The 230686-nt window shown below is 71.9% G+C and carries 197 protein-coding genes, 1 pseudogene and 2 riboswitches (2 of these 200 running past the window's edge); of the genes and pseudogenes, 111 read left to right on the top strand and 87 right to left on the bottom strand.

All coding sequences use genetic code 11. The features are described 5' to 3' along the window. A protein-coding gene (locus IE185_RS02620) for a hypothetical protein (protein WP_189714512.1) crosses the window boundary here: on the bottom strand, positions 1-220 show its 5' portion. It extends 128 nt beyond the left edge of the window; the window shows 220 of its 348 coding nt (coding positions 1-220); the start codon lies at positions 218-220; its stop codon lies beyond the left edge, outside the window. 163 nt (positions 221-383) lie between these two features. Between IE185_RS02620 and IE185_RS02615 the strand changes: the two genes are divergently transcribed. Next, positions 384-1349 carry an LLM class F420-dependent oxidoreductase gene (locus tag IE185_RS02615; RefSeq protein WP_138897789.1) on the top strand — a complete coding sequence of 322 codons (966 nt, stop codon included), beginning with the start codon at positions 384-386 and terminating at the stop codon, positions 1347-1349. A 63-nt stretch (positions 1350-1412) separates the two neighbouring features. On the opposite strand, the gene IE185_RS02610 is transcribed toward IE185_RS02615, so the two are convergent. Next, positions 1413-1802, bottom strand: coding sequence for a VOC family protein (locus IE185_RS02610; RefSeq protein WP_138897788.1), 390 nt, complete (start codon positions 1800-1802; stop codon positions 1413-1415). A gap of 238 nt (positions 1803-2040) precedes the next feature. On the opposite strand from IE185_RS02610, the gene IE185_RS02605 reads away from it, so the two are divergent. Both IE185_RS02605 and IE185_RS02600 read left to right on the top strand, forming a co-directional pair. Further along, complete coding sequence (locus tag IE185_RS02605) at positions 2041-2424, top strand: hypothetical protein (protein ID WP_138897787.1); 384 nt, start codon at positions 2041-2043, stop codon at positions 2422-2424. Then, the gene (locus IE185_RS02600) at positions 2421-2981 is read left to right on the top strand and encodes a DUF6328 family protein (protein WP_229843313.1); all 561 of its coding nucleotides are present in this window, start codon (positions 2421-2423) and stop codon (positions 2979-2981) included. Before IE185_RS02605 ends, IE185_RS02600 begins: the two co-directional genes overlap by 4 nt. Before the next feature lie 43 nt (positions 2982-3024). Here the strand turns inward: IE185_RS02600 and IE185_RS02595 are convergent, their stop codons facing one another. The 3 genes from IE185_RS02595 to IE185_RS02585 form a co-directional block, all read right to left on the bottom strand. Further along, the gene (locus IE185_RS02595; protein WP_189714510.1) at positions 3025-4563 is read right to left on the bottom strand and encodes a DEAD/DEAH box helicase; all 1539 of its coding nucleotides are present in this window, start codon (positions 4561-4563) and stop codon (positions 3025-3027) included. Positions 4564-4895: 332 nt separating this feature from the next. Then, positions 4896-5099: a cold-shock protein gene (locus IE185_RS02590; protein WP_028811307.1), complete on the bottom strand. Its 204-nt coding sequence runs from the start codon at positions 5097-5099 to the stop codon at positions 4896-4898. Between the two features lie 271 nt (positions 5100-5370). Beyond that, positions 5371-5697 (bottom strand): MerR family transcriptional regulator, encoded by a 327-nt coding sequence (locus IE185_RS02585; RefSeq protein WP_373303675.1) that lies wholly within the window; start codon positions 5695-5697, stop codon positions 5371-5373. Between the two features lie 295 nt (positions 5698-5992). On the opposite strand from IE185_RS02585, the gene glnA2 reads away from it, so the two are divergent. Continuing rightward, positions 5993-7354 carry a gamma-glutamylpolyamine synthetase GlnA2 gene (gene glnA2, locus IE185_RS02580; protein WP_069929022.1) on the top strand — a complete coding sequence of 454 codons (1362 nt, stop codon included), beginning with the start codon at positions 5993-5995 and terminating at the stop codon, positions 7352-7354. Between the two features lie 107 nt (positions 7355-7461). Then, a complete protein-coding gene (locus IE185_RS02575; protein ID WP_189714509.1) occupies positions 7462-8196 on the top strand; it encodes an SAM-dependent methyltransferase in 735 nt (244 codons plus the stop codon). A 36-nt stretch (positions 8197-8232) separates the two neighbouring features. Here IE185_RS02575 and IE185_RS02570 read toward each other — a convergent pair whose 3' ends face one another. Both IE185_RS02570 and IE185_RS02565 read right to left on the bottom strand, forming a co-directional pair. Further along, positions 8233-8760 carry a pyridoxamine 5'-phosphate oxidase family protein gene (locus IE185_RS02570; protein ID WP_138898928.1) on the bottom strand — a complete coding sequence of 176 codons (528 nt, stop codon included), beginning with the start codon at positions 8758-8760 and terminating at the stop codon, positions 8233-8235. A 76-nt stretch (positions 8761-8836) separates the two neighbouring features. Beyond that, entirely contained in the window at positions 8837-11044 is a 2208-nt protein-coding gene (locus IE185_RS02565) for a PIG-L family deacetylase (protein ID WP_189714507.1), read from the bottom strand. 323 nt (positions 11045-11367) lie between these two features. Between IE185_RS02565 and IE185_RS02560 the strand changes: the two genes are divergently transcribed. Next, positions 11368-14364: a bifunctional [glutamine synthetase] adenylyltransferase/[glutamine synthetase]-adenylyl-L-tyrosine phosphorylase gene (locus tag IE185_RS02560; protein WP_138906738.1), complete on the top strand. Its 2997-nt coding sequence runs from the start codon at positions 11368-11370 to the stop codon at positions 14362-14364. Between the two features lie 51 nt (positions 14365-14415). On the opposite strand, the gene IE185_RS02555 is transcribed toward IE185_RS02560, so the two are convergent. Next, positions 14416-15162 carry a sporulation protein gene (locus IE185_RS02555; protein ID WP_138896768.1) on the bottom strand — a complete coding sequence of 249 codons (747 nt, stop codon included), beginning with the start codon at positions 15160-15162 and terminating at the stop codon, positions 14416-14418. 39 nt (positions 15163-15201) lie between these two features. After that, complete coding sequence (locus IE185_RS02550; RefSeq protein WP_138896769.1) at positions 15202-15816, bottom strand: TetR/AcrR family transcriptional regulator; 615 nt, start codon at positions 15814-15816, stop codon at positions 15202-15204. Between the two features lie 136 nt (positions 15817-15952). On the opposite strand from IE185_RS02550, the gene IE185_RS02545 reads away from it, so the two are divergent. Both IE185_RS02545 and IE185_RS02540 read left to right on the top strand, forming a co-directional pair. Then, a complete protein-coding gene (locus IE185_RS02545) occupies positions 15953-17425 on the top strand; it encodes an APC family permease (RefSeq protein WP_138896770.1) in 1473 nt (490 codons plus the stop codon). A gap of 14 nt (positions 17426-17439) precedes the next feature. Further along, positions 17440-19014 carry an amidohydrolase gene (locus IE185_RS02540; protein ID WP_138896771.1) on the top strand — a complete coding sequence of 525 codons (1575 nt, stop codon included), beginning with the start codon at positions 17440-17442 and terminating at the stop codon, positions 19012-19014. Positions 19015-19089: 75 nt separating this feature from the next. Here IE185_RS02540 and IE185_RS02535 read toward each other — a convergent pair whose 3' ends face one another. The 3 genes from IE185_RS02535 to IE185_RS02525 form a co-directional block, all read right to left on the bottom strand. Next, complete coding sequence (locus IE185_RS02535) at positions 19090-19986, bottom strand: phosphatase PAP2 family protein (RefSeq protein ID WP_138896772.1); 897 nt, start codon at positions 19984-19986, stop codon at positions 19090-19092. 75 nt (positions 19987-20061) lie between these two features. Beyond that, positions 20062-21081 (bottom strand): LacI family DNA-binding transcriptional regulator, encoded by a 1020-nt coding sequence (locus IE185_RS02530; RefSeq protein WP_138896773.1) that lies wholly within the window; start codon positions 21079-21081, stop codon positions 20062-20064. 25 nt (positions 21082-21106) lie between these two features. Next, a complete protein-coding gene (locus tag IE185_RS02525) occupies positions 21107-22732 on the bottom strand; it encodes a glycoside hydrolase family 13 protein (RefSeq protein ID WP_189714505.1) in 1626 nt (541 codons plus the stop codon). 309 nt (positions 22733-23041) lie between these two features. Here IE185_RS02525 and IE185_RS02520 point away from each other — a divergent pair, with 309 nt between their 5' ends. The 7 genes from IE185_RS02520 to pulA all read left to right on the top strand — a co-directional run bounded on the left by IE185_RS02520 (position 23042) and on the right by pulA (position 36473). Further along, positions 23042-24316 carry an extracellular solute-binding protein gene (locus IE185_RS02520; protein ID WP_138895653.1) on the top strand — a complete coding sequence of 425 codons (1275 nt, stop codon included), beginning with the start codon at positions 23042-23044 and terminating at the stop codon, positions 24314-24316. A 19-nt stretch (positions 24317-24335) separates the two neighbouring features. Beyond that, positions 24336-25346: a carbohydrate ABC transporter permease gene (locus IE185_RS02515; RefSeq protein ID WP_138895652.1), complete on the top strand. Its 1011-nt coding sequence runs from the start codon at positions 24336-24338 to the stop codon at positions 25344-25346. Positions 25347-25390: 44 nt separating this feature from the next. Continuing rightward, positions 25391-26245, top strand: coding sequence for a sugar ABC transporter permease (locus tag IE185_RS02510; RefSeq protein ID WP_138895656.1), 855 nt, complete (start codon positions 25391-25393; stop codon positions 26243-26245). Positions 26246-26328: 83 nt separating this feature from the next. Beyond that, on the top strand, positions 26329-28008 hold the full coding sequence (locus tag IE185_RS02505; RefSeq protein WP_138895651.1) for a glycoside hydrolase family 13 protein: 1680 nt from the start codon (positions 26329-26331) through the stop codon (positions 28006-28008). Next, complete coding sequence (locus tag IE185_RS02500) at positions 27993-29036, top strand: LacI family DNA-binding transcriptional regulator (protein ID WP_189714503.1); 1044 nt, start codon at positions 27993-27995, stop codon at positions 29034-29036. Before IE185_RS02505 ends, IE185_RS02500 begins: the two co-directional genes overlap by 16 nt. 373 nt (positions 29037-29409) lie before the next feature. Beyond that, positions 29410-31107 carry a carbohydrate-binding module family 20 domain-containing protein gene (locus IE185_RS02495; RefSeq protein WP_138895650.1) on the top strand — a complete coding sequence of 566 codons (1698 nt, stop codon included), beginning with the start codon at positions 29410-29412 and terminating at the stop codon, positions 31105-31107. 47 nt (positions 31108-31154) lie between these two features. Next, the gene (pulA, locus tag IE185_RS02490; protein ID WP_373303674.1) at positions 31155-36473 is read left to right on the top strand and encodes a pullulanase-type alpha-1,6-glucosidase; all 5319 of its coding nucleotides are present in this window, start codon (positions 31155-31157) and stop codon (positions 36471-36473) included. A 59-nt stretch (positions 36474-36532) separates the two neighbouring features. On the opposite strand, the gene IE185_RS02485 is transcribed toward pulA, so the two are convergent. Then, positions 36533-37054, bottom strand: coding sequence for a GNAT family N-acetyltransferase (locus tag IE185_RS02485; RefSeq protein ID WP_189714501.1), 522 nt, complete (start codon positions 37052-37054; stop codon positions 36533-36535). 113 nt (positions 37055-37167) lie between these two features. On the opposite strand from IE185_RS02485, the gene IE185_RS02480 reads away from it, so the two are divergent. Further along, positions 37168-37863, top strand: coding sequence for a DUF4230 domain-containing protein (locus IE185_RS02480; RefSeq protein WP_138899167.1), 696 nt, complete (start codon positions 37168-37170; stop codon positions 37861-37863). On the opposite strand, the gene IE185_RS02475 is transcribed toward IE185_RS02480, so the two are convergent. From IE185_RS02475 to IE185_RS02455, 5 genes are all read right to left on the bottom strand, one after another. Further along, on the bottom strand, positions 37842-38576 hold the full coding sequence (locus IE185_RS02475; RefSeq protein ID WP_138899168.1) for a TetR/AcrR family transcriptional regulator: 735 nt from the start codon (positions 38574-38576) through the stop codon (positions 37842-37844). The two genes, IE185_RS02480 and IE185_RS02475, sit on opposite strands and share 22 nt — an antisense overlap. 26 nt (positions 38577-38602) lie before the next feature. After that, positions 38603-39673 carry a PDR/VanB family oxidoreductase gene (locus IE185_RS02470; protein WP_189714499.1) on the bottom strand — a complete coding sequence of 357 codons (1071 nt, stop codon included), beginning with the start codon at positions 39671-39673 and terminating at the stop codon, positions 38603-38605. 1 nt (position 39674) lies between these two features. After that, complete coding sequence (locus IE185_RS02465; protein WP_138899635.1) at positions 39675-40592, bottom strand: metal-dependent hydrolase; 918 nt, start codon at positions 40590-40592, stop codon at positions 39675-39677. A gap of 141 nt (positions 40593-40733) precedes the next feature. Further along, on the bottom strand, positions 40734-42692 hold the full coding sequence (locus IE185_RS02460) for a hypothetical protein (RefSeq protein WP_189714655.1): 1959 nt from the start codon (positions 42690-42692) through the stop codon (positions 40734-40736). A 194-nt stretch (positions 42693-42886) separates the two neighbouring features. Beyond that, positions 42887-46000, bottom strand: a complete 3114-nt coding sequence (locus tag IE185_RS02455) for an alpha-N-acetylglucosaminidase (protein ID WP_189714497.1) — start codon at positions 45998-46000, stop codon at positions 42887-42889. A 188-nt stretch (positions 46001-46188) separates the two neighbouring features. On the opposite strand from IE185_RS02455, the gene IE185_RS02450 reads away from it, so the two are divergent. Further along, positions 46189-46644 (top strand): hypothetical protein, encoded by a 456-nt coding sequence (locus IE185_RS02450; RefSeq protein WP_189714495.1) that lies wholly within the window; start codon positions 46189-46191, stop codon positions 46642-46644. Between the two features lie 119 nt (positions 46645-46763). Here the strand turns inward: IE185_RS02450 and IE185_RS02445 are convergent, their stop codons facing one another. The 3 genes from IE185_RS02445 to IE185_RS02435 form a co-directional block, all read right to left on the bottom strand. Continuing rightward, positions 46764-48344 (bottom strand): DUF1996 domain-containing protein, encoded by a 1581-nt coding sequence (locus IE185_RS02445; protein WP_138896307.1) that lies wholly within the window; start codon positions 48342-48344, stop codon positions 46764-46766. A gap of 172 nt (positions 48345-48516) precedes the next feature. Further along, on the bottom strand, positions 48517-48855 hold the full coding sequence (locus IE185_RS02440; RefSeq protein ID WP_138896316.1) for a glyoxalase superfamily protein: 339 nt from the start codon (positions 48853-48855) through the stop codon (positions 48517-48519). A gap of 34 nt (positions 48856-48889) precedes the next feature. After that, the gene (locus IE185_RS02435) at positions 48890-49381 is read right to left on the bottom strand and encodes a carboxymuconolactone decarboxylase family protein (protein WP_138896317.1); all 492 of its coding nucleotides are present in this window, start codon (positions 49379-49381) and stop codon (positions 48890-48892) included. A gap of 141 nt (positions 49382-49522) precedes the next feature. Here IE185_RS02435 and IE185_RS02430 point away from each other — a divergent pair, with 141 nt between their 5' ends. Then, positions 49523-49981 carry a MarR family winged helix-turn-helix transcriptional regulator gene (locus IE185_RS02430; RefSeq protein ID WP_138896308.1) on the top strand — a complete coding sequence of 153 codons (459 nt, stop codon included), beginning with the start codon at positions 49523-49525 and terminating at the stop codon, positions 49979-49981. Positions 49982-50097: 116 nt separating this feature from the next. Here IE185_RS02430 and IE185_RS02425 read toward each other — a convergent pair whose 3' ends face one another. After that, positions 50098-50430, bottom strand: a complete 333-nt coding sequence (locus IE185_RS02425) for a hypothetical protein (protein ID WP_138896309.1) — start codon at positions 50428-50430, stop codon at positions 50098-50100. Positions 50431-51348: 918 nt separating this feature from the next. On the opposite strand from IE185_RS02425, the gene IE185_RS02420 reads away from it, so the two are divergent. From IE185_RS02420 to IE185_RS02410, 3 genes are all read left to right on the top strand, one after another. Next, positions 51349-51915, top strand: coding sequence for a hypothetical protein (locus IE185_RS02420; protein ID WP_138896310.1), 567 nt, complete (start codon positions 51349-51351; stop codon positions 51913-51915). A 69-nt stretch (positions 51916-51984) separates the two neighbouring features. After that, a complete protein-coding gene (locus IE185_RS02415; RefSeq protein WP_138896311.1) occupies positions 51985-53430 on the top strand; it encodes a PepSY-associated TM helix domain-containing protein in 1446 nt (481 codons plus the stop codon). Positions 53431-53679: 249 nt separating this feature from the next. After that, the gene (locus IE185_RS02410) at positions 53680-54789 is read left to right on the top strand and encodes a mechanosensitive ion channel family protein (protein ID WP_138896312.1); all 1110 of its coding nucleotides are present in this window, start codon (positions 53680-53682) and stop codon (positions 54787-54789) included. 15 nt (positions 54790-54804) lie between these two features. Here the strand turns inward: IE185_RS02410 and IE185_RS02405 are convergent, their stop codons facing one another. Together IE185_RS02405 and glnII are read right to left on the bottom strand one after the other, a co-directional pair. Next, positions 54805-55389 carry a winged helix-turn-helix domain-containing protein gene (locus IE185_RS02405; RefSeq protein ID WP_138896313.1) on the bottom strand — a complete coding sequence of 195 codons (585 nt, stop codon included), beginning with the start codon at positions 55387-55389 and terminating at the stop codon, positions 54805-54807. Between the two features lie 296 nt (positions 55390-55685). Beyond that, complete coding sequence (gene glnII, locus IE185_RS02400) at positions 55686-56705, bottom strand: glutamine synthetase (RefSeq protein WP_138896314.1); 1020 nt, start codon at positions 56703-56705, stop codon at positions 55686-55688. A gap of 298 nt (positions 56706-57003) precedes the next feature. Here glnII and IE185_RS02395 point away from each other — a divergent pair, with 298 nt between their 5' ends. After that, entirely contained in the window at positions 57004-57939 is a 936-nt protein-coding gene (locus IE185_RS02395) for a Gfo/Idh/MocA family protein (RefSeq protein WP_138896315.1), read from the top strand. A 68-nt stretch (positions 57940-58007) separates the two neighbouring features. On the opposite strand, the gene IE185_RS02390 is transcribed toward IE185_RS02395, so the two are convergent. Together IE185_RS02390 and pdxR are read right to left on the bottom strand one after the other, a co-directional pair. Then, a complete protein-coding gene (locus tag IE185_RS02390) occupies positions 58008-58703 on the bottom strand; it encodes an SCO2207 family protein (protein ID WP_189714493.1) in 696 nt (231 codons plus the stop codon). A 111-nt stretch (positions 58704-58814) separates the two neighbouring features. Next, a complete protein-coding gene (gene pdxR, locus IE185_RS02385; protein ID WP_189714491.1) occupies positions 58815-60224 on the bottom strand; it encodes a MocR-like pyridoxine biosynthesis transcription factor PdxR in 1410 nt (469 codons plus the stop codon). A gap of 47 nt (positions 60225-60271) precedes the next feature. On the opposite strand from pdxR, the gene IE185_RS02380 reads away from it, so the two are divergent. Further along, positions 60272-60760 carry a carboxymuconolactone decarboxylase family protein gene (locus IE185_RS02380; protein WP_138895352.1) on the top strand — a complete coding sequence of 163 codons (489 nt, stop codon included), beginning with the start codon at positions 60272-60274 and terminating at the stop codon, positions 60758-60760. Between the two features lie 51 nt (positions 60761-60811). Here the strand turns inward: IE185_RS02380 and IE185_RS02375 are convergent, their stop codons facing one another. Continuing rightward, positions 60812-61171, bottom strand: coding sequence for an arsenate reductase family protein (locus tag IE185_RS02375; RefSeq protein ID WP_138895353.1), 360 nt, complete (start codon positions 61169-61171; stop codon positions 60812-60814). Between the two features lie 119 nt (positions 61172-61290). Between IE185_RS02375 and IE185_RS02370 the strand changes: the two genes are divergently transcribed. From IE185_RS02370 to IE185_RS02355, 4 genes are all read left to right on the top strand, one after another. Then, complete coding sequence (locus IE185_RS02370) at positions 61291-61557, top strand: hypothetical protein (RefSeq protein WP_138895354.1); 267 nt, start codon at positions 61291-61293, stop codon at positions 61555-61557. Between the two features lie 202 nt (positions 61558-61759). Next, positions 61760-62629 (top strand): HalD/BesD family halogenase, encoded by an 870-nt coding sequence (locus IE185_RS02365; protein ID WP_138895355.1) that lies wholly within the window; start codon positions 61760-61762, stop codon positions 62627-62629. Positions 62630-62674: 45 nt separating this feature from the next. Next, on the top strand, positions 62675-63538 hold the full coding sequence (locus IE185_RS02360) for a class I SAM-dependent methyltransferase (protein WP_138895356.1): 864 nt from the start codon (positions 62675-62677) through the stop codon (positions 63536-63538). Next, positions 63535-65358: a choline/carnitine O-acyltransferase gene (locus IE185_RS02355; RefSeq protein WP_138895357.1), complete on the top strand. Its 1824-nt coding sequence runs from the start codon at positions 63535-63537 to the stop codon at positions 65356-65358. Before IE185_RS02360 ends, IE185_RS02355 begins: the two co-directional genes overlap by 4 nt. Positions 65359-65433: 75 nt before the next feature. On the opposite strand, the gene glnA is transcribed toward IE185_RS02355, so the two are convergent. Next, on the bottom strand, positions 65434-66843 hold the full coding sequence (gene glnA / locus IE185_RS02350; protein ID WP_138895358.1) for a type I glutamate--ammonia ligase: 1410 nt from the start codon (positions 66841-66843) through the stop codon (positions 65434-65436). Positions 66844-67072: 229 nt separating this feature from the next. On the opposite strand from glnA, the gene IE185_RS02345 reads away from it, so the two are divergent. Both IE185_RS02345 and IE185_RS02340 read left to right on the top strand, forming a co-directional pair. Then, positions 67073-67540: an RDD family protein gene (locus tag IE185_RS02345; RefSeq protein ID WP_138895359.1), complete on the top strand. Its 468-nt coding sequence runs from the start codon at positions 67073-67075 to the stop codon at positions 67538-67540. A 248-nt stretch (positions 67541-67788) separates the two neighbouring features. After that, complete coding sequence (locus tag IE185_RS02340) at positions 67789-69771, top strand: recombinase family protein (RefSeq protein WP_138895360.1); 1983 nt, start codon at positions 67789-67791, stop codon at positions 69769-69771. Here the strand turns inward: IE185_RS02340 and IE185_RS02335 are convergent. From IE185_RS02335 to lipB, 4 genes are all read right to left on the bottom strand, one after another. Continuing rightward, entirely contained in the window at positions 69731-70429 is a 699-nt protein-coding gene (locus IE185_RS02335) for a DUF4191 domain-containing protein (protein WP_138895361.1), read from the bottom strand. The two genes, IE185_RS02340 and IE185_RS02335, sit on opposite strands and share 41 nt — an antisense overlap. 10 nt (positions 70430-70439) lie before the next feature. Then, positions 70440-70652: an SCO2195 family GlnR-regulated protein gene (locus tag IE185_RS02330; RefSeq protein ID WP_138895362.1), complete on the bottom strand. Its 213-nt coding sequence runs from the start codon at positions 70650-70652 to the stop codon at positions 70440-70442. Between the two features lie 240 nt (positions 70653-70892). Continuing rightward, positions 70893-71858, bottom strand: coding sequence for a lipoyl synthase (lipA, locus tag IE185_RS02325; protein WP_138895363.1), 966 nt, complete (start codon positions 71856-71858; stop codon positions 70893-70895). A 109-nt stretch (positions 71859-71967) separates the two neighbouring features. After that, entirely contained in the window at positions 71968-72765 is a 798-nt protein-coding gene (gene lipB / locus IE185_RS02320) for a lipoyl(octanoyl) transferase LipB (protein WP_138895364.1), read from the bottom strand. A 234-nt stretch (positions 72766-72999) separates the two neighbouring features. Between lipB and IE185_RS02315 the strand changes: the two genes are divergently transcribed. Then, positions 73000-74445 (top strand): NsdA family TPR-like regulatory protein, encoded by a 1446-nt coding sequence (locus IE185_RS02315; protein WP_138907723.1) that lies wholly within the window; start codon positions 73000-73002, stop codon positions 74443-74445. 75 nt (positions 74446-74520) lie between these two features. Here IE185_RS02315 and IE185_RS02310 read toward each other — a convergent pair whose 3' ends face one another. Both IE185_RS02310 and IE185_RS02305 read right to left on the bottom strand, forming a co-directional pair. Further along, the gene (locus IE185_RS02310) at positions 74521-75825 is read right to left on the bottom strand and encodes an NAD(P)/FAD-dependent oxidoreductase (protein ID WP_138895366.1); all 1305 of its coding nucleotides are present in this window, start codon (positions 75823-75825) and stop codon (positions 74521-74523) included. A 237-nt stretch (positions 75826-76062) separates the two neighbouring features. Then, positions 76063-76962: a TIGR01777 family oxidoreductase gene (locus IE185_RS02305; RefSeq protein WP_138907722.1), complete on the bottom strand. Its 900-nt coding sequence runs from the start codon at positions 76960-76962 to the stop codon at positions 76063-76065. A gap of 48 nt (positions 76963-77010) precedes the next feature. Here IE185_RS02305 and IE185_RS02300 point away from each other — a divergent pair, with 48 nt between their 5' ends. Both IE185_RS02300 and IE185_RS02295 read left to right on the top strand, forming a co-directional pair. After that, a complete protein-coding gene (locus IE185_RS02300) occupies positions 77011-77538 on the top strand; it encodes a GNAT family N-acetyltransferase (RefSeq protein ID WP_138898242.1) in 528 nt (175 codons plus the stop codon). A 75-nt stretch (positions 77539-77613) separates the two neighbouring features. After that, positions 77614-78726, top strand: coding sequence for a PP2C family protein-serine/threonine phosphatase (locus IE185_RS02295; RefSeq protein ID WP_138898241.1), 1113 nt, complete (start codon positions 77614-77616; stop codon positions 78724-78726). Positions 78727-78747: 21 nt separating this feature from the next. Here IE185_RS02295 and IE185_RS02290 read toward each other — a convergent pair whose 3' ends face one another. Continuing rightward, on the bottom strand, positions 78748-79266 hold the full coding sequence (locus IE185_RS02290) for a DUF4240 domain-containing protein (RefSeq protein WP_138898240.1): 519 nt from the start codon (positions 79264-79266) through the stop codon (positions 78748-78750). Positions 79267-79466: 200 nt separating this feature from the next. On the opposite strand from IE185_RS02290, the gene IE185_RS02285 reads away from it, so the two are divergent. Further along, positions 79467-80393: an SDR family oxidoreductase gene (locus IE185_RS02285; protein ID WP_138898239.1), complete on the top strand. Its 927-nt coding sequence runs from the start codon at positions 79467-79469 to the stop codon at positions 80391-80393. Positions 80394-80427: 34 nt separating this feature from the next. Here the strand turns inward: IE185_RS02285 and IE185_RS02280 are convergent, their stop codons facing one another. The 6 genes from IE185_RS02280 to IE185_RS02255 form a co-directional block, all read right to left on the bottom strand. Further along, positions 80428-81396, bottom strand: a complete 969-nt coding sequence (locus IE185_RS02280; RefSeq protein WP_138898238.1) for a helix-turn-helix transcriptional regulator — start codon at positions 81394-81396, stop codon at positions 80428-80430. A 192-nt stretch (positions 81397-81588) separates the two neighbouring features. Continuing rightward, positions 81589-84258, bottom strand: a complete 2670-nt coding sequence (gene aceE / locus IE185_RS02275; protein WP_138898406.1) for a pyruvate dehydrogenase (acetyl-transferring), homodimeric type — start codon at positions 84256-84258, stop codon at positions 81589-81591. 268 nt (positions 84259-84526) lie between these two features. Continuing rightward, positions 84527-85150 (bottom strand): GntR family transcriptional regulator, encoded by a 624-nt coding sequence (locus IE185_RS02270; protein ID WP_138898405.1) that lies wholly within the window; start codon positions 85148-85150, stop codon positions 84527-84529. Between the two features lie 100 nt (positions 85151-85250). After that, complete coding sequence (gene sucB / locus IE185_RS02265) at positions 85251-87065, bottom strand: 2-oxoglutarate dehydrogenase, E2 component, dihydrolipoamide succinyltransferase (protein ID WP_189714489.1); 1815 nt, start codon at positions 87063-87065, stop codon at positions 85251-85253. Between the two features lie 53 nt (positions 87066-87118). Beyond that, positions 87119-88507: a dihydrolipoyl dehydrogenase gene (lpdA, locus tag IE185_RS02260; RefSeq protein WP_167519076.1), complete on the bottom strand. Its 1389-nt coding sequence runs from the start codon at positions 88505-88507 to the stop codon at positions 87119-87121. Between the two features lie 323 nt (positions 88508-88830). Beyond that, a complete protein-coding gene (locus IE185_RS02255) occupies positions 88831-90363 on the bottom strand; it encodes a leucyl aminopeptidase (protein ID WP_138897959.1) in 1533 nt (510 codons plus the stop codon). A gap of 312 nt (positions 90364-90675) precedes the next feature. On the opposite strand from IE185_RS02255, the gene IE185_RS02250 reads away from it, so the two are divergent. From IE185_RS02250 to IE185_RS02230, 5 genes are all read left to right on the top strand, one after another. Further along, positions 90676-92712, top strand: coding sequence for a hypothetical protein (locus IE185_RS02250; protein WP_229843311.1), 2037 nt, complete (start codon positions 90676-90678; stop codon positions 92710-92712). Between the two features lie 148 nt (positions 92713-92860). Then, complete coding sequence (gene pelF, locus IE185_RS02245; protein WP_138899205.1) at positions 92861-94432, top strand: GT4 family glycosyltransferase PelF; 1572 nt, start codon at positions 92861-92863, stop codon at positions 94430-94432. Continuing rightward, the gene (locus IE185_RS02240; protein ID WP_229843310.1) at positions 94432-95979 is read left to right on the top strand and encodes a hypothetical protein; all 1548 of its coding nucleotides are present in this window, start codon (positions 94432-94434) and stop codon (positions 95977-95979) included. The genes pelF and IE185_RS02240 overlap by 1 nt, the downstream gene beginning before the upstream one ends. A gap of 10 nt (positions 95980-95989) precedes the next feature. Continuing rightward, positions 95990-96625 (top strand): spherulation-specific family 4 protein, encoded by a 636-nt coding sequence (locus tag IE185_RS02235; RefSeq protein ID WP_189714487.1) that lies wholly within the window; start codon positions 95990-95992, stop codon positions 96623-96625. Further along, the gene (locus tag IE185_RS02230) at positions 96622-97425 is read left to right on the top strand and encodes an endo alpha-1,4 polygalactosaminidase (RefSeq protein ID WP_189714485.1); all 804 of its coding nucleotides are present in this window, start codon (positions 96622-96624) and stop codon (positions 97423-97425) included. Before IE185_RS02235 ends, IE185_RS02230 begins: the two co-directional genes overlap by 4 nt. A gap of 63 nt (positions 97426-97488) precedes the next feature. Here the strand turns inward: IE185_RS02230 and IE185_RS02225 are convergent, their stop codons facing one another. Together IE185_RS02225 and IE185_RS02220 are read right to left on the bottom strand one after the other, a co-directional pair. Continuing rightward, a complete protein-coding gene (locus IE185_RS02225; protein WP_138897446.1) occupies positions 97489-100128 on the bottom strand; it encodes a hypothetical protein in 2640 nt (879 codons plus the stop codon). Positions 100129-100218: 90 nt separating this feature from the next. Beyond that, positions 100219-101019 (bottom strand): adenosylcobinamide-GDP ribazoletransferase, encoded by an 801-nt coding sequence (locus tag IE185_RS02220; RefSeq protein ID WP_229843309.1) that lies wholly within the window; start codon positions 101017-101019, stop codon positions 100219-100221. A gap of 78 nt (positions 101020-101097) precedes the next feature. On the opposite strand from IE185_RS02220, the gene IE185_RS02215 reads away from it, so the two are divergent. Next, positions 101098-101856 carry a hypothetical protein gene (locus IE185_RS02215; RefSeq protein WP_138897447.1) on the top strand — a complete coding sequence of 253 codons (759 nt, stop codon included), beginning with the start codon at positions 101098-101100 and terminating at the stop codon, positions 101854-101856. Between the two features lie 4 nt (positions 101857-101860). Here IE185_RS02215 and IE185_RS02210 read toward each other — a convergent pair whose 3' ends face one another. The 3 genes from IE185_RS02210 to IE185_RS02200 all read right to left on the bottom strand — a co-directional run bounded on the left by IE185_RS02210 (position 101861) and on the right by IE185_RS02200 (position 106275). Further along, positions 101861-103648 (bottom strand): phosphatidylglycerol lysyltransferase domain-containing protein, encoded by a 1788-nt coding sequence (locus IE185_RS02210; RefSeq protein ID WP_138897448.1) that lies wholly within the window; start codon positions 103646-103648, stop codon positions 101861-101863. A gap of 76 nt (positions 103649-103724) precedes the next feature. Next, positions 103725-104870 (bottom strand): nicotinate-nucleotide--dimethylbenzimidazole phosphoribosyltransferase, encoded by a 1146-nt coding sequence (gene cobT, locus IE185_RS02205; protein ID WP_138897449.1) that lies wholly within the window; start codon positions 104868-104870, stop codon positions 103725-103727. A 205-nt stretch (positions 104871-105075) separates the two neighbouring features. Further along, on the bottom strand, positions 105076-106275 hold the full coding sequence (locus IE185_RS02200) for a bifunctional adenosylcobinamide kinase/adenosylcobinamide-phosphate guanylyltransferase (RefSeq protein ID WP_189714483.1): 1200 nt from the start codon (positions 106273-106275) through the stop codon (positions 105076-105078). 99 nt (positions 106276-106374) lie between these two features. Between IE185_RS02200 and IE185_RS02195 the strand changes: the two genes are divergently transcribed. Further along, positions 106375-106584, top strand: coding sequence for a hypothetical protein (locus IE185_RS02195; protein ID WP_138895437.1), 210 nt, complete (start codon positions 106375-106377; stop codon positions 106582-106584). A 159-nt stretch (positions 106585-106743) separates the two neighbouring features. Here IE185_RS02195 and IE185_RS02190 read toward each other — a convergent pair whose 3' ends face one another. The 3 genes from IE185_RS02190 to IE185_RS02180 all read right to left on the bottom strand — a co-directional run bounded on the left by IE185_RS02190 (position 106744) and on the right by IE185_RS02180 (position 109365). Beyond that, positions 106744-107829, bottom strand: a complete 1086-nt coding sequence (locus IE185_RS02190; RefSeq protein WP_138895436.1) for a S1C family serine protease — start codon at positions 107827-107829, stop codon at positions 106744-106746. 121 nt (positions 107830-107950) lie between these two features. Then, on the bottom strand, positions 107951-108694 hold the full coding sequence (locus tag IE185_RS02185) for a class I SAM-dependent methyltransferase (RefSeq protein WP_229843344.1): 744 nt from the start codon (positions 108692-108694) through the stop codon (positions 107951-107953). A 71-nt stretch (positions 108695-108765) separates the two neighbouring features. Then, entirely contained in the window at positions 108766-109365 is a 600-nt protein-coding gene (locus IE185_RS02180) for a DUF3043 domain-containing protein (protein WP_138895435.1), read from the bottom strand. 250 nt (positions 109366-109615) lie between these two features. Here IE185_RS02180 and IE185_RS02175 point away from each other — a divergent pair, with 250 nt between their 5' ends. The 5 genes from IE185_RS02175 to IE185_RS02155 all read left to right on the top strand — a co-directional run bounded on the left by IE185_RS02175 (position 109616) and on the right by IE185_RS02155 (position 116082). Next, positions 109616-110395, top strand: coding sequence for a PspA/IM30 family protein (locus tag IE185_RS02175; RefSeq protein WP_138895434.1), 780 nt, complete (start codon positions 109616-109618; stop codon positions 110393-110395). Between the two features lie 35 nt (positions 110396-110430). After that, positions 110431-110715, top strand: a complete 285-nt coding sequence (gene pspAA / locus IE185_RS02170; protein WP_138895433.1) for a PspA-associated protein PspAA — start codon at positions 110431-110433, stop codon at positions 110713-110715. 110 nt (positions 110716-110825) lie between these two features. Further along, positions 110826-112079, top strand: coding sequence for a sensor histidine kinase (locus tag IE185_RS02165; protein ID WP_138895432.1), 1254 nt, complete (start codon positions 110826-110828; stop codon positions 112077-112079). Beyond that, positions 112076-112777, top strand: a complete 702-nt coding sequence (locus IE185_RS02160) for a response regulator (protein WP_138895431.1) — start codon at positions 112076-112078, stop codon at positions 112775-112777. The genes IE185_RS02165 and IE185_RS02160 overlap by 4 nt, the downstream gene beginning before the upstream one ends. Before the next feature lie 146 nt (positions 112778-112923). Next, positions 112924-116082 (top strand): efflux RND transporter permease subunit, encoded by a 3159-nt coding sequence (locus IE185_RS02155; RefSeq protein ID WP_138895430.1) that lies wholly within the window; start codon positions 112924-112926, stop codon positions 116080-116082. 72 nt (positions 116083-116154) lie between these two features. Here IE185_RS02155 and IE185_RS02150 read toward each other — a convergent pair whose 3' ends face one another. Together IE185_RS02150 and nadA are read right to left on the bottom strand one after the other, a co-directional pair. Next, positions 116155-116556 carry a YciI family protein gene (locus tag IE185_RS02150; protein WP_229843308.1) on the bottom strand — a complete coding sequence of 134 codons (402 nt, stop codon included), beginning with the start codon at positions 116554-116556 and terminating at the stop codon, positions 116155-116157. Positions 116557-116658: 102 nt separating this feature from the next. Beyond that, a complete protein-coding gene (gene nadA, locus IE185_RS02145) occupies positions 116659-117846 on the bottom strand; it encodes a quinolinate synthase NadA (protein ID WP_138895429.1) in 1188 nt (395 codons plus the stop codon). Positions 117847-118089: 243 nt separating this feature from the next. Between nadA and IE185_RS02140 the strand changes: the two genes are divergently transcribed. Continuing rightward, positions 118090-118446 (top strand): HesB/IscA family protein, encoded by a 357-nt coding sequence (locus IE185_RS02140; protein ID WP_069929089.1) that lies wholly within the window; start codon positions 118090-118092, stop codon positions 118444-118446. A gap of 86 nt (positions 118447-118532) precedes the next feature. Here IE185_RS02140 and IE185_RS02135 read toward each other — a convergent pair whose 3' ends face one another. Together IE185_RS02135 and IE185_RS02130 are read right to left on the bottom strand one after the other, a co-directional pair. Continuing rightward, the gene (locus IE185_RS02135) at positions 118533-119987 is read right to left on the bottom strand and encodes a hypothetical protein (protein WP_138895428.1); all 1455 of its coding nucleotides are present in this window, start codon (positions 119985-119987) and stop codon (positions 118533-118535) included. A 144-nt stretch (positions 119988-120131) separates the two neighbouring features. After that, complete coding sequence (locus tag IE185_RS02130; protein ID WP_138895427.1) at positions 120132-120341, bottom strand: hypothetical protein; 210 nt, start codon at positions 120339-120341, stop codon at positions 120132-120134. Between the two features lie 181 nt (positions 120342-120522). Between IE185_RS02130 and IE185_RS02125 the strand changes: the two genes are divergently transcribed. After that, positions 120523-121497 carry a carbohydrate kinase family protein gene (locus IE185_RS02125; protein WP_138895426.1) on the top strand — a complete coding sequence of 325 codons (975 nt, stop codon included), beginning with the start codon at positions 120523-120525 and terminating at the stop codon, positions 121495-121497. A gap of 150 nt (positions 121498-121647) precedes the next feature. On the opposite strand, the gene IE185_RS02120 is transcribed toward IE185_RS02125, so the two are convergent. Continuing rightward, positions 121648-123030, bottom strand: a complete 1383-nt coding sequence (locus tag IE185_RS02120) for a cysteine desulfurase/sulfurtransferase TusA family protein (RefSeq protein WP_138906586.1) — start codon at positions 123028-123030, stop codon at positions 121648-121650. A 317-nt stretch (positions 123031-123347) separates the two neighbouring features. Here IE185_RS02120 and ctaC point away from each other — a divergent pair, with 317 nt between their 5' ends. The 4 genes from ctaC (at position 123348) to IE185_RS02100 (ending at position 127819) form a co-directional block, all read left to right on the top strand. Further along, positions 123348-124316, top strand: coding sequence for an aa3-type cytochrome oxidase subunit II (gene ctaC, locus IE185_RS02115; RefSeq protein WP_138895195.1), 969 nt, complete (start codon positions 123348-123350; stop codon positions 124314-124316). Next, the gene (gene ctaD, locus IE185_RS02110) at positions 124313-126052 is read left to right on the top strand and encodes an aa3-type cytochrome oxidase subunit I (RefSeq protein ID WP_138895196.1); all 1740 of its coding nucleotides are present in this window, start codon (positions 124313-124315) and stop codon (positions 126050-126052) included. The genes ctaC and ctaD overlap by 4 nt, the downstream gene beginning before the upstream one ends. Continuing rightward, a complete protein-coding gene (locus tag IE185_RS02105) occupies positions 126049-126447 on the top strand; it encodes a cytochrome c oxidase subunit 4 (protein ID WP_138895197.1) in 399 nt (132 codons plus the stop codon). The genes ctaD and IE185_RS02105 overlap by 4 nt, the downstream gene beginning before the upstream one ends. Before the next feature lie 112 nt (positions 126448-126559). After that, positions 126560-127819 carry a L,D-transpeptidase gene (locus tag IE185_RS02100; RefSeq protein WP_138895198.1) on the top strand — a complete coding sequence of 420 codons (1260 nt, stop codon included), beginning with the start codon at positions 126560-126562 and terminating at the stop codon, positions 127817-127819. Positions 127820-127837: 18 nt separating this feature from the next. Here the strand turns inward: IE185_RS02100 and IE185_RS02095 are convergent, their stop codons facing one another. Beyond that, positions 127838-128233, bottom strand: coding sequence for a hypothetical protein (locus IE185_RS02095; RefSeq protein WP_138895199.1), 396 nt, complete (start codon positions 128231-128233; stop codon positions 127838-127840). A 217-nt stretch (positions 128234-128450) separates the two neighbouring features. Between IE185_RS02095 and ctaE the strand changes: the two genes are divergently transcribed. The 6 genes from ctaE (at position 128451) to IE185_RS02065 (ending at position 135531) form a co-directional block, all read left to right on the top strand. Then, entirely contained in the window at positions 128451-129071 is a 621-nt protein-coding gene (gene ctaE, locus IE185_RS02090; protein ID WP_069929098.1) for an aa3-type cytochrome oxidase subunit III, read from the top strand. A 67-nt stretch (positions 129072-129138) separates the two neighbouring features. Then, on the top strand, positions 129139-129948 hold the full coding sequence (gene qcrC / locus IE185_RS02085; protein WP_138895200.1) for a cytochrome bc1 complex diheme cytochrome c subunit: 810 nt from the start codon (positions 129139-129141) through the stop codon (positions 129946-129948). Beyond that, on the top strand, positions 129945-130997 hold the full coding sequence (gene qcrA, locus IE185_RS02080; RefSeq protein WP_138895201.1) for a cytochrome bc1 complex Rieske iron-sulfur subunit: 1053 nt from the start codon (positions 129945-129947) through the stop codon (positions 130995-130997). Before qcrC ends, qcrA begins: the two co-directional genes overlap by 4 nt. Beyond that, positions 130994-132619 (top strand): cytochrome bc1 complex cytochrome b subunit, encoded by a 1626-nt coding sequence (qcrB, locus tag IE185_RS02075; RefSeq protein WP_138895202.1) that lies wholly within the window; start codon positions 130994-130996, stop codon positions 132617-132619. Before qcrA ends, qcrB begins: the two co-directional genes overlap by 4 nt. Positions 132620-132741: 122 nt before the next feature. Beyond that, positions 132742-133806, top strand: coding sequence for an anthranilate phosphoribosyltransferase (trpD, locus tag IE185_RS02070; RefSeq protein WP_138895203.1), 1065 nt, complete (start codon positions 132742-132744; stop codon positions 133804-133806). Positions 133807-133891: 85 nt separating this feature from the next. Then, a riboswitch (SAM riboswitch) is annotated at positions 133892-134008 on the top strand. A gap of 161 nt (positions 134009-134169) precedes the next feature. Next, on the top strand, positions 134170-135531 hold the full coding sequence (locus IE185_RS02065) for an aminotransferase class V-fold PLP-dependent enzyme (protein WP_138895204.1): 1362 nt from the start codon (positions 134170-134172) through the stop codon (positions 135529-135531). 121 nt (positions 135532-135652) lie between these two features. Here IE185_RS02065 and IE185_RS02060 read toward each other — a convergent pair whose 3' ends face one another. Together IE185_RS02060 and IE185_RS02055 are read right to left on the bottom strand one after the other, a co-directional pair. Further along, positions 135653-135934 carry an Lrp/AsnC family transcriptional regulator gene (locus IE185_RS02060; RefSeq protein WP_005318592.1) on the bottom strand — a complete coding sequence of 94 codons (282 nt, stop codon included), beginning with the start codon at positions 135932-135934 and terminating at the stop codon, positions 135653-135655. After that, positions 135931-136641 carry a rhomboid family intramembrane serine protease gene (locus IE185_RS02055; RefSeq protein ID WP_138895205.1) on the bottom strand — a complete coding sequence of 237 codons (711 nt, stop codon included), beginning with the start codon at positions 136639-136641 and terminating at the stop codon, positions 135931-135933. The genes IE185_RS02060 and IE185_RS02055 overlap by 4 nt, the downstream gene beginning before the upstream one ends. A gap of 140 nt (positions 136642-136781) precedes the next feature. Here IE185_RS02055 and IE185_RS02050 point away from each other — a divergent pair, with 140 nt between their 5' ends. The 5 genes from IE185_RS02050 to IE185_RS02030 all read left to right on the top strand — a co-directional run bounded on the left by IE185_RS02050 (position 136782) and on the right by IE185_RS02030 (position 142359). After that, positions 136782-137024 carry a hypothetical protein gene (locus IE185_RS02050; RefSeq protein ID WP_138895206.1) on the top strand — a complete coding sequence of 81 codons (243 nt, stop codon included), beginning with the start codon at positions 136782-136784 and terminating at the stop codon, positions 137022-137024. A 34-nt stretch (positions 137025-137058) separates the two neighbouring features. Next, entirely contained in the window at positions 137059-138417 is a 1359-nt protein-coding gene (locus tag IE185_RS02045) for an NYN domain-containing protein (RefSeq protein WP_138895207.1), read from the top strand. Positions 138418-138724: 307 nt separating this feature from the next. Next, positions 138725-139753: a C40 family peptidase gene (locus IE185_RS02040; protein WP_138895208.1), complete on the top strand. Its 1029-nt coding sequence runs from the start codon at positions 138725-138727 to the stop codon at positions 139751-139753. A 242-nt stretch (positions 139754-139995) separates the two neighbouring features. Beyond that, positions 139996-141072, top strand: coding sequence for a C40 family peptidase (locus IE185_RS02035; protein ID WP_138906578.1), 1077 nt, complete (start codon positions 139996-139998; stop codon positions 141070-141072). Positions 141073-141117: 45 nt separating this feature from the next. After that, positions 141118-142359: a hypothetical protein gene (locus IE185_RS02030; RefSeq protein WP_189714481.1), complete on the top strand. Its 1242-nt coding sequence runs from the start codon at positions 141118-141120 to the stop codon at positions 142357-142359. A gap of 21 nt (positions 142360-142380) precedes the next feature. Here IE185_RS02030 and IE185_RS02025 read toward each other — a convergent pair whose 3' ends face one another. Then, positions 142381-143622 (bottom strand): glycosyltransferase 87 family protein, encoded by a 1242-nt coding sequence (locus IE185_RS02025; RefSeq protein ID WP_189714479.1) that lies wholly within the window; start codon positions 143620-143622, stop codon positions 142381-142383. A 98-nt stretch (positions 143623-143720) separates the two neighbouring features. Here IE185_RS02025 and IE185_RS02020 point away from each other — a divergent pair, with 98 nt between their 5' ends. Further along, the gene (locus IE185_RS02020) at positions 143721-144875 is read left to right on the top strand and encodes a glycosyltransferase family 4 protein (protein ID WP_138894385.1); all 1155 of its coding nucleotides are present in this window, start codon (positions 143721-143723) and stop codon (positions 144873-144875) included. Between the two features lie 173 nt (positions 144876-145048). Then, positions 145049-146223 (top strand): annotated as a pseudogene (locus IE185_RS02015) (IS30 family transposase). A 67-nt stretch (positions 146224-146290) separates the two neighbouring features. On the opposite strand, the gene IE185_RS02010 reads toward IE185_RS02015, so the two are convergent. Continuing rightward, positions 146291-148087 carry an AMP-dependent synthetase/ligase gene (locus IE185_RS02010; protein ID WP_138894363.1) on the bottom strand — a complete coding sequence of 599 codons (1797 nt, stop codon included), beginning with the start codon at positions 148085-148087 and terminating at the stop codon, positions 146291-146293. A gap of 278 nt (positions 148088-148365) precedes the next feature. Here IE185_RS02010 and IE185_RS02005 point away from each other — a divergent pair, with 278 nt between their 5' ends. The 6 genes from IE185_RS02005 (at position 148366) to IE185_RS01980 (ending at position 153311) form a co-directional block, all read left to right on the top strand. Continuing rightward, entirely contained in the window at positions 148366-149127 is a 762-nt protein-coding gene (locus IE185_RS02005) for a metallophosphoesterase family protein (RefSeq protein WP_138894364.1), read from the top strand. A 119-nt stretch (positions 149128-149246) separates the two neighbouring features. Then, positions 149247-149696, top strand: a complete 450-nt coding sequence (locus IE185_RS02000) for an SRPBCC family protein (RefSeq protein WP_138894365.1) — start codon at positions 149247-149249, stop codon at positions 149694-149696. 7 nt (positions 149697-149703) lie between these two features. After that, positions 149704-150921 carry an ArsA family ATPase gene (locus IE185_RS01995; RefSeq protein ID WP_138894366.1) on the top strand — a complete coding sequence of 406 codons (1218 nt, stop codon included), beginning with the start codon at positions 149704-149706 and terminating at the stop codon, positions 150919-150921. Positions 150922-151002: 81 nt separating this feature from the next. Then, positions 151003-151482, top strand: a complete 480-nt coding sequence (locus IE185_RS01990) for a DUF5304 domain-containing protein (RefSeq protein ID WP_138894367.1) — start codon at positions 151003-151005, stop codon at positions 151480-151482. 56 nt (positions 151483-151538) lie between these two features. Continuing rightward, a complete protein-coding gene (locus IE185_RS01985) occupies positions 151539-152480 on the top strand; it encodes an ROK family glucokinase (protein ID WP_138894368.1) in 942 nt (313 codons plus the stop codon). Positions 152481-152558: 78 nt separating this feature from the next. Then, positions 152559-153311, top strand: a complete 753-nt coding sequence (locus IE185_RS01980; RefSeq protein WP_138894369.1) for an endonuclease/exonuclease/phosphatase family protein — start codon at positions 152559-152561, stop codon at positions 153309-153311. Positions 153312-153393: 82 nt separating this feature from the next. Here the strand turns inward: IE185_RS01980 and IE185_RS01975 are convergent, their stop codons facing one another. Continuing rightward, entirely contained in the window at positions 153394-154080 is a 687-nt protein-coding gene (locus IE185_RS01975; protein WP_138894370.1) for a hypothetical protein, read from the bottom strand. Continuing rightward, positions 154073-154852 (bottom strand): alpha/beta hydrolase, encoded by a 780-nt coding sequence (locus tag IE185_RS01970; protein ID WP_138894371.1) that lies wholly within the window; start codon positions 154850-154852, stop codon positions 154073-154075. The genes IE185_RS01975 and IE185_RS01970 overlap by 8 nt, the downstream gene beginning before the upstream one ends. Before the next feature lie 174 nt (positions 154853-155026). Here IE185_RS01970 and IE185_RS01965 point away from each other — a divergent pair, with 174 nt between their 5' ends. The 5 genes from IE185_RS01965 (at position 155027) to IE185_RS01945 (ending at position 159953) form a co-directional block, all read left to right on the top strand. Continuing rightward, complete coding sequence (locus IE185_RS01965; RefSeq protein WP_189714477.1) at positions 155027-155779, top strand: lysophospholipid acyltransferase family protein; 753 nt, start codon at positions 155027-155029, stop codon at positions 155777-155779. 22 nt (positions 155780-155801) lie between these two features. Further along, positions 155802-157043, top strand: a complete 1242-nt coding sequence (macS, locus tag IE185_RS01960; protein WP_373303673.1) for a MacS family sensor histidine kinase — start codon at positions 155802-155804, stop codon at positions 157041-157043. After that, entirely contained in the window at positions 157040-157717 is a 678-nt protein-coding gene (locus tag IE185_RS01955) for a response regulator (protein WP_138894372.1), read from the top strand. Before macS ends, IE185_RS01955 begins: the two co-directional genes overlap by 4 nt. Positions 157718-157818: 101 nt before the next feature. After that, positions 157819-158847, top strand: coding sequence for a 6-phosphofructokinase (locus IE185_RS01950; RefSeq protein WP_138894373.1), 1029 nt, complete (start codon positions 157819-157821; stop codon positions 158845-158847). A gap of 89 nt (positions 158848-158936) precedes the next feature. Then, a complete protein-coding gene (locus tag IE185_RS01945) occupies positions 158937-159953 on the top strand; it encodes a 2-hydroxyacid dehydrogenase (protein WP_138894374.1) in 1017 nt (338 codons plus the stop codon). Here the strand turns inward: IE185_RS01945 and IE185_RS01940 are convergent. The 3 genes from IE185_RS01940 to IE185_RS01930 all read right to left on the bottom strand — a co-directional run bounded on the left by IE185_RS01940 (position 159884) and on the right by IE185_RS01930 (position 162629). After that, complete coding sequence (locus tag IE185_RS01940; protein WP_138894375.1) at positions 159884-161803, bottom strand: anthranilate synthase family protein; 1920 nt, start codon at positions 161801-161803, stop codon at positions 159884-159886. The genes IE185_RS01945 and IE185_RS01940 overlap by 70 nt on opposite strands. Before the next feature lie 114 nt (positions 161804-161917). Further along, positions 161918-161974, bottom strand: coding sequence for a trp operon leader peptide (locus tag IE185_RS33935; RefSeq protein WP_355716996.1), 57 nt, complete (start codon positions 161972-161974; stop codon positions 161918-161920). Positions 161975-162044: 70 nt separating this feature from the next. Continuing rightward, positions 162045-162629 carry a TetR/AcrR family transcriptional regulator gene (locus tag IE185_RS01930; RefSeq protein WP_138894377.1) on the bottom strand — a complete coding sequence of 195 codons (585 nt, stop codon included), beginning with the start codon at positions 162627-162629 and terminating at the stop codon, positions 162045-162047. Positions 162630-162680: 51 nt separating this feature from the next. Between IE185_RS01930 and IE185_RS01925 the strand changes: the two genes are divergently transcribed. From IE185_RS01925 to IE185_RS01915, 3 genes are all read left to right on the top strand, one after another. Further along, positions 162681-163610 carry a DUF2867 domain-containing protein gene (locus tag IE185_RS01925; RefSeq protein ID WP_138894378.1) on the top strand — a complete coding sequence of 310 codons (930 nt, stop codon included), beginning with the start codon at positions 162681-162683 and terminating at the stop codon, positions 163608-163610. A gap of 18 nt (positions 163611-163628) precedes the next feature. Beyond that, the gene (locus IE185_RS01920) at positions 163629-164981 is read left to right on the top strand and encodes a class II 3-deoxy-7-phosphoheptulonate synthase (protein WP_138894379.1); all 1353 of its coding nucleotides are present in this window, start codon (positions 163629-163631) and stop codon (positions 164979-164981) included. 159 nt (positions 164982-165140) lie between these two features. Continuing rightward, positions 165141-165395, top strand: coding sequence for a (2Fe-2S)-binding protein (locus tag IE185_RS01915; protein WP_167518888.1), 255 nt, complete (start codon positions 165141-165143; stop codon positions 165393-165395). Between the two features lie 25 nt (positions 165396-165420). Here IE185_RS01915 and bfr read toward each other — a convergent pair whose 3' ends face one another. Then, positions 165421-165900, bottom strand: coding sequence for a bacterioferritin (gene bfr, locus IE185_RS01910; protein WP_138894380.1), 480 nt, complete (start codon positions 165898-165900; stop codon positions 165421-165423). Positions 165901-166055: 155 nt separating this feature from the next. On the opposite strand from bfr, the gene IE185_RS01905 reads away from it, so the two are divergent. Further along, the gene (locus tag IE185_RS01905) at positions 166056-166688 is read left to right on the top strand and encodes a sulfite oxidase-like oxidoreductase (protein WP_138894381.1); all 633 of its coding nucleotides are present in this window, start codon (positions 166056-166058) and stop codon (positions 166686-166688) included. A gap of 30 nt (positions 166689-166718) precedes the next feature. Here IE185_RS01905 and IE185_RS01900 read toward each other — a convergent pair whose 3' ends face one another. The 6 genes from IE185_RS01900 to thiO form a co-directional block, all read right to left on the bottom strand. Continuing rightward, the gene (locus IE185_RS01900) at positions 166719-167309 is read right to left on the bottom strand and encodes a DUF4396 domain-containing protein (protein WP_138894382.1); all 591 of its coding nucleotides are present in this window, start codon (positions 167307-167309) and stop codon (positions 166719-166721) included. 83 nt (positions 167310-167392) lie between these two features. Continuing rightward, positions 167393-168268: a deoxyribonuclease IV gene (locus tag IE185_RS01895; protein ID WP_138894383.1), complete on the bottom strand. Its 876-nt coding sequence runs from the start codon at positions 168266-168268 to the stop codon at positions 167393-167395. A gap of 56 nt (positions 168269-168324) precedes the next feature. Further along, positions 168325-170271, bottom strand: a complete 1947-nt coding sequence (gene pknB, locus IE185_RS01890; protein WP_138894384.1) for a Stk1 family PASTA domain-containing Ser/Thr kinase — start codon at positions 170269-170271, stop codon at positions 168325-168327. A 149-nt stretch (positions 170272-170420) separates the two neighbouring features. Continuing rightward, on the bottom strand, positions 170421-171215 hold the full coding sequence (locus IE185_RS01885) for a thiazole synthase (RefSeq protein WP_189714475.1): 795 nt from the start codon (positions 171213-171215) through the stop codon (positions 170421-170423). A 3-nt stretch (positions 171216-171218) separates the two neighbouring features. After that, a complete protein-coding gene (gene thiS, locus IE185_RS01880) occupies positions 171219-171419 on the bottom strand; it encodes a sulfur carrier protein ThiS (protein ID WP_138897056.1) in 201 nt (66 codons plus the stop codon). Further along, positions 171416-172615, bottom strand: a complete 1200-nt coding sequence (gene thiO, locus IE185_RS01875; RefSeq protein ID WP_138897057.1) for a glycine oxidase ThiO — start codon at positions 172613-172615, stop codon at positions 171416-171418. Before thiO ends, thiS begins: the two co-directional genes overlap by 4 nt. Then, a riboswitch (TPP riboswitch) is annotated at positions 172613-172725 on the bottom strand. Its footprint overlaps the gene before it by 3 nt. A gap of 92 nt (positions 172726-172817) precedes the next feature. Between thiO and IE185_RS01870 the strand changes: the two genes are divergently transcribed. From IE185_RS01870 to IE185_RS01845, 6 genes are all read left to right on the top strand, one after another. Beyond that, positions 172818-173168, top strand: coding sequence for an avidin-fold protein (locus tag IE185_RS01870; protein WP_138897058.1), 351 nt, complete (start codon positions 172818-172820; stop codon positions 173166-173168). A gap of 117 nt (positions 173169-173285) precedes the next feature. Then, the gene (locus tag IE185_RS01865; RefSeq protein WP_373303686.1) at positions 173286-174449 is read left to right on the top strand and encodes an NAD(P)/FAD-dependent oxidoreductase; all 1164 of its coding nucleotides are present in this window, start codon (positions 173286-173288) and stop codon (positions 174447-174449) included. Between the two features lie 68 nt (positions 174450-174517). Then, positions 174518-174883 carry an Rv2175c family DNA-binding protein gene (locus tag IE185_RS01860; RefSeq protein ID WP_138897060.1) on the top strand — a complete coding sequence of 122 codons (366 nt, stop codon included), beginning with the start codon at positions 174518-174520 and terminating at the stop codon, positions 174881-174883. Positions 174884-174961: 78 nt separating this feature from the next. Continuing rightward, positions 174962-175642 (top strand): thiamine phosphate synthase, encoded by a 681-nt coding sequence (gene thiE / locus IE185_RS01855; RefSeq protein ID WP_138897061.1) that lies wholly within the window; start codon positions 174962-174964, stop codon positions 175640-175642. Between the two features lie 116 nt (positions 175643-175758). Then, positions 175759-176676 (top strand): methylenetetrahydrofolate reductase [NAD(P)H], encoded by a 918-nt coding sequence (gene metF, locus IE185_RS01850; protein WP_138897062.1) that lies wholly within the window; start codon positions 175759-175761, stop codon positions 176674-176676. A gap of 51 nt (positions 176677-176727) precedes the next feature. Continuing rightward, positions 176728-177528 carry a hypothetical protein gene (locus IE185_RS01845; protein WP_138897063.1) on the top strand — a complete coding sequence of 267 codons (801 nt, stop codon included), beginning with the start codon at positions 176728-176730 and terminating at the stop codon, positions 177526-177528. A gap of 18 nt (positions 177529-177546) precedes the next feature. Here IE185_RS01845 and IE185_RS01840 read toward each other — a convergent pair whose 3' ends face one another. The 4 genes from IE185_RS01840 to IE185_RS01825 form a co-directional block, all read right to left on the bottom strand. Continuing rightward, positions 177547-179055 (bottom strand): phytoene desaturase family protein, encoded by a 1509-nt coding sequence (locus tag IE185_RS01840; protein ID WP_138897064.1) that lies wholly within the window; start codon positions 179053-179055, stop codon positions 177547-177549. Between the two features lie 416 nt (positions 179056-179471). Further along, the gene (locus IE185_RS01835; RefSeq protein ID WP_138898689.1) at positions 179472-180083 is read right to left on the bottom strand and encodes a TetR/AcrR family transcriptional regulator; all 612 of its coding nucleotides are present in this window, start codon (positions 180081-180083) and stop codon (positions 179472-179474) included. Between the two features lie 11 nt (positions 180084-180094). After that, the gene (locus tag IE185_RS01830; RefSeq protein WP_138898690.1) at positions 180095-182263 is read right to left on the bottom strand and encodes a YhgE/Pip family protein; all 2169 of its coding nucleotides are present in this window, start codon (positions 182261-182263) and stop codon (positions 180095-180097) included. Then, entirely contained in the window at positions 182235-183119 is an 885-nt protein-coding gene (locus IE185_RS01825) for an ATP-binding cassette domain-containing protein (protein ID WP_138898691.1), read from the bottom strand. The genes IE185_RS01830 and IE185_RS01825 overlap by 29 nt, the downstream gene beginning before the upstream one ends. A gap of 154 nt (positions 183120-183273) precedes the next feature. On the opposite strand from IE185_RS01825, the gene IE185_RS01820 reads away from it, so the two are divergent. The 3 genes from IE185_RS01820 (at position 183274) to IE185_RS01810 (ending at position 185381) form a co-directional block, all read left to right on the top strand. Next, positions 183274-183819 carry an SAV_6107 family HEPN domain-containing protein gene (locus IE185_RS01820; protein WP_189714473.1) on the top strand — a complete coding sequence of 182 codons (546 nt, stop codon included), beginning with the start codon at positions 183274-183276 and terminating at the stop codon, positions 183817-183819. 103 nt (positions 183820-183922) lie between these two features. Beyond that, complete coding sequence (locus IE185_RS01815; protein ID WP_138899366.1) at positions 183923-184693, top strand: methyltransferase; 771 nt, start codon at positions 183923-183925, stop codon at positions 184691-184693. 283 nt (positions 184694-184976) lie between these two features. Continuing rightward, positions 184977-185381, top strand: coding sequence for an SCO2097 family morphological protein (locus IE185_RS01810; protein ID WP_138908714.1), 405 nt, complete (start codon positions 184977-184979; stop codon positions 185379-185381). Positions 185382-185540: 159 nt separating this feature from the next. Here the strand turns inward: IE185_RS01810 and IE185_RS01805 are convergent, their stop codons facing one another. The 4 genes from IE185_RS01805 to IE185_RS01790 form a co-directional block, all read right to left on the bottom strand. Further along, entirely contained in the window at positions 185541-187967 is a 2427-nt protein-coding gene (locus IE185_RS01805) for a transglutaminase TgpA family protein (RefSeq protein WP_138897455.1), read from the bottom strand. Then, complete coding sequence (locus tag IE185_RS01800; RefSeq protein WP_138897456.1) at positions 187964-189397, bottom strand: DUF58 domain-containing protein; 1434 nt, start codon at positions 189395-189397, stop codon at positions 187964-187966. The genes IE185_RS01805 and IE185_RS01800 overlap by 4 nt, the downstream gene beginning before the upstream one ends. Beyond that, entirely contained in the window at positions 189397-190431 is a 1035-nt protein-coding gene (locus IE185_RS01795; RefSeq protein WP_138897457.1) for an AAA family ATPase, read from the bottom strand. The genes IE185_RS01800 and IE185_RS01795 overlap by 1 nt, the downstream gene beginning before the upstream one ends. 211 nt (positions 190432-190642) lie before the next feature. Continuing rightward, on the bottom strand, positions 190643-191206 hold the full coding sequence (locus IE185_RS01790; protein WP_138897458.1) for a beta-class carbonic anhydrase: 564 nt from the start codon (positions 191204-191206) through the stop codon (positions 190643-190645). 394 nt (positions 191207-191600) lie between these two features. Between IE185_RS01790 and rsmH the strand changes: the two genes are divergently transcribed. From rsmH to IE185_RS01710, 16 genes are all read left to right on the top strand, one after another. Then, entirely contained in the window at positions 191601-192557 is a 957-nt protein-coding gene (rsmH, locus tag IE185_RS01785; RefSeq protein WP_138897459.1) for a 16S rRNA (cytosine(1402)-N(4))-methyltransferase RsmH, read from the top strand. Then, on the top strand, positions 192554-193111 hold the full coding sequence (gene ftsL, locus IE185_RS01780) for a cell division protein FtsL (protein ID WP_189714471.1): 558 nt from the start codon (positions 192554-192556) through the stop codon (positions 193109-193111). The genes rsmH and ftsL overlap by 4 nt, the downstream gene beginning before the upstream one ends. Positions 193112-193187: 76 nt before the next feature. Further along, a complete protein-coding gene (locus IE185_RS01775; RefSeq protein ID WP_189714469.1) occupies positions 193188-195161 on the top strand; it encodes a peptidoglycan D,D-transpeptidase FtsI family protein in 1974 nt (657 codons plus the stop codon). A gap of 13 nt (positions 195162-195174) precedes the next feature. Then, positions 195175-196875 (top strand): UDP-N-acetylmuramoyl-L-alanyl-D-glutamate--2,6-diaminopimelate ligase, encoded by a 1701-nt coding sequence (locus tag IE185_RS01770; protein WP_138895411.1) that lies wholly within the window; start codon positions 195175-195177, stop codon positions 196873-196875. After that, positions 196872-198287 carry a UDP-N-acetylmuramoyl-tripeptide--D-alanyl-D-alanine ligase gene (locus tag IE185_RS01765; protein WP_138895412.1) on the top strand — a complete coding sequence of 472 codons (1416 nt, stop codon included), beginning with the start codon at positions 196872-196874 and terminating at the stop codon, positions 198285-198287. Before IE185_RS01770 ends, IE185_RS01765 begins: the two co-directional genes overlap by 4 nt. Continuing rightward, positions 198284-199354 carry a phospho-N-acetylmuramoyl-pentapeptide-transferase gene (gene mraY / locus IE185_RS01760; RefSeq protein ID WP_138895413.1) on the top strand — a complete coding sequence of 357 codons (1071 nt, stop codon included), beginning with the start codon at positions 198284-198286 and terminating at the stop codon, positions 199352-199354. Before IE185_RS01765 ends, mraY begins: the two co-directional genes overlap by 4 nt. Next, a complete protein-coding gene (gene murD / locus IE185_RS01755; RefSeq protein ID WP_138895414.1) occupies positions 199351-200769 on the top strand; it encodes a UDP-N-acetylmuramoyl-L-alanine--D-glutamate ligase in 1419 nt (472 codons plus the stop codon). Before mraY ends, murD begins: the two co-directional genes overlap by 4 nt. 59 nt (positions 200770-200828) lie before the next feature. After that, entirely contained in the window at positions 200829-202229 is a 1401-nt protein-coding gene (ftsW, locus tag IE185_RS01750) for a putative lipid II flippase FtsW (protein ID WP_138895415.1), read from the top strand. Between the two features lie 6 nt (positions 202230-202235). Further along, a complete protein-coding gene (gene murG / locus IE185_RS01745) occupies positions 202236-203330 on the top strand; it encodes an undecaprenyldiphospho-muramoylpentapeptide beta-N-acetylglucosaminyltransferase (RefSeq protein ID WP_138895416.1) in 1095 nt (364 codons plus the stop codon). 37 nt (positions 203331-203367) lie between these two features. Further along, complete coding sequence (locus tag IE185_RS01740; protein ID WP_138895417.1) at positions 203368-204174, top strand: cell division protein FtsQ/DivIB; 807 nt, start codon at positions 203368-203370, stop codon at positions 204172-204174. A 272-nt stretch (positions 204175-204446) separates the two neighbouring features. Next, the gene (ftsZ, locus tag IE185_RS01735) at positions 204447-205670 is read left to right on the top strand and encodes a cell division protein FtsZ (RefSeq protein ID WP_138895418.1); all 1224 of its coding nucleotides are present in this window, start codon (positions 204447-204449) and stop codon (positions 205668-205670) included. Between the two features lie 23 nt (positions 205671-205693). Continuing rightward, the gene (gene pgeF, locus IE185_RS01730; protein ID WP_138895424.1) at positions 205694-206401 is read left to right on the top strand and encodes a peptidoglycan editing factor PgeF; all 708 of its coding nucleotides are present in this window, start codon (positions 205694-205696) and stop codon (positions 206399-206401) included. A 3-nt stretch (positions 206402-206404) separates the two neighbouring features. After that, positions 206405-207124: a YggS family pyridoxal phosphate-dependent enzyme gene (locus IE185_RS01725; RefSeq protein ID WP_138895419.1), complete on the top strand. Its 720-nt coding sequence runs from the start codon at positions 206405-206407 to the stop codon at positions 207122-207124. 139 nt (positions 207125-207263) lie between these two features. After that, complete coding sequence (locus IE185_RS01720; protein ID WP_138895420.1) at positions 207264-207881, top strand: cell division protein SepF; 618 nt, start codon at positions 207264-207266, stop codon at positions 207879-207881. A 70-nt stretch (positions 207882-207951) separates the two neighbouring features. Then, positions 207952-208236 carry a YggT family protein gene (locus IE185_RS01715; RefSeq protein WP_138895421.1) on the top strand — a complete coding sequence of 95 codons (285 nt, stop codon included), beginning with the start codon at positions 207952-207954 and terminating at the stop codon, positions 208234-208236. A 49-nt stretch (positions 208237-208285) separates the two neighbouring features. Next, on the top strand, positions 208286-209503 hold the full coding sequence (locus IE185_RS01710; protein ID WP_138895422.1) for a DivIVA domain-containing protein: 1218 nt from the start codon (positions 208286-208288) through the stop codon (positions 209501-209503). Between the two features lie 394 nt (positions 209504-209897). On the opposite strand, the gene ileS is transcribed toward IE185_RS01710, so the two are convergent. Further along, positions 209898-213041: an isoleucine--tRNA ligase gene (gene ileS, locus IE185_RS01705; RefSeq protein ID WP_138897742.1), complete on the bottom strand. Its 3144-nt coding sequence runs from the start codon at positions 213039-213041 to the stop codon at positions 209898-209900. 553 nt (positions 213042-213594) lie between these two features. Here ileS and IE185_RS01700 point away from each other — a divergent pair. The 5 genes from IE185_RS01700 (at position 213595) to IE185_RS01680 (ending at position 218946) form a co-directional block, all read left to right on the top strand. After that, positions 213595-214416 carry a TraR/DksA family transcriptional regulator gene (locus IE185_RS01700; protein ID WP_138897743.1) on the top strand — a complete coding sequence of 274 codons (822 nt, stop codon included), beginning with the start codon at positions 213595-213597 and terminating at the stop codon, positions 214414-214416. A gap of 95 nt (positions 214417-214511) precedes the next feature. Further along, complete coding sequence (gene lspA, locus IE185_RS01695; protein WP_138897744.1) at positions 214512-215108, top strand: signal peptidase II; 597 nt, start codon at positions 214512-214514, stop codon at positions 215106-215108. A 17-nt stretch (positions 215109-215125) separates the two neighbouring features. Further along, entirely contained in the window at positions 215126-216067 is a 942-nt protein-coding gene (locus IE185_RS01690) for an RluA family pseudouridine synthase (RefSeq protein ID WP_138897745.1), read from the top strand. A gap of 279 nt (positions 216068-216346) precedes the next feature. Beyond that, the gene (locus tag IE185_RS01685) at positions 216347-217306 is read left to right on the top strand and encodes a glycoside hydrolase family 5 protein (RefSeq protein WP_373303685.1); all 960 of its coding nucleotides are present in this window, start codon (positions 216347-216349) and stop codon (positions 217304-217306) included. 53 nt (positions 217307-217359) lie between these two features. Next, the gene (locus tag IE185_RS01680) at positions 217360-218946 is read left to right on the top strand and encodes a Na+/H+ antiporter (protein ID WP_138898398.1); all 1587 of its coding nucleotides are present in this window, start codon (positions 217360-217362) and stop codon (positions 218944-218946) included. Positions 218947-218970: 24 nt separating this feature from the next. On the opposite strand, the gene IE185_RS01675 is transcribed toward IE185_RS01680, so the two are convergent. Then, complete coding sequence (locus IE185_RS01675) at positions 218971-220062, bottom strand: mechanosensitive ion channel family protein (RefSeq protein WP_138898399.1); 1092 nt, start codon at positions 220060-220062, stop codon at positions 218971-218973. 30 nt (positions 220063-220092) lie between these two features. Between IE185_RS01675 and IE185_RS01670 the strand changes: the two genes are divergently transcribed. Beyond that, positions 220093-220662, top strand: a complete 570-nt coding sequence (locus IE185_RS01670) for a dienelactone hydrolase family protein (protein WP_138898400.1) — start codon at positions 220093-220095, stop codon at positions 220660-220662. Positions 220663-220672: 10 nt separating this feature from the next. Here IE185_RS01670 and IE185_RS01665 read toward each other — a convergent pair whose 3' ends face one another. The 6 genes from IE185_RS01665 to IE185_RS01640 form a co-directional block, all read right to left on the bottom strand. Further along, entirely contained in the window at positions 220673-222280 is a 1608-nt protein-coding gene (locus IE185_RS01665) for a serine/threonine-protein kinase (protein ID WP_189714464.1), read from the bottom strand. A 24-nt stretch (positions 222281-222304) separates the two neighbouring features. Next, the gene (locus IE185_RS01660; RefSeq protein WP_138899368.1) at positions 222305-223240 is read right to left on the bottom strand and encodes a zinc metalloprotease; all 936 of its coding nucleotides are present in this window, start codon (positions 223238-223240) and stop codon (positions 222305-222307) included. A 344-nt stretch (positions 223241-223584) separates the two neighbouring features. After that, positions 223585-225237 carry an alkaline phosphatase D family protein gene (locus IE185_RS01655; protein WP_138896674.1) on the bottom strand — a complete coding sequence of 551 codons (1653 nt, stop codon included), beginning with the start codon at positions 225235-225237 and terminating at the stop codon, positions 223585-223587. A gap of 85 nt (positions 225238-225322) precedes the next feature. Then, complete coding sequence (locus IE185_RS01650; protein ID WP_138896673.1) at positions 225323-226138, bottom strand: DsbA family protein; 816 nt, start codon at positions 226136-226138, stop codon at positions 225323-225325. 51 nt (positions 226139-226189) lie between these two features. Beyond that, the gene (locus IE185_RS01645; RefSeq protein WP_138896672.1) at positions 226190-226882 is read right to left on the bottom strand and encodes a hypothetical protein; all 693 of its coding nucleotides are present in this window, start codon (positions 226880-226882) and stop codon (positions 226190-226192) included. 73 nt (positions 226883-226955) lie between these two features. Continuing rightward, positions 226956-228290 (bottom strand): DUF2252 domain-containing protein, encoded by a 1335-nt coding sequence (locus tag IE185_RS01640; protein ID WP_138896671.1) that lies wholly within the window; start codon positions 228288-228290, stop codon positions 226956-226958. Between the two features lie 165 nt (positions 228291-228455). Between IE185_RS01640 and dnaE the strand changes: the two genes are divergently transcribed. Continuing rightward, positions 228456-230686 carry the 5' portion of a DNA polymerase III subunit alpha gene (gene dnaE / locus IE185_RS01635; protein ID WP_138896670.1) on the top strand. Its footprint extends 1309 nt past the window's final position, so 2231 of the gene's 3540 nt are visible here — the first part of the coding sequence; its start codon is at positions 228456-228458; its stop codon lies beyond the right edge, outside the window.

The raw sequence follows: 230686 nt of genomic DNA, 5'->3' as shown, positions 1-230686 counted from the left end.
GAGGCACCGTCAGCACGGCGGGGGACAGGTGCGGGAGAACGCCGCAGTGCGAGGAGTCGTACGGGCAGACGTACACGGGCGCGTCCGGCGCGGTCGGGGCGACCGTCACGGCGGTCACGCTCCCGGCGCCGGGACCGTGATGCTCCCCGGGCTCCGGACTCATCCCCAGGCACACGAAGAGCGCGGCGAGGAGCGTCGCCACGGCGCTCAGCAGCGCCATGGGACGTCCCACGCGCCTGGTGCGCCCGGTGCGGGATCGCCGCCGTCCCCTCATGAGCGGAAATCGTAGTGCGCGGCGGGGCCCCGTTGGTCATACGGGCCGCATCCCGTAGCGGCCCGTGGGGCGGATGTTTTACGGCCCGGCGAGCGGCAACCCGTCGTTCATGGTGCAAATCGGATACACGATGATGACCGAGCAGGCCGGGCCCCGCGATCTGGTCGACCACGTCGTCGCCGCCGAGCGGGCCGGCTTCGACTTCTCCGTGACCTCGGACCACTACTTCCCGTGGCTGGCCGAGCAGGGGCACGCCCCGTACGCGTGGAGCGTGCTCGGCGCCGCGGCCCAGGCCACCTCCCGCATCCCCCTCATGACGTACGTGACCTGCCCGACGGTCCGCTACCACCCGGCCGTCGTCGCCCAGAAGGCGGCGACCGTGCAGCTGCTGGCCGAGGGCCGGTTCCGGCTCGGCCTCGGCTCCGGCGAGAACCTCAACGAGCACGTCGTCGGCGGGGGCTGGCCCGCCGCCCACGTCCGCCTGGAGATGCTGGAGGAGGCCGTGGAGATCATCCGCGCGCTGTTCGCCGGCGGCGACGTCAGCCACCACGGCACGCACTACGACGTCGAGAACGCCAGGCTCTGGGACCTGCCCGACCCGCTCCCGCCAATCGGCATCGCCGTCTCCGGTGAACGGTCCTGCGCGCTCGCCGGCCGCCTCGCCGACCTGGTCGTCGCCACCGAACCCAAGCGCGAACTCCTGGACGCCTTCGACCGCCACGGCGGCAGCGGAAAGCCGCGCGTCGGCCAGTTGCCCGTCTGCTACGACACCGACCGGGACGCGGCGGTGAAACGGGCGCACGAGCAGTTCCGCTGGTTCGGCGGCGGCTGGAAGGTCAACTCCGAGCTGCCCGGCCCGGCCGGGTTCGCCGGGGCCACCGCGTTCGTACGGCCCGAGGACGTCGCCGAGTCCATCCCGTGCGGCGCGGACGTCGAGACGTTCGTCGAGGCGGTACGCCCGTACGCCGACGCGGGCTTCACCGAGGTCGCGCTGGTGCAGGTCGGCGGCGAGCACCAGCGGCCGTTCATCGACTGGGCGCAGAAGACGCTGCTGCCGGCCCTGCGCGAGCTCTGACACCGGGGCGCGAGCTCCGCACCGGGGCGGCGGGCCGTTCACGGGCGCCGCCGCCCGGCCGGGTCAGCGCGGAGCGAACCGGTGGGCCAGTGTGAAGGAGTGCCCGGCCGGGTCGGAGTACACGCGCTCGTCGCGCGGTCCGCTGTTGTCCTTGGTGTCCACGGGCCGCGCGCCGAGGCTCACCGCCTCCCGCTCCGCCTCGTCCATGTCGCCGCGCTCCACCAGGATGCGCAGATGGGCCTGTTGCGAGTCGTCCGGGCGCGGCCAGCTGGGCGGCGCGTAACCGTGGTCGCGGCGGATGGCCATGAAGACGCCCTGATGGCCCACGATCTCGACGAAGTCCGGGTTGGTCCCGGTCCGGGCCTCCGCGTCGAGCAGGCCGGCGTAGAACTCCGCCAGCACCTCGGGTTCCGCGCAGTCCAGGACAAGAACGCACTGTTTCGCGACCGTCATGTGCTCTCCCCAATGTCCGTGACGCCGAGGTCGGGCGCCAAGGTCCACGACGGGCCGGGCGGCCCCCATGACCCGCGTACCCCCCCGGGTGCGGCGGCACACGGACCGTCACGGGCGGGCGGTCCGGTGGCATTACGGCCAGGGGAGCGGGTACCCGCTGCTCGCTGTCTCCGGTCGCGCTCGCGATCCCGGCGGGCGAGCCTGGGGATCGGCGACGACGAGAGAAAGAAGCCTCACAGTGAACAGCACGGAACACTCCGGAACGCAGGTCCTGGTGGAACTGACGGGCAGCTCGAAGGAGGACGCCAACGCCGTCTTCGGCGCGCTGTGCACCGCCTTCGCGTCCGACCGCGAGGTCGACGAGGAACTGCACAACGGCGTCGACGGCCGCCCCATGGTGTGGAGCGCCACGTACGACGTGCACGGCATCCAGGAGCAGGCCGCCCCCGCGCGTCTGACGGCCCCCGTCAGCGTCACCCTCCAGGGCGGCTATCGCGCGGTGGACCAGGTCCGGGAGCAGCTCGAGGTGGCGTTCGCCGTGCAGGAGGAGGGCTCGGCGTCCGGCGACCAGGAGAGGGAGCTCCAGCTGCGACTGGAGAGCGGGCCCGGGACCTCGCCATGACCGACGGGGCGGCCGGGGCCAGCGGGACTGGCGGGTCCGGCGGATTCGGCGGGGAGGACACGGCGGACGGGCAGCCGGGCACCCTGCGCCGGGGCCGTCACGAGACCGAGGACGAGCGGGCGGACCGGCTCTGGGCGGAACTGCTGCAGGAACTGCGGGTCGCCCAGACCGGCGTACAGATCCTCTTCGGTTTCCTGCTGACCGTCGTCTTCCAGCCGCGTTTCACCGAGCTGTCCCCGACCGACAAGGACATCTACGTCGTCACGGTCGTGCTCGGCGCGGCGACGGTGGGCGCGCTCGTCGGCCCCGTGTCGCTCCACCGGCTGGTCACCGGCCGCCGGATCAAGCCGCAGACGGTCAGGTGGGCGTCCCGCCTGACCGTCGTGGGCCTGGTGCTGCTGCTCTGCACGATGGCGTCCGCGCTGCTGCTGATCCTGCGCGTCGTCCTGTACGACACCACCGCGCTGTGGCTGGTCTGCGGTCTGGTGCTGTGGTTCGTCCTGTGCTGGTTCGTCCTGCCGGCCTGGGCCCGGCACGCCAGTGCGGGCAGGGACTGACCGAAGCCACTCCCTGCCCGCACGTCACGCGTTCATGCCCTGCCTACGCGGCGTCGCCACTGCTCCGGCCGCCGGCCGCGCTGCCCGCGCCGCTGCCGCCGTAGGACCGGCGGCGCGCCTGCGCCGGAGCGCTGCGGCGCCCGCGCTGCGAGGACGCGCTGCGGGCCGGGCGCTCGCGGACCGGCGAGGAGATGACGACGGGAACACCGGACGGCGCCTGCGCGCCGGTGATCCGGCTCAGCTCGGCGTCGCCCGAGCGGACCTGGGCGGTCTGCGGGGTGATGCCCGCGGCCTGCATCAGGCGGGACATCTCGCGGCGCTGGTTGGGCTGCACCAGCGTGACGACGCTGCCGGACTCGCCGGCGCGGGCGGTACGGCCGCCGCGGTGCAGGTAGTCCTTGTGGTCGGTCGGCGGGTCGACGTTGACGACCAGGTCGAGATTGTCGACGTGGATGCCGCGGGCCGCGACGTTGGTCGCCACCAGCACGGTCACATGCCCGCTTTTGAACTGGTCGAGCGTGCGCGTGCGCTGCGGCTGCGACTTCCCGCCGTGCAGCGCGGCCGCCCGTACACCGCTGGCCAGCAGGTCACGGGTCAGCCGGTCCACGGCGTGCTTGGTGTCCAGGAACATGATCACCTTGCCGTCGCGGGCGGCGATCTCGGTGGCCGTGGCCTGCTTGTCGGCGGGGTGGACGTGCAGCAGGTGGTGCTCCATCGTCGTCACCGCGCCCTGAGCGGCGTCGACCGAGTGGACCACCGGGTCGGTCAGGTAGTTGCGCACCAGCTTGTCGACATTGCGGTCGAGGGTGGCCGAGAACAGCATCGTCTGGCCCTCGGGGGCGACCTGCTGGAGCAGCTCGGTGACCTGCGGCATGAAGCCCATGTCGGTCATCTGGTCGGCCTCGTCCAGCACCGTGATCTTCACCTGGTCCAGGCGGCAGTCACGGCGGTCGATGAGGTCCTTGAGCCGGCCCGGGGTCGCCACGACGACCTCGGCCCCGGTGCGCAGGGCGCCGGCCTGGCGGCCGATCGACATGCCGCCGACGACCGTGGCGACACGCAGTCGCACGGCGCGGGCGTACGGCGTGAGGGCGTCGGTGACCTGCTGGGCGAGCTCACGGGTCGGTACGAGCACGAGAGCCAGCGGCTGACGCGGCTCGGCGCGCTTTCCGGCCGTCCTGGCCAGCAGCGCCAGCCCGAAGGCGAGCGTCTTGCCGGAGCCGGTACGGCCGCGGCCCAGGACGTCGCGCCCGGTCAGCGTGTTCGGCAGGGTGGCGCCCTGGATCGGGAACGGCACGGTCACGCCCTGGGCGGTGAGCGCCGCCAGCAGGGCCGCGGGCATGTCGAGCTGGTCGAACGCCTCGACCGCCGGCAGCGCCGGCGAGGTGCCGACCGGCAGGGCGAACTCGCCCTGCGGCGCGGACGAGCGGCGCTGGGAGGACCGGCCGGAGTAGCCGGCCGAGCGGGTGGGGGCGGCGGGGCGGAAACGCTCGCCGCGGTCGCTGGTGCGACCGGCGTGGTTGCCGCCGGCGCGGGTACGGGCGAATCGGTCACGGTCGGTGGAACGTGCTGCGCGGTTCATGTGAACCCTCCTCGATGGGCACGTATCGAGGAATCCCGGGCAGCGGTGACCACGCGGGTGACCGTTGCAAGGAATCGCAAGAACGAGCCGGTAATTAAAAAAGCCGAAATGAAGCCGGTGGAAAGGTTTGAATTCCTTTGTGCCGGGAGCTTCGAAGTGGCTGCAGTCCGCACAGAAGAAAGCGCGGACGGGGCGGGGCGACGAGAATCGTGGCCGACCGCTCAGGAGTCGGCCGCGCGATAGGGGCGGCCGAGTCGGGGCAACGATTCAAAGCAACGAGACGGGGCCCGCACCCTCAGGTGCGGGCCCCGACCGTGTAGTACGCGTCAGCGTCAGGCGGGAACGATGTTCTCGGCCTGCGGGCCCTTCTGGCCCTGCGTGACGTCGAAGGTCACCTTCTGGCCTTCCTGAAGCTCACGGAAGCCCTGGGTGGCGATGTTGGAGTAGTGGGCGAAGACGTCAGCGCCGCCACCCTCCTGCTCGATGAAGCCGAAACCCTTTTCGGCGTTGAACCACTTCACGGTGCCAGAAGCCATGTCATTCTCCTTTGGAGCAGTGCCGGAGACCGCCGTGTGCGGAATCCGAGTCGCGTTGCCGCGATGATTGCCCCGTCCGGAACAAAGCACCGGAAATACGAAAGTGCGCCCGCGACAGTGAGTCGCGGGAGCACTTGAAGTTTGGGAACCACAACTGCAACTGAGATCAACAGTAGCACGGTGCGGCGGACTCGCCAGAGGTCTTTCGTCACATCTGCCGTGGCGCCATAAACCCTCCACGCCCGCCGCTTTAAATTCTATAGCTGCCGCACTAGGTATTTTGCTCGCGCAGTCGCTCGTTGATGCGCAGGGCGTCTTCCAGCTGGTCCTCGAGGATGACGATGCGGCAGGCGGCGTCGATGGGGGTCCCCTGGTCGACCAGTTCGCGGGCGCGGGCGGCCACGCGCAGCTGGTAACGGGAGTAGCGGCGGTGGCCGCCCTCCGAACGCAGCGGGGTGATCAGCCGTGCTTCGCCGATGGCCCGCAGGAAGGCGGGGGTCGTGCCGATCATCTCGGCGGCCCGGCCCATGGTGTACGCGGGGAAGTCGTCGTCGTCGAAGCGGTCGGCCTTGGAGGTCCGATGGGTCTGAGCGGTCACTTGCACCATCTTCTGTAGCGCGCGGGGCGGACACTACGAGTGTGGCATGTCTGCTCCGGCCGTGGCAGATTTCCCCCGCCGGAGCCCGAACACGGGTCCGTCCGGGCGCGCCGTGGGCAGTATGGGAGGAAGCGGCGGGCCGGCGGACACGGGCGTTCACCCGGACGGCGCCGGATGTCGGCCACGGGGGCCGCAACGTGTTGGAAACCGTGTGGTGGGATGCTCGGGTGCCCCGACGTGCGTCCGAGGCGTGGGAGCAGGCGGCTTGACCGGCAAGGATGGGTAGGAAGACCAGATGGATAAGCAGCAGGAATTCGTGCTCCGTACGCTCGAGGAGCGCGACATCCGGTTCGTGCGCCTGTGGTTCACCGACGTGCTCGGCTTCCTGAAGTCGGTCGCGGTGGCCCCGGCAGAGCTGGAGCAGGCGTTCGACGAGGGCATCGGCTTCGACGGCTCCGCGATCGAGGGCTTCGCCCGCGTGTACGAGTCCGACATGATCGCCAAGCCGGACCCGAGCACCTTCCAGATCCTTCCGTGGCGGGCCGAGGCCCCGGGCACGGCCCGGATGTTCTGCGACATCCTGATGCCCGACGGCTCGCCGTCCTTCGCGGACCCCCGGTACGTACTGAAGCGCATCCTCGCCAAGACCTCGGACCTGGGCTTCACCTTCTACACCCACCCCGAGATCGAGTTCTTCCTGCTGAAGAACAAGCCCCTCGACGGCACCCGGCCGACCCCCGCCGACAACTCGGGCTACTTCGACCACACCCCGCAGAACGTCGGCATGGACTTCCGCCGCCAGGCGATCACCATGCTGGAGTCCATGGGCATCTCGGTGGAGTTCAGCCACCACGAGGGCGCCCCCGGCCAGCAGGAGATCGACCTGCGATACGCCGACGCGCTCTCGACGGCCGACAACATCATGACGTTCCGCCTGGTCATGAAGCAGGTCGCGCTGGAGCAGGGCGTCCAGGCCACCTTCATGCCGAAGCCGTTCTCGGAGTTCCCCGGCTCCGGCATGCACACCCACCTCTCCCTCTTCGAGGGCGACCGGAACGCCTTCTACGAGTCGGGCTCCGAGTACCAGCTCTCCAAGGTCGGCCGGTCCTTCATCGCGGGCCTCCTCAAGCACGCCGCGGAGATCTCCGCCGTCACCAACCAGTGGGTGAACTCCTACAAGCGCATCTGGGGCGGCTCCACCCGCACGGCCGGCTCCGGCGGTGAGGCGCCCTCGTACATCTGCTGGGGCCACAACAACCGCTCCGCGCTGATCCGCGTCCCCATGTACAAGCCGGGCAAGACCGGCTCGGCGCGCGTCGAGGTCCGCTCGATCGACTCCGGCGCGAACCCGTACCTGACGTACGCCGTCCTGCTCGCCGCCGGCCTCAAGGGCATCGAGGAGGGCTACGAGCTCCCGCCGGGCGCCGACGACGACGTCTGGGCCCTGTCCGACGCCGAGCGCCGCGCGATGGGCATCGAGCCCCTGCCGCAGAACCTCGGCGAGGCCATCGCCCTGATGGAACGCAGCGAACTGGTCGCCGAGACGCTGGGCGAGCACGTCTTCGACTTCTTCCTGCGCAACAAGAAGCAGGAGTGGGAGGAGTACCGCTCCGAGGTCACCGCCTTCGAGCTGCGGAAGAATCTGCCGGTGCTGTAGCGGAGGGTCGGGACGGCCCGGGGCCGGTGGCGGACGCTGCCGGCCCCGGGGCCGTTTCGGGTGGAAAGCAGGTGCGGCGGGCCGGGGCGGGGTGAGAGCGTGCGCGGATGGAACGATCGAAGATCTCGCTGCTGGCCCATGCCCGGCACCCCGTGGCCGCCCCGCTCGACGACACGTCCGTACGCCGCCTCCTCGAGCGGGCCGTCGTCAGCGGGGACGAGCGGCTGCTCGACCTCGGGTGCGGGCAGGCCGAGTGGCTCCTGCGGGCCCTGGAGGCGCATCCGGGGGCCACGGCCGTCGGAGTCGACACAGCGGCGGACGCGCTGGCCGGGGCGATGAGGCGGGCCGGGGAGCGCGGGGTGGGAGAGCGGCTGGTCCTGCGGGAGCAGGACGCCGGGGCGTTCGTGTCCGAGGAGGGCTTCGACGTCGTGGTGAGCGTGGGAGCCGCGCACGCCTTCGGCGGGCTGACGGGCACGCTGGCGGCGGCCCGCCGCCACCTGGCTCCGGGCGGGCGGGTGCTCGTCGGCGACGCCTACTGGGCGGCCGAGCCGAGCGCGGGAGCCCGGGACATGCTCGGGGAGTACGACGATCTCGCCACCACCGTGGACCGGGTGACCGCCGAAGGGTGGACGCCGGTGTTCGGGCACATCAGCACCCGCGAGGAGCTGGACGACTACGAGTGGCACTGGACGGGAGCCCTCGCCGAGTGGGCCCTCGACCACCCCGGCGACCCCGACAGCCGGGAGGCACTGGCGGCGTCGGACCGGCACAGGTCCGACTGGCTGCACGGGTACCGCGCCTGCTTCGGCTTCCTCACGCTGGTGCTGCGGGCCACCCCCTGACCCGTCCGCCCGGACGCCCGGTCCGGGGACGGGCCGTCAGCCGAACAGCCAGCGGGTCTGGCTGTAGACGTCCTTGCCGAAGCCGAACGCCGCCACGGGCGCCACGCGGAACACCACCGCCCGGTCGCCCTCGCCGTAGAACGCCCCGTCCCGCACGTCGAAGTGCCACTGGGGGCCGTACTTCGCCTCGTACGCCGCGGCCAGGCGCCGCAGCCGCGGCTCGTCGCTCTCCCGTACCGCCCGGCCCTCGACCACGAGGTCGAAGCCCTCGTGCAGGGTGTTGGCGCCCGTGGTGAGGACGACGTGCGGGTTGCCCGCGAGGTTCTTCGCCTTGCGCTCCGCCGGGCCCGTGCAGAAGTGCAGGGCGTCGTCCTGCCAGACAGCCAGCAGCGGGGTGACGTGGGGGCGGCCGTCCGGGCGTACGGTCGTCAGCCAGAACAGCTCGGCCGATTCCAGGCGCGGCACCGCCTCGGACCACGGGGTGGCGCTCGCGTTCTGCTCGCTGTAACGGCTGTCCAGGTCCGTGCGAGGTCGCGGGGTGTCCTTGTCGCTCTGCTCGTCCATGTCGCCTCCCTCTCGTTCGCGGGTCCGTCTTCCTTCCCCACCTCTCAGGAAGACAGACCGCGCGCGGAAGCGAAACTCAGCGGACGGGCGGCGCGGGCCTCGTCGTGACCGGCGCCGGGCCGACCGGCTGCCAGGCGGCGGTCCCGCCGTCGCTCCAGTGCAGGCGGCCGTCGAGCGCCACCGCCGCGACGGAGGGGCGGCCCGCCGCGTCCGTCGTGGCTGCGGGGGCGCCGCCGAAGAGGAAGCCGCCCCGGGCCCACCGGGGCGCCGCGCCGGTCCCCGGCGCCGGGAGCTCGGCCGTGCCGAGGCGGCCCGAGCCGTCCCGCGCCGCCAGCAGGCCGCCCGCGGCGCTCACCGCGCCGTGGCCCGCCCGGCCGCCCAGGTCGGCGACCGCGCCGGCCGGGGCCGCCGCCGGGACGGCGCCGGCGGAGGAACCGGCGGCGAAGCGGACGGCGCGCACTTCGCCGGAGCCGGGCTCGCGGAAGTACAGGCGTACGCCGTCACCGTCCTCCAGGACAGTGGGCGGCAGCGGTGTCGAGGGCAGGGCCGCGGGCACCGGCCCGCGCAGCGGGGCGCCGGGGGCGTCCTGGGTCCACACGACGGTCGAGGTGAGGGTCTGGGCGAAGACGTAACCGCGTCCTCCGCTGTCGACGGCGGCCGTCGGGTCGCCGAACACCTGTCGGCCGCCCAGCGCCTGCCAGGGGGCCCAGCCGCCGCCGGACAGCTGCGCGCGGGAGCTGAGGCCGTGCCCGCCGTCGCGCAGGTACACCGTCGCGCGGCCCTCGCGGTCCACCGTCACCGCCGGGGCGCTGATGTCCAGCGAGCCCGGCGCGTGCGCCGCGTGCGGCATGCCCAGGGACTGCCAGGGGCCGAAGGACCCGCCCACGGCGCTCTGCACGGCGGTGACGACGTCCCGGCGGTAGCCGGCCGGCCCGTCGAACGCGGTGCGGGTGCCGAAGAGGGCGATGCGGCCGTCGGGCAGCTTGGCCGAGGTGACGCCGCTGTCCAGGCCGGTCCCGCCGAGCAGCGCCGGACCGGTCCAGGCCGGCTGGGAGCCGGCCCCGGCGCCCGGCGCGCGGTGCCAGACCGCGAGGCGGGTGTCCAGTACGGAGAACGCCCACAGCTCGCCCTCGCGTGCTCCGCTCTGGAGCCAGGAGGTGCTGGTGTTGCGCGAGTGGCGTATGCCGTACACCCAGCCGGGGCCCGTCGGCCGTCCCGCCACCTTGCGGTCGCCGCAGCCGGCCTCCGCGTCGCAGTAGTTGGCCGGGTAGTCGGTCCAGGCGTACGTCTTCAGCGTGTGCAGCTTCTCCCGCACGGCGTCCGGACCCAGCACGTGCGGCAGGCTGCCGTTGAGGTAGCCCAGGTAGTTCTGGACGGTGAAGTGCGGGTGGCCGCCGCTCCTGGCGTACTCGGTGAGCGCCAGCTGGGCGAACCGGGCCCCGTACATGTGGTCCTGGTGGTCGGGCAGCATGCGCGCCGTGGCCTCGCGGCCGTTCGTCGGGTCGAGCATCCGCACGTGCGTCGGCTGGAAGCGCTGCAGCAGTCCGGTGATCGTGCGCACCACCTGGTCCCTGGTGTACGCGAAGTCCTCCTGGACCGGGGTGCCCGAGGACAGCTCCGACTCCAGGGTCTCCACCCGGCCGTCCCACAGCCCGTGCAGGCTGCGCGGCCGGTCCGCCGCGCTGGCGCCCGCCTCGTGCAGCTGCACCCAGACCAGGCTCACCTCGGGGCGCGCCTTCAGCGTGTTCAGCTCCGCCCAGCCGCCGCCGTCGGTACGGATCGCCGAGCGCTGCCAGGGGCTGGTGCGGTCGCCGGTGGCCATCTCGGCGTACGCGGCGCGTATGCCGTTCTGCCGGGCCTCGGCGTACCGCACCTTGTCGGGGGCGGGGAGCGGGACGCCCTCGTTCGCGCCGCCGCGGAAGGAGTTGACGCCGTCCGCCTCGCCCGCCGTCAGGTAGACCGAGGTCAGGCTGTGGCCGGTGCGCACCGACTGGCTGAGGTCGGGGTTCATGAAGAACAGGTCGTCGTCCGGGTGGGAGACGATCTGCATCACGGACTCACCGGCGGCGCGCACCGGCTCGGCCCTCCCGGCTCCGCCGTCCCGCTCGGCCCTGCCCGCCGGGTCGCCCGTCACCGTCCTGGCCGCCTCGGTCGCGGGGGCCGCGAGGGGGACGGCGGGACGGGCGAGCTGGATGCCCGTCACCGTCAGCAGCAGCGTCGCGAGGACGACGCTGGGCAGAGCGCGGCGCGGCAGGCGGAACGTACTGAGGGCCCTGGGCGGCATAGGAAACGTGCTTTCGGTGTGCGGTGGTGCTGGTACGGGATGGGGTGCGCCCAGGACGGCGCTGATCATCGCGCAGACTGTGGAGCAGAAGTGAAGAGGGTTTCACGTGCCGCCCGGTTCACCCGCGCCGGGAACCGCTGATGTTGCGGATCTCACTGGCCTTCTCCGTCACAGCCCCGCTCCCTCACGGCCCTGGCCACGGCCCGGCCGGCGGCCGCCGCGCCGGGCCGCGGGCCGCCCCCGGGCTCCTGCCGATAGGCTCGTGAGCCGGACCTTGACCGGACGGTCGTACGGACCGTGGGACGGCCGGAGCGGGAGGCAGAATGTCGGCGCCGGGGCGCAGGAGCAGTACCTTCACGAGGCTGCTGCGGCACGGTTTCACCGATCCGTCCGCCGCCGAGCGGCTGCTGGACGCACCCGAGCTGACCGCCGTGCGGGGCGACCCGGTGCTCCTCGACGCGCTCGGCGCGACCGCCGATCCCGACCTGGCGCTCCTCGGGCTCGTACGGCTCGCGGAGGCCCAGGACCCGGCCGAGCTGCGGGTCCTCCTCGACACCCTCGTCACCGCCAAGCCCATGCGGGACCGGCTGCTCGGCGTGCTCGGCGCGTCGGAGGCGCTCGGCGACCACCTGGCGCGGCACCCGCGCGACTGGCACGCGCTGGTCACGTACGAGGCGGCGGACCTGCACCCCGGCGTCGCCGACTTCGAGCGGGGCCTCGCCGGCGCCTCGGACCCCGTGTCGCTGCGGGTCGCGTACCGGCGCTGCCTGCTGTCGATCGCCGCGCGCGACGTGTGCGGCACGACCGGGGTCGCGCAGACCGCCGCCGAGCTGGCCGACCTGGCGACGGCGACCCTGCGGGCGGCGCTGGCCATCGCCCGTGCCGCCGCCCCCGAGGACGCGGCGATGTGCCGGCTCGCGGTCGTCGCGATGGGCAAGTGCGGCGGTCACGAGCTGAACTACGTCTCCGACGTGGACGTGATCTTCGTGGCGGAGGCGGCCGAGGGGCCGCGCGGCGCCGACGAGGACAAGGCCCTGCGCGCCGCGACCCGCCTGGCCTCGCACCTCATGCGCGTCTGCTCCGAGACGAACATCGAGGGCACGATCTGGCCGGTCGACGCGAACCTGCGCCCCGAGGGCCGCAACGGGCCGCTGGTACGGACGCTCTCCAGCCACCTCGCGTACTACCAGCGGTGGGCCAAGACGTGGGAGTTCCAGGCGCTGCTGAAGGCGCGGGCGGTCGCCGGCGACCTGGCGCTGGGCGAGGCGTACGTCGAGGCGGTGTCGCCCCTCGTGTGGCAGGCCGCCGAACGCGAGAACTTCGTCCCCGACGTGCAGAAGATGCGCCGCCGCGTCGTCGACAACATCCCGGCCGCGCAGATCGACCGCGAGCTGAAGCTGGGGCCCGGCGGGCTGCGGGACGTCGAGTTCGCCGTACAGCTCCTGCAGCTCGTGCACGGGCGCAGCGACGCGACCCTGCACCAGGGCTCCACGCTGGGGGCGCTCAAGGCGCTCTCGGCCGGGGGGTACGTGGGGCGGGCGGACGCCGTGCAGCTCGACGAGGCCTACCGCTTCCTGCGCGCCATGGAGCACCGCATCCAGCTGTACCGGCTGCGGCGCACCCACCTCGTGCCGCAGGACGAGGCAGACCTGCGGCGGCTCGGGCGCTCGCTCGGACTGCGCACGGAGCCGGTCGCCGAACTCAACCGGGCGTGGCGGCGGCACGCGTCGGTGGTGCGCCGGCTGCACGAGAAGATCTTCTACCGGCCGCTCCTCGACGCCGTCGCGCAGCTCGCCCCCGGCGAGATCCGGCTCAGCCCCAAGGCGGCGGGACAGCGCCTCGAAGCGCTGGGGTACGCCGACCCCGCCTCCGCGCTGCGGCACCTGGAGGCGCTGTCGTCCGGGGTGACGCGCAAGGCGGCGATCCAGCGGACGCTGCTGCCCGTGCTGCTTGGCTGGTTCGCGGACTCCGCCGACCCGGACGCCGGGCTGCTGGGGTTCCGGAAGGTGTCCGACGCGCTGGGCAAGACGCCCTGGTACCTGCGGCTGCTGCGGGACGAGGGCGCGGCGGCGGAGAACCTGGCGCGCGTCCTGTCCGCCGGGCGGCTCGCCCCCGATCTGCTGCTGAGGGCCCCGGAGGCGGTGGCGCTGCTCGGCGACCCGGAGGGCCTGAAGCCGCGCGGCCGCGCACACCTGGAACAGGAGGTGCTGGCGGCGGTCGGGCGCGCGGACGGCGCCGAGGCGGCGGTGGCGGCGGCGCGCGGGGTGCGGCGGCGGGAGCTGTTCCGTACCGCCGCGGGCGACCTGGTCGGATCGTACGGAACCGAGGAGAGCCCGGCGGAACAGGACCCGGGCGCCCTCGTCGACCGCGTCGGCAACGCCCTGACCGACCTGAACGCCGCCACGCTGGCCGGGGCGCTGCGGGCGGCGGTGCGGGCGCGGTGGGGGGAGCGGCTGCCGACGAGGTTCGCCGTGATCGGGATGGGGCGCTTCGGCGGCCACGAGCTGGGTTACGGGTCCGACGCGGACGTCCTGTTCGTCCACGAGCCGTGGGAGGACGCCGACGAGCAGGAGGCGGCGCGGGCCGCGAACACGGTCGTCGCCGAGATGCGGCGGCTGCTCCAACTGCCCACCTCCGACCCGCCGTTGCTGATCGACGCGGACCTGCGCCCGGAGGGCAAGAGCGGGCCGATGGTCCGTACGCTCGCCTCCTACGCGGCGTACTACCGCCGGTGGTCGCTGGTCTGGGAGAGCCAGGCGCTGCTGCGCGCCCATCCGATGGCGGGCGACGCGGACCTCGGGCGGCGGTTCGTCGAGCTCGTCGATCCGCTGCGGTATCCCGAGGCGGGGCTCGGCGAGGACGCGGTGCGCGAGATCCGGCGGCTCAAGGCGCGCATGGAGTCCGAGCGGCTGCCGCGCGGCGCGGACCCGACGCTGCACGCGAAGCTCGGCCGGGGCGGGCTCAGCGACGTCGAGTGGACGGTCCAGCTGACGCAGATGCGCCACGGCGCGCGGGTGCCTGGCCTGCGGACCACCCGTACCCGCGAGGCGCTGGCGGCGGCCCGGGAGGCCGGCCTCATCGCGGCGGACGACGCGGCGGTGCTGGACGAGGCGTGGGTCCTGGCGACGCGGGTGCGCAACGCGGTGATGCTGGTGCGGGGCAGGCCCGGCGACACCTTCCCCTCGGACGGACGCGAACTGGGCGCCGTCGCCCGCTACCTGGGGTACGAGGCCGGGCACGTGGGGGACATGCTCGACGACTACCGGCGCACGACGCGGCGGGCGCGGGCCGTCGTCGACGAGCTGTTCTACGGGTCCTGACGGGGCCGCTCCGGCCGGCCGAGTCTTCCGGCCGGCCGGGAGGATCCCGGACTAGCCGGCCCAGTACGAACGGATGTGCGCGTCCAGTGCGGCGGTCCACTTCGCCAGGTCCATGTCGGCGTACGCGAACGTGGCCGGCGGGTAGCCGCCCGGGTGCAGGTCGACGGCGTCCTGGCGGGCGACGAACACGGCCTCCAGCTCGAACCGTCCGCGCCCGGCGGACTCGGGGAAGAAGAAGTCGGTCTCCTGCCAGTACGGCGCCACCCGCCGGTCCTGCAGCCTGGCCGGCCAGGCCCCGACCTTCACCTCGGCCTCGTGCAGCCTGAAGCCCAGGTCCGCGAGCGCCTGGTGCAGCGTGTCCTGCGCCGGCAGGGCGTGCACCTCGATCTCGTCGAAGTCGCCCTTGTCCACGGAGTTGTCGATGGACAGCTCGGTACGGACAGCCGCGCGGCCCCCCTTGATCCTCCCGCCCCGCGCGTGCGTGAGCGGCATCTCCCACGGCACGTCGAGGGCGATCCGGTGCGTGACGGTCCCACCGGCGGGCAGCACGAACGCGCCGAGACCGGCCTCGACCACGGTGTACGGGTTGGCCCAGGCGGTCGAGCCGTCGGCCTCGCGGTCCTCGGCCCGGACCACCAGCTCCAGCCGCAGCCGCTCGACCTCCACGTCCGCCCCGCCGCCCCGGACCGTCACGGTGCAGTGGAGCTGCTCGCCCGGCCGGACGGCCGGGTTCTCCACCACCGTCTCGACGCTCGGCGCGTTGATGCCCAGCGAGCTCAGAAACTTACGGAATGCCATGAAAAGGGTCCCCTCCCTGAAGTGCGGTGCGCAGGCACCCTAGGCAGACGAACCCCCCAGCAGGCAACGGCAGTGCGCGACGAACCCCGCCAGGGCCAGGTCGAACGCCGCGTGGGTGCGGTCGGGGCCGGCCGCCGCGAGGGCCCGTGCCAGTTCCGGCGTCGTCGTCTCGTCGGGGAGTTCCCACATCGTCACCGGCGCCGCCATGTCCAGCGCCGAGCCCAGCACCAGGTTCTCCAGCGCGCTGACCACGACCATCACGTCCGCCGCGGCGAAGCCCGCGGCCAGCAGCAGGCCCACCGCCCGCTCGTACTGGCCGAGCACCTTGGGCGCGCGCACCGGTGACGTCATCAGCAGCGGGATCGCGCGGGGGTGGGCGGCGAACGCGGCGCGGTAGGAACGGGCCCAGGCGGTCAGCGCGGCGTCCCAGGGCCGCAGGTCCAGCGTCGAGGTGTCGATGGCGGAGGCGACCCGTACCCGCAGCAGCTCGACGATCCCGTCCCGGCCGTCCACGTGGTGGTACACCGAGCCGGTCTGCACCCCCAGCCGCCGCGCGATCTGGGGGACGCTGAACTCGCCCTGCGCGTCGACCAGTTCGAGCGCGGTCGTGGTGATGCGCTCCTGGTCGAGGAGTGGAGTGCGTGGTCGCCCCATGCGCGGTGTGCCCTTCTTCTCGTATCTCCCAGGTCTTCCCGGATGCCCACGTGGAGGCTACATTGCCGAAACCGAAAGCCTTTAGGTTTCTGTTCCGCCCCTGCTTCCCGCCTGCCGCAGAAGGGCTCCTCCCCGCATGCCTGTGACCCCCAAGAGCTCCGAGATCCCCCGGCGGGGAACCGGGCCGGCCGCCGGGCCGCCCACCCTCCGCCGTGCCACGCTCGGCACCTCGGACATCGTCTTCTTCGTCGTCTCGGCCGCCGCCCCGCTCACCGTCATGGCCGGCGTCGCCCCGCTGGCCATCATGCTCGGCGGCGTCGGCGCCCCGGCCGGCTACCTGATGGCGGGCGTCACGCTCGCCGTGTTCGCCGTCGGTTTCACCGCCATGACCCGGTACGTCCGCCACGGCGGCGGTTTCTACGCGTACATCACCCGGGGCCTCGGCCGCCCGGTCGGCATGGGCGCCGCGCTGCTCGCCCTGATCGGCTACAACGGCATGGAGATCGGGGTCTACGGCCTGCTCGCCAGCGCCACCCAGGACACCGTCACGTCTCTGTGGGGCGCCGACATACCGTGGCTCCCGGTGTCCCTCGCCGGCCTCCTGCTGGTCTGGTACCTCGGCCACCGGTCGATCGACTTCGGCGCGAAGGTCCTGGGCGTCCTGCTCCTCGCCGAGACCGGCATCCTGGTCCTGCTGGCCGGCGGCGTCCTGCTGGAGGGCGGCGCCCACGGCCTGTCCGCCGACGCGTTCACGCCCGGCAACATCGCCGGCCCCGGCATGGTCGCCGTCCTCGCCATGGCCTTCGCCGCGTTCACCGGCTTCGAGTCCACGGCCATCTACCGCCGCGAGGCCCGCGATCCCGCCCGCACGATCCCGCGCGCCACCTACACGGCCGTCGCGTTCCTCGGTCTCTTCTACGCCTTCATCGTCTGGACGGTCATCCAGGCGTACGGCTCCGACCAGGTCGTGCAGGCCGCCACCGACGACACCGGTGGCCTGTTCTTCACCGCCATCACCACATACGTGGGCAGCTGGGCGGCCGACCTCATGCACGTCCTCATCGTCTCCAGCGTGATCGCGTCCCTCCTCGCCTTCCACAACGCCATCAACCGCTACGGGCTCTCCCTCGCGGAGGAAGGCGTCCTGCCCGCCGCGCTCGGCAGGGTCCACCCCCGCCACCGCTCACCGCACGTCGCCGGCGCCGCGCAGACCGCCCTCGGCCTGGTCGTGGTCCTCGGCTTCGCCCTGGCCGGGGCGGACCCGTACACCGAGCTGCTGCTGTGGGTGAACACCCCCGGCATGATCGGGCTGATGGCGCTGCAGCTGCTGGCCGCCGTAGCCGTGCCCTTCTTCTTCCGGCGCGCCGGCCACACCGAGAACATCTGGCGCACCACCGTCGCCCCGGCCGTCGCCGCCGTACTGCTCGCCGTCGCGCTGTGGCTGGTGGCGACGAACGTGGAGCTGTTCACCGGGGCGGGCACGGGCGTCAACATCACGCTCGTCGCGATCGTGCCCGCCGTCTTCCTCGCGGGCGTCGCCCTCGCCCTGCGCCTGCGCCGCAGCAGGCCCCGGCTGTACGCCGGATTCGCCGCAGAACCGAACGAGTAGGGAAGCAGAACACCATGCCTGTAGCCGACCTCATCCTCACCGGCGCCCGCGTCCGCACCCTCGACCGCACCCGCCCCGAGGCCACCGCCGTGGTCGTCAAGGACGGGCTGATCGTCGCCGTCGGCGGCGAACCGGACGTGCGGGACTGGCGGGGAGCGGGCACCGAGACCGCCGACCTGACCGGCGCCACGCTCACCCCCGGCCTCGTCGACAGTCACAGCCACCCGGTGTGGGGCCTGGAGAGGTCCACCGGGCTCGACCTCTCCGCCGTACGCGACCTCGACGCGCTCCGCGCCGCCCTGGCCGGCGCCGAGCGGCACGACGGCTGGATCGTCGCCTGGGGCCTGGACCACAACGCCTTCGGCGGCCGGCCCGTCGACCGGACCCTGATCGAGGACGCCGTACCCGGCGCCCCCGTCTTCATCCGGCTGTACGACGGACACTCGGCCCTGGTCAGCGGCGCCGCGCTGCGGGCCGCCGGCATCACAGGCCCCCGCTCCTTCGCGCAGCGCTCGGAGATCGTCTGCGACGCCGACGGCCGCCCCACCGGGCACCTGATCGAGCACGCCGCCATGGAGCTCGTCGACGCCGTGGCGCCCAGGCCGTCGTACACCGAACGCCGCGCCCGCCTCGGGGAGCTGCTCTCGGCGATGGCCGCGACCGGTCTGACCGGCGCCCACGTGATGGACCTGGGCGGCGACTGTCTCGACCTGCTGGCCGCCGTCGAGGAGACCGGGGACCTTCCGCTACGGCTCCTCCTCGCCCCGTGGTGCATGCCGGGCGCGACCGCCGCCGACCTCGACGAGCTCGTCGCCCTGCAGCAGGCGTCCGGCCGCCTCTGGCGCGTCGGCGGCGTCAAGTTCTTCATGGACGGCACGGTCGAGGGCGGCACCGCCTGGCTGGAGCACGCCGACTGCCACGGCCAGGGCACCGAGGCGTTCTGGCCGGACCCGGCGGCGTACACCGAAGCCGTACGCCACCTCCACACGGCGGGGGTGCGCACGGCCACCCACGCCATCGGGGACGCCGCCGTCCGGCATGTCCTGGACACCGTCGAGTCGCTCGGCGCGAGCGGCCGGCTGCGCCACCGTGTCGAGCACATCGAGACCGTCCCCGAGGACCAGATCGCCCGCTTCGCGCGGCTCGGCGTGATCGCCTCGATGCAGCCCCCCCACACCGCGTACACCCGCGCCGACCACACGGACGAGTGGTCGAAGCGGCTCGGCGACGAGCGGGCGGCCCGGGCCTGGCGCTGCCGCGACCTGCGGGACGCGGGCGCCGTGCTCGCCCTCGGCTCCGACTGGCCCATCGCCGCCTACGACGCCCGCCAGGTCCTGGCCACCGCGCGCTCCCCGCGCGGCGCCGCCGAGGCCGGGCGTTCGCTGACCGGGCTGATGTCCCTGGAGGGCTGCACCACGCACGCGGCGGTGGCGGCGGGCGAGCAGGCCGTTTCCGGCCGCATCGCACCGGGACTGCGGGCGGACCTGACGGCCTTCACCGTCGACCCGGTCGAGGCTCCCGCCGACGAGGTGGCGCAGGCGCCCGTACGCCTCACCGTGGCCGGTGGACGGATCACGCACCGGGGCTGAGGCGCGGCGGGGCCGGCCCTGCCCGTGTCCCGCGCCGCCGCCGGGTCGGCGGCGGCCCGTACGAGCCGGCGGCGGCTACTGAGCGCGCAGCGGCCACGGCCGGCGGCCGGTCCGCGGCCGGGACGCGTCCTCGGCGACGACCTTCGGCAGGCGGTTCGGCAGCGCCCCGTACCAGGTGCAGCTGAGGGCGTAGCCGAAGGCGAGGCAGATCAGGCCGCCGACCGCGTCCAGCCAGAAGTGGTTGGCGGTGGCGACGATCACGACCAGGGTCAGCGTCGGATAGAGCAGCCCGAGGACCTTGGCCCAGGGCACCGAGGCCAGGGCGAAGATCGTCACGCCGCACCACAGGGACCAGCCGATGTGCATCGAGGGCATCGCGGCGTACTGGTTCGACATGTTCTTGAAGTTGCCCGAGGCCATCGAGCCCCAGGTCTGGTGCACCAGGACGGTGTCGATGAAGCCGTGCCCGTTCATCAGGCGCGGCGGCGCGAGAGGATACAGGTAGTAACCGAGCAGGGCGATTCCCGTAGTCGCGAACAGGACCAGGCGGGTCGCGGCGTAACGGCCGGGATGGCAGCGGAAGAGCCAGACCAGCACGCCGATCGTGACGACGAAGTGCAGGGTCGCGTAGTAGTAGTTCATCGACACGATCAGCCATGTCACCGAGTTGACGGCGCGGTTGACGCTCTCCTCGAACGCTGTGCCCATGCTCTGCTCGGCCTGCCAGATCCAGTCCGCGTTGCGCAGGGCGGCCGCCTTCTGCTCCGGCACGGCGTTGCGGATCAGCGAGTACGTCCAGTAACTCACCGCGATCAGCAGGATCTCGAACCAGATGCGCGGGTGGCGCGGGGAACGCAGCCTCTTCAGAGCAGCGGACCGTGCGGAAGGCTGCTCCTGTTGCTCCTCGTCCACGACGGGTGAGGGGTCGGTGGCCGTCCGGCCTTCCAGAGTCTTCACGGTCGCGTCACCCATGGGGAGAGAGTCTGCCAGATGAGCACCACCCTTCCGATCATCCTCCGGTCGGGTGACGCATGCACGTGCTGCGCGCTATGGGCGGGGGCCCGATGCGGTTGAACCGCGTACTACCAGCTCGGGCATGAAGACGAACTCGCTGTGCGGTGCCGGTGTGCCGCCGACCTCTTCGAGGAGCGTACGGACGGCGGCCTGCCCCATCGCCGTCACCGGCTGCCTGATGGTCGTCAGGGGAGGGTCCGTGAACGCTATGAGAGGCGAATCGTCGAAGCCGACCACCGAGATGTCGCGCGGTACGTCGAGACCCAGGCGGCGGGCGGCGCGGATCGCCCCGAGCGCCATCATGTCGCTGGCGCACACGATCGCCGTGCATCCCCGCTCGATCAGGGCCGAGGCGGCGGCCTGGCCGCCTTCCAGCGTGTAGAGCGAGTGCTGGATCAGCTCCTCCGCCTGCTCGGGGCCGAGGCCGAGCCGCTCCTGCATCGCGGCGCGGAAGCCCTCGATCTTGCGGAGTACGGGAACGAACCGCTTCGGGCCGACGGCCAGGCCGATACCGGTGTGGCCCAGCGACGCCAGGTGCGTGACCGCGAGCCGCATCGCGGCGCGGTCGTCGGGGGAGATGAAGGGCGCCTGGACCTTCGGCGAGAAGCCGTTGACCAGGACGAAGGGGACACCCTGGGCGCGCAGCTGCTCGTAGCGCTGCATGTCCGCCGTGGTGTCCGCGTGGAGCCCGGAGACGAAGATGATGCCGGAGACCCCGCGGTCCACGAGCATCTCGGTGAGCTCGTCCTCGGTGGAGCCGCCGGGGGTCTGGGTCGCGAGGACCGGGGTGTATCCCTGACGCGTCAGACCCTGGCCGATGACCTGGGCCAGGGCCGGGAAGATCGGGTTCTCGAGCTCGGGGGTTATGAGGCCGACCAGTCCCGCGCTGCGCCGGCGCAGGCGCACGGGGCGCTCGTATCCGAGGACGTCGAGCGCGGCAAGTACGGATTCGCGGGTGGCCGCGGCTACCCCGGGCTTGCCGTTGAGTACGCGGCTGACCGTCGCTTCACTGACCCCCGCCTGGGCTGCGATGTCGGCAAGCCGTGCGGTCATGGGAGTGGACTGTACCGGGCGCATGTCAGATTGCCCACCAAGCGCACGAATCGGCCGGGAGGGTGACGATGGCGCCGTCCTCGGCGGGCGCCTCGGAGGCCAGCAGCAGACGCCCGGGGGTGGGAAGTCCGGCCGGCCGGGGCGTGGTGTTGAGGGTGCAGACGAAGCCGGGGCGGCTGAACATGAGCAGCCCGTCCGGATAGCCCCCCGGGGGCTGCTCCCAGGTCATCGGCCCGTCGCCCAGGCCCGGCAGCTCGCGCCGCAGGGCGAGCGCCGAGCGGTACAGCTCCAGGGTGGAGTGCGGGTCGCCGGTCTGGGCCTCGACCGTGAGCGATTTCCAGGCCTCGGGCTGCGGCAGCCAGGACGGGGCGGCGCCCTGGGGCGAGAAGCCGTACGGCGGCACGTCGCCCGACCAGGGCATCGGGACCCTCGATCCGTCGCGCAGGCCGTCCTGGCCGTCGGTGCGGAAGAAGGACGGGTCCTGGCGGACCTCGTCGGGCAGGTCGGTGACCTCCGGCAGGCCCAGCTCCTCGCCCTGGTAGAGGTACGCCGAACCGGGCAGCGCCAGCATCAGCAGCGCGGCGGCGCGGGCCCGGCGCAGCCCCAGGGTCTCGTCCCCGCCGCCGTAACGGGTGAGGTGGCGGACCACGTCGTGGTTGGACAGGACCCAGGTGGTGGGGGCGCCCACCAGGGCGGTCGCGGCGAGTGACGTCTGGATCACCGCGCGCATGGCCTGCGCGTCCCACGGACAGTTCAGGAACTGGAAGTTGAACGCCTGGTGCAGCTCGTCGGGGCGCACGTACAGGGCCAGGCGCTCGGGGGAGGGGGCCCATGCCTCGGCGACGCCGACGCGCTCGCCGTCGTACGAGTCCAGCAGCCTGCGCCAGGAGCGGTGGATGTCGTGGACGCCGTCCTGGTCGAAGAAGGGCAGCACCTGGGAGCCGATCATCTTGGCCTGCTCCCGGGCGCCGATGTCGGGCAGGCCCTCCGCCTTGACCATGCCGTGGGCGACGTCGACGCGGAAGCCGTCCACGCCCAGGCCCAGCCAGAAGCGCAGGATCGACTCGAACTCCTCGTGGACCTCGGGGCTGTGCCAGTTCAGGTCCGGCTGCTGGGGCGCGAAGAGGTGCAGGTACCAGTCGCCGTCGGGGGTGCGGGTCCAGGCGGGTCCGCCGAAGACCGACTCCCAGTCGTTCGGCGGCAGTTCCCCGGCGTCGCCCCGCCCGGGATGGAAGTGGTAGCGGTCGCGGGCCGGGCCGCCCTGCCGGTCGGCCAGGGCGGCCCGGAACCAGGCGTGCTGGTCGGAGGTGTGGTTCGGGACGATGTCGACGATCACCCGCAGGCCCAGGTCGTGGGCGGCGTTGATCAGTTCGGCGGCGTCGTCGAGGGTGCCGAACAGCGGGTCGACGGTGCGGTAGTCGGCCACGTCGTAGCCGCCGTCGGCCTGGGGCGAGGCGTAGAAGGGGGTCAGCCAGAGCGCGTCGGCGCCCAGCGCCGCCACGTGGGGCAGGCGCTCGCGGATGCCGCGCAGGTCGCCGATGCCGTCGCCGTCGCTGTCGGCGAAGGAGCGCACGTACACCTGGTAGATGACGGCGTCGCGCCACCAGCCGCGCTCCGGGGCCGGCCGGGTGGGTGCGAGCTCCTGCGTCATGAAAGGTCCCTCTCGTACGGGGCGGGCCTGGCCTTGGTCGGTCACTACGAGATCAACGCGGACGCACCTTGAAAGTAACAGGGCTGCAAGTCCTTGCGGTAGTGCTTGCAGGGTCGGCGGCAGGCCCGATAACCCGGGCGCGCGCCCGCTGACAAGGGGTTCGACGGCAACCGTGAGGACACGCCGATGTAACGATCGGCTGCCCTTGCGGAAAATCTTCGCAAGCTCTTTCGGACTTCTTTCATCCTTGTTACGTTCCTCGACGACCCGGCGCCGCGACGGAGCGGTTCGGCAGTTGAAGGAGTTCAGATGCGACGTGGCATAACGGCCACCGCCCTGGTCGCGACCCTGGCGCTCGCGGCGACCGCATGCGGCGGAGACAGCGGTGAAACCGGTGACAAGAAGGCTTCGGGCAAGCTGTCCGGCACCGTCACCTGGTGGGACACCTCCACCGTCGGCAGCGAGGACAAGGTCTTCAAGAAGCTGGCGGAAGGCTTCGAGAAGAAGCACCCGGGCGTCGACGTCAAGTACGTCAACGTTCCGTTCGGTGAGGCGCAGAACAAGTTCAAGAACGCCGCCCAGTCCGGCTCCGGAGCCCCCGACGTGATCCGCTCCGAGGTCGCCTGGACCCCCGAGTTCGCGGACCTCGGCTACCTCGCCCCGCTGGACGGCACCGCCGCCCTCAAGGACGGCAAGGACTTCCTGGCGCAGGCCGCGGCCAGCACGAAGTACCAGGGCAAGACCTACGCGGTGCCGCAGGTCATCGACTCCATGGGTCTCTTCTACAACGAGAAGATCTTCAAGGACGCCGGCGTCGAGGTGCCCAAGACCATCGCCGAGCTGAAGACCGTCTCGAAGAAGATCAAGGACAAGACCGGCAAGACCGGCCTCTACCTCCGCGGCGACGACGCGTACTGGTTCCTCTCCTTCCTGTACGGCGAGGGCGGCGACCTGGTCGACGCCAAGAGCAAGAGCGTCACGGTCGACCAGGAGCCCGGCGTCAAGGCGCTGAAGGTCGTGAAGGACCTGGTCGACTCCGGCGCCGCCAAGACGGACGCCACCGACGGCTGGGAGAACATGCAGTCGGCGTTCAAGGACGGCAAGGTCGCGATGATGATCAACGGCCCGTGGGCCGTCGCCGACACCTTCGCCGGCAAGGAGTTCAAGGACAAGGCCAACCTGGGCATCACCACCGTCCCGGCCGGCAGCAAGAGCCAGGGCGCCCCGCAGGGCGGCCACAACCTCGCCGTCTACGCGGGCTCCAAGAACCTGGACGCCTCGTACGCCTTCAGCGAGTACATGACCTCCGCCGAGAGCCAGGCGCTGGTCGCCAAGGAGCTGAGCCTGCTCCCCACCCGTACCTCGGTCTACTCCCAGCCGGGCGTCTCGGACAACCAGATCGTCGGCTTCTTCAAGCCGGTCGTCGACAAGGCCGTCGAGCGCCCCTGGATCCCGGAGACCGGCAGCCTCTTCGCGCCGCTGGTGACCGAGTACACCAAGGTCCTCACCGGCCAGACCGCCCCGGAGAAGGGCGCCAAGGCCACCGGCGACCAGTACCGCAAGCTCCTCAAGGGCTGGAAGTAACAGGAAGGCAGGCCGACTGATGGCTGTCCACACCAGCCAGTCGGTGGCGAAGGCCGCGGGCGACGACGTCGCCCGCGGCCCCAGCCGCGGTGCTGGTACAACGCCGGGCCCGTTCCGGCGCGCGCTCTCGACCCACTGGTACGCCTGGACGATGGTCGCCCCGGTCGTCGCCGTGATCGGCGTGATCATCGGGTATCCGCTGTTCCGCGGCATCTACCTGTCGATGACCGACGCCAACGAGCGCAACGTCGAGCGCAGCATCGGCGTCAACCACATGCCCGCGACGTACGAATTCGTGGGCCTGGACAACTACGCCGACGCGCTCACCGGCGACCAGTTCCTCGGCACCCTCGGCTGGACCCTGGTGTGGACGGTCTCCTGCGTCAGCGTCACGTTCCTGCTGGGCCTCGGCCTCGCGAACATCCTCAACCGCAGGATCGCGGGCCGCTCGGTCTACCGCCTGATGCTGATCCTGCCGTGGGCCATTCCCGGCTTCGTCTCCGTCTTCGCCTGGCGCTTCCTCTACAACGAGGACCGCGGCTTCCTGAACCGGATCCTGGCCGGCGGCGGCATCGACGCGGTGCCGTGGCTCAACGACCCGACGATGGCGAAGATCTCGGTCATCGCCGTCAACGTCTGGCTCGGCGTGCCGTTCATGATGGTCGCCCTCCTCGGCGGCCTGCAGTCCATCGACAGCGCCCAGTACGAGGCCGCCGAGATGGACGGCGCCAACGCCTGGCAGCGCTTCCGGCACATCACGCTGCCCGGCCTGCGGCCCGTCAGCGCCACCGTGATCCTGCTGAGCACGATCTGGACCTTCAACATGTTCCCGGTGATCTTCCTGCTCACCCGCGGCGGACCCGGCGAAGCCACCCAGATCCTGGTCACCCAGGCGTTCAAGTTCTCCTTCGAGATCAGCCCCCGCGACTTCGCGCAGTCCTCCACCTGGGGCGTACTGATCCTGGTCCTCCTGATGCTCTTCGCCGCGGTCTACCGGCGAGTGCTCCGCAAGCAGGGAGATGTCTGGTGACCACTTACACCGACGCCCAAGTCCCTCCCGGCAGCAAGGTCGCCGTGGCACCCGCCACGACGAACGCCCCGCTGCGCGGCCGGCGTTCCCCGCTGGCCTCGGTCGGGCTGCACGCCACGCTCGTCGTCGCGTCCGTGATCGCCGTGTTCCCCGTGCTGTGGGTCCTGCTGACCTCGCTCAAGCCGCCGGCGTACGCGACCAGCACCGACTTCTTCAAGGACACGACGCTCACCAACTACACGAACCTCCTGAGCGACACCCCGTTCCTGACCTGGTTCGCCAACTCGCTGCTCGTCGCCGGCCTGACCACCGTCATCGGTGTCTTCGTCGCCGCCACGACCGGCTACGCCGTGAGCCGCTTCCGGTTCCCCGGCAAGCGCGGGCTGATGTGGACCCTGCTCATCACGCAGATGTTCCCCGTCGCGGTCCTGATCGTGCCGATCTACAACATCATGTCGAGCATGGGCCTGCTCAACCAGCCGGTCGGCCTGGTGATCACGTACCTCACGATCGCCGTGCCGTTCTGCGCCTGGATGATGAAGGGCTTCTTCGACACCATCCCGCGCGAGATCGACGAATCGGGCCAGGTCGACGGCCTCACCCCGTTCGGCACCTTCTGGCGGCTGATCCTGCCGCTCGCCAAGCCCGGCATCGCGGTGACCGCGTTCTACTCCTTCGTCACCGCCTGGGGCGAGGTGGCGTACGCCTCCGCCTTCATGGTCGGCGACGAGAACCTGACCCTCGCGGGCGGCCTCCAGAAGTTCGTCAACCAGTACGGCGCCCAGTGGGGGCCGATGGCCGCCGCTTCCGTGCTCATCGCCGTCCCGGCCGCGCTGGTCTTCCTCTTCGCCCAGCGCCACCTGGTGACCGGTGTCTCCGCCGGAGCCGTCAAGGGCTGACCGCCCGCCTCGCACACGTCTGCGGCGCCGGGCCGCGCACCAGGACCCGGCGCCGCTCCCACCCCATGACTTCCAGGGACGACATGACCCAGCACCTCGCTGCTCCCACCGCCCCCACCAGTGCCGCCGCCTTCGGCAACGAGCGCACCGGCTGGTGGCGCGACGCGGTGATCTACCAGGTCTATCCGCGCAGCTTCGCCGACGGCAACGGCGACGGCATGGGCGATCTCGAAGGAGTACGCCGCCGCCTGCCGTACCTGCGGGACCTCGGCGTCGACGCTGTCTGGCTCAGCCCCTTCTACGCCTCGCCGCAGGCCGACGCCGGCTACGACGTCGCCGACTACCGGGCCATCGACCCCATGTTCGGCACCCTGCTCGACGCCGACGCCCTGATCCGCGACGCCCACGACCTGGGCCTGCGGATCATCGTCGACCTGGTGCCCAACCACTCCTCCGACCAGCACGAGTGGTTCAAGCGCGCCCTCAAGGAGGGCCCCGGCTCCGCTCTGCGCGAGCGCTACCACTTCCGGCCGGGCAAGGGCGACGACGGCGAACTCCCGCCGAACGACTGGGAGTCCATCTTCGGCGGGCCCGCCTGGACCCGTACGGCGAACCCGGACGGCACGCCCGGCGACTGGTACCTGCACCTGTTCGCGCCCGAGCAGCCCGACTTCAACTGGGAGCACCCGGCCGTCGCCGACGAGTTCCGCTCCATCCTGCGCTTCTGGCTCGACATGGGCGTCGACGGCTTCCGCATCGACGTGGCGCACGGCCTGGTCAAGGCCGAAGGACTGCCGGACCTCGGCAGCCACGACCAGCTGAAGCTGCTCGGCAACGACGTCATGCCCTTCTTCGACCAGGACGGCGTGCACGAGATCTACCGCTCCTGGCGGCGCATCCTCGACGAGTACCCGGGCGAGCGCATCGGCGTGGCCGAGGCGTGGACGCCGACGGTGGAGCGCACGGCCAACTACGTGCGCCCCGACGAGCTGCACCAGGCGTTCAACTTCCAGTACCTCGGTACGGAGTGGGACGCCGCCGCGCTGCGCGAGGTCATCGACGTGTCGCTGGCCGCGATGCGGCCCGTCGGCGCGCCCGCGACCTGGGTGCTGTCCAACCACGATGTGACCCGGCACGCGACCCGGTTCGCCAACCCGCCCGGTCTCGGCACCCAGATCCGCACCCCGGGCGACCGCGAACTCGGCCTGCGCCGGGCCCGCGCGGCGACGCTGCTGATGCTGGCGCTGCCCGGTTCGGCGTACGTCTACCAGGGCGAGGAGCTCGGGCTGCCGGACGTCACCGACCTGCCCGACGAGGCCCGCCAGGACCCGTCCTTCTTCCGCGCGGAGGGCCAGGACGGCTTCCGTGACGGGTGCCGGGTGCCGATCCCGTGGACGGCCACCGGGCCGTCCCACGGCTTCGGCGCGGGCGGCAGCTGGCTGCCGCAGCCGGCCGGCTGGGGCGAGCTGAGCGTCGAGACGCAGAGCGGCGACCCGGGCTCGACCCTGGAGCTCTACCGGTCCGCGCTCGCCGTACGCCGCGACCACCCCGGTCTCGGCGCGGGCACCGAGGTGGCGTGGCTGGACGCGCCGCAGGGCGTGGTGGCCTTCGCCCGCGAGGGCTTCGTCTGCACGGTCAACACCACGGGTGCGGCGATCCGCGTCCCCGCGCCCGGCCGCGTGCTGCTGGCCAGCGGCGAAGTCGCGTACGACGAGGGCGACTTCGATCTGCCCGCCGACACCACGGTGTGGTGGACGGTGTGACCGTCCCCGCGCCGCGGCTGGCGCACATCGCGGAGCACGCCTCCGTCAGTGAGGCCACCGTGAGCCGGGTGCTGAACGGCAAGCCGGGCGTCGCGGACACCACGCGCCAGCGGGTGCTCGCGGCGCTCGACGTCCTCGGGTACGAACGCCCCGTACGGCTGCGGCGGCGCAGCGCGGGCCTGATCGGCCTGGTGACGCCGGAGCTGACCAACCCGATCTTCCCGGCGTTCGCCCAGGTCGTCGAGCAGGTCCTGGCGGCGCACGGCTACACGCCGGTGCTCTGCACCCAGCTGCCGGGCGGAGTGACCGAGGACGAACTCGTCGAACAGCTGGTGGAGCGCGGGGTGGGCGGCATCGTCTTCCTCTCCGGGCTGCACGCCGACCTCTCGACCGACCCCGCGCGGTACGCCGACCTGGCGGCGCGCGGGGTCCCGTTCGTCCTCATCAACGGCTACAACGAGGCGATCAGCGCGCCGTTCGTCTCACCGGACGACCACGCGGCGATGCGGATGGCCGTCGGTCACCTCGCCGAACTCGGCCACGAGCGGATCGGCCTCGCGGTCGGCCCGCAGCGGTACGTCCCGTCGCGCCGCAAGCGGGAGGGCTTCGTCGACGCGCTCGGCAGCACGCTGCGCATGACCGCGGGCGAGGCAGAACTCCTCGTCCAGCACACCCTGTTCAGCGTCGAGGGCGGCCAGGTCGCGGCCGGCGCGCTGCTCGACAAGGGGTGCACGGGCATCGTCTGCGGCAGCGACATGATGGCGCTCGGCGTGGTGCGGGCCGCGCGCGAGCGCGGCCTGGAGGTCCCGGACGACCTGTCGGTGGTGGGCTTCGACGACTCCCAGCTGATCGCCTTCACCAACCCGCCCCTGACCACCGTGCGCCAGCCGGTGCAGGCGATGGCGACCGCCGCGGTCGGCGCGCTGCTGGAGGAGCTGGGCGGCAGCCCGGTCCAGCGCACGGAGTACGTGTTCCAGCCGGAACTGGTCGTGCGCGACTCGACGGCTCCGGCGCGGCCCCGGGCGTAACGGGCCCCGGCGACGGCACGGGCACGGCGCGTGCGGGTGTCGGGTGCCGGTGCGGACGTGGCACCGGCCCGGCCGGTCGGGCGCGTGGGGCCCGGGCGTGCCCGGACCCCCGGCCGGCCGGGCCGGAGTAGGGGAGAAGGTAGCAGAGCCGCAACTGCTTGCGAAAGGGCTTGCAGAGCGGAAACTGCCAGGTTTCCCGCAGGTAAGCGGGATGCGTCACAAGGGTTGACCCCGCTGGTCAGGGCTCGTACGGTCTGCTCCGCGGCAGGGTTTCATTTCTTGCTGCAAGAACCTTCAAGCCTTGAGGGCAAGGCGCGTTGCCGCGCGAGGCTGCACCGTCGCACCCGCACCTCCCCCCATGCAGGAGGAACCAATGGCTCGCAGACCCTTCTCTGCCGCGCTCGCCCTCGCCCTCGCCGCCGGTACGGCCGTCCTGGCGGCGCCCGCCTCGCCCGCGCAGGCCGCCCCGCCCGGAACCAAGGACGTCACCGCGGTCCTCTTCGAGTGGAAGTTCGACTCGGTCGCCAAGGAGTGCACGCGGACCCTCGGACCGGCCGGTTACGGCTTCGTCCAGGTGTCCCCTCCGCAGGAGCACATCCAGGGCGGCCAGTGGTGGACCTCCTACCAGCCCGTCAGCTACAAGATCGCGGGGCGGCTCGGTGACCGCGCGGCGTTCGCGAACATGGTCGGCGCCTGCCACGCGGCGGGCGTGAAGGTCGTCGCCGACAGCGTCATCAACCACATGGCGGCCGGCAACGGGACCGGCACCGGCGGCTCGTCGTACGAGAAGTACACCTACCCCGGTGTGTACTCCGGCGCCGACCTCGACGACTGCCGCTCCCAGATATCCAACTACGGCGACCGGGCGAACGTCCAGAACTGCGAACTCGTCGGGCTCGCCGACCTGGACACGGGTGAGGACTACGTGCGCGGCCGGATCGCGGCGTACCTGAACGACCTGCTCTCGCTGGGCGTCGACGGCTTCCGGATCGACGCGGCCAAGCACATGCCGGCCGCGGACCTCGCCAACATCAAGTCCCGGCTGAACAACCCGGGCGTGTACTGGAAGCACGAGGCCATCCACGGCGCCGGCGAGGCGGTCTCGCCGAGCGAGTACCTGGGCTCGGGCGACGTGCAGGAGTTCCGCTACGGCCGGGGCCTCAAGCAGGTCTTCAACAACGAGAACCTCGCGAACCTCAAGAACTACGGCGAGGGCTGGGGCTTCATGGAGAGCGGCAAGTCGGCCGTCTTCGTGGACAACCACGACACCGAGCGCGGCGGCGACACCCTCAACTACAAGGACGGCGCCCACTACACGCTGGCGAGCGTCTTCATGCTGGCCTGGCCGTACGGCTCGCCGGACGTCCACTCCGGCTACGAGTTCACCAGCCACGACGCCGGACCGCCCAACGGCGGAACAGTGAACGCCTGTTACAGCGACGGGTGGAAGTGCCAGCACGACTGGACCGAGATCAAGAGCATGGTGGGCTTGCGGAACGCGGCGCGCGGTCAGGGCGTCACGAACTGGTGGGACAACGGGGGCGACCAGATCGCCTTCGGCCGCGGCGACAAGGCGTACGTCGCCATCAACCACGAGGGCTCCTCGCTCACCCGCACCTTCCAGACCTCGCTGGCGGCCGGCACCTACTGCAACGTCCAGAACAACACCGCCGTGACGGTCGACGGCTCCGGCCGGTTCACCGCCACCCTCGGCGCCCACACCGCCGTCGCGCTGCACGTGAACGCCAAGACCTGCGGCAGCGGCACGACCCCGGTCTCGGCCGGCGCCTCGTTCCACGTCAACGCCACCACCACGCCCGGCCAGAACATCTACGTCACCGGCGATCAGACCGCGCTCGGCAACTGGAACACCGCGGCTGCGATCAAGCTGGACCCGGCGAGCTACCCGGTGTGGAAGCTCGACGTCGCACTGCCCGCCGGCACGGCCTTCGCGTACAAGTACCTCCGCAAGGACGCCGCCGGCAACGTCACCTGGGAGAGCGGCGCCAACCGCAGCGCCACCGTCCCCGCGAGCGGCAAGGTCACGCTGAGCGACACCTGGCGCGACTGACCCCGTCCCCTTCTCCGTTCCGCCCGTACCACCGAGGAGTTCCCGCTGTGATACGCCCGCCCCTGCGAAGAGCGGCCGTCGGCGTCGTGAGCGTGGCGCTGTGCGCCGCGCTCGCGCCGGCCGTACCGGCCGCCGCCGCCAAGCCCCCCGCGCCGCCTTCGGACAAGGCACTCGCCGCCCAGCCCGCGCGGCACGACCTGACCCGCGAGCAGTTCTACTTCGTACTGCCCGACCGGTTCGCGAACGGCGACGCGGCGAACGACAGGGGCGGGCTCACCGGCTCACGCCTCGAAACGGGCTACGACCCCACCGACAAGGGCTTCTACCAGGGCGGCGACCTCAAGGGCCTCACCCGGAAGCTCGACTACATCAAGAACCTCGGCACCACCTCCATCTGGATGGCGCCGATCTTCAAGAACAAGCCCGTGCAGGGAACCGGCAAGGACGCCTCCGCCGGCTACCACGGCTACTGGATCACCGACTTCACCCAGGTCGACCCCCACTTCGGCACCAACGCCGACCTGGAGAAGCTGATCGACAAGGCCCACGACAAGGGCATGAAGGTCTTCTTCGACGTCATCACCAACCACACCGCCGACACCGTCGACTACGCCGAGAAGAAGTACGGCTACCGCCCCAAGGGCGCCTACCCGTACCTCGACGGGAACGGGCGCCCCTTCGACGACCGCGCGGGCGTCGCGCACGTCGACGCGGACGCCTATCCCTACACGCCGAAGACGCGCGAGGGCGAGAAGAAGGTCCCGGCCTGGCTCAACGACCCGACGATGTACCACAACCGGGGCGACTCGACCTTCGCGGGAGAGAGCTCCGAGTACGGTGACTTCTCCGGCCTCGACGACCTGTGGACCGAGCGTCCCGAGGTCGTGGACGGCATGGCGGAGATCTACCAGAAGTGGGTCCGCGACTTCGACATCGACGGCTTCCGCATCGACACGGTCAAGCACGTCGACCTGCACTTCTGGACCCAGTGGGCGGCCGCCCTCGACGCGTACGCGAAGAAGCGCGGCCGGGACGACTTCTTCATGTTCGGCGAGGTCTACTCCGCCGACACCGAGGTCACCTCGCCCTATGTGACGCGCGGCCGACTCGACTCGACCCTCGACTTCCCGCTCCAGGACGCGACCCGTTCGTACGCCTCCCAGGGCGGGCCCGCCACCCGGCTGGCCAAGGTCTTCGCCGAGGACTACCGCTACACCACCGACAAGGCCAACGCCTACGGTCAGGTCTCCTTCACGGGCAACCACGACATGGGCCGCATCGGGACCTTCCTCAAGCAGGACAACCCCGACGCCGGTGACGCGGAGCTGCTGAAGCGCGCGCGTCTCGCCAACGAGCTGATGTTCCTCTCGCGGGGCAACCCGGTCGTCTACTACGGTGACGAGCAGGGCTTCACGGGCGCCGGCGGCGACAAGGACGCCCGCCAGACCCTCTTCGCGTCGAAGACCGCGGACTACCTCGACGACGACCAGCTCGGCACGGACCGTACGCACGCCTCCGACGCGTACGACACCACGCACCCCGTCTACCGGTCGATCGCCGCGCTCTCGAAGCTGACGAAGGCCCACCCCGCACTGCGCGACGGCGCCCAGCGGGAGCTGCACGCCGAAGGCCCCGTGTACGCCTTCTCGCGCACCGACGCCGAGCGCGCCACGGAGTACGTCGTCGCCACCAACAACAGCGCCGGGCCGAAGTCCGTCGAACTGACGGTGGCCACCGCCGGCGCCGACTTCCGCCCCCTGTACGGCGCTTCGGAAGCGGCACGCAGCGACGACAGCCGCAAGCTGACCGTCACCGTGCCCGCGCTGTCGTCCGTCGTATTCCGCGCGGCCGAGCCCCTCCCCGCCCCGGCCGCCCGGCCGGCCATAGCCCTGAAGGCACCGGCGGCGGGCGCCACCGGAACCGTCGAGATCGGCGCGGACGTCGACGGCGGGCAACTGAACCGCGTCGTCTTCGCCGCCCAGACCGGCACCGGCAAGTGGCGCACCCTCGGCACCGCCGACCACGCCCCGTACAAGGTCACCCAGTACCTGGGCCGCGACGTGAAGGCCGGCACCACCCTGCGCTACAAGGCGGTCGTGGTGGACCGCGCCGGGCGCACCGCGAGCGCCCTCGCGTCGACGACCGCCGGCCAGGCCCCCGCCCCGGACCGGCCCACGGCCGTCGAGCGGGACCACGCCGTCGTCCACTACCAGCGACCCGACGGCGACTACGACGGCTGGCAGCTCAAGGCCGGTGACAAGACGGCCGCGTTCACGGGCCGCGACGCCTACGGCGCCTTCGCCTGGATCAAGCTCCCCGCCGGCGCCTCGTCCCTCCCGTACACCGTCGAGAAGAACGGCACGGCGGACGGCCCCGAGCGCACCGTCGACCTCGGGAGGACCGGCGAGGTCTGGATCGAGCAGGGCAAGGACGGCCAGGCCGTCAAGGCCCCCGACGGCGCGTACCCGCCCCAGGACAAGAGCAAGGCCGTACTGCACTACCAGCGCGCCGACGGCGACTACGACGGCTGGGGCCTGCACACCTGGACCGGCGCCAAGGACCCGACGGACTGGGCCAAGCCGCTGATGCCGGTGAAGAAGGACGCGTACGGCGTGACCTTCGAGGTCCCGCTCGCCGCCGGCGCCACATCGCTCAGCTACATCCTGCACAAGGGCGACGAGAAGGACCTCCCGAGCGACCAGTCCCTCGACCTCGCCACCTTCGGGCACGAGGTGTGGATGCTCGCCGGGCAGCCGAAGTACCTGCTGCCGCAGAGCGCCGGGGCCACCTCCCTCGACCTGGGCAAGGCCGAGGCGCAGTGGATCGACAAGGACACGGTCGTCTGGAAGGTCAAGGCCACCGAGGCCACCAGCCAGCAGCTCGTGTACGCCCGTGACGGCGGCATCTCCGTCGTCGACGGGGCCCTCTCCGACGAGGGGCGCTGGCTGCGGCTCACCCCCTCCGCCCTCACCGACGCCCAGAAGGCGAAGTACCCGCACCTCAAGGACCACCCGGCGTTCACCGTCGACCCGCGCGACCGGGACCGGGTGCGCGAGTCGCTGCGCGGTCAGATCATCGCCACCCAGCGGGCCGCGAACGGCGCCCTGCTCGCCGCCACCGGGGTGCAGCTGCCCGGCGTACTGGACGACACCTACAGCGCCGGGGCCACCAAGGCGTCACTCGGCCCCGTGTTCCGCAAGGGCCGTCCCACCCTCTCTCTCTGGGCCCCCACCGCCCAGCACGTCACCCTCGAACTCGACGGCCGCAGCGTCCCCATGCGGCGCGACGACCGCACCGGCGTCTGGTCGGTCGCCGGCGCCACCTCCTGGACGGGCAAGCCGTACCGGTACGCGGTCAAGGTCTGGGCGCCCGGTGTCCAGAAGCTCGTCACCAACAAGGTGACCGACCCCTACTCCACCGCGCTGACCGCCGACTCGGCCCGCAGCCTCGTCGTCGACCTCACCGACCCGAAGCTGGCCCCCAAGGGCTGGTCGACGCTCAGGAAGCCGGCCGCGACCCCGCTGCGCGACGCGCAGATCCAGGAGCTGCACGTCAGGGACTTCTCGATCGCCGACCGCACCGCGAAGCACCCGGGGGAGTACCTCGCCTTCACCGACCGCGGCTCGAAGGGCATGAAGCACCTCGACAAGCTGGCGAAGGCCGGCACCTCCTACGTCCACCTCCTCCCCGTCTTCGACATCGGCACCATTCCCGAGAAGAAGACCGACCAGCAGCGCCCCGCCTGCGACCTCTCTGTGTACGCCCCCGACTCCGAGGAGCAGCAGGCGTGCGTGGCCACGGCGGCGGCGAAGGACGCGTACAACTGGGGCTACGACCCGCTGCACTACACCGTCCCCGAGGGGTCGTACGCCAGTGACCCCGACGGCACCCGCCGCACGGTCGAGTTCCGGCAGATGGTCAAGGGCCTGAACGACTCGGGCCTGCGCACGGTCATGGACGTCGTCTACAACCACACGGTCGCCGCCGGCCAGGCGGACAAGTCCGTACTCGACAAGATCGTCCCGGGGTACTACCAGCGGCTGCTGGCCGACGGCAGCGTGGCCACCTCCACCTGCTGCGCCAACACCGCGCCGGAGAACGCCATGATGGGCAAGCTCGTCGTGGACTCCGTCGTCACCTGGGCCAGGGACTACAAGGTCGACGGCTTCCGCTTCGACCTCATGGGCCACCACCCGAAGGCGAACATGCTGGCCGTCCGCAAGGCACTGGACGAGCTGACCGTCGCTCGCGACGGCGTCGACGGCAAGAAGATCGTCCTGTACGGCGAGGGCTGGAACTTCGGCGAGATCGCCGACGACGCCCGCTTCGAGCAGGCCACCCAGAAGAACATGGCCGGCACGGGCATCGCCACCTTCTCCGATCGCGCCCGTGACGCGGTGCGCGGCGGCGGGCCCTTCGACGAGGACCCGGGCGTCCAGGGCTTCGCCTCCGGCCTCTACACCGACCCCAACTCCTCGGCCCCGAACGGCACCGAGGCCGAGCAGAAGGCCCGCCTCCTGCACTACCAGGACCTGATCAAGGTGGGCCTGACCGGCAACCTGGCGGCGTACACCTTCACCGACACCGCAGGCCGTACGGTCAAGGGCTCCGAGGTCGACTACAACGGCGCACCCGCCGGATACGCGGCGGCCCCCGGCGACGCCCTCGCCTACGCCGACGCCCACGACAACGAGACCCTCTACGACGCCCTCGCCTTCAAGCTGCCGCGCGCCACCCCGGCGGCGGACCGCGCGCGCATGCAGGTCCTGGCCATGGCGACGGCGGCGCTCTCGCAGGGCCCGGCGCTGTCCCAGTCGGGCACCGACCTCCTGCGGTCCAAGTCGCTGGACCGCAACTCCTACGACAGCGGTGACTGGTTCAACGCGATCCACTGGGACTGCGCCGCCGGCAACGGCTTCGGCCGGGGCCTGCCGCCCGCCGCCGACAACAAGAGCAAGTGGTCCTTCTCCAGGCCCCTGCTGACCACCCCGGCGCTGACCCCGGACTGCGAGGACATCGAGGGCGCGTCGGCGGCGTACCAGGACCTGCTGAAGATCCGTACGACGGAGAAGACCTTCAGCCTCACGTCGGCGGACCAGGTGCAGAAGGCGGTCTCCTTCCCCCTGTCGGGCAAGGAGGAGACACCCGGCGTGATCACCATGCGCGCCGGCGACCTGGTCGTGGTCTTCAACGCGACCCCGACGCGGCAGGAACAGCAGGTCACCGGCCTCGCGGACACGCCGTACGCGCTGCACCCGGTGCAGGCGGCCGGCGCGGACACGACGGTCAGGAAGTCGACGTACGACCCGGCCACAGGCACCTTCACGGTCCCGGCCAGATCCGTCGCCGTCTTCACCAAGAAGTAAGGAGGGCCTGCACGGGCCGGGGGTCTGCCCCCGGCCCGTGCAGGGGCGGGGGCCCGGCGTCAGAGCCGCCGCTCCAGCAGCGTCACCCCGTACGAATTCCCGCCCGGGCCCCCGTCCTTGGCCGGCTGCTCGCCCACCACCCGGTAGCCCGCCGCCTCGTAGTACGTCCGCAGCCGGGGGTTCGACGTCAGGCAGTCGAGCCGGGCCAGCTCGCGCCCGGCCTCCGCGATCCGCCGCTCCGCCCGGGCGAGCAGCGCGCGGCCCAGCCCCGGCGGCGCGGCGGCGCGGTCGGTCATCAGGCGGTGCACGTACCCCGCGACCGGCGGCTGCACCCCCCAGGCGGGCTCGTCGTCCCACCACAGCTCGTACGCCCCGACCGGCACCCCGCCCGCCTCGGCCAGCCACACCTCCCCCTCCTTCGCCCGCAGCCGGAAGTGCTCCTCGTCCTTGCCGCCCGGCTGCCACTGCGCGATGCCCCGGCTCCGCATCCAGCGGGCCGCCCCGTCGTGCAGGGCGACCAGCCGGGCGAGGTCCGCGCCGTCCTCCGCGTCCGCCCTGCGGAAGCGCACGTGTGTCGTCATGCGGATCACCGTAAGGGTGGCCGGGACGCGTGAAACCCCGCCGACGTACGCGACCTGGAGGCGTCGTACGTCAAGCGCCGAGTGACCAAGGGGTACGGGGGAATCCGTACCGTATGACTCTCACCGACGCCGCACAGCGGCGGCCCGGCAAGTCCCCGCGCCGCACCGGCCTGCCCGGCTGGGCCAAGGTGGCGGGCGTCCTCGCGGTCGTGGTGGCGCTGCTGTTCGCGGGGAGCAGGCTCAGCCTGCTGCCGGGCTTCGACGACTTCTTCGGCGAGGAGACCCACGACCGGTCCGGTCCGGCCCTCCTGAAGTCCATCCAGGACATGAGCCGTTACGAGGCGGCGTCCGGCAACTTCCAGGTCGTCGTCGACCTGGAGAAGGACGCCAAGTTCCTCCCCGACGCCGTGCGCGGCACCCGCACGCTGTTCGTCGGCGCCGGCACGGTGGGCGCGTACGTCGACCTCGGCAAGGTGGGGGAGGGGCAGGTCACCGTGAACGAGGACCGCACCGCGGCCACCCTGCGCCTGCCGCACGCGCGGCTCGGCAAGCCGGCACTGGACCCGGACCGTTCGTACGCCGTGTCCAAGGAACGCGGCCTGCTCGACCGGCTCGGGGACCTCTTCTCCGACAACCCGGCCGACGAGCGCGCCGTCAACCGCCTCGCCGCCCGTCACATCGGGGAGGCCGCCGAGGAGAGCGAGCTGACCGCACGCGCCGAGAAGAACACCACCAGCATGCTCCAGGGCCTGCTGCGCTCACTCGGCTTCAAGGACGTCACCGTCCACTACGGGGACGCGGGCCGCTGACCGGGCACGGCCTCCGGCGCCGCCCCGGGCGTCAGCGCGGCGAGCCGCACGATCAGGTCCGCGAACAGCCCGTCGGCCGGCTCCAGGGCGAGGATGTCCAGCAGGACGCGGGCCATCTCCTCGTCGTACGCCGCGCTCACCGCCGCCAGGGCCGCGAAGTCGTGCACCAGCTGGAGCTCCAGCTCGGCGCGCGGGATCGCCCGCCCGTCCAGCCAGATCAGTGCCGTCGACTCCGCGAGCGACACCCACGACCGGACGACCATCGCCAGCCGGGCCGGCGGTTCGGTGATGCCGAGGTGCGCGAGGATCTGCTCGTACGCAGCCTGGCGCACCTCGTCGATCATGGCGTTCGTCGTCGACGAACCGACCGCGGGGCCGCCGCGCATCAGCGCGGAGAAGCCGGGGCCGTGGTCGTCGACGAAGTCGAAGAAGCGGCCCATCACCCGCAACAGCCGTACGCCCAGCGGCCCCTCGCGCGGCTCGACGAACCGCCCGGCGAGCTCGTCGGCCGCCCGCCGCAGAGCGGCCTCGTACAGGCTCTGCTTGCCGGGGAAGTAGTGGTACACGAGCGGCCGCGAGATGCCCGCGGCGGCCGCTATCTCGTCGATCGACACGTCTTCGGGCGAGCGGTGGCTGAACAGCTCCAGTGCGACGCTGATCAGCTGCTGCCTGCGTTCCTCGACGCCCATTCTTCGGCGCACCCCGGTCGTCATACGAGCAGCGTAGCCGCCGCCGACGGTCACATATCCAGGACCAGGCGCTCTCCGTACGCCCGGGAGACGCAGATCAGCATCGAGTCGTCGCGCTCCGCGTCGGTCAGCAGCTCGTCGCGGTGATCGATGTCGCCCTCCAGGACGCGCTGTTGGCACGTACCGCAGAAGCCCTGCTCGCAGGAGTACGAGACGTTCGGGACCTCGGGGCGGACGGCGGCCAGGACCGTGCCGTCGGCCGGGACGGTCACGGTGCGGCCGGTGCGGCGCAGTTCGACCTCGAAGGCCCCGCCGACGGCGGGGGCGCCCGGCGCGAAGCGCTCCACGTGCAGGGTGCAGCCGGCCGGGAGAGCCTCGGTGACGGCGGCCATCAGGGGCTCGGGGCCGCAGCAGTAGACGGCGGTGCCCTCGGCGGCGCCGGCGAGGGCGGCCGCCACGTCGGGCAGACCGGACTCGTCCTCGGCGACGATCGTCACGCGCTCCGGCGCGGCCAGCTTCCCGATCGCGTCGAGGTACGGCATCGAGGAGCGGCAGCGGCCGCCGTACACGAGCTTCCAGTCCGCCCCGGCGGCCTCGGCGGCCCGCAGCATGGGCAGGACGGGGGTGATGCCGATGCCGCCCGCGACGAAGACGTAGGCGGGGGCGTCGGTGAGCGGGAAGCGGTTGCGGGGGCCGCGGATCTCCACCTCCGTGCCCTCGTGGAGCTGTTCGTGCACCTCGCGTGAGCCGCCCCTGCCGTCCTCGACGAGGCGGGTGGCGAGGGTGTACGTGCCGCGGTCGGCCGGATCGCCGCACAGCGAGTACTGGCGCACCAGGCCGGAGGGCAGGACCAGGTCGACGTGCGCGCCGGGGGCCCAGGCGGGGAGGTCCGCCGTGTCCAGTGCCTCCAGGTGGAGCTCGACGACACCGTCGGCCGGTGCGGTGCGGCCGGTGACGAGCAGGCGCAGGGCGGCGGGGGAGCGGGCGGCGCGGGTGCCGGAGACGGGGTTGTCCAGGGCGGGCATCGGCCACAGCGGGGAGCGCCGGATGCGGCGGCGCAGGGCCCGCCGGGCCAGCAGGGCGGCGCCCGTGGCCAGGACGATCGTGCGGACGCGGGGCATCTCAGGCACCTCCGGTGGGGGCGGTCCGGCCGGTGGCGGCCGGGGAGTTCGCGAGGTAGGCGACGGCCTGGGCGGTGCTGGCCTCCTGCGAGGGGTGGTACGTACGGCTGAGGTAGCGGGGCACGGAGCGGATGATGTCCCCGGTCGCGGGCAGCACGCCCTCGCGGCCGCGGCGTACGAGGTCCCGGACGGTGGCCCTGCCCTCCAGGAGGGTCGGGTCGTTCTCCATGAAGAACCGCGAGCCGCGCTGCCAGAGGAAGACCAGCGCCGTGAACGCGGTCGCCCAGGTCCTGACGCGGCGCCGGTAGCCCCCGTCGACGTGCATGAAGAGCTCGAAGGCGACCGAGCGGTGCTCGACCTCCTCCGCTCCGTGCCAGCGCAGCAGGTCGAGCATGGTGGGGTCGGCGCCGCGCCGGTCGAGTTCGCCGGCGTTGAGCACCCAGTCGCCGAGGAACGCGGTGTAGTGCTCGATGGCGGCGATGATCGCGACCCGTTCCATCAGCCACCACTTCCGGGCCCTGCCGGGCGGCAGGGTGCGGTCGCCGAGGAGCTTCTCGAAGAGCCAGTCGACCTGCGCGGTGTACGGAGTCGGGTCCAGCCCGAGTTTCTTCAGGTGCGGCAGCACGTCGTCGTGGGCCTGGGAGTGCACGGCCTCCTGGCCGATGAAGCCGATGACGTCCTCGCGCAGGCGCGCGTCGCGGATGTACGGCAGCACCTGCTTGTAGACGTGCACGAACCAGCGCTCGCCGGCCGGGAGCAGCAGGTGCAGCACGTTGATGGTGTGCGTGGTGAACGGGTCGCCCGGGACCCAGTGGAGCGGGGTGCCGTCCCACGCGAAGGCCACCTTGCGGGCCTTGAGCGCGGTCCGCTCGGACTCGATCGCGGCCGGTGCGGGCCGCCCCTGCTGCGTATTAGACATGGCGTCAATGTACTGACGAGTACGACCACGGCAACAGGGTCGTGCGACGGGTTTCTCGCCGCTCGCCCCGCCCGGTCCCCGGGCAGGCCGCCCACCGGAGAGGCCGGTCCGTGCCGCGCGGGGGGACCGGACCGGCCGTCTCTACCGCAGCGCCCCCACCCGCGCCCCGCCCTCCACCCGGCCCTCCAGCGCCGCCTGGACGCCGGCCTTCGCGCGGATCGCCAGCAGGTTGCCCTCGGCCGTGCCCCGCACGCCGCCCGACGTCGTGACCGACCTGAACTGGGCGCTGCCCGCCGCGAGTACGTACCAGTTCCCGCCCCGCGACTTCCACAGCACGCCCGCGAGCACCCGGGGATCGCGCACGCCGCACGTCGGGGAGTGCTCCGCGCGCGCCGCGATCGCGCCCGGCGCCCCGCGCTTCGCGGAGGGCGCCTGGAACTGGGCCAGCACCCTGCTGCCGGTGCCCCGCCACGTCTCCGCGCGGGTGCAGAGCCAGGCGGCGGTGCCGTTGCCCTCGGGCAGCGGCTGCTGGGCGTACGCCCACGAGTTCACGCTGCGCACGCCGTGCGAGCGCACCGCCGGCAGCAGGCACGCCGTACGGGCCCAGCGCGCCCGCTCCTCCGGGCCGCTCACGTCACGCGGCGCCGACGGCGGCCCCGACGTCAGCCGGGCGGGAGCCAGTTCCCCCAGGTCGGTCATCAGCCGGGGACCCGCGTCGTCGCGCAGTTCGAGGGCGTCCCAGGACCGGCAGTCCCGCGCCTGCGCGGGGCTGGTGAGCGGGGCCGTCACCCCGTCCGCCGTACGCTTCAGCGGCGTGGGCACCCCGGCCGGATCGAGCAGGTCCCGTACCGACGCCGCACGCACCCAGGGCGCGGTCAGGTACCGGACGTTGCCGTCGGTGCGGCCCACCACCAGCGCGTTCGCCGCCGCCGCGTCCGCGCCGTCCACGCGCGCGAAGTCGAGCGCCGCGCCCGCCGTGCCGTCGCGCGGCTCGGCGTACCGGACGACGCGCAGGCCGTCGTACAGCAGCACCACCCTCGCCTGGTCGACGTCGCCGGCGAAGAGCAGCTGCGGCGGCCCCATCGGCGGGCCCACCGGGGTGGCGGGCGTCGCGGAGGCCTGCACCGAGGGGCCCGGCCTGGCCCAGACGGCGAGGGCGCGGCGCAGCAGGGCGTTGTCGCGGGTGAGGCCGCCGCGGGCCGGCCAGACCGAGAAGTCGGTACGGGAGGACCGCTTCCACACCGCGGCGGCGACCCGGACCGTCTCCGTCGGGTCGAGGGCCCGCTCGGCCGCCGGGTTGCGGGCGTACGCCGGACCGGCCGCGCCGTCGGGGCCCCACCCCTCGCCCGGCAGCCCGAGCAGCGCCCCGCAGACCACCACGGCGGCCGTCGCGGCGAGCGCGGCCTTCGCGTGCTGTCTGCGCCGCATCAGGTCGGTCGGCCTGGCCTGCAGCGAGCACGGGTCGAATTCGGCGGACCCCAGCAGCGCCGCCACGCTCGCGCCGCCCGGCGCCTCGACCGTGTCCGCCTCGGCGAGCGCCGCGTGCGGGTCGGCGGCCCCGGCGGCGGACAGCGTCCGCGCCACCTCCGCGTCCTGCATGCGCTCCAGACCCCGCAGCACGTACGCCGCCCGGCCGGGTCCGCTGAGCGCCGAGAGCCGCTGGTCCAGGGCGAGTTCGTCGGCCCCGCCGGAGCGGGGGAACAACCGCAGCCCCCACACCTGCGGCAGCAGCGGCGGCAGCTGCGCCCGCTTGGGCCAGGCCCTGCGGCGCAGCGGAAGACCTGCCTCCAGGGCCTGGCGCAGCACCCGCTGCCGTACGTACGCGTAGCCGGGATCGGCCGCCGCGCCGCCCCCGGACCGGCGCGGCAGGGGGAGGCCCGCGCCGGCGGCCGGGGTGCGGCCGCGCGGCAGCGAGCGCTGCGCGAGCGCGTGGGCGGTCAGCACGCGGCGGTTGCGGCCGAGACGCGGCGGCAGCACGAGGTACGCCAGGCGCACGAGCCGCGGATAGTGCTCGACGAGCGCGGCCTCGGCCTGCTCGACGTCGACGGGGACGGGGACAGGGCGGTTGGTGACAACATCCTGTGGGCGCACGTTCAGCAGAACGAGCGAATCCTCCGATGGTCACCTCGCGGGCGCGCGCCGTGCGGGTCCGCCTGTGGCGCCGGTGCGGGTTGCCCGCGGCACTGACCCCGGCCCGCACCTTCCCGAAACCCGGGGCGAGCCCCCGGCACACGCCGGACGGGCTGCCATGGTTGCCGCGAACCGGCGCACTCCGGGGAGGCCGCGGGCGCCCCTCAGGACGTGCCCCACCCGCTGAACTCGACCGTTCCCCGCGCCCCGCTCCCCCCGTGCGCCGCGCTCATGAACATCCCGGCGTCCTGGGCGCCGTCCCGCGCCCCGCCCCGCACCGTGACCCTCGCCACCGTCCGCCACGTCACCCCGTCGTCCGCCGAGTACGCGCCCGTGTACTGGTCACCGGCCCGCGAGAGCCGCAGTGTCACCGGTGCCCCGACGCCGGTGACGCGCCGGTAGGTGTCCAGCGTGCCGTCGTCGTCCGAGTCGTACGACAGCACCACGCCGTTCGCCGGGGTCACCGCGAGGTTGAGGAAGCCGGGGGCGCCCGGCGTACCGAGGCTGTCGCGGACCACGAGGCCGGCCCGCGCCCACGCACCTGTCACCTCCTGCGCGTCCACCCGCACCACGACACCGCCCCCGTCCCGCAGTGCCCCCTGCCGGTAGAGCGCCCCGAAATGCGCGGTGGCCTTCCACAGGTCGTCGCCGCCGCCGTTGATCCCGTACCGGTCCGCCAGCTGCCCGAAGACGGCGCCGTTGTTCGTGTACGTCCGCCAGCCCGCGTCCAGCGGCCCGGCGACGTACAGGCTGCCCTGCTGGACGGAGGTGACCCGTGGCTCGCCCTCGGGACCGTACGACGTGCTCAGCTCGTACGGCAGCGGCGTGAGCGGAGCGGCCGGCGGCCCGGCGGGGGCCTTCGCGCGCCACGAGGCCGTCCCCGAGCCCGCCGCCGGCACGGACGCCAGTGACTCCGGTCCCTCCGGCCGTGCCTCGACGCCCGTGAGCGCGAAGTCCACGCGGCCGGTCGCCCGCAGACCGTTCATGTTGCGGAAGGCGGCGGTGAGCAGCGCGGAGCCGCCGGGCGGCAGGGCGGCCGGGACCGCGGTGACCGTGACCGCGCCCTGGTGGGGCGCGCGGGCCAGCACGTCGTGGACGCGCCGCGCCGTGCGGTACGCGTCGTGCGGCGGGCGCAGCGGGTACGCCGTGCGCCCGCGCGTCCACGCCTCCTCGACGGCGTACCAGTCGAACGTCTTCGGCGCGCGGTCCGCCGCCAGCGCGTCCTCCAGCTCCTCCAGGTACGCCTGCCACTGCGGCAGGTGGAAGTCGCCGATGAGGCCCTGCCAGTCGCGGTTGGCGTAGTTGGCGAGGCGCCCGCCGTCCGCGGCGGAGCGGCCGGCCCAGGTGGTGATCAGGACGCGTGCCGTCCGTTCCAGCTGCTCCGACTCCGCCGGCGAGGACGCCATGCGCTTGGCGTCCTCCAGCCACGGCCCGAGCAGGAACGCCCGGTGCGCCCCCGCCATGTCCTCACTCAGCCGCATCACCTTGAGCCACAGCGCGGCGAGGGCGCGGAAGGCGGTCAGGTCGCCGCGCCCGTACGCCGATTTGAGCTGCGGCAGGAGCTGCCAGGAGCGGTGGGCGAGCGCCTGGCGGCCCAGGTCGGTGAGGTCGTAGCGGTACGCGTCCGAGCGGCGCAGCGGCTCCCGTACGCCGAGCAGCGCGCCGAACGCCTTGTCGAACTCCGCCGGGTCGAAGGCGGGCCGGTGCGCCGAGTACTCCGTGCCGGAGGACGAGGTCAGGCTGGGGCGGGAGGCGAAGAGCGAGTCGTGCGGGCGGCCGTCGCGGCTGGTGGTGCGGTACGCCGTCTCGCGCAGCACGGCGAACGCGGCGCGCGCCGACGCGTCGCGGCCCCCGTAGCGCAGGTCGGCGTACCCCTCGAACCACCGCGTCCGGTCCACCGCCTCCCGGCGCCACGCCAGCTCCGAGAACAGCTCCAGCGCCGCCGGGTCCCGCTCGGCGGCCTCCGGCATGTAGGCGGTGCCGACGAGGGCGGACCCCGGGCGGTCGCGCCAGGCGGTGAAACGCTCGGTCCACACATGCGTCTTGGCGCCGATCGTCGTCCGGCCGCCGAAGTTGTGGATGGTGCCGAAGGCGTACGGGGCGCCGCCCCAGTCCTTCTCGCGGTCGGTGACGCTCTCGTGGTCCGACAGGCCGTCCACGACGAGCAGGTGCTTCCTGTCGAGCGCGTCGAGCAGTTCCCGGCGCGGGTTCGCCTGCCAGCCGAGGATCACCCAGGTGGCGCCCGGGCGCGAGGCCCGCAGGGCGGTCTCGACGGCGCGGGCGGCCTCGGCCACGGGCACGTCGCCCGCCGAGCCGCCCTCGTGCAGCAGGTCCATCTTGAAGTGCCGCACAGGACCGAAGAGTTCGTGCTGGTGCCGGTAGAAGGACGCCGCCACCTCGCGGAACGAGGCGGTGCGCGGGTCGAGCCAGTCGGGGCGGCGCAGGCCCAGCCAGGTGCCCTGCGGGACGGTGCGGGCGCCGGGGTTGCGGGCGGCGAAACCGTCGGGGACGGTGCCGAAGTAACCGGGGAGGACGGGCGCCATGCCGAGCTCGCGCATGCGGTCGGCGACGCGCCGGCCCAGGGCGGCGCGCTTGGCGATGAGCTCGGGGGAGAGCGGGCCGCCGTACTCGCTCATGTTCTGCAGCAGCCACCAGGGCTGGTGGGAGGGGGCGGGCAGCCAGGTGCGGGCCTCGGTGTCGGAGTAGCCGAAGTCCTTGAGGAGGCGGTGGTAGACGGCCTCCTGGCCGGTCGTCACCAGCACCTCGTTGCAGCCGTGCAGGGCGAGTACGTCGATCATCCGCTCCCAGCGCGGCCAGTCGGCGTACGGCGCGGTGTAACCGTCGTGGGTGTCGTTGAACGCGAAGCGGTGCGGGACGGTGGCCGAGCGCTCCAGCGGGGCGCGGGGCGCGGGGAGGCGCCGGGGGAGGCCGAGCTGGGTGCCGGACCAGGAGAGGTGCGCCCCGCACGCGTACTTGAGGTACCAGTGGACGCCGGTGAGCACGGCGGCGGGGGTGGTGCCCGCCACCTCGACGCGGCCGGTGACGCCGTCCACGCGGAAGCGGTCGCCGTCGCCGCCGGTGAGCGCGGTGAGGTGGAACTGCGCGGCGTGGTCGGGCAGCAGCCGTTCCAGGGCGGCGCGGGCGGCCTCCAGGGAGGCGGCGGCCGCGGCTCGGGGCCGGGGGGCGGACATGGCGGGAGTATGCCCGCCGACCGCGGCCGCGACGCCGACCGCCCCGGCCGTGCCCAGCAGCGTGCGTCGCGACAGGCGGTCGGTCATCGGGGCGCTCCTCGGTGGGGCGGGCGGGGACGGCGCAGGCGGAGATGGCGAGGCCGGGAACGGCGAGGCCGGCGGGGTGACAGGGCCCGCCCGTGCGCACGTTAACGACGGTGCGGGGGCGCGGCAACGGGGCGTGCGATGTGTTGGTATCCGCCCCACCGTGTGGCCCAACGGGGCACGATGGGCAGATGCGCAACCAACGCCGACGTACAGCGAACGCCGCCTCCGCCATAGCCGTTCTGGCCCTGCTCACAACGGGCTGCGGAGCGGGCGAGAACGAAGAGAAGCCCGTGCCGGAGACGGCGAAGGGCAGCCTGGAACAGCTCGCCGCGAAGGTCGCGTGCGAGCCGAACATCCAGACGGACGCCAAGGAACTGCGTCAGGCGAACTGCAGGACCGACGACGGCCGCTATGTGCTGGCCACCTTCGCGACCGACCGCGGACAGCGCGAGTGGATCAACGAGGCCAAGGACTACGGCGGGGCGTACCTGGTCGGCAGGAAGTGGGTCGCGGTGGGCGACCAGAAGGTGCTCACCGCACTGCGGGGGGAGCTCGGCGGGACGGTGGAGACCTCCTCGCACCACTCCGGGGAGAGCGGCGGCGGGGGCAAGGAGGAGGAGCACTCCGGCCACCACGGGAGCTGACCGCGCGAAGGGAAAGGGCGGCCGGTGGGGGACGGCCGCCCTGGGCGGGGACTGCTGTGGGGGGCGGTGCGGCGGGGACCCCGCCGCGGGGGTCCTGCGGCGGGGTCCCTACCGCGGGATCAGGTGCACTGGCGCCCCTCGTTCACGCAGGCCACCACCTTCTTCATCAGCTGGCTGTTGAAGACGTTGATGAAGTCACCGTGGTCGGTGCCCGGCTTGTGGAGCTGCTCGGGGAACGAGTCGACCGCGAAGCCCGGCCCGGGCGGGACGTCGTACACGATCCGCTGCACCAGCTGCGGAATGGCACGGAATCCGTTCGGGCACGCACCGTTCTCCTGTGCGAACGCCACATGGGTGCGGTGATTGGCGCTGTCGGTGTTCTGTCCGTCCCAGCAGCTCTGGAAGTTGAAGGTACGGACGACCTGACTGCCTTCGGGGCAGATCGGGTACTTGTCCTTGAGCTGGCGGTCCTCGAATCCGGTGCAGCTCCAGGACGCGTTGGCATTGGCGTCGCCATTGGTGAACGCCTTGGCGTCACCGGTGATGATCCGGAGGAACCGGGGCATCGCGGTGACCTTGCTGACGGGGCTTCCGACGAACTTCAGGGAGACCTCGGTGGGCGTCTGGATCTCGCCCACGTTGCTGTCCTTGCCGCCGCCGTCGGCATTGGCGTCGGCCTCGTTCTGGCCGTTCTGCAGGCGCAGGACGGGCCAGTAGTACGTCGACTTGTCGCCCTGGTTCTGGCAGGTGGTCTGCCCGCGGGCCAGGTCGTCGTCGCTGGCGAAGGCGTCATTGGCCTGGTTGCCGACGTAGTCGTGCATGTGGTGCGCGCCGTTGCTCACGCCCGGGGCGACGATGACGTTGTCGGGATTGAACTTGCCGTTCTCGTTCGTCCCGCAGTTGGTGACGAACTGGCCTCGGGAGGCGCCGCGCTGCTGGGGCGGCTGCTGGACGTTCGGCTGCACGGACTGGATGTCGACGAAGTCGGCGGCGTTGGGGCCGTTGCCGGCCTGCCCGCCGTTGCCGTTGTTCTGGCCGCCGTCGTCCTGGCCGCCGTCACCGTTGCCGTCGCCCTGGTCACCGCCTTGGTCGGCACCCTGATCGCCGCCCTGGTCGGCACCTTGGTCACCGCCCTGGCCGTTGTCCTGGCCGGCGTTGTCGCCCTGGCCGTCGCCGTTGCCGCCGCCGTCCTGCCCGTCGTCGCCGACCCCTCCGTTGTCGTCGGCGCGCAGCGCGCAGGGGGCGAGGCTTTCGAGGCCCTCGGGGCGTTCGCCCTCGCGGTCGTACGCGAGGGTGATGCGGTCGATGGATGCCAGCCGCTTGTCCTTCAGCGGCCCGAGAATCGCGTTCTGCGCGAGGTTCGGGTCCTGGGCGATCTGCTCCTGCGAATCGGCGAATCGCTTGTACGCGTCCGTGATCTGGGAGTCGAGGGCCGCCAGCTCCCGGTCGACTTCCTGGCGCGCCGAATCGGGTACTTCCTGGGGCAGGTCGTTCGCCACCTCCGGGCAGTCAATGGTCGACATCTGCTGGCCGGTGTTCCGAAGCTGACCGGACTGAGCCGGTTCAGGATTGGACCAGCCTTCACCTGCGGATGCGTAGACATTCACCGCGAGCAGTCCACCCCCGCCCAGGATCAGAGCGGCCGATGCGGCAATCGCCCGGTTCGCCAGCGTGGAACGTTTTCTAGATGCGCGTCGCATGGAACTCCTCTGCTTCGTTGCCGGGTGAAGGTAAGGGGGGTCCCGGCAGGGGAGAAGCGCTCCGTTCCATACGGAAGCCGTTCGCGGCTCGTTCAGACCTCTTCGTGATTCGTAGGTATCTCCATGGCCAAACAGGGGCGGACCGCGACGTACGGGGGCCGACCGCCGCGCCTCACGCGGAATCGGCCGGCGTGCCCACCCGGATCCGGTTGCCGTCGGGGTCCCGCAGCTCCGTCTCGCGCGCCCATGCCTGGTCCTCGACGGGTACGCCGAACTCCGCTGCCACGGCGTCCACGTCCCGCACCCGCAGATACACCAGCGTTCCGGGACGGGCGTCCCCCTCGTGCTCGGAGAGGAACAGCCGCACGGACCCGCGCGCCACCTCCACGAAGGCGGGGAGATCCGGTGCGAAGCGGTGCTCCCACTCCTTGCCGAAGCCGAGGCGGGCGTACCAGTGGGCGGCGGCGCCGGCGTCCTTGACGTACAGGATCGGAACGACTTCCTCGTTGATCGTGGTCATGGGGCCATCCTGCCGTGCCGGTCTGTCACTCCTGTGGGGCGAACGCCGCGAGCTGCTCGTCCAGGGGAGCGCCGGTCATCCGGTTGGCCAGGGTGGACATGGTGTAGGCGCCGATGCCGAGCACGACCTCCAGGGCGTTCTGCGCGGTGTAGCCGTGGCCGAGGAAGCGGCGCAGGGTGTCGTCGGACACCGCGCCCGACGTGGCGACGACGTCCAGCGTGAACCGGCGTACCGCTTCCAGGCGTTCGTCGGCCGTCGGCCGGCCCTCGCGCAGCGACGTGATCACAGCGGCGTCCGCGCCGAGCGCGGTCAGCTTCGCCGTGTGCATCGCGACGCAGACGTGACAGCCGTTGCGGGTCGCGATCGTCATGATCACGACTTCGCGGGGAAGGGGGTCCAGGGTCGACGACTCGAAGATCGCGCTGATCTTCAGAAAGCCGTCGAGCAGGTGCGGCGAGGTGGCCAGACGGCCGACGGGAGCGGGCAGATAGCCCAGCCGTTTCGCTGTCGCCTCCATGGGGCGGCGGGCGGCGGCCGGGGCCGTCTCGGTGGTGTGGTCGGGGAAGAAGTCGTTCCGGTTGCCGGTCAAGGCGTCTCCTTGGAGGTAAACTCGTCAACGTGATTGACGAAAAAGTAAACCACGTTGACGAGTTCCGCAATGGCTGAGGGGTACGAGCTGCCGCTGCTGCTGTTCGCCGGATTCCGGTCGTTCATCGACGAGTTGCACGCCGAACTGGCCGAACAGGGCCACCCCGACGTCCGCCCGGCGTACGGCTTCGCCCTCCAGGCGGTCGGCCGGGACGGTGTGACGCCCGGTGAGCTGGGCCGGCGGCTGGGGGTCTCCAAGCAGGCCGCGGGCAAGACCGTCGAGCGGTTGGAGCGGCTCGGGTACGTCGAGCGGACGGACGACCCCGACGACGGGCGGCGCAAGCTGGTCGGGCTCACACCGCGGGGGGTCGACGTACTCCAGCGATCGGCCGCGATCTTCGACCGGCTGCGGGCGGGCTGGGCCGAGCGCCTCGGCGCGCAGCGGGTGGACGAACTGGAGGCGGCCCTGCGGGAGATGGTCCCGGCGGGCGGCCTGCGACTGGACGCCGCCGGCTGGTTCGGGGCCTAGCCCCGCTGCCGCGTCAAGGGGCGCGGAGGAGTGGGGTCACCCGGCTGCGAGGCCGCAGGGGCGCGAAGGTCCGGGGCCGCGGGGTGCGATGCCGCGAGGCCGCGAGGGGTGCGCCGTCACGGGGTCGCGAGGTCGCGCCGACCGGTCGAAGCGGTCGGTCCGGGTGTCGTAGGAGAGCGGCGGCCGGCCGCGCGGTCCGGGCCCGGCAGGCCGTCGTGGCGCGCGGCTGCCGCCTTCTCCCGTGTCCGGACCACACCCCAGCCCAACAGGGTCAGTACGAACGCGGCCCATGAGCCGTGCCACAGCCAGGGCCACCAGTCGGCCGCCGGGTGGGCGAGCGCTTCGACGGCGTTCAGCCCCATGGCCACGGCCAGGGCCCAGCTCGCCGCACGCTCGGCGGTGCGGGCGTGGTGGCGGGCGGGTCCGGCCGCCGGGTCGTTCGCGCGCATGCGTCTCCTCTTCCGGGCCCGGCCACGGGCGGGCGGACGGCGGGCCGTCCGAGGGCCGGACGGACCGGTGCTGCGGGGAAACGGTTTCCGGTCACCTTGGCGAGCGCCGCCGCGCCGCGTCCCGGCGACAAGTGTTGCCGCACGACAGGGGTTGAAACGGAAAACTCCGGCCGGTTCTTTGGCTTGTTCTCGCGCGTGCGTACGAAGGGTTGGCGGGCACGCCAGGGCCGCCGGAGCAGGGCCTGTGGCAGCGTGTGCGGCTCCGGTGGCCGCTGTGGCTGCCGTGACATCTCTTCTCGTGGGGGGAAGTGCATGTTCTCGCGTGCTTCCGGCACGCCGATCCGGCGTGCCCGCATGACAGCAAGACACACCGTGACCGCGGTCGCCCGACCCCTCCGGTCAGGAGACGCGCCGCGGCCTCAACGGCCGTCCGAGGAACAGCGCGGCGGGCAGCAGCGCGCTGACGCGGCCGGCCGTCAAGTGGACCGGCAGCCACAGCAGGGTCCCGCCAGGTCGCCGGGGCCTTCAGCAGCGGAGGGCGACGGACGCCGTGAGCGACTGGATCATCAGCGCGAGTCCCCGGGCTCCGGCCAGGAAGGCGCTGCGTACTCTCGTCTTGATCATGGTGTCCAGCCTCTCCCCGCCGGCCCGTCCACCGGGCACGCGCCCCGTCTCGCCCGTACGGCCCGCCCCGGTCATGGGGTCCGGCACACGGGCCGGTGGTGTACCTGTCACCACCCCGCGACTCCTCGCCCGGTACCCCTCGCGTGGCTGTGTACTGCACCTATGTCCCCGTGCCGGCTTCGGGGATGGCACCATGTGCGGACCATGACGGACGTCCGGTCGCCTCTGCGCGCGCTGCGAGCCGCACTTTTCGCGGCGGTGTGCGTCCTTGCGGCAGCGGTGGGGCATTCGTCCATGTCCGGGCATGAAGTTCCGGCTTCGGTGCTGCTCGCGGCTTTCGCGGTGACGGGCGGCCTCGCCTGGACCGCGGGGCACCGCCGGCGCGGGGTTTTCGCCGTCGGCGGCGGACTCCTCGCCGTACAGGGCGTGCTGCACCTCGTCTTCGGTACGGCGCAGGCTCCGGGCGCGGGCCACCACGGCATGCCCGTCGCGCACCAGCCGGCGGCCATGAACCCCGAGGCCGTGGCGGCCGCGGCCTCCACCCACGGGCAGGGTTCCGATTCCCTGGCCATGACGGCCGCCCACCTCGCCGCCGCGCTCGTCTGCGGCCTGTGGCTGGCGCGCGGCGAGGCGGCCTTCTTCCGTATCGCGCACACCGTCGGCACGTCGGCGTCCACCCCGCTGCGGCTGCTGCTCGCCGTCGTACGGGCCCCCGCACTGCCGGAGCCGGTACGCCCCCGCAGGCCCCGTGCCGCGCACCACCACGGCCACGGCGTCGTCCTCGCGCACACACTGTCGCGGCGCGGGCCGCCGCGGGGTCCGGAAACCCGCGCCACGGCCCCCGCACCTCTCCCTGTCTGACCGCGTGACCAGGGGGCCGCCACCCATGCCCCGTGACCCACGTCACCAGTCGACATTCCGAGGACAGTCATGGCCATTGACGACCCCGTACGGCCCGCGCCGCACACCCAGGCGGACCCAGCACCCGCCCCCACGGCCGAGCGCGGCACCACCTGGAGCGCCCTGCGCCCCCTCGTCCTGCGCGTCCACTTCTACGCGGGCCTGCTGATAGCCCCGCTCCTGCTGGTGGCCGCCGCCAGCGGGCTGCTCTACGCGCTCTCCTTCCAGGCGGAGAAGTTCCTCTACAGCAACGCACTCGAAGTCCCCGTCGGCGAGCGCACCCTGCCGGTCGGCGACCAGCTCGCGGCCGCCCGCAAGGCCCACCCCGAGGGCACGGTGACCGCCGTCTGGCCCTCCGCCGAGGACGGCGCCACGACCAGGGTCCTGATGACCTCGCCGGAGGTCGAAGAGGGCAAGTCGCTCGCCGTCTTCGTCGACCCGTACACCGCGGAGGTACGCGGCGAGCTGACCAGCTACGGCAGCTCCGGAGCCCTGCCGCTGCGCATCTGGCTCGACGAACTCCACCGCGACCTGCACCTCGGCGACCTCGGCCGCCACTACGGCGAACTCGCCGCCAGCTGGCTGTGGGTGGTCGCCCTCGGCGGCCTGCTGCTGTGGCTCGGACGCAGGCGCACCTCCAAGCGCGAGCTCATCGTCCCCGAACGCGGGGCGAAGGGCCGCCGCAAGACGCTCTCCTGGCACGGCACCGTCGGCATGTGCGCGGTGCTCGGCCTCGTCCTGCTCTCGGCGACCGGCCTGACCTGGTCCCGGTACGCGGGCGAGAACATCGGCGCCGTACAGGACCAGCTCGGAGGCGCCACCCCGGTCGTCTCCGCCGCGCTCGCCGAAGGCGCCGGTGGCGGCGGCGGCGAACACGAGGGCCACGGCGGCGGCACAGGCTCCCACACGGGCACGGCCGGCAAGGACGTCGGCATCGACAACGCGCTCGCGGCCGCCCGCCAGGCCGGTATCGACGGCCGGATGTCGGTGATCCTGCCGAGCGAGGGCAGCGGTTACGTCGTCAAGGAGACCGACACCCAGTTCCCGGTCCACCTGGACTCGGTCGCCGTCGACCCCGCCGACGGCAGGGTCATCGACGAACTGCGCTTCGCCGACTACCCGCTGCTCGCCAAGCTGACCCGTTTCGGCATCGACGCCCACACCGGCGTCCTCCTCGGCCTCGTGAACCAACTGGCGCTGGCAGCCCTGGCGTTCGCCCTCGTCATGCTGATCGTCTGGGGCTACCGCATGTGGTGGCTGCGCAGGCCGACGAAGGAACGCAGGCTGAGCGCCGGCCGTCCGATGCCGCGCGGCGCGTGGCGGAAGGTGCCCGTCACGGTGCTGCTGCCGCTGGTGGCGCTCACCGCGCTGGCGGGCTGGTTCGTGCCGCTGCTGGGCATCAGCCTGCTGGTGTTCCTGGCGGTGGACGTCGTGGTGGGTGTGGTGGCCAGGGCCCGCGCCCGTACGGCGGCCTGAGCCCGGGGAGGGCCCGCCCGGTCCGGGCGGGCCCTCCCGTCGTCGTACGACTCGGCGGCAGTCAGCGAGGTCTGAGCGGCCGTCAGGACCACCGCCCCGGAAAGCGCCAGGTGGGGGCACCGCAGACGGGTCCCGTCGCATGCGGCAGGATGACGACCGCGTCGGACCGCCCCCGTACGCCATCCGTACGCCCTCGGCACGTCCCGACGCGACCGCGCCGCACCCTCGGACCACGGGAGAGAATCACTGATGTACCGGGCCCTCACACTGCACGACGTGATCGTCGCCGGAATCGCGGTGGCCGTCGGCGTCGCCGCGGGTCTGCTCCTGCGGGCGACGCTGCGCTGGCTGGGCGAACGCGCCAGCCGGACGCGGTGGGGCGGAGACGACGTCATTGTCGACGCCCTGCGGACCCTCGTCCCGTGGGCGGCGATGGCGGCCGGCGCGGCCGCCGCGGCGGCGGCTCTCCCGCTGACCCCCACGACCGGCCACAACGTCAGCGTGGCGCTGACCGCCCTGCTCATCCTGGCCGGCACGCTCACGGCGGCCCGGGTCATCGCCGGCCTGGTGCGGTCCGTGGCGCAGTCCCGGTCCGGAGTCGCCGGCTCGGCCACCATATTCGTCAACATCACGCGCGTCGTGGTGCTGGCCATGGGCTTCCTCGTCGTACTCCAGACCCTGGGCGTCTCCATAGCGCCGCTGCTCACCGCGCTCGGCGTGGGCGGACTCGCGGTGGCGCTGGCGTTGCAGGACACGCTGGCCAATCTCTTCGCGGGCGTGCACATCCTCGCCGCGAAGACCGTCCAGCCCGGCGACTACATCCGCCTCAGCAGCGGCGAGGAGGGCTACGTCGTCGACATCAACTGGCGCAACACCGTGGTGCGCAACCTGTCGAACAACCTGGTGATCATCCCCAACGCCCAGCTCGCCGGCACCAACATGACCAACTTCAGCCAGCCGGAGCAGCAGCTCTCGATCATGGTCCAGGTGGGGGTCGGCTACGACAGCGACCTGGAGCACGTCGAGCGCGTCACGACCGAGGTCGTCGAGGCCGTGATGTCCGACATCACCGGAGCCGTCCCCGACCACGAACCGGCCGTCCGCTTCCACACGTTCGGCGACTCCAGGATCGGCTTCACGGTGATCCTGGGCGTCGGCGAGTTCAGCGACCAGTACCGGATCAAGCACGAGTTCATCAAGCGCCTGCACCAGCGCTACCGGGCCGAGGGCATCAGGGTCCCCGCCCCCAAGCGGACCGTGACCGTACAGCAGGCCGAGGCGCTGGGGGAGTCGCGGGGCGAGCCGCCGATGCCGACGGCGTTCCCGCACCAGCGCGAGGCGGGCGAGCCGGTGCGGTGACGCCGGGGCGTGCGGTCAGGGCGCGTACTTGTACCCGACCCGCCGCACCGTCTGGATCGTGGCGCGGTGCTCGGCGCCCAGCTTGCGGCGCAGGCGGGCGATGTGGACGTCGACGGTCCGGCCGTCGCCGACGTGCCCGTACCCCCACACCGTGGTCACGAGCTGGTCGCGCGTGTGCACCCGGTGGGGGTGCGCCACGAGGTGGGCGAGCAGCTCGAACTCCAGGTACGTGAGGTCGAGCGGCCGCCCGTCCACGGCGGCGGTGCGGTCGGCCCCGTCGATCCGCACGGGACCGTCGTCCGGCGCGTCGTCCGGGCCGGGAACGGGCGCCACGGCCGGCTGCTGATCGGCCGGTACGAGCACCAGGTAGCCGATCATCGGCGGCTGCCCCGGCAGCGCGGGCAGGGTGTGCGGGGGCGCGGGCAGCCAGGTGGCGCCCGGCGGAAGGAAGTCGGCCACGTCGGGGCCGGGCGCGGGCCGCAGGCCCAGGACCCGGCCGGGACGCGCCACCTCGTCCCGGTCGACTGCCCGCAGCCGGTGCCGGCCGAGAGGTGCGGGGGACTGGACGGGGGCGGCGGAGAAGGTACGGGTGTTCGCCATGAGAGGTCAGCTCTTTCGCGCGGAGGAGTCGTCGAGGGACGTACTGCGTCGTGCGCGCTGGACCGAAGACCGGGGTGAACGGCTTTAGAGGGCCCGCGCGTTCGTCGCGCGACAACACACCCGGTCGAAGTCGTGATGCTGACGGGAAGGCCAGAACGGCTCGAGGTCGCTGCGACCCTTCGAGGTGTCCTGGTGGCTGGCCATGGGACCCATTGAATCAGACGGCCGCCCGCGGCGGAACGCGCAGGGGGCGCCCACCGGACCGGCGGGCGCCCCCGACTGCGTGTACCGCACGGTCAGACCTGGCCGGCCTTCTCCAGGGCGGTGCAGCAGGTGTCGACGATCAGGCGCGTGACGACGTACGGGTCGACGTTCGCGTTCGGCCGGCGGTCCTCGATGTAGCCCTTCTGGTCCTGGCCGACCTGCCACGGGATGCGGACCGACGCGCCGCGGTCGGAGACGCCGTAGCTGTACTCGTTCCACGGGGCGGTCTCGTGCAGACCGGTGAGGCGGTCGTCGATGCCCGCGCCGTAGTTCTTGACGTGGTCCATCGGCTTCGAGCCCTCGCCCAGCGACTCGCACGCGGTGACGATCGCGTCGTACCCCTCGCGCATCGCCTTCGTCGAGAAGTTGGTGTGCGCGCCCGCGCCGTTCCAGTCGCCCTTCACCGGCTTGGGGTCGAGGGTCGCGGAGACGTTGAAGTCCTCGGCGGTGCGGTAGAGCAGCCAGCGGGCCACCCACAGCTGGTCGGCGACCTCCAGCGGCGCCAGCGGCCCCACCTGGAACTCCCACTGGCCCGGCATGACCTCGGCGTTGATGCCGGAGATGCCCAGACCGGCGGCGAGGCAGTGGTCGAGGTGCTTCTCGACGATCTCGCGGCCGAAGATCTCGTCCGCGCCGACGCCGCAGTAGTAGCCGCCCTGCGCGGCCGGGAAGCCGCCCTCGGGGAAGCCGAGCGGACGGTGTCCGTCGAAGAAGGTGTACTCCTGCTCGATGCCGAAGATCGGCTCCTGGCCGGCGAACTGCTCGGCGACCGGACGCAGCAGCGCACGCGTGTTGGACTCGTGCGGCGTCATGTCGATGTTCAGGACCTCGCACATGACGAGTACGTGGTCGCCGCCGCGGATCGGGTCCGGGCAGGAGAACACGGGCTGCAGCACACGGTCGGACGCGTGGCCGAAGGCCTGGTTCGTGCTGGATCCGTCGAAGCCCCAGATGGGCAGCTCGGCGCCGTCGGCCAGTATCTTGGTCTTCGAGCGAAGCTTGGCGGTCGGCTCTGTGCCGTCGATCCAGATGTACTCGGCCTTGAAGGTCACGGACGCCATCCTTTGCGGTGCTGCTGCGGTACTGCGGCTGGTGAGGGCAGCTTCGCAAGCGCGGATTTCCCGTCCGTTGCCCGATTGTGAACCCCGTGTTACTCAGGTTTCCTGCGTAACACGCCTGCGTGTCGCGGCTTTTCGCCGGTTACGGGGGCCTTGCGGGCCGCGCCGCCGCCCGGGGCGCACGCGCGGTCCCCGCGACGGCCCCTGGGGTCCGGCTGTGCCGGCCGCCGTGTACGACGGCCGGCCGGCCCGCACACGCGGTGGCCCGCCGCGCCCCGGGCACACTGACGGCATGAGCGAATCGTTGATCAGGCCGGCGCCGTCGACCGCGCCCGGACCGACGCCCAGGACGCGTGTCGGACTGCTCGGCACCGGCCCCTGGGCGGCCGGCACCCACGCGCCGGCGCTCGCCGCGCATCCCGGCACGGACTTCGCCGGCGTCTGGGGCCGCAGGCCCGAGGCGGCCGCCGCGCTGGCCGCCGCCCACGGCACCACGGCGTACGACGACGTCGACGCCCTCTTCGCGGCGTGCGACGCCGTCGCGATCGCCCTGCCGCCCGACGTCCAGGCTCCGCTGGCGGCCCGGGCCGCCGCCGCGGGATGCCACCTGCTGCTGGACAAACCGCTGGCCACGACGGTTGCGGGGGCCCGGGAGGTCGTCGACGCGGCCGCGAAGGCGGGCGTGGCGTCGGTGGTCTTCTGCACGCTGCGCTTCGCGCCGGGCACGGCCGAGTGGATCGCCGCACAGGCCGCGGCGGGCGGCTGGTTCACGGCGCACGCGCGGTGGCTGGGCGCGCTGTACTCGCCGGACGCGGACAGTCCGTACGCCGCGTCGCCGTGGCGCGGCGAGAAGGGCGCGCTGTGGGACGTGGGGCCGCACGCCCTGTCCGTACTCCTGCCGGTCCTCGGCGACGTCACGTCCACGACCGCGACGCGCGGCCCCGGGGACACGGTCCATCTCGTACTGCGCCACACCTCGCAGGCGTCGAGCACGGTCACCCTGAGCCTGAGCGCCCCGGTGGGCGCGGCGGGAGCGGCGGTGGAGCTGCGCGGCACCGCCGGGCTGGCCGGCATGCCGTCGTGGGGCGACGGGGTCACGTCCTTCGGCGCGGCGGTCGACGCCCTGCTGCGCGCCGTACGCACCGGAGAACCGCACCCGTGCGACGCGGCGTTCGGGCTGCGCCTGACGGAGATCCTCGCGGACGCCCAGGCGCGGCTGGACGGCTGACGCGCCGGTGCGGGAGGGGGCGGGGGTGGCGTGGGGACCGAGGAGGCCCCGCCCCCTCCCGGGCCGCGCTACCCCACGCGCTCGATCCGGGCGTTGCGGATCAGGAACTTGCCGGGCTCCCGGACCTGCTCGAACGCCGCGTTGTTGAGCAGGGCGCAGCTCCCGGAGGCCGAAGTGACCTCCACCGTGGTCGACTTGGCGTTGTCGAGGTTGGTGACCTTGAGCTTCGTCCCGACCGGGAACTCCCCGCTGGAGGCGGCCGGCGCGCCGCCCTCCCCGGACAGCGTGACGGTCGACCCGGCGCACACCACTTCACCGGCCGCCCCGGCGCCGGCGCCCTCACCGGCTTCCTCACCGGCGCCCTCGCCCGCGCCACCCTCCGCGGGCGGCGCCGACTCCTTGCCGGGGGGAGCGGCCTGTTCTTCACCGCCCGCCTCGTCCGCACCGCCCGCCTCGTCCGCCGGCGGGGCCTGGGCGTCGTCCGGCGGCGCGGCCGCGTCGCACCCGGACGCCGCCTGCTGACGCCTGATCTGCTCGATGACCGCTTCCCGGTTGGCGATCCGCGCCTGCGACTGCGCGTCGGGATTGGCCCGCTGGCCGGCGATGAACTGCTCGTTGTTGCTCAGTGCGGTGGCCAGCCCGTCGCAGGCCACCGAAGCCTGGCTCGTGCCGGTCATCACGACGGCGGTGCCCGCGACCAGCGCGGCGGCGCCCGCCAGCAGGGCGAGCTTCTTCTTGCGACTGAGGGACTTCTTGCGCGACACGTGCGACTCCTGTCCGCGGCCGTGCACGCCACGGCCGCTTGGGTTTCCGTGTGCCGTTACGTACGAGTAGCAACCCCGTCCGTCTCAATGACCCCAGCCACAACTTCCGTATCAGGCAGGCGGAAGCGCCCGGCACAACGCGTCCAGTGCGCCCGCGTACGCGTGCTCGGCCGGTGTCGAGTACCCCACGACCAGGCCGTCCCGCCCGCCCTCCGCGGCGCGGTCCGGGTGCCGGTAGTCGGAAAGCCCCTCCACCGCCAGGCCCTGCCACGCAGCGGCCTTGACCACCGCCCGCTCGGTGCCCGGCGGCAGCTCCAGGACGGCGTGCAGACCCGCCGCGATGCCCGTCACCCGCACGTGCGGCGCGCGCTCGGCCAGCACCGCGACCAACCGGTCTCGCCTGCTCCGGTGCCGCAGCCGCATCCGGCGCACATGACGGTCGTACGCGCCCGAGACGACGAAGTCCGCCAGCGTCAGCTGCTCCGTCGCGCTCGAGAACTGCTCGCGCACGCCCTTCGCCGCCACGACGCCGGCCATGAGCCGCTCCGGCAGCACCATCCAGCCGATCCGCAGCGTCGGCGAAAGGCTCTTGCTGACCGACCCGATCAGCGCCACGTGCTCCGGGTCGAGTCCCTGCACCGCGCCCACCGGCTGCCGGTCGTAGCGGAACTCGCCGTCGTAGTCGTCCTCCACGACGAGCCCGCCCGCCGCCCGCGCCCAGTCCACCACCGCCGCGCGCCGCTCCGGACACAGCGGGCCGCCCGTCGGGAACTGGTGCGCGGGAGTGAGCAGTACGGTCCCCGGACCGGACAGTTCGCCCACCACGGCCCCGTCCTCGTCGACCCCGACGGGCGCGGTACGTACCCCCTCGTCCGCCAGCAGCCCTCGGTGGAACGGCAGTCCGTACGCCTCCACCGCCCACGTCCCGCCCACCACCCGCGCCAGCAGCCGCAGCGCGTGCGCGGCCCCGGAGCACAGCACGATCCGGTCGGCGTCGGCCCGTACCCCCCGCACCCGCGCCAGATACTCCGCCAGCGCCTGGCGCAGCTCCACCCGGCCCCGCGGATCGCCGGGCCCGAACGCGTCGTGCGGCGCGGCGGTCAGCGCCCGGCGGGCGGAGGCGAGCCATGCGGCGCGGGGGAAGGCCGACGGGTCGGGTCTGCCCTGGACGAGGTCGTACGCCGGACGGGAGTCACGCGGGGGCGTGCGGGGCCGGGGCGCGGGGGTGGCCGGAGCGGCCCGCCGTGCGACCCGGGTGCCGGAACCCTGCCGGGCCGTCAGCCAGCCCTCGGCGACGAGTTCGGCGTACGCGTCGGCCGCCGTGTTGCGGGCGAGCCCGAGGTCGGCGGCGAGCGACCGGTACGGCGGCAGCCGGGTCCCCGGGGCGAGCCGCCCGCTGCGGATCGCCTCCCGCAGCGCCCGCGTGAGCACGGCGCGGCGGCTGCCCGGCCCGGCGCTCTCCAGCTCCAGATGCAGGTCGCTGCCCAGCCCCTCCGCCGCATTGACCCATGATTCCCTCACTGGAATGCACCCCTTCCCCGGTCGCCTGTGCGCATAGATTCGTACCCATGACGACGGCAGAGATCAAGCAGACGCCCGCCACCTCCACCCGCCTCAACTTCGCCAAGGCCGCCCCCAAGGCGTTCCGGGCCGTGATCGGCCTCGACGCCGCCGCCCGCGAGGGGCTCGACCCGGCGCTCGTCGAACTGGTGCAGATCCGCGCCTCGCACGTCAACCACTGCGCGTACTGCCTGCACATGCACACCTCCGACGCGCGCAAGGCGGGCGAGAGCGAGGAGCGGATGCACATGGTCGCGGTGTGGAAGGAGGCCAGGCACTTCTTCACGGAGAAGGAGCAGGCGGCCCTGGCCCTCACGGACGCTGTGACACTGATCGCGGGCGCCGGTCTGCCGGACGACGTGTACGCCCGGGCGTCGGCCCACTTCGACGACGGGGAGCTGGCCCAGCTCCTCGCCCTGATCCTCACGATCAACACCTGGAACCGCATCGCTCTGGCGACCGGGAAGACGGCGGGCGAGGACGAACGCGTCTCCTGACCGGAGCCGGGGCCCGAGCAGGGACCGGGGCCCGAGGACGGGCCCGGGGACTCACCGCGACATGGCGTCCCGCACGGCCTCGTCCGTACGCGCCACCACGGCCGTACCGTCCTCCGCCGTGATGATCGGCCGCTGGATCAGCTTCGGGTGCTCGGACAGCGCCTCGATCCAGCGGTCCCGCGCACCGGCGTCCCGCGCCCAGTCCTTGAGCCCCAGCTCCTTCGCCGCCGCCTCCTGGGTGCGCGTGATGTCCCACGGTTCGAGCCCGAGCCGCTCCAGCACCGCACGGATCTCGTCCGGGGACGGTACGTCCTCCAGATAGCGGCGCACGGTGTAGTCCGCGCCCTCCTCGTCCAGCAGGTGCAGCGCGCCGCGGCACTTGGAACACGCGGGATTGATCCAGATCTCCATGGCCCCAACCGTACCTCCAGACCCCCGCCAAACACCGTCTGGCCAGGGCCGATTGTCAGTGGTGCCCAGTAAAATCGAAGGAGTCGAAGAGGGTTCCCGACCGCCTCAGGAGGACGCCCGTGACCGCAGCCGCACTGCTCCCGACCGCTCCGCAGCCCCTTGCGAAAACCCCACTGCCGGCCGGGCGGCCGCGCGCGTGGTACGAGACGCACAACCGCCGCCTCAAGGCCATGCGCCTGGCCATCGCCCTGCTCGACACGGGCGTCTACCACCCGTCCCAGGCCCCCGACCGCAAGATACGCGCCGTCGCCGAGCGCGTCGGCATCCACCCGCCGTCGGCCACCACCTGCCGCATGGTCCGCACCCTGATCCGCTACGGCCGCTGACCGAAGCCGGCCGGGGGCGCGTCCTCGCCACGAGCGACGGCGCGCCCCTCACCGGCATGTCCCCTCACCGGTGCCGCGACCGCCCGGCCGCGCACGCGCGCGGGGCCCGCGCCGTGTGACGTGTCACAGATGCCCCCAACTCGATTACCGATCAGTACAGTTGCCCGGCAAACACGGTCTGCCCCTGTGCGGAGAGGATCGAATGAGTACTGCGGAAGCCACGACGCTCGACCGGGTGGTCGACACGGCCCGGTACCCCCTGTCGGAACCCGACAGCGCCGAAGGACAGGACGTCGTCTCCCGGGCCCGGCGCGAACTGGCCGCTGTCGGCTGCACCGTGCTGCCGGACTTCGTCCGCCCGTCACTGCGCGAGATCCTCCGGGAGGAGTGCGCGGCCATCGCCCCCCGGGCCCACTCCGACGTCGAAACGGTCAACGTCTACAACATCGCGGTCGACTCGGAACTGCCGGAGGAACACCCCGGCCGCCGGACCTTCCAGCGGGGCAACGCTTTCGTCGCCCGCGACCGCGTCCCCGCGAAGTCCCTCATCAGCCGGCTCTACTCCCACCCGGACTTCCAGCGGTTCGTCGCGCGCTGCTTCGGGCTGCCGAAGCTCCACGAGCTGGCGGACCCGCTCTCCGGGCTGGTTCTCAACGTCGTCGCGCCCGGCATGGAGCACCCGTGGCACTTCGACACCAACGAGTTCACCGTGAGCATGCTCACCCAGCAGGCGCACTCCGGAGGAGACTTCGAGTACTGCCCGAACATCAGGTCCGCGCGGGACGAGAACTTCGACGACGTCCGCGCCGTACTGGACGGCCGGGGCGAGCGGCTGGTCCGGCGCCTTCCCCTGCGACCGGGCGACCTGCAGCTGTTCAAGGGCCGGTACGCGCTGCACCGGGTGAGCCCCGTGGGCGGCCCGGCGGCGCGCCATTCCGCGATATTCGCCTACAGCGAGCGCCCCGGCGTCATCGGGAGCGTCGCCCGCACCCGCCAGCTCTTCGGCCGGGTCCTGCCCGAGCACCTGGAGTGCGAGGGCCGGGCCGTCCGGGGCGACCGGCTGCTGGACTAGCGGACCGCCTCCGCAACTTCGCCGACCCACGGAGGAGCAAGCCCTGTGCGTTTCGACGCGACCGGAAAAGTAACGCTCGACCACATCTACACGCAGCCCGACCCCCGCGCCTACTTCCACGTGCTGCGCCCGCTCGGCTACTGCGTTCCCCAGCTGGCCAAGCCCTACTTCACCAAGCTCATCGAGGAGTACGCGCAGACCCGGCAGGTAGCGGTGCCGAAGGTGCTGGACATCGGCTGCTCGTACGGAATCAACGCCGCACTGCTGAAGTACGACGCCACCATGGACGAGCTGTACGAGCGCTACGGCGGCGAGGAGAACCAGGAGCCGGGGCGGGGCACCACCCGCCAGGCCCTGCTGGCCCGCGACCGCGAGCTGTCGTTCTCCCGCCGCCCGGCGCGCGACATCCGCTTCACCGGCCTGGACACCTCGACCAGCGCCCTCGCCTACGCGCTGGAGGCGGGCTTCCTCGACGACGCGGTGAACGCCGACCTGGAGAGGAACGAGCCCACGGCGCACCAGCGCGCCCAGTTCGCCGGCACGGACCTGGTGATCTCCACGGGCTGCCTCGGATACGTGACCGAGCGGACCCTCACGCGCGTCGTGCGGGCGCAGGGCGGCCACCGCCCCTGGATGGCGCACTTCGTACTGCGGATGTTCCCCTTCGACCCCGTCGAGCAGGCGCTGGCCGGCCTGGGGTACCGGACCGTCCGCGTCGACGGGGTGTTCAAACAGCGGCGGTTCGCCTCTGCCGAGGAGCAGTCGCTCGTACTGGAAAAGATGTCGGCCGTCGGCGTGGATCCACACGGCCTGGAGACAGATGGCTGGATGTACGCACAGCTCTACCTCTCCCGGCCCGCCGACGAGCAGGCGACGGGCCCCCACGAACCGAATCGAGAACAGCTGTGAACACGAGTCAGGCACCAGCGGCCGCCGTCACGACCTTCTCCCAGGAGAACAGCCTCCCGCGGGTGCCGCTGCCCACGCTGGAGGCGAGCTGCGAGAGGTTCCTCGCCTGGTGCGCCCCGCTGCTCGACGCCGGGGAGCGGGCGGCGACGGAGGCGGAAGTGGCCGCGTTCCTGCGCCCCGGCGGACCGGGCCGGGTTCTGCACCGGGCCCTGGAGGAGTACGACGCCACCGACGGCGTGCACAGCTGGCTCGACACCTTCTGGCCGTACCGCTACCTCGGCCGCCGGGACCGCATCGCCCTGAACGCCAACTTCTTCTTCCTCTTCCAGGACTCGGGCCAGGAGCAGGTGGAACGGGCGGCCGGCCTCATCGCGGGGGCCCTCCACTACAAGAGCCGGCTCGACCGGGAGAGCATCCCGCCGGTCACCCAGCGCGGACGGCCGCAGTCGATGGTGCAGAACACGTACCTGTTCTCCACCACCCGCATCCCCGGAGCGGACCTGGACACCGTCCGCAGCCCCTACTCCGAGGCATGGCCCGGCCCGTCCGACGCCCGGCACATCGTGGTGTTCTTCCGGGGCGCCGCCTTCCGGCTGGACGTACTCGGCCCGGACGGTGTGCCGCACAGCCCGGACGACCTGCGGGCGGGTCTGCGCGCCGTCATGAAAGCGGGCGCCGAACCGCCCGCCCCCGGCACATCCGTCGGCCACCTCACCACGATGGCCCGGGCACAGTGGGCGGCCGCCCGGCAGTCCCTGCTCGCCCGCCACCCCCGCAACGGGGAGGCACTGGACACCATCGAGACCGCCCTGTTCTGCGTCTGCCTGGAGGACTTCGCCCCGGCGGACCCGCAGGCGGCCTGCGACGAGCTGCTCTACGGCGACCGGGGCAACCGCTGGTTCGACAAGGCCGTGTCCTTCGTCGTCTTCGCCGACGGCCGCGCGGGCATCAACGTCGAACACTGCGAGCTGGACGGCACCACCATCCTCAGCTTCACCGACGCCCTCCTGAGCACCCCCGCCGACGAGCACGCACGCCGGTCCGGAGCCCGCACCCAGGGCCCGCCGGTCCCCGAACCCGTCACGTTCGACCTGGACGACAGCCTGCGCGCCCAGGTGCGCTCCGCCGCCGAGGCCTTCGCGCAGTACGGGAAGGACACGGCCACCAGCACCGTCTCCTTCGAGGACTTCGGCGCCGACACCGCCAAGGCGCTCGGCGTCTCACCGGACGCCTTCGTCCAGGCCGCCTACCAGCTGGCCCACCAGCGCGCGAAGGGACACCTGGGCGCGACGTACGAGTCGATCGCCACGCGCCAGTACCGGCACGGCCGGACCGAGGCGATGCGGGTGGTCACCCCCGAGATGACGGCCTTCGTCACGGCGATGGACGACCGGGCGGCGGACGCCGCGACGCGACGCGCCGCGTTCCGGGCAGCGGCCGAACAGCACGTCGCCCGCGCGAAGGAGTGCCAGGCCGGCCAGGCGCCCGAGCAGCACCTGTGGGAACTGGAACTGATCCAGCGCCGCCGGGGCGCCGAACTGGGCGTCACCGAGCAGCCTGCCCTCTACCGCACCCCCGGCTGGCTGAAGATGCGCGACGACTACCTGAGCACCAGCTCGGCCCCCTCGGCCAACATCCAGTACTTCGGCTTCGGCTCCACCAGCCCCCGCTGTATCGGCGTCGCGTACGTCCTGCTCCCCACCCGCTTCAACCTCTACCTGAGCACCCCACGCCCGGTGGCCGCCCAGATGCACACCTTCGCCACCGAGCTCCGTCGCGCGATCGCCGAACTGCGCGCCCTCCTGGCACCGGGGGCCTGACCCACCACGACGCGGAGGGCCGCCACCCGAAACCGGGTGGCGGCCCTCCGTGCTGCCGCGTACTGTCCGCGCGGTTTAGAGGTCGAAGTACAGCTCGAACTCGTGCGGGTGCGGGCGGAGCTGGATCGGGGCGATCTCGTTCACGCGCTTGTAGTCGATCCACGTCTCGATCAGGTCGGGGGTGAAGACACCGCCGGCCAGCAGGTAGTCGTGGTCCGCCTCCAGGGCGTCCAGCACGGCCGGCAGCGAGGTCGGGACCTGCTGCACGTTCGCGTGCTCCTCGGGAGCCAGCTCGTACAGGTCCTTGTCGATCGGCTCCGCCGGCTCGATCTTGTTCTTCACGCCGTCCAGGCCGGCCATCAGGAGCGCCGAGAACGCGAGGTACGGGTTCGAGGACGGGTCCGGGGCGCGGAACTCGACGCGCTTGGCCTTCGGGTTCGAGCCCGTGATCGGGATGCGCATGGCGGCCGAGCGGTTGCGCTGCGAGTAGACCATGTTGACCGGGGCCTCGAAGCCGGGCACCAGGCGGTGGTACGAGTTCACCGTCGGGTTGGTGAAGGCCAGCAGCGACGGGGCGTGCTTCAGGATGCCGCCGATGTAGTACCGGGCGATGTCCGAGAGGCCCGCGTAGCCCTGCTCGTCGTAGAACAGCGGGTTGCCGCCGGACCACAGCGACTGGTGGACGTGCATGCCCGAGCCGTTGTCACCGAAGATCGGCTTCGGCATGAAGGTCGCGGTCTTGCCGTTGCGCCAGGCGACGTTCTTCACGACGTACTTGAAGAGCATCAGGTCGTCGGCCGCGGCGAGCAGCGTGTTGAACTTGTAGTTGATCTCGGCCTGGCCGGCGGTGCCGACCTCGTGGTGCTGGCGCTCGACCTGGAGGCCGTTCTTGTCCAGCTCCAGGGAGATCTCAGCACGCAGGTCGGCGAAGTGGTCGACCGGCGGGGTGGGGAAGTAGCCACCCTTGTAGCGGACCTTGTAACCGCGGTTGTTCTCGACCGCACCGGTGTTCCAGGCGCCGGCCTCGGAGTCGATGTGGTAGAAGGACTCGTTCGCGGAGGTCTGGAAGCGCACGTTGTCGAACACGTAGAACTCGGCCTCGGGGCCGAAGTACGCCGTGTCGGCGATGCCGGTGGACGTGAGGTACGCCTCGGCCTTCTTCGCCACGTTCCGCGGGTCACGGCTGTACTGCTCGCCCGTGATCGGGTCGTGGATGAAGAAGTTGATGTTGACCGTCTTGTCCTTGCGGAACGGGTCGAGACGGGCGGTCGACAGGTCCGCGCGGAGCGCCATGTCGGACTCGTGGATGGCCTGGAAGCCGCGGATCGACGATCCGTCGAAGGCCAGCTCCTCGTTCGGGTCGAACGCCGCGGCCGGGATCGTGAAGTGCTGCATCACTCCGGGCAGGTCGCAGAACCGGACGTCGACGAACTTGACGTCTTCGTCGGCGATGAACTTCTTCGCGTCGTCGGCGTTCTGGAACATCCAACTCCTCCTACTCCCACCCGGTGGGGATGGGGTTGCAGCTCTCCGTGCGGCCAGTGCGGTGGCACACGCTGGACCCGACCATAGGCAGACCGGATTTCTCAAGCATGACCCATTTGTTTCGCGCAAGTTAACCGGACCGGCTCCTGACCGGCCCCGACGGGAGCGCGACGGGCCACGACGGGCCCCGACCTCCAGGGTACGAAAGCGGTCGCAGTACCGTGTACGGGTGGACAACAGGCAAGCAATCGGATCGTGGCTCTCCGGGCCGGGCGAAGCCGCGAAGCAGATGGGTGCCGACACCGGGTACCGGGGTGAGCGGCTGGGACTGCCCGAGCACGGGCCCGGCGCCATCGCCCCTTTGGGCCGGCGCTTCGGCGCCCTCTTCGCCGACTGGGCCCTGTGCATGCTCATCGCATACGGGCTGCTCACGGGCGGTGACGGGCAGGCGTCCGGCAACTGGGCCCTGGGCGTGCTGCTCGTACTGAGCCTGCTCACCGTCGGCACCGTCGGCTCCACCCCCGGCAAGCGCCTCTTCGGCCTGCGCGTGGTCTCCGAGAACGGCGGCCGCCTCGGCTTCTTCCGCGTGTTCGTCCGCAGTGTCCTGCTGTGCCTGGCCATCCCGGCCCTGGTCTGGGACCGCGACGGCCGCGGCCTGCACGACCGCCTCGCACGCGCCGTCCAGGTCAGGATCTGACGGCGGTAGCCGGCGGCAGCGGACGCAGTACAGGACGGCCCGGGCCAATGAGGCCCGGGCCGTCCTGTGTGTCATCGAAAGTCCATTCCTTCCGAAGAAGGAAAAGTCTGCCCGGCTTTAGGCGTAAAGAGATCAAAACACCCGTTCTGGCCTCACCCTGGTGGCCGCGGCTCTAGGGTTGGCCGCCTCATGGATGACCCCGGCAGCGCGCCAACGCTCCGGGGTCTGGCCAGTCGGGAAGGACTGACATGACGAACACTGCCACAACTGCATGCGCCGCCGTCGAGCCCGCCGGGCATGGCCCGTTTCGCGCTGTTCAGTACCTGCGGGTATCCACTGATGAGCAGAGGAAGGGATACGGAGTCGCCTACCAAGGCGTGAGGACCTCTTGCTACATAGAAGCCAAAGGCTGGACCCACGTCGGGACGTACACCGACGAAGGTGTCAGCGGCAGCCTGCAGGCACATGCCCGTCCGGGGCTTCGCACCCTCGTCGAGGACGCCGCTCGCGGCGCCTTCGATGTCGTGGTAATCAATGAAGGCCGAGTAGCCGGGCGAAATGCCAGGGTCTTCTGGCGTTGGATCTGGACGCTGGAACAACTCGGCATTCTTGTTGCCGTCGTGGATGGTGACATCGACACCTCCACCCACGAGGGGCGGCGAGAACTGCGTCGGCTGGCTGAATACGCCGAGCTGGAGTGGGAGGCCATTCGCAGGCGGACCCAGGGGGGCATCCAGGAGAAGGCCGGCCGGGGAGGGCACTCCGGCGGGCAGCCACGCTTTGGGTACCGGGTCGAGCGTTACGGCGGGAACAAGGAATCTCGCCTGCTCCCTGATGAATGCGACGCCGGCGAGCGCTGCCTCATACGGGACGGCAGGTGTGCGACGCGACACGAGGCCGACACCCTGCGGCGCGCTCGTGAATTGGTCGTTGAGCACACGGGTAATTGGCGTAAGGCAGCCCTTCAGCTCAATGCCGAGGGGCGGACGACCCGGTCGGGGAGGCAGTGGTCTCATCCGAATCTCCGGTCCAGGCTTCTCAACGAGGACCTGCTGGAGGCTCGCTGGGTCTTCCGTAACCTGGATTCGAGGGGTGAGAGAGGCGTGAGGCTGGGCGCTGACGGAAGACCGCTCCATGGGGAGACAGTCGTCGTACCCATCACCCCGCTCTTCACCGTCGACCAGGTGGCCGAGCTGCGGGCAGCCGTGGCGAGGCCTGTCCGACAGCGCCCGGCAGATCTCCCGCGCTACCTGCTCTCCGGAAGGATCGTCTCGCCGTGCGGCAGGTACTACGTCGGCAGCAGTGCCGCGAAGGAAGCGCATCGGTACTACCGCTGCGCGGGCAAGAATGAAACATTCCCGGGAGCGCCGGTCTGTGACTGCTCCATGATCCGTGCTGATGAGGTCGAGCAGTGGGTCAGGGACGAGTTGGCACTGCTCGTGACCGACACCGACCGGCGTGATGTCTCTGCTGGACGGACGTCTGCGGAGGTGGGCGCTGACCGTGCGGGCTTCGTCGCGCGCCTAGCGGATCTTGAGGAGCAGATTGACGCTTTGGATCAGGCCATCGCGGCGGCCTTGGCCGCCGCAGCCCTACGAGGTACAGCTCAAACAGTGGCGGAGAGGGCTGTGGAGCCGCTTCGCGAAGAGTCGGCCCGGCTGATCGAGACGCGAGCCGAAGTGCTTCTGTGGCGAGCGGAAACCGATGCGGCCGAGCGGCGGGCCGTTGATCGGGGCGTCCGGCAGCTGGACGACATGCTTCCTGAGGAGCGGGCGGAGCTGCTCTCTGAGCTTGGCATCACAGTCACCGTGCAGGGCCAGGCACCCTCAGCCGTCGGCGGGACGGCGTGTGCGCTCGCCGAGTGGTTCCGTTCGAGGAGTTTGGACGTTCCCGTACTCACGGACAGCGCGTGGCAGAAGGCCGAGCCCCTGCTGGTTGGCCGGTCGACCCTGTCCTTCCCGCGCAGAGCGCTGGAGGGGATCTTGCACAAAGCGTGCACCGGCGCGTCGTGGCCCGAAGTGGCTCAGATGTACGGCGGCGCCGATGCTCTCAGGCAGTGCTGGCGGCGCTGGGCGAAGTCCGGTCTCTGGGAGCTGATCATGGAACGGCTCGCGGATGGGGAGTCGGTCCCCCTGCACGAGCCGTTCCTGTTGCCCCCGATGGAGATGCGGGGGATCGTCCGGCCGGGGGTTATCGCGGCCGTGGTCCCCGTGCCCCGCGCCCAGGGATAGGCCCCTTCGGCAACGGCATGTTCGACATCAGGTCGCCCATCGCGCGCAGCCGGTCGTTGGCCGTCGTCACCTGGGGGCCGGTGAGGACGCGCGGCAGCTTGAGCATCGTGGTGCGCAGCTTCTTCAGCGGCACCTGACCTTCGTCGTTGCCGACGATGATGTCGTGGACCGGTACGTCCACCACGATCCGCGCCATCTTCCTCTTCTCGGCCGCGAGCAGGCTCTTCAGCCGGTTCGGGTTGCCCTCGGCCACCAGAACGATGCCGGCCTTGCCCACGGCCCGGTGCACGACGTCCTGGCCGCGGTTCATCGCCACCGCCGGTGTCGTGGACCAGCCGCGCCCGACGTTCTGCAGTACGGAGGCCGCAGCGCCCGGCTGCCCCTCCATCTGCCCGAAGGCCGCTCGCTCGGCGCGGCGTCCGAAGACGATCGCCATCGCGAGGAAGGCCAGCAGGAAGCCCAGAATGCCCAGGTAGACCGGGTGATCGATCAAGAAGCCGATCGCGAGGAAGACACCGAAGGTGACGATGCCCACACCCGCGAGAACGAGACCGATCTTCGAGTCGGCCCGCCGGGTCATCTTGTAGGTCAGGGCAATCTGCTTGAGTCGCCCTGGGTTCGCAGTGTCCGCGTTGTCTGCGCGTTCCTTCCTCGCCATGCTGTGAAGTTTACGTTGCCCGCGAAGCCCGGCCCGCCACGGCCTCCAGTACGTGCTGAGCCTCGACCCGGTCCTTCGCCCTGCGCCGGTCCTCGAGCACCGATGTCCAGGCGTTGCGGCGTGCGGTGCGCTGGCCGCCGCCCATGAGCAGGGACTCGACGGCGCGCAGGGCGTGGGTGACGGACGGGATGGCGGTAGCGCGGACGGGTGTCGCGGCGTGCATGGTGTGGGTCCCCCCTCGGAGTGGTGACTCGGGAACGGGCGGGTACGGAAGTGCAGCTGTGTGTAAACCCAGGGTCACTGATTGGTGTTACCAGCGCATGACCGGGCGGTCAAACACCCATGAACCGTTGACACGTACGGCTGAAAAACCGGCGCGGCCCGCACGGTCCCCCCACCTGCGGGGACGGTGCGGACCGCGCCGTCTCGGCCATTACTGGCCAGTAATCACTTGTGCCGGGATTCACACGGTCGGTACGGCCGCCAGTGCCTCGCGCCGCTCCATCGCCTGGCCGAACAGCCGGCCCGCGCGGTACGACGAACGGACCAGCGGCCCGGACATCACGCCGGAGTAGCCGATCTCCTCGGCCTCCTCCTTCAGCTCCACGAACTCGTGCGGCTTCACCCAGCGCTCGACGGGGTGGTGACGCGGCGAGGGGCGCAGGTACTGCGTGATCGTGATGAGCTCGCACCCCGCGTCGTAAAGGTCCTGGAGCGCCTGGCTGACCTCTTCGCGCTCCTCACCCATGCCCAGGATGAGGTTCGACTTGGTGACCAGGCCGGCCTCACGGGCGCGGGTGATCACTTCGAGGGAGCGCTCGTAGCGGAAGCCGGGGCGGATGCGCTTGAAGATGCGCGGCACCGTCTCGACGTTGTGCGCGAGCACCTCGGGGCGCGAGGAGAAGACCTCGGCGAGCTGCTCGGGGACGGCGTTGAAGTCGGGGATCAGCAGCTCGACCTTGGTGCGGCCGGCCTCGCGCTCCGCCGTCATCGCGTGGATCTGGCGCACGGTCTCCGCGTACAGCCAGGCGCCGCCGTCCTCCAGGTCGTCGCGCGCGACGCCCGTGATGGTGGCGTAGTTCAGGTCCATCGTGACGACGGACTCACCCACGCGGCGCGGCTCGTCCAGGTCGAGCGCGGCGGGCTTGCCGGTGTCGATCTGGCAGAAGTCGCAGCGCCGGGTGCACTGGTCGCCACCGATGAGGAAGGTGGCCTCGCGGTCCTCCCAGCATTCGTAGATGTTCGGACAGCCGGCCTCCTGGCACACCGTGTGCAGTCCTTCGCCCTTCACGAGCGCCTGCATCTTGGTGTACTCGGGGCCCATCTTCGCCCGGGTCTTGATCCACTCGGGCTTGCGCTCGATGGGGGTCTGGCTGTTCCGGACCTCCAGGCGCAGCATCTTGCGTCCGTCGGGTGCGACTGCGGACACGTCCGGCTCCCTACGACTTCGATTCTTCGGCGTCCACCAGGGTACGCCCGATATTTGTATGGGGATTACGTCTCGCCAACCCATGGCCAGCGGTTCGCATTCCCCGGGGCTAGACGGTGGCCTTCTCGACGGGACGAGGGGCCAGGTCCGCGTTCTCCAGTACGTCCCGCAGGTGCTTCTCGACGACCGGCAGGACGTCGTCGATGGTCACGTCGCGGCCGAGCTCGCCCGCGAGCGAGGCGACGCCGGCGTCGCGGATGCCGCACGGCACGATCCGGTCGAACCAGGTGTTGTCCGGGTTCACGTTCAGCGCGAAGCCGTGCATGGTGACGCCCTTGGCGACCCGGATGCCGATGGCGGCGAGCTTGCGGTCCTCGCGGCGCTGGCCGGCGTTGGACGGGGCGTACTCGGGACCGTTCAGCCGCGCGTCGAACTCCTCGTCCTGCAGCCGCGGGTCGAAGTCCAGGGAGAGCCCGCCGAGCGCCGGCCGCTGCTCCACCGGGTCGCCCAGCACCCACACCCCGCTGCGGCCCTCGACCCGGCTCGTCTCCACGCCGAACTCGGCGCAGGTGCGGATCAGGGCGTCCTCCAGGCGGCGTACGTGCGCCACCACGTCGACCGGGCGCGGCAACTTCATGATCGGGTAGCCGACGAGCTGGCCGGGACCGTGCCAGGTGATCTTGCCGCCGCGGTCCACGTCCACCACGGGCGTGCCGTCCAGCGGGCGCTCGCTGTCCTGCGTACGCCGCCCCGCCGTGTAGACCGGCGGGTGCTCGAGGAGCAGACAGGTGTCCGGGACCTCGTCCAGGAACCGCGCCGCGTGCACCTCGCGCTGCTTCTGCCACGCCTCCTGGTATTCGACCGCCTGCTCGCCGAACCCCAGTCGGACAAACCGCAGCTCACTCACGGCAACGCCTCCCTAGAACCAACAACCAGCGCGTTGTGCGCGCCTCAGCCACTGTACGACCGCTTCGAACGGGGTCGCCGGTCAGGTCGTTTTCGTCAGCCTCGCCACAAATCCTCACACGATCGGATGAATGCGGGTCGAAGGGACCGGAGCGGACGGCGGGGGCCGCTAAATTCGCGCCGTTCCATGAGGGCTGCTGCCCGGGCGCCCAGAAGGCAGGAGACCGCACAGCTGATGACGGAACGACCCCCGCAGCGCACGCCCAACCGCCAGCTCGCCGCGCTCATCGCGGAAGCGGGCTTCTCCAACGCGGGCCTGGCCCGACGGGTGGACCAGCTCGGCCTGGAGCACGGCCTCGACCTGCGGTACGACAAGACGTCGGTGACCCGATGGCTGCGCGGCCAGCAGCCCCGCGGCACCACGCCCGCACTGATCGCCGAGGTCTTCACCCGGCGTCTGGGGCGCCGGCTGACCGCCCAGGACCTGGGGCTCGACGCCTGCGCGCCCGTCTACGCCGGACTGGAGTTCGCGGCCGGTCCGGAGGAGGCCGTCGACATCGTCAGCGGCCTGTGGCGCAAGGACTCGGGCAGTCACGCCGAGCTGCGCAAGATCGCGTTCACCCCGGCCGGGCTCGTCGTCCCGAGCCGCGACTGGCTGATCGGGCGCGCCGACGACCGGGTCGCCCGCGGCGACCCCCCGCCGGTGAACGGCGCACGGGTGCCCGCGCAGGGCCGCGCCGCCGTGCCCCGCCAGCGCCAGACCGACCGCGGACCCGGGCAGCGCGTGACCATGGGGGACATCGCGGCGCTGCGTTCGGTCGGCGAGCTGTTCCGCACGCTCGACCACGCCTACGGCGGCGGGCACGCCCGCCAGGCCCTGGTGCGCTACCTGGAGCACGAGACGGAACCGATGCTGCGCGGTACCTACGGGGAGGCGACCGGGCGCCGGCTCTTCGCCGCCGCCGCGGACCTGACCCGGCTCGCGGGCTGGACGTCGTTCGACATCGCCGCGCACGGGCTCGCCCAGCGGTACTTCGTCCAGGCGCTGCGCCTCGCGCAGGCGGCGGGCGACCGGCCGTACGGGTCGTACGTCCTGGTCACCATGAGCCGCCAGGCGATCCACCTCGGCCACGGCCGGGAGGCCGTGCAACTGGCGCGGGTCGCCCAGCAGGGCCTGGGCAGCGCGGCGCCGGCCGTCGTGCAGGCGCTGCTGCACTCGGTCGAGGCGCGGGGCCACGGTGTGCTGGGCGAGGTCCGGGCATGCACCGCCTCGCTCGTACGGGCGGAGCGCGCGATGGAGGCCGCGCGGCCGGGGGACGAGCTGCCGCACTGGGCGCGCTTCTTCGACGAGGCGCAGCTGGCGGACGAATTCGCGCACTGCCACCGGGACCTCCAGCAGTACCGGGCGGCGGCGCAGCACGCGGAGCGGTCGCTCCAGCTCCGCGCGCCCGGCTACGCGCGCAGCAGGCTGTTCTGCCGCGTGGTGCTGGCGACGGCGCGGCTGGGCCTCGGCGAGCTGGACCAGGCGTGCTCGCTGGGGGCGGAGGCGGCGCAGCAGGCCACGGAGATGCGGTCGGCGCGGGCGCTGGAGTACGTGCGGGACTTCGAGAAGCGCCTGGAGCCGTACCGCGACGCGACAGCGGTCCGCACCTACCGGGACCGGGTGGCGGCGCTGGGCTAGCGGGGGTGCGCGGCGACGCGCTGTTCCCCGCCCCGCCCCGCTGCCGCCCGGACCGGGGGCCGTGGCGTCCGCCGGTCAGGCCGCCTCGCGCAGGTGGGCCGTCGCGTGGGCCGGGTGGATGCCGAAGTCCAGGAGCACCTCGTGCGCGGCCCGGCGGCCCGAGTGGAGCGCTCCCTGGACCGTGCTCGTCCCCCGGTGGTCGCCGCACACGTACAGGCCCGAGAGGAGCCGTACCGGACGGCGCAGATCGTGCGGCGCCGGCATGGCCGGGACCGCCTCCCGGTCGTGGTGCACCGCGAGCAGTTCCCAGGCGTCGGTGGACACGCCGTACAGCTTCGCCAGGTGCGCGCGCACCGCACGGTCGGGGTCCGGCGGCGGGGCGCCGAGGACGGTGGAGGAGATCAACGACCGGCCGCGCGGCGCGCGCGACGGGTCGACCTCGCTGAGCACCGCCGTGTGCGAGACGGGGCCCCCGCGGTCCGCGTCGAGCAGCAGGGCCGGGTCCGAGAGGGGCGGGACGGGCGCGGTGTGGTGCAGGACCGTCACCTGGTGGAAGGCCGGCACCCGCAGGCCCGGCAGGAGATCGGCGGCGGCGCGGGCGCCGGTGGCGAGCAGCAGGGCGCGGCAGCCGAACGTGCCGTGCTCCTCGGTGGTCACCGAGGTGGTGGACGCTCCGGTCACGCGCACTCCCGTACGCACGGTCCCCGGCGGGAGCGTGGCCGCCAGCACCTCGGGCAGCGCCGAGGCCCCTCCCTCCGGCACGCACAGCCTGCCGCGCGCGAAGCCCCGCAGGGCGAGATCGGCGCACCGGCTGGAGGTGGTGAGCCCGGGGTCGCTGAGCAGGGCGGAGAGCAGCGGGCGCAGGAAGCCGTTGACCGTACGAGGCGGCAGGCCGCGCCCCGAGAGGGCTTCGCCGGCGGGGCGTTCGGGCCGGGCCATCAGCCGCTGCACCGGCGTCGCCGCCAGCCGCCCGAGGGCCGCGCCGAGCCGCGCCTGGTCGAGTGCGCCCCCGAACGGCGGCCGGGGCGCCCCGGCCAGGGCCCGCGCGGCGCTGAGCGCGCCTCGCGCGCTCCCCGCCTCGCCCGCGCGGTAGTGACGGCCCTCGCTGTGCACGAGGACGCCGGGGGAGAAGGTGCGCAGCGAGATCCCTTCGAGGCCCGGGGTCCGCAGCAGCTCCGGATAGGCGGTGCTGAGCACTTGGCCGATGCGGTCGAGCCGGAACCCGTCGACCTCGTCGGTGGCCATCCTGCCGCCGACGTGCGGGGCCGCCTCCAGGACGCGGACCGTGACTCCCGCGCTGGTCAGCTGATGGGCTGCGGCGAGGCCGGCGACCCCGGCCCCCACTATGACGACGTCCGCGTGGTGTGCGGTGGTGAACACGTGCCCCTCCCCGAGGTCGGCGTGACTGTGGGGGTCTCATGCCCTCAACACGTTCACGGAATGCCCGAGTTCGGGTTGCAGCGTAGAAGTGGGCAGGGGGCCGGCACAGTCGCGCATCGACCGGGGCATCGGAGCACAACCGGAGCACACCCGGAGAGAAATGGTCGCGCGACGGACAGGAAGTGGCCAGAAACGGTCACCTGCTGGTGCTGAGCCCGGCCCCCGTGGCGGCTCGGCTCAGCGCAACGCCGCCCGCAGCGTGTCCTCGATCTCCGGGAACGCGAACGAGAAGCCGGACTCCTCCAACTGCCGCGGCAGCACCCGCTGACTGACCAGCACGTCCGAGGAGAACTCGCCCAGCGCGAGCCGCAGCGCCGGCGCGGGGACGGTGAACAGCGTGGGCCGCTTCAGCACCCGCCCCATCGCCTCGGTGATCTCACGGTTCGTCACCGGCCTCGGCGCCGTGAGGTTCACCGGACCTTCGAGCGATTCGGTGTCGATCAGATGGCGCAGCGCCGCGACCTGATCGTGCATCGCGATGTAGCTCTGGTACTGACGACCGGACCCCAGCCGCCCGCCGAGCCCCGCCTTGAAGAGCGGGAACAGCCTGCCCCACGCCCCGCCCTCGCGCGCCACCACCAGACCCGTCCGGGCGAACACCGTCCGTACGCCCGCCTCGCGCGCGGGAGCGGCGGCCTCCTCCCAGTCCACGCACACCGACGGCAGGAAACCCTCGCCCGGCGGAGCGCCCTCGTCCACCGCGCGGTCACCCGTGTCGCCGTAGAACCCGATGGCCGAACCGCACACGAGCACCCGGGGCGGCGTGTCCAGGCACGCGACGGCCTCCGCGATCGCGGCCGTGCCGAGGACCCTGCTCTCGCGGATCTCCCGCTTGTACGACGCGGTCCAGCGGTGGTCGCCGACCCCCGCACCCGCGAGGTGCACGACCGCCTCGCACCCGGCGAGACCGTCGGCGTCGACGTACTGCCGCTGGGGGTCCCACGTCACCTCTTCCCGGCTGGTCGCCGCGCGCCGCACCAGGCGGCGCACCTCGTGTCCGTCCGCGCGCAGCGAGCGCACGAGCGCCGTTCCGATGAGACCGGTCGAGCCGGTGACCGCGATCCGCATGCCGCCCATCCTGCCCCGGATTCCCGCCCGGGGGGACCGGATGGCACAGTGACAGCCATGCCGGAGCCCACCGCCGTCCCCCTGATACGTCCCGCCACGACGGCCGACGAGAAGGAGCTGGCCGAGCTCGACCGGGAGACCTGGTCGCCGCTGCACTCCGTGCAGCCGAGGCCGCGGCCGCCGTACGGGCCGTTCTTCGACGCGGGGCACCTGCCCGAGGACATCCTGGTCGCCGAGCTGGATAGCGCGGTCGTCGGATACGTCCGCACCGTCGCGCCCACGCCGCTCGCGAGCAACGCGCACGTGCGCGAGATCCAGGGCCTGGCCGTGGCGGACCGGGCCCGCGGACGCGGCGTCGGGCGGGCACTGCTGCGCGCCGCCTGCGCGACGGCGCGGCGCCGGGGCGCCCTGCGGATGACGCTGCGGGTGCTCGGACACAACGCACCCGCGCGCGCCCTCTACGAGGCCGAGGGATTCGTCGTCGAGGGCGTGCTGCCGGGCGAGTTCCGGCTGGACGGGGCGTACGTCGACGACGTGCTCATGGGGCGCGCGCTGACGGGCGTGCCACAGCTGTCTGGGCCATAGTGGGTGGGGTATGAAGAACCTCCGGACGCCCCCCGCCCCAGCTGCCCGCGCGACGGGCCGCGGGCCCTCGGCGCGATGAGTTCGGCGCGGGCCAGGGGCGCCGAGGAGGTGCCCGGCTGGCTGCGCGGGACACCGCAGCCGCGCTGGCTCAGGGCCCTGCCCGCGGTGATCCTCACGGTCCTCACCGTCGCCCAGATCGTCACCCCCGAGACCCTCCAGCTGGGCTACTTCGTCGTCGCCGTGACGCCCGTCGCGGCCCTCGCCTACGGCCCGCTGAGCGTCGGAGTGCTCGGCTGCCTCACCCTGCTGACGCTGAGCCTGCCGTACGGGCGCCGTATCTGGGACGTGGAGACGCCCGACCTCCTCGCGGTCGTCGTGGTCGTGGTGCTCAGCGTGGTCATCGCATGGGTGCGCACCCGGCGCGAGCAGCAACTGGTCACGGTCCGCACGGTGGCGGAGGCCGCCCAGCTCGCCGTACTGCCGCCGCTGCCCTCCTCCGTGGGCCGGGTGCGGTGCGCGGGGCTGTACCGGTCGGCGCAGCGCGGGCTGCTGGTGGGCGGGGACCTGTACGACGTGCGCGACGGCCCGCACGGCGTACGGGCCCTGGTGGCCGACGTCCAGGGGCACGGTCTGGAAGCCGTCGCGACGGTCGCCGCGCTGCTGGGCGCCTTCCGCGAAGCCGTGCTGGACGAGGAGGACCTGGCGGGGGTGGCGGCGCGGCTGGACAGACGGCTGGTCGTCGACTCCGCCGCCGTGGAGCACGCCGAGCTCTTCGCCACCGCCGTGGTGCTGGAGTGCGACCCCGACGAGCCCGTGCTGCGCGTGGTCAGCTGCGGGCACCCGCCGCCCCTGCTGCTGCGGGGCGGTACGGCGCGGGAGCTCGCGCTGGATCCGGCGCCGCCGCTGGGGCTCGGTCTTGCGGGGACGGTGCCCGTGTCGGTCACCTCCGTACCGCTGGAGCACGGCGACCGGGTCCTGGCCCACACGGACGGGGTGACGGAGGCACGGGACGCCTCCGGCGCGTTCTACCCGCTGGCCCAGCGGCTGCCGGGGCTGGCCGCCACGGTCTCGGAGGACGACCTGATGGCCCTCAACGAGGCGGTGCGCGAGGACCTCGTGCGCTTCGCGGGCAAGGCGGAGAACGTGCAGGACGACGTGGCCCTGCTGGCGATGGGGCACATCGGCTGACAGCGGCGCGGCGGCCCGGGGTCACTTCCCGAAGCGTTCCCACAGCCGCGGGTAGCGCTCGGCCAGGGCCGTCTCGTCCTCGACGTCGAACGGCGTGCCCGCCGGCTCCGGCGCCTGCGCCGCGACCCCCAGGTCCGGTGCGACCACGCCCGTGAGCTGCTCGTACGCCTCGTCCGCCGCGTACCCCAGGTCCTCTCCGTCGCCGTCGACCTCGTCGTCGAAGTCGTCGAGGAGGTCGGCCAGGTGGTCCGGGTCGTGCAGCGCGCCCTCGAACACCTCCCGGCCCTGGGCGATCAGCCAGCAGCGGAAGTAGTCGAACGCGTCGTCGGTCGCACCACCGAGCAGCACGGACGCCGCGCCCCACAGGTCCCAGTGGAAGGCGCGGTTGTAGCGGGCCTCGAAGTGCCGGGCGAAGTCGAGCACGGAGTCGGGGTCGAGCTGGAGCAACGCGTCGACCAGCAGATCGGCGTGATCCTCGGGATCGCCCTCGGCGGCCTCGCGGGTGTGGTCGATGATCTCCCAGAATTCCGTCTCGTCCATCACGGGACAAGCATCGGCCTTGCCGCAGGCGTACGCACGCGCAGTACCCCGGATGCGGCTGTGTCGTTACCGTGCCGCGTCCGGGCGGGCGCGCGCGGCGCGGCAAACAGGACAGAAGATGTCGCCTTTGGGTGCCAGTGTGGTCGCGTACGGAGGGATCCGTACGGCGCACATCACGGGATCCGAGGTGAGGAGCAGGTATGAGCGAGCAGGACACCCCTCTCAAGGGCAGGATCGCGCTCGTGGCCGGGGCGACCCGGGGCGGGGGACGGGCCATCGCCGTCCAGCTGGGAGCGGCCGGTGCGAAGGTGTACGTCACCGGGCGCACCACCCGCGAGCACGTCAGCGAGGTGGGACGCCCCGGGGAGACCATCGAGCAGACCGCCGATCTCATCAACGACGCGGGCGGCGAAGCCGTCGCCGTACCCACCGACCACCTCGAAGAGGACCAGGTCAGGGCGCTTGTCGAGCGGATCGACCGGGAGCACGGCCGACTGGACATCCTGGTCGACAGCGTCTGGGGCGGCGATCACCTGCTCGAATTCGGCAAGAAGATGTGGGACACGGACCTCGCGGTCGGACTGCGGATGCTGGAGCTCGGCGTGAAGACCCACGCCATCACGCTCGGCGTCGCGGTACCCCTGCTGGTGCGCAACCCCGGCGGGCTCGTGGTCGAGATGACCGACGGCACGGACGAGTACAACCGCACGCACTTCCGGGAGAACTTCTACTACGACCTGGCCAAGACCGCGCCGATCCGCATGGCGTTCGCCCTCGGCCACGATCTCGCGGACGTGGGCTGCACGGCGGTGTGCGTCACCCCCGGGTTCCTCCGCTCGGAGGAGATGCTGGACAACTTCGGCGTCACCGAGGAGAACTGGCGCGACGCGATCGCCGAGGTCCCCGGCTTCGAGGTCGCCGAGTCGCCGGTGTACGTCGGCCGGGCGGTCGCGGCCCTCGCCGCCGACCCCGGGCGGGCGCGCTGGAACGGGCGGTCGCTGTCCAGCGGGCAGCTCGCCAAGGAGTACGGCTTCACGGACGCGGACGGCAGCCGGCCGGACGGCTGGCCGTACTACGCGGAGGTCGTGCAGGGCGGCAAGGACGCCCCGGTGAGCGACTACCGCTAGCCGCGGCGGACCCGGACCAGCGGCGCGGCCCCGCTCAGTCGTAGAGCCGCGCGGTGCGGGCCGCCGCCTCCGCGAAGCGTTCGCGGAGGTCCGGCGGGGCCAGGACCTCCAGCTCGGGGCCGACGGAGAACAGCTGGCCGAAGGCGACCTCGTACGACTCGACCGGCAGGGTCACCGTGACCCGCCCCCGTTCGTCCGGCGGCCCGGCGGACGCCAGCGCCTCGGTCGCCGCCGCCCGGTCCACGGCGTACGGCAGCGCCCGCGCGCCCGCCTCCGACAGCCGCACCACCACCTCGGACCGCAGGATCGAGCGGGCGAAGTCCGCCGCGCGCTCCTCCCAGAACTCCGGCAGTACGAAGCTCTCGTCGCGTACGAAACGCTCCTCGGACACGGCCACGGCGGCGAAGCGGTCGATCCGGTACACCCGGAAGTCCTCGCCGGAGCGGGCGCACAGGTACCAGACGCCGGCCTTGAGCACGAGGCCGTACGGCGCCAGTTCCCGCTCCACCTCGCGGTCGTGGCCGCGCCGGTAGCGGCCGGTGATCATCCGGTCGTCCCAGACGGCTTCCGCGATCGTGGGCAGCAGTTCGGGCGTCTTGGGCTCCTGGTACCAGCCGGGGGCGTCCAGATGGAACCGCTGGGCCGCCGTGTCCGAGGCGTCCCGCAGGGAAGGCAGCAGCGCCGCCGAAACCTTCAGCCGCGCCGCCGACGCCGCGTCGTCGAGACCCATCTCGCGCAGGGCCCCCGGCAGCCCCGAGAGGAACAGCGCCTCGGCCTCGCTGCGGGCGAGGCCGGTCAGCCGGGTGCGGTACCCGCCGATGAGCCGGTATCCGCCGGTCCGCCCCCGGTCGGCGTACACCGGGACGCCCGCCTCCGACAGGGCCTGTGCGTCGCGGGTGACGGTTCGCTCGGAGACCTCCAGCTCACGGGCCAGTTCGGCGGCGGTCATGGAGGGGCGGGACTGGAGCAGAAGCACCATTTTGATGAGGCGGGCTGCGCGCATGGCGGCCATTGTGCCGGGTGGCGGGGGCGGGCGGGGGGCCGCTGCGCGGGCTTTTCCCGGGGCCGCGTCCCGGGCTGGATCTCCCGGTACGCAGGGGCCCGAGCGGCAGCCCCGATCGCCGGAGGGGCCGGTCCTGCCGCGTCGCGGCGACCACCGGCCCCTCCCGCGCCCGGGATTCTCACCCGGCACGGATCACAGGCCGTACCGCTCCCGCGCTTCCTTGACCGCCGAGGCCGGCACCTCGCCGCGGCGGGTGAGCTGCGCGAGCGCGGCCACCACGATCGACTGGGCGTCGACGCCGAAGTGGCGGCGGGCCGCCTCTCGGGTGTCCGAGAGGCCGAAGCCGTCCGTACCGAGCGAGGAGTAGTCCTGCTCGACCCACTGGCTGATCTGGTCGGGAACCTGCCGCATCCAGTCGCTCACCGCGAGCACCGGGCCGGGCGCGCCCTCCAGCGCCTGCGTGACGTACGGCGTGCGCACCTCGCCGCGCAGCAGCGCCTCGTCGCACTCCAGCGCGTCCCGGCGCAGCTCGCCCCACGAGGTGGCGGACCAGACGTCGGCCGCGACGCCCCAGTCGGCGGCGAGGAGCTCCTGCGCCTCCAGCGCCCAGTGGATCGCCGTGCCGGATCCGAGGAGCTGGACGCGCGGGGTCTCGGCGGTGGCGTTCGCCGCCTCCTTGAAGCGGTAGAGGCCCTTGAGGATGCCCTCCTCGACGCCTTCCGGCATCGCGGGCTGCGGCTTCGGCTCGTTGTAGACCGTCAGGTAGTAGAAGACGTTCTCGGCCTCGGGGCCGTACATCCGGCGCAGGCCGTCCTTGACGATGACGGCGATCTCGTACGCGAACGCCGGGTCGTAGTTGAGCGACGCCGGGTTCGTGGACGCGATCAGGTGCGAGTGGCCGTCCGCGTGCTGGAGGCCCTCACCCGTCAGGGTCGTACGGCCGGCGGTCGCGCCGACGATGAAGCCCTTGCCCAACTGGTCGGCGAGCTGCCACATCTGGTCGGCGGTGCGCTGCCAGCCGAACATCGAGTAGAAGATGTAGAAGGGGATCATCGGCTCGCCGTGCGTCGCGTACGACGTGGCGGCGGCGATGAAGTCGGCCATCGCGCCGGCCTCGGTGATGCCCTCGTTGAGGATCTGGCCGTTCTTGGCTTCCTTGTAGTACATGAGCTGGTCGCGGTCGACCGGCTCGTACGTCTGGCCCAGCGGCGAGTAGATGCCGGCCGACGGGAACAGCGACTCCATGCCGAACGTGCGCGCCTCGTCGGGGACGATCGGCACCCAGCGCTTGCCGGTCTCCTTGTCCCGCATCAGCTCCTTGGCCAGCCGGACGAAGGCCATGGTGGTGGCCATCTCCTGCTTGCCCGAGCCCTTGAGGAGGGCGCTGAAGGACCGGTCGGCGGGCTCGGGCAGGGCCACCGCGTGCACCCGGCGGGCCGGGGCGGGGCCGCCGAGGGCGGCGCGGCGCTCCTGGAGGTAGCGGACCTCGGGGGAGTCGGCGCCGGGGTGCCCGTACGGCACCAGGTCCTCGTCCAGCTTCGAGTCCGGGATGGGCAGCTCCAGCAGGTCCCGCATCGCGCGGAACTCCTTGCCGGAGAGCTTCTTCATCTGGTGGTTGGCGTTCTTCGACTCGAAGCCGGGGCCGAGCGTGTAGCCCTTCACGGTCTGCGCCAGGATCACGGTCGGCGCGCCCTTGAACTCCACCGCCGCCTTGTACGCCGCGTACACCTTGCGGGCCTCGTGGCCGCCGCGGGAGGTGTGGAAACACTCGGCGATCTTGGCGTCGGTGAGCAGCCTGCCCAGCTCGGCCAGCGCCGGCTCGGCACCGAAGAAGTGCTCGCGGATGTACGCCACGTCGCGGGTCGCGTACGTCTGGAACTGCGCGTCCGGCACCGCGCGCAGCCGGCGTACCAGCGCGCCCTGCGTGTCCAGCTGGAACAGCTCGTCCCAGGCGGAGCCCCACAGCGTCTTGACGACGTTCCAGCCGGCGCCCCGGAACTGGGCCTCCAGCTCCTGCACGACGCGGAAGTTCGCGCGGACCGGACCGTCGAGGCGCTGGAGGTTGCAGTTGATGACGAAGGTCAGGTTGTCGAGCTGCTCGCGGGCCGCGAGGGTGATCGCGGTGGTCGACTCGGGCTCGTCCATCTCCCCGTCGCCGAGGAACGCCCACACGTGCGAGTTCGAGGTGTCCTTGATGTCGCGGTTCTGCAGGTAGCGGTTGAAGCGCGCCTGGTAGATCGCGGACAGCGGGCCCAGGCCCATGGACACGGTCGGGAACTCCCACAGCCAGGGCAGCCGGCGCGGGTGCGGGTACGAGGGCAGGCCGTCGCCGCCGGACTCCTGGCGGAAGCGGTCCAGCTGGTCCTCGCTGAGGCGGCCGTCGAGGAAGGCGCGGGCGTAGATGCCGGGGGAGGCGTGGCCCTGGATGTAGAGCTGGTCGCCCGAGCCGTCGCCCTCCTTGCCGCGGAAGAAGTGGTTGAAGCCGGTCTCGTACAGCCAGGCGGCCGAGGCGAAGGTGGCGATGTGGCCGCCGACGCCGAAGCGGGAGCCGCGGGTGACCATGGCAGCGGCGTTCCAGCGGTTCCAGGCGGTGATCCGGGCTTCCATCGCCTCGTCGCCGTCGAAGGCGGGCTCGGCGGCGGTGGGGATGGTGTTGACGTAGTCCGTCTCCAGCAGCTTCGGCAGCGCGATGCCGGCGCCTTCGGCGTGCTGGAGCGTGCGGCGCATCAGGTAGGCGGCCCGCTGCGGGCCGGCGGCCTTGGTGACGGCGTCGAGGGAGGCCGCCCATTCGGCGGTCTCCTCGGTGTCACGGTCCGGGAGCTGGTCGAGCTCGCTCGGAGAGATGCCTACGGGGTCGGTCATGATGGCCGCCTTCCGGACAGGAGGGGGGTGGAGAAAAGGGGGGCCTTGTCTGGCAGGACAGGGCGGCGGGTCGGTGGACCCGCCGTCGACTGTAAGTCCCTGATCGATGATCGATCAAAGCTTGGAGCCGAAAAACTTCTCCGTACAACGAAATTGGCATTCCGTGCCGCGAAAGAGGGCACGCGGTGCCGTCGCGTTTGTGGCATTTCGGGCGCTGAGGGGTGGCCCGGTGCGGCCTGGCGCCGCGCAGTGGTGGAGAGGTGGGCCGTTACGCGCGCGGGGCGCAGCCCAGGACGTGGGCCTTGACCAGGGAGCCGATTTCGGGGTCGCGGCGGCGGAAGGCCTGGACCAGGGCGTCGTGCTCCTCGGCGTACGACTTCTGGACCGTGCCGAGCCAGCGGATGGAGAGCGCGGTGAAGACCTCGATGCCCAGGCCCTCCCAGGTGTGCAGCAGGACGCTGTTCCGTGCCGCCCGCACCAGTTCCCGGTGGAAGGCGACGGTGTGGCGCACCTGCGCCGTCCCGTCCGCCGTGCGGTCCGCCTCGTACAGGGCCGCCACGTGCGGCTCCAGCGCCGAGCAGTCCTCCGCCAGGGCGGACGCCGCGAGCTCGGCCGCGATCTGCTCCAGGCCGGCCCGTACCGGATAGCTCTCCTCCAGGTCGGCCGCCGTCAGGTTCCGCACCCGTACGCCTTTGTTCGGTGCCGACTCGATCAGGCGCAGCGACTCCAGCTCGCGCAGGGCCTCCCGTACGGGCGTCTGGCTGACCTCCAGCTCGGTCGCGATCCGGCGCTCCACGATCCGCTCGCCCGGCTTCCAGCGTCCGCTGACGATCCCCTCCACGATGTGCTCGCGGATCTGCTCGCGCAGCGAGTGGACGACGGGCGGGGTCATGAAGTGCTCCTTCAAGCCGTGTTGAGACTCCTAGACCATACGGCGGCGCCCCCGCCCGGATGTACTCCGGACGGGGGCGCACACGCTGGTGAGACGAGCGTTACAGGCCGAGCTCGACCTCGAACTCGCCGGCCTCCAGGATCGCCTTGACGGCCGTCAGGTAACGGGCCGCGTCGGCGCCGTCCACCAGACGGTGGTCGTAGGAGAGAGCCAGGTAGGTCATGTCGCGGATCGCGATGGTCTCGCCCAGGTCCGGGTGGTTGATGACCACCGGGCGCTTGACGGTGGCGCCGATGCCCAGGATGGCGACCTGGTTCGGCGGCACGATGACCGTGTCGAACAGCGCACCGCGCGAACCGGTGTTGCTGATCGTGAAGGTCGCGCCGGACATCTCGTCCGGGCTGATCTTGCCGGAGCGGGCCTTGCCGGCCAGCTCGGCGGTCTTCTTGGAGATGCCGGCGAGGTTGAGGTCGCCCGCACCCTTGATGACCGGGGTCATCAGACCCTTCTCGGCGTCCACCGCGATACCGATGTTCTCGGTGTCGAAGTAGGTGATCGTGCCCTCGTCCTCGTTGATCCGGGCGTTGACGACCGGGTAGGCCTTCAGCGCCTGGGCCGCGGCCTTGACGAAGAACGGCATCGGGGACAGCTTGACGCCCTCGCGGGCGGCGAACGCGTCCTTCGCCTTGTTGCGCAGCTTCATCAGCTTGGTGATGTCGACCTCGACGACCGAGGTCAGCTGGGCCTGCGTGTGCAGGGCCTTCATCATGTTGTCGCCGATGACCTTGCGCATGCGCGTCATCTTGACCGTCTGACCGCGCAGCGGGGACACCTCGAGGGACGGAGCCTTCGAAGCGGCGGCCGGGGCGGCGGCAGCGGGAGCCGGGGCAGCGGCGGCGGCCTTGGCGGCCTCGGCCGCGGCCACGACGTCCTGCTTGCGGATCCGGCCACCGACGCCGGTGCCCTTGACCGAGCCCAGGTCGACGCTGTTCTCGGCGGCGAGCTTACGGACCAGCGGCGTCACGTACGCACCGTCCGCGTCGCCCGTGGAGGGGGCGGCGGGGGCGGGAGCGGCCGGAGCGGCGGCCGGGGCCGGAGCCGCGGGAGCCGGTGCGGGGGCGGCCGGTGCGGGCTGCGCCGGAGCCGGAGCCTGGACGGCGGCCTCGGCCGGAGCCGGTGCCGGGGCGGCGGGGGCCGGTGCCGGTGCCGGGGCGGCGGCCGGCTCGGGAGCCGGTGCGGCGGCGGGGGCCGGGGCCTCCTGGGCCGGGGCGGCGGCCGGAGCCGCGCCCGCGGCGCCGATGACGGCGAGCTTCGCGCCGACCTCGGCGGTCTCGTCCTCGCCGACCAGGATCTCCAGCAGCGTGCCGGCGGCCGGGGAGGGGATCTCGGTGTCGACCTTGTCGGTCGAGACCTCGAGCAGCGGCTCGTCCTCCGCGACCTCCTCGCCGACCTCCTTCAGCCAGCGGGTGACGGTGCCCTCGGTGACCGACTCGCCCAGCGCGGGCAGTACTACATCGGTCCCGGAGGCGCCGCCGGCCGGTGCGGCGGCGGGGGCCTCGGCGGCCGGGGCCGGCGCGGCCTCGGGCTGTGCAGCCGGGGCCTCGGCGGCGGGGGCCTCGGCAGGTGCCTCGGCGGCCGGTGCCTCAGCCACAGGCGGGCTGGCGTCAGCCGCACCCGTGCCGTCGTCGATGACGGCCAGCTCGGCGCCGACCTCCACCGTCTCGTCCTCGGCGACCTTGATGGACGCGAGGATGCCGGCGGCGGGGGCCGGGATCTCGGTGTCGACCTTGTCGGTCGAGACCTCGAGCAGCGGCTCGTCAGCCTCGACGCGCTCGCCCTCGGCCTTGAGCCAACGGGTGACAGTGCCCTCGGTGACGCTCTCGCCGAGCGCCGGAAGGGTTACGGAAACCGGCATGGTTTCTGTTGCTCCTTACGAATTGCGGAAGTGGTCGTCGCGCCCGGACTGGATCAGTCGTGGGAGTGGAGAGGCTTGCCCGCGAGGGCCAGGTGGGCTTCGCCCATCGCCTCGTTCTGCGTCGGGTGGGCGTGGATGAGCTGCGCGACCTCGGCCGGCAGCGCCTCCCAGTTGTAGATCAGCTGGGCCTCGCCGACCTGCTCGCCCATACGGTCACCGACCATGTGGACGCCGACCACGGCACCGTCCTTGACCTGGACGAGCTTGATCTCGCCCGCGGTCTTCAGGATCTTGCTCTTGCCGTTGCCCGCGAGGTTGTACTTCAGAGCGACGACCTTGTCCGCACCGTAGATCTCCTTGGCCTTGGCCTCGGTGATGCCGACGGAAGCGACCTCGGGGTGGCAGTACGTGACGCGCGGCACACCGTCGTAGTCGACCGGCACGGTCTTCAGACCGGCCAGACGCTCCGCCACCAGCATGCCCTCGGCGAAGCCGACGTGCGCGAGCTGGAGGGTGGGGACGAGGTCGCCGACCGCCGAGATGGTGGGCACGTTGGTCTGCATGTACTCGTCGACGAGGACGTAGCCGCGGTCCATCGCGACGCCCTGCTCCTCGTAACCGAGCCCCTGCGAGACCGGGCCGCGGCCGATCGCGACGAGCAGCAGCTCGGCCTCGAACTCCTTGCCGTTGGCCAGGGTGACCTTGACGCCGTCGGCGGTGTACTCGGCCTTCTCGAAGAAGGCGCCGAGCGAGAAGTTGATGCCGCGCTTGCGGAACGCGCGCTCCAGCAGCTTCGAGCTGTTCTCGTCCTCGACCGGCACGAGGTGCTTGAGGCCCTCGACGATGGTGACGTCGGTGCCGAAGGACTTCCACGCGGACGCGAACTCGACGCCGATGACGCCGCCGCCCAGCACGATCGCGGACTTCGGGACGCGGTCGAGCGTCAGCGCGTGGTCCGAGGAGATGATGCGGTTGCCGTCGATCTCCAGGCCCGGCAGCGACTTCGGCACGGAGCCGGTCGCCAGCAGGACGTGGCGGCCCTGGATGCGCTGGCCGTTGACGTCGACGGAGGTGGGGGAGGAGAGCTTGCCCTCGCCCTCGATGTACGTCACCTTGCGCGAGGCGACCAGGCCCTGCAGACCCTTGTACAGGCCGGCGATGACGTCGTCCTTGTACTTGTGGACGCCCGCCATGTCGACACCGTCGAAGGTGGCCTTGACGCCGAACTGCTCGGACTCGCGTGCCTGGTCGGCGATCTCGCCCGCGTGCAGCAGGGCCTTCGTCGGGATGCAGCCGTTGTGCAGGCAGGTGCCGCCGAGCTTGTTCTTCTCGATCAGGGCGACGTCCAGGCCCAGCTGCGCTCCGCGCAGCGCCGCGGCGTACCCGCCGCTGCCACCGCCGAGGATCACTAGGTCGAAAACGGTGCTGGCGTCGTTCGCCACGTCACGTCCTCCATGCATGTGCGCCGGTCGCCGGTCTTCGACCGGGCGGCGGCTGGTGTTCGGCCGCTTGTATTCGGCCCTGTGGTGGGGGCCCTGTCCTGCCGAGAACCCATCTTCGCACTTGTTGACGGACGGCGGGACGCGGGGCCGGGGTCCGAGACGGTCGCGGGGCCGCCCGTCTCGGATTACTGGGGCGTACGGATGTACGGATTTCGTTGAAGGCGAAATCGGACGTACGTATTCCTCCGTGCGTCCGCTTGTGCGTACGGCCCCGGACGCGAGCCCGGGACCGTACGACCGTACCTATGACGAACGCGCGCGGATCAGCCGAGGTCGCCCGCGGCGGTGCGCTCCGCGAGCGACACCAGCGTGCGGATCGCGGAGCCGGTGCCGCCCTTGGGGGTGTAGCCGAACGGGCCGCCGTCGTTGTAGGCCGGACCCGCGATGTCCAGGTGCGCCCAGGCGATGTCCTCGCCGACGAACTCCTGGAGGAACAGACCGGCGACCAGGCCGCCGCCCATCCGCTCACCCATGTTGGCGATGTCGGCCGTCGCGGAGTCCATGCCCTTGCGGAGCTCGACCGGCATCGGCATCGGCCAGGACTGCTCGCCGGCCTCCTCGGCGATCTCGTGGATCGCGGTACGGAACGACTCGTCGTTGCCCATGACGCCGAAGGTGCGGTTGCCGAGCGCCAGCACCATCGCGCCGGTCAGCGTCGCCACGTCGACGATCGCGTCCGGGCGCTCCTCGGAGGCGCGGGTCAGCGCGTCGGCCAGGACGAGCCGGCCCTCGGCGTCGGTGTTGAGCACCTCGACGGTCTTGCCGCTGTACATGCGCAGCACGTCGCCGGGGCGGGTGGCGCTGCCGGACGGCATGTTCTCGGCAAGCGCCAGCCAGCCGGTGACGTTGACCTTCAGGCCGAGGCGGGCGGCCGTGACGACGGCGGCGAACACGGCGGCGGCGCCGGCCATGTCGCACTTCATCGTCTCGTTGTGGCCGGCCGGCTTCAGCGAGATGCCGCCCGAGTCGTAGGTGATGCCCTTGCCGACGAAGGCAAGGGTCTTCTCCGCCTTGGGGTGCGTGTAGGCGAGCTTCACCAGGCGCGGGCCGTGCTCCGAGCCCTGGCCGACGCCCAGGATGCCGCCGTAACCGCCCTTGGTGAGCGACTTCTCGTCGAGCACCTGCACCTTGAGGCCGTGCTCCTTGCCGGCGGCGGCGGCCACGGCGGCGAAGGACTCGGGGTACAGGTCGTTCGGCGGGGTGTTGACCAGGTCGCGGGCGCGGTTGATCTCCTCGGTCAGCGCCAGCGCGCGCTCCGCGGCGGCCTTGAAGGCCTTGTCGCGCGGCTTGCCGCCGAGCACGGTGACCTCGGCGAGCGGCTGCTTCGCGCCGTTGCCGTCCTTCTCGCCGCCCTGGTACGCGGTGAAGGCGTACGCGCCGAGCAGCGCGCCCTCCGCGACGGCGGCGGCGTCCTCGACGGCCTCGACGGGCAGCGCGAAGCCGGCCTTCTTGGCGCCGCTCAGCGCGCGGGCGGCGACGCCCGCCGCGCGGCGCAGCGACTCGGCGCTGTACGCGTCGTCCTTCTCCAGGGCCTTGCCCAGACCGACAGCCAGGACGACAGGGGACTTGAAGCCCGACGGGGCGGGCAGCTTGGTCACCTCGCCCTCGCCGCCCGTGGCGCCGAGGGTCTCCAGGACGGAGGCGAGCTTTCCGTCGAACGCCTTGTCCACGGCCTCGGCGCCCGGTGCGACAACCAGGTCCCCGGACTTGGATCCGGCGCCCTTCGCCACGCCGACGACGATGGCGTCGGCGCGCAGCGCCGCCGCGCCGGAAGTGCTGAGAGTGAGAGCAGTCACGGTGGTGAAATCTCGCTTCCGTTGAGTTCTTCGGCCGATGGGGTGGGGCCGGCCGTGCCCGGCGCGTCCGTGCCCGGTGGCCCGGCGGCCGGCCGGATGCGCCGGGACCGAGCCTACGCGCGGTTGCCCCCTTCGCTCACAGCAGCGAGCAGTTCACTCATCAGAGGTGTCCTTTTGGTGTTGATGAGGCGCGCGGTGAGGCCTGAGCCACACTCGTGGCAATCCGGCAAGGGCCAATGGCCTTGCTCCGCATGATTTCCACAGATCCCCCGCTATCTCCGTGCGGGTGATCGACAAGGGGGAGGGTGCGCCATGGCGTACAGGACGCGTAGGGGCAGGACCGGGGCGGCTCTGCTGGTGGCCGGTCTGCTCACGGTGGCGGTGCCGCCGACCGGTGCGGCAGCGGCCGCGGTGCCGCGCGTCGATCTGAAGGTGCTGGTCGTCGACGACGGCGGCAGCTCCGTGGACGCGATCGAGTCGGAGCTGCGCGGCACCGGCGTCCCGTACACCGTGGTGCGGCTGGACCAGCCGGGCAGACCGGTGATCGACGCGGCCTTCCTCTCCGACACGGTGGACGGCCGGCCGCGCGCCAAGTACCAGGGGGTCGTCCTGCCCAGTGCCGAACCGTTCGGCGCCGGCTCCGCGGAGTCGCAGGCCCTGGCCGCGTACGAGAAGGCCTTCGGCATCCGGCAGGTCGACGCGTACAACTGGGCGCACCCCGGTGTCGGTCTCGACTACACCAACGACGGCGGGTACGCCGGACCGCTCGACGGGGTGAAGGCGGCGGTGACCCCGGCGGGGAGGGCCGGTCCCTTCGGCTACCTCGACGGCGCCGTCGAGTTCGAGGACAACTCGCCCTCCGTCGGGGAGAGCTACGGATACGCGGGGCGCCCCCGGGAGGGCTACACCAGCTATCTGGACATGCCGGTCGCCGGTGACGGCGGCGGGCGGGCCAGCCTCGTCGGCGAGTACGCCCGCGACGGACGCCGGGAGCTGGTCGTCACCTTCGCCTACAACCGCCACCAGCGGCAGTTCCGGCTGCTCGCCCGGGGCGTCGTCGCATGGCTCACCCAGGGCGTGCACCTCGGGCAGAGCCGCAACTACTTCTCGGTGCACGTCGACGACGTCTTCGCGCCCGACAGCCGCTGGGACACCGAGCTCAACTGCACCCCCGGGGACTTCGACTGCGGGAACGGCGAGGGGCAGGGCACCACACCGATCCGGATGACCGCCGCGGACGCGCAGTACGCCGCCCAGTGGCAGCTGAAAGCCGGCTTCACCCTCGACATGGTCTACAACGCGGGCTCCGGCGAGGCGTGGAAGGCCGCGCACGACGGCAGCGACCCGCTCACCACGCAGCTGGTGGCCGACCGGGCGAAGTACCGCTGGGTGAACCACACGTACACGCATCCCTTCCTGGGCTGCGTCCAGGACACCTCGTCCGTGCCCTGGCAGTGCGCGAAGAACGCGACGGGCGGCACGCTGTGGACGAGCCGCGCCGAGATCTCCGCCCAGATCAGGAACAACCACTCCTGGGCGGTCGGCAAGGGCATCGCCGTCGACCGGGCCGAGCTGGTCACCGGTGAGCACTCGGGCCTGAAGACGCTTCCGCAGCAGCCGGTGGACAACCCGAACCTGGCCGGCGCGTTCGCCGACAACGGGGTGAAGTGGGTCGCGAGCGACAACTCGCGCGAGCCGGGCCAGCGGGCCGTGGGCAGCGCGCTCACCGTGCCGCGCCACCCGATGAACGTGTACTACAACGTCGGCACCGCCGCCGAGATGGCCGACGAGTACAACTGGGTCTACAGCACCAGGGCCGACGGCGGCAGCGGCGTCTGCGAGACCAATCCGGGTTCCACCTGCCTCGACGACCCGCTCGACCCGGCCACCGGCTACGCGACGCACATCGCGCCGCAGGAGGCGCGCACGGCGCTCGGCCACGTCATGGCCAACGACCCGCGCCCGCACTACGTCCACCAGTCGAACCTGGCGGAGGAGCGGATCCTCTACCCCGTCCTGGACCGGGTGCTCGGTGACTACCGCGCCCTCTTCGCGGACAACACCCCGGTCGTCAACCCGCGCCACCGGGAGGCAGGGCAGGAACTCGCCCGCCGCGCCGCGTGGGACAAGGCGCTCGCCGACGGCAGGGTCACGGCGTACCGCATCGGCACGACCGTCACGGTCAAGGCGCCCTCGGGGGTCGTGGCGCCCGTCACCGCGCCGGAGGGCACGCGCAAGCAACTGCTGCTCGGCACCGGCGTGTTCGGAGCGGCCTACGCGGGACAGCGCTCGGCCTGGACGGCGCCCGAGTCGCTCCAGCAGGCGATCACGCTGCGCCTTCCGGCCTGACCGGTACGCCCGGCCCGCCCGGTACGCCCCGCCACCCGGCCCGACCGCCCGGGTGGCAGGGCCGTACCGCCCGATCCGCCTGCCCGGCCCGCCCGTGGCCGCCCGACCAGCGGCGCACGGCGCCGCACCCGTCCTGGGGGACACGACCATGAGCCGCGGGCTCCACGTCAGCATGCTCACCGAAGGCACCTATCCGCACGTCCAGGGAGGCGTCAGCACCTGGTGCGACCAGCTCGTGCGCGGGATGCCGGACGTCGGCTTCCACGTCGTCTCGCTCACCGGCAGCGGTCATGAGCCCGTCACCTGGGAGTTGCCGGACAACGTCCACCGGCACACGACCGTCCCGCTGTGGGGCGGGGAGGCGAGGGCGCCGCGCCGCACCCCGCGTTCCCTCCTCGGCCGCGAGAGCCGCCGCTTCCTCGCCGCGTACGAGCGCTTCCTGCTCGCCGTGCTCGATCCGGAGGCCGGCTGCGACTTCGGCCACGAGCTGTACGTCCTCGCCGCGCTCTCCCGCCAGGGCCGGCTGCCCCCCGCCCTGCGCTCGGAGGCGGCCCTGCGGACCCTCACCAGGGTCTGGACGATGCGGCACCTGGCGACGGCACGCGCCGCCCCCACGCTCGACGACGCCCTCACCGCCGGCGACCTGCTGGAGCACCTGCTCCGCCCGCTGGCCACCCGCATCCCCGCCGGCAACGTCGCGCACGCCGTCAGCAGCGGGCTCGCCACCCTCCCCGCGCTCGCCGCCAAGCACTTCGACGGCGCGCCCTTCCTCCTCACCGAACACGGCATCTACCTGCGCGAGCGCTACCTCGGCCGGCGCCCGGCCGGCCAGCGCTGGCCGGTCAGGGCGCTGCTCCTCGGCTTCTACCGCGAGCTGAACTCGCTCGGCTACCGGGAGGCCGACCTGATCACCCCCTGCAACCAGTACAACCGCCGGTGGGAGGAGCGCGGCGGCGCGCCCGCCGCGCGCATCCGCACCGTCTACAACGGCGTCGACCCGCAGCTCTTCCCGTACGCCGGTCCCGAGCCGGACGTCCCCACGCTCACCTGGGCCGGCCGCATCGACCCCATCAAGGACCTGGAGACGCTGGTACGGGCCTACGCACTGGCCCGCGCCCGGCTCCCGAAGCTGCGGCTGCGGCTCTTCGGAGGGGTGCCGGAGGGCGGCGAGGCGTACCGCACGACACTGGAGAAGCTGGCGGCGGAGCTCGGGGTCACCGACGGCATCACCTTCGAAGGGCGCGTGTCCGACGTGGCCCGCGCCTACGGGGCGGGGCACATCGTGATGCTCTCCAGCATCAGCGAGGGCTTCCCCTTCAGCATCCTCGAAGCGATGTCCTGCGGCCGCACGACGGTCTCGACGGACGTCGGCGGCGTACGGGAAGCCGTCGGCGACACGGGGATCGTCGTGCCGCCGCGCGAACCCGGCACCATGGCGCGGGCGGTGCTCGCCCTGATGGCCGACGACGCCCGGCGCACGGCACTCGGGCGGCTCGCGCGGCAGCGGGTCGTCGACCTGTTCACCCTGCGCCGCTCGGTCGAGGGCTTCCGCCGGATCTACCACGAACTGGACGGCGCACCGGACGTGTCCGGTCTGCTCTCCGTGCCTCCCACCGCCGACGGGCCTTCCACCGGTCCCTCCGCAGGGCCTTCCGCCGGCTGGGCGACCGAGACCAGGGCCCCCTGGTGGGGCGACCTGTCGCAGCACGGGGCGGCGTGATGAGCGGCCCCGCGCGCACGGGCGCGGGCGTACGGCGCGGCACACCGCCCCCCGTGCCGGGGCCATGGCCGCGCTGGGCGGCGGACCCGCTCGACGAACTGGCCGCCCGCCTGGGGGAGTCGGCGGCGGCCGCCGTCCACCCCGACGAGATCGCCGCGATCCTGGAGTCCGACGGGATGACGGACGATCACATCCGGCTCACGTACGGGCGCGAGAACTCCTTCGCCCTGGCGGAGGACCTGTTCGCACGCGTGCCCCGCGCCTACCCCGAACCGGAGCCGCCGCGGACGGCGGTGAGCCCGTGGGACATGGGCCTGACCGGATGTCTGCTGCGCGGACTGGTGTTCGCGCTGCCGGGGCTCGCGTACGTCCTGGGGGCGCCGTTCCTGGCGAGCCCGCCGGGGGACGGGAGCGGCCTGCCCGCCGGGACGGACGTCCTGCTCGTGGGCACGCTCGTCGGCTGGGCGTGGAACCAGGCCCTGGCCCACCGCGCCTACGCCTGGCTCGGCGCCGGCGGCCGCCGCTCCGCGTCCCGCGCGCTGCTGACCGGCGCCCCGGCGGGCGCCCTGCTCGGCACGGTGGCCGCGCTCGCCGTGGCGGGACCGGGCGACGGCGGGGCGACGGCGTTCGCCACGGCGCAGGCGCTGTACCAGGGCGCGGCGACGGCGCTGCTCGTGCTGGGCCGCGAGCGCGCGCTGCTGTCCGCGCTGACCCCCATGACGGCGGGCGCTCTGCTGACCCTGGTGTACGACGTGCCGTCCCCGGCGCGGGCGGCGCTGCTCGCGGTGTCGGGGGCGGCGGTCGTGGTCCTGGCGGGCCGCGAGGTGCTGCGGGCTCGCGGCGCCGCTGTGGCGTCCGGGGCGCGGGGCCCGGGGCGGCGTACCGGTGCGGGGAAGGGGCGGGCGGGGAAGGGAGCCGCCGCCCCGGGCGGGGCAGGCGCCGGCGCGCCGCGCGGGCCGTCCCTGCTGCGGTCGGTGCCGTACGGCGTCTTCGGCCTGGCCACCGGCACCCTCGTCCTGCACGCCGTGCTGCGCAACACCCTCGCGGGGGAGGCCGCCTCCGGCGTCGTCGCGGCCCCCGGCGCCGTCGCGCTGACGCTCAGCATGGGCCCCGCCGAGTGGCTCCTGTACCGGTTCCGGCGCGGATGCGACGCGGGGCTGCGGCGCAGTACCACCCCCCGGGCCTTCCGGCGCGCCGCCACCCTCGTCCTGGGCCGGTGCCTCGGCGCGTACGTGGCCCTGCTGTTCGCCCTGCTCGCCGCGACGACCCTGCTGTGGATCGGCGCGCCCGTACCCGACCCGGCCCGCGCCACCGGCCTGCTGCTCATCGGCGTCACCCTGTGGACGGGGCTGCTGCTCCAGGCGTTCGGCGCGGTGACCACCGCTGCGACGGTCTGCGGCACGGCGGCGCTCCTGCGGACGGCCGCCCTCTTCGCGGACCCGCCCGTCCCCGCCGTCGCCGCGTTCGCCGTCCCCGTGGTCGCGGCGGCGGTCCTGACCGCCCTGGTCTGCGTACTGCTCGGTCGCGCCACGGCCCACCGTCGCTGAGAATGTCCGGGTGAAGAAGCTGCTCGTGCCCTTCTACGAGCATCCGGCGCAGCGCCCGGACGCCTGGGAGGCCGTCGTCCGCGCGGCCCCGCGCCTCTACGGCGTGGTGCTCAACCCCGCCAACGGCCCCGGCGCCGCGCCCGATCCGGCCTTCGCTGCCGTGTCCGCGCGCCTGCGTGCGGCGGGCGTACGCGTCCTCGGGTACACCGACACCGACTACGCGCACCGCCCGTACCCCGTCGTGGTCCAGGACCTGCTGCGGCACCGCGACTGGTACGGCGCGGACGGCGCGTTCCTCGACCAGGCCGCGGCGGGGCCGCGGGCGCTGGCGCACTACCGCCGGCTGGCCGTCGCCGCGCGGGCGGCCGGGGCGGCCACCGTCGTCCTCAACCACGGCGTGCTGCCCGACCCCGGCTACTTCGAACTCGCCGACCTCCTCGTCACGTTCGAGGGCACCTGGGACACGTACCGCACGACGGCCGACGTGCGGCCCGCCCCGGCCGCGCACGCGCGTGAGCGGCATTGCCACCTCGTGTACGCCGCCCCGCCCGCCGCCGCGTTCACCGCCGCCGTCGGCTGCGCCGTACCCGGTGAGGCGCCCCACCCCTGGGGGACGCTGCCGCACTCCCTGGAGGCGGCCCGGTGAGGCGCGGAGGCGTCCTGCTCCCGCTGCTCGCGCTGCTGCTGCTCGCGGGGTGCACCGGCGGCGGCTCTCCCGCGCCGGACGACCGCGGGCCGAGGAGCGCCCGCTGGCAGCCGGAGCCCGGCACCGCGTGGCAGTGGCAGCTCAGCGGCACGCTGGACCCGGACGTCGACGTACCGGTGTACGACATCGACGGCCTCGACCACCCCGCCTCGGCCGTCGCGGACCTGCACCGGCGCGGCCGCAAGGTCATCTGCTACCTCTCGACCGGCGCGTGGGAGGACTTCAGGGCGGACGCCGGCGCGTTCCCCGCGTCCGTACTGGGGCGCGGCAACGGCTGGAAGGGCGAGCGCTGGCTGGACATCCGCCGTACCGACGTCCTGGAGCCCCTGATGGCCGCCCGCATGGACATCTGCCGCGACAAGGGATTCGACGCCGTCGAGCCCGACAACATGGACGGCTACCGCAACCGCACCGGCTTCCCCCTGACGGCCGGCGACCAGCTCCGCTACAACCGGCTGATCGCCCGCCTCGCGCACGACCGGGGCCTGGCCGTCGGACTCAAGAACGACCTGGACCAGATCCCCGAACTGGTCGGCGACTTCGACTTCGCGGTCAACGAGCAGTGCGCCCAGTACGACGAGTGCGAGGAACTCACGCCGTTCATCCGGGCCGGCAAGGCGGTCTTCCACGTCGAGTACGAGGTGCCGACCAGCCGCTTCTGCCCCACGTCGCGAAAGCTGCGGCTCAGTTCGATGCTGAAGAAGTACGAGCTGGGGGTGTGGCGCGAGCCCTGCGACTGACCCCGCCGCGCCGTGTGCCCGCCCGCCGCCCCTCCGGCCGCCCGTCCCGTCGTCGGTCCGGCCCTACTCGTCCTCCGGGCAGCCGTACGTCGTACCGCCCTGCCGCCACTCCTTTCCCGCGTCGATGTTCTTCCCCGGGTCCCCGCACATCAGCACCGGCGCCGAGCCGTCCTTGCCGTGGTGCAGGACGGTCAGCAGCTTGTTGAGCGGCCGTTGCAGCGAACCCGCCGCGAACCGCAGGCGGCCGCTGGCGCCCTCCAGGTCGAACGAGCCGCTGTTGACGATCTGCTGGACGTTGGGGCGCGACAGTTCGACACCCGCGGCGTTCGCCTGACTCGTGGCCTGGGCGAGCACCTGCACCGCGTCGTGGGCGAGCGCGGCGTGCCCGTCGTTCAGCCAGAGGTCGGACCCGGTGAACTCCTCGGTGTAGGCGTCGTGGAAGGCCTTCGCCGTCGCGCTGCGGTCCGGATGCCCGGCCGGCAGCATATGGGCCGTGTGATAGAGGCGCAGCCACGACTTCCCGACGAATCCGCCGGAAAGGGCGGCATTGGTGAGTTCGTTTCCGCCCACGACGGTGAGGTCCCTGTTCGCGCATTTGCTCAGGCTCTGGTAAGTCTCCAGGAAATTGTCGAACTCCCTTACCCGGGACGTCCAGTAAACGAGTGTGTTCCTTTTCCCGGCGACCCGGCCGCACACCGCCTCGGCCACCTCCGACATGCTGAACTTCATGTCGAGGTCGGACTCGTTCGGTACGACGACTCCGCTGTTCCCACCGGGGATGTAGCCGATACGGCTGCCGGTGGAGCGGAAGTTCCTGGCGAACTCCTTGCCCAGTTCGTCGCTGTACACATCGGTCGGGTCGGTCACCACGGCGACGCCTTCGGCGGGGGCGCAGGAATCGCTCCCCGTACGCACCGTGTTCGCCCTTCTCACGAACTCCGCGACGACCCGCGCCTCCCGCTTGTTGTTCGGCGCGGCGCCATGGTAGTAACGCCCGACCTCCATGGCTTTCGCCGTGGCGGTGGAACTCACGATGGGAATGCGGGCCGAATTCAGCACGCGCAGCGCCTCGACGGTCTCCTTCCGGCTCTCGGTGAATCCCGTGACGCCGATGAGGTGCTGGTCCTTCTTCGCCTCGCGGACGACCTCGGCCGCCACCTCGCGGGCGTTCGCGAACTGCACCCCGGCGTCGTACGTCTTGATCCGAACCCAGATCCCGTTGTCGTTGGCGGGCGCCAGTCGGTGCAGCGACCGCTGGGCCAGGGCCAGCCCGCGCAGCTCGGGGACGGCTCCGCCGGACCGGCGCTCCGCCTCGTTCGCCGCCATCGAGGCGCGCACGTGGGCGATGGTCACCGTCCGCTCGGGCCTGCCCTGGGTCTCGGCGACCCTGTTCTGCTCGGCGATCATGTCGAGTGCGTCGGCGTACTGGGTGGGCAGCCCGGGCCCGGGGGATTCGGGCCGCCCCACGTAGTCCGATCCGGTGAGGCACCGCGTGTAGGTGTCGGTGAAGGGGCTGCCGAGGTACGGGATCCAGGCGAGCTGCCCGGCGAGCCACAGGGCGACGGCCAGCGCCCCCGCTTCGAGGGCCAGTTCCCGGCCCGGCCGCAGCCGCACCCACGGCGTCCACACCGGAAGCACCGCGACGCTGCGGCTGCCCGGCTCGGGCCGGGGGAGCCGCACCTCGTACGGCGTGGGGATCGCCCCCTTCGGCGGGTCGAGCCGGCGCGCCGCCTCCTCCAGCGTGCCGGCGCCCGGCGCCGCGTCGTGCGTGTCGGGCAGCGCGGCGACGACCACCGTGGCGGCGTTGGGGCCCGGCCGCTGGAGCTCGGCGTACAGCCGGACGAACCCGGTGACGGCAGTGCTGCCCCCGTCACCTCCGCCGGGCCCCGGGCGGGTGCCGTTGAGCAGCAGCGCGTGGCGGGGCCGGCGGCGTCTGCGGCCGGGATGCAGCAGGCCCTGGCGCGCGTGGGCGTACAGATCGGTCATCAGGGCCGTCAGCAGCAGCCCGTCCCACCGCTCGGCGTCCCGGGTGTCGCCGCCGGGGCGTACGGCCGCCTCCCAGGTCCGGCGGAACTCGTCGAGCGCGGCGGCGTACGTGCGCTTCCCCCGGTAGTTCTCCGGCCACAGCAGGCGAAAGCGCCTGCGCCGGGCCAGCCGCCATTCCCAGCCGAGCTCCCAGAGCTTCAGGTGCAGGCGTTCCGCGAGCGACCAGAGCGAACGGAGCGGGACCGTCATGAAACCCGCGTTGAGAGTGGGGCCCGTGGTGTCCCGGGTGGGAAGTACGGCGGTCGTACGGCCCCGGTGCCTGGCGAACACCCGGTCGGCCAGCTGGGCGTCGGTCCCGGCCTCGTGGTCGGCGACGTCGCGCAGCAGGTCGTAGGCGGGCAGCCGCAGCCGGCCCGCCTCGTCGGGGGCGTTCTCGCGCAGTTGCTCGGCGATCCTCGCGATCAGCTCGGTCCTGGAGCCGCCGCGCCAGTCGACGTGCGCGTACGGCGTGCACGGCACGATGCCGCGCGCCCTCGACGAGCGCTGGAGGCCGAGCTCCAGGGCCTCCAGGGCCTGCTGGGCCTCCTCCGGTCCGGTGCGCAGCACGACGGGCGGGTGCTTGGGGCCGCGTTTCGACAGCCGTGACCGGCCGCGCACCGCCTTGCGGTAGGCCTCGGTGAACTCGCCGCTGTGGTCCCAGCCAGGAAACTCGGGCATCTTCTGTCTCCCCCGACAGCCGTGGGGGAAGAGCGTGCACCGCGCGGTGACGAGCCGTCAACCGCCTTGTTCACGCCCAAAATTCACCCGTCACTTCAGCACCAGGACCACCAGGGCGGCCGTCGCGGCGGTCTCCGCCACGCCGCCGAACACGTCGCCGGTGACCCCTTCGAAGCGGCGCACGCAGTGCCGCAGCAGCAGGTGCGCGGCGCCGAGCGCGGCCAGTACGGCGGCGGCGTACCGCAGCGCGGCGTACGGGCCGGACCACGCGCCCGCGCCACTCGCGCAGACGGCGGCCACCAGGGCGGCGACGGCGATCGCCGCCCCCGTCGGGACCGTCCCCGCGACCGCCGCGCCGAGCCCCTCCGGGCGGGCCGGAGGGACGCCCGTACGGGAGGCGAGCGTCAGGGCGAGGCGGGCGGCGACGGCCGAGACGGCGGCGCCGGCCGCGCCGTGCGCCCACCCGGCGGCGTACAGCTCGTAGAGCGCGGCGACCTGGGCGAGGAGCGTGAACAGCAGCGTGATGACACCGAACGGACCGATGTCCGACTGCTTCATGACGCGCAGCGCCTCCTCGGCCGGTTTGCCGCTCCCCAGCCCGTCGGCGGTGTCGGCGAGGCCGTCGAGGTGCAGCCCGCGGGTCAGGACGGCGGGTACGGCGGCGCTCGCCACGGCGGCGAGCAGCGGCCCCGCCCCGAGCCCCAGGAGTACCCCGCCGGCGCCCGCCGCGCACAGACCCACCGCGATCCCGGCCAGGGGAGCGCACAGCATCCCGGCGCGCGCCGCCTCGCGGTCCCAGCGGGTCAGGCGCACGGGAAAGACGGTGAGCGTGCCGAAGGCGAAACGTATGCCGTCCCGGAGCAGGGAGGCCGCGGCGAGGAGAGAGGTCACGGCGCGCACGCTAGTCGCCCGACGCGGCCGGTAAGTTGCGCATAACGCACAAAAGCCTCCAGAGGGGAAGCGAGTGGCATGGGTCACTGGTGGTATCGCAACATCCTGGAGCCGGGGAAACTCCCCCTGCTGCTGGCCCTGCTCTCCTTCATCCTGTCGTTCCTGATCACCCGCACCATCACCCGGCTGATCCGGGCGGGGCGCGGCCCCTTCAAGAACGTCTCACCGGGCGGTCTGCACATCCACCATGTGGTTCCCGGCGTGATCCTGATGACGATCGGCGGATTCGGCGCGGTGGCCACCGGTGCGCACGGCATCAGCTCGGCGCTCTGCGCGGTGATCTTCGGCATCGGAGCCGGGCTGGTCCTCGACGAGTTCGCCCTGGTCCTGCACCTCGACGACGTGTACTGGAGCGAACAGGGCCGGCAGAGCGTGGAGATCGTGGTCGTCACCGCCGCGCTGGTGGGGCTCGTCCTCATCGGCTCCGTCCCGTTCGGCGTCGACCAGCTGACGCCGGACGAGGAGCAGAGCCGGGGCCTCGTCGTCCTGAACGTCTGCTTCAACTTCCTCCTGGCGATCATCTCCCTCACCAAGGGGAAGCTGCTGACCGCGCTCTTCGGCACGGTCGTGCCCCTGGTCGCGCTCGTCGGCGCGATCCGGCTGGCCAAGCCGGGCTCCCCGTGGGCCAGGCACGCCTACCGCCGGCGCCCCAAGGCCCGCGCCCGCGCGGCGCTGCGGCTGTGGCACCACGACCGCCGCTGGTCGGGGCTCAGCCGGAAGTTCCAGGACATGATCGGCGGGACCCCTGACCGGACGCCGTCGCCCGAACGGAAGTGAACGGTCACCGCCGGGTCTCCAGGTGCTTGCGGTGCATCCACTTGGGCAGCCCGGGTGCTTCGAGGAAACCCTCGGCGCGGGCCGCCGCGAGGCCGATGCGCAACAGGTCGGAGCTCTTCTCGAAGAGCATGAACCGGGGCTCCCAGATCGGCCGGTACTTGGCGTTGGCGCGGTACAGCGACTCGATCTGCCACCAGCGCGAGAAGAAACTGAGCAGCGAACGCCACATCCGCAGGACCGGCCCCGCCCCGAGCTTCGAGCCGCGTTCGAAGACCGACCTGAACATCGCGAAGTTCAGCGAGACCTGCGTGATCCCGAGCTGCCCGGCGCTCTGGAGCAGCTCGATGACCATGAACTCCATCAGACCGTTCTCGGAGTCGCGGTCCCGCCGCATCAGGTCGAGGGACAGGCCGTGCGGCCCCCAGGGCACGAAGCTCAGTACGGCCCTCAGGTCCCTCTGCCCGTCGGCGCATTCGAGCATGACGCACTGCCCGTCCGCCGGGTCCCCGAGCCTGCCGAGCGCCATCGAGAAGCCGCGCTCGGTCTCCCCGTCGCGCCAGTCGTCGGCCCTGCGCAGCAGCTCGGCCATCTCGTCGTCGGGGATGTCCGCGTGGCGCCGGACGCGGACCGTGTATCCCGCCCGCTTCACACGGTTGTACGCCTGGCGCACCGTGCGCATCGCGCGCCCCTCCAGCGTGAACTCGTCGATCTCGACGATCGCCTCGTCGCCCAGCTCCAGGGCGTCCAGCCCGTGCCGTGCGTAGACGGTGCCGCCCTCCTCGCTCGCGCCCATCACGGCGGGGATCCAGCCGTGCGCGCGCGCCTCGGCCAGCCACGGCTCGATCGCGCCGGGCCACGCCTCGGGGTCGCCGATCGGGTCGCCGGACGCCAGCGACACGCCGCCGACGACCCGGTACGTGACGGCGGCCTTGCCGGTGGGGGACCAGACGGCGCTCTTCTCACGGCGCAGCGCGAAGTAGCCGAGGGAGTCGCGCTCGCCGAACCGGTCGAGGAGCGCGCGCAGTCCGGCCTCGTCCTCCTCGGTGATCGGCTCGACGGTCCTGCGGGAGCGGAACGCGGCGTACAGGACGGCGAGGAGCAGCAGCGTGCTCATCGCGTTGATGGTGACGTTGACCCAGCCCGGCGTGGTGATGCCCTGCGGGCGGGCGTCGTCGGGCGCCAGCGACACCAGCCGCATCACGCCGTACCGCCAGCGGTCCAGGAACGAGGACCGGTCGTCGTCGGGCGCGGTGTTGCTGACCGTGACCAGGAGCGCGGCGATCAGCGAGGTGGCCAGCAGCCCGCCGAGGGCCACGACGGCCGCGAGCACCGGGTTGGAGCGGTCGCCCTTGGCGTAGAACTCGCGGCGGCCGAGCAACAGGGCCGCCACGAAAGCGGCGGTGAGGATCAGGGAGGCCCAGTTCTGCCAGTACTGCCGGACCTCCGGGAAGAGCATCGCGAGGGCGAACAGCAGCAGGAACAGCCCGCCGAGTACGACGTTGAGGATCCAGGCGGCGCGCTTGCGGCGGCGCATGGTGATGGCCAGGAAGAGCGTGAAGGCGCCGGAGGCGAAGCCCGCGGTCAGCAGGTAGGGGGTGAAGTAGTCGTCGGTGTTGTGGCGTCGCAGATCCTGGCCGAGCGAAACCCACACGGCGCTCAGGAAGTTGATGAACGTGACGACGCGCAGGTACCAGACGGCGAAGGCCGCGGCGCGGCGCGAGCGGGGGGTGCCGCGCCTGATCGCCGGGCTCGTTCGGTTCGTTCCTTCGGCGGCCAAGCGGACTTCTCCCATGAAACGCGATGATATGGGGCATCACGCCGTCGGGAGCGCGTGCGTGCGGCCGGTGGCCGCCGGCCGCACACCCGGTCTAGTCCGTCGTGTTCACGGTCCCGGCGGCCGCCTCGTCGGAGGACGCGCCGTCGTCGGCGCCGGTCTCGTCCGTGCCGGCCGGCGTGTTCGCCGCCCCGGGCTCCCGCTCGGGCAGCTCCGCCGCGAGGGCGGCGGCAGCCTGTACGAGAGGGAGCGCGAGCAGTGCCCCGGTTCCTTCCCCCACAGTGACGCCCTGGTCGAGCAGGGGGTTGAGCGCCATCCGGTCCAGTGCCTTGGCCTGACCCGGCTCCCCGCTCACCTGGCCCGCGAGCCACCAGTCGGGCGCCCGGAACGCGGCGCGCTGGCCCACCAGCGCGCAGGCGGCGGAGACCACGCCGTCGAGGATGACCGGCGTACGCCGCACCGCGCACTGGAGCAGGAATCCGGTCGCCGCGGCGAGGTCGGCGCCGCCGACGGTCGCCAGCAGCTCCAGCTGGTCGCCGAGCACGGGCCGCGCCCGGCGCAGCGCGTCGCGGATGGCGGCGCACTTGCGCATCCACGCCAGGTCGTCGATGGGAGCGCCGCCGCGGCCGGTGACCACGGAGGCGTCGGTGCCGCACAGGGCGGCGATCAGGGTCGCGGCGGCGGTGGTGCCGCCGACGCTCAGATCGCCCAGTACGACGAGGTCGGTGCCGGAGTCGGCCTCCTCGTCGGCGATCGCCATGCCGAGGCGGACGGCCTGCTCGGCCTCTTCGAGGGTGAGCGCGTCCTCGACGTCGATACGCCCGGAGCCGCGCCGCACGCGGTGGCGTACGACGTCTTCGGGCAGCAGCCCCGGGTCGCAGTCGAGCCCCGCGTCGACGACGCGCACGCTCGCCCCGGCGCGGCGGGCCAGTACGGCGACGGGGCTCTCGCCGTCCAGCACGGCGCGCACGAGGCGGTGCGCGCCGCCGGCGGGCCGGGCGGAGACGCCGAGCTCGGCGACGCCGTGGTCGGCGGCGAACAGGACCACGCGGGGCCGCTCGATGGGCTCGACCCGTACGGACGCCTGCGCGGCCGACAGCCACTCGCCCAGCTCGTCGAGCCGGCCGAGCGCGCCGGGCGGCACGATCAGGCGTTCCCGGCGTTCCTCGGCATCGCGCCGGACGCCGCCGTCGGGGCGTTCGATCAGGTCGGAGAAGTCGTCGAGGTTAAGCGAGCTCATTCGCCGAACAGTACCGGCACGATTGCTGACGCACCGTCAGGGGTGTCGGCGGTCCGGCGCGACTCCTGCCGTGCGTGCCGGCCCTTCCGGAACCGGACCGAACGGAACCGGCCCGGCCCGGCCCGGCCCGGCCCGGCCCGGCCCGGCCCGGCCCGGCCCGGGCGCCGCGCCCGACACCGGCGGCCGCACGCGCCCCCCGCCCCGTTCACCCCCGCAGCACCACCGCCTGCCCCGCCACCACCAGCAGCACCTGCTCGCACTCACCGGCGAAGGCCGCGTTCAGCCGTCCCAGTTCGTCACGGAAGCGGCGGCCGCTCGCCGTGGCCGGTACGACGCCCGAGCCGACCTCGTTGCTCACCGCCACCACCGTCCGCCGCGTCCGGCGCACCGCGTCCACCAGCTCCGTCACCCGTTCCCCCAGCGCCCGCCGCCCGTGCGCCGCCCACTTCTCGTCGTCCCACGCCCCGACCCGGTCCATCGCGTCGGTCAGCCACAGCGCCAGGCAGTCGATCAGCAGCGGCGGCCCCTGCGCCGCGAGCAGCGGAACCAGCTCGCACGTCTCCTCCGTGCGCCAGGCGCCCGGCCTGCGGTCCCGGTGCAGACCCACCCGCTGCGCCCACTCCGCGTCACCCTCCCGCGCCCCACTCGTGGCGACGTACACCACCTGGGGAAACGTCTCCAGACGCCGCTCCGCCTCCACCGACTTGCCCGACCGCGCGCCGCCCAGGACCAGCGTCCGGCGCGGCACGTCGGGCACCGCGTGGTACTCGCCGACGATCACCGTCGTCCCGTCCGGCACCGCCCGCGCGCCCGCCGCCGCGAGCCGCCGCCCCAGCTCGAGCCCCGGCGGCACGTCGTGGTCGAGGTGCACGGCGATGACGTCGGTGGTCGCGACGACGGCCCCGGCGGCCCGCAGCCGCGCCAGCGCGTCCGGCCGGCCCGTCACGTCGGCGAGGACCATGTCGTACCTACGGCTGTCCGTCGTCCCTCCGGCCGGCGCGCCGCCCGGCGGCAGGTACAGCATCAGCTCCCCGTCGGGCGAGGCCACCTCGTACCCCGTGCCGGGCGAGTCCATCGGCACCGCCCGCACCCGGTGTCCGCTGATCAGCGTCAGCTCCCGCCCGTCCGGCACCCGGCCCGCCGCCGGCAGTCCGGGCGGCAGCTCCACCGGGGGCCCGTCGTGCGGGTGCGTCAGCAGCACCTGCCGCACGCCGGTGAGCGAGTGCCCGGCACGGGCCGCGGCCAGCGCGGCCCCCGGCGTCAGGTCGAGTAGCAGGGCGCCGTCCACGAGCAACGCGGTCGCCGCCCGGGCGAGCGGGCCGCGGGCGGTGGCGCACGAGGCGCAGGGGCAGTCGGGGCGGGGCAGGCCGGCCGGGGCCCCGGTGCCGAGGAGAGTCAGTTCCACGAGGACGATCCTCCCGCGTCCCCGCCGGTGGTGCGCGCCCGGCTACTCTGCGGGGCAGGCTGTGCTGGACGAAAGCACGGGTGGGACCCGGGAGGCGACATGGCGTGGACGTGGCGGTTCGAGAAGGCCGACGGTACGGAGGTCCAGCCGGCGGTGGTGCCGGAGGAGTTCACCACGCAGGGCGACGCGGAGTCGTGGATCGGCGAGGTCTGGAAGGACCTGGTCGAGGGCGGCGCCGACCAGGTGGTGCTCTTCGACGACGGCACGAAGATCTACGGCCCGATGAACCTGCACGCCGACGAGGCCTGACGGGCCGGTAGTGCCCGACGCGTCCCGGCGGTCCGGGCGCGCGTCCCGGCCGTCGTACGGGCTCCCGTGCGAGCCCGTACGGCGGCCGACGCACAAGGTGTTCCGCCCGCTTCCCGAGCGCACCCGGGGATGCGGCGGCCGCCCCTGGACCTCGCCGGACTAGATCTCGCCCAGCGTCACATCCGCCGTGCGCCGCTCCTCGCCGCGCAGGTAACCCACCCGCACCCGGTCGCCCGGCTCGTGCGAGGCCAGGGCCTCCGCCAGCGAGGTGATCGTGGTGATCTCGGCCCCGCCGAGTGCGGTGATGACATCGCCGGCCCGCAGCCCCGCCGTCGCCGCCGCGCCGCCCTCCTCGGCCGACACCACGGCGACGCCGGTCGGCGCGAACTCGTCGTCCACGACGGTGCGGCCCGTGATGTCCAGCGCCGCCCGCCCCGAGTCGGTGACCCGGCCGTCCCGCACGATCTGGCCGGCGATCGTCCGTACCGTCGAGGACGGGATCGCGAACCCGATCCCCGGCGCCGCCCCGCCGCCCATCCGGGGGTCGGTGGCCGCCAGTGTCGGGATACCGATGACCTCGCCGTCGAGGTTGACCAGGGCTCCGCCGCTGTTGCCCGGGTTGATCGCGGCCGACGTCTGCACCATGTTCGCGATGGTCGCGCCCGTGCCGCCGCCCGAACGGCCCGCGCTCACCGTCCGGCCGACCGCCGAGACGATGCCCTGGGTGACGCTGCTCGACAGGCCCAGCGGGCTGCCCATCGCCAGCACGATCTGCCCCACCTCGACCTCCGAGGAGTCCGCCAGCCGGGCGGGCCGCAGTCCGTCGGGGACGCTGTCCAGCTTGACGACGGCGAGGTCCTGGTCCGGGTACGCGGCGACGAGCCGGGCGCGGAGCGAGCCGCCACCGGTGGCCACCGTGACCTTGAAGTCCCGTTCGCCGCCGACCACATGGGCGTTGGTGACGACATGGCCCCGGTCGTCGTGGACGACACCCGAGCCGAGCCCGTCGGCCCCCTCGATCTGCACGACCGACGGCAGTACGTCGCGGATCACCCGCCGGTACTCGCTCTCCAGGTCCTGCAGCGCCACCGGCGCCCCCGCCTCCGCGCTCGCCCGCGGCGACGCGGACACCGCCGGGGAGTCGGAGCACCCGCTCAGGCAGGCCAGTACGACCGCACAGGCCGCGGCGGTCACGGGCAGGGGAAGCCGTCGGAGTGCACCACCGGGGGCATGTGATCCATCCATGCCTGGAGTGTCCCTTTCGGGGGAATCCAAGGCCCGTGGAGAAGGTCCATCGGAGGGGCGGCGGGGCGAGGGCCCACAGGGCCGGACCGGCGGGCGGTACGCCGCCGTCCGGGCGGCAGGCTCAGCCCCGTACGCCACACAGGTGCAGCAGCGCCGCGACCCGGCGGTAGGGGTCGGACCGTCCCGCACGGTCCTCCAGGGCCAGGATCCGCTCCAGCTCCTGCGGCGGCAGCCGCGAGGCGTCGTCGGCGTCACCCTCGACGTTGTCGGTGAAGACCCGCACGCCGTACCAGGTGTGCAGCGGCGCGGCGATTCCGGCGAGCGTCGACGTCAGGGCGTCGAGGCGGTCGGCGCGCACCCGCAGGCCGAGCCGGCTGGTGTAGGCGTCCGAGTCGAACGCGGCGAGCGCCCCGGCCCAGTCGCCGGCCAGGCCCGGCCGCATCGCGAGCGCGTCGGCGTTCCGTACGAGCAGGGACAGCAGCCCGCCGGGCGCCAGCATCCGGCCGAGCCCCGCCACCATGGCGTCGGGCTCCTCGACGTACATCAGCACGCCGTGGCACAGCACCACGTCGAAGCTGCCCGGCAGGAAGTGCACCCCGGTCTCCAGGCCGTCGCCCTCGACCAGGCGCATCCGCTCGCGGATGCCCTCGGGCTCGCCGGCGAGCGCCTCGCGGGCCGCGACCAGCATGTCCGGGTCGGACTCCAGGCCGGTCACCTTGTGACCGGCCCGGGCCAGCCGCAGGGCCTGCGTTCCCTGGCCCATGCCCACGTCGAGCACGGACAGGCGCCGGCCCACCGGGAAGCGGGCCGATATCTGCTCGTCGAGCTGGCGCGCGACCAGTTCCTGGCGGACGGTGTCGCGCAGCGTGCCGACACCCTTCAGCCAGTCGGCCGCCGCGCCCTCGAACCGCGCGATAGCGGTGGGATCTTCCGTGCTCAGGGCCGATCCCCGCGCTTGACCTGGGGCTTCGGCAGGCGCAGGCGGCGCATCTGGAGCGTGCGCATCAGGCCGTAGGCGACGGCGCCGCGCTTCGGCTCGTTCGGGAAGCGCTCGTTGAGCTGCTTCTTGAGCCGGACGACCAGGCCGATCGAGTCGATCACGATCATCACGATCACGCCGAGCCACAGCAGCAGCGCGATGTTCTGGATGTTGCTCATGCGGATCATGCTCAGGACGAGGATCACCACCGCGAGCGGCAGGAAGAACTCGGCCACGCAGAAGCGCGAGTCGACGAAGTCGCGAACGAAGCGGCGGACGGGGCCCTTGTCGCGGGCCGGCAGGTAGCGCTCGTCCCCGCTCGCCAGTGCCTCCCGCTGCCTTGCCAGGTCCGCACGGCGGGCCTCGCGCTGACGCTTCATCGCCTCCTTGCGGTTCGAGGGAGCCACCGCACCGTTGCGGCGCTGCGACTGTGCGACAGCGCGCTTCGGGGTGGGGCGGCCCTTCGGGGCCTGCGGGTCACGGGACGCTTTGGAGAGGTCCACCTGCACCTTGTCGGTGGGGGCCTTCTCTTCCTTGGAGGAACGGCTACGGAACACAAAGCCCAAGGGTACGGGGTACGGCGCATGGACCCCAGCCCGGAGGGGAACGATCCCGCAACGGTCGGTTTCCCCGGCCTTCACCTACTCCCTGAGCTGGAGCCCGGCGGGCCGCAGTCGTCCTGGAGGAGGAGCGCATCGGCCCGCGAACAGTGCGGTAATGGATGCAGGGCCCGTAGTGTGGGTTCAAGTGCTGGAGCTGGTTCCGTAGTCCGTCAGAAGGGGGCGCGCGAAGCCCATGAGCGGTGTCATGAAGCGTATGGGGATGATCTTCCGCGCGAAGGCAAACAAGGCCCTTGACCGGGCCGAGGATCCGCGCGAGACCCTCGATTACTCGTACCAGAAGCAGCTGGAGCTGCTGCAGAAGGTACGCCGCGGTGTCGCCGACGTGGCGACGTCGCGCAAGCGGCTCGAACTGCAGCTGAACCAGTTGCAGGGCCAGTCGTCCAAGCTGGAGGACCAGGGCCGCAAGGCGCTCGCGCTCGGCCGCGAGGACCTCGCCCGTGAGGCGCTGTCCCGCCGTGCCGCGTTGCAGCAGCAGGTAACCGACCTGGAGACGCAGCACCAGACGCTCCAGGGCGAGGAGGAGAAGCTGACGCTCGCCGCACAGCGCCTCCAGGCCAAGGTCGACGCCTTCCGTACGAAGAAGGAGACCATCAAGGCCACCTACACCGCCGCGCAGGCGCAGACCCGGATCGGCGAGGCGTTCTCGGGCATCTCCGAGGAGATGGGCGACGTCGGCCTGGCGATCCAGCGGGCCGAGGACAAGACCGCGCAGCTCCAGGCGCGGGCCGGCGCGATCGACGAGCTGCTGGCGTCCGGCGCCCTGGACGACTCGTCCGGGATGGCGAAGGACGACATCGCCGCCGAGCTGGACCGCATCTCCGGTGGTACAGATGTAGAGCTGGAGCTGCAGCGCATGAAGGCCGAGCTGGCGGGCGGTCCGACGGCGCAGCAGCAGGCGCTCGAAGGCGGCGCGCAGGACGGTACGCAGGCGCCCCAGGACCGGCACAAGTTCGACAAGCAGTAGGCCGCCGCACTCCGCACTCCGCGAAGGAGCACGTCGTGATCGTACGGATCATGGGGGAGGGCCAGGTGGAGGTGGCCGGCAGTCACCTCGCCGAACTCAACAAGCTCGACGACGAACTGCTCGCCGAGATGGAGGGCGGCGACGAGTCCGGCTTCCGGCGCACGCTCGGCGCGCTGCTCGAAGCGGTACGCCGCCTCGGGAAGCCGCTGGCGGACGAGTCCCTCGAACCCTCCGAGCTGATCCTCCCGGCCGAGGACGCGACACTCGACGAGGTCCGCGAGATGCTGACCGACGAAGGCTTGATCCCGGACTCGGTCTGAGCCGGGCCAGGCCCCTCCAGCCCCGCACATCACACGATGCCCCCGCGCTCCGGCAACGCCCGGAGCGCGGGGGCATCGCGCCGCCCGCGCACGCCGTACCGTTGCGTGACATGACTGCCCTCGGTACGGGACTCACCCGCTCCCGGTGCTGGCTCCACGCACACCCGCTCGCCCTGGACGCCGCCCTCGCGACCGCCGTCCTGGTGATGATGGTGGCCGGGTCCTTCGCCGACCCGCACGGCGGCCCGGGCGGCCCGACCTTCGGCACCAGGACTCCCGGAGCCGGCAGCATCGCCCTGATGGCGCTGGGCGCCGCCGCGCTGGTCCTGCGCCGCCGCAGGCCGCTGGCCGTACTCGCCTTCACCTGCCTGGTCACGCTCGCCGAACTCGTCGCGGGCGACCCGCCCGCCCCGGTCGCGATGAGCGCCGTCATCGCGCTCTACACGGTCGCCTCGCGCACGGACCGCCCCACCACCTGGCGCGTCGGCCTGCTGACGATGACCGGTCTGACCGGCGCCGCGATGTGCTTCGGCAGCGGCCCCTGGTACTCCCAGGAGAACCTCGGCATCTTCGCCTGGACCGGCATCGGGGCGACCGCCGGAGACGCCGTGCGCAGCCGCCGCGCCTTCGTCGACGCCATCCGTGAACGCGCCGAGCGCGCCGAGCGCACCCGCGAGGAGGAGGCCCGCCGCCGGGTCGCGGAGGAGCGGCTGCGCATCGCGCGCGACCTCCACGACGTCGTCGCCCACCACATCGCGCTGGTCAACGTGCAGGCGGGCGTCGCGGCCCACGTCATGGACAAGCGCCCCGACCAGGCCAAGGAAGCCCTCGGGCACGTACGGGAGGCCAGCCGCTCCGCGCTGAACGAACTGCGGGCCACCGTCGGCCTGCTCCGCCAGTCCGGCGACCCCGAGGCCCCGACCGAGCCCGCGCCCGGGCTCGGCGTGCTCGACCAGCTCCTGGACACCTTCCGCAACGCGGGCCTGCCCGTCGAGGTGGCCAGGCCGGACAAGGCCGTGGCCGATCCGCTGCCCGCCGCCGTCGACCTCGCGGCGTACCGGATCATCCAGGAGGCCCTGACCAACGTGCAGAAGCACGCGGGGGAGCACGCGAAGGCCGAGGTCAGCGTCGTACGCGTCGGCTCGTCCGCCGAGATCACGGTGATCGACAACGGCGGCGGGGCGAAGGCCACGGCCGACGGCCCCGAGGCCGGCGGCGGCCACGGCCTCACCGGCATGCGCGAGCGCGTCACCGCCCTCGGCGGGACCCTGACCGCCGGGCCCCGCTACGGCGGCGGGTTCCGCGTCCATGCGATCCTGCCGTTCCAGGTGCGGACGGGGGAGAAGACGGTGGAGAACGCGTGACGACGGCCACGACCGGCATCAGGGTCCTGCTCGCCGACGACCAGGCCCTGCTGCGCAGCGCGTTCCGGGTCCTCGTCGACTCCGAGCCCGACATGGAGGTCGTCGGCGAGGCCGCGGACGGCGCCGAGGCCGTCCGGCTCGCCCGCTCGCTGCGCGCCGACGTCGTCCTCATGGACATCCGCATGCCGGGTACGGACGGCCTCGCCGCCACCCGCATGATCAGCGAGGACCCGGACCTGTCCGCCGTGCGGGTCGTGATGCTGACGACCTTCGAGGTGGACGAGTACGTCGTCCAGTCGCTGCGCGCCGGGGCCTCCGGCTTCCTCGGCAAGGGCGCGGAGCCGGAGGAGCTGCTCAGCGCCATCCGCATCGCCGCGGCCGGCGAGGCGCTGCTGTCGCCCGTGGCCACCAAGGGGCTCATCGCCAAGTTCCTCGCGCAGGGCGGCACTTCGGACGACGGCGAGGCCACCGGCGCCCGCGCCGAGCGGCTCTCGGCGCTGACCGTGCGGGAGCGCGAGGTCCTCGTGCAGGTCGCGGGCGGCCACTCCAACGACGAGATCGCCGAGCAACTGGCCGTCAGCCCGCTCACCGTCAAGACCCATGTGAACCGGGCGATGGCGAAGCTCGGGGCCCGCGACCGCGCCCAGTTGGTGGTCATCGCGTACGAGTCGGGACTTGTCCGGCCGAGGGTGGAGTGAAGGTGTAGTGGCGCGTACTCCAGACGCGGTACGCACCGCGTAAGGAAGGGGACCTGGGAGCGAGGGATCCCCTCTTCGCATGGCGGATCGTATAAGCGGGCCACTGTGTCCGCCTGCCTCGCACGCCACGGAAGAGAGACTCACCCATGTCCTGGCTGTCCAGATTCAGCCTCGCTCAGCGGGCGCTGATCGGCCTGATGTCGATCATCGCGATCGTCTTCGGCGCCATCGCGATACCGCAGCTCAAGCAGCAACTGCTGCCCACCATCGAGTTCCCGATGGTGTCCGTGCTGGCGCCCTACCAGGGCGCGTCTCCCGATGTGGTCGAGAAGCAGGTCGTCGAACCGCTCGAAAGCAACATCGAGGCAGTCGACGGCATCACCGGCGTCAACTCCACGGCGAGCGAGGGCAACGCCGTGATCATGGCCCAGTTCGACTACGGCAACGACACCAAGCAGCTCGTCGCCGACGTCCAGCAGGCCGTGAACCGCTCCCGCGCCCAGCTCCCCGACGACGTCGACCCGCAGGTCGTCGCCGGTTCGACGGACGACATCCCCACCGTCCTGCTCGCCGCCACCTCCGGCCTGGACCAGCAGGCGCTCGCCGACCGGCTGGAGAACAGCGTCGTCCCCGTACTGGAGGACATCGAGGGCGTCGGCCAGGTCACCATCGACGGTGTGCGCGACCTCCAGGTCGCCGTCACCCCCGACGACAGGAAGCTCGCCGCGGCCGGTCTGAACGCCGGTGCCCTCGGCCAGGCCCTCCAGGCGGGCGGCGCGACCGTTCCTGCGGGCTCCTTCGCCGAGGACGGCAAGAGCCGCACGGTCCAGGTCGGCGGCGGCTACACCTCGCTGAAGCAGATCGAGGACCTGCGCGTCACCGCGGCGCCGACCGGTCAGGGCAAGCCCCCGAAGCCGGTACGCCTCGGCGACGTCGCCACCGTGAAGGAGCAGCCCGCCACCGCGGTCTCCCTCACCCGTACCAACGGCAAGCCCAGCCTGTCCCTGGCGATCACCATGGACCAGGACGGCAGCGCCGTCGCGATCTCCGACGCGGTCAAGGACAAGCTGCCCGAACTGCGCGACACGCTCGGCTCCGGCAGCGAGATCGCGGTCGTCTTCGACCAGGGACCGGCCGTCTCCAAGTCGATCTCCGGCCTGACCACCGAGGGCGCCCTCGGCCTGGTCTTCGCGGTCGTCGTCATCCTGGTCTTCCTCGCATCGGTCCGCTCGACGCTCGTCACCGCCGTCTCCATCCCGCTCTCGGTCGTCCTCGCGCTCATCGTGCTGTGGACCCGCGACCTGTCGCTCAACGTCCTCACCCTGGGCGCCCTGACCATCGCGATCGGCCGCGTCGTCGACGACTCGATCGTGGTCCTGGAGAACATCAAGCGTCACCTCGCGTACGGCGAGGAGCGCCACTCCGCGATCATCACCGCCGTCAAGGAGGTGGCCGGCGCGGTCACCGCCTCGACCCTCACCACGGTCGCCGTCTTCCTGCCGATCGGCCTGGTCGGCGGCATGGTGGGCCAGCTCTTCGGCTCGTTCTCGCTGACCGTCACGGCGGCCCTGCTCGCCTCGCTGCTGGTGTCCCTCACCGTCGTACCGGTCTTCTCGTACTGGTTCCTGCGCCCGCCCAAGGGCTCCGAGGGCGTCGATCCGGCCGAGCTGCGCCGCACGGCGGAGGAGAAGGAGGCGCGCAGCCCGCTCCAGCGGATGTACGTACCGGTCCTGCGCTTCGCCACCCGTCGTCGCCTGACCAGCCTGGCCATCGCGGTCGTCGTGCTCATCGGCACGTTCGCCATGGCGCCGCTGCTGAAGACCAACTTCCTGGACCAGGGCGAGCAGGACACCCTGTCCGTCACCCAGGAGCTGAAGCCGGGCACCAGCCTGGAGGCCGCGAACCAGGCCGCCCTGAAGGTCGAGAAGGCGCTCGACTCCATCGACACGATCAAGGACTACCAGGTCACGGTCGGCTCGCAGGGCTTCGCCGCGGCCTTCGGCGCCGGCACGGGCGCCAACCAGGCGACGTACCAGCTGACCCTGAAGGACGCCTCCGACTTCGAGGCCACCCAGGACCGCATCGACGAGGAACTGGCCGGACTCGACGGCATCGGCGACACCACCATCGGCGCGGGCGGCGGCTTCGGCAGCCAGGACCTGAGCGTCGTGGTCAAGGCCGGCGACGGCGACGTGCTGACGAAGGCGTCCGAGCAGGTGCGGGACGCGGTCGCCGAGCTCGACGACGTCACCGACGTACAGAGCGACCTGGCCCAGAGCGTGCCCCGGATCTCCGTCACGGCCACCGACAAGGCGGCCGCCGCGGGCTTCGACCAGCAGAGCCTCGGCGCGGCCGTCGCCCAGGCGGTGCGCGGCACCACCTCCGGCAAGGCGGTCATCGGCGACACCGAGCGCGACGTCGTGGTGAAGTCGGCCAAGCCGGCGACCACGATGGACGAGCTGAAGAAGCTGAACCTCGGCCGGGTGAAGCTCGGCGACATCGCCGACGTGAAGCTCGTCGACGGCCCCGTCTCCACGACCCGGATCGACGGCGCCCGCGCGGCGACGATCACGGCCAAGCCGACCGCCGACAACACGGGCGCGGTGACCGCCGCGCTCCAGACGAAGACCACCGAGCTGGAGAAGGAGCTCCCGGCGGGCGCCACCGTCGAGATCGGCGGCGTCTCCTCCGATCAGAACGAGGCCTTCGGCCAGCTCGCCCTGGCCATGCTGGCGGCCATCGCGATCGTCTTCATGCTGCTGGTCGCGACGTTCCGCTCGCTCGTCCAGCCGCTGATCCTGCTGGTCTCCATCCCGTTCGCGGCGACCGGCGCGATCGGTCTGCTGCTCGTCACCGGTACGCCCATGGGTGACCCGGCGATGATCGGCATGCTGATGCTCATCGGCATCGTGGTCACCAACGCGATCGTCCTGATCGACCTGATCAACCAGTACCGGGCCCAGGGCCTGGGCGTCGTCGAGGCGGTGCTGGAGGGCGGCCGTCACCGTCTGCGCCCGATCCTCATGACGGCGCTGGCGACGATCTTCGCGCTGCTGCCCATGGCGCTCGGCATCACCGGCGAGGGCGGCTTCATCTCGAAGCCGCTGGCGATCGTCGTGATCGGCGGCCTGATCACCTCGACGCTGCTGACGCTGCTCCTGGTGCCCACGCTGTACGCGATGGTGGAGCTCCGCAAGGAGCGCCGCGCCAAGAAGAAGGCGGCCAAGCGCGCGACGAAGGCCGGTGTCCCGGGCCCGTCCGGCGCGGACTTCGCCTCGGACGAGTCGCAGCCGGCGAAGGTCTGACCGGCGTACGACGCCGCACCGGCGCGGCGACGAGCCCCGGCCCCCTCTCCAGGGGGCCGGGGCTCACCCCGTTCAGGCTTCGGGGACCTCGGGCGGCCCTTCCGGGATGACGTGCACCTCGACCGGATCGTTGCCGGGCACGCCGCCGGGGCCGGGACAGGCCGAGGCCCGCGCGGCGATCTCCAGGGCCCGCTCCTCGTCCTTGACGTCGACCACCCAGTAGCCCGCGAGGATGCGGCCGGGCTCCGCCGGGCCGTCCGTCACCTTCGCCCGGCCGTCGTCGGTCGCCCGTACCGTCTTGACCAGCGCCGGACCACCGAGGCCACGGGCCTCCACCAGCTCGCCCGCCGCGCCGATCTCCTGGTTGAGCGCGTCCATGTGCGCGAACATCGCCAGCATGTCGTCCTTGGAGAACGACGACATCAGCCCGTCCCACTCGTCGGCGGGCACGTTCATCTGGATCATGTACTCCATGGTCTTCACCCTTCCGTCGCTTCCACGGTGTCAGGTGGGCCCGACGACCGCACCCCCTGACGCCGGGGCGACAGGGGGTGCGGGGGGCTCGTCCGGGAAGACCTACGGCAGGGCCAGCATCCGCTCCAGCGCGAGCTTCGCGAACTGCTCGGTCTCGCGCTCGACCTCGATGCGGTTGACCAGGTTGCCCTCGGCCAGCGACTCCAGCGCCCACACCAGGTGGGGCAGGTCGATGCGGTTCATGGTCGAGCAGAAGCAGACCGTCTTGTCGAGGAAGACGACCTCCTTGTCCTCGGCCGCGAACCGGTTGGCGAGCCGCTGCACCAGGTTCAGCTCGGTGCCGATGGCCCACTTGGAGCCGGCCGGGGCCGCCTGGAGCGTGTTGATGATGTACTCCGTCGAGCCGACGTAGTCCGCCGCCGCCACGACCTCGTGCTTGCACTCGGGGTGCACCAGGACGTTGACGCCCGGTATGCGCGCCCGCACGTCGTTGACGGAGTCGACCGAGAAGCGACCGTGCACCGAGCAGTGCCCGCGCCACAGGATCATCTTCGCGTTCCGCAGCTCCTCGGCGGTCAGGCCGCCGCCCGGCTTGTGCGGGTTGTAGAGCACGCAGTCGTCCAGCGACATGCCCATGTCCCGCACGGCGGTGTTGCGCCCCAGGTGCTGGTCGGGCAGGAAGAGAACCTTCTCGCCCTGCTCGAAGGCCCAGTCCAGCGCCCGCTTCGCGTTCGACGAGGTGCAGATGGTGCCGCCGTGCTTGCCGGTGAACGCCTTGATGTCGGCCGAGGAGTTCATGTACGAGACGGGCACGACCTGCTCGGCCACGCCGGCCTCGGTCAGCACGTCCCAGCACTCGGCGACCTGCTCGGCGGTGGCCATGTCGGCCATCGAGCAGCCGGCGGCCAGGTCGGGGAGGACCACCTTCTGGTCGTCGGACGTCAGGATGTCCGCCGACTCGGCCATGAAGTGCACGCCGCAGAAGACGATGTACTCGGCCTCCGGCCTGGCGGCCGCGTCCTTGGCCAGCTTGAAGGAGTCCCCGGTGACGTCGGCGAACTGGATGACCTCGTCACGCTGGTAGTGGTGACCGAGGATGAAGACCTTGTCCCCGAGCTTTTCCTTGGCGGCGCGGGCACGCTCCACCAGGTCAGGGTCGGAGGGCGACGGCAGGTCGCCGGGGCAGTCCACACCCCGCTCGCTCTTGGCGTCGGCCTCGCGGCCGAGCAGCAGCAGAGCGAGCGGCGACGGCTGGACGTCCAGTGGCTGGGCGGTGGTCACGACACGCACCCTTTCTTGTCTGCGAACACGCTTTTCGTCGATTTGACGTTATCTATCATAACCGCTTCATGTCACTTTGACGATGCCGATGTCGTCGATGTGACGAATTGCCGCCCGCGCCCGCCCCGTGCCCTCCTCGGACGCGGTGTGCGAGCATGAATGGGAAGACAAGCGCTCAGGTCCGGAATGAATCCGCGGCCGCGCCGGTTGCATACGTCGGCAAGCAGTCCGTACAACCCGGGAGAGATGTAGATGTCCGTTCAGGACGACAAGACCACCGTGAGCGACGGCATTCTCCTGTCCGACGCCGCCGCCTCCAAGGTCAAGGCACTGCTGGACCAGGAAGGCCGGGAGGACCTCGCGCTGCGCGTCGCCGTCCAGCCCGGTGGCTGCTCCGGCCTGCGGTACCAGCTCTTCTTCGACGAGCGCTCGCTCGACGGCGACGTCGTGAAGGACTTCGACGGCGTCAAGGTCGTCACCGACCGCATGAGCGCCCCGTACCTGGGCGGCGCCTCCATCGACTTCGTCGACACCATCGAGAAGCAGGGCTTCACGATCGACAACCCGAACGCCACGGGCTCCTGCGCCTGCGGCGACTCGTTCAGCTAGACGACAAGCGCCGCGACAGAAGGCGGCCGCCCCTTCCGCGGGGCGGCCGCCTTCTGTCGTACCCGCGTCGCCGCGGGGCCTCACGCCTACGCGCGCGGCACCGTCTCGCCGCTGCGCGCGTCGACGACCTTGCGGCCGTCCAGCGGCTTGTCGAGCTTCACGGTCTCCTTCAGCTCCTTGGCGAGCGCGATGCAGACCCGGTCGGGATCGGGGTTGGTCTCGGTGATCCGCACCTTCACCGTCCCGTTCTCCTCGCTCGCCTTGGCCGCGTAGTCGCTGCACACGCCGCCCCAGAAGTGCACCGTGAGCTTCCGCCCGTCCGCGCTGTACGACTCGACCTGCCGCGGCGGCGCCGGGGGCTCGCCGCTCTCGCTCGGAGCCGGCTCGGGGGAGGGCTCGGCCAGGTAGTCGGGGTCGACCGCCGGGTGCGTGATCGTGAACGGCTGCGCGCCGCCGCCGGGCCGCACCTCGAACAGCCACGACGGTACGAGCGCCTGCCGCCCGTCGACGTACTGCGCGGCCAGCCCGAACACCGCCCCGCCCACGGCCACGGGCTCCGGCGCGGACGGCGCCCGCCCGCCGGCCGGCTCGCAGGGCGAATCCGCCGCGCCCTTCTCGTCGCCCTTGTCACCGTGCGGCACCGGGGTGGCGCACCCGCCGATGCCGATCCGGCCGGCGCCCTGGCCGGACTTGTTCAGCTGCTTCAGCGCCGCGTCGGCGCTGATCACCGGGTACGTGTCGCCCTTCGCCAGGCCCTTCAGCTGCCCGCTGCCGCCGACCGGTTCCCCGTCGGAGCCGATCTGGACGCCGGTCGCCCAGCCGTACGTCGGCAGGCCGCCCACCCGGGGGTCGGCGTTCACCACCCGTACCGCGCCCATCAGCTGCCGGGCGTCCAGCTCGGCGTCGCCCTGACCCAGCGCCTTCAGCACGGGCGCCGCGGCCTTCTTCGCGGCCTTCTCGCTCACCGCGGAGCCTTCGCCGCCCGGCCGGCCGGAGTCGTCGGGGCACTGCTTGCCCCGGGCGCAGTCGTCACCGCCGGCCGGGCCGAACTTCGCGAACGTCCAGGTGCCCGGCGCCTCCTTGTTGACCTGGAGCACGGGTCCCGCGCCGTCCTTGGCGACCCCGGCCTTCCAGACCGAGCCCTCGGCGCGGGGCTTGCCCGGTACGCCGAGCGCCTCGGCCAGCCGCGCCACCTCGGCGGCGGTGACCGTGCCCGAGGCCCGGTACACCGGCGCGGATCCGGGCCCCTTGGGCAGGTTCCCCTCGGCGCGGTACGTCACCCCGCCGTTCGGGTCCGGCTCGCCGGGCGCCACGCCGGGCGCGTCGGCGTCCGTATGGCCGTCCAGGCTCAGCGGCGGCGGAGTGCCGTCGTCCGCCTTCGCGCCGCTGCCCGTGCCGCCGCCACCGCCCGAGGCGGTCGACGCCCAGTACGCCGCGCCGCCCCCGGCCAGCAGCACCGCCGCTGCCACTGAGGCGGCGACCAGCGGGGCACGCCGCTTGTGGACGCCGGTCGCGTCCTCTTCCGGTCGCTCGGTGCTCACCGCATCGCTCCTTCGGCCGCTGTGCCGTCCTGTGCCTGTGTCCGTATCCCTCAACGGGAGTCCCTCGACGGGAGACACCGGTGGGACGGAACGGGGGAGCGTGCGGTTCCCTCACGCTCCCCACGCGCGCCTCAGGAGCCGGGCTCAGCCCCCGTACTCGGACATCGCGCCGACCAGCCGCGCCGAGGCGGGCGGCACGGTGACGCCGTGGATCAGCGAGACCGGCACGGGAGCGGGCGCGGACTCGGCGGGCACCGCCCAGTGCGGGACCATCCGGGCGCAGTCCCCGCGCAGTTCCTCCAGGCCGCCGTCCTGCTCGGCCCGGGCGGACGACGTGACGCTGTGCTTCTGCATGCGGGACGCTCCCGTAGCTCTGGGGGGCCGCCACACCGCGGACCCCGTCGCTCGCACCGTAAGCAGCTGGGACGTCAGGAGAAAAGCCCTACTATCGGGTAGTTTTGCCTCTTGGTGCGCGGGGGCTACGAACGGGTAGCGTGAACTGTCCTCACCCACCGCCCGCAGGAGCGTCCTCGCCGTGCGTATCGCAGTCACCGGCTCCATCGCCACCGACCACCTCATGACCTTCCCCGGCCGCTTCGCCGACCAATTGGTCGCGGACCAGCTGCACACGGTCTCCCTCTCCTTCCTGGTCGACAACCTCGACGTACGCCGGGGCGGTGTCGGCGCCAACATCTGCTTCGGCATGGGCCAGCTCGGCACGGCCCCGATCCTGGTCGGCGCCGCCGGCTCGGACTTCGACGAGTACCGCGCCTGGCTCGACCGGCACGGGGTGGACACGGGCTCGGTGCGCATCTCCGAGGTCCTGCACACCGCCCGCTTCGTGTGCACCACCGACGCCGACCACAACCAGATCGGCTCCTTCTACACGGGTGCGATGAGCGAGGCCCGCCAGATCGAGCTCCAGGCGGTGGCCGAGCGCGTCGGCGGCCTGGACCTCGTCCTGATCGGCGCGGACGACCCCGAGGCGATGCTGCGCCACACGGAGGAGTGCAAGGCGCGCTCCATCTCGTTCGCCGCGGACTTCTCGCAGCAGATCGCCCGCATGTCGGGCGACGACATCCGCACGCTGCTCGCGGGTGCGACGTACCTCTTCTCCAACGAGTACGAGAAGGGGCTCATCGAGTCCAAGACCGGCTGGAGCGACGAGGAGATCCTCGCCAAGGTCGGCCATCGCGTCACGACGCTCGGCTCGCGCGGCGTGCGGATCGAGCGGGTCGGCGACGAGCCGGTGATCGTCGGCTGCCCGGAGGAGGAGGGCAAGGTCGACCCCACCGGCGTCGGCGACGCTTTCCGCGCCGGCTTCCTGTCCGGTCTGGCCTGGGGCGTCGGCCTGGAGCGCGCCGCGCAGGTCGGCTGCATGCTGGCGACGCTGGTGATCGAGACGCTGGGCACGCAGGAGTACACGCTGCGCCGCGCCAACTTCATGGACCGCTTCACCAAGGCGTACGGCCACGAGGCGGCGGAAGAGGTCCGCGCCCACCTGTCCTGAACCGGGACGCCGCGCAGGCGTGACCCCGGACGGCGGACGGGGCCGGACGAGCCCGCCGAGCGGCGACGCGCCCGCTCGGCGGCTTCTCCGGCCCCTTCGGCGTTCCAGGAGCGGTACGAGCGGCCGCGGCAGCCCGCGCCGCGCTCGCCGTCAGCTCAAGCGCCGCACCACGTACGCCGCGCCGCGCTCAGCCGCCCGCTCCCCGACGTACTCCTGCCCCCGCATCCCGCACCACGCCGGAATGTCCAGCCGGGCCGCCTCGTCGTCCGAGAGCACCGTCACCGTCCCGCCGACCGGCACGTCGCCGATGACCTTCGCCAGCTCGATCACCGGGATCGGGCACCGCTTGCCGAGCGAGTCGACGACCAGCGACGGCGCCTCGGACGGCGAGGACGCGGCGGCGACCGGCGCACCCAGCCGCTCCCGCACCCCGGCCACCGCCCCCGGCAGCGCCTCCAGGAAGCGGTCCACGTCCTGCTCCGCCGTGCCGGACGGTAGCGAGACCCGGACGTTGCCCTCCGTCAGCACACCCATCGCGCGGAGCACATGGCTCGGCGTGAGGGTGCTGCTCGTACACGACGAACCGGACGATACAGAAAAACCGGCGCGGTCCAACTCGTGCAGCAGCGCCTCCCCGTCGACGTACAGGCACGAGAAGGTGATCACGTGCGGCAGCCTCCGCACCGGATCGCCGACGACCTCCACATCCGGTACGAGCTCCGGCACCCGGAGCCGGATCCGGTCCACCAGCGCCCGCAACCGCTCCGCCTCGGCCGCCGCCTCGCCCCGCACGGCCCGCAGTGAGGCCGCCGCCGCCACGATCGCGGGCAGGTTCTCGAAGCCGGCCGCCCGCCCGGACTCCCGCTCGTCGGCGGGGCCTTGGGGGGCGAACCGCACGCCCTTGCGCACCACCAGCAGCCCGACCCCCGCCGGACCGCCCCATTTGTGCGCACTCGCCGTCAGCAGCGACCAGTCGCCCTCCACCGGCCCCCACCCGAGCGACTGCGCCGCGTCCACAAGCAGCGGCACACCCACCGCCCGGCACTGCTGTGCGATTTCAGCCACCGGCTGCTCGGTGCCGACCTCGTGATTGGCGGACTGCAGGCAGGCCAGCGCGGTGTCCTCACGCAGCTCCCGGGCGTACGCCCCGGGGTCCACGCGGCCCGCCCGGTCCACCGCCACCTGCGTCGTCGTACCGCCCGCCGCCTCGTGCCCGGCGGCCGAATGGAGCACCGACGAGTGCTCGACGGCGGAGACCACCAGATGCCGGCCGACACGCCGGCGCCCGGCCAGTGCGCCCGCGATCCCGGTGTGCACCGCGCGGGTGCCGGACGAGGTGAACACGAGCTCGTCGGGGCGGCACCCCACGGCCTCCGCCGCCGCCTCCCGGGCCGCGTCGAGCAGCAGCCTGGCCCGCCGCCCCTCGCGGTAGAGGCGGGACGGGTCGGCCCAGCCCTCGTCGAGCGAGGCGAGCAGGGCCTGCCGGGCGACGGGGTGCAGCGGGGCGGAGGAGGCGGCGTCGAAGTAGGGCACACCGCCACGCTAATCCCCGCCGCCACGACCGCGCGCACCACCGGCGGGCGGGTCCGGGGGAGGGCGCGGGGGAGGGGCGCCGGACGCCCCGCCGGATGCCGGGTCAGATGACGGGCGGAGGCCCGTATTCCACCGAGAAGCCACCCCTTCGGGGAGGGGTACGGCGCGTTGGGCACCCTCCCCGCGCGACCCCAAATAGCGTCCAGTAGGGTTTGGTCCGCATAAACATCCAAACCCCTGCCCGCGTCAGGGCCGGCGACCGACCAGCGAGACGGCCGCGACCGACCGCGCGGGCGAGACTCTCGGGAAGGCGCTACGTGAGTCCCAACGGCTCCGACCGCTCGTCGCGGCGCCCGATGCGGCGGAAGCTGCTCCAGGTGCTGACCGCGGGCGTGGTCCTGGCGACCGCCTCTGGTTGCTCGTACACATGGGAAGACTTCCCCCGCCTCGGGATGCCTACCCCGGTCACCGAAGAGGCTCCCATTATTCTGTCCCTCTGGCAGGGCTCGTGGGCGGCAGCGCTCGTCACGGGCGTCCTGGTGTGGGGGCTGATTCTGTGGAGCGTCTTCTTCCACCGGCGTAGCCGCACCAAGGTAGAAGTACCTCCGCAGACCCGGTACAACATGCCCATCGAGGCGCTGTACACCGTGGTCCCGCTCATCATCGTCTCGGTCCTCTTCTACTTCACCGCGCGCGACGAGTCGAAGCTCCTCGCGCTCGAGAAGAAGCCGACCCACACCATCAACGTGGTCGGCTTCCAGTGGAGCTGGGGCTTCAACTACGTGGAGAACGTGGACGGCGACGCCGCCACCGGCGTGAAGCCCCCCAAGGAGCTCGACGCCATCCCGAACCGCTACACCGAGGAGTTCCCCGAAGGCGCCGAAGGCGTCTACGCGGTCGGCACTCCGGGCGAGCGGAACCCGCAGAACGGCAACCCGGGTCCGACCCTGTGGCTGCCGAAGGGCGAGAAGGTCCGCTTCATCCTGACTTCGCGTGACGTCATCCACTCCTTCTGGGTGGTGCCGTTCCTCATGAAGCTGGACGTCATCCCGGGCCACACCAACGCCTTCGAGGTGACCCCCACGCGTGAGGGCACCTTCCGGGGCAAGTGCGCCGAGCTCTGCGGTGTCGACCACTCCCGGATGCTCTTCAACGTGAAGGTCGTCTCCCCGGAGCGGTACCAGCAGCACCTCAAGGAGCTGGCGGAGAAGGGCCAGACCGGCTTCATCCCGTCCGGTATCGAGCAGACCGACCCGGCCAGGAATGCGGAGACGAACAAACTGTGAGCATCCTCAACGAACCCAAGGGTGCCGCGGCGGCAGACGGCTCGTCCTACGAGAACGAACTGCCGGTACGGCGCAAGCAGCCGGGAAATGTCGTCGTCAAGTGGCTGACCACCACTGACCACAAGACCATCGGCTCGCTCTACCTGATCACGTCGTTCGTGTTCTTCTGTGTCGGCGGCCTGATGGCGCTCTTCATGCGCGCCGAACTGGCCCGTCCCGGCACGCAGATCATGTCGAACGAGCAGTTCAACCAGGCGTTCACGATGCACGGCACGATCATGCTGCTGATGTTCGCGACGCCGCTGTTCGCCGGATTCGCGAACTGGATCATGCCGCTGCAGATCGGCGCGCCCGACGTGGCGTTCCCCCGGCTGAACATGTTCGCGTACTGGCTGTACCTCTTCGGCTCGCTCATCGCGGTGGCCGGCTTCCTCACCCCCCAGGGTGCGGCCGACTTCGGCTGGTTCGCCTACGCCCCGCTGTCGGACGCGGTCCGTTCGCCGGGTGTCGGCGCCGACATGTGGATCATGGGTCTGGCCTTCTCGGGCTTCGGCACGATCCTCGGCTCGGTCAACTTCATCACCACGATCATCTGCATGCGCGCGCCCGGCATGACGATGTTCCGCATGCCGATCTTCACCTGGAACGTGCTGCTGACCGGTGTGCTGGTCCTGCTCGCCTTCCCGGTGCTCGCGGCGGCTCTCTTCGCCCTGGAGGCGGACCGCAAGTTCGGTGCGCACATCTTCGACGCGGCCAACGGCGGATCGCTGCTGTGGCAGCACCTCTTCTGGTTCTTCGGACACCCAGAGGTGTACATCATCGCGCTGCCGTTCTTCGGCATCATCTCCGAGGTCATCCCGGTCTTCAGCCGCAAGCCGATGTTCGGCTACATCGGCCTGATCGGCGCGACGATCGCCATCGCCGGCCTCTCGGTCACGGTGTGGGCGCACCACATGTACGTCACGGGCGGCGTGCTGTTGCCGTTCTTCTCGTTCATGACCTTCCTGATCGCGGTACCGACCGGTGTGAAGTTCTTCAACTGGATCGGCACCATGTGGAAGGGCTCACTGTCCTTCGAGACCCCGATGCTGTGGGCCGTCGGCTTCCTGATCACCTTCACCTTCGGTGGTCTGACCGGCGTCATCCTGGCCTCGCCCCCGATGGACTTCCACGTCTCCGACTCGTACTTCGTGGTCGCGCACTTCCACTACGTCATCTTCGGCACCGTGGTCTTCGCGATGTTCTCCGGATTCCACTTCTGGTGGCCGAAGTTCACGGGCAAGATGCTGGACGAGCGCCTGGGCAAGATCACCTTCTGGACCCTGTTCGTGGGCTTCCACGGCACGTTCCTGGTCCAGCACTGGCTCGGCGCCGAGGGCATGCCGCGTCGTTACGCGGACTACCTCGCCGCCGACGGCTTCACCCTGCTGAACACGATCTCCACGATCGCCTCGTTCCTGCTGGGTCTGTCGATGCTCCCGTTCTTCTACAACGTGTGGAAGACCGCGAAGTACGGCAAGAAGATCGAGGTCGACGACCCGTGGGGCTACGGCCGTTCGCTGGAGTGGGCGACGTCCTGCCCGCCCCCGCGGCACAACTTCCTCACGCTGCCGCGGATCCGTTCCGAATCCCCGGCGTTCGACCTGCACCACCCTGAGATCGCCGCTCTCGAGCAGCTCGAGAACCACGGACAGAAGGACACCGCGCTGTTCGGCGGCAAGGAGGTCGGCAAGTGAAGATCCAGGGAAAGATGTTCATCTGGTTGAGCATCTTCATCCTCGCCATGGCGATCGTCTATGGCGTGTGGTCGAAGGAGCCCGCCGGAACCACGGCACTGTTCCTGGCCTTCGGCCTGAGCATCATGATCGGCTACTACCTGGCCTTCACGGCCAAGCGTGTCGACGCGATGGCCCAGGACGACAAGGAGGCCGACGTAGCGGACGAGGCCGGTGACGTCGGCTTCTTCTCGCCGCACAGCTGGCAGCCGCTCTCGCTGGCCATCGGAGGCGCGTTCGCGTTCCTCGGCGTGGCCATGGGCTGGTGGCTGCTGTACTTCTCGGCGCCGCTGATCCTGATCGGTCTCTTCGGCTGGGTCTTCGAGTACTACCGGGGCGAGAACCAGAACCAGTAGACGCACCAGTGACACGCCCGAGGGGCCCGCCCACCTGCACATCAGGTGGGCGGGCCCCTCGTTTGGCATCTCCCGGCGCGCCGTACCTGTGAAATGTTCCTAATGTGTGATCATGAGCCATTCACCTCGACTCCGGACGGTTCTGAGCTGCTCCCTGCTGATCGCGTCCCTCGCGGCAGCCGGGACGGCGTGCAGCGGGTCCGGTGACGGCCATCCGCTCTCCGCGGCGCCGTACGACGCGGCGGACCAGGTCTCCTTCAACGCGGCCACCGGCACGTCCAAGGCGGACCCCGAGAAGCCCCTGGAGATCACCGCCAAGGACAAGGACGGCCGGATCACGGACGTGACGGCCTCCGACGCCGCCGGGCGCTATCTGGCCGGCGAACTCTCCGCCGACGGCTCGCGCTGGCACAGCACCGCCCCGCTGGCGGCCGGAGCGCGCTACACGGTCAAGGTCGCCACCGAGGACGAGGACGGCGCACCCGGTGCGCGCACCCTCACCTTCGAGACCTCGGTCCCTCCGAGGAAGCGCCTGAAGGTCACCTTCGGCCCCAAGGCGGGCAAGTACGGCGTCGGCCAGCCGGTCACCGCCGAACTCAGCGCCCCCGTCAAGGGCGAGGCGGCCAGAGCGGTCGTCGAACGCGCCCTGAAGGTGCGCTCGGAGCCGGCGGTGCAGGGGTCCTGGCACTGGGTGGACGACAAGAAACTGCACTTCCGTCCGAAGGAGTACTGGCCCGCCAACGCCACCATCACGGCGCGCAGCACCCTCGACGGCATCAAGGTGGCCGACCGGCTCTACGGCGGCCCCGCCAAGCCGCTGCGGATCACCACCGGGGACCGGGTGGAGGCCATCACCGACGCCGGCTCGCACCAGATGACGGTCATGCGCAACGGCAAGGTGATCAACACCATTCCCGTGACCACCGGCAAGCCCGGCTTCTCCACCCGCAACGGCGTCAAGGTCGTACTGGGCAAGGAGTACTTCGTACGGATGCGCGGGACGACCGTCGGCATCGCCGAGGGCTCCGCGGACTCGTACGACCTGCCGGTCTACTACGCCACCCGGGTCACCTGGAGCGGCGAGTACGTCCACGCCGCGCCCTGGTCGGTCGGCTCGCAGGGGTCGGCCAACGTCAGCCACGGCTGCACCGGCATGAGCACGAGCAACGCCGAGTGGTTCTTCAAGACCGTCCGCGAGGGCGACATCGTCAAGGTCGTGAACAGCGCCGGGGACATGATGGACCCCTTCGGGAACGGCTTCGGCGACTGGAACGTGCCCTGGGACAAGTGGCGCAAGGGCAGCGCCCTGATGGCCGGGGTCCGGGAAGGCGGAAGCCCCGTCGACGCGGCCAGGCTGCGACCGGAGGTCTGACGGGGCCACGCGCCGGTGTCACGCCTCGACGGCGAGCCTGCCGCGCAGCAACGACGCCAGGGCGTCCGCGAACTCCGCGGGATCCACCGGAAGGGTCACAGCGCTCTCCGCGCGGCTCCAGGTGGCCAGCCAGGAGTCCTGCGGGCGCCCGATCAGCAGCAGTACGGGCGGGCAGTTGAACACCTCGTCCTTGATCTGCCGGCAGACCCCCATGCCGCCCGCGGGCACGGCCTCGCCGTCCAGCACGCACACGTCGACACCGCCCCCGTTCAGCGCCGTGAGGACCGCCGGCAGGGTGGCGCACTCCAGGAACTCGACCGGGGGCACGTCCGCGGCGGGCCTGCGACCCGCCGCAAGCCGCACCTGTTCACGGGTGTGCGCGTTGTCGCTGTAGACCAGGACCGTGGCGGTCATTGTTCCTCCATGCATCGAGGAGCCCTCGAAGGCTCGGTGTTGGATCAGGAACCGATGCGCGGATGCTACTCCGTCCGACAGCCGGTCAGCAGGGGTTCGCATCTGCCTTCGACGGTACTCCCGATGGGCCGTTCGGCTCAGGCCACAGGGCCTTCTCAGAGCATGGACACACCGAATGGCACCCCCGGGAGTGAGGGCGGGATAAGCGACCGACATAATGTCGGTCGTGGCGACAGCAACGACAGTAGATACCGGGCACGCGCACCCGTCGGTCAATCGACCGAACCTCACCAGCGTCGGAACCATCATCTGGCTGAGTTCCGAGCTGATGTTCTTCGCGGCCCTATTCGCGATGTACTTCACCCTGCGATCGGTGACGGGTCCCGAGTTCTGGAAGCAGCAGGCCGAACACCTGAACTTCCCGTTCTCGGCGACGAACACCACGATCCTGGTGCTCTCCTCCCTCACCTGCCAGCTCGGCGTCTTCGCCGCCGAGCGCGGGGACGTGAAGAAGCTCCGGGCGTGGTTCATCATCACGTTCGTGATGGGTGCGATCTTCATCGGAGGCCAGGTCCTCGAGTACACCGAGCTGGTGAAGGACGCGGGCCTCTCGCTCTCGTCCGACCCGTACGGCTCGGTGTTCTACCTGACGACCGGCTTCCACGGACTGCACGTGACGGGCGGACTCATCGCCTTCCTGCTGGTCCTCGGCCGTACATACGCGGCCAAGAGATTCACCCACGAGCAGGCAACCGCCGCCATCGTCGTGTCCTACTACTGGCACTTCGTCGATGTCGTCTGGATCGGCCTCTTCGCCACGATCTACATGATCAAGTAGGTCGGGTCCGAAACCCGGCCCACATCCAGCACCATCGACGCAGAAGATCCTGACACCGGGGTAATCCGTGAAAAAGCTCTCCGCACGACGACGCCATCCGCTGGCGGCGGTCGTCGTACTACTCCTCGCGCTGGCGGCCACCGGGGGGCTGTACGCCGCGTTCGCGCCCGCGGGCAAGGCCCAGGCCGATGAAACCGCCCAGTCCCTCGCCATCGAGGAGGGCAAGCGGCTCTACGCCACTGGCTGCTCCAGCTGCCACGGCACCGGCGGTCAGGGCGGCAGTGACGGCCCGTCCCTCGTGGGCGTCGGCTCGGCCGCAGTGGACTTCCAGGTCGGCACCGGCCGTATGCCGGCGCAGCAGCCCGGCGCCCAGGTGCCCAAGAAGCCGAGGATCTACTCGCAGGCCGAGATCGACCAGCTCGCCGCGTACGTCGCTTCCCTCGGAGCCGGCCCGATCACGCCGACCGAGAAGCAGTACAGCCCTGAGGGTGCGGACATCGCCAAGGGTGGCGACCTGTTCCGTACCAACTGCGCCCAGTGCCACAACTTCACGGGCGAGGGCGGTGCCCTGACGAACGGCAAGTACGCCCCGAGCCTGGAAGACGTGAGCCCGAAGCACCTCTACGAGGCCATGCAGACCGGCCCGCAGAACATGCCGTCCTTCCCCGACACGACGCTGCCGGAGCAGCAGAAGAAGGACATCATCGCGTACGTCAAGACGGTGAACGGCGAGGAGACGGAGACCCCCGGCGGCTTCGCGCTGGGCGGCCTCGGCCCCGTCAGCGAGGGTCTGTTCGGCTGGATCTTCGGTCTCGGTTCGCTGATCGCCGTCGCCGTCTGGGTCGCGGCCCACACCGCTAAGGCCAAGAAGTCATGAGTAGCCAAGAGATTCCAGAGAAGAACCTGCCCAGTGAGCAGGACACCGCGCACGGCGCGGTGGCCGTGGCGGAAGACCCGTTCGCGGACCCGGGGCTGCCGCCCCACAAGCCGCGTGTCCAGGACATCGACGAGCGGGCCGCCAAGCGCTCCGAGCGCACGGTCGCCCTGCTGTTCACGCTGTCCATGCTGTCCACGATCGGCTTCATCGCCTCCTTCGTGGCGTTCCCGGTCGAGAAGATCGTGTACGTCTGGCCGCTCGGCCACGTCAGCGCGCTGAACCTCTCGCTGGGCGTGACGCTCGGCCTCGCCCTCTTCTGCATCGGCGCGGGAGCGGTCCACTGGGCCCGCACCCTGATGTCCGACGTGGAGGTCGCCGACGACCGTCACCCGATCGAGGCAGACCCGGTCGTCAAGGCCAAGGTCATGTCGGACTTCGCGGCCGGTGCCGAGGAGTCGGCGATCGGCCGCCGCAAGCTGATCCGCACCACGATGTTCGGCGCGCTGGCCATGGTGCCGCTCTCCGGTGTGGTGCTGCTGCGCGACCTGGGCCCGCTGCCCGAGGAGAAGCTGCGCCACACGCTGTGGGGCAAGGGCAAGCAGCTCATCAACATGAACACGAACGAGCCGCTGCGTCCCGAGGACGTCGCGGTGGGTTCGCTGACCTTCGCCAAGCCGGAAGGCCTGGAGGAGGACAACCACGAGTTCAACAACGAGATCGCCAAGGCCGCCCTGATGATCGTCCGGCTTCAGCCGCAGGACATCAAGGACAAGCGCGAGCTCGACTGGTCCCACCAGGGCATCGTGGCGTTCTCGAAGATCTGCACCCATGTCGGCTGCCCGATCAGCCTGTACGAGCAGCAGACGCATCACGTGCTCTGCCCGTGCCACCAGTCCACTTTCGACCTCTCCGACGGTGCGCGCGTCATCTTCGGCCCGGCCGGCCACGCCCTCCCGCAGCTGCGGATCGGCGTGAATGACGAAGGATTCCTCGAGGCGCTCGGCGACTTCGAAGAGCCCGTCGGTCCTAGTTTCTGGGAGCGCGGATGAGCACCGTGACCGACGACAAGCGCAAGGCGCCCGCAGGTGAGCGGGTCGCCGACTGGGCGGACGGCCGGCTGGGCATCTACAGCCTGGCCAAGGCCAACATGCGCAAGATCTTCCCGGACCACTGGTCCTTCATGCTGGGTGAGATCGCGCTCTACAGCTTCATCATCATCATCCTCACGGGTGTGTACCTGACGCTGTTCTTCCACCCGAGCATGAACGAGGTCGTGTACCACGGCTCGTACGTGCCGATGCAGGGCATCCGGATGACGGAGGCCTACGCGTCGACCCTGGAGATCAGCTTCGACGTCCGCGGCGGTCTGCTCATCCGGCAGATCCACCACTGGGCCGCGCTGATCTTCCTCGCGGCGATGTTCGTGCACATGATGCGCGTGTTCTTCACGGGCGCGTTCCGCAAGCCGCGTGAGATCAACTGGCTGTTCGGCTTCCTGCTGTTCGTCCTGGGCATGTTCACCGGTTTCACCGGCTACTCGCTCCCGGACGACCTGCTCTCCGGCACCGGTGTCCGCTTCACGCAGGGCGCGATCCTGGCGACGCCCGTCGTCGGCACGTACATCTCGTTCTTCCTGTTCGGCGGCGAGTTCCCCGGCCACGACATGGTGGCCCGGTTCTACTCGATCCACATCCTGCTGCTGCCGGGCATCATGCTCGGCCTCGTGGTGGCGCACCTGATCCTGGTCTTCTACCACAAGCACACGCAGTTCGCGGGCCCCGGACGTACGAACAAGAACGTCGTGGGCATGCCGCTGCTGCCGGTCTACATGGCCAAGGCCGGAGGCTTCTTCTTCCTGGTCTTCGGTGTCATCGCGGCCATCGCGGGTCTGTTCACGATCAACCCGGTCTGGGCGCTCGGCCCGTACCGTCCGGACCAGGTGTCCACCGGCGCCCAGCCCGACTGGTACATGGGCTTCGCCGAGGGTCTGATCCGTGTCATGCCCGGCTGGGAGATCAACCTGTGGGGTCACACGCTCGCCCTGGGCGTGTTCATCCCGCTGACGCTCTTCGGTCTGGTCCTCGTCGCGCTGGCGGTCTACCCGTTCATCGAGTCGTGGGTCACCGGTGACAAGCGCGAGCACCACATCCTGGACCGGCCGCGCAACGCGCCGACCCGCACCGCGCTGGGCGTCGCCTGGATCACCGGTTACGTGATCATGCTCCTGGGTGGCGGCAACGACATCTTCGCCACGCACTTCCACCTGTCGATCAACTCGATCACCTGGTTCGTCCGGATCTCCTACTTCGTGGGACCGGTCCTGGCGTTCGTGATCACCCGGCGGATCTGCCTCGGCCTCCAGCGCCGCGACAAGGACAAGGTGCTGCACGGACGTGAGTCCGGCATCATCAAGCGCCTGCCGCACGGTGAGTTCGTCGAGGTGCACGAGCAGCTGAGCCGGCAGGAGCTGCACACGCTCACGGCGCACGAGCAGTACGCGCCGGCCGAGATCGGCCCGTCGGTCGACGAGAACGGCGTCGAGCGCAAGGTGACGCGCGGCCAGAAGCTCCGCGCCAAGCTGAGCAAGGGCTACTACGGCGAGGGGAACCAGATCCCCAAGCCGACCGCCGACGAGTACAAGGAGATCACCAGCGGCCACGGCCACCACTGATCTCCGACCGTCAGGTCGCCACAGCGGGAGCCCCGTCCATTCGCCGGACGGGGCTCTTCGCTGTCCGCCCGGCTGGATAGGGTGGGAGTCATCCTTACTGGCTGTGGACCCTGGAGCGGACCATGAACGTGGTGACCCCGGTTGGCGGCGACAGCGTGGCGGCCGGCTCCTGGCCGGGTGTCCTGAACGCCCTGCTGCGCGGCAAGGACCTCTCCGCCGACGACACGGCCTGGGCCATGGACCAGATCATGAGCGGCGAGGCGACCGACGCCCAGATCGCCGGCTTCGCGGTCGCGCTGCGCGCCAAGGGCGAGACGGTCGACGAGGTCACGGGTCTGGTGCGCGCGATGTACGCGCACGCCAACACCATCGAGGTCCCGGGCCGCACCGTCGACATCGTCGGCACGGGCGGCGACCTGGCCAAGACGGTCAACATCTCCACCATGTCGGCGATCGTCGTCGCCGGAACCGGCGCCAAGGTCGTCAAGCACGGCAACCGGGCCGCCTCGTCCGCGAGCGGCGCCTCGGACGTCCTGGAGAAGCTCGGCGTCAACCTGGAGCTGACGCCCCGGCGTGTCGCCGAGGTGGCCGAGGAAGCGGGCATCACCTTCTGCTTCGCCGTGAAGTTCCACCCCGCCCTGCGCTACGCCGCGAAGGCGCGCAAGGAACTGGGCGCGCAGACGACGTTCAACATCCTCGGTCCACTGACGAACCCGGCGCGGGTGAAGGCCCAGGCGGTCGGTGTCGCGGACGCCCGGATGGCCCCCATCGTGGCGGGTGTGCTCGCCGAACGGGGGAACTCCGCGCTGGTCTTCCGCGGCGACGACGGCCTCGACGAGCTGACGACGACCGCGACCTCGCGGGTGTGGATCGTACGGGACAAAGCGGTGTCGGAGCAGGCCTTCGACCCGCGTGACGTGGGACTGGAGATCGTGCCCGTCGAGGCGCTGCGCGGCGCGGACGCGTCGTACAACGCGGATGTCGCCCGGCGGCTGCTGGTCGGCGAGACCGGCCCGGTGCGGGACGCGGTGCTGCTGAACACGGCGGCGGCGCTGGTCGCGCTGGACCCCTCCGACGCCTCCCTGAACGAGCAGCTCGCGGCCGGGATCGCCAAGGCGGCCGAGTCGATCGACTCGGGCGCGGCGCGTGCCGCCCTGGAGCGCTGGGTGGCGGCCAGCAACAGCTGAGTGGCGGGTGAGTGTGACGCAAGGCGTGGTCCAGAGTCTGGACTACGCCTTGCGTCTTCTTGATCGTGTGGCAGGATGCTTGGCAGGTCATGAGTGACAGCGTTTTGGCCCCGGCTTGCTGTCCGGCAACCCTCCGTCCGTGGCGGGGTGCCCCGGGTGAAGACCAGGTCGTGGACAGAAAGGTCCACGGCAAGCGCGGACCCCTCGAAGGCTTGGGGTCCTGGTTCTCAGGGAGCCTCTTGTGAGCAAGCGAATGCGATAGGGCCTGTCGCCCCTTCTTCGCACACCCTTTTCTCTTCTCCTCCAGCGCTGTCGCGTATCCGCCGGCGCGAGGAATTCGCCTGCCTTCTTCGGGAGTTCGCCATGTCTGTCTCCACCGCTGCCGCCGACCAGACGGTTTGTACCCCTCTGCCTGTCCTCGGGCGAGATGTTCTCGTGCCGCTCGTGACCGGCGGCGAGGTCACCTACGCCGCTCTCGACTACGCCGCGAGCGCCCCGGCCCTCCAGCGCGTGTGGGACGACGTGGCGGCGTACGCGCCGTACTACGGCAGCGTGCACCGCGGCGCCGGCTACCTCTCGCAGCTGTCGACGGACCTGTTCGAGAACAGCCGTGCCACCGTCGCCGAGTTCCTCGGCTGCCGCGACGACGACCAGGTCGTCTTCACCCGCTCCACGACCGACTCGCTGAACCTGCTGGCGGCGGCCCTGCCCGCCGACTGCCAGGTGTTCGTCTTCGAGACCGAGCACCACGCCTCGCTGCTGCCCTGGCGCGACGCCCGGGTCAACTTCCTGAACGCGCCCCGGACTCCGGCCCAGGCCGTCGAGACCCTGGAGCGCGCGCTGGCCGCCCGGGACCCCTACGGCCCGGCCCTGGTGTGCGTCACCGGCGCGTCGAACGTCACAGGTGAGCTGTGGCCGGTGAAGGAACTCGCCGCGGCCGCCCACGCCCACGGCGCGCGCATCGTGCTCGACGCGGCCCAGTTGGCGCCCCACCACCCGCTGGACATCGCCGAGCTGGACGTCGACTGGGTCGCCTTCTCCGGGCACAAGCTGTACGCCCCGTTCGGCTCGGGCGTGCTCGCGGGCCGCGCCGACTGGCTGCGGAGCGCCGAGCCGTACCTCGCGGGCGGCGGCGCCTCCCGCAAGGTCGCCCGCCGCGCCGACGGCGGCGTCGACGTCGAGTGGCACACCACGGCCGCTCGTCACGAGGCCGGCTCGCCCAACGTCATCGGCGTGTACGCGATCGCCTCCGCCTGCAAGGCGCTCACCGAGGCCGGTTTCGACTCCCTGGTCGAGCGCGAGCAGCGGCTCGTGACCAAGGTGCGGGAGGGGCTGGCCGAGGTGGACGCCGTCCGGGTGCTCTCCCTCTTCGGGGACGACGCCCCGCGCGTCGGCGTCATCTCGTTCGTCGTCGACGGCTGGAACAGCTCGCACTTCGCCGCCGCGCTCTCCGCCGAGTACGGGATCGGCGTACGCGACGGCCTGTTCTGCGCGCACCCGCTGGTCCGCACGCTGCTCGGCAGCGCCCCGCAGGACCCGGGCGAGTGCGGCGCGCCGGAGGCCGAGCCCGGCGAGCGGTCGCTGAACGCCATCCGGGTGAGTTTCGGTGCCGGGACGCCCGACGAGCACGTCGAGCGGTTCGTCGGCGCGGTCAAGGAGCTCGTCAAGGACGGCGCGAAGTGGAACTACCGTACCGAGGAAGGCCGCTGCGTCCCGGCGGTCTGACCGTCGGGCCCGTCCTCGGCACACCCGCTCGGCCGCGTCGGTGAGGATCTCGCCGCCGCGGCCGAGCGCTTTCACGGCTTCGCGAAAGGGGGCGAGCGCCGGGACGCGCGCGCCGGGGGTTCTACGCGTCGAGGCCGATCGCGAAGGCCGCTTCCAGGTCGTGCTGCGAGTACGTACGGAACGCGACGTGCGTGTCGGTGCCCTCGACGCCGGGGATCTTGCTGATCCGGCCGGGGATGACGTCCGCCAGGTCGTCGTGCTTCGCCACGCGGACCATGGCGATCAGGTCGTACGTCCCGGTGACCGAGAAGACCTCGCTGACGCTGTCCAGCGCGGCGATCGACTCGGCGATCTCGGGGATCCGGTCCACGCTGGTCTTGATGAGCACGATCGCGGTGATCACGGTTGGCTTTCTCCCTCGGTGGCCGGCGCTGTGGTCCTCACTCTAGCCGTACGCCGACTACGCCCCCAGGCGTAGAGGAAGCCCGCGCAGAACCCCGCCACGTGCGCCAGGTACGCCACCCCGGGGCCCGACCCCGCGCGCTGCGCCGCCACCCATTGCAGGGCGAACCAGAAGATCAGCACGAGCCAGGCGGGGAAGCGCAGCGGCAGGAAGAAGAGGAACGGGAACAGGCTCGTGACCCGCGCCCGGGGAAAGAGGAAGAGGAAGGCGCCGAGCACCGCCGAGATCGCCCCCGAGGCCCCGACCAGGGTCTGGTCCGATTCGGCGTGGACGACGGCGTACACGACCAGTGCCAGGTATCCGCAGCCCACGTAGAACAGGGCGAACTGGAAGCGGCCCATCCGTTCCTCGGTCATCGCCCCGAAGACGAAGAGGAAGAGCATGTTGCCCAGCAGGTGGAGCCAGCTGCCGTGCACGAACAGGGCGGTGAGCGGGGTGACCAGCGCGGACGGTCCGGCGCTCAGCAGCTCGTCGGGGATCACCCCCCAGCGCTCGAAGTAGGCGCTCTGCACGGCGAGGAGGATGTCCCCCGTGCCGTAGACCGGATTGAACCCCGAGAGGGGGCCGATGAGAAAGATCAGACAGCACAGGCCGATCACGCCGTACGTCACCACGGGGCCCCGGGCCGCTTCCCGCCAACTGATCATGACCGGATCATCCCGTAACGGGACCGGCCGGGACAGAGCGCCTCGCCGGGGGCCGTCCCGCACCGTGGACGGTCCGCCGCAGGGGGTACCCGTAAGGCCGTAGGGTTACGGGCAGTAGGCGCGACGAAAGAGGACGCACGATGACGACGGTTCCCCTGCCGACTGCCGACACCCGGTGGCGCTGCGCCCTGTGCGGCAATCTCACACGTTTCGATGTGACCCGGTCGTCGAAGGTGATCGAGTACGTCCACCTCGACCTGGCCGGAGAGTCGAAGGTCGAGGAACGTGAGGTGGTCAGTGAGACCATCGAGTCCGTGCGCTGCCGCTGGTGCAACGCGGTGGACCAGATCGAACTGGTGGACAGGCCGGGCGCCGGCTCCTGAGAGGACCGGCCCGAGAGTAGTGGGGTGACGGATTGTGGAGCATGCAAGCGGCGGTGAACCGGCCGGCTCGGCCGGGGACGCCGCCGAGGTGCTCGACCGCCCGCTGCCCGAAGGCGTACGGCACAAGGTCGTCGCCCTGGTGTCGGACGCCTTCGGCGGGCTGACCGTCGCGGAACTTCCGTCCCAGCTGAGGCAGTACGCCCGTTTCACCCCGAGCCGGCGCGCCAAGTTCGCGGGCAACGCGATGGCCGCCGCCCTGGAGGGTGACACGCTGTTCCGCCAGCGCATCGGCGAGCGGCTGCGCGAGGCGCAGCCCGAACTCGCCCGAGCCCTGGAGGCGGGCTCGCCGCCCGCCGCCGCCGATCCGGTGGACGTGGCGGCCGCGGCGTACGTCCTGCGCCCCGTCGGCTGGGTCAAGCTGGTGGCCGCCGCCGGCGAGGAGGCGCTGCGGGCCGACGCCGAGCGCGCCGACGAGGCCGCCCAGCGGGAGCTGGAACGCCTGCGCGAGGAGCTCGCGCACGCGCGCGAGCAGACGAAGAGCGAGACCGAACGGCTGCGCACCGAGCTGGAGGCCGCCCGCAAGGAGGCCGACGTACTCGGCCGCAAGCTGCGCAGCGCCCTGAGCGACGTCAAGCGGGGCGAGGCGGCCCTGCGGCGTACGAACGCCGAGACCGAGACGGTCAGGACCGACGCCGCCACCCGGGTCACCGCCGCCGAGAGCGAGGCGCGGCGGCTGCGGGCCCGCCTCGGCGAGGCCGAGGCGTCCGTCGAGGCGAGCCGCAGGGCGGTGCGCGAGGGCCGCAGCATCGAGGACATGCGGGTGCGGCTGCTGCTCGACACCGTGCTGGACGCCGCCCAGGGGCTGCGCCGGGAACTGGCGCTGCCGCCCGCCTCCGTGCACCCCGCGGACACGGTGGACGCCGTGGAGCCGGGCCGTATGACCCCCAAGGACATCGCCGCCAGGGCGCTGTCCGAGACGGACCCGGCGCTGCTCGACCAACTGCTCGAACTGCCGCAGTGCCATCTGGTCGTGGACGGCTACAACGTCACCAAGACCGGCTATCCGCAGATGCCGCTCGACAAGCAGCGGCTGCGGCTCCTCGGCGGCCTGTCGATGCTCGCGGCGCAGACCGGCGCCGAGGTGACGTGCGTCTTCGACGGGGCGGAACTGGTGGCGCCGGTGCTTCTCGCGCCGCCGCGCGGCGTGCGGGTGCTGTTCAGCAAGCCGGGGGTGACGGCGGACGAGCTCATCAGACAGCTCGTACGGGCCGAACCGCCGGGGCGGCCCGTCGTGGTGGCCTCCACCGACCGCGAAGTGGCCGACGGCGTGGCCAAGTCGGGCGCCAGGCCGGTCGCGTCCGCCTTGTTGCTGAAGAGGCTTTCGCGCGTCTAGTGGCTTCTCGGCTCAATGCCCGAATTCGGGAAACGTACCGTCAAGTCGCCGTTACTGCGGGTGTGATGAAAGTAAAGATTGTGACCACTGGGTGAGTTTTTACGCATGAGGATTTGAACTGATCACAAGAAGGTCACTAAGGTCTGCCCTCGAACCTTCGAACGGTTGATCACCCACCCGGGGTGTCAGCGAAGGTACCGCCGAGTCCATGCAATTCGGTCCATTTCCGCGGGGGAACCGAAGCGTGGAGCCGGGGATCACGTCCCCGACCCCGGTAGGCGGCTCGAGGAAGAAGGAGCTCGCCTTCGTGGCGTCCCACCGTCGTCCCAAGCAGCCGAGCCGCACTCGTGTGACCGTGCTCACCGCGACCGCAGCCGCAGCCGTCGCTCTCACGTCCCAGACCGCTCAGGCCGACCCCAAGCCGACCAAGAGCGAGGTCAAGGCCAAGGTCGACAAGCTGTACCACGAGGCCGAGGCCGCGACGGAGAAGTACAACCAGTCCAAGGAGCGGCAGGACAAGCTCAAGGAAGAGGTCGACAACCTCCAGGACAAGGTCGCCCGCGGCCAGGAGGACCTCAACGAACTGCGCGGCGCCCTGGGTTCGGTGGCCAGCGCGCAGTACCGCTCCGGCGGCATCGACCCCTCCGTGCAGCTCTTCCTCTCCGCCGACCCGGACGACTACCTCGACAAGGCCGGCGCGATGGACCAGTTGAGCGCCAAGCAGGCCGAGTCGCTGGAGAAGATCCAGGCGAAGCAGCGCACCCTCGCCCAGCAGCGTGCCGAGGCGACGGACAAGCTCGCCGACCTCGAGGACGTGCGCGAGGAACTCGGCGAGAAGAAGAAGAAGTTCCAGGGCAAGCTCGCCGAGGCGCAGCGGCTCCTGAACACGCTGACCGCCGCCGAGCGCGAGGAGCTGCGGGAGAAGGAGCAGCGCGCCAGCCGCGCCTCCAGCGAGCGGGTGGAACTCGGCAACGAGAAGCCGGCCTCCGACCGAGGCGCCGCCGCGCTGAGCGCCGCCGCCACCCAGATCGGCAAGCCGTACATCTCCGGTGCGACCGGTCCCAACGCGTACGACTGCTCCGGGCTGACGCAGTGGGCCTTCGCCCAGGCCGGTGTCTCCATCTCCCGGACCACGTTCACCCAGCACAACGACGGCACGAAGATCTACAGCAAGAGCCAGCTCAAGCCGGGCGACATGGTGTTCTTCAACAACCTGGCGCACGTCGGCTTCTACGCCGGCAACAACCAGGTGCTGCACGCCCCGAAGCCCGGCACCAACGTGCGTTACGAGTCGATGGACTACCTGGGCACCTTCCAGTTCGGCGTGCGCGTCTGACAAACGCCACACACGACGGCCGTTGCCCACACCGCCCATTCGGGCGAATTCCGGTGACTCCCGCTGACTGTCCGCCCCGCCGGTGACCTGGTTCTCCGGCGGGGCGTCACTGTTTGTGGCCGGCGAGGTCTTTGGTCACCGCGTGATCGCACCGCTACTGTCTGCTCGCGCAGCTCCCCGGTCCATTGGTCGCCCGCCCGGGCGGCAGGGGGCTGCACGCAGTGGAAGGAGTGCGGCTACCTGTGGCGACCCACCGGCGTCCCTCACAGTCCGGCCTCACGCAGAGCGCCCGGGTCACGGTTCTGTCCGCTGCCGCGGCGACGGCGGCCGCAGCGCTCGTCGCCGCCCCGGCGAGCGCCGACCCCCACGACACGTCCTCGGCCACCTCCCCGGCCTCGGCGTCGTCCCCGGCCACCGCCACGGCGACCCGGGCGCGGGTCGACCGGCTCTTCGAGCAGGCCGAGCGGGCGACGGAGCGGTTCAACAAGGCCGACGAACTCGCGGACCGGCTGCGCGAACAGGTCGACCACGCCCAGGACCTGGCCGCCCGGGGCCAGGAACGCATCAACCACATGCGCGGTGCGCTCGGCGCGGTCGCCGGAGCGCAGTACCGGGCGGGCGGGCTCGACCCGGCCCTCGCCCTGCTGCTCTCCGAGAACCCCGAGAGCTACCTCTCCAAGGCCTCGGCCCTCGACCGCATCGGCGCCCGCCAGGTGACCGCCCTGAGCGACTTGAGGGAAGCGCAGCGCGCCTTGGGCCAGCAGCGCGCGGAGGCCACCGTGAAGCTCGGCGAGCTGGAGCGCAGCCGGGCCGCCGTAGCCCGCCACAAGCGCACCGTCGAGCACAAGCTCGCTGAGGCCAGGCGGCTGCTGAACTCGCTGCCGGAGGAGGAGCGCGAAGAGTTCGACAGCAGGTCGTCGCGGTCCGGCGACCGCGCCGAGACGCCCCCCCTGCCGGTCGGGGGCCCCGTGTCGGGGCGCGCGTCGGCGGCCGTGCTGGCGGCGCAGGGGGCGGTGGGCAAGCCGTACATCTGGGGCGCCAACGGACCCTCGGGCTTCGACTGTTCGGGCCTCACCCAGTGGTCGTACGCCCAGGCGGGCGTCTCGCTGCCGCGCACGTCGCAGGCGCAGCGGTACGCCGGACGGCAGGTCCCGCTCGACCAGGCGCAGCCGGGCGACCTCGTGACGTACCGGGACGACGCGAGCCACATCGGGATGTACGTCGGCAACGGCCAGGTCGTGCACGCGCCCTACCCCGGGGCTCCGGTGCGCTACGACCCGGTCGGGATGATGCCCGTCTCGTCGGTGACCCGCGTCTGACCCGGCCCTGCCCGACCCGCCCGCGCTGCCCGTACGATCGGCCGGGTGGCAGGCCGGCGGAGCGGGACGCGGTGGCGGCGGTGGGCTCGGCCCGTCCTCGTACCGCTCCTCGCGCTGTCCGCCTCGGCCTCGGCGTGCACGACGCCCGGGGAGCCGGCGGACATCGCGGCCCGGGACATCCAGCGGACGCTCGACCGCAGGGCGCAGGCCGTCCTCTCCCGTGACGAGGCGGCGTACCTGGCGGACCTCGATCCGGGGGCGGCGCGGCTGAGGGCCGCGGAACGCGCGGAGTTCGTGAACCTCGCGCAGGTGCCGCTGCGCTCGTGGGAGTACCGGCTGACCGGCCTCGACCGTACGGACACGGGGCGGGCCACCGCGCGGGTCGAGCTGCGCTACCGGTTCGCCGGGTTCGACGAGGCGCCCGTGAAGGTGGCCGAGCGGCTCGACCTGACGCGCCGGGACGGGCGCTGGTACGTCGCCGCCGAGCGCCCTCAGCGGCGCGGCGGGGAGCAGCTGTGGGAGCAGGGCGGGGTCACGGTCGTACGCGGCGCGCGGAGCCTGGTCCTCGGTGCGGGCCAGGACGTGGAGCGGCTGCGCGCCATGGCGGACGCCGCCGACGAGGCGGTGCCGGCGGTCGACCGCGCCTGGCCCGGCCGCTGGTCGCGCCGGCTCGTGATCCTGGTACCGGCCTCGCTCGACGGCATGGGGGCGCTGCTCGGGGCCCCGGCGGCCGGGTACCGGGGGATCGCGGCCGTGACGACGGGGGAGGCGGGCGGGTCCGGCGCGGGGCCGGCGGACCGGGTGATCGTCAATCCGGAGGCGTACGGCGTGCTCGGTGCGTTCGGGCAGCGGATCGTCCTCACCCACGAGACCACGCACGTCGCCACCCGCGCCCACACCTCCGCCGCCACCCCGCTGTGGCTCTCGGAGGGCTTCGCCGACTGGGCGGCGTACCGGGGCAGGGGACGCACGGCGGGGCAGACGGCCCCGGCGCTCCAGCGGGCGGTACGGGCGGGCGACCTGCCCGCGGCCCTCCCGGCCGACCGGGACTTCGGCTTCGGCGGCGACACGGGGGCGCTGGCGCGGGCGTACGAGGGCGGTTGGCTGGCCTGCGCGCTGATCGCGCGGGAGTGGGGCGAGGCGAAGCTCACCGCCTTCTACCGCGCGGTGGGCGGGCACGGGAAGCGCGAGGGCGCGGTGGAGAAGGCGATGCGTCAGGTGCTGGGCACGACCCCGGAGGACTTCGAGGAGCGGTGGCGCCGGTACGCGCTGCGCCAGCTGTCGTGAGGCCCGGCGGCGGGCGCCCGCCTACGACGCCAGCTGCTTCGCCGCCGCCGCCCGCTGCGCCGGCAGCGCGTTCGGGTCGCGGGAGCCGGCGGCGGGCACGGTGTCCTGCCACAGCCGGCGGCAGGCGAGCAGGGTCGCCGCCACCAGCAGCCCGTTGCGCGCCACGAGCAGCGGCACGCCCAGGCTGTCGCTCGACACCACGTGCGAGAACCACACCGGGAACTCCAGGAACGTGACCCCGGTCGCCGCCAGCACCAGCAGCGCCGGCCGCCCCATCCGGCTGCCCCGGAAGACCAGGCAGGCCGCCGCCAGACCGACCAGCCACACCAGGTACTGCGGACTGATCACCCGGCTCGTCGTGGTGAACAGCAGAACCGCGGCGAACGCCGCGTCGCACGGCGTCGACGCCCGGAACCCGCCGGCCCGCACCCGCCACACCAGCAGCCACCCGAAGGCGACGGCCGTCAGGCCCATCGCCGCCGTGCTGACCAGCGGTACGTACGGGCCGACGAACTCCACCGAGCCGTAGTTCAGCAGCACCTCGCCCCGCCACCCGAAGTGCCGGGCCGCGTGGAAGACGAGAGCGCCGAGCGACTCGACCTCGGTGCCCCGGTCGCGCTGGAAGGTGAGGAAGGCGAGCGCCCCGGGCATCGTGGCGCAGAGCGCCACCACGAGAGCGCCCCCGGCCACGCCCGCCGCCGTCCACGCGGCGCGGGTCGCGTGCCCGCGTGCGGTGCCGGCGAGCAGCAGCACCGGCCACACCTTCAGGAGCGCACCGAAGGCCGCGAGCGCCCCCAGGACACGCGGGCGGCGCGCCCCCGCCAGCAGGGCCGCCACCGCGACGGCGGTGACCATCACGTCGTAACGGGCGTAGGCCGTCGGCCCCAGCAGCGGCACCCCCGCCACCCACACCCACGCGCCCGCGAGCCGCTTGCCGGGGCGCTGTCCGGCGTACAGCAGCAGGCCCGTGACCAGGGCGTCGGCGAGGCAGGCCAGGACGAAGAAGGCCGCCGCGTACCCCAGGAAGGGGAGCAGGGCGGGGGAGAGGACCGCGAGGGCGGCGGCGGGCGGGTACTGCCAGGTGATGTCGTCGAGGGGGAAGGTGCCGGTGCGCAGGATCTCGTACCAGCCCTGGTAGATCACCGAGACGTCGCTCGTGACGTCGGGGCCGGGCACGGCGAGCACCTTGAAGACGCACAGCAGCAGCACGGCCCGGGTGAGCGCCCACACCGCGATGAGGTTTGTACGGCCTGTGACCGTCATGACCACCCTCGTCCGTTTCCTGCATGGCTGAGGGAGACATGATGCAGGGCCCGGCCGTGCGAGCCAAGGAGCTGGGCCGTTGGGTACTGTCGGCGGCGATGGACAAGACCTTGATCGTGACCAATGACTTCCCGCCCCGCCCCGGCGGCATCCAGGCGTTCCTGCACAACATGGCGCTGCGCCTGGACCCCGAGCGGGTCGTCGTCTACGCCTCCACCTGGAAGCGCGGCAGCGAGGGCGCCGAGGCCACCGCCGCCTTCGACGCCGAGCAGCCGTTCACCGTCGTACGCGACCCGACGACGATGCTGCTGCCGACACCGCGCGTCACCCGGCGGGCCACCGCGCTGCTGCGCGAACACGGCTGCGCCTCCGTGTGGTTCGGGGCGGCCGCGCCGCTCGGGCTGATGGCCCCCGCGCTGCGCGCGGCGGGAGCGCGGCGGATCGTCGCCACCACGCACGGCCACGAGGCGGGCTGGGCCCAGCTCCCCGCCTCCCGGCAGCTGCTGCGCAGGATCGGCGAGGGCACGGACACGATCACCTATCTCGGTGAGTACACCCGCTCGCGCATCGCGGCCGCGCTCACCCCGCGGGCCGCCGCACGCATGGTCCAACTGCCGCCCGGCGTCGACGAGAAGACCTTCCACCCCGGCTCCGGCGGCGACGCCGTGCGCGAGCGGCTCGGGCTCGCGGACCGGCCCGTGGTGGTGTGCGTGTCCCGCCTGGTGCCCCGCAAGGGCCAGGACACGCTGATCCTGGCCATGCCCCGCGTCCTGCGCGAGGTGCCGGACGCGGTGCTGCTGGTCGTCGGCGGCGGACCGTACGCGGGGGAGCTGAGGAAGCTGGCCGCCGAGACGGGCGTCGCGGACTCCGTGCGCTTCACCGGACCCGTGCCCTGGGCGGAGCTTCCGGCGCACTTCGGCGCGGGTGACGTCTTCGCGATGCCGTGCCGTACGCGCCGGGGCGGCCTCGACGTCGAGGGGCTCGGCATCGTCTACCTGGAGGCGTCGGCGACCGGACTGCCGGTCGTGGCGGGCGACTCGGGCGGAGCGCCCGACGCCGTGCTCGACGGGGAGAGCGGGTGGGTGGTGCGCGGCGCCCCCGCCGCGGTCGCCGCCGACGCGTCGGCCGACCGGATCGTCACGCTGCTCCAGGACCCGGAGCTGCGGCGCCGGATGGGGGAGCGAGGCCGGCAGTGGGTCGAGGAGAAGTGGCGCTGGGACCTGCTGGCGGAGAAGCTCAAGACGCTGCTCTGACGCCCGCGCGCGCCCACGGGAACGCGCGGCGGCCCCCCCCGGATGCTCTTCGGTTCTAGTGGTCCTTGCAACACCCCAGCTCAAGGGGTGCGATGGACTTCGAGATTCGTCAGGACCGGACACAGCGGGGGCCCCGCAGGTTGGTCGCCGAGCGGGCCGCATACTTCCAGCTCATGGAGCAGGGTTACAGCACCCGGGAAGCGGCCCGCATCGTCGGCATCAACCTGCGGACCGGCAAGAGATGGCGCAACGGGCATCACTCGCCGGACCGGGGGCGAAAGCCGGTCCCCCCGATCTACCCGCTCCCCGGAGGGGTGGTTGATCAGGGGGAATCGGCTCTCCGAACGTCGCGGTACCTGCGCGAGGACGAACGCATGCACATCGCTGACCGGCTGCGTGAGAAGGCGTCCGTCCGGCAGATCGCGGCCGAACTGGGCCGCAGCCCTTCGACCGTCAGCCGCGAGATACGCCGCAACCGCCGGCCGATGCCCAGGGGCGGTTTCTTCTACCAGCCCTTCCAGGCCGACGTCCGGGCTCGGAACAGACGCGCTCGCCCGAAGGTCGGGAAGATCGGCCAGTGTTCCGAGCTGCGGGACTTCATCCAGGATCGCCTCACAAGGAGGTGGAGCCCGGAGCAGATCTGCCAGGCTCTGCGGGCCGCCTTTCCCGACCGCCCGGAGATGCACGTGGTCCACGAGACGATCTACCAGGCTCTCTACGCTAGGGCCGCGGAGAACTCCGCCGGGAACTGACCCGACCGCTGCGTACCGGCCGGGCTGCGCGACGCCCGCACCGCCACGCCTACAAGCGTCTCCCGGGTCCGATCAAGAACATGGTCATGATCAGTGAGCGGCCCGCCGAGGCAGCCGACAGGGCCGTTCCGGGCCACTGGGAGGGCGACTTGATCATCGGCAAGAACGGCAAGTCCGCCATCGGCACGCTGGTCGAACGCTCCACCCGCTACCTGATGCTCGTCCACCTGCCCGCCGGTCACACCGCCATCGCCACCCGCGACGCGCTCGCCACGACCGTTCAGTCCCTCCCGCGCCACCTCTGGCGGTCCCTGACCTGGGACCAGGGCTCGGAGATGTCCGCCCACCGCTCGTTCACCGTCGCCACGGACATTCCCATCTTCTTCTGCGATCCAGCCAGCCCCTGGCAGCGCGGATCGAACGAGAACACGAACGGCTTGCTGCGGCAGTACTTCCCCAAGGGAACCGACCTGGCAGCCCACACCCCCGACGACCTGGCGGCCGTCGCGGCAGAACTCAACAGCCGCCCACGCAAAACGCTCGGCTGGGAAACCCCAGCCGAGCGCCTCGCTAAGCTCCTGGCCACAGCCAGTTGATCACCTGTGTTGCAACGACCCCTGGAATTCGCCGCTTCCGGGGGGCCGCCGGCGCGTACGGGGAGGCTCAGCCTCGGTAGAGGGCCTCGATGTCGTCCGCGAAGTCCTTCGCCACGACGTTGCGCTTGAGCTTCAGCGAGGGCGTGATGTGACCGGCCTCCTCGGTGAACTGCGCCGGCAGCACACGGAACTTGCGCACCGACTCGGCCTTCGACACCGCCGCGTTGCCGTCGTTCACCGCCTGCTGGACGACCGCCAGCAGCTCGGCGTCGTCGCGCAGCGACGCCGCGGTCGAACCGGCGGGCTTGCCGTTCTCGGCGGCCCAGCGGCCCAGGAACTCCTCGTCGAGGGTGACCAGCGCGCCGACGAACGGACGCCCGTCGCCCACCACCATGCACTCGGCGACCAGCGCGTGCGCCCGGATGCGGTCCTCGATCACGGCGGGGGCGACGTTCTTGCCGCCGGCCGTGACGATGATCTCCTTCTTGCGGCCGGTGATGGCGAGGTAGCCGTCCTCGTCGAGGGTGCCGATGTCGCCGGTGTGGAACCAGCCGTCGGTGAGCGCCTCGGCGGTGGCCGCCTCGTTGTTCCAGTACCCCGAGAACAGGTGCTCGCCGTGCAGCAGCACCTCGCCGTCGTCCGCGATCCGCACGACCGAGCCGGGCAGCGGCTGGCCGACCGTGCCGATCTTCTGCCGGTCCCACGGGTTGAAGGCGGTCGCGGCGCACGACTCGGTCAGGCCGTAGCCCTCCAGGACCGTGAAACCGATGCCCCGGAAGAAGTGGCCCAGGCGCTCGCCGAGCGGGGCGCCGCCGGAGATCGCGTACTCGCCGCGGCCGCCGAGCACCGCGCGCAGCTTGCTGTAGACCAGCTTGTCGAACAGCTTGTGCTTCAGCTTGAGGCCGAGGGACGGGCCCTGCGGGGTGCCGATCGCCCGGCTGTACGCGATCGCGGTGTCCGCGGCCTTGTCGAAGATCTTGCCCTTGCCGTCCGCCTGCGCCTTGGCGCGCGCCGAGTTGTAGACCTTCTCGAAGACACGCGGCACACCGAGGATCAGCGTCGGCCGGAAGGAGGCCAGCTCGTCGGTGAGGTTCTTGATGTCCGGTACGCAGCCCAGCTTGATCGGCGCCATGACCGACGCCACCTCGACCAGCCGGCCGAAGACGTGCGCGGCCGGCAGGAACAGCAGCACCGAACACTCGCCCGTACGGAACAGCGGCTTCAGGCGCTCCACCGCGTTGCCGCACTCCGCGAAGAAGCTGCGGTGGCTCAGCACGCAGCCCTTGGGGCGGCCGGTGGTGCCGGAGGTGTAGACGATCGTCGCCGGGTCGTCGGCCTTCGCGCTCGTGCTGCGCTCGTCGACCGTCTCGTCGCCGACCTCGGCTCCCGAGGCGCGCAGCCGCTCCACGCCGTCCCGGTCGATCTGCCAGACGTGCTTCAGGGCGGGCAGCCGGTCGCGTACGGACTCGACGGCGGCGGCGTGCCCGTCGCTCTCGACGATCACGGCGACCGCGCCGGAATCGCCCAGTATCCACTGCACCTGCTCGGCGGAGCTGGTCTCGTACACCGGCACGGTCACCGCGCCCGCGGTCCAGATCGCGAAGTCCATCTGCACCCACTCGTAGCGGGTGCGGGACATCAGGGCGACGCGGTCGCCGGGCTGGACGCCCGCGGCGATCAGGCCCTTGGCGGCGGCGCGGACCTCGGCGAGGAACTCGGTGGCACTGACATCGGTCCAGACGCCCGCGACCTTGCGGCTCATGACGGCCACATCGGGATGCTGCGTGGCGTTGCGGCGGATGAGATCGGTCAGGTTGCCGTCCGAGGGGACCTCGTACAGGGCCGGAAGGCTGAACTCGCGCAAGACTGCTGCTCCTCATCGGGCGCCGGCGCCACGTCAATGTGCGCGTCGGTTCCGGTCCAAGACCGGGCAGGTGCTCAGTGGGGTGAGCACGGTTGGACTGCCCGGACGTTACCCATCAGTAGACGGTTCCCGATAGGGGGTTCCGGCCAGATGTTCGCTGCGTCACACGCCGTGGCGGTGCTCCGGGCAGACTAGTCCAACTACGCGGAAACCCGGTAGTAACCGCAGGTCCGGCCCCCTCTACTCAGGCGAGGGGCGGGCGTCCTAGGGTGATCGTCATGCGAGTGCATGTGGTCAGCGACGTACACGGGAACGCCAGGGATCTGGCCAGGGCGGGGGACGGCGCCGACGCGCTCGTGTGCCTCGGCGACCTGGTGCTCTTCCTCGACTACGCCGATCACTCCCGCGGTATCTTCCCCGACCTCTTCGGCACGGAGAACGCGGACCTGATCGTCGAGCTGCGCACCGCCCGCCGCTTCGAGGAGGCCCGCGAACTCGGCCGCCGACTGTGGGCCGGCGTGGACCGCGCGGCCGTCACCGAGAAGGCCGTGCGGGCGCAGTACGCCGAACTCTTCGCGGCGTTCCCCACCCCGACGTACGCCACCTACGGCAACGTCGACATGCCCACGCTGTGGTCCGAGTACGCCGGGCCCGGCACCACCGTCCTGGACGGCGAGCGCGTCGAGATCGGCGGCCGTGTCTTCGGCTTCGTCGGCGGCGGGCTCAGGACGCCGATGCGCACCCCCTACGAGATCGACGACGAGGAGTACGCCGCCAAGGTCGAGGCGCTCGGCGAGGTGGACGTGCTGTGCTCCCACATCCCGCCCGAGGTCCCCGAGCTGGTGTACGACACCGTCGCGCGCCGGTTCGAGCGCGGCAGCCGGGCGCTCCTCGCGGCGATCCGCAGGACCCGCCCCCGCTACGCCCTCTTCGGCCACGTCCACCAGCCGCAGGTACAGCGCATGCGCGTCGGCGCCACGGAGTGCGTCAACGTCGGTCACTTCGCGTCCTCCGGCCGCCCGTGGGTCATGGAGTGGTGAGCCCGGAGCGGTGAAGTGCGGCCCGACCGGTCGCGGTAGCCTTCACGCGGTACGTGCCCCCGAGCACACCCCGTGAGCACGTGCCCCCTGACCGGAACCGCACTGGAGGAGCCACAGCGATGGCCGAACACACCAGCTCGAGCATCACGATCGAGGCGGCGCCGGCCGACGTGATGGCCGTGATCGCCGACTTCGCCCGCTACCCGGAGTGGACCGGCGAGGTGAAGGAGGCCGAGGTCCTGGCCACCGACGCCAAGGGCCGCGCGGAGCAGGTACGGCTGCTGCTCGACGCCGGCGCGATCAAGGACGACCACACCCTCGCGTACACCTGGACCGGCGACCACGAGGTCAGCTGGACGCTGGTCAAGTCCCAGATGCTGCGCTCCCTCGACGGCTCGTACAGCCTGGCCCCGGCCGGCGGCGGCGACCGTACCGAGGTCACCTACCGGCTGACCGTCGACGTCAAGATCCCGATGCTCGGCATGATCAAGCGCAAGGCCGAGAAGGTCATCATCGACCGGGCCCTGGCCGGTCTCAAGAAGCGCGTCGAGAGCACCCCGAAGGCCTGATGCCCTGATGCGTACGGTCCTCGTCACCGGCCCCGGCGGCGCGGGCCGCACCACCGTCGCCGCGGCGACCGCCCTGGCGGCGGCGCGCACCGGCCACCGGGTGCTGGTCCTGTCCACCGACCCGGCGGACACCCTGGGCGCGGCCCTGGGCACCACCACCGGCGCCGAGCCGGCCGAGGCCGCGCCGGGCCTGTGGGCGGCGAGGACCGACTCCGGCGCCCACTTCCGCGCGGAACTCCTCGCCCTCCAGGAGAGCGCGGGCTCCGCGCTGGACCTGCTCGGCGCGAACCGTCTCGCCGCCGAGGAACTGACCGAGCTGCCGGGCAGCGAACAGTTCGCCCTGCTCCGCGCCCTGCGGGCGTGCGGCGAGGCGCGCGGCACGGCCGAGGCGTACGACCTCGTGGTCGTGGACCTGCCGCCGCTGCACGCCGCGCTCGCCGCCCTCGCCCTCCCCGAGCAGCTGCGCCGCTACCTGCGACGGCTGCTGCCGCCCGAGCGCCAGGCGGCCCGCGCGCTGCGGCCCATGCTCGCCCAGCTCGCCGGCGTCCCGATGCCCGCCCAGTGGCTGTACGAGACTGCCGCGCGCCGGGACGGCGAACTGGCCGCCGTCGAGGCGCTGCTCGCCGACCCCGGCACGAGCGTCCGGCTGGTCGCCGAGCCGGGACCCGCCGCCGCCGACGCGCTGCGCACCGCCCGTACCGGACTCGCCCTGTTCGGCCTGGACGTCGAATCGGTGACGGCGAACCGGATCCTGCCCCGGGACTCCCCGGACACCTGGCTCGCGACGCTCGCCGCCCAGCAGCACAAGTGCCTGGCCGAGTGGACCGAGGAGTACGGCGCGGGGCGCCCGGCGGCGCCGGTCCGCGAGGTGCGCCACCTCGGCGGCGACCCGCGCGGCCCGGGCGACCTCGACGCGCTGGGCGCGGACGGGGCGCTGGCGGTCGGGCCGGTCCGCGCGGACACGGCGGACCCCCGGCGCGTGGAGGACCGGATCGCCCAGGACGGCTTCCTCGTCTGGCACCTGCCGCTGCCGGGAGCCGTGAAGGAGGAGCTCGGGCTGGTCCGCCGCGGCGACGAACTCGTGCTCGACGCGGGCCCGTTCCGCCGGATCCTGCCCCTGCCCTCGGCCCTGCGCCGCTGTGACGTCTCGGGCGCGGGCCTGACCGGCGGCGTACTGAAGGTGCGCTTCACGCCGGACCCCGGGCTGTGGCCGAAGACCACGTGAACGGGCCGCCGCCGTTCGGGTAACGTCGGTGGTACGAGGCGTACGCACCGTACGACCGCCGCCCAGTCGCAGGAGTCCGCCATGAGCGATGCCACGGAGCGTCCCTCCCCCGAGCCCGCCGAGGCCCCCGAAGCCGACGCGTGGGCGAAGGCGTGCGCCGAGGACCTCGCCGCCGAGAAGGCCCGCCGTCGCGCCGAGAGCGGCGGGGCGCAGCCGGGGTCGGCGGCCGAGGAGCTGCGCAAGCTCGTCGACGCCGTGGCCGACAAGGTCGCCTCGTTCCAGTCGGTGCTGCCCGGCATGGCCGCGCAGGGCACGGTCGGTCAGCTCATCAACCAGGCGAAGTCCGCCGTGGAGCCGGTCATCGAGCGCAATCCGGAGGTCTTCGACCACCTGGCAGCGGCCGGCAACGAACTGCTGGCCGCCTACCGCTCGGCCGTCCAGGGCCAGGAGGGCCGCTGGACCCGCGGCCCCGCGCGGCCGGCGGACCGTGCCGAGCGCGCCGGCGACGGGGACGAGGGCCCCGAAGGCCCTTCCCCGAGCACGCACATCGACCTGGACTGAGCTGCTCCTCGGGTACGGTTGGCCCTAGCGGGGCTCGACCGAATACTGAGGGACACATGGGACTCACCATCGGCGTCGACATCGGCGGCACGAAGATCGCGGCAGGCGTGGTCGACGAAGAGGGCACCATTCTCGACACGCACAAGGTGCCGACGCCGCCGACCGCCGAAGGCATCGTCGACGCGATCTGTGCGGCCGTCTCCGAGGCCGGCAAGGGCCATCAGATCGAGGCGGTCGGCATCGGCGCCGCCGGGTACGTCGACGACAAGCGCGCCACCGTCCTGTTCGCGCCCAACATCCACTGGCGGCACGAGCCGCTGAAGGACAAGGTCGAGCAGCGCGTCGGACTGCCCGTCGTCGTGGAGAACGACGCGAACGCCGCCGCCTGGGGCGAGTACAGGTTCGGAGCGGGCAAGGGCCACGAGGACGTCATCTGCATCACCCTCGGCACCGGCCTCGGCGGCGGCATCATCATCGGCAACAAGCTGCGCCGCGGACGCTTCGGCGTGGCCGCCGAGTTCGGCCACATCCGGGTCGTCCCGGACGGGCTGCTGTGCGGGTGCGGAAGCCAGGGCTGCTGGGAGCAGTACGCGTCCGGGCGGGCCCTCGTCCGCTACGCGAAGCAGCGCGCCAACGCCACCCCCGAGAACGCCGGCATCCTTCTCGCCCTCGGCGACGGCACGGTCGCGGGCATCGAGGGCAAGCACATCAGCGCCGCCGCACGGCAGGGCTGTCCGGTGGCCGTCGACTCCTTCCGCGAGCTGGCCCGCTGGGCGGGCGCGGGCCTGGCCGACCTGGCGTCCCTCTTCGACCCGTCGGCGTTCATCGTCGGCGGCGGCGTCTCGGACGAGGGCGAGCTGGTCCTCGGCCCGATCCGCAAGTCCTTCCGGCGCTGGCTGATCGGCGGCCAGTGGCGCCCGCACGCGCAGGTGCTCGCCGCCCAGCTCGGCGGCAAGGCCGGCCTGGTCGGCGCGGCCGACCTCGCCCGCCAGGGCTGACGGACCGGCTCGCGTACGCGCGGATGCGCCCGCCGTGCCCCCTTGGGGCGCGGCGGGCCTTTCCGTATCTTGATCGGCATGGCGACGAGTACGACGAGCACGCTGCCCGAGTCCCGTACCGAGCCTGACGGTTCGGCGGTGATCCGCGTCCTCAGCTACAACATCCGCTCGATGCGCGACGACCGCGAGGCACTGGCCCGGGTCATCGGCGCCTGCGAGCCCGACCTCGTCCTCGTGCAGGAGGCGCCCCGGTTCTTCCGCTGGCGCAAGCACGCGGCGTGGCTCGCCGCCCACAGCGGCCTGGTCACCCTCGGCGGCGGGGCGACCGCTTCGGGCCCGATGCTGCTGTGCTCGCTGCGGGTGACGGTGGAGCGTACGCAGGACGTGCTGCTGCCGCGTACGCCGGGGCTGCACCAGCGGGGGTTCGCGACGGCGGTGGTGCGGATCGGGGGCGCCCGGCTCGGCGTACTGAGCTGTCACCTCAGCCTCCGGCGCGAGGAGCGCTACGCGCAGGGCGGAATGCTCCTGGACCGCCTGAAGGAGATGGACGTGCCGCACGCGGTGGCCGGCGGCGACCTGAACGAACGGCCGGACGGCCGGACGTTCCGGCGGCTGGCGGGGGAACTCCAGGACTGCTGGGCGGTGAAGCCGTGGGGCGGCGAGTACACCTCGACCCCGGACCGCCCGCACCAGCGCATCGACGCCCTCTTCGCCACGCCGGGGATCGAAGTCCTGGGCTGCGGGGTCCCGTTGGGCCTCCCGGACGCGGACCTGCGCGCGGCCACCGACCACCTGCCGGTACTGGCGGCGCTGCGCGTCCCCGCGTCGTGAACGACCGGGCCCCGCGCCCCGGGGCCCGGCCCCGTCGGGGGCGGGCCCGTCCGGGAGGCGAGGCCTTCGTGAAGCAGCGGAACTAGACGACCGCGCCGCGGCCCGGGTCGTCGTCCTCGTCGTCGCCGTGCGCCATGCGCCCCACCAAGGTTGCGAAACCGCCCAGGAAGCCGCCGATGCCGAGCGTCGTCAGCCACCACGTCATGTCCCACTGCAGCAGCACCGCGACGAGCAGCAGCACCGGGCCGCCCACGACCGCGAGCCAGGCGAACCGCGCCGTGGTGTCGGCGGGCGGCAGCGGAGGCGGCTCCGGCGGGACGAAGTGGCCCTCGTCGCCGTCGTCGCTCTCGTCGGGGTCCTCCTCGCCCGGCTCGTCCAGCGCGTAGTCGCGCGGTCCGGCGACACCGGGCGCGAACACGACGGAGCTGCCGAGGGGTCTGTCCCGGTCCGGGGCCGCGTCCGGGTCCGGCTCGTCCTGCCCGGCCGCCGCCTCGGCGTCCTTCTTCGGCGCCTTCCCCGGCCGGCCGCCGCCGGCGGTGTTGCGCTCGTCGTCCGGCAGGTAAAGGTCCTCGATCGACTTGAACGGCTTGGCGCCCGGCGGGTCCGGCGGTTCCGCGCCGTACCCCGCGACGATCGCGGCCCACGCCGCGTCCTCGTCGACGGGCTTGTCGGCGGGCGTCCCCGCCGCCGCGGCGGCCGCGTCCGCCGCCGTCCGGTCCGGCTCCCGCTCCTCCTCGCGGCCCGCGGGCTCCGCGTCGTGCTCAGCCACCGGTGGTGCTCCCCTTCTTCCCGACACTAGGAGCGAGGCGCCCGATGAACGCACAACTCTCGTCGAAGATCCGCTCCGCGTCATGGTCCAACGTCGCGACGTGGTAGCTCTGTTCCAGCAGGATCTCGGTGACGTCCGTGGACGACACCCGGCTGAGGATGCGGGCCGAGTCGGCCGCCGGCACCACATGGTCCTGCGGGCTGTGCAGCAGCAGCATCGGCTGCGTCACCTGGGGCAGCTCCCCGTCGACGAGCCGGAAGAAGTTCCGCACGGAGTGCGCCGCGTGCAGCGGCACCCGGTCGTAGCCGACCTCCTCGGAGCCCGCCTTCGCGATGTCGCTGCGCAGCCCCTTCGTCGTACGGACGAGATGACGGGCGACCGGCAGCGCGTACGCCGACAGGCCGTGCACCTTGTTCGCCGGGTTGACCAGGACGATCCCCGTGATCGCGTCCCCGTGCTTCGCGGCCAGGCGCAGTGTCAGAGCGCCGCCCATCGAGAGCCCGAAGACGAACACCTGCGCGCACCGCTCACGCAGGGCGCGCAGCTCGCGGTCGACCTCCGCGTACCAGTCCTGCCAGCCCGTGAGCTGCATGTCCTCCCAGCGGGTGCCGTGCCCGGGCAGCAGCGGCAGGGAGACAGTCAGGCCGCGCTCGACGAGGTGGTCCGCCCAGGGGCGCAGCGACTGCGGGGAACCGGTGAAGCCGTGGCAGAGGAGGACGCCGACCTCTCCGCCCTCGTGGCGGAACGGCTCGGCTCCAGGAAGGACCGGCACCGGGGTCTCCTGTTCATGAGTGTGGGTCGTGGAGTGTGCGGAGGGTGTCGCAAGATGCCCTTCACCGTACGCGACCGGACCGACACCGACCAGGTCCGCCGGGCCTCCTTGTCGGCATGGGGCCAGGCCCGGCACGGGTTATGGTCTGTTCGACAGACAAGGGAAGGCACTCGGTTGATCTACGGCGCAATGAAGTTCTCCATCGGAGGATCACTGAAGGTCGCCTTCAGACCCTGGGTGGAGGGCCTCGAGAACATTCCCGCCGAGGGTCCCGCGATCCTGGCGAGCAACCACCTGTCCTTCTCGGACTCCTTCTTCCTGCCCGCGGTGCTCGACCGGAAGGTCACCTTCATCGCGAAGGCGGAGTACTTCACCTCGCCCGGTGTGAAGGGCCGGCTCACCGCCGCCTTCTTCAAGGGCGTCGGCCAGCTCCCCGTCGACCGCTCGGGCGCGCGCGGCGCCGGCGAGGCGGCGATCAAGGCCGGAATCGACGTCATCAAGGGCGGCGGCCTCTTCGGCATCTACCCGGAGGGCACCCGCTCGCCGGACGGCCGCCTCTACCGGGGCAAGCCGGGCGGCCTCGCGCGCGTGGCGCTCGCCACCGGCGCGCCCGTGATCCCGGTCGCCATGATCGACACCGAGAAGATCCAGCCGCCCGGCAAGGTCGTGCCCAAGCTGATGCGTCCGGGGATCAGGATCGGCAAGCCGCTGGACTTCAGCCGCTACCACGGCATGGACGGCGACCGGTTCATCCTGCGCTCGGTGACCGACGAGGTCATGTACGAGATCATGAAGCTCTCCGGCCAGGAGTACGTCGACATCTACGCGACGGCGGCGAAGCGCCGGATCGCCGACGCGGAGAAGGCCGCGAAGGCCGAGAAGGCCGAGCTGGAGAAGGCCGAGAAGGCGGAACGGTCCGGCGCGTAACAGCGTCCGTCCAGGGGTGGGGATGATGGCCAGGGCTCAGCGCGAGCAGGTCGTGCGCATGTCGGTCGAGCAGCCGCTGTGGCGTGCGCTGACCGGCTACCGCGTCATGACGATGGCGTACGCGGTGCTCCTCTTCGTGTTCACACGGGAGAAGTTCGAGCGCCCGGCGGTGGCCGTCGTCTTCCTCGCGGTGATGTCGGTGTGGACCCTCGCCACGCTCCCCAAGGTGGCGAACGCGGCGAGCTGCACCAAGCGTTTCCTCGTCGCCGACCTCGCCCTCGCCCTGACCGGCATCCTGCTCACCCCGCTCGCCGACTTCCAGGCGCAGCAGATCGACGGCCCCACCCTGCCGTCGATATGGACCGCCGGCTCCGTCCTCGCGTTCGCCATCAAGGGCGGCTGGCGCTGGGCGGCCTTCGCCTCCTCCTTCGTGGCCGCCGCCAACATCGTCGAGCGCGGCGAGCCGAGCCGCGACACCTTCCACAACGTGCTGCTGGTGTGGGTCGCCTCCATCGCGATCGGTTACGTCGTCGAGGTCGCCCGCGCCTCCGAGCGCACCCTCGCCCGCGCGCTGGAGATCGAGGCCGCCACCCGCGAGCGCGAGCGCCTGGCCCGCGACATCCACGACAGCGTGCTCCAGGTGCTGGCCATGGTGCAGCGGCGCGGCACCGCGCTCGGCGGCGAGGCGGCGGAGCTGGGCCGGATGGCGGGGGAGCAGGAGGTCGCCCTGCGCACCCTGGTCTCCAGCGGCCTGGTGCCTTCGACGCGGGTCTCGCAGGACGCGGCGCTGGGGGCGGTCGTCCGTACGGTCGACGCGGACGACGAGGACGACGGCGACGGCGGCGGGCCGGGCGCGGGCGTGTGCGACCTGCGCTCCCTGCTCGCCCCGCACGCCGGGTCGAAGGTCAGCTTCGCCGAGCCCGGCGCCCCGGTCCTGCTGGCACCGGCGGCGGCCATGGAGCTCGCGGCGGCTGTCAGTGCCGCACTGGACAATGTGCGCAGGCACGCGGGCGAGGGCGCCCAGGCCTGGATCCTGGTCGAGGAGTGGCCGGAGGAAGTGATCGTGACGGTACGGGACGACGGTCCCGGCATCCCCGAGGGCAGGCTGGCGCAGGCCGAGGGGGAGGGGCGCCTCGGCGTCGCCCTGTCGATCCGCGGGCGGCTGCGGGACATCGGCGGCACCGCCGAGCTGATCTCGGTTCCGGGACAGGGCACTGAAGTAGAACTGAAGGTTCCACGGGGGAAGGCAGGACAGGCGCGATGAGCGACGTACAGCGGACGATCAGGGTGATGGTCGTCGACGACCACCCGATGTGGCGGGACGCGGTGGCCCGCGACCTCGCCGCGGCGGGGTTCGACGTGGTGGCGACGGCGGGTGACGGGCCGCAGGCGGTCCGCCGCGCCCAGGCGGTGAGCCCGCAGGTCCTCGTCCTCGACCTGAATCTCCCCGGCCTGCCCGGCGTCCAGGTCTGCAAGGAACTCGTCGGCGCGGACCCGGCTCTGCGGGTCCTCGTGCTCTCCGCGAGCGGCGAGCACGCCGACGTACTGGAAGCGGTGAAGTCCGGTGCGACGGGCTACCTGCTGAAGTCCGCGGGGCCCGAGGAGCTGATCGACGCGGTACGGCGCACGGCCGCCGGTGACCCCGTCTTCACCCCGGGACTGGCCGGCCTGGTCCTCGGCGAGTACCGCCGGCTGGCCTCCGGCCCGGCGCCCGCCGCCTCGTCGAACGAGCCGAAGGCGCCGCAGCTCACCGACCGCGAGACCGAGGTGCTGCGGCTGGTCGCGAAGGGGCTGTCGTACAAGCAGATCGCCGAGCGCCTGGTGATCTCCCACCGGACGGTGCAGAACCACGTGCAGAACACCCTCGGCAAGCTCCAGCTGCACAACCGCGTGGAGCTCGTCCGCTACGCGATCGAACGCGGCCTCGACGACGCCTAGTACGCCCCCCCGCACGCCCCGACGCCCCATGTCGCTGTGACCTGGGTCACCACTAGCGTGGCGCCACACGGCACTGCTGTCTGTGGCGAAGGGACATCAACATGCGGGTCGGAGTACTGACCGGGGGAGGCGACTGCCCCGGGCTCAACGCGGTCATCCGCGCGGTCGTCCGCAAGGGCGTCCAGGAGTACGGCTACGACTTCACCGGCTTCCGGGACGGGTGGCGAGGCCCGCTGGAAGGCGACACGGTACGCCTCGGCATCCCGTCCGTGCGCGGCATCCTGCCGCGTGGCGGCACCATCCTCGGCTCCTCGCGCACCAACCCGCTCCAGGCGGAGGACGGCATCCGCCGGGTCAAGGAGAACCTGGCGAAGCACGAGGTCGACGCGCTCGTCGTGATAGGCGGCGAGGACACGCTGGGCGTGGCCGCCCGGCTGTCCGACGAGTACGGCGTCAAATGCGTCGGCGTACCCAAGACCATCGACAACGACCTGTCCGCCACCGACTACACCTTCGGCTTCAACACCGCCGTCGGCATCGCGACCGAGGCGATCGACCGCCTCCACACCACCGCCGAGTCGCACATGCGTGTCCTCGTCGTGGAGGTCATGGGCCGGCACGCGGGCTGGATCGCCCTGCACTCGGGCCTGGCGGGCGGCGCGAACGTCATCCTCATCCCCGAGCAGCGCTTCGACGTCGAGCGGGTCTGCGGCTGGATCACCTCCCGCTTCAAGGCGTCGTACGCGCCCATCGTCGTCGTCGCCGAGGGGGCGATGCCCCAGGACGGCGAGATGGTCCTCAAGGACGGGACCCTCGACTCGTTCGGGCACGTACGGCTGTCCGGGGTCGGCGAATGGCTGGCCAAGGAGATCGAGAAGCGGACGGGGAAGGAGGCCCGCACCACCGTCCTCGGGCATGTGCAGCGCGGCGGTACACCCAGTGCCTTCGACCGGTGGCTGGCGACGCGGTTCGGCCTGCACGCCATCGAGGCCGTGCGGGACGGCGATTTCGGCACGATGGTCGCGCTGCGGGGGACGGACATCGTGCGGGTGCCGATGGCGGAGGCGACGGCGCGGCTGAAGACGGTCGACCCGGCCCTCTATGCCGAGGTCGGGGTCTTCTTCGGCTGAGCGGGGCTGAGCGGGGCGGGGGCATGGGCCGTATATTCGCGCTGTACGGCGGCTCATGTCCTCGCATTCCCCACCGCACGGGAGAAGTCGTGGAAATCCTGGCATTCGGCGTGCAGTCCGACGAGAAGCCGCTCCTGGAGAGCGCCTTCGCCGGCCACCACGACGTCCGCTGCCTGGACGTCTTCCTCACCGAGGACACCGCTCCCATCGCCGCGGGACACGAGATCATCAGCACCAGCGTCAACGCCGACCTCGGCACGCGCGTCCTGCGGGCCCTGGCGGCCGGCGGGACGCGGATGATCGCCCAGCGCTCCACCGGCTTCAACAACATCGACCTGGACGTCGCCGGGCAGCTCGGCCTGACCGTCGCCCGGGTCTCGTACTACTCGCCGTACTCCGTCGCCGAGTTCGCCTGGACCCTCGCGATGGCCGTCAACCGCCGCGTCGTGCGCGCAGCGGGCCGCACCCGCGACTTCGACTTCCGCCTCGACGGCCTCCTCGGGCGCGACATGCGGGGCCGTACGGCCGGCGTCCTCGGCACCGGCAAGATCGGCGAGGCGTTCACCCGCATCGCCCACGGCTTCGGCATGAACCTGCTCGGCTGGGACGTCGTGCGGAACCCCGCCTGCGTCGAACTCGGCATGAAGTACGTCGGCAAGGACCAGCTCCTCGCCGACTCCGACCTGGTCAGCCTGCACGTGCCGCTGATGCCCGCCACCCACCACCTCATCGGCGCCGACGAGCTGCGGGCCATGCGGGACGACGCGATCCTGGTGAACTCCAGCCGCGGCGGTCTCGTCGACACCGCGGCTCTCGTCCGTGAACTGCGGCAGGGCCGCTTCACCGGCGTGGGACTGGACGTGTACGAGGCGGAGGCCGGGCTCTTCTTCCTCGACAAGTCCCTGGAGGTCGTCGACGACGACACCCTGGCCCGCCTCATGACCTTCCCGAACGTGCTGGTCACCTCGCACCAGGCGTACTACACCGTCGACGCCGTCGGCCAGATCGTCGAGGCGACGGTCGGCAACGTCCTCGACTACACGGCGGGCCGCCGCAGCGAGAACGTACTGGTCCCCTCGGCCGACGCGCGATCCAGCGCCAGCTGACCCAGCAGGCCGGTGACGATCGCCGTGCCGCGCAGCGTCAGCACCGACTCCGGGTGGAACTGCACGCCCGCGAAGCCCGGCCCGCGCAGGGCGTGCACCTCGCCGGTGGCTGGGTCGCGGCTGACCTCGACGCCGTGCGCGGCCAGCTCGGCCGCCTCCTCGTCGCCGCAGCGGGCGACGAAGCTGTTGTAGAAACCGACGGTCTCCGGGCGCCCGAAGAGGTCGACGCGGGTCTGGGCCCCCTGGTACGGCACCCGCTTGCGCACGGTGTCCAGGCCGAGTTCGGCCGCCAGCAGCTCGTGGCCGAGGCAGACGCCGAGGAGCCCGTACCGGTGCCCGCGCACCAGGTCCGCGGCGAGCGCGCGCAGGAAGCGCATCTTGGCGTCGCCCGCGTCGCGGGGGTCGCCGGGCCCGGGGCCGAGCACCACGGGGCCCTCGTGCGCGAGCGCGGCCGCCCGCAGGCCAGGCTCGTCGTACCGGCGTACGGTCACGTCGAGCCCCGACGAGCGCAGCAGGTGCGCGAGCATCGCGGTGAACGTGTCCTCCGCGTCGATCACCAGCGCGTGCCCGGTCAGCGTCGCCGACCGCTCCTGCATCCGCAGCCAGAACGGCGCCAGGTGCGCCCGCCGCGAGTCCAGCGCCTCCCGTACGCGCGGGTCGTCCGCCAGCATCGGCCGTACGGCCTCGTCCGCCGGCCTGCCGGGCCGCACGCCCAGCGCCGCGAGCACCCCGGCCGCCTTCGCGTGCGTCTCGGCCACCTCGCTGTGCGGGTCCGAATCGCGCACCAGCGTCGCGCCGACCGGCACCCGCAGCCGGCCGTCGGACGCGATGTCGGCGCTGCGGATGAGGATGGGCGAGTCGAGGGTCTGCGCGCCGCCCGTGTCGCGGCCGACGAGGGCCAGCGCGCCCGCGTAGTAGCCGCGGCCGCCGGGCTCGTACCGCTGGATGACGCGGCAGGCGTTCTGCACCGGCGAGCCGGTGACGGTCGCCGCGAACATCGTCTCCTTCAGCACCTCGCGCACGTCGAGCGAGGAACGGCCGCGCAACTCGTACTCCGTGTGTGCCAGGTGGGACATCTCCTTGAGCCGCGGCCCGACCACGACGCCGCCCATGTCGCCCACCGTGCACATCATCTTGAGCTCCTCGTCGACGACCATCGACAGCTCGGCGCTCTCCTTGCCGTCGTCGAGGAAGTCCAGGAGGCCCTCGGCGCTCGGCCCGTCCTCGGGGTAGCGGTACGTGCCGCTGATGGGGTTCATGACGACCGTCCCGCCGCTCATCCGCACATGCACCTCGGGGCTCGCGCCGACCAGCGTGCGCTCCCCCGTGTGCACGACGAAGGTCCAGTACGCGCCCCGCTCCGCGATGAGCAGCCGCCGGAAGAGCGCCAGCGCGTCGGCGCGGGAGAAGCCCGGGACGTGGCCCTCGAAGGTGCGGCGGATGACGAAGTTCGCCCCCTCGCCGCGCCCGATCTCGTCGTCGACGACCCGCCGCACGATCCCGGCGTACTCCTCGTCCGCGATGTCGAAGGCACCGTCCTCGACGCGCACGTCGTGCGACGGAAGCCCCGCGAGGGTCTCGTCGAGCGGCAGTGCGTACGCCTCCTGGGCGACCAGGACGCTCAGGGGCGTCCCATCGTCCCGCACGTCGAACCCGCGCTCCCTGATCTGGCGGAAGGGAACCAGCGCGAGCACCGGCAGGCCGTCGCCGCCGGCCGGGATGTCGGCGAGGCGCGCGGCCTCGTGCACGTCGCCGACCAGCAGCTCGACGGTGTCGTGGTCGTGGCCGGGTGTCCGCCTGCGCAGCAGCGCGAAGGGACGGGTGTCGTCGAGGAGGGTGCTGATGAGCATGGGTGGTGTTCCTTCCGGGGGGATCCGGTCGATCCGGGTGGAGAGGAACAGCCCCTGGGAAACACCAAAGGCCGCCCCTCGGGCGGCCTTCGCGTAGCGGTGTGCGCGCGATTGTCAGTGGGCCGCCGGATGAGCGGTCCACCACCAGGTCTGAGTCGTCTGCGCGAACATGCTCCGCACCCTAGCGGACGCGGACGCCGGCGTCATGCGTGTCCCGGCACCCGGTCGCCGGTGTGCCGGATCAAGGACGCGTCAGCGCGTCGAGCGCCGCTTCGAGGTACTGCCGCAGCTCGTCCCCCTCGGGCAGCACCGAGGGGGCGGCGTGCCCGAGCTGGCTGTGCCCGAGGTACACGCTGTACGCGAGCAGGCCCCGGCGGCGCGCCTCCGGCTCGGGGAAGCCGAGATCGGCGAAGAGCCGGGTCACGTAGTCGACCCGGCGCTCGGTCACGCGCCGCAGCGCGGCGGCGACCTGCGGGTGCGAGGCGGTGGCCAGCAGGGAGACCTCCAGCGGGTCGTCGATCGCCGACACGGTGGCCTCGATGAAGAGGCGGCGGATGCGGGCGGCCGGTCCGGGCTCGGTGTCGATCTCGGTGATGGCGGCCTCGGTGGCGGTCTCGGCCCAGCGGGCGAGCGCGGCCTCGATGAGCGCCTCCCGGTTGGCGAAGTGCCAGTAGAAGCTGCCCTTGGTGGTACCCAGGCGCGCGGCGAGCGGCTCCACCGCGACGGCGGCCAGTCCGCCCTCACCGATCGCGGTGAGCGCGGCGTCCGCCCAGTCCTGTGCGCTCAGCCGGGCCTTCTTCTCCTTGTTGTCCTGCCGTTGTGCCATGACCGTACGGTACCGTATGGTTGTCCATACGCCAGCGTATGGAGGTTCGTCATGAGCGAGATCCGCGATGTCCACGAGCGCACCGTCGAGGCCCCCGCGGAGGTGGTCGGGCCGCTGCTCGACCGCCTCTCCGCGACGGACGACCCGATCTTTCCCACGCCGGCCTGGGAGCCCATGTGCTTCGACGGCCCGCTCGCGGTGGGGGCCGCCGGCGGCCACGGCCCGGTCCGCTACAGCGTCGCGGCGTACGAACCGGGCCGCCGGGTCCGTTTCGCCTTCGCGCCGCCCGACAACGGGTTCCACGAGATGACGGTGGAGCCGCTCGGGCCCGGGCGCTGCGTCGTACGGCACGTACTGGAGCAGGACCTGCGGGGCGGCCGGCTCCTGCTGTGGCTGGCGGTCGTGAAGGCGGTCCACGGCACGGTGGTCGAGGAGGTCTTCGACAACATCGAACGAGTCGCGGCCGGCCCGGTGGAGAGCCCCGTGCGGTGGTCGGCGTGGGTGCGGCTGCTGCACCGGCTGAACTGGGGCAGAGCGGTCGCCGTGGACATCCCCGAGCGGGCCGGGCTGATCCGTACCGCCCTCGACCGCCCGGCCTACCGGGACGCCTACCGGATGGAACTGCTGCCCGGGATGCCCCGTGATCCGGACGGCTGGACGGGCATTCTGCGGGACGCCTTCCCGGTCGTGGCGCGCGAGGGCGGCGAACTGCTGATGAACGTCGACACGGCGGGCGTCACGGCGCGGGCGTCCATCCTGGTCGACGACCGGTATGTGACGCTCAGCACGGTGGCCAGGGCCGACACCCCGCAAGGGCGTCTTTACTGGGGCGTCGTACGCAGGGTGCATCCCTTCATGGCCCGCCTCATGCTGCGCCGCACCCACCGCGGCCTGGCGCTCGCCGCGCCCAGCGCGGGGGAGCGGGCCCTGGCCGAAAGCGCCGTCTCATCTGGTGGGCCTGAGAATGGACTGGCGGGCTGACCCCGTAATGTTGTCAGGGTGACCGTGAACGCTAAGACCACCCCTGAGGGTGGCAACACCTGGCGAGACCTTCCCGCGGCGCAGCAGCCCGAGTACCCCGATGCCGAGGCTCTGCGCGATGTGATCGCGGACCTCGAGTCGTATCCGCCGCTCGTCTTCGCGGGCGAGTGCGATCAGCTGCGCGCCCGACTGGGAGCCGTCGCCAAGGGCGAGGCGTTCCTGTTGCAGGGCGGCGACTGCGCCGAGGCATTCGACGCCGTATCCGCCGACCACATCCGAAACAAGCTCAAGACCCTTCTCCAGATGGGCGCGGTACTGACGTACGCCGCCTCCGTGCCCGTCGTGAAGGTGGGCCGGATCGCCGGCCAGTACTCCAAGCCGCGCTCCAAGAACACCGAGACCCGCGACGGCGTCACCCTGCCGACCTACCGCGGCGACTCGGTCAACGGCTTCGAGTTCACCGAGAAGGCCCGGATCCCGGACCCCGAGCGGCTGAAGCGGATGTACCACGCGTCCGCCTCGACGCTGAACCTCGTGCGCGCCTTCACCACCGGCGGTTACGCGGACCTGCGCCAGGTGCACGCCTGGAACCAGGACTTCGTGAAGTCCTCGCCCTCCGGGCAGCGTTACGAGCAGCTCGCCCGCGAGATCGACAACGCGCTGAACTTCATGAAGGCGGCCGGGACCGACCCCGCGGAGTTCCGCACGGTCGAGTTCTACGCCTCGCACGAAGCGCTGCTGATGGACTACGAGACCGCCCTGACCCGGGTCGACTCGCGTACGGGCCACCTGTACGACGTATCGGGCCACATGCTGTGGATCGGTGAGCGCACCCGCCAGCTCGACGGCGCGCACATCGAGTTCGCCTCGAAGATCCGCAACCCGATCGGCGTGAAGCTCGGTCCGACGACCACGGTCGACGAGGCGCTGAGCTACGTCGACAAGCTCGACCCGGACCGCGAGCCCGGCCGGCTGACCTTCGTCGTCCGCATGGGCGCCGACAAGGTGCGCGACAAGCTCCCTGAGCTGGTCGAGAAGGTCACCGCCTCCGGCGCGGCCGTGGCGTGGGTGACCGACCCGATGCACGGCAACACCTACGAGGCGGCCTCCGGCCACAAGACGCGTCGCTTCGACGACGTGCTCGACGAGGTCAAGGGCTTCTTCGAGGTGCACAAGGGCCTGGGTACGCACCCGGGCGGCATCCACGTCGAGCTGACCGGCGACGACGTCACGGAGTGCGTGGGCGGCGGCGACGAGATCTTCGTCGACGACCTGCACCAGCGCTACGAGACGGCCTGCGACCCGCGGCTCAACCGCAGCCAGTCGCTGGACCTGGCGTTCCTGGTCGCCGAGATGTACCGCGACCAGTAGGCGGCAGAGCCGAGCGGCGGCAGTACGGATGTGGGGCGCGGATCGAATGTGATCCGCGCCCCACAGTCGTATCGGGCCCGGGGCTTTTGCGTGCGGGGGACGACGGGTAAGGTTAGGTTGACCTTACCGATTAGTCGTCCCCCTCGCCCAGGTCAGGAGGTGTGCCGCGTGTTCGTCTGTTCCTGCTTCGGCGTAACGGATCAGCAGATCAAGGAGCACGCTGCCGCCGGTGCCTGCACACCGCGCCAGATCGCATCGGTCAGCAAGGCGGGGACGGACTGCGGCTCCTGCGTCCGCACGATCCAGGGGCTGCTCGGCCGCGGGGCGTGCCCCCGGCGCGCCCTGATCGACAGCGGCGGGACGGCGCTCGCCGAGACCGCCCTCGTTGACGCGCCCCTGTCCGAAGCGGCCTGACGGCGCGCGGCTGGCCAGGGCCGGCTCAGCTCTCCGGCTGCTCGATCAGCTGGGCGATGTAGAGCGCCTCACCGAGCTTCTCGACCAGTTCGAGCTGGGTGTCGAGGTAGTCGATGTGGTGCTCCTCGTCCTTGAGGATGTCCTCGAAGATGTTCGCCGAGGTGATGTCGCCCTTGGCCCGCATGACCTCGATGCCCCGCTTGAGGCGGTCGATCGCCTCGACCTCGACCTGCCGGTCGGCCTTGAACATCTCGGTGACGGTCTGCCCCACCCGGACATGGAAGAGCCGCTGGTAATTCGGCAGGCCGTCCAGGAACAGAATCCGGTCGGTCAGTGTCTCCGCGTGCCGCATCTCGTCGAAGGACTCGGCCCGGGTGTACTTCGCGAGCTTCGTCCAGCCGAAGTTGTCCTGCATTTTGGCGTGCAGGAAGTACTGGTTGATGGCAGTCAGCTCGGCGGTCAGCTGCTCGTTGAGGAATTCGAGGACCTCGGGGTCGCCCTGCATCGCAGAGGCTCCTTCCAGGCGTAGTACTGGGCAGGTTTCGCGCATCCTCGCATCGCGGATGAGGGGCGTCCAGTAAGTGCAGGCTTATCAGGAGTTGCCCCGAATAGGGTCAGACCTGGTCATGACCACCCTTCGCCGTCTGTCACCATGGAGTCATGGGTCAGCCGGAAAGCCGGGAACATCACGAAACAACGCAGCCCGAGCTTCCGCCGGGGCAGCGGCTGCAGCGTGGCTGGCCCGTCACCCACTACGGTCCTGTACCCAAATTCAAGCCGGATCGCTGGGAGTTCCGCGTATTCGGTGCGACGGCCGACGGCGACAAGCGCTGCTGGAACCACGAACAGTTCTCGGCGCTCCCGTTCTCCACGGTCGAGGCCGATCTGCACTGCGTCACGAAATTCAGCATGCTGGGGGCCGAATGGGGCGGCGTACTCGCTCGTACGCTCGTCGAACTCGCGCCCCCCGGGCCGAACGTCACGCACGTCATGGTCTGGGCCGAGTACGGCTTCAGCGCGAACCTGCGGCTCGCGGACTTCACTTCGGACCGGACGATCTTCGCCACGCACAAGGGCGGCGAGCTGCTCACCGCCGAGCACGGGTTCCCGCTGCGCCTGGTCGTGCCGCACCTGTACGCCTGGAAGGGGCCCAAGTGGGTCCGGGGCGTCGAGTACATGACGGCGGACCGGCGGGGCTTCTGGGAGGAGCGCGGCTACCACAACGTCGGCGACCCCTGGCGGGAGCAGCGGTACTCCTACCAGGAGGAGCCGGGGGACGGCCCCGAGCTGTAGGGCCGTCCGCCAGGTGGGGATCCCGGGCGTTCAGTGGTGGTACTGGTGGACCACCGCGTGACCCTTGCCTCGGCCGATCATCCACTTGTTGACGGGTGTGGTGACGAGGAACGCGGCGAAGAGCGCGAAGGCGAGTACGCCCCAGAACATCCAGTCGGTGAGATGCGCGTCCATCGCGCCCGGCCAGAGGGCCAGTACACCGTTGTCGATCAGCTCCATGACGGCGATCGAGAGGGTGTCGGCGGCGAGGGCGACACGGAACGCGGTCCGGAAGTCGACGCCGGCCCTGAGGACGCCGAGCAGGGTGAGCGCGTAACCGAAGGTGAAGGCCAGGGCGATCGCCAGGATCATCGTCGGCACGTCGCCCCAGCCGAGCGCGGTGCCGATGACCAGGCCGAGCACTTCGCCGATGGCGCATCCGGTGAGGCAGTGGAGCGTGGCCCGGGAGGCCATGGACCAGCTGACCTTGCCGTGGGCTTGGGCGTGGGCGGCGGGGTTGGCGTGGTCCTGGTGTGCGCCGTGGTCGCCCTGTGCCGCGTGCTCTGCGTGGTCGTTGTGGCTGTCGTGGCCCCCGTGGCCGTGGCCGTGGTGCGTGTCGTGCGCGTGTCCGTCCTGCTTCATCGTGAGCCCCCAAGTGGCGGTTCCTGCCTACAGGCAGAACCGTATACCCCCCAGGGGTATTCCTCAACGCGTTTCAGGAGTGCTCAGAAATCACGCAGCTCCTTCAGCCTCGCCACGTCCGCCGCGTGGCCCTCCTTGCCCCCGGGCGTCTCGATCGTCAGAGGTACGCCCTCGGTCGCCGGGTGCGAGAACAGCTCCCGGAACGGCTCGTCGCCGATGTGGCCCGCGCCGATGTTCTCGTGCCGGTCCTTGTGGGCGCCGACGCCCTCCTTGGAGTCGTTGGCGTGGATCAGCTTGAGCCGTCCCTCGCCGACCGTGTCCATCAGCAGATCCAGCGTCTGCTTCATCCCGCCGGGCCCCGCCAGGTCGTGTCCCGCCGCGAATATGTGGCACGTGTCGAGGCAGACGCCGAGCTTGGGATGCGCGTCGAGCGCCTCGAAGTACGGGCCGAAGTCCCAGGTGCGCGAGCACAGCGAGGAGCCCTGCCCCGCCGTCGATTCGAGCAGCAGGAACGGGTCGTCGTCGTGGGTCAGCTCGTCGAGCAGCGGCAGCAGGTGCGTGCGTACCTGCGCGAGCGCCTCGGAGCGCGGCCGGCCGCCGGTCGCCGAGCCGGTGTGCACCACCACGCCCAGCGCGCCGATCTCCCGGCCGCGGCGCAGCGAGTGCCGCAGCGACTCGACGGACCTCTCCACGGTCGCCTCGGTGTGCGAGCCGAAGTTGATCAGGTACGGGGCGTGGACGTACGCCGGTATGCGTTCGGCGGCGCAGGCGGCGCGGAACACCTCGTCCTGGGCCGGATTGCCGGTGGGCGTCGCCCAGCCGCGCGGGTTGGCGACGAAGACCTGGACGGCCTCGGCGCCCATCTCACGGGCGTAGACGAGGCCGGTCGTGGCGAGGCCGCCGGCCACGGGCACGTGGCCGCCGACGGGGTTGCGGGAGGGGAAAGGTGCGTTGCTCATCGCCGTCAAGGATGCCAGGACCGGCGGACACTCCCGGTCCACCGGCCCACGGCCGGCTAGAGGCCGCCCTTGGTCCTGATGGTGATGGTGCTCCCCTCCGGGGCCTTGTCGCCCTCCTCGACCGACTGGCCGGCGATCTCGTCGCTGAACGACAGGAACGGCCGGTCGACCTCGACCTCGAAGCCCGCGTCCCGCAGCGCCCGCTTCGCGTCGTCGACGCTCTCCCCGACCACGTCGGGCACGGGGACCATGCGCGGTCCCTTGGACACCGTCAGCGTGACGGTGTCGCCCTTCGCGAGCTCGGAGCCCCCGGCAGCGGACTGCTTGGCGACGGCTCCGGCCTCGTGCGGCGAGGTGATCCGGGCGGACGCGACCTTGACCGCGAATCCGGCGTCCTCCAGTTCCGAGGTGGCGTCCTCGACGCTCTCCCCGGTCACGTCGGGCACCTTGATCCGGGTGCCCTTGCTGACGACGACGGCGATCGCGGAGTCCGGGTGCCGTTCGGTGCCGGCGCGCGGGTCCGTACGGACGACGGAACCCTGCGGTACGTCGTCGTCGAACGCCCTGGTCACGATGCCGGGGGCCAGCGCGGCCTTCTTGAGCTCGGCCTTGGCCTTGGCCAGGGGCAGGCCCTCGACGTCGGGGACCTTCACCGTCCGGGGGCCGCGGGAGACGACCAGCGTGACGGAGCCGTTGTCGCGGATGCGGGCGCGGGAGGCCGGATCGCTGTTCATGACCGTCCCCCGGTCGTACGTCTCGCTGTACGCGCGCTGCACCTTCTTCACGTCCAGACCGGCGGCGGAGAGCCGCTTCGTGGCCTCCTTCTCCGTCTGCCCGAGGAGCGAGGGGACGCGGGTGAACTGCCCGGAGTTGATGTACCAGACGCCGGCGCCGATCCCCAGGGCGAGCAGGACGGCGGCGACGACGGCGAACACGCCGCGCCTCGGTGCGAGGGCGCCGGCGCGGGTGCGCCGGGGGGCCGCCGGCCCGGGCGGGGGCATCTGGAGGCGGCTGGTGCGGTTGAGGGGCTCGTCGTCGGTGCTGCCGGTCGTGGCGCCGGTCGTGTTCACGGCGCGCGGGATGACGCTCGTACGGTCCTCGGCGCCGTCGTGCGTCACCGCGGCGCGGCCCTGCGGCGGCATCGCGTCGAGCTGCTCGTCGCTCAGGGCGGCGCGGGCCACCCTGGCCTGCGCGAGGAGGTCGACGGCGTCGTACGGACGGATCTCAGGATTGCGCGCGGTGGCGCCCGCGACGAGTTCGTCCAGCTCGACGGCGAGTCCCGGCACGGCGGCGGAGGGAGCCGGCACGTCCTCGTGGAGGTGCTGGTAGAGCACCTGCGCGGGGGTGCCGCCGGTGTGCGGCTTTGCGCCGGTCAGCATCTCGTACAGCACGACACCACAGGCGTAGACGTCGGCGCGGGTGTCGGCGGTGCCGTGTTCTATCTGCTCGGGCGCCAGGTACGACACGGTGCCCAGGACGGAGCCGGTGGTGCTGGTGACGGTGTCCACGGCCCGTACGAGACCGAAGTCGGCGACCTTCACGCGGCCGTCGTCCCCTATCAGCACGTTCTCGGGCTTCATGTCCCGGTGGACGAAGCCGGCGCGGTGAGCGGCGCCGAGGGCGGCCAGCACGGGCTCCAGGATGTCGAGCGCGGCCCGGGGCTGGAGCGCGCCGCGCTCGCGGAGCACGTCGCGCAGGGTGCAGCCGGCGACGTACTCCATGGCCAGGTAAACGTACGCCCCGTCGGTCCCCTGGTCGAAGACGCCGACCACGTTCGGGTGCGCGAGGCGGGCGACCGACTTGGCCTCGCGGATGAACCGGTCCACGAAGGAGGCGTCGGCGGCGAGCGTGGGGTGCATCACCTTGAGGGCGAGCACCCGGTCGAGGCGGGTGTCGACGGCCCGGTACACCGTGGCCATGCCGCCGACGGCGATGCGCGCGTCGATGCGGTAACGGCCGTCGAGCACGTGCCCGACGAGCGGGTCCTGAAGCGTCGTATCCACGGGGCGAGTCTACGAGCCGCCGCCGACAGCCCTGCCGCCCCGGGCGAGGCGGGGACGGTACTGCAGCCGAGCTGTGACAGGCGCCGACGCCCGCGGCGGGCCCGTTCCCCCTGCCCGGGGCCCCACGCCTGCCGCGCGCGGACGGCCCGTCAGAACGCCGGGCGCTCCGGGTCCAGCACCGCCAGGCCCGCCGCGGGCGACGACGCCTCGGCGAAGTGCCGCCGGGGGATCCGCCCCGCCCGGTACGCCAGCCGTCCCGCCTCCACCCCGCGCCGCATCGCCCCGGCCATCAGCACCGGCTCCTGCGCCCGCGTCACCGCCGACGCCAGCATCACCGCCGCGCACCCCAGCTCCATCGCCAGCGTCGCGTCCGACGCGGTGCCCGCCCCCGCGTCCAGAACGACCGGCACGCGCGCGTGTTCCACGATCAGCTGGAAATTGTGCGGGTTGCGGATGCCGAGCCCGGAGCCGATCGGCGACCCCAGCGGCATGATCGCCGCACACCCCACGTCCTCCAGCTTCCGCGCGAGCACGGGATCGTCGTTCGTGTACGGGAGCACGGTGAAGCCGTCGTCCACCAGCGTCTCCGCCGCGTCCAGCAGCTCGATCGGATCGGGCAGCAGCGTCCGCTCGTCCGCGACGACCTCCAGCTTCACCCAGTCCGTCCCCAGCGCCTCCCGCGCGAGGCGCGCCGTCAGCACCGCCTCGCCCGCCGTGAAGCACCCCGCGGTGTTCGGCAGCACCCTGATGCCGAGCTTCTCCAGAACGGAGAGCACCGATCCCTGGACGCTCGGATCGAGCCGCCGCATCGCGACGGTCGTCAGCTCGGTCCCGGACGCCACCAGGGAGCGTTCCAGTACGTCGAGGCTCGGCGCCCCGCCCGTGCCCATGATCAGACGCGAGGAGAACGTCGTGTCGCCGATGGTCAGAAGGTCGTCGGCCATGGTTCAGCCTCCCTGTACTGCGGTGAGCACTTCGATGCGGTCGCCGTCGCCGAGCGCGGTGGAATCCCACTGCCCGCGCGGTACGACGGTTTCGTTGAGGGCGGCGGCCACCCCGGAAGGGGCCCGCGTGAGGGTCGCCACGAGCGCGCCCAGCGTCGTACCGGCGACGACCTCGCGGATCTCGCCGTTCACGGAAATGGTCATACGGGCTGCTCCTGCGGTACGCAGACGGGGGGGACGGCGGCGGAGGGGGAGGCCGTGGACGCCGGCGCGAACCGCAGCGGGCTGAACGGACGCGCCACGTCCGGCAGCTCCCCGCCGGCCAGCACGGCGGCCATCGCGTCCCCCGTGACCGGCGTGAGCAGCACCCCGTTGCGGTAGTGCCCGGTGGCCAGGTGCAGCCCCGGCAGGGCGGTCGGCCCGAGGAGCGGCGCGTTGTCCGGGGAGCCCGGGCGCAGCCCCGCGAGGGTCTCCGTCAGCGGCAGTTCGGTGATCCCGGGCACCAGCTCGTGCGCGTCGCGCAGCAGCTCGTACACGCCGCCCGCCGTGACCGTCGTGTCCCAGCCGAGCTCCTCGCTCGTCGCGCCGACGACCAGCTCGCCGTTCTCGCGCGGCACGAGGTACACATGGCTGCCGCGCACCACCGCCCGCACCGTCCGGTTCAGGAACGGCGCGTACGCGCGCGGCACGGTCAGCCGCAGCACCTGCCCCTTCACCGGCCGTACCGGCGGCAGGACGTCCTGGGGTACGCCCGCGAGCCGGCCGCTGAGACTGCCGGCCGCCAGCACCACCTGGTCCGCCGTCAGCTCCGTGCCGTCCGCCAGCACGGCCCCGGTGGCCCTCTCCCGTACGACCGAGAGGCTTTGGGCCCAGCCGTGGTGCCAGGCCACACCGGCCCGCTCGCAGGCCGTCAGGAGGGCGGCGGCCAGTCGCCGCGGGTCGACCTGGTGGTCGCCGTCCACGCGCAGGCCCCCGCGCACGCCCGGCGCGAGCATCGGCTCCAGGCGTCGGCATTCGCGCCCCGTGAGCCACTGGGACTCCAGGCCCGAGCGTCGCTGGAGGGCGTGGAGTTCGCGCAGGTGGGCGCGGTCGTCCGTGTCGAGCGCCACGGCGAGCGTGCCGCACGCGCGGTAGCCGGTCTCCTGCCCGCTCGCCGCCTCCAGCTCGGCGACGAAGGCCGGGTAGCGCTCGGCGGACGCGAGGTTCAGCCCGAGCAGCGTCTCCTCGCCGTAGTGCAGTTCGGTGACGGCGGCGAGCATCCCGGCAGCGACCCGCGCGGCGCCGCCGCCCGGCCGCGGATCGGCGACGGCGACGCGCAGCCCCTTCTGCGCGGCCCGCCACGCCGTGACCAGGCCGATGATCCCGCCCCCGACCACGAGGACGTCTGATGTACGCGACATGGGCGTCCAGCCCCTCCCTTCGCCGGCATGACCCGGATCAGGTTCGTACGGTCGGAGGCCGGCCAGCCTCCCTCTCAGCCCGGTACGCCCGGACTCCCGCGAGTGGTTTTCCCGCCGGGGCCCGTGGATCTTCTCCCGGACCTCAGCAGTACGGTGGCCACCCTAACGCCCGGCCCCGACACGCTGTAAGGGAGCAATCGCTGTGGCCCGCTCGCTCGACGGACTCGTCCTCTCACCGGTGGCCGACCAGGCCCCGGGCCAGGTGGGCACGCGGACCCGCTTCACGTACCACGAGCAGGACGGCCGGATCTGGGCCGAGTACGCGGGCGGCGACGTCGTACGCGGTCACCTCGTCGGCACGCGCGAGGGCGACGCGCTGGACTTCCGCTACGTACAACTCAAGCAGGACGGCACCACCTCGTCCGGCCACTGCACGTCGACGGTGGTCGGCCTGCCCGACGGGCGGGTGCGGCTGGAGGAGACCTGGGCGTGGGAGTCGCAGGAGGGCAGCGGCACGAGCGCCGTCGAGGAGCTGCCCGCGCCGCTGGCGTGACGGTTTGTCAGATGTCTCGCTCCGTGGCCCTCGGGGCGGCCGCTGGCGCCGTCCTAGAGTGACCGGGTGAGCGATCAGAGGCAGACAGAGCGGCGCGTCGTCATCGTCGGCGCCGGAATGGCCGGCGTGCAGACCGCCGTGGCCCTGCGCGAGCAGGGCTGGACCGGCTCGGTCACGCTGATCGGCGCCGAGCCGCACCAGCCGTACGACCGGCCCCCGCTGTCCAAGGCGGTGCTGCTCGGCACGGCCGAGGGCTCGGCCTTCGACGTCGACTTCGAGGCGCTCGGCATCGCACTCCACCTGGGGCGCGAAGTGTCCGGCGTGCGCCCCGGCGCGCACGAGATCGACACGCCCTCGGGCCCGGTTCCGTACGACGTGCTGGTCGTCGCCACCGGCGCCGTGCCCCTCACGCTGCCCGGCGGCGAGGGCGTACCCGGTGTCCACCTCCTGCGCACCCTCGACGACGCCGCCCGGCTGCGGCCCGTCCTCGACCGGCAGCACGACATCGTGGTCGTCGGGGCGGGGTGGATCGGCGCGGAGTTCACCACGGCCGCCCGGGAGGCGGGCTGCGCGGTGACCGTCGTGGAGGCGGCCGACCGGCCGCTCGCCGGGACCCTGCCCGCCGAGGTCGCCGCTCCCATGGCCGGCTGGTACGCCGAGAGCGGCGCCGAACTGCTCACCGGCGCCCGCGTCGCGCGCGTCGAACCGGGCACGGTGGTCCTCGACGACGGCCGGCGGCTCGCGGCCGGCGCGGTGGTCGTCGGCATCGGCGCCCGGCCCGCCACGGCCTGGCTCGCCGGCTCCGGCATCGTCCTCGGACCGGACGGATCGGTCACCGCCGACGCGCGCCTGCGCGCCTCGCAGCCGGACGTGTACGCCGTCGGGGACTGCGCGTCCTTCCCCTCCACCCGCTACGGGGAGCGCCTGCTCGTCCACCACTGGGACAACGCGCTCCAGGGACCGCGCACGGTCGCGGCGAACATCCTGGGGCAGGCTCCGCAGGACTACGACCCGGTCCCGTACTTCTGGTCCGAGCAGTTCGGCCGCTTCGTGCAGTACGCGGGCCACCACGCCCACGCCGACACGACGGTGTGGCGCGGCGACCCGGCCGACGCCGCCTGGTCGGTGTGCTGGCTGCGCGACGGGGCGCTCGTCGCCCTGCTCACCGTGGCGCGTCCGCGCGACCTCGCGCAGGGCCGCAGGCTCATCGCGTCGGGGGCGCGCCTCGACCCGGAGCGGGCCGCCGATCCGTCCGTACCGCTCAAGTCCGCCACCCTTTAGGCGGGCACCGCGCCCCGTACGGCAGGCCCCGGCTACCGACTGTCAGTCCCAGGTGGCACGCTTGTCCCGTGACCGAGATTGACGCAAAGATCGATGCTCTCGTCCCCGCCTGGCTCAACCTCCCCGACATCGCGGAAATGCTCGATGTCGAGGTGACGCGCGTCCGGCAGCTGGTCAAGGAAGGCCAGCTGATCGCCGTACGGCGCGGAGAGAACAGGGTGCTCCAGGTGCCTGCCGCCTTCATCGACGGCAACAAGGTGGTCAAGGGTCTCGCAGGGACCCTGACGCTCCTGAGGGACGACGGCTTCTCCGACGAAGAGATGCTCGAGTGGCTCTTCACCTCCGACCCGACCCTGCCCGGCACCCCCGCGCAGGCGTTGAGTGAGAATCGCGGCACGGAGGTGAAGCGGCGCGCCCAGGCGCTGGCCGTCTGACCTCAGCCGACACAACCGACGCGGCGCACGGGCCTCCACCGGCCCGTGCGCCGCCCACCACCCCGGGGGGACATCACCATGCCCGCGTCCACATCCACGCCCCTGGCCGGCGCCGCCGCACGCGAGCGGCTCGCCGATGCCCGGCTGTACCTCTGCACGGACGCGCGCAAGCGGCAGGGCGACCTCCCGGAGTTCCTCGACGCCGTCCTGTCCTCCGGCGTGGACATCGTGCAGCTGCGCGACAAGGGCATGGAGGCGGCCGAGGAGCTGGAGCACCTCCAGCTCTTCGACGACGCCTGCCGCAGGCACGGCAAGCTGCTCGCCGTGAACGACCGCGCCGACGTGGCCCATGCCATCGGCGCGGGCGTGCTGCACCTGGGCCAGGGCGACCTGCCCGTCCCGGCCGCGCGGGCCGTCCTCGGCGACACCGTTCTCGTCGGCCGCTCCACGCACGCCGAGTCCGAGGTCGACGCCGCCGCGGCCGAGCCCGGCGTCGACTACTTCTGCACGGGCCCCTGCTGGCCCACCCCCACCAAGCCCGGCCGGTACGCCCCGGGCCTGGGCCTCGTCCGGTACGCCGCCGGGCTGCGCCAGGACCGGCCGTGGTTCGCGATCGGCGGCATCGACGGGGGCAATCTCGACGAGGTGCTGGACGCGGGCGCCCGCCGGGTGGTGGTCGTCCGGGCGATCACCGAGGCCGAAGATCCGGCCGCCGCCGCGGCCGCGCTCGCGAAGCGGGTCAGGGCGTACGCCGGGTGACGCTTCGGGCGGTCAGGAGTGTCCACGACTGTCCGACAGGCGGACAATAATCCGGCAATATGGACAAAACCCTCCCTTTTATTGGGTCCTCGCCGAGCCCTCGTTAACCTGCGGGTATGGCCCTTGGCACAGCTTCGACCAGGACGGATCACGCGCCCACCGTGCGTGATCTGCTCGCGACCGGCAAGACCACGTACTCGTTCGAGTTCTTCGCGCCCCGGACCGAAAAGGGTGAGCGGAACCTCTGGAACGCGCTGCGCCGGGTCGAGGCCGTGGCCCCCAGCTTCGTCTCCGTGACGTACGGGGCGGGCGGGTCCACCCGGGCCGGCACGGTCGGGGCCACCGAGCAGATCGCCTCCGACTCCACGCTCACCCCGGTCGCCCACCTCACGGCGGTCGACCACTCCGTCGCCGAACTGCGCAACATGATCGGCCAGTACGCGGACGCCGGGATCCGGAACATCCTCGCCGTACGAGGAGACCCGCCCGGCGACCCGATGGGCGAGTGGGTCAAGCACCCGCAGGGCGTGCGGTACGCCGCCGACCTGGTCCGGCTCATCAAGGAGTCCGGCGACTTCTGCGTGGGCGTCGCGGCCTTCCCCGAGATGCACCCGCGGTCGACCGACTGGGACACCGACATCGCGCACTTCACGGCCAAGTGCCGGGCCGGCGCCGACTACGCGATCACCCAGATGTTCTTCGATCCGGAGAACTACCTGCGGCTGCGCGACCGGGTCGCGGCGGCCGGCTGCGAGACGCCGATCATCCCCGAGGTCATGCCCGTGACCGGTGTCAAACAGCTCGACAGACTCCCGCAGCTGAGCAACGCGCACTTCCCGCCCGCCGTGAAAGAGCGGATCCTCGCCGTCAAGGACGATCCAGCCGCTGTACGCTCCATTGGCATCGAGTTCGCCACGGAGTTCTGCGCGAGGCTGCTCTCCGAGGGCGTACCCGGATTGCACTTCATCACGCTCAACAACTCCACGGCGACGCTTGAGATCTACGAGAATCTCGGACTGCACGAGCAGTCCTGACCGGCCGTACCCGCCACCCTTCACGGCGGCGGCCGTAAGAGAGGGGCGGGCATGGGCTGGGCGGTCCTCTACATCGCGTTCGGGGTGGTCGCACTGTGGCTGCTCGGCGAAGTGCTGCTGCAGTACAAGGCGCGGCTGAGGTGGCGGCTGCTGGCCTTCGCCGGGTTCATGGGTGTGGTCCTCGGCGTGCTGATGCCGTCCGTGTTCGTCATCGCGGGCGGCGCCGTCGCGTTCGCGATCGGCCAGACGTACGTCACGCTGTCGTTCCGCCGGGGCTTCTCGACCGGCTGGGCGATCGGCGGCAAGCCGGGCGAGAGCCGCCGCCGCAAGCGCGGGGCGCGGCCCGTCGAGCAGGAGCCGACGCTGGAGGTGTCGGACCTCGCGTACGAACCCGCCGCATCCGACGAGCCGGTGTTCACGCCGACGCAGCCGGTGCCGGACGAGACCGGGCAGTACGGCGTGTACGACGTGGCGGCGTACGCGGCCCAGCAGCAGTCCCAGAACGACGCGTTCGCGGCCGGCTACGGCGGCTACGACACCTACACCGGCTACGACCAGCCGAACCAGGAGACGTACGCCGGCCCGTACGACTACCCGGCGGGCCAGCAGCAGTACGCCGCCTACTCCGACCCGTACATCGGCACCCAGCCCTACGGCACGCCGCAGTACGGCGGCCAGGAGGACTACGGCTACGCCGCCGCCCCCCAGTACGGCAACGACACCCCGCCCGGCGGCGTCTGGGTCCCGCAGCAGCGTGACGGCGAACAGTCCTTCGGCGGCGAACAGCAGGCCCAGGAGCCGTACCAGAACGGCTACGACACCACCGGCTACAACGAGCAGTACCGCTACTGACCCGGCCGGCCCGCGCCCCTACTGCGAGCCCCGGAAACCCTCCCCCTCGACGAGGAGCCCTGCGACCAGGGCCCCGGACATCCCGGCGTGCGCCAGTCCGCCGCCGGGGTGCGCCCACCCGCCGGCCAGCAGGAGACCCGGCAGCCGGGTGCTGTTGCCCGGGTGCAGCAGCCGGCCCGCCGCGCCCGCCAGCGAGGGCGGCGGCACCGAACCTCCCGGGGCTCCCGTCGCGGCCGCGGTGTCCGCCGGCGTGCGGACGACGCGCCACAGCAGGCGCTCGCGCAGGTCCGGCACAGCGGCGAGCGCGGCTTCGACCATCGCGTCGGCGTTCCGCGCGACCAGCGCTTCGTCCGTCCAGTCCACAGGCCCCTGGGCGGCCACGGTCGTCGTGAGCGTGACGGCCTCGTGGGCGTCGTCCGGGCGGGTCAGCGGGTCGTCCGGACGCAGCACGGTGACCGTGGGGCGCTCGGTGTGCTCCCCGGTGAAGGCCGCCGACGCCTCCGCGCCCGCGTCGGGGGAGTGGACCACCGTCCGGTGCGCGGTCTTGTCCGGGCGGCCGCCGCGCAGCGCCAGGAGGACCGTGAGCCGGCTCGGGGGAACGGGCCCCGGCACGACGTCGCCCCCGGCCCACACCTCGCGGCCCGGCGTCATGCCGCCGAGGAGGCGTGGGTCGCCGCCGAAGACCACCGAGTCCGCTTCGACGGCCGTGCCGTCGGCCAGCTCCACGCCCGCCGCGCGGCCGTCCTTCTCCGTGACCGCGACGACCTCGGCGCCGAAGGCGAACTCCACCCTCCGCGCCAGGCACCGCTCGTACAGCGCCCGCGCCAGCTCCCGCATCCCGCCGCGCACGTACCAGCTGCCGAAGGTCTGCTCCATGTACGGCAGCACGGCGGCGGCGGCGGGCGCGGTGCGCGGGTCGAGCCCGTACGCCAGGGCGTGGCTGTCGAGCAGGGCGGCGAGCCGGGGCTCGGCCAGCTCCCACGCGCCGATCTCCGCCACGGTGGCCGCGACAAGGTCGCGCCGCAGCATCCTGCGCCGGGGCACCGCCGGATACGGATCCCGTCCCAGCACCTGCCAGTCGGGCCACAGCGGTTCCTCGAGCAGCGGGCGTCTGGTCCTGTCCCACGCGTCGCGCGCCCGGTTCAGGAACGCGCCCCACCGTTCGCCCGTACCCGACCCCAGGGCCGCGTCCAGGGCCGAGACGATGCCCGCCCGTGAGGCGTTGGGCAGCGACACGTCCGTACCGTCGGCGAACAGGTGGCGGCTCGCCGGGTCCACGGGCACGAGCCCGACGCACTGCTCCAGGGACTCCTTGCCGGTCTTGGCGAACAGGTCCCGGTAGACGGCGGGCAGGTGCAGCAGGCCCGGCCCCGTGTCGAAGACGAAGCCGTCCCGCTCGAACCTGCCCAGCGCGCCGCCGTACGTCGCCGCGCGCTCGTACACCGCCACGCGGTGTCCCGCGACGGCCAGCCGGGCGGCGGACGCCATCGCGCCCATCCCGGAGCCGATCACCACAATCCGTGCCATGCCAGGGACTTTAGCGGCCGGCACTGACAACCCCGCCGGGGGCAGGGGGAGTACGCGCGCGGACGCGCTCGTCACCAGCCGCCGTCCGGGGCGGCTGGGGCGGGGCACACAGGCGTGAGTACCCGTACTCAGTGCGGGAGATGAGTAGCTGTGCGGATGGGTTCCCACCTGCGGGGACGGAAGAGTGGGGACCACGGAAGGGGCGCGGCGCCCGCACCGCCGACACGGGGCGGCGGAGCGGCGCGGCTCCCCTGCCGGCGCGGGGGGCGCGACCACGGGGTCGGGGGACTCCGGGGGAGCACGCGGGGGAGTACGGCAGGACGCCGGTCGGCGGGGGCTCGGGGGGACGAGCCTCGTCCGACCGGCGTTTCGCCGTCTCGCGGCCGCGTTCCCCGGTCGCGTCGGCCGGCCGTCGGCTAGCGGCGGCCGCTCACCCGGCCGTGCAGCAGCAGCGACAGCGCGGAGTGCACGTCGTCGATCGTCCGCTCCCGCTGGAACGCCTGCCAGTCCAGCGCCGCCACCAGCACCATGCCGACGAGCGCGGCCGCCGTCAGCGGAATGTCGATCTCCTTGCTCAGCTCACCGTTCTCGACGCCCTCGCGCAGCACCGTCTCGACGACGGCGACGGCCTCCTGGCGCACCACCAGCAGCGTCGACTGCCAGGCCCTGTTGGTGCGCCACAGCTCGGCGACGTACAGCTGCGTGAACGCGGGATACCGGTCGATGAAGCCGAGACCGGCCCTGATCATCGCGTCGAGGGCCTCCACCTTGGTGCCCCCGCGCTCCTGCGTCTCGTCAGCGGCGGCCCGCAGGGACGCGGTGAGGAGCCCGACCCCGTGCCGCAGCAGCTCCTCGAAGAGCTCGGTCTTGCTTTTGAAGTTGTAGTAGACCGTGCCCTTGGCGACCCCGGCGCGCTCGGCGATCTCGTCCACCGTGGTCGAGGAGAACCCCTGCTCCGCGATGAGAGTGACGGCCGCCTCGTAGAGCTTCTGCCGGGTGACCTGGCGGCGCGTGCTGCTGCTGTCCATGGACATGATTCTCACAGGCTGAGCTCCGGGTGCAGACGGTCGAGCGTCCAGACCTGCTTGCGCCGCGCCGAGAGCGCCGTCAGCGCCACCGCTCCGGCCGTGAAGGCGAGCAGCACGACGCTGCCCGTCCAGACCGGTTCCAGGCCGCCGCCCGTGATGAGCCGGCGCAGGCCCTCCACGACGTACGTCATCGGCAGGAAGGGGTGGATCGCGTTGAAGAAGCCCGGACTGGTCTGTACGGGGTAGGTGCCGCCCGCCGAGGTCAGCTGGAGCATCAGCACGGCGAGGACGAGGATGCGGCCCGCCGCGCCGAACCGCGCGTTCAGCCACTGCACGATCGCCGAGAAGCAGCCCGTCACCAGGACCAGGAATCCGATCGTCCCGGCGGCCCGTTCCATCCGCAGGCCGAGCCCCCAGTGGAGTACGGACATCAGCGCGGCCACCTGCAGCACGCCGAGCGCCGCCACCGGCAGCCAGCCGGCGAGGGCGATCCGCCAGGCCGAGGCCCCCGCCGCGAGCGCGCGGCGGTTGAGCGGCTGGATCAGCATGTACGCCACCATCGCGCCGACCCACAGGGACAGCGGGATGAAGTAGGGGGCGAAGCCGGTGCCGTAGTTGGGCGCCTTGTGCATCGACTGGGAGGCGAGCTGGACCGGGTCGGCCATCACGCCGGTGCGCTGGTCGCGCTTCTCCTTGTCGTAGTCCGGGATCTTGCCGACGCCCTTGTGCAGGCCGCTGGCGAGATCACCCGAACCGTCGACGAGCTTGATCAGGCCGCCGTTCAGTTCCCCGGCGCCGGACTGGAGCCTGGCCAGCCCGTTGTCGAGGTCGGTGGCACCGGTGTCGAGCCTGCCGATGCCGCTGTCGAGGTCGACCGCACCCGTCTTCGCGGAACCGAGACCGGTGCTGATCCTGGCGGCGCCCTCGGCGACCTTCTTGGCGCCGTTGTTCAGGGCGTTGACCTGGCTGACGGCGGTGTCGAGGTCCTCGTCCAGATGGGGAGCGCGTTCCGCGATCTTGCGCGCCTGGTCCTGGAGCTTGCCCAGTTCCTTGTCCAGCTGGTCAAGATCGCCGCGCTGGTTCTTGACGAGGTTGTTGACGTCCGCGGCGATGAGAGCCGTGTCCGCCGCGGCCTTGTCGGCCTTCTTCAGGTGCGGGCAGGCGGGGTCGGCGAGCGGCTGGTTCACACAGCGCGCTGCGTAGACGGTGTGCAGTTCGTCGGCCGCCACACGGGAAGCCTCGGCCGCGACGGGCGCGCGCTTCACGAGCGAGCCGAGGTTGTCCCGGACGATCCGGGTGCTGTCGGCGACGAGTTTCGCGGTGTCGCCGACCGTCTTGCCGTTGTCCCTGAGGTACGGGCTGACCGAGTTCGCGATGCCGTTGACCTTGTCGGCGAGCCGCTGCGTGCCGTCGGCGACCCCCTGTGCGCCGGTCTTCAGCTCGCCCGACTTGGTGTGCAGGGTCCTCAGGCCGCCGGACAGCTTGGTGCTGGCCTTCTTGGCCTTCGTCAGTCCCTGGGAGAGTTCCGCCGAACCGGCTTTGGCCTTGTTGAGGCCCCCCTTGAGATCGCTGGAGCCCTTCTTCGCCTTCCCGATCCCGCCCCTGATGTCGTCGGCGCCCTTGGCCGCCTTCTCGGTGGAGTCGTGGATGTCGGAGAAGGAGATGAAGATCTTGTCGAGGAACGAGCGCGAGGCGTCCTTCGAAGCGGCCGTCCGCACCTCGGAGAAGACCGTTCGCGAGATCTGCCCGACGATGTAGTTGTTCGCGTCGTTGGTACGCACCCGAAGCGCGCTCGTCTCGGGAACGTCGCCGGAGCTGGACGCGATCCGCTCGCTGAAGTTCTCGGGCATGGTCAGGGACAGGTAGTACGCACCGTCCTCGACCCCCCTGCGGGCCTCGTCGGCGCTCACCTCGTGCCACTCGAAGACCTTGCTGTCGAGCAGCTTCTCGGTGATCTCGTCACCGGCGGCGATCTTCTTGCCGCCCGCCTCGGCGCCCCTGTCGTCGTTGACGAGCGCGACGGGTATCCGGTCGAGCCTGCCGTACGGGTCCCAGAACGACCACAGGTACAGCGCGCCGTACAGCAGGGGGAGCAGCAGCAGCGCGACGAGCGCGGCGCGCGGCAGCTTTCCCCTGCCGAACCGCTTCAGCTCAAGCGCGGCCAGTTTCGGCGATCGCATCGTCCGCCCCCTCCTCTGTGTCGGTACGGGTCTCGGTGTCGGTCTCGGGCCCGGCTTCGGAGTCGGCCTCGGTGCCGTCCCTCGGCTCGGACTCCGGCTCCGGCTCCGGCTCCGACTCAGGTTCCGGTTCCGGCTCGGGTGCGGTGCCGGTCGCCCCCTCGGTTCCGGTGGTGACCCGCAGCGCGTCGTCGGGCGCCTCGCTGCACACCGCGAGGACGGTCGTCCCCCCTCGGGCGACGGACCGCAGCAGCTCCCAGGCCTGCGCACGTTCGGCGTCGGAGAGCTTGAGGTCCATGTCGTCCACCGCGAGCAGCCGGGGGCGGCCCATCAGCGCCAGGCCGACGGACAGCCGCAGCCCCTCCAGGCGTTCCAGGTCCCGTACGGACGTACGCGCCCCCTTGGGCAGCGTCTCCAGGTCCAGGCCCGCCGCGTCGAGAGCGGCGTCGATCCTGGCCCGCGCCTCTGCGGCCCGTACGGCGCGGGGCCGCAGCAGGGCGCGCAGCGAGCCGTCGAGGCGGCGCTGGAGGAGCGCCCGCTCCCGCAGATGCTCGGCGACGGTGAAGGCCGGGTCGAGCTCGTTGACACCGGTGACCGGGCCGAGGGCGCTCATGCGGCGTACGGCGGCCATCTTCTTCGGCAGCCGCAGGCCGCCGACCTCCGCGTGGCCCTCGGTGGGACGCATGCGGCCGGTGAGGGCGAGCAGGAGACAGGTGCGGCCGGAGCCGGACGGACCCTCGACCGCGACGAGCGCGCCGGGCCGTGCCGCGACGCTCACCCCGCGGAACGCCCACCCGCGCGGGCCCTTCAGCCCGAAGTCCTCCGCGGTCACCGCTGCCCCGTGCGGGCTGCTGTCCACACGCCCTCCCCACTTTTGAACTGACCAGTCAGTGCAAAAGTAGCCCGAAGCCGCTCTCGAAGCAAAAAGGCCAGGTCAGGGCCGATTGTCAGTGGTGGCCCTCACGATGGACACATACGGCTACAGAGCCGTCACGCGACGAAGGAGGTTCGTCATGGCTCGCACGTCTCGCACGTCCTCAGCTGCCGCACACCGCCGCCGCGCCACCGGCCCCGCCCCCTCGGCGACCGGGCCCGCCGCCGACGTCCACCCGGTCCTGCGCAGGGCCGGTGCGCCGCCCGCCGCCCTGGACCTGCTCGCCCAGGCCCACACCGGGCTGGACGAGGCCGCGGGCCTCGACGTCCCGAACGAGCGGTACGCCACAGCCCACCTCGCCGCCCTGCGCACCGCCGCCGCCGTCCTCGCGGCCCGAGGGCGGCCCGAGACCACCGCGAGCCGGCGCCGGCGGATCCGCAGTGCCTGGGAGGTCCTCCCGGAGGTCGCGCCGGAACTGACCGAGTGGAGCGCGCTGTTCGCCTCGGGCGCCCGCCGCCGGGCCCAGGCCGAGGCGGGCATACAGGGCGCGGCCGGCGCCCGGGACGCCGACGACCTGCTGCGCGACGCCGCGATGTTCCTGCGCCTGGTCGAGCGGCTGCTGGTGCTCGACCCCGTGCTGCCACGGCCCCGGGCGGGGAGCGCGGACCACTCCGACGCGGGATGACGGGACCGGTTCGCGGAGGCAATAGGGTGGGCAGGGCGTTTATCGCCCGCACCGTTCACCGCCCCGCCGCCCGCGGCGGCACCGCGCCGAGGAGTCAACTGCCGTGTCGGACCCGATGCGCCCCCGCGCCTCCCTTCGTACCGCCGTCGTCTGGGAGGTCCTCAAGGAGGCTCTCGACGACAAGGTCGAGGCGGCCGGGAGCGACGCCCTGGACGTCCTCGACACCGGTGGCGGCACGGGCAACTTCGCGGTGCCCGTCGCCCGCCTCGGCCACCGCGTCACCGTCGTCGACCCCAGCCCCAACGCGCTGTTCGCGCTGGAGCGCCGGGCCGCCGAGGCGGGCGTCGCGGACCGCGTGCGCGGGGTGCAGGGCGACATCCACGGCCTCTTCGACGTGGTCGAGCGCGGCGGCTACGACGCGGTGCTGTGCCACGGAGTCCTGGAGTACGTCGACGACCCGGCCGAGGGCGTGCGCAACGCCGTCGACGCCCTGCGCCCCTCGGGCACCCTCAGCCTCCTCGCCGCCGGCCTCGGCGGCGCCGTCCTGGCCAGGGCTCTGGCCGGGCACTTCACCGAGGCCAGGCATGCCCTCGGCGACCCGGCCGGCCGCTGGGGCGAGGGCGACCCGGTACCGCGCCGGTTCACCGCCGAGCAGCTCACCGAACTGGTCGCCAAGGCCGGCGTCGAGGTCGGCGCCGTCCACGGCGTACGGGTCTTCGCCGACCTCGTCCCGGGCGCCCTGGTGGACACCGAGCCCGGCGCTCTCGACGCCCTGCTCAAGCTGGAGGCCGCCGCCGCCGAGCTGCCCGCCTTCCACTCCGTCGCGACCCAGCTGCACGTCCTCGGCCAGAAGCAGGGGCCCGACCGGCGCTGACGAAGCCGCTCCCCGGCAGCCGGGAAGCGGCTGATCAGCAACGCAGTGGCGCATGGAGTCCGCCACAGGCCCCCCGATCGGCCGCCTGGCCCCGTATGATCGGAGCACACCGTGCGCATGGCGGATCGGCCGACGGGGAATGCACTCCTCAGGCAACCGAGACGGCATGGCGGCCCGGAATGTGAATTGGCGTAGAGGGCGGGTTTCACGGGGGCGATTCCCTGCCTATTCTGAAAGGGCCGCAAACGGTCGCCCCCCGCGACCGACGAGTAGGAGGACTCCCGTGCCGCTCTCGGAGCACGAGCAGCGAATGCTCGAGCAGATGGAGCGAGCGCTGTACGCCGAAGATCCCAAGTTCGCGACAGCGCTTGAGGGAAGCGGGCTGCGTACGTATACCCGACGACGGGTCTACCAGGCAGTCGCAGGCTTCCTGGTGGGTATCGCGCTCCTCATGGCCGGAATGGTCGCACAGCAGATCTGGGTCAGCGTGGTGGGCTTCCTTGTGATGCTCGGCTGCGCGGTGCTCGCGGTCACCGGCTGGCGCAAGGCCCCGAAGCCGGGGGAGCAACCGGCTCCCGGTACCGATACCGGTGCGGCTGCTCGCAGCCGGCCCCGGCAGCGACGGTCGGTCATGGACCGCATCGAGCAGCGGTGGCAGCGCCGCCGCGAAGAGGGCCAGGGACACTGACCCGGGCCGCCTCCGCTGACCGGACACCGGTCGATCGCATCCGACACTTGCACACGAGTGAGGGGTGACCGCTTCCACGCGGTCACCCCTCATTTCGTTTCCCCCGCCGCCCCCGTCAGCCGTGCGGGCCGCCTCGTCAGCCGTGTGCGGGGCCGCCCGTCAGCCCCGCTGCCGGGACGGGCGGCGGCGCAGGGCCCCCGCCCACCGCTCCACGTTCCCGCGGCCCGCGTTCCACCGGTTCATAGCGGTGGCCCAGCGGGCCGAAACGGCCCAGACCACCCGGACAGCCGAGCGCGGCGCGAGAAGTGCCCGCAGACGCGCTCCGCGCCCCGCGGCGGCGCGCAGCCCCGCCCGGACCAGCCGCGCCTCCTCGGCGAGGCTCCCCGCCACCGGAGGCCGGGGGGAGTACAGAACCTGCTCCACGGCGCCCGCCGCCCGGTGCACGGCCTCGCCGGACGCCCCTTCGAGCTTGCCGAGGCGCACGATCCGCGCGGCCGCCTTGCGGGGCGTCTGCGACTCGTCCGGCGCGATGCCGTAGTCCCACGCCGCGTCGGTGATCTCCCGCCAGCCGGCGAGCGTACGGGCGGCCGCATCCGCGGGCGTGCGCCCCTCGGCGCCCAGCCGTCGCCTACGCACCTGGATGCGCCAGAGCAGCGGCAGCAGCACCACCAGCACCACGAGCAGCACGCCCAGCACCACCAGCAGCGGGCCGAGCGGGAACCCCGTGTCGGTGGGGCCTGCGCCGCCCTGCGGCGCGGGTCCGCCGCACTCGCCCTGCCGCCTCATCTGCGGAGGGCAGCTGTCCGTGACGCTCGGCGCCGCCGAAGGCGCGTCCGTCGTGCTCGGCTGCGCCTGAGCCGGGTCGGACGGGGTCACGGCCGGCGTCTCCTCGCGGGTGTAGTCCGGCACCGAGCCGCGGCTCGGCGTCGGCTCGAAGCGGGTCCACCCCACGCCCTCGAAGTACAGCTCCGGCCAGGCGTGCGCGTCGCGCAGCCCCACCGACATCGTCCCGTCACCCTGCGCGGTGCCGGGCGTGAAGCCCACCGACACCCGCGCCGGGATGCCGAGCGTCCGGGCCATCGCCGCCATCGAGAACGAGAAGTGGACGCAGAAGCCTTCCTTGTCCCGGAGGAAGCGGGCGATCGCGGCCGTGCCGCTGCCCGACTGCACCTCGGTGTCGTACGTGAAACCGCCCTTGGCGGCGAACCAGTCCTGGAGCGCCACCGCCCGCTCGTAGTCGTTCGAGGCGTCCTTCGTGATGCGCAGCGCGGTCGACTCGACCACCTCGGGCAGCGATCCGGGGACCTTCGTGTACTCGCGCAGCAGCCGGGCCGGCGGCGGGGTGGCCGCGGCCAGCTGCCCGGCGGTCGGCCGCACGATCAGGCTGCTCGCCGTGTACCGCACGCCCTTGGTGGTCTGTCCCCGGTCGCCGACCAGGGTGCGGCCGGCCGGTTCGTAACGCCAGCGGCCGCCGATGTCCACCCGCGTCACCGGGTAGGGGAGCGGGAGGTAGCTCTGCGCGTACCAGCCGGCGGCCGAGACGCTGGAGCTGATCTCGGTCGTACGGACCCCGGGTCCGAGCCCCTGCGGGCGCGGCAGCCGGTCCGGTACGTCCTCGATCCGGCGCTCGGACGACTTCCACGCGGCGCCGTCGAACTGGTCCAGCGCGACGATCCGCAGATACAGGTCCTTCGTGTTGTCCGAGTTCGTGCGGTACCGCAGCACCTCGCGGTCCTCGGGCTGGTTGAGGCTGTTCTGCAGCGAGACCAGCGGGTTGACCGCCGAGATCGTGCCGCCGCCGGAGCCGCCGCCGCTCCCGCCGCCCGTACCGCTCAGCAGCCCGCCGTCCAGGGCGGGCAGCGCTGCGGGGACGGCCAGGGCGATGCCCATCGCCAGTACGCCGATGCGCCGGCCCGTACGGACCGGGGCCAGCGCGGAGCCCCCCGCCGTCTCGTACCCGGCGGCCGCCTTGCGCCCGGCGGCGCGCGGCGCGCCGCCGAAGACGCGCCCCCACTGCGAGAGCCGGTCCCGGCCCTCGGCCAGCAGGAGCAGCAGGTAGCCGGAGGCCGCCAGCAGGAACCACAGCCAGCCGGCGCCACCCTGGGACAGCCCGGCGGCCACCGAGTAGAGCGCGAGCAGGGGCAGCCCGGCCGGGGCCGCGCTGCGGCACGTCAACGCGATCGCGTCCACCGCCAGGGCGATCAGCAGCACACCGCCGACCAGCATCAGCCTGATGCCCTCGGTCGCCGGCGCCGGAATGGCGTACCGCCCGACCTCCTCGGCGCCCGTCGTCAGCAGCCGCGCGAACTCCTGGAACGCCTCGGGCCCCGGCAGCACCCCGCCGATCGCCGCCTCCCCGGCGAACACAGCCGTCAGCAGCAGCAGCGCCACCAGGGCCTGGACCGCCACGGTCAGCGTCCGGGCCAGCGGCACCCGCCGCGCGAGCGCCCCCACCCCCGCCTGTACCGCCACCAGTAGCGCCGCCGTCAGGAACCACGAGGCCTTGTCGACCAGCGGCAGCAGCGCGCCCGCCGTCATCAGGGTGGCCGCCGTGGCGCACAGCGCCAGCCGTCCGCGACCGCTCATGACCTACCCCCCGTTGTGCCCGCCGCGCCGCCCGCGGGGGAGGCCCCCGAGCCGGTGCGCTGTCGTTCGGCCATCCGCCACAGGTCGGCGAGCGGCATGCCGGGCGGCACGGTCAGCACCGTCCACCCCGCCTCACGCAGCGGCCTCACCCGCTCCTCGGCCGCCGCCGGCACGCGTGCCATGAGGCCCGCCGCGTCCTGTGCCCCGCCCTGGCCGGGCGCGCGCCCCGGCGTCCAGGTCTCGCTGTCCAGCACGAACGCCACGGCGGCTCCGCTGCGCTGACGCATGCGCGCAGCCACCGCCGCCTGGTCCTTGTCCAGGTCGCCGAAGAAGGCGACCAGCAGCCCTTCGTTGCCGCCGCGCAGCACGTCGTACGCCGGGGAGAGCCCGGGGCCGTCCGAATGTCCGACGACGGCGAGCGTGTCCATCATCAGCCCGGCGGAGTCGGCCGTCTCCTGGGTGGCGCCGGCGAAACCGTCGGCCCCCTCGCCGGGGACGGAGTTGCCGGTGTCGGTCAACAGCCGTACCGAGAAGCCCCGTTCGAGCATGTGCACCAGGGCGGAGGCCGCCCCGGACACCGCCCACTCGAAGGCCGAGTCGGGACCGGCCCCCTGGTACGCGTCCTCCCGGGTGTCGAGCAGCACCGTGCACCTGGCCCGCTGCGGCTGCTCCTCGCGGCGCACCATCAGCTCGCCGTAGCGCGCGGTGGAGCGCCAGTGCACGCGGCGCAGGTCGTCGCCGTGCCGGTAGCCGCGCGGGATCACGTCGTCCTCGCCCGCCAGCGCGAGCGAGCGGTTGCGCCCGTCGCCGTACCCGGACGCCTCGCCCGTCATCCGCACGGCGGGCAGCGCCTCGACGCGCGGGATCACGGTCAGGGTGTCGTACGCGCTGAACGAGCGGGTCAGCTCGCACATGCCGAAGGGGTCCGTCAGCCGCAGCTGGAGCGGGCCGAGCGGATAGCGCCCGCGCAGGTCGGAGCGGACGCGGTAGGAGACCTCGCGCCGGCCGCCCGCCTCCACCCGGTCCAGGACGAACCGGGGCCGCGGCCCGAGGACGTACGGCACCCGGTCCTGGAGCATGAGCAGACCGGTGGGCAGCCGCGAGACGTTGTCCATCCGCAGGTGGACGCGCGCCTCCGAGCCCGTCGGCACGCGCGAGGGCGTCAGCCGCCTGCTGCCCGCGACCCGGTACCGGGTGCGGTGCAGCACCGTCACGCAGACCAGCGGCAGCACCGCGAGCAGCAGCCCGACCCGCAGCAGGTCGCCCTGGCCCAGGACGTAGGCGCACGCGGCGGCGGCCACGCCGGCCGCCAGGAACGACCGGCCGCGCGTGGTCAGCCCGGACAGGGCGGCCCGCAGACCGCCCTTGTCGCCGTCGCCGTCCCCGCCGCCGTCGCCCGCCGCCGGTGCGGCGAGGCCCCCGGCCGCCATCACAGCCGCCGTACGCCGGGCTGCTGAGCGCCGTACGCCGCGGCCGCGCCGGGCTGCACCGTCCTGCCTTCCGCCGTCGGTACGGACGTGCGCTGGAGGATGTCCCGTACGACCTGCTCGGAGGTACGCCGGTTCAGCTGGGCCTGGGCCGTCGGCAGCAGCCGGTGGGCGAGCACCGCCACGGCCAGCGCCTGCACGTCGTCGGGCAGCGCGTAGTCGCGGCCGCTCAGCGCGGCGGAGGCCTTGGCGGCGCGCAGCAGGTGCAGCGTCGCGCGCGGCGAGGCGCCGAGGCGCAGGTCCGGGTGGGTTCGGGTGGCCGAGACCAGCTCCACGGCGTAGCGCCGAATCGCGTCGGCCACGTGCACCGTGCGGACCGCGTCGATCAGCTTCAGGATGTCGTGGGCGTGCGCCACCGGCTGGAGGTCGTCGAGCGGCGACGCCGCGCCGTGCACGTCGAGCATCTGGAACTCGGCGTCGGCGCTCGGGTAGCCGATGGAGACCCGCGCCATGAAGCGGTCGCGCTGGGCCTCGGGCAGCGGGTACGTGCCCTCCATCTCCACCGGGTTCTGGGTGGCGACCACCATGAAGGGCGAGGGCAGCTCGTAGGTCTGGCCGTCGATGGTGACCTGGCGCTCCTCCATCGACTCCAGCAGCGCGGACTGGGTCTTCGGCGAGGCGCGGTTGATCTCGTCGCCGATCACGATCTGGGCGAAGATCGCGCCCGGCTTGAACTCGAAGTCCCGCCGCTGCTGGTCGTAGATGCTGACCCCGGTGATGTCCGAGGGCAGCAGGTCGGGCGTGAACTGGATCCGCCGCACCGTGCAGTCGACGGATCTCGCGAGCGCCTTGGCGAGCATCGTCTTGCCCACGCCCGGCACGTCTTCGATCAGCAGGTGCCCCTCGGCGAGGAGCACGGTCAGCGAAAGCCGTACGACCTCCGGCTTGCCCTCGATCACGCTCTCCACCGACCTGCGGACCCGCTCCGCTGTGGTGGTCAGATCTGTGAGGCTCGCTCGATCGTCATAGGTCGTCACCCGGCCCTCCTCGGCCCCGTTCTACGGGCGGGCGCCGCGACTGCGCGGCGCCCGCCCCGAAACACGGACATCACGCACGGAGGTTCCGGCGCGATGTCACACCCGCATTGTTGTTGCCGTTACCCGTTCGTGTCACTCGCCTGTGGACAACGGGGAGGGTTATGTCAGGGGTTGCCGTGTTTCGTCCGCACATTTTCGTGTGCGGACTGCCTCACGTGACGGGGTCGATCTCCCGCAGCAGGCCGGTGGCCACGTCGAAGACGAAGCCGCGTACGTCGTCGGTGTGCGGCAGAAACGGCGAGGTCCGCACCCGCTGCATCGACTGGCGGACGTCCTGGTCGACGTCCCGGAAGGCCTCCACGGCCCAGGACGGACGCTGCCCGACCTCGTGCTCCAGCTCGACCCGGAAGTCCTCCGTGAGGCGTTCGAGGCCGCAGGTCGTGTGGTGGACGAGTATGACGCTGCGGGTGCCGAGCGCGCGCTGGCTGATGGTCAGCGAGCGGATCACGTCGTCGGTGACCACGCCGCCGGCGTTGCGGATGGTGTGGCAGTCGCCCAGCTCCAGGCCGAGGGCGTCGTGCAGGTCGAGGCGGGCGTCCATGCAGGCGACCACGGCGACGTGCAGCACGGGCCGCGCGTCCATCCCCGGGTCTTCGAAGCCGGCGGCGTACTCCCGGTTCGCCTCTACGAGGCGGTCGATGACGGTACCGTCGGAGCGCGATTTGACGCGCTTCTGGGCATTGGACTCGGCGGGTACATGCGCGGAAGTCGACATGCCCTAGACGTTAATCGTCGCCGGCGGCGCGAGCCCGCTGTGAGATGGGACAAAGAACGTCAACAAGGCTTGTTGTGAGGTAACCCACAGGCGTCGACGCGCGTACTCCGTACGAGTGAAAACAAGCCCGCGCCGCGCGCTGGGCCGTTGATTGACCGGGAGGACGAGTCGACTAAAGTGACGCGAAGTGGGTGGCGTGACGCGTCCCTTACTGCTTTACGGACACATCTCGCACATTCCGAACTTCCCCGCGTGCGCGGCGTACGTACGGCCCGGCCTCCTCCCGCTCGCCGGTCGGCCGACGCCACTTCCCCGGCGCCGGCAGGCCGTCCCCTTTCGAGCGGGTGGGGACCAGGCCGTACGTGCACGACCGCGCCGGTACCTGAGAGGGCGCATGAGCCAGACCCGACACGTCCCGGTGATGCTCCAGCGATGCCTGGACCTGTTGGCCCCGGCCCTCCAGAAGCCGGGTTCCGTGGTCGTCGACTGCACCCTCGGCCTCGGCGGACACAGCGAGGCCATGCTGAAGGCCTTCCCCGAGGCGCGGCTCGTCGCCCTCGACCGGGACAAGGAGGCGCTGCGGCTCTCCGGCGAGCGGCTCGCCCCTTTCGGTGACCGGGCCACCCTCGTCCACGCGGTCTACGACGAGCTGCCCGAGGTACTGGAGCGGCTCTCCGTCCCCCGCGTGCAGGGCGTCCTGTTCGACCTCGGCGTCTCCTCCATGCAGCTCGACGAGCGCGAGCGCGGTTTCGCGTACGCCCACGACGCCCCGCTCGACATGCGCATGGACCAGACGACGGGCGTGAGCGCCGCCGAGGTCCTCAACACGTACCCGCCGGGCGAGCTGGTGCGGATCCTGCGCCAGTACGGCGAGGAGAAGCAGGCCAAGAGGATCGTCTCGGCGATCGTGCGCGAGCGCGAGAAGGAGCCCTTCAGCAACAGCGCGCGGCTCGTCGAGCTGATCCGCGACGCGCTGCCGCAGGCCGCCAAGCGCACCGGCGGCAACCCCGCCAAGCGCACGTTCCAGGCGCTGCGCATCGAGGTCAACGGAGAGCTCAGCGTGCTGGAGCGGGCGATCCCGGCGGCCGTGCAGTCGCTCGCCGTGGACGGGCGGATCGCGGTCCTCTCGTACCACTCGCTGGAGGACCGCCTGGTCAAGCAGGTCTTCGCGGCGGGCGCCGCCAACACGGCGCCGCCCGGTCTGCCGGTCGTGCCCGAGCAGTACCAGCCCCGGCTGAAGCTGCTGACGCGCGGCGCGGAACTGCCCACCGAGGACGAGATCGCGGAGAACCGCCGCGCCGCCCCCGCGCGGCTGCGCGGCGCGCAGCGCATCCGGGAGGACGTGCGGTGACCAGGCCGGCCAAGCAGCTGAAGGGACGCGCCGCGCGGTTGTCGCGGCTGATGCCGTCGGGGCCCAACCAGGCCGCCAGGACCCCCTTCGTGCTGCTGGTCGTGCTGCTGCTCGGCGGCGGCCTCATCACGCTGCTGCTGCTGAACTCCTCCCTCAACGAGGGCTCGTTCAAGCTGAGCGAGCTGAAGAAGCGGACCACCGAGCTGACCGACGAGGAGCAGGCGCTCCAGCAGGACGTGGACGACCGCTCCGCGCCCGGCGCGCTGGAGCGCAGGGCCCGCGAACTCGGCATGGTGCCGGGGGGCAGCCCCGCGTTCCTCGGCCCCGACGGCACGGTCCGCGGCGTGCCCTCCCAGGCGTCGGCGGCGCTCGGCCGCCGTACGCCGCTCAGCCTCCCCGCTCCCGTCCCGCCCCCGGCGGTGGCCCCCTCCCCGCCGGCCGCCGCCCCGCCCGCCGTGCCCGCCCCGCCCTTCCCGGCGCCGCCCGCGTCGCCGTCCGCCGCCGCTCCGGCCCCCGCCGGTCCGCCCGGCCCCGCTTCCGTCCCGGTCCCGTAAGCCCGCCCGCAGCCGGCAGCTCCGCGCCGGCCCGTCCCGTCCGCGAAGCCGACCACGACCCCCGGCAGGTGACGCAGTGCCCCCCCAGGAACCACCGCGCCGCCGCGTGCCCGGCCCCGGGCGGCCGCGCAGCGGCGGTCGCCCCAAGCCCCCCGCGCGCCCCGCGCCGCGCCGCCCGGTGGCGCGGCCGCGCCCCGCTCCCAAGGCCGCGCGGTCCCTGGTGCTCGGCAGTCCCCGGCCCCGGCTGCGGCTGGTCGGCGTCGGGCTCACGCTGGTCATGCTGGCCTTTGTCGTACGGCTGCTCCAGGTGCAGGCCGTCGACGCGAGCACGTACACCGCCAAGGCCGAGAAGAACCGGTACTCCAGCGCCACGCTGGCCGCCGAGCGCGGCCAGATCACCGACCGCGGCGGCATCGCGCTGGCCACCAGCGTCGACGCGCACAACATCACGGCCGACCCCTCGATGTTCACCGAGAAGTTCACCAAGACCACGGACGCTCCCGAGCAGGCCGCGGCGCTCCTCGCGCCGATCCTCCGCAAGGACACGGACGACCTGGCGAAGAAGCTGAGGAAGCCCAAGAGCCTGTACGTCCGCCTGGCCCAACGCCAGACGCCGCAGATCTGGAACCAGATCAAGGACCTCAAGAGCGTCTTCGCCGAGAAGGCCGCGGCGGACAAGGCCAAGGGCGGCAAGGGCGTCAACGTCCTCGCCGGCGTCTTCCAGGAGGCCAGCAGCAAGCGCGTCTACCCCAACGGTGATCTCGCCGCCGGGATACTCGGTTACGTCAACGCCGAGGGCAAGGGCGCGGGCGGCCTGGAGACCCAGCTGGACGAGGAGCTCGCCGGCAAGGACGGCGAGATCAAGTACGCCCAGTCCGGCGGCCGCAGGGTCCCCACCGTCGGTGCCCGCGAGGTGCCCGCGGTCCCCGGCTCCGACATCGAGCTGACCATCGACCGCGACATCCAGTGGGCCGCCCAGGACGCCATCAGCGAACAGGTCGAGAAGTCGGGGGCGGACCGCGGCTACGTGATAGTCCAGGACACCCGCACCGGCGAGGTCCTCGCCATGGCCAATTCGCCCGGCTTCGACCCGAACGACCTCTCGCAGGCCGACGCGGCCGCCATGGGCAACGCGGCCCTCCAGGACGCGTACGAACCCGGCTCCACCGCCAAGGTCATGTCCATGGCCGCGGTACTGGAGGAGAACGCCGCCGCCCCCGGCACGCATGTCGTCGTACCCAACCGGCTGCACCGCGGCGACCGGCTGTTCAAGGACGACATCGACCACCCGACCTGGCACCTCACGCTCAACGGCGTCCTCGCCAAGTCCAGCAACATCGGCACCATCCTGGCGACCGAGCAGCTCGGCAAGACCCGGCGCGAGGCCAACCAGGTCCTGCACTCCTACCTGAGCAGGTTCGGCCTCGGGCGGCCCAGCGGCCTCGGCTACCCGGGGGAGACCTCGGGCATCCTCGCCAAGCCGAAGGACTGGAGCACTTCGCAGCAGTACACGATCCCGTTCGGCCAGGGCCTGTCGCTCAACGCCATGCAGGCGGCGTCCGTCTACTCGACGATCGCAAACGGCGGCGTACGGATCCAGCCAACGCTCGTGCGCGGCACGAAGGGGCCCGACGGCCGCTTCACCCCCGCCCCGGCGCCCAAGAAGACCCGGGTGGTCAGCGAGAAGACCGCCAAGACCCTGGCCGCCATGCTGGAATCGGTCGTGGACGACGAGGAGGGTACGGGCACCAAGGCCCGCATCCCGGGCTACCGCGTCGGCGGAAAGACCGGCACCTCCAACCGGGTGGATCCGGCCACCGGACGCTACAAGGGCTACACCGCGTCCTTCGCCGGATTCGCACCCGCCGACAAGCCGCGCATCACCGTCTACTGCGCCATCCAGAACCCGACGAAGGGGAGCTACTTCGGCGGCCAGATCTGCGGACCCATCTACAAGCAGGTGATGGAGTTCGCCCTCAAGACCCTCCAGGTCGCACCGACCGGCAGCAAGCCCGCCCGGCTGCCGGTGTCCTTCACACCCGGCGAGTGACTCAGGACCACCAGTGACAACCATCACCCGAAACTCCGGGAACCGCGAAGACCCCGACGCGGGCCGGCACCCCTCGTTTAGCGGGGGGCCGGGTACGCCCGGTACGCTCACCGCCGTGCCACACGCTGATCAGTCCCAAACCACCCAGAAGGACGCCCCGGTGACCTACCCCGGAGCGCCCCGGCCGGTCGAGGTCCACCCGACACCCCTCGGGGAGCTGGCCGAACGGCTGGGTGTCGAGGCCCGAGCCGACGAGAGCGCGGCCGAGGTCACCGGCATCACGCACGACTCCCGCGCGGTCAGGCCCGGCGACCTCTACGCCGCCCTGCCCGGGGCGCGCCTGCACGGCGCCGACTTCGCCACCCAGGCGGCGGGGCTCGGCGCGGCGGCGATCCTCACCGACCCCACCGGCGCCGCCAGAGCGGCGGCCACGGGCCTGCCCGCCCTGGTCGTCGAGGACCCGCGCGGCCGGATGGGTGAGCTCGCCACCGAGATCTACGGCCACCCCGGCGACGCCCTGCTCCAGCTCGGCATCACCGGCACGTCCGGCAAGACCACCACGGCGTACCTCGTCGAGGGCGGTCTGCGGGCGGCGGGCCGCACGACCGGCCTCATCGGCACGGTCGAGATGCGCATCGGCGACGAGCGCATCAAGTCCGAGCGCACCACGCCCGAGGCCACCGACCTCCAGGCCCTGTTCGCCGTCATGCGCGAACGCGGCGTCGAGGCGGTCGCCATGGAGGTCTCCAGCCACGCGCTGGTGCTCGGCCGGGTCGACGGCTGCGTCTTCGACGTCGCGGTCTTCAACAACCTGAGCCCCGAGCACATGGAATTCCACTCCGACATGGAGGACTACTTCCAGGCGAAGGCACGTCTCTTCACCCCGGAGCGCAGCAGGACCGGCGTCGTGAACTTCGACGACGAGTACGGCCGCAGGCTCCTCACCGAGTCCGGCGTCCCGGTCACCTCCTTCTCCGCCGAGGGCCACCCGGACGCCGACTGGCATGCCGAGGACGTCGAAGTCGGCCCGTTCACCAGTACGTTCACGGCCGTCGGCCCCCAGGGCGAGCGCGTCGTCGCGACCGCCCCGCTGGCCGGCCCGTTCAACGTCGCCAACACGCTCGCCGCGATCGTCACGCTCGCCGTCGCCGGCGTCGACCCGCAGACCGCCGCCGACGGCATCGCCGCCGTCCCCGGCGTGCCGGGCCGCCTGGAGCGCGTGGACGAGGGGCAGCCGTACCTCGCCGTGGTCGACTACGCCCACAAGACGGACGCTGTCGAATCGGTCCTGCGCGCGCTGCGCAAGGTCACCGAGGGAGAGCTGCACATCGTCCTCGGCTGCGGCGGCGACCGCGACAAGCAGAAGCGGCCCTCGATGGGCGCCGCTGCCGCCCGCCTCGCCGACACGGCCGTACTGACCTCCGACAACCCCCGCTCCGAGGACCCCCTCGCGATCCTCGCCGCGATGCTCGCGGGGGCCGCGGAGGTGCCCGCGCACGAGCGCGGCGACGTCCTGGTCGACGCCGACCGGGCCACGGCCATCGCGGCGGCGGTCGCCCGCGCCAAGCCCGGCGACACCGTGCTCGTCGCCGGCAAGGGCCACGAGCAGGGACAGGACATCGCCGGAGTGGTACGCCCCTTCGACGACCGCCAGGTGCTCCGCGCGGCCATCCGCAGCGCCGGATCGCTCCACGACAGCGGGGTGACCCCGTGATCGCACTCTCCCTCGCAGAGATCGCCGGCATCACCGGCGGGCAGTCGCACGACATACCGGACAGCGGCCTCCAGGTCACCGGGCCCGTCGTCATCGACTCCCGCGAGGTGGAGCCCGGCAGCCTGTTCGCCGCCTTCGCCGGCGAGAAGGTCGACGGCCACGACTACGCGGAGCGGGCCGTCGCCGCCGGCGCGGCGGCCGTGCTGGCCACCCGGCCCGTCGGCGTGCCCGCCGTCGTCGTGGACGACGTCACCGAGGCGCTGGGCGCCCTGGCGCGCGCCGTCGTCGAGCGGCTCGGCACGAAGGTCGTCGCCCTCACCGGCTCGGCCGGCAAGACGTCCACCAAGGACCTGATCGCCCAGCTGCTCCAGCACAAGGCGCCCACGGTCTGGACGCCCGGCTCCCTCAACAACGAGATCGGCCTGCCGCTGACCGCCCTGCGCGCCACCGAGGAGACCGAGCACCTGGTCCTCGAAATGGGCGCCCGCGGCATCGGCCACATCCGGTACCTCACCGGGCTGACCCCGCCGCACATCGGCCTCGTGCTGAACGTCGGCACCGCCCACATCGGCGAGTTCGGCGGCCGCGAGCAGATCGCCGAGGCCAAGGGCGAGATGGTCGAGGCGCTGCCGGCCGCCGACGCGGGCGGCGTGGCCGTGCTCAACGCCGACGACCCGCTCGTACGGGCCATGGCGTCCCGCACCAAGGCCCGCGTGCTGCTCTTCGGCGAAGACGCAGATGCGGACGTACGGGCCGAGAACGTCCGGCTGACCGGGAACGGACAGCCTGCCTTCATCCTTCACACACCCACCGGGTGCAGTGACGTGACCATGCGGCTGTACGGTGAGCACCACGTGTCGAACGCGCTCGCCGCGGCCGCCGTCGCCCATGAGCTGGGCATGTCCGTGGACGAGATCGCCACCGCGCTCTCCGAGGCGGGCACGCTGTCCCGCTGGCGCATGGAGGTCACCGAGCGTCCTGACGGCGTGACAGTCGTCAACGACGCCTACAACGCGAACCCCGAATCCATGCGAGCCGCCCTGCGCGCGCTCGCGGCCATGGGTCAGGGGCGTCGTACGTGGGCGGTGCTCGGACAGATGGCCGAGCTGGGTGACGATTCGCTCGCCGAGCACGACGCGGTCGGACGGCTCGCCGTCCGGCTCAACGTCAGCAAGCTCGTGGCAGTCGGGGGCAGGGAAGCGTCCTGGCTGCAGCTGGGCGCTTACAACGAGGGTTCGTGGGGTGAGGAGTCGGTGCACGTGTCCGACGCGCAGGCGGCGGTCGACCTGTTGCGCAGTGAGCTGCGTCCGGGAGACGTCGTGCTGGTGAAGGCTTCCAGGTCGGTCGGTCTCGAGCGGGTCGCGCAGGCGCTCCTCGACCACCGGACCGAGGGTGAGGTCACCGGCCGATGAGGCAGATCCTCTTCGCGGGAGCCATTGGGCTCTTTCTGACCCTGATCGGCACTCCGCTGCTGATCAAGCTGCTGGCCCGCAAGGGATACGGGCAGTTCATCCGGGACGACGGTCCGCGCGGCCACCACGGCAAGCGCGGTACGCCGACCATGGGCGGCATCGCCTTCATCCTGGCCACGCTCATCGCGTACGCCCTGGCGAAGGTGATCACCGGCGAGAAGCCGAGCGTCTCCGGTCTGCTGGTGCTCTTCCTCATGGCGGGCATGGGCCTGGTCGGCTTCCTCGACGACTACATCAAGATCGTCAAGCAGCGTTCGCTCGGCCTGCGGGCCAAGGCGAAGATGGCCGGACAGCTGATCGTCGGCGTCGCGTTCGCCGTGCTGGCCCTGCAGTTCAAGGACGTGCGCGGCAACGCCCCGGCGTCCACCCGGCTCTCCTTCGTCCAGGACTTCGGCTGGTCCATCGGCCCGGTGCTGTTCGTGGTCTGGGCGCTGTTCATGATCCTCGCGATGTCGAACGGTGTGAACCTCACCGACGGCCTCGACGGTCTGGCCACCGGCGCGTCCGTGATGGTCTTCGGCGCGTACACCTTCATCGGCCTGTGGCAGTTCCAGGAGTCGTGCGCCGACGCGCCGAGCCTGACGAACCCCGAAGCCTGTTTCGACGTACGAGATCCACTCGACCTCGCGGTCGTCGCCGCCGCCCTCATGGGCGCCTGCTTCGGCTTCCTGTGGTGGAACACCTCGCCCGCCAAGATCTTCATGGGCGACACCGGCTCGCTCGCTCTCGGCGGCGCCCTCGCGGGTCTGGCGATCTGCTCGCGCACCGAGTTCCTGATGGCGCTCCTCGGCGGCCTGTTCGTCCTCATCACGATGTCCGTCGTGATCCAGGTCGGCTCGTTCAAGCTGACCGGCAAGCGCGTCTTCAAGATGGCGCCGCTCCAGCATCACTTCGAACTCAAGGGCTGGTCCGAAGTCCTTGTCGTGGTCCGCTTCTGGATCATCCAGGGCATGTGCGTGATCATCGGCCTCGGGCTCTTCTACGCGGGCTGGGCGGCCGACAAGTGACCGGAGCGACCTGGACCGGCAAGCGGGTGACCGTCGCGGGTCTCGGCGTCTCGGGGATCCCCGCAGCACGTGTGCTGCGGGGCCTCGGGGCCCACGTCACCGTCGTCAACGACGGCGACGACGAGCGCTCGCGCGCCCAGGCCGCCGAACTGGAAGCCCTCGGCGTCACCGTGCGCCTCGGCGACGGCGCGACCCTCCCCGAGGGCACCGAGCTCGTCGTCACCGCGCCCGGCTGGAAGCCCGACAAGCCGCTGTTCCTGGCCGCCGCCGAGGCGGGCGTGGAGATCTGGGGCGACGTCGAGCTGGCATGGCGCCTGCGCGGGCCCGGGGCCGCTCCCTGGCTCGCGGTCACCGGCACCAACGGCAAGACCACGACCGTGCGCATGCTGGCCTCCATCCTGGAGGCCGCCGGCCTGCGCACCGCCGCCGTCGGCAACATCGGCGTGTCGTTGCTCGACGCCGTCCTCGGCGACGAGAAGTACGACGTCCTGGCCGTCGAGCTGTCCAGCTACCAGCTGCACTGGGCGCCCTCGCTGCGCGCCCACTCCGCCGCCGTGCTGAACCTCGCCCCCGACCACCTCGACTGGCACGGCTCCATGGCGGCGTACGCCGCCGACAAGGGCCGGATCTACGAGGGCAACCAGGTCGCCTGCGTCTACAACGCGGCCGACCCCGCCACCGAGGACCTGGTCCGCGAGGCCGACGTCGAGGAGGGCTGCCGCGCGATCGGCTTCACCCTCGGCCCGCCCGCGCCCTCCCAACTCGGTGTCGTCGACGGCATCCTGGTCGACCGCGCCTTCGTCGCGAACCGGCAGAAGAACGCGCAGGAGCTGGCGGACGTCTCCGACGTCAACCCGCCCGCGCCGCACAACATCGCCAACGCCCTCGCGGCGGCGGCCCTCGCCCGCGCCTACGGCGTCGAGCCCGCCGCCGTGCGCGACGGCCTGCGGGCCTTCCGCCCCGACGCCCACCGCATCGAGCACGTCGCGGACGTCGCCGGTGTCGCGTACGTCGACGACTCCAAGGCCACCAACACGCACGCCGCCGAGGCGTCCCTCGCGGCGTACGACCCGATCGTGTGGATCGCGGGCGGCCTCGCCAAGGGCGCCACCTTCGACGAGCTCGTCCAGAAGTCCGCGAAGCGGCTGCGCGCCGCCGTCCTCATCGGCGCCGACCGCGCCCTGATCCGCGAAGCCCTCGCGCGACACGCGCCCGAAGTACCGGTGGTCGACCTCGACCGGACCGACACTGGGGCGATGTCGGCGGCGGTCCGGGAAGCGGCGCGGCTCGCGCGGCCCGGGGACACGGTCCTGATGGCCCCGGCCTGCGCCTCCATGGACATGTTCACCAACTACAACAAGCGTGGCGAGGCATTCGCCGACGCCGTACGCCAGTTGGCTCCGGAGCGCGACTAGCGGACCGGTCCCCGCGCCACGGACCGGTCGGCGCAGCGCATGAGTGGAGGGGACACGAGATGTTGGCCGACGACATCGCCCCGCGCGGCCGCGGTGTGCTGCGCGGGCGCGTGGGGACGGCGGGTGCACGGCCGGCGGGGACGCGCCCCGCCCGCCGTCCGTCCGCCGCCCGCCGCCGGGGCGGGTTCCTGAGCGGGCCGCCCGGCGAGAACCGTCTGCGCCGGCTGTACGAGCAGGCGCGGCGCACCTGGGACCGGCCTCTGACGGCGTACTACCTCATCCTGGGCAGCGCCCTGCTGATCACCGTGCTCGGGCTCGTGATGGTCTACTCCGCCTCGATGATCAAGGCGCTGGAGCTGTCGCTGCCCGCGTCGTACTTCTTCCGCAAGCAGTTCGTCGCGGCGGTCATCGGAACCGCCCTGCTGCTCGCCGCCTCCCGGATGCCCGCCAAGCTGCACCGCGCGCTGTCCTACCCGCTGCTGGCCGTCACCGTCTTCCTGATGGTGCTCGTCCAGATCCCCGGGATAGGAGTCGCCATCGGCGGCAACCAGAACTGGATCTCGCTCGGCGGCCCCTTCATGCTCCAGCCCAGCGAGTTCGGCAAGCTGGCCCTCGTGCTGTGGGGGGCCGACCTGCTCGCGCGCAAGCAGGACAGGCGGCTGCTGACCCAGTGGAAGCACATGCTGGTGCCGCTGGTCCCCGTCGCCTTCCTGCTGCTCGGCCTGATCATGCTCGGCGGCGACATGGGTACGGCGATCCTCCTCACCGCGATCCTGTTCGGGCTGCTGTGGCTCGCGGGAGCGCCCACCCGGCTCTTCGCAGGCGTGCTCGGCTTCGCCGCCTTCGTCGGCTTCGTCCTCATCAGCAACAACGCCAACCGGATGTCACGGCTTGCCTGCACCGGCGCGACCGATCTCGGTCCCAAGGGTGAATGCTGGCAGGCGGTGCACGGAATCTATGCTCTCGCCTCGGGCGGATGGTTCGGTTCCGGACTGGGGGCAAGTGTGGAGAAATGGGGGCAACTCCCTGAGCCCCACACCGACTTCATCTTCGCCATCACCGGTGAGGAACTGGGTCTGGCGGGGACGCTGTCGGTACTCGCCCTCTTCGCGGCTCTAGGCTATGCGGGTATCCGCGTGGCCGGACGCACGGAGGACCCCTTCGTGAGGTACGCCGCGGGAGGTGTGACCACCTGGATCACGGCGCAGGCCGTGGTCAACATCGGTGCGGTGCTCGGTCTGCTGCCGATCGCCGGTGTCCCGCTCCCGCTGTTCTCGTACGGGGGCTCCTCCCTGCTGCCGACCATGTTCGCCGTAGGGTTGCTGATCGCCTTCGCGCGAGAGGATCCCGCTGCGAAGGCCGCCCTCGCCATGCGAAGGACCGTCCTTGGCAAAGGGGCCGGGGTGAGATGGAAGACGATGAGACGGCGCGTCAAGAAGCGTCCGTCCGGAGAGCGGTGAATTTCGGTGCATGTCGTACTCGCCGGTGGGGGGACCGCCGGCCACATCGAGCCCGCGCTCGCCCTCGCGGACGCACTGCGGAGGCAGGACCCTTCCGTGGGCATCACAGCCCTCGGCACGGAGCGCGGACTCGAGACCAGGCTCGTACCCGAGCGCGGCTACGAACTCGGGCTGATCCCCGCGGTCCCGCTGCCCCGCAAACCCACCCCGGAACTGATCACCGTCCCCGGGCGTCTGCGCGGCACCATCAAGGCCGCCGAGCAGATCCTGGAGCGTACGAAGGCCGACTGCGTCGTCGGCTTCGGCGGTTACGTCGCCCTGCCCGGCTACCTCGCGGCCAAGCGCCTGGGCGTGCCGATCATCGTCCACGAGGCCAACGCGCGGCCCGGTCTGGCCAACAAGATCGGTTCGCGCTACGCGCACGCCGTGGCCGTCTCCACCCCCGACAGCAAGCTGCGCGGCGCCCGCTACATCGGCATCCCGCTGCGCCGCACCATCGCCACCCTCGACCGGGCCCGGGTCCGCCCCGAGGCGCGTGCCGCCTTCGGCCTCGACCCGAACCTGCCGACGCTGCTCGTCTCCGGCGGCTCCCAGGGTGCGCGGCGGCTCAACGAGGTGATCCAGCAGGTCGCGCCGGTGCTCCAGCGCTCCGGGATCCAGATCCTGCACGCGGTCGGCCCCAAGAACGAGGTGCCGCGCGTCGACAACATGCCCGGGATGCCGCCGTACGTCCCGGTACCGTACGTGGACCGGATGGACCTCGCGTACGCCGCGGCCGACATGATGCTCTGCCGCGCGGGCGCGATGACCGTCGCCGAGCTGTCCGCCGTCGGGCTCCCCGCCGCCTACGTCCCGCTGCCCATCGGCAACGGCGAGCAGCGGCTCAACGCCCAGCCGGTGGTCAACGCCGGAGGCGGCCTGCTGGTCGACGACGCGCAGCTGACGCCCGAGTGGGTGCAGAGCCAGGTGATCCCGGTCCTCGCGGACCCGCACCGGCTGTTCGAGATGTCCCGCGCCGCCGCCGAGTTCGGCCGCCGGGACGCCGACGACCTGCTCGTCGGCATGGTGTACGAGGCGATCGCCGCACGCAGGGCCGGCTGAACGGCCCACCGACGCAGGTGCCAGGAGGCGACAGGCAGTGGCCGGACCGACGACCGCCCAGCGCGGTGAACGACAGGCGCGGGGGTCGTCGGCGGCCCGCCCGCCGCTCGGCGGGCCGTCGGGCGGCCGCCGGCTGCGGCTGCCGGGGCGCGGCGTCCTGATCCTGGCGCTGGTCCTGACGGTCCTGCTGACGGCGGGCGGCATCTGGACGCTGTACGGCTCCTCCTGGCTCCGCGTGGAGCGGGTGGAGGCGTCCGGCCCGCGGGTCCTGACGTCCGACGAGGTGCTGGAAGCGGCGGCCGTCCCGGTCGGGGCGCCGCTGATCTCGGTCGACACGGACGAGATCGAGGAGCGGGTGCGCCGGAAGCTGCCCCGCGTCGACACGGTGGAGGCCGTCCGCTCGTGGCCGCACACCATCGCGCTGGAAGTGACGGAACGAAAGCCGGTACTGCTCGTCAAGAAGGGCGCGGACTTCGTCGAAGTGGACGACGAGAGTGTGCGGTTCGCCACGGTCCCCAGGGCGCCCGCCGGCGTGCCGCTGCTGGAACTGGCGTCCGGCGACTCGCCGAGCCTGCGCCGGTTCGGCGCGGACCGGCTGCTGCGGGAGGCCGTACGGGTCACCGGCGACCTGCCGCGGTCCGTCGCCGGCGACGTGCGGACCGTTCAGGTCGGCTCGTACGACTCCATCACCCTGGGGCTGCACGGCGACCGTACTGTCGTCTGGGGCAGCGCGGAGCAGGGCCGGGCGAAGGCGCGCGCGCTGGAAGCCCTCATGAAAGCAGCTCCGGAGGCCGGGCACTTCAATGTCAGTGCGCCCACCGCCCCCGCAGTGTCGGGGAGTTGACGCTCATACGTGCTGGCCAGCACCCTGGTTGGCCAGCGATATGGGTGATCACATAGGGTGAAAAGAAAAACGGGAGGTTCGGCGTGTTCGTTGAACGTGCGCCACTTGTCGACTTAGTGTCCTGTTCGGAGAGTCCAAGGAACAGACACACTGGTAACCCTGAACTTCACCGTTAGGGTTCGGGTCGGCGTTCGGACCGTCCCAATCGGCATCAGTCGTCGCGGCGCTGCAACCCCGCGGCGGCACGTAACTCGAGGCGAGAGGCCTTCGACGTGGCAGCACCGCAGAACTACCTCGCAGTCATCAAGGTCATCGGTGTCGGCGGCGGTGGTGTCAATGCCATCAACCGAATGATCGAGGTCGGTCTCAAGGGCGTCGAGTTCATCGCGATCAACACCGATGCGCAAGCCCTGTTGATGAGCGACGCCGACGTCAAGCTCGACGTCGGACGTGAACTGACCCGCGGCCTCGGCGCCGGGGCCAACCCGGCAGTCGGCCGCAAGGCGGCAGAGGACCACCGTGAGGAGATCGAGGAGGTCCTCAAGGGGGCCGACATGGTCTTCGTCACCGCCGGCGAAGGAGGTGGCACCGGAACCGGTGGCGCCCCCGTCGTCGCCAACATCGCGCGCTCGCTCGGCGCCCTCACGATCGGCGTGGTCACCCGCCCGTTCACCTTCGAGGGCCGGCGTCGCGCGAACCAGGCGGAGGACGGCATCGCCGAGCTCCGCGAAGAGGTCGACACCCTCATCGTCATCCCGAACGACCGCCTGCTGTCCATCTCGGACCGTCAGGTCAGCGTGCTGGACGCCTTCAAGTCGGCGGACCAGGTCCTGCTGAGCGGCGTCCAGGGCATCACCGACCTCATCACCACGCCCGGCCTCATCAACCTCGACTTCGCCGACGTCAAGTCGGTCATGTCCGAGGCGGGTTCGGCCCTCATGGGCATCGGTTCGGCGCGCGGCGACGACCGCGCGGTCGCGGCGGCGGAGATGGCGATCTCCTCGCCGCTCCTGGAGGCGTCCATCGACGGCGCCCGCGGCGTGCTGCTCTCCATCTCCGGCGGCAGCGACCTCGGTCTCTTCGAGATCAACGAGGCCGCGCAGCTGGTGAGCGAGGCCGCACACCCCGAGGCCAACATCATCTTCGGCGCGGTCATCGACGACGCCCTGGGCGACGAGGTACGGGTCACCGTCATCGCCGCGGGCTTCGACGGCGGACAGCCGCCGGCCCGTCGCGAGAACGTGCTGGGCGCCAGCTCGGGGGCTGCCGCCAAGCGCGAGGAGCCCGCGCCGTCCCGGCCCGCGGAGAGCGCGCGGCCGGCCGGCGGCATCGGTACGGTTCCGCCGCGCGAGCGCGAGGAGCCGGCTCCGGTCCAGGCCGAGGCCGCACCGGTGGCCGAGCTGCCGAACACGCCGGTCTCGCCGCCGCACGTACCGCCGGCCCGGCCGTACGACAGCCAGGCCGAAGAGCTGGATGTCCCGGACTTCTTGAAGTGACCGTGCAGGACGACGCGATACACGTGGACGGCGCCCACTTCGCCTTCACCGACAGGTGGGGCGGGGTGAGCGCCGTTCCGTACGAGGAGCTCAATCTCGGCGGCGCGGTCGGTGACGACCCCGCCGCCGTGCTCGGCAACCGGGAACTGGCCGCCAAGTCGCTCGGGCTCGACCCGGGCCTGGTCGTCTGGATGAACCAGGTGCACGGGCGGGACGTGGCCGTGGTCGACGGCCCGTGGGGCGACGAGATCCCGTCCGTCGACGCGGTTGTGACCGCCCGGCGCGGACTGGCCCTCGCGGTGCTCACCGCGGACTGCACCCCCGTTCTGCTCGTCGACCCCGTCGCCGGCGTCGCGGCCGCCGCTCACGCGGGACGGCCCGGCCTGGTCGCGGGGGTCGTCCCGGCGGCCGTCGAGGCGATGATCACACTGGGCGCCGATCCCTCCCGTATCACCGCGCGTACGGGGCCCGCCGTCTGCGGGCGCTGCTACGAAGTGCCGGAGGGGATGCGGGCCGAGGTCGCGCGGACCGTGCCCGCGGCGTGGTCGGAGACCAGCTGGGGCACCCCGGCCGTCGATGTGACCGCCGGAGTGCACGCGCAGCTCGAAGCGCTCGGCGTGCGCGACCGGCATCGGTCGCCGGTCTGCACGCTGGAGTCGGGCGACCACTTCTCGTACCGCCGCGACCGCACCACGGGGCGGCTCGCCGGATATGTCTGGCTGGATGGATAGGGCATGACGGACCGAAAGGCTCAACTCGCCGCGAATCTCACGCGGGTGGAGGAACGTATCGCCACCGCGTGCGCGGCGGCGGGACGGGCACGTGACGAGGTGACCCTGATCGTGGTCACCAAGACGTACCCGGCGAGCGATGTGCGCCTGCTCGCCGAGCTCGGCGTACGCCATGTCGCGGAGAACAAGGACCAGGAGGCGGCCCCCAAGGCTGCCGAGTCGGCCGACCTGCCGGTCAGCTGGCACTTCGTCGGACAGCTTCAGACCAACAAGGTCCGTTCTGTGGCGAGTTATGCCGATGTGGTGCAGTCGGTCGACCGGGCGAAGCTCGTCACGGCGCTGTCGACGGCGGCGGTACGGGCCGAACGCGAGCTCGACTGCCTCATCCAGGTCGCCCTGGACGCCGAGTCGGGCGAGCGGGGAGAGCGCGGCGGCGTCGCACCGGACGGTGTCGAGGAGTTGGCCGCGAAGGTGGCCGGAGCCCCCGGTCTGAGGCTCGGCGGCCTGATGACCGTCGCGCCGCTCGCCGGACCGTACGCGGGCCGCGAACAGGCCGCGTTCGAGCGGCTGATGGAATTGTCATCCAGCCTGCGCTCGGCTCATCCTGCTGCGAACATGGTGTCGGCAGGGATGAGTACGGACCTCGAGCAGGCCGTGGCCGCCGGAGCGACACATGTACGCGTCGGTACTGCGGTACTCGGAGTCCGACCCCGGCTCGGGTAACGTCGCGAAGCAAGTCGGACCACAGCAGAAAATATGGTCATTCCCACTGATAGGTGGGTGGGCCGAGTGGATCGCGGGCACTTGGTGACGCTGTACGTGGGCACAAGGGCGATCCACCACAGAGCGGAGGACTCAGAGAATGGCCGGCGCGATGCGCAAGATGGCGGTCTACCTCGGCCTCGTGGAGGACGATGGGTACGACGGCCGGGGTTTCGATCCCGATGACGATTTCGAACCCGAGCCGGAGCCCGAGCGGGAGCACCGCCGGCACCAGCCCCCGCACCAGGAGCGGCACGAAGAGCCGGTCCGCGTGGTGCAGCCGCCCGCGCAGCGTGAGCCTGCGCCCCACCCCGCTCCGCTTGCCGCGGAAATCGGACGACCGGCACGTATCGCCCCCGTGGCATCCATCACACCTGAACGTCCGAACCTGGAGAAGAACGCACCGGTGATCATGCCCAAGGTCGTGTCCGAGCGGGAGCCCTACCGCATCACCACGCTGCACCCGCGGACCTACAACGAGGCCCGTACCATCGGGGAACACTTCCGCGAGGGCACTCCGGTGATCATGAACCTGACCGAGATGGACGACACGGACGCGAAGCGACTTGTCGACTTTGCGGCGGGTTTGGTCTTCGGCCTGCATGGCAGCATTGAACGAGTGACGCAGAAGGTGTTCCTGTTGTCGCCTGCTAACGTCGATGTCACGGCGGAGGACAAGGCCCGTATCGCAGAGGGCGGCTTCTTCAACCAGAGCTGAGACATGACAACGCGAACGAACCCGGCCGGCAGGCCGGAGTTGTGAGAGCACGGGGAGAGGGAAGCACGAGATGAGTGTGGCACTGGACGTGATCTACATCGCGCTGATGTGTTTCCTCATCGTGCTGATCTTCCGGCTGGTCATGGATTACGTCTTCCAGTTCGCGCGCTCATGGGAACCCGGCAAGGCGATGGTGGTCGTTCTGGAGGCCACCTACACTGTCACCGATCCACCGCTCAAGCTTCTGCGGCGGTTCATTCCGCCGCTGCGTCTCGGGGGCGTGGCACTCGACCTGTCCTTCTTCGTTCTGATGATCATCGTTTACATCCTGATCAGCATCGTGATCAGGCTGTGAGCGATACGGTCTTGCCGACTGCCGACGACTACGTAGAGGTGAAGTAGAGATGCCGTTGACCCCCGAGGACGTGCGGAACAAGCAGTTCACGACCGTCCGCCTCCGAGAAGGCTATGACGAGGACGAGGTCGATGCCTTCCTCGACGAGGTCGAAGCTGAACTGACGCGCCTGCTGCGCGAGAACGAGGATCTTCGCGCGAAGCTGGCCGCCGCGACGCGTGCCGCCGCGCAGAACCAGCAGCAGCAGGGTATGCGCAAGCCGCCGGAGCAGCAGGATCGTCCCGGCGCGCCCGTGCCCGCCGCCATATCCGGCCCGCCGGTCCAGCAGCAGCCGCCGCAGATGGGTCCGCCCCAGCTGCCCGGTGGCGCGCCGCAGCTGCCCGCCGGTCCCAGCGGCCACGGTCAGCAGGGCCAGCACGGCCAGGGCCAGCACGGCCAGGGCCAGCTCGGCCAGGGCCCGCAGGGCCAGCACGGTCCCGGTCCGATGGGGCAGGGCCCCATGGGTCAGGGGCAGATGCAGGGCCAGATGGGCCAGGGCCAGATGGGCCAGGGCCAGATGCAGGGCCAGATGGGCCAGGGCATGGGTGGTCCGATGGGCGGCCCCATGGGCGGTCACGGTCCGCAGCTCCCGCAGCCCGGTCAGGGTCCCGGCGGCGACAGCGCCGCTCGTGTGCTCTCGCTGGCGCAGCAGACCGCCGACCAGGCGATCGCCGAGGCCCGTTCCGAGGCCAACAAGATCGTCGGTGAGGCGCGCAGCCGCGCCGAGGGTCTGGAGCGGGACGCCCGGGCGAAGGCCGACGCGCTGGAGCGGGACGCGCAGGAGAAGCACCGCGTGGCGATGGGCTCGCTGGAGTCCGCCCGCGCGACGCTGGAGCGCAAGGTCGAGGACCTGCGCGGCTTCGAGCGCGAGTACCGGACCCGTCTGAAGTCCTACCTGGAGAGCCAGCTGCGTCAGCTGGAGACCCAGGCGGACGACTCGCTGGCTCCGCCGCGGACCCCGGCGACCGCGTCGCTGCCGCCGGCTCCGCAGATGAGCGGGTCGATGGCGCCGGCCGGTGCGGGTGCGATGGGGCACTCCATGGGGGGCAACCCGTCCATGGGCGGCCACGGTGGCCCGTCCTCGAACGGACCGTCGTACGGCGGCCAGCAGCAGATGTCGCCGGCGATGACCCAGCCGATGGCTCCGGTCCGGCCGCAGGCGCCGCAGCCGATGCAGCAGGCGCCGTCGCCGATGCGCGGGTTCCTGATCGACGAGGACGACAACTGACGGCCGTGCGCGCGCTGAGCGCGTAGCCGTCGGCAGGCTGAGGGCCGGGCCCCGGGGATTCTTCCCCGGGGCCCGGCCCTTTTGCGTCGGGGGACGCGGGTGGGTGCGGGTGGCCGGCCGGCGGGTGCAGGGCGGGTGCTGGTGGGTACGGGCGCCTGCGGCGGGCTGTTCCCCACCCCGCCCCTTCCCGAACCGGGACAGGTCCCGGACCCCGGAAGCCCTGCGGGGGTGTCCTCAAGCGCCGGACGGGCTGGGTGTGACCGCTGAGCGGTGCCGGGCGGAGCTTCCCGCGCCCGGGCGCCCTGCGGGGAGTGCGCTGAGCGGATGTGTCCTCGTGAGGGGAACGCGAAAGGACCCGGCCGACGGGTGTCGGCCGGGCCCTTTCGCCCTGCGGTTACGCCTCGGTCTTGCGGAGGCGGAAGGTCAGGGACAGGGACTCGTCCGTGAACGGGGCGCCGTACGTGGCGTCCGCTTCCGTCGCGGCGAAGTCCAGCGCCAGGACCTCGTCCGCGATCAGGCCCGCGTGCTCGGTGAGGGCCTCCGCCGTCTCGGCGGAGTCCGCCGACCAGCGGACCGCGATGCGGTCCGCGACGTCCAGGCCGCTGTTCTTGCGGGCCTCCTGGATCAGGCGGATCGCGTCACGGGCCAGGCCCGCACGCCGCAGGCCGGGGGTGATCTCCAGGTCGAGGGCGACCGTCGCGCCCGAGTCGGAGGCCACCGACCAGCCCTCGCGCGGGGTCTCGGTGATGATCACCTCGTCCGGGGAGAGCGTGACCTTCTCGCCGTCCACCGTGACCGTCGCGGTGCCCTCGCGCAGGGTCAGCGAGAGCGCGGCGGCGTCCGCCTCCGCCACCGCCTTGGCCACTGCCTGGACGCCCTTGCCGAAGCGCTTGCCCAACGCGCGGAAGTTCGCCTTGGCGGTCGTGTCGACCAGCGAGCCGCCCACCTCGGAGAGGGAGGCGAGCGAGGAGACGTTCAGCTCCTCGGTGATCTGCGCCTGGAGCTCGGGCGTCAGGGTCTCGAAGCCCGAGGCGGCCACCAGGGCGCGCGAGAGGGGCTGGCGGGTCTTGACGCCCGATTCGGCCCGCGTCGCGCGGCCCAGCTCCACCAGGCGGCGTACCAGCGCCATCTGGCGGGAAAGGGTGGGGTCGATGGCCGAGAGGTCCGGCTCGGGCCACGTCGAGAGGTGGACCGACTCCGGGGCGTCCGGCGTGACCGGGACGATCATGTCCTGCCAGACCCGCTCGGTGATGAACGGCGTGAGCGGGGCCATCAAGCGCGTGACCGTCTCCACCACATCGTGCAGCGTGCGCAGCGCCGCCTTGTCGCCCTGCCAGAAGCGGCGGCGGGAGCGGCGTACGTACCAGTTCGACAGGTCGTCGACGAAGGCGGAGAGCAGCTTGCCCGCCCGCTGGGTGTCGTACGACTCCAGGGCCTGCGTCACCTGGTCCGTCAACGCGTGCAGCTCGGACAGGAGCCAGCGGTCCAGGACCGGGCGGTCCGCCGGGGCCGGGTCCGCGGCGCTGGGGGCCCAGCTCGAGGTACGGGCGTACAGGGCCTGGAAGGCGACCGTGTTCCAGTAGGTCAGGAGCGTCTTGCGCACGACCTCCTGGATCGTGCTGTGGCCGACCCGGCGGGCCGCCCAGGGGGAGCCGCCGGCCGCCATGAACCAGCGGACCGCGTCCGCGCCGTGCTGGTCCATGAGCGGGATCGGCTGCAGGATGTTGCCCAGGTGCTTGGACATCTTCCGGCCGTCCTCGGCGAGGATGTGGCCCAGGCAGACGACGTTCTCGTACGACGACTTGTCGAAGACCAGCGTGCCCACCGCCATGAGCGTGTAGAACCAGCCGCGGGTCTGGTCGATCGCCTCCGAGATGAACTGCGCCGGGTAGCGCTGCTCGAAGAGCTCCTTGTTCTCGTACGGGTAGCCGTACTGCGCGAACGGCATCGAGCCCGAGTCGTACCAGGCGTCGATGACCTCGGGAACGCGCGTCGCCGTCAGCGAGCAGCCCTCGCCCGTGCACGGGAAGGTGACCGCGTCGATGTACGGGCGGTGCGGGTCCAGGGACGACTGGTCGGTGCCGGTGAGGTCGGAGAGCTCGGCGAGGGAGCCGACGCACGTGAGGTGGTCGTCCTCGCAGCGCCAGATGGGCAGCGGGGTGCCCCAGTAGCGGTTGCGGGACAGCGCCCAGTCGATGTTGTTGTTCAGCCAGTCGCCGAAGCGGCCCTGCTTCACCGACTCCGGGAACCAGTTCGTACCCTCGTTCTCGCGCAGCATCGCGTCCTTGACCGCGGTGGTCCTGATGTACCAGGACGGCTGGGCGTAGTAGAGGAGCGCGGTGTGGCAGCGCCAGCAGTGCGGGTAGCTGTGCTCGTACGGCGTGTGGCGGAAGAGCAGACCGCGCGAGTCCAGGTCCGCGGTCAGCGCCTCGTCGGCCTTCTTGAAGAACTGGCCGCCGACGAGGGCGACTTCCGGGGTGAAGGTGCCGTCGGGCAGGACCGGGTTCACGACCGGCAGGCCGTACGCCCGGCAGGTCCTGAGGTCGTCCTCACCGAAGGCGGGCGCCTGGTGGACCAGACCGGTGCCGTCCTCAGTCGTGACGTACTCGGCGTTCACCACGTAGTGCGCCTCCGACGGGAACTCCACCAGGGCGAAGGGGCGCTCGTACGTCCAGCGCTCCATCTCGGCGCCCGTGAAGGTACGGCCGGTCGCCTCCCAGCCCTCGCCGAGCGACTTCTCCAGAAGCGGCTGGGCGACGACCACCTTCTCCTCGCCGTTCGTCGCGACGACGTAGGTGACGTCGGGGTGCGCGGCGACCGCCGTGTTGGACACCAGGGTCCAGGGGGTCGTCGTCCAGACCAGCAGCGAAGCCTCGCCCGCGAGCGGACCCGAGGTCAGCGGGAAGCGGACGAAGACCGAGGGGTCGACGACCGTCTCGTAGCCCTGCGCCAGCTCGTGGTCGGACAGGCCGGTGCCGCAGCGCGGGCACCAGGGGGCGACGCGGTGGTCCTGGACCAGCAGGTCCTTGTTGAAGATCTCCTTCAGGGACCACCAGACGGACTGGACGTACGACGGGTCCATGGTCCGGTACGCGTCGTCGAGGTCGACCCAGTAGCCCATGCGGGTCGTGAGCTCGGCGAAGGCATCGGTGTGGCGGGTCACCGACTCGCGGCACTTCGCGTTGAACTCCGCGATGCCGTACGCCTCGATGTCCTTCTTGCCGTTGAAGCCCAGTTCCTTCTCGACGGCGAGCTCGACCGGCAGGCCGTGGCAGTCCCAGCCGGCCTTGCGGGCCACGTGGTAGCCGCGCATGGTGCGGAAGCGGGGGAAGACGTCCTTGAAGACGCGGGCCTCGATGTGGTGCGCGCCCGGCATGCCGTTGGCGGTGGGCGGGCCCTCGTAGAACACCCACTCGGGGCGTCCCTCGGACTGTTCGAGACTCTTCGAGAAGACCTTGTTCTCGCGCCAGAAATCGAGCACGGCGTGCTCGAGCGCGGGAAGGTCGACCTGGGCGGGCACCTGGCGGTACAGCGACATCGATTCCTCCGGCGGACTGTGACTTCCGTCGGAGGGACGAGAGCGCTGGGCTCCCGCGGTACCACCCTCCTTGGCCACGGGCGGCGCCCGTGACCCCCTCATTGGGGCAGCGATGCCGGTTCTACTGGCCTTGCGCCTGCGGGGCAAGGCTTTCTTCCGGCGGCTCAGGGGTGATGCTTCACGCCGCGCTCGCCGCCGGGCTCACACCGTCCCCGGATCGCTCTTGGCTGCGTACGACGCTACTCGTCCCCTTCGAGGCCTTTCGCTTCGGCCAGTGTACGGGCCGCGCGCCCGGAGGGCCGCCCGGTTTCCGCGCGGCGCCCGGGCGTACGTCCGATAGCCCGAATGGCCATACGCGCTGTCGCGTACCGCGCTCACGTCCTGCGGGGCGGATTACCGGGCGGAGAGCTGGGCACAACCGAGGCAGGCTCGTCGCGCCCGGCACGCGGCGGGGGCCGGCCGGCGGCGTGCCCCGTTGCCGCGGGGCTGGAGTCGACTTATCGTCCCAGCACGATGCGCGAGCAAGATCACAATATGTGAAGGGGCCGCGGCCATGGTGGCTAAGAAGACCGCCGCACAGAGCGCAGACGGGACCGGCACGGCGGAGAACGGCGCCGTCGCGGAACAGCCCGTCGCGAAGAAGGCCGCTGCCGAGAAGAGCGCCGCGAAGAAGACGGCCACCCAGCGGACGGCCGCGAAGAAGACGGCTCCGGCCAAGAAGGCCGCCGCGAAGAAGGTCGTGGCGAAGAAGGCGGCACCGGCCGGCAGGGCCGGGGCAGCCAAGAAGGCACCTGCCGAGAAGGCGGCTGCGAAGAAGGCCGCTCCTGCGGCCAAGGGGGCGGCCCAGGCCGCGGAAGAGACAGGAGCCAAGACGGTGGTTGCGAAGAAGACAGCGAGCAGGTCCACGGCCGCCAAGAAGGCCGTGCCGGTCGCGGCTGCGGCGGCGGTCGCGTCCCCCACGGTCGCCCCGGTGGCCCCCGGCGAACTCGCCGTTCGGCCGGGCGAGGACCCCTGGACCCCGCAGGAGGTCGCCGAGGCGCGGGCCGAGCTGGAGCAGGACGTCGCCGGCCTGCGGGTCGAGATCGCCGCGTCGCAGGAGGCGGTGACCGGGCTGATGCGCGACTCCGGGGACGGCGCGGGCCACGACGAGGCCGACACCGGCACCAAGAACATCTCCCGGGAGTACGAGCTGGCGCTGGCGGCCAGCGCCCGTGAGCGACTGGAGCAGACCGAGCGTGCCCTGGAACGCCTCGACGCCGGTACGTACGGGCTCTGCGAGGTCTGCGGGAAGCCCATCGGCAAGGCGCGCATGCAGGCGTTCCCGCGCGCCACGCTGTGCGTGGAGGACAAGCAGAAGCAGGAGCGCCGCTACTGATCCGCGCCACCGGGGCTCCGAGCGGGTGTCGGCGCCGTCCGTACGTGTGTGCCGTACCCTCGTGCTCAGTCAGGTACCTAGGTTGAGGGACTCACGTGGCAGAGGCGGAGCGCGTCATCGGTATGCCGGACACCCCTGAGGCCGGGGGAGCCGAACCGGAGGAGTCCTCCGGCGCGGCGGCCCCCGAGGAGCAGCCGGTGAGCAGGGTCAAGCGGAAGATCCCTGTGCTGTTCGGCGTGGCCCTCGTGGCCTACCTGCTGGATCTGGGCAGCAAGATGCTCGTGGTGGCCAAGCTGGAGCACCACGAGCCGATCGAGGTCGTCGGTGACCTGCTGCGGTTCGAGGCGATCAGGAACGCCGGCGCCGCGTTCGGCATCGGCGAGGCCTTCACCGTCATCTTCACGGCCATCGCGGCGTCGGTGATCGTGGTGATCGCCCGGCTCGCGCGCAAGCTCTACAGCCTGCCCTGGGCCATCGCGCTCGGGCTGCTGCTCGGTGGCGCGCTCGGCAATCTCACCGACCGCGTCTTCCGCTCGCCGGGTGTCTTCAAGGGCGCCGTGGTGGACTTCATCGCCCCGGCGAACTTCGCGGTCTTCAACCTCGCGGACTCCGCGATCGTGTGCGGCGGCATCCTCATTGTGATCCTGTCGTTCCGGGGTCTGGACCCCGACGGCACTGTCCACAAGGACTGACAAGGCATACTCGACGGGTGAGTACCATTCCCGAGTTCCGCACCCTGCCCGTTCCCGATGGCCTCGAGGGCGAGCGCGTCGACGCCGCCATCTCCCGGATGTTCGGGTTCTCCCGTACGAAGGCGGCCGAGCTCGCCGCCGCCGGGAAGGTCCAGGTCGACGGGTCGGTGGTCGGGAAGTCCGAGCGGGTCCGGGGCGGGGCCTGGCTCGAGGTGGAGATGCCGCAGGCCGCAGCCCCCGTGCAGATCGTCGCCGAGCCCGTCGAGGGCATGGAGATCGTGCACGACGACGACGACATCGTCGTCATCGACAAGCCGGTCGGCGTCGCCGCCCACCCCAGCCCCGGCTGGACGGGCACCACCGTGATCGGCGGTCTCGCCGCCGCCGGGTACCGCATCTCGACCTCCGGCGCCTCCGAACGCCAGGGCATCGTGCACCGCCTCGACGTCGGTACGTCTGGCCTCATGGTCGTGGCCAAGTCGGAGCGGGCGTACACGCTGCTCAAGGCCCAGTTCCGGGACCGGGTCGTCGTGAAGAAGTACCACGCGCTGGTCCAGGGCCACCCGGACCCGATGAGCGGCACCATCGACGCCCCGATCGGGCGCCACCCCAACCACGACTACAAGTGGGCCGTGACGGCCGAGGGCAAGCCCTCCGTCACGCACTACGACCTGATCGAGGCGTTCAGGGCCGCGTCGCTCCTCGACATCAAGCTGGAGACCGGACGCACGCACCAGATCCGCGTGCACATGTCCGCGCACCGCCACCCCTGCGTGGGCGACACGACGTACGGCGCGGACCCGACGATGGGCAAGCGGCTCGGCCTGACGCGGCAGTGGCTGCACGCCATGCGGCTCGGCTTCGAGCACCCGTCGGACGGGCAGTGGGTCGAGTTCCAGAGCGCGTACCCGGCCGACCTGCAGAAGGCGCTGGACGTGATCCGCGCCGAGAGCGAGTGAGCGCCCGTTCCATAAGCGCCGCCGAGCCGACGGGCACCCCCTCACAGGCGATGCGGCGCGCCCTGTAGGCGCAGCTCAGAGCGGCACATGGGGCCACAGCACACCGCTGTGGCCCCTTTTCGCTGCCCCGGCAACCATTAGGAAAGTTTCCCAACACTCTTGACGGCAACTGTAAACAATCCTAACTTTCACGCGAACTCCCGTACCGGAACCCCCACACCGAAGGGAGCACAACCCATGCGCAAACCCCTGCTCTTCGCCTCCGCGCTCGGCGTCGTCATGGCGCTCCAGACCCCGGTCGGCGCCGCCGAGGCCCCCGCCCCCACCCCCGTCTCCGCCAACGGACAGCTCACGGTCTGCGGCCTTCAGCTCTGCGACGACCAGGGCCGGGCCGTCCAGCTGCGCGGCATGAGCACCCACGGCACCCAGTGGTACGCCCGGTGCGTCACCGACGGATCGCTGGACGCCCTCGCCCGCGACTGGCGCGCCGACGTCCTGCGCGTCTCGACGTACGTCCAGGAGGGCGGTTACGAGACCGACCCGCAGCGCTTCACCGCTCTCGCCCAGAAGTTCGTCGACGGGGCCCACCGGCGCGGCATGTACGCCGTGATCGACTGGCACATGCTCGACCCGGGCGACCCCGACTTCAACCTCGCGCGCGCCAAGACCTTCTTCACGGCCATGGCGAAGAAGTACAAGGACCACCCCGGCGTCCTCTACGAGATAGCCAACGAGCCCTCCGGCGTGCGCTGGTCGAAGATCAAGGCGTACGCCGAGAAGATCATCCCCGTCATCAGGGCGCAGGACCCGGACGCCGTGGTCCTGGTCGGCACGCGCGCGTGGTCGTCGTTCGGCGTCTCGGAGGGCGCGAACGAGCAGGAGGTGGTCCGCAACCCCGTGAACGCCTCCAACATCATGTACACCTGCCACTTCTACGCCGCCTCGCACCGGGGCGAGTACCTCGACGCCCTCAACCGCGCCTCCGACCGGCTCCCCGTCTTCGTCACCGAGTTCGGCACACAGGACTACGCGGGCGAGGGGGCCAACGACTTCTCCCAGTCCCAGCGTTTCCTCGACCTGATGAAGCGCAAGAAGATCTCCTGGACCAACTGGAACTACTCCGACGACCACCGCTCGGGAGCCGTCTTCAAGACGGGCACCTGCGACGGCGACACCTGGGCGGGGACCGGCGTCCTGAAGGAAGCCGGAGTCTGGATCCGCCAGCGGATCCGCGAGTAGTGGCACCCTGGGGGTCTTGATCGTCGAGATGCCCAACCGCCGGAGGGTGCGCCGTGGACCAGTTGGCCCTGCTGTTCCTGCTGCTGCTGGGGGCCGTCGTCACGGTGCCCCTGGGGGAGCGTCTCGGGCTGCCGGCTCCCGTGCTCATGACGGTCGCCGGGATCGTCCTGGCGCTGCTGCCGTTCGTTCCGAACGTCGAGGTCCCGCCCGAGTACATCCTGCCGCTGGTCCTGCCGCCCCTGCTGTACGCCGCCGTGCAGCGCACCTCCTGGCGGCAGTTCGCCGCGAACATCAGGCCCATCCTGCTGCTCGCCGTGGCGCTCGTCTTCGTGACGACGGCGGCGGTGGCCGCGGTGGCGGGCGCCCTCGTCCCGGGGCTGCCGATCGCCGCGGCCATCGCGCTGGGCGCGCTCGTCGCCCCGCCCGACCCGGTCGCGGCGACCGCCGTGGCCGGGTCGCTGGGGCTGCCGCGGCGGCTCGTGTCGATCCTGGAGGGCGAGGGGCTGTTCAACGACGTCACGGCCATCGTGCTCTACCACGTGGCGATCGCGGCGGCCGTGAGCGGCACGTTCTCGTGGCCGAACGCGGTCGGGGACTTCGTCCTCTCCGCCCTCGTCGCCGTGGCCGTCGGGTTCGGGCTCGGCTGGATCACCGAACGGCTGATGGGCTACCTCGGGGACGCGACCCTGCAGATCAGCCTGACGCTGCTGGCGCCCTTCGTCGCCTACGTACTGGCCGAGGAGTTCAAGGGCTCCGGCGTGCTCGCCGTGCTCGTCATCGCTCTGTACCTCGCGGAGCACGCCGTCGACGCCGACGACGTACTCGGCCGCCTCGCCGGGAACACCTTCTGGCAGATCGTCGACACCCTGGTCACCGGCATCGCCTTCGGCCTCATCGGACTCGAGCTGCACAACGTCTTCGGGACGGCCGAGAGCCGCCTCGGCGAGATGCTCGGCTGGGGCGCGGCGGTCGTCGCGGTGGTCGTGGGCGTACGGCTGGCCTGGCTGCTGCCCGCGACCTGGCTGGCCAAGCGGCTGCACACGCTCCGCGACTACGACGAGGACATCCCCGTCAGCTGGCGCGAGACGGTCGTCATGTGGTGGTCGGGGATGCGGGGCGTGGCGTCGGTCGCGCTGGCGCTCGCCATTCCGCTCAGGACCCAGGACGGCGCCCCGTTCCCGGCACGCGACGAGATCGTGTTCATCGCGTTCTCCGTCATCATGGCCACCCTCCTCGTCCAGGGGCTCACTCTGCCGCGCCTGGTGCGCCTCCTCGGCGTACGCGCGGACACGGGAGCGGAGCGCGAGCTCGAACACGACCTGGCGGTACGGGCCGCGAAGGCGGCCAAGCGCAGGCTCAAGGAGATCCAGGAGGTCGAGGACCTGCCCGACGACGTCCTGGACCGGCTCCAGCGCGGCGCGCTGGACATCGGGGCCAGGATCAGCCCGGAGGTCTTGGACGACGAGCGGCGCGAGGCGTTCGCGCAACGCGCCGAGCGGGTCAAGTCGGTGCACCGGATCCAGGGCGAGATGATGTCGGCCGCGCGGCACGAGGTGCTCTCCGCGCGCAGCGAGCCGGGCGCCGACCCCGAGGTGGTGGACAGGGTGCTGCACCACCTGGACGTGCGCAGCCTCCGCTAGCGGTCCACCCCTCGGGCGGCGGGCCTAACCGCGCCCCGTGCGCGGCTCCTCGTCGGGCACCGGCGGCTTGCCGTTCGGGGGGAGTTCCGCAGCGGCCGTGGCGATGCGCGGCAGCGCGTACGGGTGCTTCTCGGTCAGCCAGGCGATCAGCTGTTCGCGCACCGTGCACCGGACCGTCCACACGTCGTCGGCGTCCTTGGCGGTGACGACCGCCCGTACGACCAGGGTGCTGGGCGTCGTGTCGGTGACGGCCAGGTTCCAGTCGCGGCCGTCCCACGCCTTGCACATGCCCAGGATCTCCTGGAGCTTCTCCCGCATCAGATCCACCGGCGCGGTGTGGTCGAGGTGCAGGAAGACGGTGCCGGTCATCTGGGCGCCGCCGCGCGACCAGTTCTCGAACGGCTTGCTGGTGAAGTACGACACCGGCATGGTGATCCGCCGCTCGTCCCAGGTCCGTACGGCCAGGAACGTCAGCGTGACCTCCTCGACCACACCCCACTCGCCGTCCACGACCACCGTGTCTCCTATGCGCACCATGTCGCCGAAGGCGATCTGGAAGCCGGCGAAGAGGTTGCCGAGGGTCGACTGGGCCGCGACACCGGCGACGATGCCGATGATTCCGGCCGAGGCCAGCATCGAGGTGCCGACCGCCTTCATGCCGGGGAAGGTCATCAGCATCGCGCCCGCCGCCACCACCGCGACGACCGCGGTGACGATCCGCATGATCAGCGTCACCTGGGTACGGACGCGCCGGACCCGGGCCGGATCGCGCGTCGAGGACGCGTAGCGGGCGTACGACGACTCCACGACGGCGGAGGCGATCCGTATGACCAGCCAGGCGCCGGCGCCGATCAGCACCAGGGAGAGCACCTGGCCTATGCCGGCCCGGTGGTTCTGGACGATCGCCAGGGCGGTCTTCTCGTACGCCCCTCTCAGGACGGCGGTGAGGATCAGGACCTGGAGCGGCACGCGGCAGCGGCGCAGCAGGCCCCACAGCGGGGTCTCGTGGTGGCGGGCATCGGTCCGGCGCAGCAGAAGGTCGGCGGCCCAGCCGACGACCAGCGTGAGCACGACCGAGCCACCGATGACGATCAACGGGCGCAGTACGTTCTCCATGACTCCGACGCTCAATGGGAGGATGGCGGGATGGACATCATGCTTTTCCACTCCGTCTACGGTCTGCGCCCGGCGGTGCACGCCGCAGCAGAGCGGCTGCGTGCCGCCGGGCACCAGGTGCACGTGCCCGACCTCTTCGAGGGGCAAACTGCCGAAACCGTGGAGGAGGGCATGGCGATCAAGGACGGCATCGGCCGGGACGAACTCCTGCGCCGCGCCGTCCTCGCCGCCGCCCCGCACTCCGAGAACGGTCTCGTGTACGCCGGTTTCTCCTTCGGCGGGTCCGTCGCGCAGAACCTGGCGCTCGGTGACGAGAAGGCCCGTGGCCTGCTGCTTCTGCACGGGACCTCGGACATCGCGGACGACGCCGCGGTGCAGGAGCTGCCCGTGCAGCTGCACGTCGCGGAACCGGATCCCTTCGAGTCCGACGACTGGCTGAACGCCTGGTACCTGCGGATGCGGCGGATCGGCGCCGATGTGGAGATCTATCGCTATCCGGGAGCCGGTCACCTCTACACCGACCCGGACCTGCCGGACTACGACGCCGACGCCGCCGCGCAGACCTGGAAGGTCGCGGCCGGGTTCCTGGCGACGCTCTAGTCCCCGGCGCCTACAGGCGCGCGCAGCGTCCCGTCGGGGCGCTCACCGGCGGACGGCACAGGTAGGTCCGGTCCGCCGCGCTGTCGCTGATCCAGCGGCCGAGGCACTGGTCGGGCGTCGTACGGCCGCGCGCGGCGCAGAAGGACAGCGCGGCGCGGCCGTCGGCGAAGGGCCCGGCGGCGTAGATCACCCAGTACCCGGGCCGGAGCGAGGGGAAGTCGTCGCTCCGCAGCACCTGGGCCTGCGGCACCTGCTGCCGGACGGTGGCGAGGCGGCGTTCGAGGGCGGCCCGGCCGGTGGTCAGCGGCTCGGAGTGGAGCTGCGCGACCCAGCTGTCGGCGACCGGGGGCCGCTCGGGCGGCGTGGAGGTCGTGGCCGGCGGGGTCGACGGCGAGGGGGAGGCGGAAGCGGTCGGCGGGGCGGAAGGGGACGGCGAGGTCGCCGTGGCCCGGGTCGCGCCCGTGGTGACCGCGGTGGCGCTGGTGCCGCCGTTGCCTCCCGCTCGGCCCGCCGGTTCCGCTTCCGGCTTCAGCACGGTGTACGCCGCGACGCCCAGCAGCGCCAGCACGACCACCGCGGCGGCGGCGGCCAGCGGAGCCCGGCCGCGGCGCGGCGGCGAAGTCACCGTCGCGGAGCCGTCGCCGGAGCCGTTCCCGGGGCCGACGGTCGGCAGTGAGTGGGGCGCGGGCGGGGTGTGCGGCGCCCCGGGCACGGGCGGCGCGGGCCTCGGGGTGTCGGTCCGGGTCGGCGACGGCGGTACGGGCGCGGGCGGCGGGGCCGGGAAGTGGCCGGCCTCGGCGGCGGCCAGCAGCGCGTCGAGCCGCTCGGCGTCCGGGCGCGCGGCCGGGTCCCGTACCAGCAGCTCCGCCAGTACCGGACCGAGCGGCCCGGCCTGCCGGGCCGGCGGAACGGGATCGTCCAGCACGGCGGCCAGGGTGGCCAGCGTGCTGCCGCGGCGCATCGGGCTCACGCCCTCCACGCAGACGTACAGCGTCATGCCCAGCGACCAGAGGTCGGACGCCGGGAGGTCGGCGGAGCCCCGGACGCGCTCGGGCGCCATGTACTCGGGGGACCCGATGACCTCGCCGGTCATGGTCAGGGACGCGGACCCCTGGACGGCGGCGATGCCGAAGTCGGTGAGGACCGCCCGGCCGTCGGCCCGCAGCAGGACGTTGGCGGGCTTCACGTCCCGGTGGTGGATCCCGGCGGCGTGGGCGGCGCGCAGCGCGGCGAGGATCTCGCGGCCCGTGCGCGCCGCCTCCCGGGGCGGCAGGGGGCCCTCCTCCAGGCGGTGCTGGAGGGTACGGCCCGGCAGGAGTTCCATCACGAGCCAGGGGTGCGGCTCCTCGTCGACGATGTGATGGATCGTCACCACGTGGGGGTGGTTGATCCTGGCCAGCGCTCGGGCCTCGCGCAGGACCCGCTCCCGCAGGACGCGCGAGGCCTCGGCGCCACCGGCCGGCTCCGGGCCGAAGGACCGGACTTCCTTCAGGGCGACCTCGCGGTGGAGAGTGGTGTCACGGGCGCGCCACACCGTGCCCATGCCCCCGCTGCCGAGCCGTTCCAGCAGCTCGAAACGCCCGTCGACGATGTCCCCGATGTCCCCCGGCCCGCTCATGGCGTCAGGGTAGAGGACCGTGGGTCAGCCGGCGCGGTACGCGGTCCAGCTGTCAGTCATCCGCGTGACCTGACCGGCGGTGAACTGGTACATGCAGTTGTCGTACGTGTAGTCCATGAAGTTGTGGACCGGGTCGACGCCGGTCTTGCTGGCGCAGGAGTCACGGCCGGTCGGGCACTGGTACGCGGCGCTCTTCTCGGCCGGGGTGTCGGTGACGTAGTCGCCGTTGCCGTTGCAGCCGCCCTGGAAGGTGTGGTACAGCCCCATCCAGTGGCCGACTTCGTGGGTGGCCGTGTCGCCCTCGTTGTAGTTGGCGGAGCTGCCGCCCGGGAGCGACGTGTCGAGGACGACGACGCCGTCCATGCTCGGGCTGGAGTTGTACGAGCTCGGGAAGGTCGCCCAGCCGAGCAGGCCGTCGCTGAGGTTGGCGGTGTAGAAGTTCAGCGCGCCGGGGCCGCCCTTGCGCAGGGTCGACTTCATCTGCTTCTCGGCGGTCGAACCGGACGCCAGGTTGTACCAGGAGGCGTTGTCCGTGTAGTCCGTACCGGCCAGCGTGAACTGGAAGTTGGAGTTGACGTTCCCCGTGCCCTGGCCGCCGAAGGCCGAGTTGAGGACCGCCATCTGGTTGTTGATGTCGGTCGCCGTGAGCTTGCCGGTACTGCCGCTGTGCACGACGTGGAAGTACACCGGGATGGTCGTGACCGCGGTGGCGGAGAAGCCCCTGGCGGTCGCGCCGCCCGAGGTGCGCAGCTTGTCGAGTCTCTTGCGCAGGTCCGCGTCCATGGCCTTGGCCTTGGCGGCGGTCACCTCGTTGGGCTCGTGGGCGTGCTGGTCGCCGGAGGGCCGCGCCTCGCGGGCGGCGCTCACACCGGTCTCCTCGACGCACTGGTCGGCGGGCGCCTTGGCGACGGCGACGCCGGCGGGGGCGGACAGGGTGGACAGGGCCAGGGTTCCGGCCATGACCGCCGTGCCGATGAAACGCTTGCGCAGAAGGGGGGATATACGAGCAAGAGCACGCACGTTGACTCCTCGCGGGGGTGGGCGAGGGTGGGTTCCTCGCCGCTGCCCGGAGGTTATGTGTCCATGTCAGATCTTGAAGAGAAGCGATCAAGCCCAATCAATTCAACGATCAATTAGGGCATCGGGACGAAAACTTTCGGCCTGGTCCAGACTTTGAGATCGGGAGGTAAGGGCAGGGGGTGCGGAGGCGGGTGGTGTGTCCGCATTCGGATGGCGAATTAACACCACCCGCCTCCTGGCGTGATCTGCCCGTAACAGGCCGCGTGATGGCTGAAAATCGACGGTCAGCGCACCGGCTGGTTCACCCGCTCGACCTTCTGCGTTCCGCTCAGCGTGCGGTACGAGCGCGTCCACCGCGTGGTCGCGTCCTGCCGGCTCTTGTCGGAGACGACGTAGTAGTCCATCTGCGAGCGCTCGCTCGTGACGTCGAGGACGCCGTAGCCGTGGGAGTCCATGTCCAGCCACTTCACATGGCGGTTGGCGGCCTTGATCGCCGTCGAGGCGACCAGCGAGACGGTCTGGGGCGCGACGTGCAGGAGGTCGTCCAGGTTGTCCGAGGACACCGACGTGACGACGAACTCGGTCGCCGCCGACGCCGACAGCGGGTACGTCGCGGCCTTGACGGGTACGTCGTTGGCCCACGCCATGTGGATGTCGCCGGTCAGGAAGACCGTGTTCCTGACCGCCCGGTCCCTCAGGTGGCTGATCAGTTCCTTGCGGTCGTCGGTGTAGCCGTCCCACTGGTCCACGTTGACGGCGAGACCCTCCTTCGGCAGCCCCATCAACTCGGCCAGCGGCTCAAGGAGATGGGCCGGTACGGACCCGAAGGCCACCGGCGAGATCATCACCGACGTACCGACCAGCTTCCAGGCGGCGTCGGAGGACGCGAGACCCGACTTGAGCCAGTCCAGCTGGGCGCGGCCGGTGAGCGTGCGCTCCGGGTCGTCCACCGAGCCGCTGCCGGCCTTCGCCTGCTCGGAGCGGAAGGATCTCAGGTCGAGCAGGTGCAGATCGGCCAGCTTGCCGAAGCGGAGCCGGCGGTAGACCGTGCCCTCGGTCGAGGCGCGGACCGGCATCCACTCGAAGTACGCCTGCTTCGCGGCGGCCACGCGCGCGGCCCACGCGCCCTCCGCGCCCGGCGTGTGGTTCTCGGCGCCGCCGGACCAGGCGTCGTTCGCGATCTCGTGGTCGTCCCAGATGGCGATGACCGGGTGCGTGGCGTGCAGCGCCTGGAGGTCGGCGTCGGTCTTGTACGTGCCGTGGCGGGTGCGGTAGTCGGCGAGCGTGAGGATCTCGTGCGCCGGCTCGTGCTGCCGTACGACGTACGGGGCGGTGGGGTAGCCGCCGGTCGCGTACTCGTAGAGATAGTCGCCGAGGTGCAGGACCGCGTCCAGGTCGGTGCGGGCGGCGAGGTGCCGGTACGCCGAGAAGTAGCCCGACTCCCAGTTGGCGCAGGAGACGACGCCGAAGCGCACTCCGGGCGTGGCGGCGTCGGCGGCGGGAGCGGTGCGGGCGCGCCCGGCGGGGGACACCGCGTCGCCCGCGGTGAAGCGGAAGTAGTAGGTGGTCGCCGGGGCGAGGCCGCGCACGTCGGCCTTGACGGTGTGGTCGGTGGCGGCGCTCGCGGTCGTGGTGCCGCGCGCGACGATCTGCGAGAACCCCTTGTCCGCGGCGACCTCCCAGCCCACCGGGGTGTCGGGTCCCTTGCCGGAGCCGGGCACGGCGTCGGGGGTCGGGGTTATCCGGGTCCACAGCAGGACGCCGTCGGGCAGCGGGTCGCCGGAGGCGACTCCGTGGAGGAAGGCGGGAGCCTGCGCGGCGGTGGCCGCGGCGGCACTCGTACCCGTACCGGCGACGACGGGGACGGAAACAGCGGTGGCGGCAGCGGCTTTGACGACCGTGCGGCGGCTGGGAGAGGAAATGAATCGACTGGTCACGGCCGTACATTACTGATCAGTACAGCTCAAGGGTGGGCAAACGCGAGAACGTTCGCCCACCCTTGGGTGAAGTGCCGTGTGCGGGCTAGCCCTTGAGGGCCTTGTCGATCGCGGTCTTGAACTCGGCGGGCGTCATGGGCGGGTTCTTGCCGTCCGATCCGGCGACGACCTTGCCGTCCATCTTGAGCGCCGGGGTGCCCTTCACGCCGCTCTTGTCGAAGACGGACGACATCTTCAGCGCCCAGGCGTCGAACGTGCCGTCCTGCACGTTCTTCTGGAACTTCTTGTTGCCCTTGAGGGCTGCCACCTCGTCGGCCACCTTGATCAGGTAGTCGTCCTCGGCGAACTTGTCGTCCTGCTCGGCCGGGTGGTTCTGCTGCGAGTACAGCGCGCCCTTGTACTCCAGGAACGCCTCGGGGCTGACGTCGAGCGCGGCGCCCAGCGCGCTCAGCGCGTTGCGCGAGCCCTCGCCGGGGATGGTCGTGTCGATGAAGGTGGCGCCGATGTACTTGACCTTGTACTTGCCGGCGTCGACGTCCTTCTTGATCGTCTCGCCGTTCGCCTGCTCGAAGGTGGCGCAGACGGGGCAGCGCGAGTCCTCGTACAGCTCCAGCGTCTTCTTCGCGTCCTTCTTGCCGACGACGACGGTGGTGCCGTTCTCGCCCTCGCTGTGGGCGGGCGTGACGACCTGCTTCTCGTTCTTGGCGGCTTCCCAGGCCGAGGGCTGGTTCGCCTGCATGACGCCGTAGCCGACGCCGCCGGCCACCGCGAGGACGCCGACGATCGACGCGGCGACGATCAACTGGCGGCGCGTCCTGTCCTTCTTGGCCTGGCGTTCGCGCTCGACGCGCAGCCGCTCGCGGGCAGCCGCCTTGTTGGCCTGGTTGTTGCGTGCGCTCATGGTCGTGTTCTCCGTACGGGAAAGAAAGGGATGAGGGGTACTGGGCCGGGCTCAGGCGAGGGCGCGAGCCGGGCGAGGTGGTCCCCTGCGTCCCACGGAGTGCACGAACAGACGGTCCGCGCCGGCGGCGCGGACCCGGCGCGCGGGCCGCACGGCGCGGCGTACGGGCAGGCGGACCGCGCCGGCCGCCGCGACGGCGACCAGCAGCGGCCGGAAGGTGAACGCGGCCACGCTGCGCACCAGACGGGCGAGCGCGGCCTCACCCCGCCGCAGCCAGGCCGCGGCGAGCAGCCCCACCGCGACATGGGCGGCGAGGAGCATCCAGGGCAGCGCCGGATCGGGGGAGCCGAGGAGCGCGGCGACGCTCTCCCGGGGCCCGGTGGCCGCGACGAGCGGAGCGCCGAGCCCGCCGCCCTCCCCGCACAGCACGTCGAACCCGACCGAGCGCAAGGAGCCCGCCACCGGCCCGCCCGCGGCGCCGTAACAGAGGTGCTGCCCGGTGGTGAAGACGGTGTCGGCCGCCAGCTCCAGCGGTACGAGCAGTCCGGCGATGGCGCCGAAGCCGCGCTCGCGCCCCGCCAGCGCGTACGCGACGGCGAACACGGCCGCCGCGATCCCGGCCACCACGGTCAGCGGCAGCGGGACCCGGGAGAGCAGCACGTGGGACGCGACGGAGAGCGTGACGACGAGCGCGGTGAAAAGCGCCGCGCGCACCACCCTCAGCTGCGTCCCCGAAACGTCCATGGAATGTGAGTTTGCCACGGCTCGCTGTAAGGGAGCCCTAAAGCCGCGGCCGCCCGGCCGCACGCGAGGCCGCTCAGAGGCCCGGGATCCGGCCATTCCTGAACAGGTCCACGAAGATCTGGTGGTCGGCCCGCGCCCGCGCCCCGTAGGAGTGCGCGAAGTCCACCAGCAGGTCCCCGAAGCTCTCCTCGTCGCCCGCGATCGCCGCGTCGATGGCCCGCTCGGTGGAGAACGGCACCAGCGAGTGGCCGCTCTCGTCGTCCGCCGCCGAGTGCATCGTCGCCGTCGCCCGGCCGAGGTCCGCGACGACGGCCGCGATCTCGTCCAGGTCGTCGATGTCCGACCAGTCCAGGTCCACGGCGTACGGCGAGACCTCCGCGACCAGCTGTCCCGACCCGTCCAGCTCCGTCCAGCCGAGCCACGGGTCGGCGTGCGCCTGCAGGGCGCGCTGCGAGATGACCGTGCGGTGGCCCTCGTGCTGGAAGTAGTCGCGGACGGCGCCGTCGGTGATGTGCCGGGAGACGGCCGGGGTCTGCGCCTGCTTCATGTAGATGACGACGTCGTTCTCCAGGGCGTCACTGTTGCCTTCGAGCAGGATGTTGTACGACGGCAGGCCGGCGGACCCGATCCCGATGCCGCGCCGCCCGACGACGTCCTTCACCCGGTACGAGTCGGGGCGGGTCAGGCTGGCCTCGGGCAGCGTCTCCAGGTAGCCGTCGAAGGCCGCGAGCACCTTGTAGCGGGTGGCGGCGTCGAGGTCGACGGAGCCGCCGCCGGGGGCGAAGCGGCGCTCGAAGTCACGGATCTCGGTCATCGAGTCGAGCAGTCCGAAGCGGGTCAGCGAGCGGGCGGAGCGCAGCGCGCCGAGCAGCGGCCCCTCGGCCGTGTCCAGCGTGAACGGCGGCAGCTCCGATATATCGCCGCTCTTGGTGCCGGTGGCCAGGGAGCGGATGCGCTCGCGGTAGGCGGCGGCGTACGTCAGCACCAGCTCGGTGATCTGCTCGTCGCTGAGCGCCTTGGCGTAGCCGATGAGCGCGACGGACGCGGCGAAGCGCTTGAGGTCCCAGGTGAAGGGGCCGACGTACGCCTCGTCGAAGTCGTTGACGTTGAAGATCAGCCGGCCCTGGGAGTCCATGTACGTGCCGAAGTTCTCGGCGTGCAGGTCGCCGTGGATCCACACCCTGCCCGTTCGCTCGTCCAGGTACGGCCCGCCGTGCTGCTCGCGCTCCAGGTCGGCGTAGAACAGGCAGGCGGTGCCCCGGTAGAAGGCGAAGGCGGAGGCGGCCATCTTGCGGAACTTCACCCGGAAGGCGGCGGGGTCGGCGGCCAGGAGCCGGCCGAACGCGGTCTCGAAGACGGCGAGGATCTGCTCGCCGCGCTGAGCGGCGTCTGTCTGCTGGACCGACATCGCCGGTTGCCTCCTGGTGCATGACGTTTTCGACAAAGTGGACAGGGCTTTCCCTGTGTCCAACGCGTGACCGTACTCGTGAGTGCCCCTTCGTTGTCAGTCGGCCGACGTAGACTTCCGAGCTGTCCACCCAACCCGTCGACCGCTCTGCCGGAGGCCCTCGCCGTGACCAAGCCGCCCTTCACGCACCTTCACGTACACACCCAGTACTCGCTGCTGGACGGTGCCGCGCGGCTCAAGGACATGTTCGACGCCTGCAACGAGATGGGCATGTCGCACATCGCGATGACCGACCACGGCAACCTGCACGGGGCGTACGACTTCTTCCACTCGGCGCAGAAGGCCGGCGTGACGCCGATCATCGGCATCGAGGCGTACGTCGCCCCCGAGTCGCGGCGCAACAAGCGGCGCATCCAGTGGGGCCAGCCGCACCAGAAGCGCGACGACGTGTCCGGTTCCGGTGGATATACGCACAAGACGATCTGGGCGGCGAACAAGACCGGCCTGCACAACCTCTTCCGGCTGTCCTCGGACGCGTACGCCGAGGGCTGGCTCACGAAGTGGCCGCGCATGGACAAGGAGACCATCTCGCAGTGGTCCGAGGGCCTGATCGCCTCCACCGGGTGCCCGTCGGGCGAGGTGCAGACCCGGCTGCGGCTCGGCCAGTTCGACGAGGCGGTCCAGGCCGCGTCGGACTACAAGGACATCTTCGGCGAGGGCCGGTATTTCCTGGAGCTGATGGACCACGGCATCGAGATCGAGCGCCGGGTCCGTGACGGTCTCCTCGAGATCGGCAAGAAGCTGGGCATCCCGCCGCTGGTCACCAACGACTCGCACTACACCTACTCCCACGAGGCGAGCGCGCACGACGCCCTCCTGTGCATCCAGACCGGCAAGAACCTCTCCGACCCGGACCGCTTCCGCTTCGACGGCACCGGCTACTACCTGAAGTCGACCGACGAGATGTACGCCGTCGACTCCTCCGACGCCTGGCAGGAGGGCTGCGCCAACACGCTCCTGGTCGCGCAGCAGATCGACACGGAGGGCTGGTTCAAGGAGCGGAACCTGATGCCCAAGTTCGATGTGCCCGAGGGGTACACCGAGGTGACGTGGTTCCGCGAGGAGACCATGCGCGGCATGGCCCGCCGCTTCCCGACCGGCATCCCGGACGACCGGCTCAAGCAGGTCGAGTACGAGATGAAGATCATCATCGACATGGGCTTCCCGGGTTACTTCCTGGTGGTCGCCGACTTCATCATGTGGGCCAAGAACAACGGCATCGCGGTCGGCCCCGGCCGTGGCTCGGCGGCCGGCTCGATCGTCGCGTACGCCATGGGCATCACCGACCTCGACCCGATCGAGCACGGCCTGATCTTCGAGCGGTTCCTCAACCCCGAGCGCATCTCGATGCCCGATGTCGACATCGACTTCGACGAGCGCAGGCGCGGCGAGGTGATCCGGTACGTCACCGAGAAGTACGGCGCCGACAAGGTCGCCATGATCGGCACGTACGGAAAGATCAAGGCCAAGAACGCGATCAAGGACTCCGCGCGCGTCCTCGGCTACCCGTACGCGATGGGCGACCGGCTCACCAAGGCCATGCCCGCCGACGTCCTCGGCAAGGGCATCGACCTCAACGGCATCACCGACCCCAAGCACCCGCGCTACAGCGAGGCGGGCGAGATCCGGGGGATGTACGAGAACGAGCCGGACGTGAAGAAGGTCATCGACACCGCGAAGGGCGTCGAGGGCCTGGTCCGGCAGATGGGTGTCCACGCGGCCGGCGTGATCATGTCCAGCGAGACGATCACCGACCACGTGCCCGTCTGGGTGCGGCACACCGACGGCGTGACGATCACGCAGTGGGACTACCCGAGCTGCGAGTCGCTCGGCCTGCTGAAGATGGACTTCCTCGGCCTGCGCAACCTCACGATCATGGACGACGCCGTCAAGATGGTGAAGTCCAACAAGGGCATCGACCTGGAGCTGCTCAGCCTCCCGCTCGACGATCCGGCGACGTACGAACTGCTCTGCCGAGGTGACACGCTCGGCGTCTTCCAGTTCGACGGCGGCCCGATGCGGTCCCTGCTGCGGCTGATGAAGCCCGACAACTTCGAGGACATTTCCGCCGTCTCGGCCCTGTACCGGCCGGGCCCGATGGGCATGAACTCGCATACGAACTACGCGCTGCGCAAGAACGGCCAGCAGGAGATCACGCCGATCCACCCGGAGCTGGAGGAGCCCCTCAAGGAGGTCCTCGGCCTGACGTACGGCCTGATCGTGTACCAGGAGCAGGTGCAGAAGGCCGCGCAGATCATCGCGGGTTACTCGCTCGGCGAGGCCGACATCCTGCGCCGCGTCATGGGTAAGAAGAAGCCCGACGAGCTCCAGAAGAA

Source organism: Streptomyces chryseus (assembly GCF_014650755.1).
GTDB lineage: Bacteria > Actinomycetota > Actinomycetes > Streptomycetales > Streptomycetaceae > Streptomyces > Streptomyces chryseus.
Note: the sequence above shows the minus strand (reverse complement) of the source record. Positions and strands in the feature narration are given on the sequence as shown.

Excerpts from the sequence above, each read along its gene's own strand:
- IE185_RS02615 (WP_138897789.1), top strand. The coding sequence starts at position 384 with ATGGTGCAAATCGGATACACGATGATGACCGAGCAGGCCGGGCCCCGC.
- IE185_RS02610 (WP_138897788.1), bottom strand. The coding sequence starts at position 1,802 with ATGACGGTCGCGAAACAGTGCGTTCTTGTCCTGGACTGCGCGGAACCC.
- IE185_RS02600 (WP_229843313.1), top strand. The coding sequence starts at position 2,421 with ATGACCGACGGGGCGGCCGGGGCCAGCGGGACTGGCGGGTCCGGCGGA.
- IE185_RS02595 (WP_189714510.1), bottom strand. The coding sequence starts at position 4,563 with ATGAACCGCGCAGCACGTTCCACCGACCGTGACCGATTCGCCCGTACC.
- IE185_RS02590 (WP_028811307.1), bottom strand. The coding sequence starts at position 5,099 with ATGGCTTCTGGCACCGTGAAGTGGTTCAACGCCGAAAAGGGTTTCGGC.
- glnA2 (WP_069929022.1), top strand. The coding sequence starts at position 5,993 with ATGGATAAGCAGCAGGAATTCGTGCTCCGTACGCTCGAGGAGCGCGAC.
- IE185_RS02575 (WP_189714509.1), top strand. The coding sequence starts at position 7,462 with ATGGAACGATCGAAGATCTCGCTGCTGGCCCATGCCCGGCACCCCGTG.
- IE185_RS02570 (WP_138898928.1), bottom strand. The coding sequence starts at position 8,760 with ATGGACGAGCAGAGCGACAAGGACACCCCGCGACCTCGCACGGACCTG.
- IE185_RS02565 (WP_189714507.1), bottom strand. The coding sequence starts at position 11,044 with ATGCCGCCCAGGGCCCTCAGTACGTTCCGCCTGCCGCGCCGCGCTCTG.
- IE185_RS02560 (WP_138906738.1), top strand. The coding sequence starts at position 11,368 with ATGTCGGCGCCGGGGCGCAGGAGCAGTACCTTCACGAGGCTGCTGCGG.
- IE185_RS02555 (WP_138896768.1), bottom strand. The coding sequence starts at position 15,162 with ATGGCATTCCGTAAGTTTCTGAGCTCGCTGGGCATCAACGCGCCGAGC.
- IE185_RS02550 (WP_138896769.1), bottom strand. The coding sequence starts at position 15,816 with ATGGGGCGACCACGCACTCCACTCCTCGACCAGGAGCGCATCACCACG.
- IE185_RS02545 (WP_138896770.1), top strand. The coding sequence starts at position 15,953 with ATGCCTGTGACCCCCAAGAGCTCCGAGATCCCCCGGCGGGGAACCGGG.
- IE185_RS02540 (WP_138896771.1), top strand. The coding sequence starts at position 17,440 with ATGCCTGTAGCCGACCTCATCCTCACCGGCGCCCGCGTCCGCACCCTC.
- IE185_RS02535 (WP_138896772.1), bottom strand. The coding sequence starts at position 19,986 with ATGGGTGACGCGACCGTGAAGACTCTGGAAGGCCGGACGGCCACCGAC.
- IE185_RS02530 (WP_138896773.1), bottom strand. The coding sequence starts at position 21,081 with ATGACCGCACGGCTTGCCGACATCGCAGCCCAGGCGGGGGTCAGTGAA.
- IE185_RS02525 (WP_189714505.1), bottom strand. The coding sequence starts at position 22,732 with ATGACGCAGGAGCTCGCACCCACCCGGCCGGCCCCGGAGCGCGGCTGG.
- IE185_RS02520 (WP_138895653.1), top strand. The coding sequence starts at position 23,042 with ATGCGACGTGGCATAACGGCCACCGCCCTGGTCGCGACCCTGGCGCTC.
- IE185_RS02515 (WP_138895652.1), top strand. The coding sequence starts at position 24,336 with ATGGCTGTCCACACCAGCCAGTCGGTGGCGAAGGCCGCGGGCGACGAC.
- IE185_RS02505 (WP_138895651.1), top strand. The coding sequence starts at position 26,329 with ATGACCCAGCACCTCGCTGCTCCCACCGCCCCCACCAGTGCCGCCGCC.
- IE185_RS02495 (WP_138895650.1), top strand. The coding sequence starts at position 29,410 with ATGGCTCGCAGACCCTTCTCTGCCGCGCTCGCCCTCGCCCTCGCCGCC.
- IE185_RS02485 (WP_189714501.1), bottom strand. The coding sequence starts at position 37,054 with ATGACGACACACGTGCGCTTCCGCAGGGCGGACGCGGAGGACGGCGCG.
- IE185_RS02480 (WP_138899167.1), top strand. The coding sequence starts at position 37,168 with ATGACTCTCACCGACGCCGCACAGCGGCGGCCCGGCAAGTCCCCGCGC.
- IE185_RS02475 (WP_138899168.1), bottom strand. The coding sequence starts at position 38,576 with ATGACGACCGGGGTGCGCCGAAGAATGGGCGTCGAGGAACGCAGGCAG.
- IE185_RS02470 (WP_189714499.1), bottom strand. The coding sequence starts at position 39,673 with ATGCCCCGCGTCCGCACGATCGTCCTGGCCACGGGCGCCGCCCTGCTG.
- IE185_RS02465 (WP_138899635.1), bottom strand. The coding sequence starts at position 40,592 with ATGTCTAATACGCAGCAGGGGCGGCCCGCACCGGCCGCGATCGAGTCC.
- IE185_RS02455 (WP_189714497.1), bottom strand. The coding sequence starts at position 46,000 with ATGACCGACCGCCTGTCGCGACGCACGCTGCTGGGCACGGCCGGGGCG.
- IE185_RS02450 (WP_189714495.1), top strand. The coding sequence starts at position 46,189 with ATGCGCAACCAACGCCGACGTACAGCGAACGCCGCCTCCGCCATAGCC.
- IE185_RS02445 (WP_138896307.1), bottom strand. The coding sequence starts at position 48,344 with ATGCGACGCGCATCTAGAAAACGTTCCACGCTGGCGAACCGGGCGATT.
- IE185_RS02435 (WP_138896317.1), bottom strand. The coding sequence starts at position 49,381 with ATGGAGGCGACAGCGAAACGGCTGGGCTATCTGCCCGCTCCCGTCGGC.
- IE185_RS02430 (WP_138896308.1), top strand. The coding sequence starts at position 49,523 with ATGGCTGAGGGGTACGAGCTGCCGCTGCTGCTGTTCGCCGGATTCCGG.
- IE185_RS02425 (WP_138896309.1), bottom strand. The coding sequence starts at position 50,430 with ATGCGCGCGAACGACCCGGCGGCCGGACCCGCCCGCCACCACGCCCGC.
- IE185_RS02420 (WP_138896310.1), top strand. The coding sequence starts at position 51,349 with ATGTCCGGGCATGAAGTTCCGGCTTCGGTGCTGCTCGCGGCTTTCGCG.
- IE185_RS02415 (WP_138896311.1), top strand. The coding sequence starts at position 51,985 with ATGGCCATTGACGACCCCGTACGGCCCGCGCCGCACACCCAGGCGGAC.
- IE185_RS02410 (WP_138896312.1), top strand. The coding sequence starts at position 53,680 with ATGTACCGGGCCCTCACACTGCACGACGTGATCGTCGCCGGAATCGCG.
- IE185_RS02405 (WP_138896313.1), bottom strand. The coding sequence starts at position 55,389 with ATGGCGAACACCCGTACCTTCTCCGCCGCCCCCGTCCAGTCCCCCGCA.
- IE185_RS02395 (WP_138896315.1), top strand. The coding sequence starts at position 57,004 with ATGAGCGAATCGTTGATCAGGCCGGCGCCGTCGACCGCGCCCGGACCG.
- IE185_RS02380 (WP_138895352.1), top strand. The coding sequence starts at position 60,272 with ATGACGACGGCAGAGATCAAGCAGACGCCCGCCACCTCCACCCGCCTC.
- IE185_RS02375 (WP_138895353.1), bottom strand. The coding sequence starts at position 61,171 with ATGGAGATCTGGATCAATCCCGCGTGTTCCAAGTGCCGCGGCGCGCTG.
- IE185_RS02365 (WP_138895355.1), top strand. The coding sequence starts at position 61,760 with ATGAGTACTGCGGAAGCCACGACGCTCGACCGGGTGGTCGACACGGCC.
- glnA (WP_138895358.1), bottom strand. The coding sequence starts at position 66,843 with ATGTTCCAGAACGCCGACGACGCGAAGAAGTTCATCGCCGACGAAGAC.
- IE185_RS02340 (WP_138895360.1), top strand. The coding sequence starts at position 67,789 with ATGACGAACACTGCCACAACTGCATGCGCCGCCGTCGAGCCCGCCGGG.
- IE185_RS02335 (WP_138895361.1), bottom strand. The coding sequence starts at position 70,429 with ATGGCGAGGAAGGAACGCGCAGACAACGCGGACACTGCGAACCCAGGG.
- IE185_RS02330 (WP_138895362.1), bottom strand. The coding sequence starts at position 70,652 with ATGCACGCCGCGACACCCGTCCGCGCTACCGCCATCCCGTCCGTCACC.
- IE185_RS02315 (WP_138907723.1), top strand. The coding sequence starts at position 73,000 with ATGACGGAACGACCCCCGCAGCGCACGCCCAACCGCCAGCTCGCCGCG.
- IE185_RS02305 (WP_138907722.1), bottom strand. The coding sequence starts at position 76,962 with ATGGGCGGCATGCGGATCGCGGTCACCGGCTCGACCGGTCTCATCGGA.
- IE185_RS02300 (WP_138898242.1), top strand. The coding sequence starts at position 77,011 with ATGCCGGAGCCCACCGCCGTCCCCCTGATACGTCCCGCCACGACGGCC.
- IE185_RS02295 (WP_138898241.1), top strand. The coding sequence starts at position 77,614 with ATGAGTTCGGCGCGGGCCAGGGGCGCCGAGGAGGTGCCCGGCTGGCTG.
- IE185_RS02290 (WP_138898240.1), bottom strand. The coding sequence starts at position 79,266 with ATGGACGAGACGGAATTCTGGGAGATCATCGACCACACCCGCGAGGCC.
- IE185_RS02285 (WP_138898239.1), top strand. The coding sequence starts at position 79,467 with ATGAGCGAGCAGGACACCCCTCTCAAGGGCAGGATCGCGCTCGTGGCC.
- IE185_RS02280 (WP_138898238.1), bottom strand. The coding sequence starts at position 81,396 with ATGCGCGCAGCCCGCCTCATCAAAATGGTGCTTCTGCTCCAGTCCCGC.
- aceE (WP_138898406.1), bottom strand. The coding sequence starts at position 84,258 with ATGACCGACCCCGTAGGCATCTCTCCGAGCGAGCTCGACCAGCTCCCG.
- IE185_RS02270 (WP_138898405.1), bottom strand. The coding sequence starts at position 85,150 with ATGACCCCGCCCGTCGTCCACTCGCTGCGCGAGCAGATCCGCGAGCAC.
- sucB (WP_189714489.1), bottom strand. The coding sequence starts at position 87,065 with ATGCCGGTTTCCGTAACCCTTCCGGCGCTCGGCGAGAGCGTCACCGAG.
- IE185_RS02250 (WP_229843311.1), top strand. The coding sequence starts at position 90,676 with ATGGCGTACAGGACGCGTAGGGGCAGGACCGGGGCGGCTCTGCTGGTG.
- pelF (WP_138899205.1), top strand. The coding sequence starts at position 92,861 with ATGAGCCGCGGGCTCCACGTCAGCATGCTCACCGAAGGCACCTATCCG.
- IE185_RS02240 (WP_229843310.1), top strand. The coding sequence starts at position 94,432 with ATGAGCGGCCCCGCGCGCACGGGCGCGGGCGTACGGCGCGGCACACCG.
- IE185_RS02225 (WP_138897446.1), bottom strand. The coding sequence starts at position 100,128 with ATGCCCGAGTTTCCTGGCTGGGACCACAGCGGCGAGTTCACCGAGGCC.
- IE185_RS02215 (WP_138897447.1), top strand. The coding sequence starts at position 101,098 with ATGGGTCACTGGTGGTATCGCAACATCCTGGAGCCGGGGAAACTCCCC.
- IE185_RS02210 (WP_138897448.1), bottom strand. The coding sequence starts at position 103,648 with ATGGGAGAAGTCCGCTTGGCCGCCGAAGGAACGAACCGAACGAGCCCG.
- cobT (WP_138897449.1), bottom strand. The coding sequence starts at position 104,870 with ATGAGCTCGCTTAACCTCGACGACTTCTCCGACCTGATCGAACGCCCC.
- IE185_RS02195 (WP_138895437.1), top strand. The coding sequence starts at position 106,375 with ATGGCGTGGACGTGGCGGTTCGAGAAGGCCGACGGTACGGAGGTCCAG.
- IE185_RS02190 (WP_138895436.1), bottom strand. The coding sequence starts at position 107,829 with ATGGATGGATCACATGCCCCCGGTGGTGCACTCCGACGGCTTCCCCTG.
- IE185_RS02175 (WP_138895434.1), top strand. The coding sequence starts at position 109,616 with ATGAAGCGTATGGGGATGATCTTCCGCGCGAAGGCAAACAAGGCCCTT.
- IE185_RS02165 (WP_138895432.1), top strand. The coding sequence starts at position 110,826 with ATGACTGCCCTCGGTACGGGACTCACCCGCTCCCGGTGCTGGCTCCAC.
- IE185_RS02155 (WP_138895430.1), top strand. The coding sequence starts at position 112,924 with ATGTCCTGGCTGTCCAGATTCAGCCTCGCTCAGCGGGCGCTGATCGGC.
- IE185_RS02150 (WP_229843308.1), bottom strand. The coding sequence starts at position 116,556 with ATGGAGTACATGATCCAGATGAACGTGCCCGCCGACGAGTGGGACGGG.
- IE185_RS02140 (WP_069929089.1), top strand. The coding sequence starts at position 118,090 with ATGTCCGTTCAGGACGACAAGACCACCGTGAGCGACGGCATTCTCCTG.
- IE185_RS02130 (WP_138895427.1), bottom strand. The coding sequence starts at position 120,341 with ATGCAGAAGCACAGCGTCACGTCGTCCGCCCGGGCCGAGCAGGACGGC.
- IE185_RS02100 (WP_138895198.1), top strand. The coding sequence starts at position 126,560 with ATGAGCCATTCACCTCGACTCCGGACGGTTCTGAGCTGCTCCCTGCTG.
- IE185_RS02095 (WP_138895199.1), bottom strand. The coding sequence starts at position 128,233 with ATGACCGCCACGGTCCTGGTCTACAGCGACAACGCGCACACCCGTGAA.
- ctaE (WP_069929098.1), top strand. The coding sequence starts at position 128,451 with ATGTCGGTCGTGGCGACAGCAACGACAGTAGATACCGGGCACGCGCAC.
- qcrA (WP_138895201.1), top strand. The coding sequence starts at position 129,945 with ATGAGTAGCCAAGAGATTCCAGAGAAGAACCTGCCCAGTGAGCAGGAC.
- qcrB (WP_138895202.1), top strand. The coding sequence starts at position 130,994 with ATGAGCACCGTGACCGACGACAAGCGCAAGGCGCCCGCAGGTGAGCGG.
- trpD (WP_138895203.1), top strand. The coding sequence starts at position 132,742 with ATGAACGTGGTGACCCCGGTTGGCGGCGACAGCGTGGCGGCCGGCTCC.
- IE185_RS02065 (WP_138895204.1), top strand. The coding sequence starts at position 134,170 with ATGTCTGTCTCCACCGCTGCCGCCGACCAGACGGTTTGTACCCCTCTG.
- IE185_RS02055 (WP_138895205.1), bottom strand. The coding sequence starts at position 136,641 with ATGATCAGTTGGCGGGAAGCGGCCCGGGGCCCCGTGGTGACGTACGGC.
- IE185_RS02050 (WP_138895206.1), top strand. The coding sequence starts at position 136,782 with ATGACGACGGTTCCCCTGCCGACTGCCGACACCCGGTGGCGCTGCGCC.
- IE185_RS02025 (WP_189714479.1), bottom strand. The coding sequence starts at position 143,622 with ATGACGGTCACAGGCCGTACAAACCTCATCGCGGTGTGGGCGCTCACC.
- IE185_RS02020 (WP_138894385.1), top strand. The coding sequence starts at position 143,721 with ATGGACAAGACCTTGATCGTGACCAATGACTTCCCGCCCCGCCCCGGC.
- IE185_RS02005 (WP_138894364.1), top strand. The coding sequence starts at position 148,366 with ATGCGAGTGCATGTGGTCAGCGACGTACACGGGAACGCCAGGGATCTG.
- IE185_RS02000 (WP_138894365.1), top strand. The coding sequence starts at position 149,247 with ATGGCCGAACACACCAGCTCGAGCATCACGATCGAGGCGGCGCCGGCC.
- IE185_RS01995 (WP_138894366.1), top strand. The coding sequence starts at position 149,704 with ATGCGTACGGTCCTCGTCACCGGCCCCGGCGGCGCGGGCCGCACCACC.
- IE185_RS01990 (WP_138894367.1), top strand. The coding sequence starts at position 151,003 with ATGAGCGATGCCACGGAGCGTCCCTCCCCCGAGCCCGCCGAGGCCCCC.
- IE185_RS01985 (WP_138894368.1), top strand. The coding sequence starts at position 151,539 with ATGGGACTCACCATCGGCGTCGACATCGGCGGCACGAAGATCGCGGCA.
- IE185_RS01980 (WP_138894369.1), top strand. The coding sequence starts at position 152,559 with ATGGCGACGAGTACGACGAGCACGCTGCCCGAGTCCCGTACCGAGCCT.
- macS (WP_373303673.1), top strand. The coding sequence starts at position 155,802 with ATGATGGCCAGGGCTCAGCGCGAGCAGGTCGTGCGCATGTCGGTCGAG.
- IE185_RS01955 (WP_138894372.1), top strand. The coding sequence starts at position 157,040 with ATGAGCGACGTACAGCGGACGATCAGGGTGATGGTCGTCGACGACCAC.
- IE185_RS01950 (WP_138894373.1), top strand. The coding sequence starts at position 157,819 with ATGCGGGTCGGAGTACTGACCGGGGGAGGCGACTGCCCCGGGCTCAAC.
- IE185_RS01940 (WP_138894375.1), bottom strand. The coding sequence starts at position 161,803 with ATGCTCATCAGCACCCTCCTCGACGACACCCGTCCCTTCGCGCTGCTG.
- IE185_RS01930 (WP_138894377.1), bottom strand. The coding sequence starts at position 162,629 with ATGGCACAACGGCAGGACAACAAGGAGAAGAAGGCCCGGCTGAGCGCA.
- IE185_RS01925 (WP_138894378.1), top strand. The coding sequence starts at position 162,681 with ATGAGCGAGATCCGCGATGTCCACGAGCGCACCGTCGAGGCCCCCGCG.
- bfr (WP_138894380.1), bottom strand. The coding sequence starts at position 165,900 with ATGCAGGGCGACCCCGAGGTCCTCGAATTCCTCAACGAGCAGCTGACC.
- IE185_RS01905 (WP_138894381.1), top strand. The coding sequence starts at position 166,056 with ATGGGTCAGCCGGAAAGCCGGGAACATCACGAAACAACGCAGCCCGAG.
- IE185_RS01900 (WP_138894382.1), bottom strand. The coding sequence starts at position 167,309 with ATGAAGCAGGACGGACACGCGCACGACACGCACCACGGCCACGGCCAC.
- IE185_RS01895 (WP_138894383.1), bottom strand. The coding sequence starts at position 168,268 with ATGAGCAACGCACCTTTCCCCTCCCGCAACCCCGTCGGCGGCCACGTG.
- IE185_RS01885 (WP_189714475.1), bottom strand. The coding sequence starts at position 171,215 with ATGGCCGACGACCTTCTGACCATCGGCGACACGACGTTCTCCTCGCGT.
- thiS (WP_138897056.1), bottom strand. The coding sequence starts at position 171,419 with ATGACCATTTCCGTGAACGGCGAGATCCGCGAGGTCGTCGCCGGTACG.
- thiO (WP_138897057.1), bottom strand. The coding sequence starts at position 172,615 with ATGTCGCGTACATCAGACGTCCTCGTGGTCGGGGGCGGGATCATCGGC.
- IE185_RS01865 (WP_373303686.1), top strand. The coding sequence starts at position 173,286 with ATGGCCGGCGTGCAGACCGCCGTGGCCCTGCGCGAGCAGGGCTGGACC.
- thiE (WP_138897061.1), top strand. The coding sequence starts at position 174,962 with ATGCCCGCGTCCACATCCACGCCCCTGGCCGGCGCCGCCGCACGCGAG.
- metF (WP_138897062.1), top strand. The coding sequence starts at position 175,759 with ATGGCCCTTGGCACAGCTTCGACCAGGACGGATCACGCGCCCACCGTG.
- IE185_RS01845 (WP_138897063.1), top strand. The coding sequence starts at position 176,728 with ATGGGCTGGGCGGTCCTCTACATCGCGTTCGGGGTGGTCGCACTGTGG.
- IE185_RS01840 (WP_138897064.1), bottom strand. The coding sequence starts at position 179,055 with ATGGCACGGATTGTGGTGATCGGCTCCGGGATGGGCGCGATGGCGTCC.
- IE185_RS01835 (WP_138898689.1), bottom strand. The coding sequence starts at position 180,083 with ATGGACAGCAGCAGCACGCGCCGCCAGGTCACCCGGCAGAAGCTCTAC.
- IE185_RS01830 (WP_138898690.1), bottom strand. The coding sequence starts at position 182,263 with ATGCGATCGCCGAAACTGGCCGCGCTTGAGCTGAAGCGGTTCGGCAGG.
- IE185_RS01820 (WP_189714473.1), top strand. The coding sequence starts at position 183,274 with ATGGCTCGCACGTCTCGCACGTCCTCAGCTGCCGCACACCGCCGCCGC.
- IE185_RS01805 (WP_138897455.1), bottom strand. The coding sequence starts at position 187,967 with ATGAGCGGTCGCGGACGGCTGGCGCTGTGCGCCACGGCGGCCACCCTG.
- IE185_RS01800 (WP_138897456.1), bottom strand. The coding sequence starts at position 189,397 with ATGGCGGCCGGGGGCCTCGCCGCACCGGCGGCGGGCGACGGCGGCGGG.
- IE185_RS01790 (WP_138897458.1), bottom strand. The coding sequence starts at position 191,206 with ATGTCGACTTCCGCGCATGTACCCGCCGAGTCCAATGCCCAGAAGCGC.
- rsmH (WP_138897459.1), top strand. The coding sequence starts at position 191,601 with ATGAGCCAGACCCGACACGTCCCGGTGATGCTCCAGCGATGCCTGGAC.
- mraY (WP_138895413.1), top strand. The coding sequence starts at position 198,284 with ATGAGGCAGATCCTCTTCGCGGGAGCCATTGGGCTCTTTCTGACCCTG.
- ftsW (WP_138895415.1), top strand. The coding sequence starts at position 200,829 with ATGTTGGCCGACGACATCGCCCCGCGCGGCCGCGGTGTGCTGCGCGGG.
- IE185_RS01725 (WP_138895419.1), top strand. The coding sequence starts at position 206,405 with ATGACGGACCGAAAGGCTCAACTCGCCGCGAATCTCACGCGGGTGGAG.
- IE185_RS01720 (WP_138895420.1), top strand. The coding sequence starts at position 207,264 with ATGGCCGGCGCGATGCGCAAGATGGCGGTCTACCTCGGCCTCGTGGAG.
- IE185_RS01715 (WP_138895421.1), top strand. The coding sequence starts at position 207,952 with ATGAGTGTGGCACTGGACGTGATCTACATCGCGCTGATGTGTTTCCTC.
- IE185_RS01710 (WP_138895422.1), top strand. The coding sequence starts at position 208,286 with ATGCCGTTGACCCCCGAGGACGTGCGGAACAAGCAGTTCACGACCGTC.
- ileS (WP_138897742.1), bottom strand. The coding sequence starts at position 213,041 with ATGTCGCTGTACCGCCAGGTGCCCGCCCAGGTCGACCTTCCCGCGCTC.
- IE185_RS01700 (WP_138897743.1), top strand. The coding sequence starts at position 213,595 with ATGGTGGCTAAGAAGACCGCCGCACAGAGCGCAGACGGGACCGGCACG.
- IE185_RS01685 (WP_373303685.1), top strand. The coding sequence starts at position 216,347 with ATGGCGCTCCAGACCCCGGTCGGCGCCGCCGAGGCCCCCGCCCCCACC.
- IE185_RS01675 (WP_138898399.1), bottom strand. The coding sequence starts at position 220,062 with ATGGAGAACGTACTGCGCCCGTTGATCGTCATCGGTGGCTCGGTCGTG.
- IE185_RS01670 (WP_138898400.1), top strand. The coding sequence starts at position 220,093 with ATGGACATCATGCTTTTCCACTCCGTCTACGGTCTGCGCCCGGCGGTG.
- IE185_RS01665 (WP_189714464.1), bottom strand. The coding sequence starts at position 222,280 with ATGAGCGGGCCGGGGGACATCGGGGACATCGTCGACGGGCGTTTCGAG.
- IE185_RS01660 (WP_138899368.1), bottom strand. The coding sequence starts at position 223,240 with ATGGCCGGAACCCTGGCCCTGTCCACCCTGTCCGCCCCCGCCGGCGTC.
- IE185_RS01650 (WP_138896673.1), bottom strand. The coding sequence starts at position 226,138 with ATGAGCGCACGCAACAACCAGGCCAACAAGGCGGCTGCCCGCGAGCGG.
- IE185_RS01645 (WP_138896672.1), bottom strand. The coding sequence starts at position 226,882 with ATGGACGTTTCGGGGACGCAGCTGAGGGTGGTGCGCGCGGCGCTTTTC.
- IE185_RS01640 (WP_138896671.1), bottom strand. The coding sequence starts at position 228,290 with ATGTCGGTCCAGCAGACAGACGCCGCTCAGCGCGGCGAGCAGATCCTC.